This window comes from Curtobacterium sp. MCLR17_058, assembly GCF_003234705.2.
Taxonomy (GTDB): Bacteria; Actinomycetota; Actinomycetes; order Actinomycetales; family Microbacteriaceae; genus Curtobacterium; species Curtobacterium flaccumfaciens.
In genome coordinates, this window is sequence record NZ_CP126262.1 from 1,816,354 (window position 1) to 2,040,920 (window position 224,567).

A 224,567-nucleotide genomic window follows, 5' to 3' on the forward strand; every position below is an offset into this window, starting at 1 on the left:
TGCCGCAGACGATCGCCCTCGTGCTCGCCCACCTGGGCCCCGGGCAGGCCAGTGCCGTGCTCGCCGGGATCGACGAGCGTGTCCGCACCGACGTCGCCCAGGCCTTCGCCACCATGGGCAGCGCGACCCCCGAGGCCGTCGGCATCGTCGCCGGTGTGCTGCGCCAGCGCGCCGGGGCCGTCGTGTCGCCGCGTGAGAGCGTCGAGGTCGTCGGTGGCATCGCGCCCCTGGTCGACATCATCAACCGCTCGGACGTCGCCACCGAGAAGGCCGTGCTCGAGGGACTCGAAGCCCGCGACCCGGAGCTCGCCGAGGACATCCGCTCCCGCATGCTGACCTTCGAGGACATCGTGAAGCTCGAGTCCCGCGACATCCAGCAGGTGCTGCGCGGCATCGACTCGAAGATCCTCGCGACCGCCATGAAGGGCGCAGCCGGGCCGGTCGTCGAGACCATCCGCGCGAACGTGTCCGAGCGCAACCGCGAACTGCTCGACGACGAACTGCAGGCCATGGGCCCGGTCCGCGTCTCGCAGGTCGAGGAAGCCCGCGCCGAGGTCGTCCGCTCCGTGCGCGAACTCGAGGCCCAGGGCGTCGTCACCGTGCACCGCGCCGAGGAGGACGAGCTCGTTGACTGACACCGTCGTGCACCGCGTCGCCTTCCCGGTGCTCGCGGACCCCGCCGGACGCGAGCGCGCGTCGAGCGCGGACGTCCGCGGGCACGCGGCCGGGTACACCGCCGGCCTGCGGGCCGCGCAGGCCGAGACCGACGCCCTGCGCGCCCGGCTCGAGGCCGAGCACGCCGCGCGGGTCACCGCGCTGCAGGCCGACACGGCACGCCGGATCGCGGTCCTCGACGCCGCCACGAACGCCATGCTGTCCACGGTCGCACCCGTCCTGGCGGACGCCGAGGCGTCGGTCGCGAGTGCGGCAGTCGACCTGGCCGAGGCGATCGTCGGCAACGTGGTCCGCGCCTCCAGGCCCGCACACGACGCGACCGTCGCCGACGGTCCGGACGGACCGGGCAGCCGGGAGGCCCGGATCGCGTCCGGCGCCGAGGCCACCGTCCGGCGGGCGCTCGCGTCCGTCGACCGCACGGTCCCGGTGGCCGTCCGGCTCAGCCCGGCGGACGCCGCGCGCGTCGCCGGCCTCGACCTGCCGGTGCCGGTCGTCGCCGACGGTGCCCTGCGCGACGGCGACGCCGTCGTCGACCTGCCGGACGGCATGCTCGACGCCCGCATCGCCACGGCGCTCGACCGCGCCCGCACCGCCCTCGGTGTCGACGCAACGGGAGCCGACCGGTGACCGCCACGCTGCTCCGTCCGCGCGGCCTCGACGAGGCGCTGCTGCGGGCCGCACCCCAGCGGGTCGGTGTCGTCACGAGCGCCGTCGGCCTGGGACTCACGATCGCCGGACTCGACGCCCGCGTGGGCGAGGTCGTCACGGTCGGCGCCGAGGACGGCGAACAGACCGCGGTCGAGGTCGTGGCCACCGATGCCTCGGGCGTCCGCTGCATGCCGCTCGGCCGCCTGACCGGCGTGACCGCGGGCACCCCGGCGCGTCCGACCGGCCGCCCGGTGCTCGTGCCGACCGGATCCGGTCTGTTCGGCCGCGTACTCGACGGACTCGGCCGACCGATCGACGACCGCGGCCCGCTCGAGGGTCCCGGCGGCGAAGCGGTCACCTGGGTCCCGCTCGACCACGACACCCCGAGCGCGATGGCCCGGACCCGCATCGACACCCCTATGCAGCTCGGCGTCCGCGTGCTCGACACCCTGACCACCGTCGGCCGCGGGCAGCGCATGGGCCTGTTCGCCGGGTCCGGTGTGGGCAAGTCGTCGCTGCTGTCGATGATCGCGCGCGGGAGCGACGCGGCCGTCAACGTCATCGCCCTGGTGGGGGAGCGCGGCCGTGAGGTGCGCGAGTTCCTGGAGGACGACCTGGGACCCGAGGGGCTCGCCCGCTCGATCGTCGTCGTGTCGACCTCCGACGAGCCGGCGCTCATGCGCCTGCGTGCCGCGTTCGTCGCCACCCGCATCGCCGAGTCGTTCCGCGATGCCGGGCAGGACGTCGTGCTCATGATGGACTCGCTCACCCGCGTCGCGATGGCGCAGCGTGAGATCGGCCTGTCGGTGGGGGAACCGCCGGCCACCCGGGGCTACCCGCCGTCGACGTTCTCGGTGCTCGCCGGACTGCTCGAGCGTGCGGGGACCGACCGCGTCGGCAGCATCACGGGCATGTACACCGTGCTCGTCGACGGCGACGACCACAACGAGCCGATCGCCGACGCCGCCCGCAGCATCCTGGACGGCCACGTCGTGCTCGACCGCAAGCTCGCGATCACCGGGCACTTCCCGTCGGTCGACGCCCTCGGCTCGGTGTCCCGCGTCGCCTCGAAGGTCACCCGACCCGAGCAGCGTGCCGCCGCCACCGTGCTGCGGAAGGTGATGGCCGCCCGAGCCGGTGCCCAGGACCTGCTCGACGTCGGTGCGTACCAGCGCGGGTCGAACCCGCTCGTGGACGCCGCCGTCGACCACCAGGGACCGATCGACGCGTTCCTGCGCCAGGGGATGGACGAGCGGGCCACGGCTGATGCGTCCTGGCAGCGCCTCGGCGGCCTCGTGCAGCAGCTGGGGGTGTCGTGATGGCCCGCCGTTTCCCGCTCGCCGGGCTCCTGCGCCTGCGCCACACCGAACAGGACCGTGCCGCCGCCACACTGGCCACCGCGAACGAGCGCGTCCGCGACGCCGCCGACGCCCGGATCGCTGCACGCCGCAGCCTCGCCGACAGCGAGGACGCCCAGCCCATCCAGGACGCCGCCACCCTGAGCGCCGTCGCCGCAGCCCGTGCCGCGACCCGCGGGATGCTCGAGGAGCTCGACGCCGTGGTGCAGAACCGCCGTGCCGACGCCGACCGGGCGCAGCAGCACTACACCGCCGCGCGTCGCGCCGCCGTCGGCCTCGAGAAGCTCGAGGGCAAGCACACCGAGCAGCAGGCGGCCGAGGAACTCCGGACCGAACAGAACGCCCTCGACGAGATCGCGGCACGACGCCGCACGGAAGGTGGTGCCCGATGAGCGTCGAAGCGGTGCTCTCCCGGATCTCGGAGATCCGGTCCCAGATCGACACGCTGCGCGGCGGGACGGCCACGGCTGCCCCGAGCGCCTCCGCCACCAGCGGTGCCGCGGGATCGTCGGCCTTCGCCGATGCCCTCGCGACCGCCGACGGCACGACCGGCGCCGCGAGCGCTGCCGGTACGACCGCCGCAGCGACCCCGACGGCCACCCGTGCCCCGGCGACCTCGGTCGACGCCGGTGCCGGCACCCTCGCCACCGGCAGCGGTGCGACCGGCGCCGATGTGGTGGCCGACGCGAAGAAGTACCTCGGCGTGCCGTACGTGTTCGGCGGGGAGACGACCGCGGGCATGGACTGCTCGGGCCTGGTGCAGACGGTCTTCAAGGACCTCGGGGTCACGATGCCCCGGGTCGTGCCGGACCAGGCGAAGATGGGCGTCGAGGTCGGCTCCCTGAAGGACGCGCAGCCCGGCGACCTGATCATCCCGAAGGGCGAGGGCCACGTCGTCATCTACGTCGGCGACGGCAAGGTGCTGCACGCGCCGCGCCCCGGCAAGGACGTCCGGATCGTCGACAACTGGTACTCCGACGCCGACATCGCGACCATCCGCCGGATCGTCCCCGCCCAGGCGGCCCCGGCGGCCGTCGCCGCGCCGACCGCCTCGGCTGCGCGTTCCGCGACCGACCTGCAGACCGCCGCGCTGCTGTCCATGATGCAGTCCGGGAGCGCCGCATGAGTCTGACCATCGCCACCCAGCCGTCCGTGCCCACCGCACCGGGCTCCACTCGGGGTGCATCGTCCGACCCCGCGGCTGTCGGGTCCTTCGGTGCGGCACTGACCGCCGCCGTCGCGACCGAGCGGCGAGCCGGCGATGGTGGTGCTGGGCGGGACGACACCGATGGCCGCACGGCGGACGGGTCGGCTGCGACGCCGGGCACCGCCGCCACGCCGTCTGCGTCTGCGGCCACGTCCGCGTCGGACCAGGCGGTGCCGAGCGACGCAGCGCCCGTCGACGCGCAGGCGCTGCTCGCCGCCGGACTCGTGGCCGTGGCCGCACCGATCGCTCCGGCCAGCCGCGCCGCCGAGACCTCCGCCGACGGCCCACACGCCGTCGTGGCCGCAGGGGTGATCGCCGGAACGACCAACACCACGACCACGACACCGCCGTCGGCGGAGGGGGACACGTCGACGCCGGTCCCGTCGACTGCGGCGCCGACCACCGCCCCCGCCACGGCGACCCCGCAGCAGGCACCGGCGTCGGGCGTGGCACCGGAGACGGCTGCCGCTGCGACGACCCGGCCGGCGACCGCCGCCACGGCGACGCCTGCCGTGACGCCCGCCGGCACCGTGTCTCCGGCCGCTGCCGCGACGACCGTCGCCGACGCGACCCCCGCGACGACCGCTGCGTCGACGACCAGGGCCACGAGCGACCCGGCGACCACCGCCCCGACGGCCGCTGCCGCGATCGCAGCCCCCGCTGCCACCCGCACCGCCGACGGCGACACCGCCACCGCGACCCCTGCTCAGGCACCGGTCGTGGCGGCCGCCGCCCCGGCAGCCGGCCCCGGCTCCCGAGCCGGCCACGGGACGGAGCAGCAGGCGTCGACGCCGGATGATCCGGGCCTCCCGGCCGTCGCCCCCAGCCGCGGTGGCGAGACGCCGTTCGTCATGTCGACGACGCCGACCACCGCGCCCGCCGCGGCGACCGCGCCGGCCCCGGCACCGCTCGCCCAGCAGCTCGCGCGACCGGTGTTCTCGCTCGCACAGGCCGGCCCCGGCGAGCACGTCGTCACCGTGCAGGTCGTGCCGGACAGCCTCGGCCCGGTCACGGTCCGCGCGCACGTCACCGCGCACGGCATGCACGTCGAGCTGTTCGCCGCGTCGGACGCCGGCCGCGAGGCCGTCCGCCAGGTCCTGCCGGACCTGCGGCGCGACGCCGCCGGCACCGGTGTGAGCACCACGCTCGACCTGTCGTCGCAGAACCAGCCGCAGGACGCGCCGGGTCGCGACGAGCGCCCGGCTGCACGTGCGCTGCCCGGCGACCCCGGCCTGGAGGCGCGGGTCACCCCGCGCACGCAGCCCACCGCCCACACGCCCTCCATCCGCACCGCGGGACTCGACGTCCTCGCCTGATCCGGCTCACGAACAGGAACGCACCATGCCCATCGACGGCATCACCGGCAGCGTCGACCCGACCGCGCAGGCCGCGGCCCTCGCCGCGAACTCCACCGCCCAGAAATCCCAGACGATGGACTCCGAGGTCTTCATGAAGCTGCTCGTCACGCAGCTGCGCAACCAGGATCCGTCGTCGCCGATGGACACCAACCAGATGATCGGCCAGCAGACGCAGCTCGCGATGATGGAGCAGATCACCAACCAGACCACGACGGGGAACGAGAACTTCTCGCTCCAGATGCGCATCGCCGCAGCGAACCTCGTCGGCAAGCAGGTCAGCTACACCGACGCCGACTCGGGCAAGTCCGTCACCGGGACCGCCTCGGCCGTGTCGTACGCGAACAGCGTCCCCACGGTCACCGTGAACGGGAAGGAGGTCGCTCTCGACGTGATCTCCGGCATCACCACCACCGCTCCGGCGTCCTGACGCCTGCTCGTTCCTTCCTCGTTCTTCCTCGTACTTCCTCGTTCTTCCTCGTTCTTCCTCGCTCTTCCTGCCTCTCCGAAAGGACGCACCATGCTCCGCTCGCTCTACTCCGGGATCTCCGGCCTCCGCTCCCACCAGCAGATGCTCGACGTCACCGGCAACAACATCGCCAACGTGAACACCGTCGGCTTCAAGTCGTCGACCACCGTGTTCCAGGACACCCTGTCGCAGATGACCCAGGGCGCCGGCGGACCGCAGACCGGCATCGGCGGCACGAACCCGGCCCAGATCGGCCTCGGCGTGCAGGTCGCCGGCGTCTCCACGAACTTCTCGCAGGGCTCGGCGCAGGCCACCGGCAAGGCCACCGACCTGACGATCTCGGGCGACGGCTTCTTCGTCACCCGCCTGGGCAACGACACCGTCTACACCCGTGCCGGTGCGTTCGACTTCGACGCCAACGGCCGCCTGGTCACCGCCGACGGCAAGATCGTGCAGGGCTACCCGGCCACGAACGGCGTCGTCAACGAGAACGGCCAGTTGTCCGACATCACGCTGCCGCTCGAAGCAGCGGCCCCGGCGGTCCGCACCACCGCCGCCACGGTCGCCGGCAACCTGCCGTCGGAGACGGCGGTCGGCCAGACCATCACGCGCGAGGCCACCGTGTACGACGCCTCGGGTGCCAAGCACACGATGTCGCTCGCCTACACGCGCACCGCCGACGGCTGGGACGTCACCGGGCGCAACGGCCAGGGCACCACGGCGACGACCTCGCTGACCTTCGGCACCGACGGCAAGCTGACCGCCGGCGGCACCCTCGCCGTCGGGGGCATCCGGGTCGACATGGGCGACCTGACCGGCTTCGCCTCGCTCAACACCGCGGCGATCGGCTCGCAGAACGGCCGGGAGGCCGGCGCGCTGCAGGGCTACTCGATCTCGAAGGACGGCACCGTCACCGGCACGTTCTCGAACGGCGCGTCGCTCGCGCTCGGCCGTATCGCCCTCGCCACGTTCGCCAACCCGGCCGGCCTCGAGAAGACCGGGGCGTCGGGCTACCGCGCCACGGCGAACTCGGGCGGTGCGACGGTCGGCGGCCCCGGCTCGGCGGGCGTCGGTTCGCTCGCGGCGGGGACGCTCGAGATGTCGAACGTCGACCTGTCGCAGGAGTTCACGAACCTGATCGTGGCGCAGCGCGGGTTCCAGGCGAACGCCCGCATCATCACCACCTCGGACGAGGTGCTGCAGGAGCTCACGAACCTGAAGCGCTAGGCGCGGGGCGCGTCGCGTCGCGGGCGCTTGGTGAGCAGGAACGGTCGGGTGCTGAAGGGGGACTCGACCGTTCCTGCTCACCATCGTTCGTGGTGCGGGGAGTTCGGCGCCGCTTCGTGACGAAACGGTGCGTCGCCACGTCTCATCGGTGCGATGCACGAGAACCACGACACCGACCACCAGTCCGACTACCGCTGCTGCAGCGTCTTCGACCGCTGGCGGTGTGAGCGTCCGGACGGCCATCCGGGTCCCCACGCATCGGGCGCTGGCGGCACCCGCACGAGCTGGAACGACGCGCTGACCGGGCGGCGGCTCGGGGACGTCTGAGCCCGAGCGCTGTCCGAGGGCGTGACGTGTCGTCCGGATCGGTGGCGGTCTGGGCGCGGCCCGATGTATGGTCAGCGCATGCTGACCATTGCCTCGCGGCACGACGTGCTGAACCGTCTCGGGCGGGCGCTCTCCGACCCCACGCGTGCGCGCATCCTGCTCCGGCTGCTCGACGGACCCGGCTACCCGGCGCGGCTCGCCGAGGAACTCGAGCTGACGCGGACGAACGTGTCGAACCACCTGGCGTGCCTGCGCGGCTGCGGGATCGTCGTCGCCGTGCCCGAGGGGCGTCGGACCCGCTACGAGATCGCGGACCGCAACCTCACCCGCGCGCTCGAGTCCCTGGTCGACGTGGTGCTCGCGGTGGACGTTGCCGACGACGACGGATGCGAGGTGGAGCGGTGACCACGGCTGCGATGTCGCTCGCACCGGCTCGTGTCGGCGTGCTCCGGAGACGGATCAGGTGGATCGTCGCGGCGACCATCGCCTACAACGTGATCGAGGCCGGCGTGGCGATCGCCGCCGGTTCGGTTGCCTCGTCCACCGCGTTGATCGGCTTCGGGCTCGACTCGATCGTCGAGGTCCTGTCGGCAGCGGCCGTCGCGTGGCAGTTCGCCGGGCGCGACCCGGAGGCCCGGGAACGAACGGCACTGCGGGTGATCGCGGTCTCGTTCTTCGGGCTCGCCGTCGTGGTCAGTGTCGATGCCGTCCTGACCTTCACGGGTGTCCGGTCGCCGGAGCACAGTCCGGTCGGCATCGTCCTGGCCGCGGTGAGCCTGGCCGTCATGCCGTTCCTGAGCCTCCTCGAACGGCGGACCGGACGCGAACTCGGTTCGGCGTCGGCGATCGCCGACTCGAAGCAGACTTTGATCTGCAGCTACCTGTCGGCGGCGGTGCTGCTCGGCCTGCTGGCGAACAGCCTGTTCGGCTGGTGGTGGGCCGATCCGCTCGCCGGACTCGTCGTGGTGGTGTTCGCCGTGCGCGAGGGACTTGAAGCCTGGCGCGGTGACGCGTGCAAGCAGCCGGTGTCGGCGCTGACGGGGGAGCGCGAGGGCGACGGCTGCGACTGCTGTTGAGCGAAGTCTGCCCGCGGCCGGCGGTTCAGTCGGCTTCGGTCTCGCGGACGTGGCTGACCGCATCGCCGACGATGTGCGCGATGTGCTCGTCGTGCAGCGAGTAGACCGCGTTCCGCCCGATGCGCTCGACCTGCACGATGCCGGCGAGCCGCAGCGTGCGGAGGTGCTGGGACACCAGGGGCTGCGACAGCTCGGTCGCTTCGACGAGGGAGCCGACGTCGGAAGGCTGGGAGATCAACGCCGACAGGATCCGCAGTCGGGCGGGCGAGGACAGTGCCTTGAAGAGTTCGGCTGCTGCTTCGATCCCGTCTGACATGGACTCATGTAAGCGCACGCGCATACGTGCATGCAACACGACGGCCCCGGCGCGGTGCGTCGGGGCCGTCGTGCAGGTCCGTCGATCGGTGCTGATCACGGGCCTGCGCTGATCAGGAGATCAGTGCTCGTCGTAGTGGTCGCCGTGCTGGGCGTGCTTGTGTCCGTCGTGGACGAAGTCGACGTGGTCCTCGTGCTGGACCGTCTCGTGGCCGCAGCCGTCCTGGTGGGTGTGCTCGGCGACGGTGTGCTCTGCGCTGTTCTCGTGCTCGGCCATGGTGACCTCCTGCTGATCGTCGGTTGGGATGCCCTCAGCGTAGATCACATATGCAGAAGTAGCAATACATTTATAGATGAGAACGGATGTCAGCCCGGGAACCGCTGGGTTCCCGCGACGGCCGACGTCGGCAGCGCGTCCGCGGCGATCGCGACTCCGGCGGTGAGTGCCGCCGTCCACTCCGCGGTCGGTGCGACGGCGGCGAGGTTCGACTGCAACAACGCCATCAGCGTGCGGTGCACCGTCTCGGCGGACACGGCCCCGCCGGCGTTGACGATGTTGATCGCGCCGGTCGCGTCGGACAGCACCTCGACCGAGACGCCGAGCGCCTCCGCCTCGGCTGCCGAGGCGATGATGCAGTTGTTCGTCATGAAGCCGACCAGGGTGACCGTGTCGATCGACCGCTCCTGCAACCAGGCGAGCAGGTCCGTGTGGGCGAAGACGGAGCTGAACTGCTTCGTGATCTGATGCCACTCGGGCGTCCGTCGTCGCTCGATCTCGGGGTGCAGGGCGAACGCCTTCGTCGTCGGGTTGAACACCGGCGCAGCGTCACCGCCGGTGTGCTGGACCACGACGATCGGCGTGCCGGCAGCGGTCGCGGCGTCGATCGCGGTCGTGATCTGCGCGAGCGCGTCGCGGACGGGCGGGAACCGGACCTCGAGTGGACCGCTGAAGTACTCCAGCTGGATGTCGACGAGGACGAGGGCGCGCTGGGGATCGGACACGGGAGCTCCTTGGGTCGGTGGGCGTACTCGACGATCCTCGTCCGCCGACGCCCTCGGTGCGATTGGCACGCGTGCGTCGGTACGATGGATCCAGGCCAAACCGGAGGAGTCCCGCGTGCGGATCGCCATCTACGCCTTCGACGGCATCACGATGTTCCACCTGTCGGTCCCGCAGATGGTGTTCGACGAGGTCACCCGGCTCGGGCTCGCCGACTGGGAGACCGTCGTCTTCTCCGACCGGCACGGTTCGGTCCGGACCGCCGAGGGACTGACGCTCGGTCCCGTGCAGGGGCTCGACGCCACGGCGGACGCCGACCTGGTCGTGGTGCCGTCCTGGACCGACGACGGCACCCGACTGCCGGCACCGACGGAACGGGCGGTCGTCGACGCGCACGCGCGGGGATCGGTCGTGGTCGGTCTGTGCCTCGGGTCGATCGCGGTCGCCGGTGCCGGGCTCCTCGCGGGACGCAGCGCCGTCACGCACTGGCGCGAGGTCGACCGGCTCGCCGCCGCACACCCCGACGTCACCGTGGACGCCGACGTGCTCTACGTCGACCACGGTGACGTGCTGACCTCGGCGGGCACGGCGTCCGGGCTGGACGCGTGCCTGCACGTCGTGCGGACGCGGCTCGGCGCCGAGGCAGCGAACCGGGTCGCGCGGAGCCTGGTCGTCGCGCCGCACCGCGAAGGCGGGCAGGCCCAGTACATCGAGCGGCCGGTCGTGCAGCATCGGGGCGACGACCCGGTAGCGACGGCATCAGCCTGGGCGGTGGAGCACCTGGACGAGGAGCTCGGCGTCGACCGACTCGCTGCGGCGGCCCACATGAGCCGCCGCAGCTTCGTCCGGGCCTTCAAGGCGTCGACCGGCACCACGCCGGCGGCCTGGGTACGGAGTCGCCGTCTGGACGAGGCCCGTCGGCTGCTCGAGACCACCGACCTGCCCGTCGACCGGATCGCCGCAGCGTGCGGGTTCGGCAACCCGGTCACGCTGCGGCAGAACTTCGCCGTGGCGTTCGGCAGCACACCCTCGAGCTACCGCCGAAGGTTCGACGCGAGGCCCTGACCGGCCGATCCGCGGTCTCAGCGCGGCGCCGTGGGCGAAACCGGGGCGGCCGTCGACCGCCAGTGTGTCGGTCGATCGACACCACGGGGCAGCGCCGTGGTGCCGTCTCCGCGCGCCGCGTTCACCTGCGCCTGTCTGAGGAACACCGCCGTGGACAGGTCGGCTCCGTCGACCCGCGCATCCCGGAGGTCCGCGCCGAGCAGGTCGACACCGGAGAGGTCGACACCGTGCAGGTCTGCCGCGATCAGCGTGGCTCCCCGCAGGTCGGCCCCGCGCAGCGACCGTGCGCCGAAGTCGCGCCCGGCGAGGTCCGCCCCCGGTCGCAACAGGCCGTCCGGAGCGTCGTCCGCACCGGCGTTGTACCGGCCTCGGACCTCGGCGCTCACCTCGATCAGGACGTCGCGTACTCGAGCGTGCAGCGGCTCGACGTCCAGCGCGAGGAGCGTCGGCCGACCGGCGTCGAGGCTTCGGCGGATCTCCTGCGCGAGGAAGGCAGCGTCGTCTGCTGAGTCCGGGGTCACCGCACGGTCCTCTGCCTCGGCGAGGTGCCAGAGCATCTCGTGCAACCTGCGGACGATCGGGAACACCCGGAACATCTCCGCGCGGGAGTCAGGGTGGTCATGCCAACTGACCCCGTCGTAGAGGGTCTGGGACACGTACTGGCCAGCACCGGAGCAGTCGAAGACGGTGCAGCCCCGGAACCCGCGCGGCCGCAGCGCCTCGTGGATGGAGCAGGAGAAGTCGTCAGCGAGGTTGCCGCAAGGGGTGCCGGCGGGTTTGTCGATCGGGAAGTCGGCGGAGCGCTGGAACCCGAAGGCGGTGCAGCAGAGCGCGAAGCAGTTGCCGCAGTCCGCGCGCAGGGCGGACCGGTCGGTGGTCGTCATGGAGTGGTCTTCCTCTGGTGGTCTGGATGGTGTGCCGGGTGCGGGGGAACTCCTGGTTGAGTTCCCCGTCCGGGCGCACGAGACCACCCCCGCGCGTCGGCGGGGCGAACCGGTGGTGCTGGGTGACCGGTGGGTCACCGAGAGAGACGGAGGATCACTGCGGCCAGGCTAGCGTTCCCGGTGCGATGGGAACGAGAATCGGGCGTACCTGGTCGGAACGACCGACCGGGTACGCCCGCTTCGACCAGGTGTGCGCGGAGTCGCCCTACGACGACGTGGGCGGTGACGCCACCGATTCGATGCCGTCCAGCCGCGCCTCTTCCGCGTCGTACCCGGCGCGCACCTGACGCAGCACCAGGTCGTCGATCTCGTCGGCGTCCCGCAGGCGCAACAGGGTGTTCGCCTTGTGCTGGACGAGTGCGAGCTCGAGGGCGACCGCGTTGTCGTGCCGCTGCAGCGCGGGGTGGTCGTCGTCGTCCCCTTCGCGGGCCTCGATCACGTCGAGGTGCGCCTCGTACTCCTTCCGCAGGCGATCGACGGTGGCACGATCGGCTCCGGTCGACCGTGCGAGACGGGGGAGTGCATCGAGCGCCTCCTCGATGGCGGTGCGTTCGGCGTAGCGACGTTCCTCGGTGACGGACTCGTCCTCGGGGAGCGCGGCGCGGCGCAGGACGGCCGGCAGCACGAGGGCCTGCCCGACGATCGTGACGATGACCACGCCGGCAGTGACGAAGACGATGAGGTCCCGCTCGGGGAAGTCACCGCCGGACTCGAGGGTGCGCGGCACGGCGACGGCCATGGCGAGCGACACCGCGCCCCGGAACCCGGCGAACCCGCTGACGAGCCGGTCGCGGTGCCCCTCGCGGGGTTCTCCGCCGGTGCGTCGGGTGACGAGCCAGATGGTCCCGCCCGCGGCGTTGAGGAACGCAAACCGCACGATGACGAGCAGCACCGCGACCGCGAAGACGATCCCGGTCCCGCGCAGCAGGTCGGCGGGGTCGAGTGCACGTGCGGCGACCATCGCCTCGATGCCGACCAGGACGAACAGCGCGCCGTTGAGCAGGAAGGTCAGGAACGACCAGAACGCGCGCACCTGCTGGCGGGTCTCGGCTCGGTCGAGCTTGGGACCGACCTGGCTGACGACGATGCCGGCCGCCACGACGGCGAGCACGCCGGAAGCGCCGATGGCCTCGGCGGCCAGGAAGGCTGCGAAGGGCACGAGCAGGGTGACGAGGTTCTCGAGCACGACGGTGTCGACGCGCCGCAGCACCATCGTCCCGATCCACGCGGCCGCGAGCCCGGCGGCGACCCCGCCGATGTAGGACAGGACGAGCATGCCGGACACGCCCCAGAACGTGAGCTCCTGCGTGCCGACGGTGACGGCCACCGCGATGCCGTAGACGACGAGGGTGGTGCCGTCGTTCACCAGGCTCTCGGCGCGGAGCACCGTGACGTTCCGCCGCGGCAGCATCTTCGTGAGCACGCCGACCGCGGTCGCGTCGGTCGGGGCGACCGCGGCGCCGAGCACCCAGGCCGGCCCCCACGGCATCCCGAGCAGGTGCAGCAGCACGGCGACGGCGCCGGCGGTCACCACGACGAGCAGGGTGCCCATCAGGACGATGCCGCGCAGGTTCTTCCGGATCTCGCGGAGCGACGTCGTCAGGCTCTCCCAGTAGAGCAGCGCCGGCAGGAACAGCAGCAGCACGGCCTCGGCGGGGAGCTCGACGTCCGCGAACTCCGGCACGAGTCCGAGCAGCGCGCCGAAGACCAGGAGCAGCACGGGTGGTGCGATCCGGATCCGGTCGGCCACGGCCGCCGTCAGCGCGATGGCGAGGCCGAGCACGACCACCAGTTCCGGTCCCAGCACGTGCACTCCGATCGTCGTCCGACCCGCCAGTCAACGCCGATCCACGGTGGATCCTTCCAGAACAGCCGGACGACGCGCCGCGCACAGCCGGACGACGCGCCGCACCACACCGCACGACGCGTCACGAGCCGCCGCTCACACCGCCCGCGGCCGCCGCACCACCCGCCGCCACCACGCGCGCCACGGCAGGGAGCTCACCAGCGCTGAACCGATCACGACGGTCCCGAACCACCCCACGACGACGCCCGGGATCGGCACGAGCAGACTCGCCCACAGCAGCACCGACAGCACCCCGAGGACGTACGCCGCCCCGGCCTTCAGGTACCGCAGCCGCTTGAGCCCCGCAGCCTGGTCGACCCGCGAGGTCAGGCGGGCCAGGAACACCGCGCCCACCCCGATCGCCCCGATGGCGACCGCGGCCTGCTCGAGCGCCCCGAGCCCGTCCGACCCGAGCGGCCCGGACCCCGACAGGCTGTACACGCCGTCGAGGATCTCGAACAGCATGAACACGACGAGCCCCCGCTCGAACACGACCGTCGACGCGTACAGGTGGATGCGCCAGGCCCCGCGGCCCACCCCGATCGACGCCGTGTCCGACCCGCTGCCGGGGCCGCTGCGCAGCGCCCACGCCGCGGTCCGCTTCGACACGAGGTACGCGGCGAGGCCGGCCACCCCACCGAGCGCGACCGGCAACAGCGCACCGGCGGCCCAGCCGGAACGCGACCCGACGAGCACGGAGGTCACGACGACCCCCGTCGCAGCGGTGACCAGCGACCAGACGCGCGGTCGCGCGACGGAGGCGAGTCGCGCCTCCAGGCTGCCCAGCCACGACCTGCGGGACGCGCGGTCGGTGTTGAACAGGTACTCGGCGAAGACCTGCCAGATGAACGCGGCGCCGAAGGCGGCGAGGGCGGGACGCACCTCGGCCAGGTGCGCGGAGAACGAGCCGGGCGCGAAGACGGCTTCCTCCACCGAGCTGGCCGGGTCGGTCGCGTCACCGACCGCGACGGCGGCCGGCGGCAGGAGCAGGCGCATCGCGAGCACGCCCGCGACGATGCCGAGCGACAGGAACAGCCGCCGGGCGGGGGAGTGCAGTCGGCCGGCGATGCCGGCCATCGGCACGGACGAGTCCGCGGCCATCGCGATCTCGAGGAACGCGAGGGCGACGAAGGCGAGCGCTGCGGCGGGGCCGAGCACCAGCCAGGCCGCCGCGGCGGCCGCGACGGTGATGAGCAGGGGGACGGTCAGGAGTGATCTCGTGGCCATCTGCCCATCCAGCACGGTCGGGCTGGGCGGCGCATGGAGCGCTCCTGGGCATCGGCCTGGAGGCCCGTGGGGACCCCGCAGAACGGGTGACGGCCCGTCCCCACTTGCGGGGACGGGCCGTCAGGCGGAAACGCAAAACACCGGTGTTCACGCGTTGAACCGCGGTCTGCGCGTGTTCAACCGGCGAACACCGGTGTCTTGCGGGGGTTCAGCGTCAGTCGTGGAACGTCTCGATGGACGCGCCGAGCGAGTTGAGGCGCTCCTGCAGCTGCTCGTAGCCACGGGCGATGATGCCGACGTTGCGCAGGACGCTCTCGCCCTTCGCCGCGAGCATCGCCAGCAGGATCACCACGGCGGGCCGCAGCGCCGGCGGGCAGCTGATCTCGGCACCCGAGAAGTGCGTCGGGCCGGTGACGTCGAGGCGGTGCGGGTCACGCAGGGTGACGCTCGCGCCCAGGCGGGTGAGGTCGAGCAGGTGGATCGCCCGGCCCTCGTAGACCCAGTCGTGCACGAGCGTGGTGCCCTCGGCCATGGCCGCGATGACGACGAAGAACGGCAGGTTGTCGATGTTCAGGCCGGGGAACGGCATCGCGTGGATCTTGTCGATGGGCGCGTGCAGCTCGGACGGGTACACCGTGATGTCGACGAGGCGGGTACGGCCGTTGGCGGCTGCGTATTCCTCGGTGACGTCGAAGCGCAGGCCCATCTCGGCCAGGGTCGCGAGCTCGATCTCGAGGAACTCGATCGGCGCCCGGGTCACGGTGAGGGTCGACGCGGTGACGATGCCGGCGGTCAGCAGGCTCATCGCCTCGACCGGGTCCTCGCTCGGCCAGTAGTCCACGACCTCGTCGATCTTGCTCTTGCCGGTGATGCGGAGCGTGGTGGTGCCGATGCCCTCGATCTGCACCCCGAGCAGCTCGAGGAAGAAGCAGAGGTCCTGCACCATGTAGTTGGGGCTGGCGTTCCGGATGACGGTCTCGCCGTCGCGGGCCGCGGCGGCCAGGATCGCGTTCTCGGTCACGGTGTCGCCGCGCTCGGTGAGCACGACCGACTTGGTGGGGACGGCCTGGTTCGCGACGTCGACCTCGTACCAGCCGGAGGTCGCCTCGACGTCCACGCCGAACGGACGCAGCGCGATGAGGTGCGGCTCGACCGTGCGGGTGCCGAGGTCGCAGCCGCCGGCGTAGGGCAGGCGGAAGGACTCGTACCGGCCGCTGAGCGGGCCGAGGAACATGAGCACGCTGCGGGTGCGGCGGGCGGCGTCGGCGTCGATCGCGTCGAGGTGCAGGTCGTCGGGGGCGACGATCTCGAGGGTCTCGCCGTCCTCCGACCAGGTGACGCTCGCACCGAGGCTGCGGAGCACGTCGATGATGCGGTCGACCTCGACGATCCGGGCGACCTTGTGCAGCCGGGTCACGCCGCGGTTGAGCAGCGAGGCGCAGAGCAGTGCCACGGCGGCGTTCTTGCTCGAGTTCACCGCGATGGAGCCGCTGAGCTTCCGGCCTCCCTGCACGCGCAGGTGGGCACGCTGCGGGGCGCCGCCGATCGAGACGATCTGCTGGTCGAGGGCGTCGCTGATGCGGGTGAGCATCTCGAGGGACAGGTTCTGCCCGCCCTGCTCGATGCGGTTGATCGCGCTCTGGCTGGTGCCGACGCGTTCGGCGAGCTGGGCCTGCGTCATGCTGCGGCCCTTGCGGGCGCCCCGGATCAGGGCGCCGACCTCACGGAGGGGTGCTGCGGTCGCCGGAGATGCCGGCGAGACGACGGTGGTGGTGTCGGTCATGCGCGCCACGCTAACACGCTCATGAGATAAAGCGATGGAAGATCGACACCCGTTGCGCGTCCTGAGGTCTCGAATACGTCACAGTTGGGAATTTCGGGGGACGAACGCTCAGGCATCGGTCAGGCGGCCGTCGACGACGGTGACCAGGCGGTCGAGCGCGTCGCGGTGGACGAGATCGTGCGTGACGAGCATCGTCGCCGTGCCCTGCTCGTGCGTGAGGCGCGCGATCAGCGCCATGATCTCGGCGCCTCGCTCCTGGTCGAGCGCGCTGGTGGGTTCGTCGACGAGCAGGACGGACGGGGTGTTCACCAGGGCGCGGGCGATGGCGACCCGTTGCCGCTGGCCGCCGGAGAGCTGCGCGGGTCGTTTGCCGCGGTGCTCGGCGAGACCGACCGCTGCCAGCAGCGCATCGGCACGGGTGCGCACCGCGGTCCGGTCACGGTGGCCGCCGCCGAGCTCCGCCATGACGAGCAGCTGCTCCCGAGCGGTGAGCGACTCGATGAGGTTCGACTGCTGGAACACGATGCCGATCTGGTCGCGGCGGAGCGTCGTCGCCTCGTTCCGGGTCAGGGCCGCTGCGTCGACGTCGTTGATCCACACGTGCCCGGAGTCCGGGCGGATCAGGGTCGCCGCGACCGCGAGCAGTGAGGACTTCCCGGAGCCGGAGGGCCCGGTGATGCCCGTCACGACCCCACTCGGAGCGGTCAGGGACACGCGGTCCACCGCCGTGATGCGGGAGTCGCCGTCGGGGAAGGTGAGGGTGACGTCGTCGAGGGTGATCATCGGTTGCTCCCGAGTGCGGTGAGGGGGTCGGCCCTGGTGACGGTGCGGAGTGCGACGGCGGCACCGGCGAGGCCGAGGACGACCATCACGGCGGCCGGCAGCAGGGTGGTGAGCGGGCTGAGCAGGAACGGCAGGACACCGTTCGCGAGCGTCCCCAGGACCGACACGAGACCGATCCCGACCCCGACGCCCGCGGCCAGGACGACGAGTGCCTGGCCGAGGGCATCGCGGACGAGCGACGCGTCGGATGCGCCGAGGGCCTTCAGGACGGCGATGTCGTCGGCACGCTGCAGCGTCCACACGGTGAAGAACGCCCCGACGACGAGCGCGGAGACTCCGAAGAGCATCACGATCATGAGTCCGAGGGACCCGACCTCCGACCTGAACGTCTCGAGCGCGGTGAGGCTGGCGAGCGGCGACACGGCGACGGTGCGCGTGCGGTCCGCCGTGCTGCGCCAGTCCGGCGAACCGGAGACGGCGAGCACGGTCGCTTCGCCGTCCCCGCCGAGGCGCCGGTCGGTCGACGCCCACGCCGTCGGGGAGAGCGCGACGACGGGGGTGTGGCTGTACCAGGCGTCTCCGCCGACGGTGGCGACCCGGTAGGTCGTCCCGGTGATCGTGACGGCGTCCCCGACGGCGACGTCGAGGTCCTTCGCTGCGCCAGCGGACAGGCCCACCGTGTCGTCGGACCGCGGAGCCAGGTCGGTGACCGTCGATGTGGGGGCACCCCGTGGGACGCCGAACAGGGCGACGGCGACCGCTGGTGCGGCTTCGGCGTGCACGGCAGCGCGCCCCTGTGCGATCCCGATCGGCGTGACGTGCTCGACGCCGGAGGACTCCCGCCACGCGGACACCGTCGCGGCGTCGATCGCCGACTGCGAGAACGATGGTTGCCCGGTCGAGGGCTCCTGCAGGACGAGCCGGTTCCCGGGGAGGCCGAGGACCGCGGACACGTTCTGCGCGGCGAGGCCGCCGGTCAGGCCAGCGAGGAAGCCGACCAGGAGGGTGATCAACGACACGACGGACCCGATGAGCACGAACCTGCCACGGGCGGATCGGAGGTCGCGCCAAGCGACGAACACGATGGTTCCTTCCCGACGGCAGGGACGCTCCCTGCCGTCCAGACGAGCCTCGCCGTCGCGGGTCCCGGTGCCATCGCCGGGAGGTTGACTGCTGTCGTCCGACTTCTGGTTGATGTCCGGTGGGTCGTGGCCGCCGTACGCTGCAACGGACATGGCACACAGCACCCTCACGCCCGTGTTCGTCGGGCTCCGCACCGGACTGCACGTGCTGTTCGCCGCGCTCGTGGCACTCGTCGTCGTCCGGGTCCTCGTCGTCCGTGACCCGACCATGTGGGCGGCGATCGCCCTGGTGGTCGGGTTCGCCGTCCTGTACCTGCTCGGCGCCGGTGTCGCCGCCGCGCCGGAGGCACGCCGAGCCGTGGTGGGAGCGGCCTGGATCACCGCCTTGACCGCCGTGTGGGTGGCGTTGCTCGTCCTGGTGCCGGAAGCGGCGTACCTGGTGTTCCCGTTGTTCTTCCTCTACCTGCACGTCCTGCCCCGGATCGTCGGGCCGGCCGCCGTGGTCGCAGCGACCCTGATCGCGGTCGTCGCCCTGGGCCTGCACGGCGGCTTCACCGTGGGCGGGGTGATCGGGCCCCTCGTCGGTGCCGGGGTCGCGTTGCTCATCGGCCTCGGCTACCGGGCGCTCGCCCGCGAGTCCGTCGAGCGGGAGGCACTCCTGGCGGAACTCCTCGCCACCCGCGACCGACTCGCCGCGACCGAACGGCAGCAGGGCGTCCTCACCGAACGCGCCCGCCTGGCGCGCGAGATCCACGACACCGTCGCGCAGGACCTCTCGAGCATCCAGATGCTCCTCCACGCCGCCGAAGCAGCAGACGGCGGCCGGCCGGGCATCGAGCACATCCGCCTCGCACGCGCCACCGCGGCCGACGGCCTCGCCGATACCCGGCGGTTCATCCGGGAGCTCGCACCGCCGTCCCTCGACGCCGGTCTCCCCGCGGCACTGCGCCGCCTCAGCGACCAGTGGCACCGCGAGGGGCTCGGGATCACCGTGACGGCCGCACCCGAAGCGTCGGAGTTGACGATGGACGTGCAGACCGCTCTGCTGCGCATCGCCCAGGGGGCCGTCGCGAACGTCGCCCAGCACGCCGGTGCCACGACCGTCGACATCGCCCTCGACGTCAGCGCGACGCACGCGTCCCTGCGGGTGCAGGACGACGGCTCCGGCTTCGACCCCGACCGTGTCGGCACCGGCTCCGGCACGTCCGACGCGTTCGGTCTCCGCGCGATGGGTGAACGTGTCGACCAGCTGGGTGGCCGTCTCACCATCGACAGCGCACCCGGGGACGGCACGACCATCACCGCCACCGTGGAGGTCGGTCGCCCGTGATCCGACTCGTCATCGCGGATGACCACCCCGTCGTCCGCGCCGGCCTGCGCGCACTCCTCGACGGGGCCGTCGACATCGACGTCGTCGGGGAGGCCGCGACACCCGACGAAGCCGCAGCGCTCGTAGCGTCCCTGGACCCCGACCTCGTGCTGATGGACCTGCAGTTCGGGCAGGACCGCACCGGTGCCGACGCCACCCGGCAGATCCGGTCGACCGACGCCGCGCCGTACGTCCTCGTCCTCACCAACTACGACAGCGACGGCGACATCCTGGGCGCTGTCGAAGCGGGGGCCAGCGGGTACCTGCTCAAGGACACGCCGCCCGACGAACTGCTCGCCGCGGTGCGCGCCGCAGCCGCCGGTGAGAGCGCCCTCGCACCGGCGGTCGCCAGCCGCCTGATGGCACGGATGCGTGCGCCACGGGTCAGCCTGTCCGCTCGCGAGATCGAGGTCCTCCGGCTCGTCGCCGAGGGTGCCTCGAACGTCGATGTTGCGGCACGCCTGCACATCACCGACGCCACCGTGAAGTCACACCTGGTCCACGTGTTCTCCAAGCTCGGCGTCGGCTCCCGGACCGCTGCGGTGTCCGAGGCCCGGGCGCTCGGCATCCTGCGCTGACGGAGCTGATGAGAGACCCTCGGTGCAGGCGAGGAATGTGCACGATCGCGCCCTGCTCTTCGAGAGCTGCCCGGAGTGGCTGCATGTGCTGCGGCTGGTGGTAGAAGCCGTGAACGAGGATCACTTCGGGGGCCGTCACGGCACTCAGCGAATCACCCTTAGCTCCGCTGTCCCGGTAGGCGATCGGCTGATGAGACCCCGTCTTGCCGACTGGTTGCAGTCGTCATAGGCAACTCGTCGCGGTGGCAGGTTCTGCCTCCCGGGCGGTGGTCAGCTGGTGGGGACGACATCCCAGTGCTCTCGGATGAGGCCACCGTCGACGCGGAACAGGTCGGCAGCGAGGAGCGGGTCGCCGGGCTTCGCCCCGACCGCGCGGGAGAAGGTCCAGACGATGTCACCGTCGGAGAGCGAGATGACGGACTGCTGCGCCGGGAACTGGGCGCCGCTCCCGAACAGTTGCTTGAGGGCTGCTGTCCCGTTCGGAGCGACGGTGTTGTGCTGCAAGTACGCGGGGTCGAAGGCGCGGTCGAGGACGGACGCGTCGTGGTCTCGGAAGAGTGTGTTGTACGCCGACACCGCGAGGACGCGGTTGCGTTCTTCCTGACGTTCCGACGGCGCGGTGGTCGGACGTGCCGGCCGGTACAGGTCGCTGAACATGGTGTTCGTGTTCCCGCTTGCGGGGGTGCCCGTCGGGATGGGCTGCTCGAGCGACCAGTGCTCGACGATCCGTCCGTGCTGGAGGCGGAACAGGTCGACGGCGGCATCACCGCGTCGTTCGTTGCGCGGGTCTGGTGCGATCTGCCAGTGCACGGCGACGAGGTTGCCGTCTGCTGCGGTGCGCTTGATCACTGCTCGAGCACCAGGGATGCGGGTACGGTCCGCCGAGAACTGGGCAAGGACACCCTTCGGTCCGGCAGTGGTTGCTGCGCCGTGCGTGACTGCGCTCGGGGACACGAACCGTGCCGCGACCTGCCGGGAGGATCTGCTGTCAGGATCGGTGAAGGTCCGGGTGATGAGCGTCCGGACGATGCAGGCGTTGCGGTGTTCCGTGTTGGTGTTCTGCCGGTTCCCGGCGACCGTCACGGTCGGCTTCGGTTGGGTTGCGGGAGCGGCCGCTGCCGGCGTGGACACGACGAGACCGGTGAGGAGGGCGGCTCCGGCGACGGCCGCCGCGCCGCGGGCGATGCGGCTGCTTCGTGTGCGCGTGATCAGGTCGTTGGTCATGGTTGTGCTCCTGCTCGTGTGTGGTTGACGGGACTGGATGCGGGTCACTGCGCCGCGATGGCTGCGAGGCCCTCGGCGAGCGGGGTGGTCGGTCGGCCGATGAGAGCCTTGAGCTCCCCGCTGGTGTGGGCGAGGAGACCGTCGCGGATGCCCGCGTCGAGGGCCACCAAGAACGCGACTGTGCCCTCGTCGAGCCCCGCTCCCCGGAGGGAGACAGCGTGTTCGTCCGTGCTGAGGGCCTGGTAGTGCACCGGTGAACCGATCACGTCGGTGAGGGCATCGGCGAGCTCGGCATGGGTCCATGCGTAATCGCCGGAGAGTTCGAACACACGCCCGGCGGTCTCGTCATCGAGCGCGACGACCGCGGCTGCTTCAGCGAAGTCGCGTCGGCTGGCGCTGGCGACGCGGCCGTCTCCGACACTCGCCGTGATCACACCCGACTGCCGTGCGATGTCGAGCGTGGTCGCGTAGTTCTCGGTGTACCAACCGTTGCGGAGGATGGTGGCGGGGACGCCGGATGCGGCGATGGCCTCCTCCGTGGCCTTGTGCTCGGGAGCGAGGATCAACTCCGAGCGACCAGCGTCCAGGACGCTCGTGTAGATGATCCTGCTGGCGCCGGCCGCTGCGGAGGCGTCGATCACCGCAGTGTGCTGGGCGACGCGCTGCCCGACGGCATCGCTCGAGATCAGGACGACGACGTCGCCGGCACCGATGACGTCAGCGATCGTGCTCGGACGGGTGTAGTCGAGCACGGCGGTCCGGACGCCCAGTGTCGCGAGGTCTGCGAGGCGAGTGATGTTGCGTGAGGTCGCGATGACCGACTCGGGGTCGGCCCCGCGTTCGATGAGAGCTTCGACGACGAGGCGGCCGAGCTGGCCGGAAGCGGCGGTGACGATGATGGACACGAGGTCTCCTTCTGCGATCTTCAGCGGGTGATCGCAGCATCGCAGGAAACTCTCCTGTACGGAGGTACGCACCTTTTTGTAAGGTACTTACATGGATGTCGGAATCGTGGAGGCCCCTGCACCGCCCGTGCAGGATCCGGATGCGTTCGCGCGCTTCCCAGCGGCGTGTCCTACGCGAGTCGTGCTCACCCACGTCACGAGTCGGTGGGGTGTCCTCGTGCTCCTCGCGCTCGAGCCGGGCAGCATGCGCTGGGGGGAACTTCGACGCACCATCGAGGGGATCAGCGAGAAGATGCTCGCCTCGACTCTGCGGACGCTGGAGCACGACGGGATCGTGAACCGGGTCGCGCAGCCCACGATCCCGCCTCGGGTGGACTACTCGCTCACCGACAGCGGTAGCGAACTGGCAGCTCGACTCGTTCCCCTCATGGACTGGATAGTCGAGCACGCCGACGCCATCGTCGATCGGCCGTCCGGCGACTGACACCCCGCGGTCCTGAGCGGGATCTGTGTCACGCTGCCGCCGGGCTCACGACGGCGAATCGGCCGCGGCGCTGCGAGCGGAAGCGGACCAGTCAGCGACCCAGCCGGGCACAACGAGATCGTCCCCGTCGAGGAGAGCGCGGAGATCGTCGGTCACGACGGGGCCGTCGTGTCGCGTCAAGAACTTCGTCCGCACGACGGCGTGCGCGTGCAGGTTTCCGCGTCGAACGAAGGTCTGCTCGGTGTAGCTGCCGTGATCGTCGGAACCGAGGTACCTCGTGCGGAGTTCGAAGCGCTGGCCGACTCGGAGGGGCCTCCGGTAGGTCACCGTTTGCTGCGCCACGACCGCTGCCCAACCTCTGGCCCGGGTGCGACCGAAGATCCCGGTGCGTCGGAGCCACCGCAGTCTGCCGAGATCCATGATCGTGAGGTAGCGGCCGTTGTTCATGTGGCCGTACACATCGAGGTCCCCGACGGTCACGCGGAAGATGGTGGTGTCGGTCTCGTGGATGTTGAGGCCTCGTCGGAAGCGCTGTCCGAAGAGCACCAGAAGAAGTCGGAAGTACAGGTTCACGGGGCTCCTCGCCGGCGAGTCGTGTCTTGACGGCGCTCGGTTCCGAAGCGCCCGCGGTCGCATGGCCGCGGTCCTGCGGTCGCATCACGCCATACGACCGTATGTCGAAAAGTGGGTCCTGCTCGATGAGGGCATGCTCAGTGAGTGAGGCCTGTTGTGGCAGCCCCGCGATCAGCCTGACCGATGGGGGTGCGCGGGCGGGTGCGTGCCGAGCCGAGCCGAACCGAACGGCAGCATCGAACTCCTTGAGGTTCTGTAACGAGCAAAACCGTTTTGTACGTTACAGTGAGTCGCATGAGTGAATTGAGCTACGACGTTCTCGTGACCGACGGACCGGAGTGGGCTGGTGACGCACGGCTGCCTGACGGCCGCCCTCTGGTGTGGAACCCAGGCAGCACGGTCCTGATCTCCGGGGCGGAGCACGCGGTGCTCGTTGACGCACCGTTCACCCACGAGCAGATCAAGGCGGTCGGTGATTGGGTCGAAGCGTCCGGCAAGACACTGACGTCCATCTACGCAACCCACGGCCACGGTGACCATTGGTTCGGTGGACACGCCCTGGTGGAGCGGTTCCCGTCGGCGACGGTGGTCGCGACGAAGCAGACGATCGCGATGATGCACCAGGAGGCGACAACGGGCCGCGAACAGCTGTGGGACCAGATCTTCCCGGGGCTGATCCCGGAGGCACCTGTCATCGCGGAAGAGGTTGGCCCCGACGGGTTCGACCTCGAAGGTCATCGGCTGCTCCCCATCGAGGTCGGACACACCGACACCGACGGCACCACAGTGCTCCACGTCCCGGACTTGGACCTCGTCGTCGCTGGCGACAGCGTCTACAACGGGGTGCACCAGTACCTCCTGGAGGGGCCTGGTGGCGGCTTCGAGCACTGGCTCGCAGCGCTCGACGTCATCGAAGCACTCGGAGCCCATCACGTCGTGGCAGGCCACAAGAACCGGGCACTGGCGGACAGCCCCGAAACCATCGCCGAAACCCGGATGTACCTGCGCGACGTCATGGCGCTGCTCGATGACGGTGTCACCCCGGAGCGGTTCCTGCAGGAGATGACCACCCGCTACCCTCACCACCTCAATCTCAGCCCTGTCTGGTTCGGTGGTCTCACCCTCCTGGGGGGAGCGGCTTGATGCTCGAGGGCACCGCGACGACCCGGTACGAGGCGAACCCCGCACCGGGTGACCTCGCGCTCCTGCAGGACCTCGTCAACACCGTCAGCGTCGGCCCCGGGGCTGACCTCCTGGGATCCACCGACAGCGCAACGACCTGGCTGGCGTCGATCGGCACCGGGGCCGGCGTCGACGTTGACTCCCTCGAACGCCTGCGTCGCCTACGGACAGCCCTCAGGCGACTGCTCGGTGACGGGCCCGCGGAACACCATCAGCCAGTGGATCTCGCCCTCCGCCTGCGCCTCGACGACGACGGCATCACCGTGCCGCACGACGGCGGTGACTTCATCGAGGCGAAGGTCGCAGTCGCGCTGCTCGAAGGGCGCGCCACGGGTGCGCTCTCGCGGCTCAAGTTGTGCGCGAACCCGGACTGCCAGGTCGCGTTCTTCGATCAGTCCAAGAACGGGGCCGGCAAGTGGCACTCGTCGGCCCGCTGCGGCAACGCGGCCCGCGTCCGTGCACACCGAGACAGGACCATCAGCCGAACCGACACGAACTCGTCAACCAGTTGAGTCCGCTCCAACTTGTCACCCCGCAACACAACTCCGCAGACACAGCAGATCGGAACAAACGCATGGCCTCCAAGACCTGGTTCATCACTGGCGCCGGCCGCGGCTTCGGCCGGCAGTTCACGGTTGCCGCCCTCGAACGCGGCGACCGCGTCGCAGCGACCGCTCGGGACCTCGCCGCACTCAACGACCTCGCCGCCACCCACGGCGACCGCCTCTTCGCCATCGCACTCGACGTCACCGACGCCGCCGCCGTCCACGCGGCGGTCGATGCGGCGGCCGAACGCTTCGGCACGCTCGACGTCGTCGTGAACAACGCCGGGTACGGCCTGTTCGGGATGGTCGAGGAACTCAGCGAAACCGAACTCCGCCAGCAGTTCGACGTCAACTTCTTCGGCGCGTTCAACGTCACGCGGGCGGCGCTGCCCGTCCTGCGCGCTCAGGGAAGCGGCCACATCGTGCAGATCTCCACCATCGGCGGGGTCATCGCGTTCCCCGGCCTCGGCGGGTACAACGCCTCCAAGTGGGCACTCGAGGGCCTCTCGGACGCCCTCGCCCAGGAAGTAGCCCCGTTCGGGATCAACGTCACCCTGGTCGAACCGGGGCAGTACGGCACCGACTGGGCAGGGTCGAGCGCTGTCAACGCCACCCCGAACTCGGCGTACGAGGACGCCCACCGCGCAGCCGAGGCGGCCGAAAGCAACCGACCGGTCGAGTGGCTGGGCAAGCCCGAGGCCGTCGGCGCAGCCATGTTGGAGCTCGTCGACAACCCGACCCCGCCGCTCCGCGTCTTCTTCGGCGCCGCACCCACCGTTGTCGTCCCCCAGGTCTACGCCGCCCGACTGGCGGAGTGGGAGTCCTCGAAGGAGTTCTCCGTCCGAGCGAACGGCTGAACCGCACCTCGACCACCGCTCATGCCGGGCGCCCAGGAGCGCGAAGCGCCCGCCCGAGCCGCAGTCACCAAGAGAAGGCAGACATCGACATGACCGAAGTATCAGGACCGGGGCTCGTTGCCATCGCAGGCGCGACGGGGCGTGTCGGCAGGGTGATCACCGACGGGCTCTCCGCTGCCGGCACCGCGGTACGTGCACTCTGAGGCGCCGACAGCACATGCGCTAGCAGATCGCCTATCGACACGTCGTCGGCACGCAGGTACGGGTCGAGCCGGGGAGGTGTTTCTCCCTAGTCCCGGCTCGATCCGCCGGGGCCAGAGGAGTGCGCTGTCCCCATCCAGGACCTCCTCGATCACTCCGCGGGCGGGTTCTGAGCCGAGGCTGCGCTGCAGCGTACCCTCGCGCTGATCGGGCTGGTGCAGGACGAGCGACGGCACGATTGACCGAGCCGGCGGTCTAGGAGTCGAGTGCTGCCTGCGCTGCACGACAGGCGGGGCACCAATCAACGCCGTCTGTTGAGCAGTCCCACCCGTACGATTCCGCGTGGCCGCGCGCACCGTTGTCCCGCTCACGGACACCAGTGCCCCGCACTGCTCAGGGATCGGTCAGGGTGCCCCGGACGATCGAGTCACCGGAGTGCGCCGGATCACCGTCGTCGGCCTCGGCCGAGACGTCCACGACCGGGAACTCCGCGGTGTCGACGCCGTCGGGCACCGTGAAGCGGCCCTGGTCGCCGTCGAGGTAGCCGACGCTCACCAGTCCGCCGAGGTCCGACCGCATCATCCAGACCTCGCGCAGCGGACCGGTGCCGGAGCGACCGCGCTCTCCGTGCAGGTCGACGAGCAGGGTCACCCGGCCGTCCTGGTCACGTTCGAGTTCGGCGCGGCCGGTCGTCCCCGACCAACCGGGCAGCGCTGCGAGCTCGGTGTTCGCCAGGACGGTCTCGGTGTCGCCGCGGGGGAGTCCGGGGACGACCCCCGACGCCACACCGATGCCGAGGACGACGGCGAGCACGCCGACGCCGGCGATCACCAGCGCCAGGACACGGCGACGACGCGGACGGGATCGGGGTCGGCGGGCCACGGCGAGGTGCTGCGCGTCGGACGGCGTGGCGACGGATGCGCGTTCGGCCGCTCGTCCGGGGTCGGTCGCCGGCGCCGCACTCTGCTGCGGCGTCCGGGCGATCTCGGCCGCGATCCGGTCCCACACGTGCTCCGGGGGCGCGGCCAGCGTGACGTCCTCGGACGCCCGGGTCACCGCGGCGACCCGCTGCAGCGCGGCCACCTCGTCGCGGCACCGGTCACAGGACGCCAGGTGCTCGGCGACGTCGTCCGCGGCGACCTGGTCGGAGACCGCGAGCATCGCCAGCGTCTCGTCGTCGACGTGCTTCATTCGATCACCTCCAGACGTGTTCGGAGCCGAGCCAGACTTCGGTGGATGTGGCTCTTGACGGTGCCCAGCGGCAGTTCGAGCCGTTCGGCAATCTCACGATGGCTGAGGTCGTCGTAGAACGCCAGTCGCATCACGCGCCGTGGGACCTCGTCGAGCCGCTCGAGCTCGCCGGCGACCAGGGCGCGTTCGGCCAGGTCGAAGGCCGGTTCCGGCGCCGGGGTGGTCTCCTCGACCACGTCCGGGTCGGCGGCGCTGGCGTGCCGTCGGCGCTCGTTCTGCGCGTCGGCGATGCAGTTCCGGGTGATGCCGACCAGCCACGCGCCGAGCGGGGCGCGGCCGGGGTCGTAGCTCGTGCTGCGCTGCCAGGCCTTCACGAAGACCTGCTGCGTGACGTCCTCCGCGGCGGCCGGGTCGGCCAGGGCGCGCAGGGCCAGCGAGTACACGAGCGACGACCACCGTTCGTAGACGGCTCGCAGGGCGTGCTCGCCCCCGGCGCGGAACGCGTCCGAGAGCTCGCTGTCGTCCGGGAGGATGGTCGTCACGTCTTCCTGTCGCTGGCGCGGTCGTCGTCGACCACGATCCGATCGTAGGGGGCGGATCGTCGCCACGGTCAGGCCGGGACCGCGGTGACGATGAGGTTGCTCTCGTAGTGTCCGGTGGCTGCGTCGAACGTCCCGCCGCAGGTCACCAGGACGAGCCGTCGTGGTCCGTCGTCACGGAACACCTCGCCCCAGGGGAGTCCCTGCTTCTCGAGCATGCTGACGGAGTCGATGCGCCACGCGGTCTCGGCACCGTCCGCGTCGGTCAGGGTGACCCGGGTGCCGGTCGGGGCGTCGCCGAGCCGGGAGAACGGGCCGATGCCGTAGCCGACCGCGTCGACGTGGGCCGCGATGACGACGGTGCCCTCGGTGGACGACGGTGCGGCACCGAACCGGTACCAACCCGCGGTGGCCGGGTCGGGCGGGAGCGCCATGGCGCCGTCCTCGTCGACCCCCTCGGGGCGGATCGGCGCGCGGATGCCGGCGTGGTCGACCGTGATGGTGGTGGGGGCGGGGGCGTCCCGGACCGGGGGGATCGTGGCGGCCTGCTGCGGGACCTCGGTCGAGAACGCCGACGGGACCGGTGAGGGGGTGGTGGTCGGCAGGACGGACGGCTGCCCGCCGGGGGTGGTCCCGGCCGACGAGCACCCGGTCAGGGCGGCGGCCGCCACGGCGACGACGAGCGTCACCGTGGCGGACCGCACGACGGGGCGTGGCACGTTCAGCGGCGGGTCGCTGCGTGCCGGCGGCGGAGCACCACGGCCCCGATCGCGGCAGCGGCGGCCAGTGCGGCCGCCGCTGCGCCGACCAGGGGCAGGGGGTCCTGGTCGTTCGTGGCCACGAGACCGGCGTTCCCGGCGGGGACGCCGTTCGGCGTGCCACCGAGGTCCGCGATCGTCTGCGTGGCGAGGGCGAGGTTGTCGTCGTCCAGGCTGCCCCAGGCGTAGACGATGGTCGACGAGCCCGCGGTGACCGCGACGTCCGCCGGGCCGATCACGGGGTCGGTGGTCCCGGTGGCGGCGACGGTCGCCGACACGGTGCCGGCCGGCAGTTCGAGTGCCTGCTCGTCGGGGTTCGACAGGTTCGACACGACGGCCTTCCCACCGGCGAGGACGTCGACGGCCGGTGCTGCGGCGACGTGCCGGACGACCAGGCGCCCTTGGCCGGCGGCGACGGCCGAGGTGTCGTTGGTGAACACCGTGGCGGTCGGCGACCCGTCCGTGGCGTCGTGGGCGACGGCGGTGTAGTTGCCGCCGGCGTCGAACGAGACGTCCGCCGGGCCGATGATCGGCTTCGACGCGTCGGTGGCGTCCGAGGCGGTGATCGCGAGCTGGTGTGCACCGGCCGGCACCATCATCGGGCCGGCGAGGGTGCCCGGGGTGAAGTCGTCGATGGCCCGTTCGCCGTCGAGGTACACGTCGACGGTGACGTCGGGGACGGCATGGAGGACCGAGAGCGTCGCCTCGCCGGTGGCGGCGGTCGCAGCGGTCGCGGGCAGTACGGCCGCAGCGGCGGCGAACAGGACACCGGCGCTGAGGCCGGTGGCGAGTGTCTTGCGCATGACGTGTCTCCTTCGGGCCTGTCCGGGCCGGTGCGGACGACGTCGTCCTCGACGTCGTACCCCCACTACCGCCGGAGCACCCCGATCGGATGCAGCGATTTCCTGGGGATCACCTGAGACGGCCAGAACGCGTCGCTAACGCACCCGTCGCACCCGCCGATAGTCCTCCGTGCAGGCCCACGGACGGGCCCGCATCCCGCCCCACGGACGGCGGCGGGACGATCGAGAACCAGGACGGGCCATGATCGTCGTCACACGACTGAACGGCAGCGGATTCGCTGTGAACCCCGATCTCGTGGAGCGCATCCAGGAGACGCCGGACACGACGCTCATCATGGTCGACGGTGCGAAGTACATCGTGCGGGAGTCGATGGCCGACGTCATCGACCTGATCGCCGCGTACCGGGCACGCATCGTCGGGATGGCCTACGGCACCGACCAGGCCCCCCGCTCGAGCACGAACACCGGCCCGCTGCCGACGCTCGCCCCGGTCGCCGCGCTCCGCTCCACGCAGCACGGCCGCGCGCTGGACGGGGGTCGCTGACGTGGACATCGCAACGATCGTCGGCATCCTGCTCGCCTTCGGCGCCCTGTTCGGCATGGTCCAGATGGAGCACGTCGAGCTCGGTGGACTCTTCCTGCCCGCCCCGATGCTGCTCGTGTTCGGTGCCACCATCGGCTGCGGCATCGCCAGTACCACGCTCAAGGACGCGATCGCCAGCTTCAAGGCCGTGCCGAAGGCGTTCACCGGCAAGGTCACCCCGCCGGCGTCGGTCATCGACGACGTCGTCGGGCTCGCCGAGACCGCCCGCGCCAACGGCCTGCTCGCCCTCGAGCAGGAGGCCGACAAGCACGACGACCCGTTCATGAAGAAGGCGCTGCAGAACATCGCGGACGGCACCGACGGTGACGAGCTGCGGATCCTGCTCGAGGACGAGATCGAGTCGAACGCAGCCCCGACCCGGAGCGCGAGTGCGTTCTTCATGGGCCTCGGCGGCTTCGCCCCGACCGTCGGCATCATCGGCACCGTGGTCTCGCTGACCCACGTGCTCGCGAACCTCGGCAAGCCGGACGAGCTCGGACCGCTGATCGCCAGCGCGTTCGTCGCCACCCTGTGGGGCCTGCTGACCGCGAACTTCATGTGGCTGCCGATCGGCGGCAAGCTGCGCAAGCTCGCCCAGCTCGAGTCGGACCGCCAGACGCTCCTGATGGAGGGGCTGCTCGCGGTGCAGGCCGGCAGCCAGCCCCGTCTGCTCGGTGAGCGGCTGAAGGCCATGGTCCCGCCCGCCGCCCGCGCCGACACGGGTGGCAAGCCCGGCAAGGCCGGCAAGAAGGCCGACGCGGCCGACGACCAGCAGCTGGCGGCCTGACCGTGAGCGCCAACCCCCGGGGCCGCGGCCGCGGTCGCGCGAAGAAGTCCCACGACGAGGCCGAGCACCCCGACGAGCGCTGGATGGCGTCGTACATGGACATGATCACGGTGCTGATGTGCATGTTCCTCGTGCTCTTCGCGATGTCCACCGTCGACCAGGAGAAGTACATCCAGCTGAAGCAGTCGCTCGCCACCGGCTTCGGCGAGGTCGACTCGCAGAAGATCGACACCGCGAGCGGCACCGTCGTGACGAAGGACCAGGTCGAGGACGGCTCCGGCTACTCGACGGACAAGTCCCAGGCCGACCACTCGACCGCGTCGTCCGGCACGAAGGACACCAACGTCGACCCCGCGTCGACGGTGGTGCCGACGACGGCGAGCAAGCAGGACCTCGCCGAGGCGAAGCGCGAGCTCGACGACCTGACGAAGCTCGAGCGTGCGATCCAGCGCAACCTGGCGAAGGCGGGCCAGACCGAGAACGTCCAGTTCACCGTGGACGCCCGCGGCCTGATCGTCCGGTTGATCGGCAGCGAGACGTACTTCGGCACGAACAGCGCGGACCTGTCCGACCAGGCGCGGTCGATCATGGACGCCATCGCGCCGGTGCTGAAGACCTCTGCCCACAACGTCAGCGTCGAGGGGCACGCCGACCAGCGGAACTCGACCGCGCCGTACGCCACCAACTGGGAGCTCAGCGCAGCACGGGCGACCGGGGTCCTGCGCGACCTGGTCGAGCGGGGCGGGATGCCCGGCGACCACGTGCAGAGCGTCGGGTTCGGGTCGAGCCGACCGCTGGCGAAGGGCGGCACGGACCGGGACCTCGCCCTGAACCGGCGGGTCGACATCGTGGTCCTGTCGAACGCCGACCAGGACGTCAGCGCTCTCATGCCAGCGCTGGCCAAGGCGCAGGACGGAGCACAGCCGGGCTGAGACACGCAGCGCAGCGGGACTGAGACACGCAGCGCAGCAGGGCTGAGACACGCAGCGCAGCAGGGCTGGGACGCACACCGCGCGGAGCGCACCAGCGCTGCCGCCACCGCCCCACTACGGGGTACAGCACTGACGGGTGCCCCACAGGTGACCGATAGACGCACCCGTGACCGAGACCCTGCCAGCGCCCGAGGTGTACGACTTCGCGCGCCCGTCGACGCTGGCCCGTGAGCACGCCCGGGTCCTCGAGCTCGCCTTCGAGACGTTCGCGCGCCAGTGGGGCACGCAGCTGACGGCGAAGGTCCGCGCGGTCAGCCAGGTCACCTGCGAGCAGGTGGAGATGACGACGTACGACGAGTACGCCGCGTCGCTGCCCGCGCTCACCGGCATGGTGCTGCTGCCGATCACCGGCCTGACCCCGAAGGGCGTGCTGCAGGTCCCGCTCGACGCCGCGCTGACGTGGGTGTCGCACGCGCTGGGCGCGTCGAAGCCGCTGCCGACGCCGGACCGCACCTTCACGCCCATCGAGCAGGCCCTGGTCCGCAAGATCGTCGAGGACGCCCTCGACGACCTCCGCTACTCGTTCGGCGGGCTGCTCGCGCAGGACGTCACGGTCGGCGGGTTCCAGTTCAACAGCCAGTTCGCCCAGGCCGCGCAGAAGGGCGACCTGATGATCGTCGCCTCGTTCTCGATCCGGGTCGGCGACCGCATCGCGCCCGGCACGCTGGCCCTGCCGGCCGAGGCCGTCCTGCCGCAGCTCGGCGAGGCCGCCGCGCACGTGTCGCCCGCCGACGCCCGAGCCCTGCTCGACGCGCAGCTCGAGAGCGTGCCCGTGGGCGTCAGCCTGCGCTTCGCCCCGGCCGCGGTCCTGCCGACGCAGGTCCTGCGGCTCGCCGTCGGCGACGTCCTGCCGCTGCCGCACCCGCAGCACCGGCCCCTCACCATCGCGGTCGACGGCGAACCCGTCGGCACCGCCGCGGTCGGCGCGAACGGCTCGCGCCTCGCCGGCATCGTCGTCACCACCACGAGCACGGAGCAGCACTGATGACCGAAACGACCACCCTCCACACCGCAGCGGCCGAGTCGCTCGCGGCGCAGCTCCCGACGGCCGCCCCCTTGACCGCGGTGCTGCTGCCTGGAGGCGCGACACCGGTCGTGCTCGACGCGGCGACGGACGCCGTGGTCGCCTCGTTCGTCGGCGGCCTGTCGGCCGACCTGGCGCTCGTGCTCACCGACCTCGAGTCGATCACGGCCGCCGGAGGCACCGACCACGGCATCGTGGCCGTCACGGACGTCCTGCGTCCGTCGCTCGAGGCCGCGGCCGGGGTCCTCGGCGTCGGGGTGCTCGGCGAGGCGAACCGCGAGTCGGCCGCGTCGCTGCTGGCCGACCCGGACACGGTCGTGTTCGAACTGGCCGCCGGTGGCCTGCCCGCCGGGTGGTTCGGCATCCGGATCCGCGAGAACGGCACGGTGTCGGCGCCCGTCGTGGCGAACCTGCCCGCCGGCAACCTCGGCCGGATCAACAACGTCGAGATGACCCTGACGGTCGAGATCGGCCGCACCCGGATGTCGGTCCGCGACGTGCTCGGCATGGAGCCCGGCGCCGTCGTCGAGCTCGACCGCAGTGCCGGTGCCCCCGCCGACGTCCTGCTGAACGGCCGCCTCATCGCGCACGGCGAGGTCGTCGTCGTCGACCAGGACTACGCGGTCCGGATCACCCGCATCCTCGACGTCGCCGAAACGGTCTGACCCGCGCGTGGACACCCTCGTCGTCACCCTCCGCGTCGCGCTCTCGCTCGGCGTCGTGCTCGCCCTCATGTGGGTGCTGCACCGCGCGAGCCGCAAGCGCTTCTCGGGCAAGCCGTCGGGCCGTCGTGCCGCGACCGTCGAGGTCGTCGGTCGGCAGGGCATCGGTGGCAAGGCGAGCGTCGTCGTGGTCGACGTCGAGGGGGAGCGGCTCGTGCTCGGCGTGTCCGAGCACGGGGTCAACCTGCTCACCAGCGGGCAGGCGCCCGCGCCGGAACTCACCATCGTGACCGGACCGGTGGCGCTGCCCGTGCGTCCCGCCCCGTCGGCCGACGCGTTCGGTCGGGAACTCGCGCAGCAGTCGGACGCCACCACGGGCCTCCCGGCAGACACAGACGACGTGACCCGCACGACCGACGCGACCAGCGCCGTCGCGCCGCTGCCGATGCGCCCGCGCAACCGTCGCCCGCAGCGCGCCGTGCCGAGCGCGCAGCAGCTGCAGGGCTCGATCCTGTCGGTCGACACCTGGCGCCAGGCCGCCGCTGCGCTGCGGAACCGGCGGGCCGGGTGAGGGCGGCAGGGCCGCACCGGCTGGCACGGTCGGGTCGACTCGTCGCCCTCGTCCTGCTCGGCCTGGCGGTCGTGGCCGGGTTCCTGATGCTCACGACGACCGGTGCGCACGCCGCCGGTGTCGTCGAACCCACCGCCCCGGCGACCCCGACCGCCCCCGCGACCGGTGACTTCAGCGTCAGCGTGAACGGCCCGGACGGCACCCCGTCGTCGGCCGTGGTGACGCTCATCGGCATCACGCTGCTGAGCGTCGCACCCGCGCTGATGCTCATGATGACCTCGTTCACGAAGATCTTCGTCGTGCTCGCGATGACCCGGAACGCGCTCGGGCTGCAGTCGATCCCGCCGAACCAGGTGATCGCCGGACTGGCGCTGTTCCTGTCGCTGTTCGTGATGGCACCGGTGCTCGGGCACATCAACGACGACGCCCTGCAGCCCTACCTGGCCGGGCACCTCGACTTCAACCAGGCCGTCGAGATCGGCACGAAGCCCCTGCGGACCTTCATGCTCCACCAGACCCGCGACGAGGACGTCGCCCTGATCACCCGCGCCGCCGGGCTCGACAACCCGAAGTCGATGGCGGACGTGCCGATGACGACGGTGATCCCGGCGTTCATCATCTCGGAGCTCCGCAGCGCGTTCATCATCGGGTTCGTCATCTTCATCCCGTTCCTGGTGATCGACCTCGTCGTCTCCGCGGCCCTGATGTCGATGGGCATGATGATGCTCCCGCCGGTCATGATCTCGCTGCCGTTCAAGATCCTGCTCTTCGTGCTGGTCGACGGCTGGGGCCTCATCATCACGTCGCTCATCGAGAGCTACCACGTTGTCTAGGGGGCACGCATGAACCAGCAGGCAGTCATCGACCTCGTGCTCCAGGCGCTCCTGGTGTCCGGCAAGCTCGCCGCCCCGGTGCTCATCACCTCGCTCGTCGTCGGCTTCGCGATCTCGCTGTTCCAGTCGGTGACGCAGATCCAGGAGGTCACGCTCTCGTTCGTGCCGAAGGCCGTCGCCGTCGCGATCGCCCTGGTGGTCTGCGGCAACTGGATGATCTCGGAGATGATCGCGTTCACGCACGTCGCCTTCGACATGATCCCGAAGCTGCTCGGGGCCGGTTGATGGAGCTCAGCATCGACGCCGACCGTCTGGAGGCGACCATGCTCGCCGGCGTCCGGCTCGTCGCGTTCTTCGTCATCGCGCCGCCGTTCTCGTACCGGGCGTTCCCCGGCACGGTCAAGGTGATCCTCGGGCTGGGGCTCGCCATCGGCGTCGCCCCGCGTGTCGCCGTCGGCTACGAGTCGCTCGACACGGGGCCGTTCCTGCTCGCCCTGCTCACCCAGCTCGTCGTCGGGCTGTCCCTCGGGTTCCTGGTGTTCCTGGTGTTCGCCGCCGTGCAGTCGGCGGGTGCGCTCATCGACCTGTTCGGCGGGTTCACGCTCGCGCAGGCGTTCGACCCGCAGTCCCAGGTCAACGGCGCCCAGTTCACCCGCCTGTTCCAGATGACCGCGCTCGCGCTGCTCTTCACCTCGGGCGGCTACCAGCTCATCGTCGGCGGTCTGGTGCGGTCGTTCGACGCCGTGCCGCTCACCGGTACCTTCGCGGTCGACGGGCTCGCGTCGATGCTCGTGACGGCGATGTCGCAGATGTTCCTCGCCACCCTGCAGATCGCCGGACCGCTCGTCGTCGTGCTGTTCCTGGCCGACGTCGGCCTCGGGCTGCTGACCCGCGTGGCACCGGCGCTCAACGCGTTCCAGATGGGCTTCCCGATCAAGATCGGCCTGACCGTCCTGTTCGCCGGCGCGCTCTTCATGGCCCTGCCCTCGGTGGTGTCGTCGCTGACCGGCGACGCCGTCGAGGCGATCACGGGACGGGGGTGACGACGTGTCCGACAGCGGAGAACGTTCCGAACAAGCAACCCAGCAGCGGATGCGCGAGGTCCACGAGAAGGGCCAGATCGGCCGCTCGCAGGACCTCGGCGCGTGGATCGGGATCGCCGTCGCGGCGCTCATGATCCCGGCCGCGATCGGCAACGCCGCGGCCGCCGGACAGGACCAGCTGCTCGCCGTGCAGCGGGTCATCGAGGACCCCGAGCTCGGTGCCGTGCAGGCCCTGCTCGCCGACGCCCTCGGTTCGATGGGTGCGACCCTCGGCCCGATGCTCGCGGTCGTCGCGGTCGCGGTGCTCGCCGCCGCCGTCACCCAGGGCGGGGTGCACTTCCGCAAGATGACGCCGCAGCCCGACCACTTCGATCCCGTCGCCGGACTGAAGCGCGTGTTCGGCACCCAGGCGCTCTGGAACGGCGCGAAGGCGCTGCTCAAGACCGCCGTCGTCGGGCTCGTCCTGTGGTTCGCGGTGCAGGGGCTCATGCCGGTCCTGATGACGAGCGGCTCCCTGCCGCTGTCGGCCGTCCTCGAGGCCGCCGCCGCCGGGTCCGGCACCCTGCTGCGCGCCGCGATCGTCGCCGGGCTCGTCCTCGCAGCCCTCGACGTGTTCGTCGTGATCCGCCGCAACCGGAAGCGCACGATGATGACCAAGCGCGAGGTCAAGGATGAGAACAAGCGGAGCGACGGCGACCCGCTGGTGAAGTCGCAGCGTCGCTCCCGTCAGCTCGCGATGAGCCGCAACCGGATGATCCAGGCCATCGGCACCGCGGACGTCGTGATGACGAACCCGACCCACTACGCCGTCGCGATCAAGTACGAGCCGGGCAAGTCCGCGCCCCGGGTGGTGGCGAAGGGGGCCGGCCCGGTCGCCGACGTGATCCGCGCCCGAGCCGAGGAAGAGCGGGTGCCGATCGTCCGCGACGTCCCGCTCACCCGGGCACTGCACGCCGCGTGCGAGCTCGGGCACGAGATCCCCGTCGACCTGTACACCCCGGTGGCCCGCGTCCTGTCCTTCGTGATGGCGCTCAAGGCCCGCGGTACCGCGGCCGGCACGCACGCGCCGCCGCGGCCGACCACCCCGGACGAGGTCGCGAGCGTCATCGACCCCGCCACCCTGATCGGTGACCTCCGCCCCCGCAGGCTCCGCACACCGCGCACCGCAGAGAACCAGACCGAAGGACTCCCCGCATGAACCGCAAGGACCTGCCGAAGCTCGTCGTCCCGGTGTTCATCGTCGGCATCATCCTGCTGCTGATCCTGCCGGTGCCGTCGTTCCTGCTCGACTTCCTGATCATCATCAACATCCTGCTGGCGCTGGTGATCCTGCTCACGACGCTCTTCGTGAAGAAGCCGCTCGACTTCTCGGTGTTCCCGTCCCTGCTGCTCGTCGCGACGCTGTTCCGGCTCGGCCTCAACGTGGCGTCCACCCGGCTGGTGCTCGGCGAGGGCTTCGCCGGTGACGTCATCCAGGCGTTCGGCCATGTCGCCGTCTCCGGGTCGATCATCATCGGCGCGGTCATCTTCCTGATCCTCATCGTCATCCAGTTCGTCGTGGTGACGAAGGGTGCCGAGCGCGTCGCCGAGGTCGGGGCACGCTTCACCCTCGACGCGATGCCGGGCAAGCAGATGGCGATCGACGCCGACCTGAACGCCGGGCTGATCACCGACCAGGAAGCCAAGGAGCGCCGCGCCGCGGTGTCCGCCGAGGCCGACTTCTACGGCGCGATGGACGGTGCGTCGAAGTTCGTCAAGGGTGACGCGATCGCCGGCATCCTGATCATCATCATCAACCTGATCGGCGGCATCGCGATCGGCATGCTGCAGAACGGACTGTCCGTCACCGACGCCCTGTCGAAGTACGGCATCCTGACGATCGGTGACGGCCTGGTCACGCAGATCCCGGCGCTGCTCATGGCGGTCTCGACGGGCATGATCGTCACCCGGTCCGGTGCGGAGTCCGAGATGGGGTCCTCGGCCGCGACGCAGCTGTCGCAGTCGCGGAACGCCCTGATGATCGCCGGTGTCGCCGCGATCGCGATGGGGTTCATCCCCGGCATGCCGATCCTGCCCTTCCTGCTCGTCGGCGCGACCCTGCTCTTCACGGGCTGGCGCATCGGCCGGAACGCCGCCCGGGCCGAAGCCGACGCCGCCCAGCAGCAGGCACTCGCGGCCGCCGCACCGACCGGCGACACCCCGGAGGACCTGCTCGAGCAGATGCGCGTGCACGCCCTCGAGATCCTGCTCGCCCCCGACCTGGTCGACATGGTGTCCGGCGCCTCCGACGACCTGCTCGGCCGGGTGCGTGCACTCCGCCGCAAGATCGCGATCGACATGGGCATCGTCGTCCCGCCGGTCCGCACCCGCGACTCGATCGACCTGCCGCCGTCGACGTACGCCATCCGCATCGCCGGCGTCGAGGCCGGTCGGGGCACCGCGCCCGCCCGCAGCGTCCTGGCACTCGGCGACCACCTGGACGGCCTGCCCGGCACCTCGACCGTCGAGCCGGTGTTCGGCCTGACCGGCAAGTGGGTGCCCGCCGAACTCCGGCACGCCGCCGAGATGACCGGCGCGACCGTGATCGACCGGGTCTCCGTGCTCGTCACCCACCTGCAGGCGGTCATCGGTGACAACGCCGCGCGCCTGCTCACCCGCGAGGACGTCAAGGTCCTGACCGAGGGCGTCAAGCAGGTCAACCCCGCCGCGGTCGAGGAGCTCGTTCCCGGCATGCTCTCGATGGCCGAACTGCAGCGGGTGCTGCAGGGCCTGCTCGCCGAGCGCGTGCCGATCAACGACCTCGGCCGGATCTGCGAGGCCCTCACGCTCCGCGCCAAGGTGTCGACCGACCCCGAGGGGCTCGTCGAGTCCGCCCGTGCGGCCCTCGGACCGGCCCTCGCCGCCCGGCACACCGACGCCGGCACCCTGCGCGTCATCATGATCGACCCGATGCTCGAGCAGTCGATGCTCGAGGGGCTCCGGCCGTCCGAGCAGGGCAGCCAGATCGTGCTCGACGCACACCGCATCGAGCAGGTCCTGGGCTCCGTCCGCGACGCCGTGCGCTCCGTGGAGGACCAGGGGCTCTCCGCCGTCCTGGTCTGCGCCCCGCAGCTCCGCCCGGCCGTGCACCGCATGGTCGCCGCCCAGTCGAACGGGCTCCCGGTGCTGTCGTACCAGGAGGCCACCGCCGCGGGCTCCACCATCGAGACCGTGGGAGTGGTCCGTGCCGCCGACCCGATTGCAGCGTAGCGGCGCCACGCTCGAGTCCCTCCGCGACGCGGTCCGGACCGAGTTCGGCGCGGGTGCGCGGATCGTCGCGGCCGAACGCGTGACCACCCCGGGCTTCGGCGGACTGTTCCGCAAGGCGCACGTCGAGGCCACCGTCGAGGTGCCGGAACCGGGGGACCAGCCCACCGCCCGGGTCGTCATCGCCGACTCGCCCGTGCAGCGCGTCGGCATCGCCGCGCTGCTCGCCGACGCCGAGGCGGCCGAGGCACGCATCGCCGGCACCGACGGCACCGCGACGACGCGGGCCGACGCCTTCGCGTCGGTGCTCGACGGGTTCCAGGCGGACGGGATCACGCCGAGCGCCCCGCGCCCGACGCGCGCGCCGGCCGAGCCGGACGTGCCCGCCGGGGTCGACCCGCGCCTCCAGGCCGCCGCCGACGCGCAGGCGGTGGTCGACACGCAGGCGGTGGCCGTCGCGCAGCCGGTCGTCGAGACCCGGTCGGGAGGCCCGTCCCGCGTCCTCGACGCGCCCTCGCCTGCTCCGGTGGCCCGGTCCACCGCGCCCGCCGTGCGGTCCGCGGACGGCGACCTGGTGCTCCTGGTCGGGCGGCCGAACGACGTCGACGCGGCGGCCGGGCTCTTCGCGGTGCGGCACGCACTCCGGCCGACGGACGCCGCCGACCGCCGTGCCGCGATCCTGGCGCGGGCCGACGGCGTCCGGGACGGTCACGCCGTGCTCGCCGTCGCCGCGTGGGACGACCGGGCGACCGGCGACGCGCTGCAGGCCGACCAGGTGTGGGTCGTGGTCGACGTCGGGCGGAAGCCCGCGGACTCGGCCGCGATGGTGTCCGCGGTGGCCTCGCGGCTGCCGGTGGTCGGTGTCGTGGCGATCGGTGCGGGGGAGACCGCCACGCCCGGGTCGGTGGACCTGCTGGGGCTCCCCGTCGTGTCGCTAGGCTGAACGGGTGCTGGTACTCACGCGGAAGGTCGGCGAGCGGATCCTCGTCGGCGACGACATCGTCATCACGGTGCTCGACTCCCGGGGCGACGGCGTCCGGATCGGCATCGACGCCCCGCGCGGTGTGAAGATCCAGCGCGAAGAGGTCGTGCGTGCGGTCGCCGAGGCGAACGCCGAGGCCGCCGCTGCCGGTGACGACGCCGAGGCGCAGCTGCGCGCGGCGCTCGGGGCACGTGGCGGGGCTGCCGCGGACGGCTCGACTCCGTCGGGACCGACCGACTCCTAGCCGCCCGACGCAGCCACGCCCGTCACGGCTGCGCGACCGTCACGGGCGAGGCTGCACGTCCGTCACGGGCGGGGCTGCGCGTCCGTCACGGACGGGGCTTCTTCTCCTGTTCGGGCAGCCGGCCGGCGGCGGCCTCGGCGGCGAACCAGGCGCGGGCCTCGTCCTGTCGGGCCTGCTCGGCACCGAGCGCGATCGGTGCGCGGACGTGACCGGGCTCGTACCCGAAGGTCTCGATCAGCTGCGGCACGATCGGCCGGACCCGGGCGACGAGCCGGTCGATGTACGCCGACACCGCACGGGCACGCTGCGCCGAGAGCCGACCGTGCAGCAGGTACCAGTCCAGGTGCTGCTCGAGCAGGCCGAGCGCGAACAGGTCGCGCAGCCAGACGAGCACGCGTCGGGTGTCGCCCTCGGTGACCTCGTCGAGTGCCTCGGTGAAGGCGTCCCACTGCATGAGCTCGGCGTGCGCCTTCGACGCCTCGATGAGCTCGTGCTGCGAGCGGTTCAGCAGTCGGGCGGCGCGGGCTCGGTCCTTGCCGGCCGACGCCAGGCGCATGCCGATCTCGGCGACCATCGTGTCGACCCGACCGGCGAGCAGCTCGCGCTGCGTGCGGGGGTCCTGCAGGTCGGCGACGCTGGCGGCCAGGGAGCCACGGTCGGCCACGGTCTGGCCGAGGCGACGGATGCCGGACGCGTCGGCCAGCTTCGACGCCGCGACGGCCGCCACGAACTTCGCGGTGGACGCCGGGTCCTTCGGGGCCTTCGCGCGGAACTCGGTGAGCAGGCGCTTGCCGACGAGCTGCAGCAGCACGGTGTTGTCGCCCTCGAACGTCACGTAGACGTCGAGGTCGGCGCGGAGCCCGGTCAGACGGTTCTCGGCGAGGAACCCGGCACCGCCGCAGGCCTCGCGGGCCTCCTGCAGGGTGTCGAGCGCCGACCAGGTCGACATCGACTTGAACGCCGCGGCCTGGGTCTCCAGGTCCTCCCGGCGCTCCGGGGTGTCCTCTCGCCCGCTGAAGACGTCGTCGAAGGTGCGCAGGAGCTTTTCGTGCGCGAACGACTGCGCGAACACCGTCGCCAGGCGCGGGATGAGCCGGCGCTGGTGCCGGCCGTAGTCGAGCAGCACGCCCTCGGTGCCGTCACCGGTGGGGAACTGGCGGCGCTGCATGGCGTAGGTCAGGGCGATCTGCAGCGCGATCTTCTGGGCGACGACCGCGGCGCCGTCGAGCGACACCCGGCCCTGCACCAGGGTGCCGAGCATCGTGAAGAACCGGCGGCCGGGCGAGGCGATCGGTGACGAGTAGGTGCCGTCCGCGGCGACGTCGCCGTAGCGGTTCAGCAGGTTGGTGCGGGGGACCCGGACATGGTCGAACGCGAGCCGGCCGTTGTCGATGCCGTTCAGTCCGCCCTTGGGGCCGTCGTCCTCACCACTGACGCCGGGCAGGAACGCCCCGTCGGCGTCGCGGAGCGGGACGTAGAACGCGTGCACGCCGTGGTCGACACCGGCGGTCACGAGCTTCGCGAACACGACGGCGGCGTGCCCGTGCAGGGCCGCGTTGCCGATGTAGTCCTTCCACGCACCGCGGAACGGCGTGTGGATCTCGAACTCCTCGGTCGCGGGGTCGTACGTCGCCGTCGTGGCGATGCTCTGCACGTCCGAGCCGTGGCCGGTCTCGGTCATCGCGAAGCAGCCGGGGACCTCGAACGAGACGATGCCCGGCAGGAACTCGCGGTGGTTCGCCTCGGTGCCCAGGTGGTGCACGGCGGACCCGAACAGTCCCCACTGCACCCCGGCCTTGATCTGCATCGACGGGTCGGCGACGACGAGCTCCTCGAACGCCGCCAGGTTGCCGCCGTGGTTGTCCTGGCCGCCGAACTCGGTGGGGTAGGGACGCTGGATCGCCCCGGCGTCGACCAGGGTCCGGAGCTGCTCGAGCACGCGTGCCCGGTGCTCGGGGATCGGCTGGCCCTCGATCTTCTGCATCGCGGGGTCGAGCGCGAGCCGCCGGGAGATCCGGCGGTCCTCGGCCCAGCGTCCGAGCAGGAGCTCCTGCACCAGCTCGACGTCGATGCGGACGTCGGTGTCCGTCCCGGCGGTCGGGGTGCCCGCTGCCGGGTCGCCGGCGGCGTCGGCGTTCGGCGCGGCGTGCTGCGCGGCGTTCTTCGCGTCGACGTCCGGCGCGGTGTCGCTGCCGCTGGCGGGGGTGGTGCGCTGGGCGGGTGCGGTGTCGACCATGGGCGGAGTCCTCCTGAACTGCGGTGTCCGTGTTGCACCGTCCACGCTAGACACCGGTGCCGACAGTGGCGGGAACGCCGTGCGGGCCGCACAACCCCGTGTCGCCCGTGCCGTCAAGGGGTCGTGGGAACCCTCCAAAGACATGAGCGGGGTTCGACGATTGGGCGTGCCCACCCCGCCAGGGGCAGACTGGCCGCCATGTCACGTACCACCCCCGCGGACCGCGAAGGCCGTCCCGGACGCACCTTCTTCGGGCAACCGTTCGAACTCTCGACACCGTTCGCCGTCGAGCTCTGGGAGCGGTTCTCGTTCTACGGGATGCAGGGCATCGTCCTCATCTACATGTACTACACGGTCACGCAGGGCGGCCTGGGGATCGACAAGGGCATCGCCACCGGCATCATGGGTGCCTACGGCGGCGCGGTCTACCTGTTCACGATCATCGGGGCGTGGATCGCCGACCGGCTGATCGGCGCGGACCGGACCCTGTTCGGCAGCGCGATCGTCGTGATGCTCGGGCACATCGCCCTCGCGCTCATCCCCGGGGTGGCCGGGGTCGGGGTCGGCCTCGTGCTCATCGCGCTCGGCTCCGGCGGGCTCAAGGCCACCGCCACCACGATCGTCGGCGGCCTCTACAGCCGCGAGGACCCGCGCCGCGACGCCGGCTTCTCGCTGTACTACCTCGGCGTGAACCTCGGGGCGTTCTTCGGACCGCTGCTCACCGGGCTGCTGCAGAGCTCGCTCGGCTTCCACTGGGGCTTCGGCCTCGCCGCCGTCGGCATGGCGGCGGGCCTGGCGCAGTACGCGATCCGGCGGAAGAAGCTGCCCGAGGTCGTCCGCCACGTGGCGAACCCGGTCGACCGCCGCCGTCTGCCGCTCATCGGAGCCGGCGTCGTCGTCGCGCTCGTCGTCATCGTCGTCGCCGTGCTGACCGGCCTGCTCAACGTCGGCAACCTGCCCACCGTCGTGGTGGCGGTCGTCGTGCTGGCCACCATCGGCTACTTCGTCGTCATCCTGTCGAGCGGCATCACCCGTGACGAGCGGTCGCGGGTCTTCGCGTTCATCCCGCTGTTCATCGGCAGTGCCGTGTTCTGGTCGCTCTACCAGCAGCAGTTCACCGTCGTGACGGTCTACTCCGACGAGCGCCTCGACCGCTCGCTGTTCGGCTGGGAGATGCCGGTGTCGTGGGTGCAGTCGATCAACCCGGTCTTCATCATCGTGCTGTCCGGCGTCTTCGCGGCGCTGTGGACCAAGCTCGGCGACCGCCAGCCGTCCACCCCGACGAAGTTCGCCCTCGGCACCGGGATCATGGGGCTCGCGTTCCTGCTCTTCCTGCCGTTCACCGGCTCGGGCGAGAACGGCACACCGCTGCTCGCGCTCGTCGGCATCCTGCTGGTGTTCACGCTCGCGGAGCTGCTGCTCTCGCCCGTCGGCCAGTCCGTCGCCACGAAGCTCGCGCCGCCGAAGTTCCAGACCCAGATGGTCGCGCTGTTCTTCCTGTCGGTGTCGCTCGGCACCGCCGTCACCGGGGTGCTGTCCCGCTACTACGACCCGGCGGACGAGGCCCCGTACTTCACGATCCTCGGTCTGGTCGCCGTCGTGGTGGGCGTGGTCCTGCTGCTCCTGGCCAAGCCGGTGCTGCGGCTCATGCGCGGCATCCGGTAACCTGAGCGGAGCCACACCCCGACGCAACCAAGGAGTCACCACCCATGCTCGAACTCATCGCAGGGATCATCATCGGCGTCGGCGTCCTCGGTGGCGTGGGGTGCTGCATGGCCGTCGCGGCCATGATGAAGAGCGGCTCCGAGGAGTACTGAGTCCGGACCCGGACTACTCGCCGCTGTCGGTCGTGACCGGCACCAGCTGACGACTCAGGACGGTCGCGCGCTCGAAGGGGCCGCGGCCGTCCTTCGTGTACGCGGGTTCATCGAAGGCGACGGTCCACGTGCGCTGTGTCCCGCCGATCTGACTCCCGCCGGGAGCCACGATCACCCCGATCGGCTCGTCGGCCCACTGCTCGCCACCGCGATCGGTGTCGATGACCTGCACGAGGGCACCGATGCCGAGACCGGGAGCGTCGTCGGGGCGGGGACTGGGGGAGCGGCGGCGTCCGAACACGCCATCACCGTAGCGGCGAGTGGTCATGGAACGTCTGTGCGGCACCTGTCGACACGCTGACGGCCCGGCCGCCGCGTGGTCGGGACACCCCGCCTGCGGCGCGTCGAGTGGTCGCGAACTGTCGGCTGCGCCGCCGCCAGGCGACGCGTCGTGACCGCTCGGCGGAGGTGAGCGGGCTGTTGCGACCGGCGGGACGACGGCCGGGAGGCCCGTGGCGGGCCCGCACCGCGCCTCCAGGCCGCTGTCGGTCGCGTCCAGAGCGCGGGCCGGGTGGTCAGGACACCCCGCCTGCAGCGCGCCGAGTGGTCACGAACCGTCGGCTGCGGCGCCGCCATCCGACAGTTCGTGACCCCTCGGCGAACCTGAGCGGGGTGTCTTGACCAGCCGACCGCCCCGCGACCGCCACCAGACCACGCCCGCGTCAGACCGCGGCCGGCTCCACCCGGGCGATCTCGGTGATGGACGAGTGGCCCGTCTCGGGGTGCTTGCGCATCGACAGGAGCCGCTCCATCGACGGTTCGAGCGCCGTGACCTTGTCGAGCGGCGCACTCACGACGAGCTGGAACCCGAGCCGGAGCCACGCGGTGACCGCACGGCCGGCGAACTCCGAGTCCGCCTTGATGAACGCCTCGTCGAGGAACACCGGCGCGAACCGGGGCCGTGGGCGGGTCTCGTCACCGAGCTGGTAGCGCAGCGCGGCGCCGACGATGAACGCCACGAGTTCCTGCGTCTCACCACCGGACTTGTCGCCGAGCGACGAGTACACGCCGAGGTCGTTGCCGTCGGTGTCGTACCGGACGGCCGTGATCTCCATGTGCCGGCGGACGTCGAGCACCGCGTCGCGCTGGGTGGTGCGGCCCCGGGCGGCGTCCGGATCGGGCCGGATGACCGCCATGAAGCGCCGGAGCCGTCGGAACCGGGTCTCGAGCACGTCGTCGGTCAGCTCGGTGTCGACCGAGGCGGACAGCGCGCGGAGCTCACGGCGGAAGGCGGTGACGTCCTCGCGGGTGACCCGGCGGATCTGGATCTTCAGGCGGTCCCGGTTCGCGCCGAACGGCAGCTCCCGCAGGATCTCGTTGACCGGCTCGAGGCGCTCCTCGATCTCGACGACGGCGCGGTCGAATGCGCCGGCGAGCGGGACGAGGTCCTCGCCGCTCCACTGCGACAGGCGTCGACGCCACTCGCTCCGACGCGCGTGCAGGCCGGTCGCCACGATCTGGTCGAGGATCGCGTGGTAGTCCGGGTACGACGCGACGCCGGTGCCGAGGTTCGGGTCGGGCCAGGCGTCCTGGTACCGCTGGAACGTCAGCGTCAACGAGGTCGAGGCTGCCGCGGCACCGTCGAGCGCCTGCGTGAGCCGCTCCTCGAGCCGGCGCTTCAGGCGTCGGGTCGCGTCGTCGAACCCGTCGACGCCGTCCGGGGCGCCGATCTCCTCGAAGGTCTCCTCGAGCAGGCGGGACTGCTGGTCGTCCGGCAGCGAACCGGGCGAGGACTCGAAGCGCTCCAGGATCTCGGCGGCGGCGTCCTGGCCGTCGACGAGCACCGCGTGGCGCTCCTCGAGCCGCTGGACGGACAGCCGTGCGGCGGAGCGACGGTCGGCCGCTTCGTCGAGGGACTTCCGGAGCCGCGCGACCGAGGCCCGCAGCGTCCGCAGGCCGTCGTCGGCGGCGAGCAGCGCCTGCCGTTCCTCGTCGAGCCGGGCGAGGGACGTCCCGAGCCCGTCGACGTCGATCGCGGCCCACGTGACGTCGACCACGTGCTGGTGCGCGGCGCGGAGCACGTCGAGCGCGGTGAGGTCCTGCGCGACGTCGGTGCGGCGGGCCTCGAGCGTGGCGAGGTCCTGCGCGATCGAGGCGAGCTCCTGCTCGACCGCGGCGACGCGGGCCTCGTTCGTGAAGCCGATGACGTTCGACTGGCGGCGGTCACCGTGCGCGCCACGACGGCCGTCACGCAGCTGCCCGGACTCGGTGACCCGGCGGCCACCTCCGCCGAGGTCCGACGCCGAGGCGACACAGCGGGCGTCGGTGCGGTCGGACTCGATCCGCTCGCGCACCCAGGTGCTGAACGGCGACGGCTTGATGGCGAGCTTGCCGGACACCATCGCCGGGTCGCCGTCGAGGTCCAGGTGCGGGCCGGTCGGCACACCCTCGAACTGCACGCGGACGGGCAGGCGCAGTGCGTCGATCGCCTCGCTGAAGTCGCCGAGGCGGTCCTGGTCGACGAGCAGCGTGCGGGCGACGGGGGCCAGGACGGACTCGATGGCCGTGCGCCAGCGCTCCTCGCCGGGCAGCACGTCGAGCAGTTCCGCCACGAAGGGCAGTTCGGCCGGGTCGATGCCGGCGGCGCGGGCCATCGCGAGCCGGGCCTCGTGCATCGGCAGCGGCATCGCGCCCTGCCGGTGCTCGAGCGACTGGCGCTCCTGCCGCAGGGACCGTTCGCGGTCGAGGAGCGGGTACTCCTCGCGGGTCAGGGCGTCGCGGCGCTCGTCGAGGGCGGTGCGCGCGTCGGCGTACGACCCGAGGAACTCGTGCGCGGCACGCTGGATCCCGGTGAAGTCCTGCTCCGAGGAGACCGGGACCCCGAGCACCGCCGTGCGCTCGTCGAAGGTGGCGCGGGTGCGGACCACGGCGTCGCGCTCACGGGTGAGGCGTTCGATGCGGTCCTCGAGCTGGGCGAGTGCGTTGCCGCCCTGGTCGCGGAGCCGGGCCTCGGCGTCGCGCAGCTCGATCTCGACGGCGCCGTGCCGGGCCTCGGCCGCGGCGACCTCGGCGCGCGATGCCGTTCGCTCGCGGGCGTTGCGCGACACCTCGGCGTCGAGCAGGTCGCGCTTCCGCGAGGCCGTCCAGTGCGCGAACGGCGACACCTCGGCGCCGGTCGCGATGCCGTCGAGGGCCGCTGCGGCCTCGGTCGCGCGCGAGATCTCGTCGTGCAGGTCGGTGATGGGGGTGAGGATGCGGACCTTGCGCTCCTCGGTGTCCATCGCCTCGTACGCCTCGTCGAGGGCGGAGAAGTGCGCGAGGGCCCGGTCGGCCGCCTCGTACGTGCCGGGGGTCTCGAGCACGAGCGACTTGTACAGCGCGTCGACGGTCGGCAGGTGCTGGCCGGCCTGGATCCGGGCGAGCAGGCGCATCGCCCGGTTGCCGCCGCCGGAGTCGCCGATGCCCAGCCGGGTCTGCAGCGTGTACGCGAGCTCCTGGTAGGTGTCGCGGATGACGAGCCCCGGCACGCGGCCGGTCAGCTCGAGGTGGTGGAACCGCGACGGCACGAACTCCTCGAGCCGGCGCAGGTCGAAGGTGTCGTCGACCGTCGCCATGGTCATCTGGATGTCGCCGACCCCGCGGGCGCGCTTCGGCACGATGTACGCACGCAGCACCGTGAAGCGCCGCTCGTCGTCGTTCCGGAACGTGACCGCCGCAGCGCCCCAGGTGGTCTGGTCGTCGCCGCGCAGGTTCACGTCGCGCAGGCTGCCGGTCTCCGGGTCGCGCCGGGTGTCGACCTTGCCGCGCAGGTACGTGAGCAGGTTGCGCTGGTCGGCGCTGCGGGCGCGGCCGGTGGTGGCGTCGTTGGAGGCGCCGTTGAACGGCACGTCGGACGGCATCATCACGGCCAGGTAGGCGTCCATCAGCGTGGACTTGCCGGTGCCCGAGGCGCCGGAGATGAGCGTCGCCGTGCCGGACAGCTCGACCTGCCGGTGGCCGTGGAAGCCACCCCAGTTGACGACCTGCATCGACTCGGCGCGCCACTGCGCGACCGTGTCGAAGAGCGCCGGGATCTCGAACGTGTCGGTCACGCTTCCGTCTCGCCTTCGTCGTCGGTGTCGGTCTCGGCTTCGCCGTCTGCCGGGAGGCCCGGGTCGTCCCCGTCGGTCGGCTCGCCGCCCGGGGCGGTCGCCTCACCCTGCGAGGTGGTGGTCCGCAGCCAGGCGTCCAGTTCGAGCAGGCGCTCCAGGGGGAGCAGCACCTCGACGACGCTCGCCACCCGGAAGCGGTCCGGGTCGGAGGTGCGGATCAGGATGCGCGCGGTCACGAGGCGCTCGATGGCCTTCGCGACCCGGCCCTCGTCGCGGGTGCGGTCCGTCGCGGTCGCCGGACGGAAGCCCGCGACGTGCCCGAGGATCTCGGAGCGGTCGACGACGACCTGGTCCGGGCCCGGTCGGGCGTCGGCGCGCAGGCGCATCCGCAGGTAGACGAGGACGATCGTCTCCTCGCGGGTGTACGGCAGGTCGCGGAGCAGGGTCGGGAACGTGCGGCGCTGGCTCTCCGACCGCGCCTGGCGCTTCCACGCGACCTCGCGGTCGCGGTCGACGTGCAGCTCGAGGAACAGGTCGTTCAGGCGGGACCGCAGCTGGTACTCGGCGTCGAGCACCGCACGCCACTCGTCGGGGTGTGTGCGGGAGCTGACGTACGAGTGCCGCAGCAGTGCCACCAGGGCGCGTCGCTGGTGCTCGTCGAGCCGGCCCTCGTCGCCCTCGAAGAGGGCGAAGCTGGACTCGTCACGCTCGTCGTCCTGCATCACGGATGCGGGGTCGTCGTAGGGGACCGTGTCGTCGACCGGTGCCGGCGTCGTGTCGCTCACCGTGCCTCCTGTGCGTTCTCGTCGTGTGCGTCGCCGACCGGACGGTGCTCGTCGTCGAGCGCAGCGGTGGGCATGTGGAAGGTGATCGCGGTGCCGTCGGGGCGGACCGTGCGGTGCTCGGCGACGTGCGCGGCGGACTCGAAGTCGTCGCGCCCCGTCAGCAGGTGCGCGAGGCCGAAGAGCTCGACCGGTCGGCGCTGCTCGGGCGGCAGCCCGTGGAACGCGTCGACGCTGGAGTCGGCCTCGGCGAAGCGGAGTGCCGCACGCAGCTCGGTCAGGAGCGGCCCACCGTGCATGCGGAGCATCTCGACGTCGAGGTCCTCGAAGACGTCGTCGTCGGGTTCCTCGATGGGCGGCGGCACGGACTCGGCGTCCGGGTCGTAGAAGCGCTCGCGCAGCGTGCCGACCTCGGCGGCCGCCGGCAGGAGCGGCAGCGGGATCCGGTCGCGTGCGCCGCCCTGGTCCATCAGGGTGGCGAGGCCGCGGTTGATCGAGCGGAGCACGGCGTCGAGCTCGCGGTCGCGCACGACGTCGTGGGCCACGATCTGGTCGCGGAGCGTGGCGGTGAGCTGACGGCGCTGGGCGAGGACGTCCTCGATGCCCTGGCGCAGGATCGTCACGGTGTTGCGAAAGGCCCGACGCTCGCCGGCTCCGAGGCCCTGCGCGAACGGGTGCGCCAGGATCGTCGCGATGTCGTCGCGGAGCCGCAGGAGCAGGGCGTCGTCGCGGAGGAGCTCGAAGGCGCCCTCGAAGGCACGGCCCTCGGGCGTCGCTTCCATCAGGTTGTCCGTGCGCGCCAGGTAGTCGTCGAGGATCTCGCCGATCGGGCGGACCTCCTGCCGGAAGTCCTCGACGATCGAGCGGTGCATCGTCGCGACCGCCTCTTCCACGCGCTTGAAGTCGCTCGGCAGCTGCCGGATCAGGTCGGAGATGTTCGTGTACCCGTCGCGCATCCGGTCGTCGTCGACGGCCACGACGTCGTCGCCGTGCTCCAGGCGCTCCCGCTCCGCCTGCAGCTCGGCGATCTGGGCGTCGATCCGGCGGATCTGCACGTCGGGGTCGGGTTCGGCGCGGGCGGCCCACCGGTGCACGGCGTCGACGATCATCGCCAGGCGGCTCTCGCTGATCAGGGCACGGTCGGCCGACAGGGCGTCGACGAGGCTCAGCGCCTCGAGGGCGTGGCTCGTCAGGGAGTACTGCTCGTCGCCGTCGGGGGAGTTGGAGCGGACGAGCCACTGGGCGCCGACCCACTCGCGGCACAGCGCGCGGCCGTTCGGGCGGGCCTCCTGCTCGCCCTCGGTCTGCTCGCTGTCGGCCTGCGCGCTGGCCGCCGGCACCGGCTGGTCGCTCGCGGGCACGCGGGCACCAGCAGCCTGCAGGCGCGCGACGTGCTCCTCGACCTGCAGGTGCATGCGGTCGGCGGGGACGTACTGCACGTCGCGGTCGAAGACCGTGCGGAACACGGCCAGGACCGTGGCGCTGGTCGGCCGGGACATGAGTCGCAGGGTCGGACGGTCGAGGACCGCTCGGACCCGGGCGAACTCGAGGTCGACGTCGGTCATGCGCCCCTTCGTCCGATCGTGCTGGTGGTCTGGCCCGCGTCCTGCGGCCTGATGAGATGACAAGAGCCCGACGCTGCTGCGTCGGGCTCTTGTCGGTGGTGTGTGTTGCTGTGTGGGCGATACCAGACTCGAACTGATGACCTCTTCGGTGTGAACGAAGCGCGCTACCAACTGCGCCAATCGCCCCCTGCACTGTTCGTGCGGATCGATACTAGCGGAAGTCCGGCGGTGCATCGAACACGTCGCGCGGCCCGGGTGTGGCGCGCTGCCCGCAGGGGGTGTCGAACCGCCCCGATCCGCATGAACTCGGGGGACACGCCCGGTGAACGGGGAGGATTTTGGTGGAAGTGCCCCGGTGCGTATAGAGTTTACGTCGTCGCCGCGACAGCGGAACGACAAGTGCGGATGTGGCGCAGTGGTAGCGCATCACCTTGCCAAGGTGAGGGTCGCGAGTTCGAATCTCGTCATCCGCTCGAGTGTGGGTCTTCTCGAAGGCCCGCGACTCACCAGAGGGTATCCCACCGTTCGGGTACTCACGGAGACGTGAACCTCGATGGTGGGGTGGCCGAGAGGCTAGGCAGCGGCCTGCAAAGCCGTCCACGCGGGTTCGAATCCCGTCCCCACCTCCAGATCCACCCTCCAAGACCTTGATGGACTCCGGTCCACGCAGGGACTTGGGCGATTGGCGCAGCGGTAGCGCGCTTCCCTGACACGGAAGAGGTCACTGGTTCGATCCCAGTATCGCCCACCACCACGAAGCCCCCGGCAGGACCACCAGGTCCGGCCGGGGGCTTTCTTCGTTCCGGTCTGCTCGTCGTTCCCAGTCCGCCAGGACCGCGATGTTCCGTGGACCCCGCCCGGTACGGTGGTGGTCATGCAGATCGGCCGGAGGCGGAAGCGTGCCCGACGCGGCACCACGCCGGTGCTGTTCCACAAGGTCTGCGAGTGGCAGCGGGACGATCGGGACCCCGGTGACGTCGTCGTCGAACGAGGAGTCTGGCTGGCGTTCACCGCGCGCCGAGTCGCGGTCTACGAGTTCGACGGCCGTGACACCCACGCTGCCGTGCTCGAACTGGACGAAGTGCTCGGTCCGACGTGGCAGGAGATGATCGACGAGGCGCCGGCAGAATGGCTCCTGACACACCTGGAACGATTCGCGAGCGGTGTGGACGTCCGCCGGGCGGTGTTGGACGACTACGCCCTCCGACACGGCGGCGGAGCACCGCCGACCATCGAGTGGGCGATCCGGCTGTAGCGACGGAGTTCCCTCGACGGCGACTGGAATGGCCCAGATCGAGTCAGCCGGCCTCGTCGCAGGGCGCGCGGCGTTCGCTGGCCCGCGTGTCGACCACGAGGGGCTGGTGGACCAGAGCGCGGTCGGCCAGGGTGAGCACGTGACCGCCTCGTCGACGACCACTGCCCCTCGGCTCGCTCCGCTGTACGCCGCGGGGTTCGTGACCGCCTTCGGGGCGAACGGCATCGCCGCGGCGGTCGGCGGCGAGCACCTCGAACTGGGCCTGACGCTCGCGTGGCTGGGGCTCTTCCTGGCGCTCTACGACGTCGCCGAACTCGTCCTCAAGCCGGTCTTCGGCGCACTGTCCGACCGCATCGGCCCGCGACCGGTGATCGTCGGCGGACTCGTCGTCTTCGCGGCAGCTTCACTCATCGGCGTCTTCGGGACCGGTCCGTTCTGGCTCGGGCTCGCCCGTCTGCTGCAGGGTGCCGGCGCCTCCGCGTTCTCGCCCGCATCGTCCGCCGCAGTTGCCCGCCTCGTGCCGGCGCACCGCCGCGGGACGTACTTCGGTCGGTACGGCTCGTGGAAGGGTCTCGGCTACGCCGGGGGACCGGTCATCGGTGCACTCGTGGTGCAGTTCGGCAGCACGCAGTGGCTCTTCGGGATCCTCGTCGTGATGGCTCTCGTGACGGCGGTGGCGGTGCTCGTCGCCGTCGAGCCGATCGTGCCCCTGCCCCGGCAGCGGGCCACGCTCACCGTGATGGTCCGAGCTGCCACGGACCGCCAGTTCCTCATCCCGGTCGTCGTCCTGGCCGTCGGCAGCGCTGCGATCGGCGCGCTGACCGGGATGCTCCCCGCGCTCGGTACCGAGCTCGGCATCCCGCTCCTGGTGTCGACGCTCGCGGTCGCCGTCCTCGCGGTGACGTCGTCGCTCGTGCAGCCCGTCGCCGGCCGACTGCACGACGCCGGGCGTCTCGGTACCGGGGTGGCGGGTGTGGCCGGGACGGCCGCGGTTGCCGCGGCCTTCCTGGTGGTCGCCGTCGCACCCTCGGCGGTGGCCGTCTTCATCGCGGCCCTGCTCGCCGGGGCCGGTGTCGCCACGCTGACACCCGTCGCGTTCGCGCACCTCGCCGGAACGACTCCGCCGGATCGGCTCGGTCGCACCATGGGTTCAGCGGAGCTCGGGCGTGAGACCGGGGACGCCGTCGGACCACTCGTCGTCGGTGGTGTCGGCAGCGCGATCGGGCTGCCGTTCGGGTTCGCGGCGTTCGCTTTGGTGGCGCTCGTCGGGACGCTCGTGGCATCGCGGTTGCCGTCGAAGACCAACTCGGCACAGGACGCGTAGGGGATCGACGAACCCCATCGGGCGCTACGCGTACGGGTCAGCGGACACCGTCCCGTACACATCGGTCCGACGTCGACGATCGCGGTGGGCAGCGACCCAGCGAGCCACCGCGAGCGCGAGCAGCGCGGCGGACACCCCGGCGAGCAGCCACAACCACCCGTCGTCGTCCTCGATGAGCAACCGCAGGGCCAGCAGCCCGAGCGGTGCTGCTACCAGGATCCGTCGGAGCTCGCGCCACGACGGCTTCCACAGCGTGGTGAGGCCCTTCTTCCACCGACCGACCACGACGTACGCGATCACACATCCTGGGATGCAGAGGCCGAGCCACTTCACGATCGCCTCGACCCCGTCGTCGTAGAACGGATGCGCCACTTCGCGGAGGACGCCGCCAGCAGCAGCCGCGACGAGCAGCACCCACATCCGCGCCTCCCAGCGGCGAGGGTGCCACCAGGGCGTGCGCCACAACGGCACTCGCTCGCGGACCACCGGCATCGCGACTCCTCCCCGGTCGGGCGTCCAGCCTATGCGCGACTTCGATCGACGACGGGACCGAGAGTCTGCCGTCCCTGGCGGGAATCCGGCTGTTCCGCGTACGGTGTCAAGACATGAGGCCGACTCCGTAGGTCGGTCCGACGAGGGGGCGCCATGAAGATCTTGAGCATCGTGGCACGAGGGCTGGGCTGGTTGCTGATGACGGTTGCGAAGACGCTGGGCGGGATGCGTGGCGCGAAGCCGTACACCGATTCCCACGCGGCGCAGGTCCCGCCACGTCGCGAGGACTACCGCCCTTAGGCAGCGCGACCGTGGTTCCGCTCCGTCACCGTAGGATCGTCGAGCCGCATCCAGCGGAACGACGGGGGAGTACCTGATGGAACAGCACACCGAACAGCGCGCGCGACCGCGGGTCGTCACGATCGCCGTGGCGCTCTGGTGGGCGTCCGTCATCATCAGCCTCGTGACCGCCGCGCCCGGCATGGTCGTGTCCATGCGCGAAGCCGGCGGCGCGATCATCGGGGCGTCGCTCGGGCTCGTCCTCGTCCTCGCCTGGTCGGCCCTGTTCGTGTGGCTGGCGACGCGGATGGGACGAGGCTCCGGCAACGCGCGGCTCTGGCTCGCCATCATCGCCGGGCTGACTGCCTGCAGCGAAGTGCTCACCATCGCCACCGACGGCGTGGACTGGAGCCTCGTCGACGCCGTCTGCGTCGTCGTCGCCGCGGTGCTCAGCTACCTGCCCAGCGCCCGTCCGTTCTTCCCGCGGGACGCACGACGCCCGCGAGCAGCGGAACCCCGCACCATCGGGTGGGACCCGACGACGGGCGAGCGCATCTTCGAGACGCCGCCGTCGGGCGACCGCGCGCACTGACGCTCGCCCCGGAATGCGGCCGGAGAACGTGCGTTCCCCGTTGTGGGGGTACCGCCGGACTCGGGCAGATGGTTCCATTCAGAGGTCGGCATCCTCCGGGTGCCGAACAGCCACGGACCGTCTTGCGTCGCAGTGAAGGTGGTCGCCGCTGGTTACGGTGACCACGAGGTGCCGTCGAGTCGATTCGGGTTCGACACGGCGGCGCCTCCCACACACCGGGGGACCGTCCGACCAGGAAGCAGCACCATGCGATCGCTCGTCTACACCAGCACCCAGACCCGTCCGATCACGGATTCCGAACTCGCCCAGATCCTGGCGGTCGGTCGCGAGAAGAACACCCGGCTCGGCGTCACCGGCATGCTCGCGCACCGCGACGACAACTGCATCGGGATCATCGAGGGCGAGGACGACGTCGTCCGGCAGCGCTTCGACCAGGTCCGGGCCGACCCGCGACACACGAACGTCCGGGTGCTGCTCGACGAGCCGATCGCCCAGCGCTCGTTCCCGGACTGGTCGATGGCGTTCCAGTCCCTCGACCCGCTGATGCAGGACGTCCCGGGGTTCAGCGACCTGTTCAGCCCGGGTCGCCCGACTGATCCGGCGTTCGGGGCCTCCCGCGCTCGCGCCCTCCTGGACTGGTTCCGGAAGCACCCGCTGGCACCACTGACGAACCAGAACGCCGCCGACGAGGAAGTCCCGCGCACGCGGGCGATCAACGGTGCGATCGCGGTCATCCACGACGGGGGACTGTCACGCTTCTCGCTCGAGGGCGTCGCGTCCCGGTCGGGGATGCGGCAGGCCGAGATCCTCGAGCTCTTCCCCTCCGAGCACGCACTGCTGGCCGCCGCGGTGATGCGGTGGACCCGCGCGGTGTCGGCACCGCTGCTGCCGCTCGCCGGTGAGAAGGGCACGGTCGCGTTCCTGCACGCGCTGCTCTCCGCCCACGCCGAGGACCCGTCCCTCATGCGTCTGATCGCCGCGACGCTGGCCATCTCGACCGACCCGTCGACCGACGGCGCCGACTACTACCGGTCCGCGTACCTGCAGTTCCGCGAGACCGTCCGCACCGCGCTGCAGGAAGACGTCCGCACCGGCCGCGAACCGGCGACGATGGACCCGATCCGCGGGGCACAGCAGCTGCTCGCCCTCTACGACGGCATCCGCCTGCAGGCGCTGCTGACGCCGGACACCGACGTCGTCGACGCGTTCGACCGTGCCGCCGCCCGGATGCGCCGCGGCTGGTCCGAGCAGTACGAGGAGACCACCGTGTGGGACATCTCCGCGCCGGCGGGGGACTGACGTTCAGCGCACCAGACGCACGGTCCGGGGGATGGGTCCGAACGCCGACTCGGCACCGTCGGGCGTGAAGCCGTTCCGCCGGTAGAAGGCGTGCGCCCGCGGGTTGTCCGCGGCCACCCACAGCGACGCCGGACGATCGGCGAGCACGGTGTCGAGGAGGGCCTGGCCGGCTCCGGTTCCGTGCGCACGTGCCAGGACGTAGAGCGTCGTCAGCTCCTCGGGGCGGACGGCATCCGGCTCGGGGGTCGTCTGCGCCGCGGCGAAGCCCACGACGCCGGTGCTGTCGAGGGCGACCTGGACGGCTTCTCGGACGTCGGGACTCTCGAGCGTCGACCGCCACATGTCGACCCGGCGACCCGCGTCGAACCACGGGCTCGTGTCCGGGTCGTCGACGAACCGGCAGTACGTCTCTCGCCACGACACCGTGTGCACATGGGCGATCGCATCCGCATTAGCGAGCGTCGCCGGCCGGATCAGCGTCGAGACATCAGGATCGTTCCCCACTCGGTCAGGGTAACGACCGGCGTCCTGTGTTCAGAGCTGGAGGTCCAGGTCGAAGAACCCCGCACCGCCGAGGAACAGCGGCACGATGACCCCGAACATCGTCAGCGTCGCCCCGATCAGGATCGCTGCGAACGCGATGCCGTCGCCCCGCTCACCGGTCAGCCGCACGTCGCGCCGCGCGATGAAACCGACGACGAGACCGCCGATCGGTGCCACGAACGCGAGGGCGATCGCCACCACCGCGAGCAGGCTGAGGGGCGGGAGCGGCAAGGCTGCCGATGCGGGGGACCCGGCGGCGCTCGGCGCGGTCTGGTCAGGAGCGAGGTCGGTCACGTCGGCCAGCATAGGGTCGACGAGGATTCCTCCGCTCACCCCTGACCGAGGTTCGTCACCAGGTTGATGGCGACCGCGATCAGCACCGTCCCGAAGAAGTACGACAGCAGCGCGTGCGGCAACGCCTTCCGCCGGGTCTCACTGTCATCCGGCTCGATCTCTGGTGCCGCGTACGACATGCCGATCGTGAAGGCGAAGTAGGCGAAGTCGCTGTAGGTCGGCCGCCCGTCCTGCTTGACGTCGAACCCACCGCCCCGGTGGTCGAGGAAGAACATCCGGGCGTACTTCAAGGCGTAGACCGTGTTGACCAACGCCCACGCCACCATCGTGCCGAGCACACCCAGCATGACCGCCGCGACCGAGGCCGGATCTCGCGCCTGGCTGGCTTCGCTCAGCGCCAGGACGACGGCGGCGAGACTCGCGAAACAAGCCACGATGAGCGCGTTGTCACTGACCCGTGTCTCGGACTCCTCGCGGGCGAGACGCTCGGTGCCGTCGGCGTCCTGGCGCCAGCACTTGTGCCAGACCTGGACCAGCGCGATCAGGCCGGCCGTGCACCAGGCCGCGAGCGGCCCGAGGGACGGAGCCCCGGTGAAGGTCAACGCGACCCCGACCAGGACCCCGATCCCCACGATGACGAGCGCCCGACGCGTGGAGAGAATCCGATCGTTCATCGTCGTGCCTTCACGATCGTTCCTTCCCCCTGTCCGCTGCGTGGTCGGTCGTCACACGCCGGGGGTGAAGACGGCGCGGACGCAGCCGTCGTCCTTGTTCTTGAACATCTCGTACCCGCGCGGCCCTTGCGACAGTGGCATCACGTGCGTGGCGAGGTGCTCGGTGCTGATCTCTCCCGCGGCGATGCGGTCGAGGATCATCGGGATGTAGCGGTGCCCGTGCTGCTGAGCGCCGCGGACCGTCATGCCCTTGTTCATGATCGCGCCGAACGGGAACTTGTCGACGAGCCCACCGAAGACCCCGAGCGAGAACAGGCTGCCGCCCTTCCGGCAGGCGTAGATCGCCTCGCGCAGGGCGGTCGGCCTGTCGGTCTGCAACCGCAGCTGCTGCTTGGCCTGGTCGTACAGGTACAGCGGTCCGGTGCCGTGCGCTTCCATGCCGACGGCCTCGATGCACACGTCGGGACCCCGACCGCCGGTGCGTTCCTTGAGTTCCGGCAGCACGGCGTCGCTCGTGTAGTCGAGCGTCTCGGCACCGATGTGCTCGCGCACCTGTCGCAGCCGTTCGGGCAGACGGTCGATCACGATCACCTGCTCGGCGCCGAGGAGCATCGCTGCACGAGCGGCCATCTGGCCCACACCACCGGCGCCCCACACTGCGACGGTGTCACCCGGTGTGATCCCGGCCAGGTCGGCTCCGGTCCACCCGGTGGGTGCGGCATCGGAGGCGAACAGGGCGGCCGTGTCGGACACGCCGTCGGGGACCGTGAACGCCCCCTGATCGGCGTAGGGCACGCGGACGTACTCGGCGTGGCTGCCTGCGAACCCGCCGAGCGCGTGGCTGTAGGCGAAGCAGCCGCCGATCGACGACCCCCATATCGCCTCGGTCAAGCCCGGGTTCGGGTTGCCGTTGTCGCAGAGTGAGAACTGTCCGTGGGTGCAGTACCAGCACTGCCCGCAGGCGATGAACGAGCAGACGACGACCCGGTCGCCCACCTTGTGCTTCGTGACGGCCGATCCCGTCTCGACGACCTCGCCCATGAACTCGTGTCCCAGGACGTCACCGGATCGCATGGTCGGGATGTACCCGCCGAGCAGGTGCAGGTCCGACCCGCAGGTGGTGCTCAGACGCACCTTCAGGATCACGTCGTGATCGTTGAGGATCTTCGGGTCCTCCACCGTCTCCACCGCGGTCTCGTTGACCCCGGTCCAACAGAGTGCCTTCACAGCACACCCTCCTCGTTGCTCCGTTTCGTCGCCACGTCCACCAACGCGCCGGTGGGTGTGGCCTTCCGTCGGCCGTGGGGGACCGGATCCACCCGGAGCACCTCGCCGACCTCGATGAGTTGCTTCGCCTCACGCAGAGCGGCCCGCAGCCGACCCCGTGAATCCGGGCCGCCGCCACGGAACCGGGCACGGAGCTCGGTGCCACGATCGCCGGGCGCGGGACGGGCCTCCACCTCGACGTCCTGCCCGAACGCCGTGAGCGGCGCGGGGATCCGCCCGCCTGGCAGCACCGCGTCCTGCCCGCGGTTCACCGTGACCGCGTGCCAGCCGGAACGCGGTTCGGCCAGCACCTTCCGTGCGGGCCCGGGTGCGCCGCGTCGGCGGCGCGAGACGACGATGCCGACGGCAGCCGTGACCATCGCAGCGGCGGCGAGGTTCCGGGCCCTCATCGTGGTGTCCTGGCGAGGAGTCGGTGGGCAGCGGACGCGTTCGCGCCACAGCGCCGGGTATTCGTGTGTTCCATCGCGGCCTCCTTGAGTCGCATCGGTGCGGATCAACGGGACGGGAGCGACGACCGCGCGATCGTGCCGGTCGGGGTCGCGGAGTCGCTCCTGTCGATCCACGGTGAGCGTGGCCTCCCTGGCGTCGTCCCGGGTTGTCCGTGATGCGCTGCGGCAGGCAACGGCAGTGAGACGGACGGGAGGCCCGGTGCCAGCTGGCACCGGGCCTCCCGTCCGCCCTGGGGTCGCGTCTCAGACGCGCACGGCGCGTTCGTCTGGAACGCAGTGGGTCATCATCAGGCCCTCGACGTCGCGGGAGCCGTTGTGACCGAGGTTCGTGAGGCGGGCGAGCTCGTCGTCGCTGAGCGTCTGGGACTGCAGCGGGGGCAGGTCCTTGACCTCGTCGAGGGTGATGCCGAGTCCCTCGCCCACGCGACGACCCAGGTCGTCCTCGACCATGTAGAAGTGCCAGAGCATGCGCTCCTGCACCGGACGGGCCGCCTGCGAGATGAGGTCGACGAAGTTCGCGACCAGGTCGTCGCGCTCCCAGTCCTGCAGGAGCAGGTACCGCTGGCCGGCCTGGGTGTAGTCGTTCGTCCGGGGGATCCGCTTGCGGGTGAGACGCCCGACGATCTCCGGCCCCTGGTCGTCGTGGGTCGGGTACTCCGCCTCGCGCAGGCCGCCGGTGATCGACGGCTCGTAGTTGACGTGCGGGTTCTCGCCGCCGTGGTCCTGGCGGTACGCCATCTGTCCGTCGCGCTGGTTGGTCGCGACGGCGCCGTTCTTCGGGGCGTTCACCGGCAGCTGCAGGTAGTTCGGGCCGACGCGGTAGCGCTGCGTGTCCGAGTACGAGAACGTGCGGCCGACGAGCATCTTGTCGTCGGAGAAGTCCAGGCCGTCGACGAGCACGCCGGTGCCGAAGGACAGCTGCTCGTTCTCGGCGAAGTGGTTCGTGACGTTGCGGTCCAGGACCATCTTGCCGACGGGCTTCGGCGGGAACTCGTTCTCCGGCCACACCTTCGTGTCGTCGAGCGGGTCGAAGTCGAGCTCCGGGTGCTCGTGGTCGTCCATGAGCTGCACACGGAGCTCCCACTCGGGGTACTCACCACGCTCGATCGCCTCGTACAGGTCCTTCGACGCGTGCCCGAGGTCGCCGGCCTGCACGGCGGCGGCGTCGGCCTCGGTCATCGAGGACACGCCCACCGACGGGATCCAGTGGTACTTGACGAGCTTGGTGTCACCGTCCGCGTTCACCCACTTGTAGGTGTTCACGCCGAAGCCCTGCTGGGTGCGGTAGTTCGCGGGGATGCCGCGCGGGCTGAACAGGTTGACGAGCATGTGCATCGACTCGGGGGTCTGCGACATGAAGTCGAAGATGCGCGCCGGCTCCTGCCGGAAGGTCACGGGGTCGGGCTTGAGGGAGTGGATGACGTCGGGGAACTTGATGGCGTCGCGGATGAAGAAGACGCCGAGGTTGTTGCCGACGAGGTCCCAGTTGCCGTCCTCGGTGTAGAACTTCACGGCGAAGCCGCGCGGGTCGCGGGCAGCCTCGGAGGAGTCCCGGCCGCCGATCACGGTGGAGAACCGGATCGCCAGGTCGGTGCGCTTGCCGGGCTCCTGGAACAGCTTCGCGCGGGTGTACTGGGCGATGGGTTCGTCACCCCACGTGCCGGTGGCCTCGAAGTACCCGAACGCGACGGCACCGCGGGCGTGCACGACCCGCTCCGGGATCCGTTCGCGGTCGAAGTGGCTGATCTTCTCGAGGAACTGGTAGTTCTCGAGCGTCGCCGGGCCACGGGACCCGACGGTGCGCTGGTTCTGGTTGTCGGAGACGGGGTGGCCCTGGCGGTTCGTCAGGATGCGGCGGTCGTCGCCCTCGGCGGGCGGTTGGCTGGAGACGTCGGTCATGTCTCGTCCTCTCTGCGGTCGCGGTCGGCTCGGGTTCCCGACCGAGTGTGGACCGGGGCGCGGGCACGCCCTCTCAGCGGCGTCGAGGACGCGGACGAGGACCGGTCGCCGGTGCGGCCGCCGCTGACGACCCGTCAGTACTTCGCCGCTGACGGCCCGTCAGTACGAGGTGCGACCGGTGGCTGCTGCGCCGAGCACCGCGGCCGCACCGTGCGCGAGCAGGGTCCCGTCGGTGACGACGGCGACGCGGTCGAACCCGAGCGCGCGGAGCCGTTCGGCGCGGGCCAAATCACCGGCGAAGGCGCCGGTGTGCTTGCCGGCGCGGCGGGCTGCACCGACGATCGCGGGGAGGGGGTCCGTGGCGCTGTCGGCGTCGAGCAGCTCGCGCAGATCCACGCCGAGCCCGATCGACAGGTCGAAGGGGCCGACGAACACCGCCGAGACGCCCGGGACCGCCAGGATCTGCTCGGCGGCACGGAGGCCCTCGGGTGTCTCGAGCATCACCCACACCTCGGGGTCGGCAGCGGCGGCGGATGGTGCCGCACCGCCCCAGAGTCCTGCCATCGGCCCCCAGCTCCGTCGGCCCCGCGGTGGGTAGTGCGCGGCACGGACGGCGTGCTCGGCCTGCTCGACGGTCTCGATCATCGGGACGATCACGATGTCGGCGCCGAGGTCGAGCGCACGGCCGATCGCGGCGCCCGAGCCCTCGGCGACGCGAATCGCGACGGGGACCTGCGGAGCGACCGCGGCGAGCGCCGGCATCGTCGCCAGGAGGGTGGCGTCGTCGAAGGCGCCGTGCTGGGCGTCGAGACCGAGCCAGGCGAACCCGTTCTGGGCGATCTGGGCGGTGGTGCGGGGTTCGCCGAGCGCGCACCACACGCCGTCGGCGCGGCCGTCTCCGAGTGCTGGCACCGTGGTCCTCCGTCTGGTCTGCCGTCGCGGGCGTCGGCGTTCGGTCGTCCGGCGCGTCAGGCTACCGCCCACGGAGCGCTCGTCGCCCGTTCGCGCGGGCCGGGGGATGGCCTCATGCGCACGCATGGGACATGGACAAGTGCTCACCTTCGGGTGTAGTCCTGTGCGCAGGACGCACTGCACGGGCGGTCACAGGTCGCCAGCACCCACCAGCACCACAGCACCAGTCGGGACCTGCAGGGAGGTCGGACGGACATGCGTGACGAACGTGACGTCGGCCACCGGACTGGCTCGCTTCCGCAGGGCGGCGACGGGATCCGGGTGGCGTTCGGGATCGTCGGCGCGGTGGGCGTGCTCGCCGGACTGGCTGCGATCGTCCTGCCCCACGCGACGCTGTTCGCGGTGTCGTGGGTCTTCGGGATCTACCTGGTCGTGTCGGGAGCGGCGCTGGTCGTCCGGGGACTCCAGGTGCACCCTCGGGTCTGGTGGCGTCAGGTCGGGCTGGTGGTCCTCGGGGCACTGGTGGTCGCCGGCGGTGTCGTCGCGATCGTGTTCCCGCCGATCGGGGCGCGGTGGGTGGCGCTGCTGCTCGGGTTCGCCTGGATCCTCGAGGGCATCGCACTCATCTACGCACCGTGGGTGGGCCGCCGTGCGCTGACCGTGGTGCTCGCCGTGCTCAGTGTGCTGAGCGGCATCCTGGTGATGAACCTGCCGGGCCTCGGCGCGCTGGTGACGGTGGCCGCTGTGGGGAGCGTGCTCATCGTGTTCGGTGTCGTCCAGCTCGTCGTCGCGTTCAGCTGGCCGCGTGCGGACGGGGAGCGGGCCGGCCTGCCGGTCCCCGGCCCCTGATGCTCGCCGTCCGCTGGGAGCAACAGGGACCGAAGTCCTGGGTGGCGCGCGACCACGGGACCAGCCTGGGGCTCGTGCTGCACGTCCGTGAGCGGTTCCTGGCGTTCGACCAGGACGACCGCCCACTCGGGAGCGCAGCGTCCCTGGCGGCGGCCCAGCAGCTCGTCGCCGGTGCCGTCCGCTCGAGTGCCCCGGCCCGGCGGGACACCGTCGCGGTGGTGCTGTCGGTGCTCGCGGCGCTGACCGTCGGGGGAGCGGCCGTCGTGCTCGCCGCCCGCGCCCTGATCTGAACGGTGCCGTGCGGGTCACTCCGAACCCACCGGACGGTGCACCCACTGCCGGAGCGCGGCCGTGACCGCGACGGGGTCCTCCCACGGGGCGAGGTGGCCGACGTCGTCGAGCACGACGACCTCGGGGTGCCCGGGCAGCGCCGTCTGCAGGTCGAAGGCCTGGTGCAGGGGGATCCAAGGGTCCTGCCGCCCCCACCCGATCCGGGTCCGGCACCGCACGGAGCCCAACAGCTCGGCCACGGCCCGGGTGTCGTCGGGGGTCAGCGCGGCGATCTGGAGTGAGAACGCGACCTGCCCCTCGGGGCCGGCCCACGGCCGCGCCAGGGTCTCGAGGTCCGACGGCGAGAAGCCCCGCGACGAGGCACCGTCGATGTACTGCCGCACCAGGGCGGCGTGCAGGTCGCCGGGGAGTCGGTCGAAGACGTCACGGTGCTCCGCCACCAGCCGGAAGAACGGAGACCCCCAGGGGTCGAGCACGACGGCGTCCCAGAGGAACAGGCTCGCGTACTCGGCACCGTGCAGCAGGTGCGCCCGGAGCGCCACGGCGCCGCCCACGTCGTGTGCGACCAGGTGGGGTCGCTCGAGCCCCCACCGGTCGAGGAGCGCGCCGAGACGGATCGCCTGCGCTCGGAGCGTGGCGTCCACGGTCGGCCCGCGGTCCGAGTCGCCGTACCCGGGCATGTCCCAGAGGAAGACCCGGTGGTCCTGCGCGAGCGCCCGGCCGACCTCGGCCCAGACCGCCGACGACCAGGGCGTGCCGTGGCACAGGACGACGTCGCCGCGTGCCGGTCCTGCCGGCTCGAGGACCCTCGTGGCGATGGTGGTGCCGTCGACGACGATCGGGACCGGGGCGGGAAGGTGGACGGGGACGGGGCGGGGCACTCGGCGTGGCAGCATGGTCGCACGCTAGGACCTCAGGTCGACCTGAGGTCAAGAGGAACGGACGGGGCAGTGCGGATCGGTGCAGCAGCTCGGCGGATCGGCGTCGAGGTCCACGTGCTGCGGCACTGGCACGACACGGGGGTCGTCGTCCCCGATCGAGCGCCGTCGGGTCACCGGGAGTACTCCGAGGAACACGTCCGTCGCCTGCAGGTCGTCCGGGCCTGCCAGGGCGTCGGCATGAGCCTGGCGGAGATCCGGCTGGTGCTCCGACGCAGTGAACCCGACCGGTCCGGCGTGATCACCGAGCGTCTCCGTCAGATCCGGGCGCAGCGTGACCAGTTGGCCGATGCCGAGCGGTTCCTCGAGCACGTGATCGACTGCACCCACGACCTGCTGACGCGGTGCCCGTCGTGCTCCGCCTACGCCTCCTCGGGCACGCGGCTCCGGTCGGTGCCCTCCGCACCGGTACCGTTGCGTCCGTGAACGACGACCCCGATGCCGCCATCGCCCAGCACGTCCACGACGCCTGGGACGGTTCCCTGCGCCTGGTGCACATCACGATCTCGGACGAGGACGGTGACGCCTACCCCGGGCAGGACGTCGACCGGTGGGTGATCGACGTCCGCGTCCCGATCACCGACGACGACGAGACCGAGGCGGTCTCCGTCGCCGAGGTCACCGCCTTCACGAGCCGTGCACCGGAGTCGCTCGAGGCCCTGGTGCTCGGCTACCAGGTCTCCGACGTCGCGGGGTCCTTCGCGTCCGCCGTCGCCGCGCAGGACGCGACGGGGGAGACGTTCTTCTCGCTGCAGACCCACGCCGCCGAGATGCTCGGCAAGCCCGACCTGCTCGCCGTCGACCGGCTCACGGTCCGTCCCGCGTACCGGGGGCTGCCCGGACTGGTGCCGGCGATCGTCGACGCCGTCCGCCACGGACCGGCCGGTCGCACCGCATCGTGGGTGCTCACGGACCCGACGGTGTGGGACGTGCCGTTCGGCGAGGACGACCGTTCCGCCGGCGGGTTCGTGCAGTGGGCCGACACCGCGGTGCTCACCTCGATGAACGCCGCGCCGGACGACCTGGAACACCTGTCGCTCGCGCCGCCGGCCGGTGGCATCGTGATGGGGTCCCGGGCGGACGAGGTGCACCTCGGCGACGCGATCGACCACGCGATGACGCAACCCGCGATCGCGGTGCCGTTCGACCTGCCGCCGAAGCTCCCCGCCAGCATCTGGGCCGCCGCCCCCGAGGACGTCCACGGCGTGCACCCGGACGAGACCACCGGGTCGATCACGGTCGAGACGCACGACGAACAGCTCGAGGTCGTCGGTTCGCCCGGCACCGCACCGCAGCTCGTGGGGATCTCGGCCTCGGCCGACGCCGCGACCCAGGAGTGGCTGCGCACCGTGCACCAGCGCTGGTGGCAGTACGAGCCGGACCTGCACGCCCGCATCCACGACGTCGTCGACGAGTACCTGTCCACCGGACACATCGAGTCGGCGTCGGACGAGCTCGCCGGGCACCTGCACGCACCCGACCTGCCGCCGTACCGGACGGAGTGGCCGGGCACCGGCACCGTCCTGCTCGAGGAACTCGGTGAGGACACCGAGCCGATCGTCTTCGACGCCGTGCTCGAGGACGGCACCCGGCACGAGCACATCGGCGTGGTCGTCGTGCACGAGTCCGGACACGTCCGCGCGTTCCTGCACGACGAGTGGGAGCCCGGGTTCCCGGCCGCGGAGGCCGCGGTCGCGCACCTCATCAGCCTGGGTGCCGGCGAGTTCTTCGCGGACGCCCTGCACGACGAGCTGTCAGCGGGTGTCGAGCACGCGATCCTGACGGGAGACGTCCGCGGCCACTGACCGGGCCGCCCTGGGTCGGCTCAGACCGGCCGGTAGATCGCGATCGGCGGGGTGTCGTCGTCGCCCGCGTCGTGGGCGTCGCCCGTCGCGAGCCAGGTGCGGCCCTCGTGCTCGATCGTGGTCGGCAGGTCGCCGTGCACCAGGATCCGGATCGCGGGGGCGTCGCCGTCGACCAGGTCGACGCCGTGGGCCTCGGTCCCGCCGGGATTGTCGTGCACGTAGCTCATGGTCCGATCGAACTCCGTCGACCTGACGGACCGCCCGCGCCGCGCCGGACACGCCCGGAACCTCCACCGGAACCGGTGATGCCGCCCTTCTTCGGGTAGAGTCATCTCCGCACGGCCAGGACGGCGTGTGAATGCGGATGTGGCGCAGTGGTAGCGCATCACCTTGCCAAGGTGAGGGTCGCGAGTTCGAATCTCGTCATCCGCTCAGAACAGGAAGACCGGAACCCCCGTCGCTCGGAAGAGCGGCGGGGGTTCTGTCGTTGCGGAGCGTCGCGGCACCGAAGGCGTGGGGGCCCAGCGGGCGCAGGCTTCGGGTTCCCGCGCCCACCGGGCGCGGAGGCGACCCTGCCCCCACCGGCACGCGCCGGGTGGGTGGCCCGGCGCAGTTCCGAGGATGTATCCGGAGCCGACCCCCGTTCGGGTGGGAACCGGATCCACGGTTGCGGGAACCCGCAAGAAACCCGCACGACCCGCCGCGCAAGCCTTGTGCTACTCGATGCCGTCCGGCATAGAAGCCGACATCGTGCGGGCGCCGGGCATCCCCACCCACCGTCGGGTCCCGGACTCGACGACCGTGACGAGCACCGTGTCGCACCCGCGGCAGCGCGCCACCGACCCCATCGCGGTGCGGTAGACGGTGGTCTGCCCGAGCACCCCGAGCGACCCGCACCCGACGCAGCGCAGGGCGACCACGGTCGGCTCGGGCCCCAGACTGTCGGCCAACGTCCCCGCCAGCGCGTTGCCGTCCACGACGACCATCAGTTGCCCCCGAACCGTTCGGCGCGCACGTCGCTGGTGTCGTGTCCGAGCTCGGTGAGCCAGCGCAGCACCTGCTCGACGAACGGCGTCGACCCGCACACGTAGACCAGGGCGCCCGCGTCCGGCGGGAACACCGCGGCAGCGAGCGTGTCCCGCGTCAGCCGTCCGGCCGGCACGGTCGAGCCTGGAGGCGCGGTGCGGCTGTACACGTGGGTCACCTCGAGCGGCGCCCGGCTCGCGAGCGCCTGGTCGAGTTCCGCACGGAAGAACACGTCGTCCGGAGTGCGGACGGCCGCGAGGAGCCGGAAGGGTGCCGCGTCGTCCGCCTCGGCGTGGGCGGTCACCATCGCGACGAGCGGCACGATGCCGGAGCCGCCGGCGATGAGCTGCACCGGACGGGTGGACTCACCCGGCCGCCAGACGAACCAGCCGCCCAGGGGTCCGTGGACCTCGAGCGCGTCGCCGACCTCGACGGCGTCGACGAGGAACGGCGAGACCTCGCCGCCGTCCACCCGGTCGACCGCGAGCACGACGTCGGTCGCGGGGCCGGCCGACGCGATCGAGTACGAGCGCTGTGCCTGGTAGCCGTCCTCGGCGGTCAGTCGCAGGTCCAGGTGCTGCCCGGGGTCGTTGCCCGGCCAGGTGGGGACGTCGAGGACGATGCGGCGCGCGTTCGTCGTCTCGCGGCCGACGGACGCGACGGTGGCGGCGTGCCAGGCCGGCCGCCTGCGGGTGGCGGGACGAGCGACGGGGGTGATCCGTGCCTCCAGGCCGTTGTCGGGGAGCGTCACCAGTACCGCTCTTCCTTCCACGGGTCGCCGTGCAGGTTGTAGCCCGCGTTCTCCCAGAAGCCGGGCTCGTCGTCGGACTGCATGACGATGCCGCGCACCCACTTGGCGCTCTTCCAGAAGTACAGGTGGGGGACCAGCAGGCGGGCGGGCCCACCGTGCTCGGGCGTCAGGGGCTCGCCGTCGGCCTCGAACGCGATCCAGGACTTGCCGTCGAGCAGCTCGTCGAGCGGCACGTTGGTCGTGTAGCCGCCGTAGCTGTGCACCATGCAGTAGTCGAGTTCGGTCTCGACGTCCTCGAACAGGCGGTCGAGCGGGACACCCCGCCACGGCATGTCGAGCTTGGTCCAGTGCGTGACGCAGTGGATGTCGACGGTGACGTCCTCGACGCCGAGCGCGTGCACCTCGTCCCAGGTCCACTGGTGCAGGCCGGACTCGGTGCGGATCGAGAAGGCCCAGTCGGTCGGCTCGATGTCGGGCGTCGCCCCGGCGGACAGGACGGGCCAGTCGCGGACCAGGGTCTGACCGGGCGGGATGCGGGTGTCGTCGCGGTCGTCGCGGCGACCGCCGAACCCGCGGGTGAACGTGGCCATGGTCCTCCTCGGGGACGTCGGTGCGTTCCCGATCATGCCGTGTGCCGGGCGGTGCCGTGTAACGGGTTGGTAAACGTTCCACCGGTGTACGGAACGGTCGTGCGCGGCGGCGGATCCGCGCGGGCTCGCCGATCGGGTCGGACGCGGTGGTGACCCACGCGTCAGGAGCGGGCTTGGGGGATCGGCCGAGGACCTCTATCGTTCACCGGAACGATTACAGGAGGGGTCACCCCGAATGCAGCCCATCGTCCCCGAACCCCGCAATGCCCACGGTCCGAGCCGTCGGGCGCTCATCACCGGCGCCGCCGGTCTGGCCGGCCTCGGCCTGCTCACGCTCGCCGGATGCAGCTCCGCTGCGACCGCCGGCACCCCCACGATCCCCGAGGCCGCGGCCACCGGCGTCGCCCGTCGCGGCGGACGCCTGCGCATCGCGCGACCCGCCGCGTCCGCCGCCGAGACCCTCGACTCCGCGAGCTCGCTGTCGGCCTACGAGTACCTCGGCGCGCTGTACAACCGGCTCGTCAAGCTCGACCAGCAGGGCACCCCGGTGCCCGACCTGGCCGAGGAGTGGTCCGCGAACGCCGACGGCACCGAGTGGACCTTCGCGCTCCGCCGGGGCGTGACCTTCCACGACGGGTCCCGGTTCACCGCCGACGACGCCATCGCGAGCATCCGGCACATCCTCGACGAGAAGACCGGCAGCCCGCAGGCCGGGGTGCTCGGCGAGGTCATGGACGCCGACTCGATGCGCGCCGTCGACCCGTACACGCTGCGCTTCTCGCTGACCAAGCCCAACGCCGAGTTCCCGTCGCTGCTCACGGCCTACCAGTGCTACATCGTGCCGGCCGACGCCGTCGCCGACATCGGCCGCACCGGGATCGGGACGGGGCCGTTCCGGCTGTCGTCGTTCACCCCCGCCGGTGCCGGCAGCGTCGAGGCGTTCCCGGACCACTTCGCCGGCCGCCCGGCGCTCGACGGCATCGACTTCTACTCGATCCAGGACACCACCGCGCGGGTGAACGCCCTGCTCGCCGGGCAGATCGACCTCATCTCGCAGACCAACCTGGACTTCGCCACCGCCCGGGTGGTGTCGGCGTCCGACCGCGCCACCGTCGCCCGGTCGAAGAACGCCCAGTGGTACACGATCCCGATGCTCGCCACGAGCGACGAGTTCAGCGACCCGCGGGTGCGCCAGGCGATGAAGCTCGCCTACGACCCCCGGAAGATCGTCGACACCGCGCTGCAGGGCACCGGTTCGGCAGGCTGGGACAACCCCGTGCCGCCGCAGCTCGCCGCGTTCGTCGACGACCACCGCGAGTACGACCCGGACAAGGCCCGGGCGCTGCTCAAGCAGGCCGGGCGCGAGGACTTCCGCGCCGCGATCTACACGTCGAGCTACGAGTCGGTGTTCACCCCGATGGCCGTCGCCTACCGCGACGCCGTCGCCGACGCGGGCATCCGTCTGACCGTCCGCAACGCGAGTTCGGACTCGTACTACACGCAGATCTGGATGCAGAAGCCGCTCATGGTGAGCTACTGGTTCACGGGGCGGCCGATCGACCAGCTGCTCAACCAGATCTTCCGCTCGGGGTCGTCGTACAACGAGAGCGCCTGGTCGAACGAGACCTTCGACGGGCTGCTCGACGACGCCCGCGCCGAGATGGACGACGCCAAGCGGCTCACCCTGTACCAGGACGCCCAGCGGCTCGTCGTCGAGGACGGTGCCGACATGACGCCGATGTTCGGCGACCGGCTCGTGGGGTTGTCCCGCGACGTCGTGAACTACTCGGAGTACGGCTTCGAGTTCGACTACCTGCGGATCGGACTGCGCCGATGACGACCACGAACGCACCGTCGGACGTCCTCGTCCCCGTCCTCCGCCGCGTCGGCATCGCCGTGCTGACCGTGGTGCTCGCCTCCCTCTTCGTGTTCCTCGCGGTGCAGGCGCTCCCCGGTGACGTCGCCCAGCAACTGCTCGGGCAGAACGCCACCCCCGACGCCGTGAAGCAACTGCGCGAGACCCTCGGCCTCGACCAGAACGTCTGGCTCCGCTACCTGCAGTGGCTCGGCGGCGCCGTGCACGGCGACTTCGGCACCTCGCTCGTCAGCGGCGAACCGGTCGCCCCGACGCTGTTCACGGCCTTCCGGAACAGCATGCTCATCGCCGTGCCCGCGATGCTCGTCGGCGTCACGGTGTCCCTGACGCTCGGTGTCGTCGCCGGTGTCCGCCGCGGCCGTCCGAGCGACAAGGTGATCTCGATCGTCAGCCTGGTCGTGATGAGCGTGCCGGAGTTCATGGTCGCCACCGTCCTGGTGCTGCTGTTCGCGATCGGCCTGCCGGTCTTTCCCGCCGTCGTGCTGCGGGGGAGCGACGCCACCGTCGCCGAGCTGCTGCCCACCATCTGGCTGCCGATCATCGTGCTGACGCTCGCGATGGCCGCCTACATCGTGCGGACGGCCCGCTCGTCGACCATCGACGTGATGGCGTCGGAGTTCGTCACGACGGCCGAGCTCAAGGGCCTGACGATGCGCCGGGTGGTCTGGAAGCACGCGGTCCCGAGCGCCCTGCTGCCGACGCTCAACGTCGTCGCGCTCAACGTCGCGTGGCTGCTCGGCGGTGTCGTGGTGGTCGAGAACGTCTTCAACTACCCGGGGATGGGCAAGCTCATGCTCGAGTCGGTGTTCAACCGCGACCTGCCCACCATCGAGGCGATCGCCCTGCTGAGCGCCCTGATCTACGTCGTGTGCAACCTGGCCGCCGACCTCGTCGCGCTCGCACTCGACCCGAAGCTGCGGACCCGCCAGCGACGACCGCGCACGCGTACCCGCAGCGCCCGCAGCACCAGGAAGGCCGCCGCATGACCGCCACCGCACCCCGCCGCCGCCGCGTCGGACGCGACGTGCTCGCCGGCGCGCTCGCACCCCTGCGCGGGTCGACGGCGCTGAGCATCGGCCTCGGCCTCATCGCCCTGCACGTCGTCCTCGCCCTGCTCGCGCCGGTCATCGCCGGGCACGATCCGGTCGCCACGAACGCCGGCGACGTGCTCGCCGGTCCGACGTGGACGCACTGGCTCGGCACCGACCAGTACGGGCGTGACGTCCTCTCCCGCACCCTGAACGGCGGCCGGTACGCGCTGTCCGTGACCTTCCTCGCCACCACGATCGCCGTCGCGGTCGGCACCGTGCTCGGCTGCGTCACGGCCTACGCCGACAACTGGTTCGACGAGGTCGTCATGCGCGTCGTCGACGCCCTGCTCAGCGTGCCGTCGATCCTCGCGCTCCTGGTCGTCGTGACGGTCTTCGACGCCGGCCTCTGGGTCATCGTCCTCGCCGTCACGGTCGTCTACGCCCCCGCGGTGACCCGGGTCGTCCGCGGCGCCGCCCGCACCGTGATCACCCAGGACTACGTCACCGCTGCCCGCGCCCGGGGCGAGCGGCCGCTGTCGATCGTGTTCCGCGAGATCCTGCCGAACGTGCTCGACGTCGTGCTCGTCGAGTACGCGATGCGGGCCTCGTGGATCGTGCTGCTCGTCGCGTCGCTGTCCTTCCTGGGCTTCGGCGCGAACCCGCCGACCCCGGACTGGGGCCTGATGGTGCAGGAGAACCGCACCGCGCTCACCGTGGTGCCGCTCGGCACGCTCGCCCCGATCGTGGCCCTCGCCACGCTGGTGATCGGACTGAACCTCGCGGCCGACGGCCTGAGCAAGTCGCTCGGCGTCGACCGTGCCAAGCAGGGAGTCAGCGCATGACCCGCACCGACACCGGCACGACGTCCGCCGCGACGGCGACCGTGCCGGACGCGATCGTTCGCGTGGACGACCTCTCCATCTCGTACGCCGCCGGCAAACGGCGCGTCCCCGTCGTCCGGGGTGTCTCGTTCACGATCGAGGCCGGTCGCACCCTCGGCCTGGTCGGCGAGTCCGGCAGCGGCAAGTCCACCGTCGCGCGGACGCTCCTCGCACACCTGCGCGCCGGGTCGGCGATCGACGGCGGGACGGTCCGCGTCGACGGCGCCGACGTGTTCGCCCTGTCGCCGGCCGGTCGCCGGGCGCTCCGCGGCGGCACCGCCTCGGTCGTCGCCCAGAACGCCGGACAGGCACTCACCCCGTCGATGCGCGTCGGCGAGCAGATCCGCGAGGCCCTCCGCGCCCACGGCGAGCCCGACGGCCCCGAACGCGTCGCCGAGCTGGTGCGGCTGGTCCGGCTGCCGGACCCCGACGCGATCGTCCGCCGGTACCCGCACCAGTTGTCCGGCGGGCAGCAGCAGCGCATCGCGATCGCGATGGCCGTCGCCGCCCGGCCGCGCGTGCTCGTCCTCGACGAACCGACCACCGCCCTCGACGTCGTCACCCAGGCCGCGGTCCTCGACCTGGTCGCCGACCTCGGTCGGCAGCTCGGCATGGCCGTCCTGCTCGTGAGCCACGACCTCGGGGTGGTGTCCGCCATGGCGGACGAGATCGCCGTGATGCGCGACGGCGAGGTCGTCGAGCACGCCGCCACGGCGGCGCTCTTCGCCGCGCCGCAGCACGAGTACACGCGCGCCCTGCTGGCCGCGGTGCCGGACGGGCGGCGGCCTGGGCCCACGTCGCCGGTTCCGGACCGACGCGCCAGCGGCGAGACGGCCGTGCCGATGGGGAGAGGCGCGGATCGCGACGCCCTGGACGCGACCGTCCCCGGGACGGTCGGCTCCACGGCCACCCGCACCGCGCCTCCCGAGGGCGCCGCCCGCCCCGTGGTGACCGCTGGCGACCTGGTGATCCGCTACGGCCGCGGCCTGCCGGCCGCCGTCGACGGCGTCTCGTTCACGATCGCCGCGCACGAGACGCTCGCCGTCGTCGGCGAGTCCGGCAGCGGCAAGTCGACGCTCGCGACGGCGCTGGCCGGCCTGGTACCGGCCGAGTCGGGGACGTTCACGTACGACGACGGCACGACCCGCGGCGACCTGCGCGAGCCGATCGCCGGCCGCGCGCCCGCCCTGCGGCGTGCCGTGCAGCTCGTGTTCCAGAACGCGGACACGTCGCTCAACCCGCGGCGCACCGTGGGCGCAGCCGTCGCGCGGCCGCTCCGGCTGTTCAGCGGCTCGTCCTCGCGCGAGCGCGTCGGGGCGCTGCTCAGCCAGGTCGGGCTCGGGCCGGAGTTCGCCGACCGGCTGCCCGCGCAGCTGTCCGGTGGGCAGCGGCAGCGCGTCGGGATCGCGCGCGCACTCGCGGCCGAGCCGTCGCTCGTGATCGCCGACGAGATCACCACAGCGCTCGACGTGCAGGTGCAGGCGGGGATCCTCGCGCTGCTGGCCGACCTGCAGCGCGAGCGGGGCCTCGCCTGCCTGTTCATCAGCCACGACCTCGCCGTGGTGCGGGGTGTGGCGGACCGGGTCGCGGTGATGACCGGCGGCCGGATCGTCGAGATCGGACCGACCGAGCGGGTGTTCACCGGCCCGAACCACCCGTACACGTCGACGTTGCTCGCGGCGACGCTCGAACCCGGCAGCACGACCCTGCCCGACGTCGGTGACGGGGTGCCGCGCTGGCGGCACGCCGACGGCTGGACCGACCACGGCGACGGACACCGCACCCGCAACTGGGAGGACGCATGACCACCGACGACGGCACCGCCCACGGCACCGCCGCCACCACCTTCACCGCCATCGGCGACCCTGGCTCGCTGCCCGCGGGCGTGACGGTCCGCGACGAGTGGATCCCGATGCCCGACGGTGTCCGGCTGCACGCCCGGATCTGGGCGCCGTCGCAGCCGCCGACGCAATCGGGTGCGCCCAGCGACCCGACGCCGGTGCTGCTCGAGTACCTGCCGTACCGGCTCGACGACTGGACCGGACCGCGCGACTCGGAGCGGCACCCCTGGTACGCCCAGCACGGGTACGCCTCGGTGCGGGTCGACATCCGCGGCACCGGGTCGTCCGACGGGTTCTTCGACGACGAGTACAGCGAGCAGGAGCTGCTCGACGGCGAAGCCGTGATCGCCTGGCTCGCCGAGCAGCCGTGGTCGACCGGTGCCGTCGGCATGTTCGGCATCTCGTGGGGCGGCTTCAACGCGCTGCAGCTCGCAGCCCGGGCACCCGCCGCCCTCAAGGCCATCGTGACGGTCTGCTCGACGGATGACCGGTACGACAACGACGTGCACTACGTCGGCGGCGCCGTGCTCGGCATCGACATGGCGGCCTGGGGCGCGACGATGTTCGCCTTCAACTCGCGGCCGCCACGGCCCGAGGTCGTCGGTGCCGGGTGGATCGACCGGTGGCGGGAACGTCTCGAGGCGAACCGCCCGATGACGCCGGTGTGGCTCGCGCACCAGGAGCGCGACGACTACTGGCGGCACGGCAGCGCGGCCGAGGACTACGACGGCATCCGCGCCGCGGTGCTCGCGGTCGGCGGGTGGGCGGACCCCTACCGGGACGCCGTGCTCCGGCTCGTCGACAACGTCAGCGCCCCCGTGAAGGGCATCGTCGGCCCGTGGTCGCACCAGTACCCGGACCGTGGGCTCGCGCCGGGGCCGTCGATCGGGTTCCTGCAGGAGACCCTGCGGTGGTGGGACCGCTGGCTGCGCGGGGTCGACACCGGCGTCGAGGACGACCCCGCACTGCGGGCCTGGATCAACGAGGGCGAAGCCCCCGCGCCCTACTACGCCGGCCGCCGCGGTCGCTGGATCGGTGCCGAGGCGTGGCCCTCCGCCGCGACCCACGAGCGTGTCCTGCCCCTCGCCGCCCTGCGCGGCGGTGACCTCGGGCCGGTCGTCGTGCGGTCGCCGCAGCACACCGGGGTGGACGCCGGTCGGTTCTTCCCGTTCGGCAACGCCACCGACCTGCCGACGGACCAGCGCGCCGAGGACGGCCGGTCGGTCACCTTCGACCTGCCCGTCGGCAAGGCGTTCGACCTGCTCGGCAACGTGCTCGTGCGGCTGTCCGTCACGAGCGACCAGCCCCGGGCCACCCTGACCGTGCGGCTCTGCGACGTTGCACCGGACGGCTCGTCGACGCTCGTCACGCGCGGGGTGCTGAACGCCGCGAAGCGCGACGGCATGGACCGCGACGACGTCCTCGTGCCCGGGACGCCCGCCGACCTGCCCGTGCGCCTGGTCTCGACCGGACACCGGTTCGCCGCCGGACACCGGCTGCGCATCGCGGTCTCGTCGTCGTACTGGCCGTGGGTGTGGCCGCACGGCGTCGAGGCCACCGTGACGATCGACCCGACCGCCTCGAGCGTCACCCTGCCCACCTGGACCCGGTCGACCGACGACGGGGTGGTCTTCGCCGAGCCCGAACGGTCCGAGCCCCTCGTGATCGAGCGCGTCGCGCCGGCCGATCCGCTGCCGCAGCGCACGGTCACACACGACGTCGAGACGGGGGAGTGGACGCTCGACGTCGACCCCGGGTACGGCGGCGGACGCGTCTACCCGGACGGCCTCGTCTTCACCGAGGACGCCCGCGAGACGTACCGGATCCGCTCCGACGACCCGACCAGCGCACGGGCGAGTTCCCGCTGGGCGATCGGGCTGACGAAGCCGGAGTGGGCCGCGCGCCTCGAGACGACGTCCGAGGTCACCGCCGACGCCGACACCTTCCACGTCGTCAACACCGTGCGCGCCTGGGCCCGCGACGGCGGACCCGACGAACCCGAGGTGCTCGTCACCGAGCGGACCTTCGTCGACGACGTCCCACGGACCTCGGCGTGACCGCGGCGGCACGCGTCCGGCAGCGGCCGGAGGTCCGGCGCGCGATGATCGTCGAGGCCGCCCGCGCGGTGATCGTCCGGAACGGCGTCGGCGCCACCGGACTGCGTGACATCGCGGCCGAGGCCGGCGTCTCCGTCGGCACCGTGACGTACCACTTCGGCAGTGTCGCGGAGATCCTCAACGAGGTCGTGGTGCTCGAGACGGAGCGCTTCTACGGCGCCATCGTCGCGGCCGTCGACGCCGAACCCGACGTGCTCGTGGGGTTGCGGATGCTCGTCGCGCCGCTGTTCGGCGACACCGAGCAGGTCCGGCAGCACTGGCGGATCTGGTCCGACTACTGGACCGCGGTGGTCCGGCGGCCCGAGGTCGCCGCCGAGTACGCCGAACGCATCCGCGTCTGGGAGGCCTGCCTGGTGCGGGTCATCCGGCGCGGGGTGGACGCCGGGGTGTTCGGTGGCACACGCCAGGGCAGCGACGGCGGCGACCCCGTCGACGCCGACACCGTCGCGCTGCAGCTCGCCGCGTACAGCGACGGCGTCGCGACCCAGATCGCCCAGGGCGTGCCCGGCCTGACGAACACGGTCGCCCTGTCCTGGATGTGGCGGTTCCTGTCGAACGAACTCGGTGTGCCCGCTGTGGACATCGCCGGAACCGGTCGTTCCCCCTTGTGATGAGGTAAGGCTTCCCTTACCGTTGCCACATGGCACGGACCCGGCGACAGCCCAGCGAACGCATCCTCATCGCGGGCGGTGCCGAGGACCTCGTCGAGATCCACCGCCAGCTCGAGGAACTCCCCGAGAACGCGTACGGGCAGGTGTTCGTCGAGGTCGCCCTCGACGAGCAGATCCGCATCCTGCCGGCCCCGCCGCGCGTCACCGTGACCTGGCTGGTCCGGAGCGCCCGCAGCTCGGCTGTCGCTCCGCTGGTCTTCGCGGACCACGGCGAAGCGCTGGCACACGCCCTGACCGGGTGGGCCGCCGAGTGGTGCGTGACGGGCTGCGAGCCCCGCACCTCGGTGTGGATCGGGTGCGCGGACAGCCCGTGGATCGAGCGCGCTCGGTCCATGGTGCAGCTCGAGCTCACCGACGCCGGCCAGCAGGTCCAGGTCGAGTACGGCGGGTAAGGGCAGCCTGCTCTTCCTTGCAATGTGCAAAAGACGGGGGCATGGTTGTGCCATGACCACGCAGAGCAGCACCACCACCCCGAGCACCACGTCCCCGTTCTCGACCACGCCGGAGCTCGCAGCCGGGGTCGCCCAGTTCCTCGCCCCCGTCGTCATCGACCTCGAGGCGCTCGTCGTCAACGGCAAGCAGGCCCACTGGCACGTCCGTGGCCGCAACTTCGTCGGTGTGCACGAGCTCCTCGACGAGATCGTCGAGCACGCGCAGGACTACGCGGACAAGGCTGCGGAGCGCATCGTCGCCCTCGGCCTGCCGGTCGACTCGCGCATCGCGACCGTCGCCGCGAACACCACCCTGCCGCCGCTGTCGCAGGGCTTCCAGAACTCCGACGTCACCATCACCGAGGTGATCGCACAGATCGACGCCGCCCTGCTGCAGGTCCGCCGTGCGGTCGACGGCCTCGACGAGGTCGACCTCAACAGCCAGGACGTCGCGATCGAGATCGAGCGCGCGCTGACCAAGGACCGCTGGTTCCTGCAGGCGCACCTCGCCGCCTGAGTCGCGACCACACCTCTGACGGGAGGCCCGGTGCCAGCTGGCACCGGGCCTCCCGTCCGTCTCGGGTCGCGCTCCGGGCCCGCACCTCACGCGGACGGCGTGATCAGCCCGCTCTCGTACGCCAGCACGACGGCGTGCACCCGGTCCCGCAGCTGCAGCTTCGCCAGGACCCGGCCGACGTGGGTCTTCACGGTCTGCTCGGCGATGAACAGCTCCGCCGCGATCTCGCCGTTCGACCGCCCCCGCGCCATCAGCAGGAACACGTCCCGCTCCCGGTCGGTCAGCACGTCGAGCACCTCGGTCCGCGGGGCCGCCGGCTGCGGACCGGCGACGAAGGCCTCGACGAGGTGCCGGGTCACCCTCGGGGCGAGCAGGGAGTCGCCGGCCGCGACGGTCCGCACGGCCTGCACGAGCTCCTCGGCGCTCGCGTCCTTGAGCAGGAACCCGCTCGCCCCGGCACGGAGCGCGTCGAACACGTAGTCGTCGATGTCGAACGTCGTGAGCATCACCACGCGGACGGGCGACTCCGCGGGCGCCGCGGTGATCCGCCGGGTCGCCTCGATCCCGTCGAGCTCCGGCATCCGGACGTCCATCAGGATCACGTCCGGCCGGAGCCGGATCGCCATGACGACCGCCTCGGCACCGTTCGCGGCCTCGCCGACGACCTCGACGTCGTCCTGGGCCTGGAGGATCGCCCGCAGTCCGACACGGAACATCTGCTGGTCGTCGACCACCATCACCCGCGTCATCGCGTTCCCCCGTCGGCCGTCGGCTGCGACGTGGTCGCGGTGGGCCGGGTGGGCAGACTGACGGCGACGCGGAAGCCGCCGTCCGGGTCCGGTCCGTGGTCGATGGTGCCGCGGAGCGCGGCGACCCGCTCGCGCATGCCCGCCAGACCGAAGCCGCCGTCGTCCGGCGGCGCACCGGGCACGCTGCCGACCGGTGGCGCGGTGTTGGCGACCTCGACCGTGAGGGCCGACACGTGCCTCCCGACCGTCACCACGGTGGTCGCACCGGGCGCGTGCCGGGCGACGTTGCCGAGTGCCTCCTGCACGACCCGGTACACGGTGAGCTGTGCGAGCCGGTCGACGTCGTCGCGGTCCGGGTCGAGCCCCTCGTCGAGTCGGAGTTCGACGGGGATGCCGGCCGCGCGGGTGGCCTGCACCAGTGCGGGCAGGTCGGCGAGCCGCGGCTGCGGCGCACGCTCGGCGTCGGCGTCGCCACGCAGGGTGCCGAGCAGCTGCCGCATCTCCCGCAGGGCCGTGCGCGAGGTCTCGGCGATCGCGGCGAACTCGGTGCGGGCGTCCGGTGGCAGGTCCGCGACCCGGTACGGGGCGGACTCGGCCTGCATGTGCACGACGGACATGCTGTGGGCGACGACGTCGTGGAGCTCACGGGCGATCCGGGAGCGCTCCTCGACCGTCCGGCGTCGGGCCTGCTCGAGCTCGGTGTCGCGGCGGGCGGCGGCGAGCTCCTCGCGCACGGTCCGGCGCTGCCCGATCACGACCGCAGCGGCGGCCACGACGAGGGTGTCGCCGGCGCTCACCACGAAGCTCGTCGCCCAGACGTCGACCTGCCCCCACCGGTCGGGCGTCACGCCGATGAGCAGCAGGGTGAGCAGGGTCGCCGCGACCCAGACCACCGCGGTGAGCCGCCAGGTGGTGCGGACACCCAGCACGACGAGCAGCACGCTCAGGCCGACGATGCTCGTGACCGAGACCGGCCAGGGCCCGATGGTGCCGGGTGCCGTCAGGACCCCGAGGCCGGCGAGGGCGACGAGGTGCGCGCCCGACGCCGTGCGGGGGAAGAGCGGTGCGAGGCCGATGCTCGCCGAAAGGACGGCGGTCACGAGCAACGCGAGCGGCACGGGGACGCCGTAGAACACGGCGGTCACGGGCGCGGCGACGGCGAACAGGGACACCGCGACGACGACGAAGCCGATCTGCACGGCAGGCCGGACCCAGGTGGGTCGGGGCTTCGGGACGACGGTCACGGGCGGGCGGTCTCTCCGGTTCGGGCGAGGCAGGGTTCGGGGGCGATGGCGGTGGCTGTGGCGGGTGTGGCTGTGGTGGCTGCGGCTGCGGCGCGGGCGTCACGGGCTTCGCGCCTGCGGCTGATGGTACCGAGCACCCGGTCGACCGCGATCCCGAGCCCGGCGGCGACCACCATCGACACCAGGGCCGCGACGATCGGTTCGTGCAGCACGCTCGACGCGGCCAGGGCGATGCCGATCGACACCGCCGACCACGCCAGCCCCGCGATCGCGCTGATCGCCAGGAACCGGCGGTAGGGCAGCCGTGTTGCTCCGGCGGTCATGTTGACCGCGACCCGGCCGACGGGGATGAAGCGCCCGGTCAGGATGAGGCTGGCGGAGCGGCGCTGCATCTGCCGCTCGGCGAACGCGAAGGCCGCCGCGATCCGTGGTCGCTTCGACCGGGCCAGCCGGGCGAACCCGATCCGGCGTCCGATCCAGTACGCGATCGAGTCGCCGGCGATCGCTCCGAGGGCGGCGGCGACGAGCACCACGGCGAGGACGGGCTGTCCGGACGTCGCGGCGATCGCGGCGATCGCGACCAGGGCGGACTCGCTCGGCACCGGCGGGAAGAAGCCGTCCACCAGGCACAGGGCGAAGAGGACGACGTAGACGAGCGGACTCGCGGCCAGCTCGACGACGAGCGGGGTGATCTGGTCGAACACGGGGTGCTCCCTCCCGCCGACGGAACTCGTCGACGAGGACGACGCTACGGAGCCGGCGCGCGCCGGCCATCCCGCGGTGGTCTCGACCACCCCCTACCGCGGTATGACGTTCCCGTCCGCGAAGACCACGTCGGGCGCGTCCACCCGGCGGTCGACGACGGTGGTCGGGGCCTCCAGGTGCACGGCACCCGAGGGCATGACGCCCGCACCGCCGAACCGTTCCATCACCCGCCACTGCGCGACGACGTCCTCGCCGGCGTGCTCGGGCGGCAGGGTGTCCCAGAACCGGAAGCCCCCGACCTCCTCGAGCGCACGGCGGTCGTAGAGCGCGCAGGCACCGACCCACGCGACGCGGTAGGGCACCCACTCGCCGGGGTGCAGGTCGAGGTCGGCGGCGACGTGCGTCGGGTTCGCGGCGTTGTGCAGTGACCAGCGGTCGAAGCCGGGGGTGCCGCGGCGCACCACCTCGGGCACGACGGGGCCGTCCCACCGTTCGAACACCGAGGTCTCGTGCGGACGGCGGTCCTGCAGGTACGACAGGCCCTGCACGGCGCTGCCGACGAACCCGCAGCCCAGGGTGCGCAGCGCGTCGAGCATCCGCGCGATCGACCCCGGCTCGAGCCAGACGTCGTCGTCGAGGAACAGCACCGCAGGTGCCTGGGCGTGGTCGAGCAGGAACTGCCGGTGCTCTGCCAGGCCACGCCGTTCCGGGTGGGTGAGGAGCGTGACGGGCCGGCCCTGCGCCTCCAGGACGCGGAGCATCGCGGCGACCGCCGGCGCGCTGGCGGCGTCTCCGTCCGCGGACTGGTCGCTCAGCACGACGCGCAGGTCGACCTCGGTCTGGGCGGCGAGGCCGGCGAGCGTCGTGGCGAGCTCGGCCGGCCTGCCGACGGTCGGGATGAGCACGTCGACGTCGACCGTGCTCGTGTCCGCTGGATCGGGGGCCTTCGCCCAGGACCCGGACCAGCGGGCGGTCACGGTGCCGGGTCCGGTTCGGGCCGCGCAGCGGCTTCGCGGATCCGGCGCACGACGGCGCTGGTGGAGTGCTCGGGCACGTAGTCGACCATGACGACTTCGCCGCCGTAGCCGCGCACGACCTCGGTCTCGGTCAGCATCTCGGGGGAGTAGTCCCCGCCCTTGACGTAGACCTCGGGGCGCAGCCGTTCGATGAGCGGGATGGGGGTGTCCGTCGCGAACACCGTGACCAGGTCGACGCAGGCCAGTGCGGCGAGCACTCCGGCGCGGTCCTCGGCCGGGTTGATCGGCCGCTCCGGGCCCTTCAGCCGGCGCACCGAGTCGTCGTCGTTCAGGGCGACGACGAGCAGGTCGCCCAGGTCACGGGCCTGGCGCAGGTAGGTGGTGTGCCCGCGGTGCACGACGTCGAAGCAGCCGTTCGTGAAGACGACGCGGCGGCCGGCCTGGCGAGCGGCCTCGACGGCGGTGGCGAGCTCGTCGTGGTCGACCACGGTCGCCGCCGGCGCGGTCACCGAGTCGAGCAGGGCGGCGGCGGTGCAGACGGACGTGCCGGCCTCGCGGACGACGACGTCGGCAGCGGCCTGGGCGACGGCGACGGCGTCGCGCAGGGGTGCCTGCACGGCGAGGGCGACGGTCGCGGCGGCGCAGAAGGTGTCACCGGCGCCGGAGGCCTGCTGCTCGGAGGCGGGCGTCGCACGCGTGCGGAACCCCTGGTCGGAGCCGGCCTCGAGCAGCACGGTGCCGTCGCGGTCGAGCGTGACCACCGCGGCACGGGCACCGCTGCGGGCGAGCACGTCGGCACGGGCTGCGACGACGGTGCCGACGCGGTCGGCACCGGTGCCGAGCTCCGTGCCGAGCAGTGCGGCGGTCTCACCGGCGTTCGGCGTGACGAGGTCGGGGTGCAGCGCGGCCCAGCGGGTCAGGTCGTGCGCGTCGACGACGACGGCGCCGGGGCGGTCACGGTCGAGCATCGGCACGACGTCCTCGGCGCGGACGCCCAGACCGTAGTCGCACACGACGGCGGCGTCGGCGCACCTGATGGCACGGGCCACCGAACGGGCGAGGCGTTCGCCGTGCTCGGCGGTCGGGGTCGCAGCCAGCTCGTCGACCCGGACCACCACGCGGTCACCGCCGACCACGCGCGACTTCGTCGTGGTGCGGGCACCGGGGATCTCGACCAGGAACGACGTGTCGACGCCGGCAGCCTCGAGCCGCTGGCGCAGGACGTCACCGGCCTCGTCGTCACCGATGAGCCCCACCATGCGGACCCGGGCGCCCAGGGCGCGGGCGTTCACGGCCGTGTTCGCCGCGCCGCCCGGCACCGCGATGGTCTCGGTGACGCGGACGACGGGGGCCGGGGCCTCGCGGGAGACCCGCTCGGCCTCGCCGACGGTCCAGCGGTCGAGGATGCAGTCGCCGATGACGACGACGAGGGGTTCGCGGTCGTCGATCGTGGCGACGAGGTAACGGACCAGGCGGACGTCGGCAGTCATCGGGTGCCTCCCACGGTGTCGGCGCTGCCGGCGGTGGCGCCGGCAGCGGCTGCCGGGCCGGTGTCGGTCGCGGTGCCGATGGTGGCTGCGGTGCTGTTTGTGGCTGCGCTGCTGCGGTCTGCTGCCGTCGACGGCTCGGCGGCGCGGCGCGGCGGCGCGGCCTCGAGGTGCACCACCGTCGTGGTCGTCATCTCGTCGAGCAGGTGCGGGCCGTACCCGAACCCGGCGCCCGAGGCACCGCGGGGCTGGGCGCTGCCACCAGGAGCGCCACCGAACACGGCGTTCACCTTGACGGTGCCGACGGGCAGCTCGGCCGCGGCACGGAGCGCGTGCGCGGTGTCGTTCGTCAGCACCGTGGCCGCGAGGCCGTAGCGGTCGGCCGCGGCGAGCCGGAGTCCCTCCGCGAAGTCCGACACGACGCGCACCGGGGCGATCGGGCCGAATGTCTCCTCGGTCAGCACGAGCATGTCGTCCGTGCAGTCAGTCAGGACGGTCGCCGGGTAGAACGATCCGAGCCCGCCGGGCGTGACGCCACCGGTCCGGGCGACGGCACCGCGGGCGATCGCGTCGTCGACGTGGTGCTGCACCAGCTCGCGCAGCCGGTCGTCCACGAGGGGTCCGAACTCGGCTGCGGGTGCGGCCGTGCGGCGCTCCGCTTCGGCGACCAGCGCGGCGACGAAGGGTTCGGCGACGTCCTGGTGCACGTACACCCGCTCGACGCTGGTGCAGATCTGGCCGGTGTTCGCGAAAGAACCGAGTGCGACCTGTGCTGCGGCCCACTCCGGGTCGACGTCGTCGTCGACGATGACCGGGTCGTTGCCGCCGTTCTCGCGGATGACGTGGGCGCGGGTGGTCGCGGCCACCTCGCTCAGGCGGTCACCGGTCGCGGTCGACCCGACGTGCGCGTAGACGTCGATGCCCTCCTGCGCCAGGAGCAACTCGCCGGTGGTCGCGTCGCCGTCGACGCCGATGAGCACGCCGTCCGGCAGGACCTCGGCGAGCAGCGCGTTGAGTCGGGCGAAGGTCGCCGGGCAGCGTTCGCTGCCCTTGTGCACCACGGTGTTGCCCGTGACGATCGCTGCGCCGAGGATCCCGCAGGCCACGGCGACCGGGTCGTTCCACGGCGTCAGGGCGAGCACCACGCCACGCGGGTGCGGCACCGACCAGTCGGCGGCACCGAACTGCCCGCGCAGGGCCTCACCACGGTGCACCGGCCCGAGCTCGGCGTACTGCACGAGCGTGCCGATGCCGGCCTCGACCCCACCGAGGGCGTCGCCGGGCACCTTGCCGGTCTCGCGGGTGTTCAGGTCCGCCAGCTCCTGCGCGTGCGCACGGAGGTGCTCGGCCGCGGCGTGCAGCAGGGCACCGCGCTCGGCCGGCGCGGTCCGGGCCCAGGCACCGGCAGCGGCACGGGCGCGGGCGACGGCGTTGCGGACGTCGTCCTCGGTCGAGCGGCGCACGGTGGACGCGATCGATCCGTTCACGGGGTCGGTCACCACGAGGTCGTCGGCGGCGGGGGGTGCGATCGTCATGGGGTCCTTCCGGAGGCGGGCGGGGCCTCACACGGTGCTCGTGCTCCGCTGTGTGCGGTCACGGCATCGCGCTTCTCGTCCATCCGGGGCCGCTGCTGGACGTTCGGACGGGTCCGACCGGTAGACGTGGAGCTGTGCAACAGATCGGTGTGGGCGGAGAACGGTTCGACGGGGTCAGCGAGATCGCGGTGCTCCGCGGTGGGGGACTGGGCGACCTGATGTTCGCGCTCCCGGCGGTCGAGGCCCTGGCCGCCGCGTACCCCGGGGCCCGGATCACGCTGCTCGGGGCACCGTCAGCGCGGCCGGTGCTCGAGGGCCGGAGCGAGGCCGTGCACGCCTACGAGGAGCTCCCCGTCGTCCCCGGCGTCCGGGACTCCGGCGAGGGCGCACCGACCGAGCAGGACTTCTTCGAGCGGCTGCACGGGCGCTTCGACCTCGCGGTGCAGCTGCACGGCGGCGGCCGGAACTCGAACCCGTTCCTGCTCCGGCTCGGGGCCCGTCACACCGTGGGCACCGCCACCGAGGACGCCGAGGTCCTGGAGCGCTGGGTCCGCTACGTCTACTACCAGCACGAGGTCGTCCGGGCGCTCGAGGTGGCCTCGCTCGCCGGCGCCGAACCGGTCACCCTCGACCCCCGACTGCACGTCCCCGAGGCCGCGCGGGCCGGGGTCCGGCAGCGCCTCGGCGTCCGGGGACGACTCGTCGCGATCCACCCCGGCGCCACCGACCCGCGTCGCCGCTGGAGCCCCTCCCGCTTCGCCGAGGTCGCCCGTGCCCGGCTCGCCGCGGGGGACGACGTGGTGCTCGTGGGTGACGACTCGGACGTGCCGGCGTCGTCCGCCATCGTCGCGTCGCTGCCGCCCGAGCTCCGGGAGCGCGTGCACGACCTCACCGGGTCACTGCCGCTGCGCGAACTCCCCGACGTCCTCGCCGCCGCCGACGTCATGGTCGGCGACGACTCCGGCCCCCGGCACCTCGCCGTCGCCGTCGGCACCCCGACCGTCGGGGTGTTCTGGTTCGGCAACGTGATCAACGCCGGGCCGTTCGACCGTGGTCGGCACCGCGTGCACCTGTCCTTCGTGACGCAGTGCCCGGTGTGCGGCGCGGACGTCACCCAGGTCGGCTGGACCGCCGAGCGGTGCGAGCACGACCCGTCCTACGTGGACCAGGTCGAGCCGGAGGCCGTCCTCGCCGACGTCGAGGACCTGCTCCGCACGCTCTGACGAGCCTCGCACCGTGCGAGCTTCGGTCTCGTGCGCGCGTCGTCGCCCCGTGCGGTTGCCCGCTGCGTGCGGCGCTGCAAGCGCGCACCCAGCAGTCAACGCTGCACCAGGCGACGCGCCGCGCACCGTGCAAGAAACGCGACCGGACGCCGGACGGGAGGCCCGCTGCCAGCCCGCAACGCGCCTCCCGGCCGCACCGTGCGCACGCCGTCACCCAGTGCGCGGTTGACCGCTGCGTGCGGCGCTGCAAGCGCGCACCCAGCCGTCAACGCTGCACCAGGCGACGCATCGCGCACCGTGCACGGAACGCGACCGGACGCCGGACGGGAGGCCCGCTGCCAGCCCGCAACGCGCCTCCCGGCCGCACCGTGCGCACGCCGTCACCCCGTGCGCGGTTGCCCGCTGCGTGCGGCGCTGCAAGCGCGCACCCAGCCGTCAACGCTGCACCAGGCGACGCACCGCGCACCGTGCACGGGACCCGGCACGCGGACACACGGGAGGCGCGGTGCCAGCCGGCACCGCGCCTCCCCTCCGTCAGCAGCGAGCGGCTACGGCCAGCTCGGCTCCGTCGCCGGCATGATCGACAGCTCGCGGATCTCGCAGCCGGCCGGTTGCGACAGCGCGAAGATGATCGAGTTCGCGACGTACTCCGGCTCGATGAGCTGTGCGTCCGGGCCCGGCTTGTACTGCTCGGTCCGGTCGGCGAAGAAGTTGGTGCGCATCCCGGCGGGGATGATGTTGGTCACGCCGATGCGACCGGCGGTCTCGGCGGCCAGCGCCTGCGAGAACCCGCGGACGCCGAACTTCGACGCCGAGTACGCGGTGCCGTCGCCGACACCGCGCAGGGCGAGCGACGACGAGATCGTGACGACGCGGCCGTGCGTGGCCTCGAGGGCGGGCAGGGCGGCGCGCACGGTCGAGGCGGTGCCGATCAGGTTGACGCCGACGATCTGCTCCCACTTGCCGGACGAGATCGCGTCGATCGGGGCGGGGGTGTCGATGCCCGCGGCGGTGACGACGGCGTCGAGGCCACCGTGCCGTTCGGCGGCGTCACGGACCGCCTGTTCGACGGCGTCGGTGTCCGAGACGTCCACGGCGACGGCGTCGACGCCCTCGGGGACGGCGTCGATCCGCAGGTCGAGGACGATCGGGGTGCCGCCGGCCTCGGTGACGGCGGCCACGACGGCGGCGCCGAGTCCGGAGGCGCCGCCGGTGACGAGGACGCGGCCGATGGGGGTGGTGGGGACGGGCATGGATGTCCTTTGCGTAGTGGAGCGGGAGTGGTCGAGCTGGTGTGGGACGGCGAGCGGACGCTCAGCCGACGCGTTCGATCGCGGCGGCGAGCCGGGTGGTCGACCGGCCCGGGTGGAACGGCACGGTGACGACGCGGCCACCCCACTCGGCGAGGGTCGCCGTCTCGGGCAGTTCGCTCGCGGTGTAGTCGCCGCCCTTCGCCCAGACGTCCGGACGGAAGCGGCGCAGGGCCTCGTCGGGGGTGGACTCGTCGAACACCACGACGGCGTCGACGCAGTCGAGTGCCAAGAGCAACTCGACCCGGTCGTCCTGGGTCATGATCGGCCGGTCCGGGCCCTTCAGGGCGCGCACCGACGAGTCCGAGTTGAGGCACACGACCAAGCAGTCGCCGAGCGCACGGGCGGCCGACAGGGTGCGGGCGTGCCCGGCGTGCAGCAGGTCGAAGCAGCCTCCGGTCGCGACGACGGTGCCGCCGGCGCTCCGGACGTCGTGCACCAGGCGCATGGCGTCCCGGTCGGCCCCGGGCACGGCGAGCGGCGCGGGGCCGTCGTCGGCGAAGAGCGCGGTGACGCCACCGGCGGCCAGGTACTCGGACGCGGCGACCACCCCGGCGGAGACGGCGTCGGGGACGTCCGCCCCGGACGCCAGCGCGACGGCGACGCCCGCGGCGAGCCGGTCGCCGGCACCGCAGGGGTCCCCGGCGCTGACGGACGGAGCCGGCACGAAGCGGCTGTCGCCCTGGGCGTCGGCGAGCAGCGCGCCGCGGTCACCCATCGTCACGGCGACGGCGCCGGCCTGCCACTGCTCGACGAGCCGGGCGGCTGCGACCGTCGCGAAGGGCACACCGTGTCCCTCGACGTCGGTGAAGCGTCGCGCCTCGGCAGCGTTCGGGGTGGCGACGGTGGTGCCGGGGACGGGGGCGGCGCCCTTGGGGTGCGGGTCCCAGACCACCGGCAGGCGCTCGGCCGCACGGGTGAGGGCGTCACGGAGTGCCGGGGCAGCGGCGACCCCGCGGCCGTAGTCGGCGACGACGATCGCGTCGACGCCGTCGAGGGCGGCGGTCATCGCGTCGGAGGCATCGGGCACGGGCGGGGTCGCGCAGCCCTCGTCGATCCGGACGAGGGCGTGGTCGACGACGCGCACGCGGGTCTTCACGGGGGTCGGGACTCCGGATGGTCCGGCGACGATCGTGACGTCGGGGAGCAGGTCGCGGATCTCCTGGGCACGGCCGTCGTCGCTCAGGACGGTGACCAGGGTGACGTCGTGGCCGTCGCGGGCGAGCATGGTCGCGACGAGTCCGGCACCACCGGCACGGCGGTCGTCGGTGGCGACGTCCACCACGGGGACGGGGGCGTCGGGGCTCAGGCGCTCGCTCGTGCCGGACACGTCGACGTCGAGCAGAGTGTCCCCGACGACGGCGATGCGGAAGCGCGGTCCGGCGGCACGGCCACCGGCGGCACCGGAACGCGGTGCGACTGCAACGAGCCCGCTCATCGACGGCCCCCGCGACGCAGCGTCGGCTCCATGGCCTTGCAGAGCGCGTGCACCAGGACGAGCTGCGCCTCCTGCACGTTGGCGGACGGCCCTTCGATGCAGATCGCGTCGTCGACCAGGTCGGCGAGCGGATTCGGTCCGGAGCCGGTCAGCGCGAGGGAGCGGGCACCCACGGCACGGGCTGCCTCGGCGGCACGCAGCAGGTTCGGGCTCTTGCCGCTCGTCGACAGCAGCACGAGGACGTCGCCGGCCCGGGCGTGCGCCGACACCTGCCGCGCGAACACCTGGTCGTAGCCGTAGTCGTTCCCGATGGCGGTCACGGCGGAGGTCTCGGCGTGCAGCGAGATGGCCGAGTACGCCGGCCGGTCGCCCTCGAAGCGGCCGGTGAGCTCGGACGTCAGGTGCTGCGCCTCGGCAGCCGAGCCGCCGTTGCCCGCGGCGAGCAGCCGACGTCCGGCGACGAGCCGCCCGGCGATGTCGTCCGCCCACTCGGCGATGTGGTCCCGGTGGTCGACGAGGGAGGCGATCACGGGGACCGACGCCGCGACGTGGTCGACGACGACGCGGGCGCTGTCCGTGACGGCGCGGTCCTCGATCCCGGTCTGCTGGTCGATGGTCATCGGGCGGTCCTCTCCGTCGACTGCGCGGCGCGGGTGACCCGGCCGGCGTGGGTGGTGCGCGAGCGGCCGGCGGCGGGCCCGGTGGTGCTGGCGGACGAGGTCGCGCCGGCGAGCAGGCGCTCGTAGACGCGTTCGCTGTCGGCCGCGACCTTCTGCCAGGTGTAGCGGGACTCGGCGCGCTGTCGACCAGCACGGCCGTACGCCTCGCGGCGCTCCGGATCGTCGAGCAGTGCGCCGACGGCCTCGGCCACCGCGGTCTCGTCGCGCGGCGGCACGTGCAGGCCGGTGGCGTCCTCGACGACGGTGTCGATGAGCCCGCCGACGCTCGACGCGACCACCGGGCGGCCGCAGGCCATCGCCTCGAGCGGCACGATGCCGAACGGCTCGTACCAGGGGGCGCAGACGACGACGTCGGCGCTGCGGTAGACGGCGGGCATGTCGTGCTGCCCGAGCTGCCCGCGGAACGTCACGTGGTCGCGCACGCCGAGCGACCGGGCGAGTGCGTCGAGGCGCTGGTACTCGGGGTCGTCCACCAGGTCGGCACCGGCGACACCGGCACCGCCCACGACGACGAGTTCGACGTCACGGCCCTGTTCGACGAGCGCGGCGAGTGCGGCGATCGTCGTCCCGACGCCCTTCCGCTGCACGAGTCGTGAGGCGGTGAGCACCCGGAGCGGACGGTCGCGCTGTTCGACGGGGCCGTCCGGACGGAAGAGCGACACGTCGACGCCGCACGGCACCACCGAGATGCGGTGCAGCGGGACGCCGAGGGCCTTGAGCTCGAACGCCTCGTCCGAGCACGTCGCGACGACCTGGTCGACGCTCCGGCCGACGGCGGGTTCGACCCACTCGCGCTCGGCCGGGCTCGTGTCCGCGGCACCCTGGTGCCGGCGCTTCACGACGCCCAGGGCGTGGAAGGTCTGCACCACGGGGATCCGCACGCCACCGGTCCGGGCCTGCACCTGCGTCACGGCGTCGAGGGCGGCGTGGCCCGACATCCAGAAGTGCGCGTGCACCACGTCGGGACGGTCGAGGAACCACTCGGCGGCGAGCACCGACGCGAACGTCCCCATGAACGGGAACAGCTCGTCCTTCGGCACGGCACGCGCGGGACCGGCGTCGACGTGCACGACGTCCACGCCGGGGCGCAGGGGCACGCGGACGGGCTGCGACGCGTCGTCGCGCCGCGTGTAGACGGTCACGTGGTGGCCGCGGTCGGCCAGTGCACCGGACAGTTCGGCGACGTGGACGTTCTGCCCACCGGCGTCGACCCCGCCGAGCACGGCGAGCGGACTCGCGTGCTCGGACACCATGGCGATCTTCATCGCAGGCTCCCTTCGAGCGCGGCTCCCGCCGCACGGTTCCGTCGCGCACCGCGCGCGACGGCGTCGTCGAGCAGGTCGTCCCAGTCGGCCAGGAACCGACCGAGCGCGTGCCGTGCGAGCACGGCCTCACGCGCCACGAGCCCCCGTCGGCGCGCCTCGTCCGGGTCCTCCAGCAGCAGCCTGGAGGCCCGCACCAGCTCCTCGACGTCGGTCGCGATCGCCCCGGCCTCACCCGGGACCGTGCGGGCCGCGTCCGTCGTCGCGAGCACCAGGACCGGCATGGCCATGTGCATCGACTCGATGAGCGACAGGCCGAGCGAGGTCCAGCGGTTCGGGTGCACGTAGGCCCGCCGTTCGGCCAGCGCCGCGTGCATGGGGTCGGCCTCGACGTCGCCCTGCGCGACCACGCGGTCGCCGAAGCCGAGCTCCGGCAGCCGTTCGGTGCCGATGCCCCAGACGTCGACCGGGGCGACCTCGGCGAAGCGGGGGAGCAGGTCGGTGCCGACGACACGGTTGCGCCGGACGGGTTCGTTGATGACGACGCCGAGGCGCTCGAGCGCGCCGGTGTACAGCGGGCCGGGGTCGACGACGCCGTGCTCGACGACGGTGGTCCGGGTGGTGCCGCAGTCCCACATCAGGGCGTTCCAGTGCGTCACGTGCGCGATCGTCAGGTCGTCGCGGTCGCGCATCGGGTGCACGCTGTTCGGCACGTCGACCCGGGGGGCGTTGTGCTCCACGAAGACGATCGGGACGTCACGACCACCGAGCAGACGACGGGCTTCCTCGAGCTCCTCGGTGCGCTGCAGGACGACCACGTCGACCTCGGCCTCGGCGACGTCGGCCGGGTCGATCTCGATCGCGGAGTCCGGCCAGTCGCGCCCGCCGCGGCCGAGTCCCCAGGCGTCGCGCGCCGGGGTGGTCGGGATGAGGTACTCGTGGGGGCCGCGGACGAAGGCGTCCATCCAGCCGCCGTGCACGTGCCACACGAGGATCCGCATGCAGGGCCTTCCGGTCGGTGTCGATGGGCTCGCTCCCCGCCGCTGCCGGAGCAGCAGGAGAAGGAGCAGGAGAAGCAGTGGCGCACGCTACGCAGCGCCTTCTGGGCCGCCCCGCAGACTTCTCGGATCAGTCCGCGAAACGCGGTCGAGGAGCCGCTCGTGGGCCTCCAGGACGTCCGCGATGCGCACTCCGGACAGGCACGGGTGGCCGGGGACCGGGCACTCGCGAGCGCGGCTGAGCCGGCACGGTGCGGCCTGGTCGCCGAGCAGTTCGACCAGCGGGGCGTACGGCGCCCACTTCACGGCGGGGACGACGGGCGAGAACAGGCTCACGATGGGCGCCCCGACGGCCGCGGCGAGGTGGGCCGGACCGGTGTTCCCGACGACGACGACCTCGGCGCCGGCGAGGACGGCCGCGAGTTCGGCGGGGCTGGTGCGTCCGCCGAGGTCGATGCCGCTGTCACCCGCCACGGCGGCGGTCAGCGCGCGTTCGCCGGGGGAGCCGGTGACGACGACGGGGACGCCGCGCTCGGCGTAGGCGGCGACGAGCGCACGGTGGTGGGACTCCGGCCACGACCGTGCCGGGACGCTGGCTCCGGGGTGGACGACCACGTAGCGGTCGAGACCGGCCACGGGCGGGGGCGGGACGGCGTCATGGCGCACCGCGAGCCTCCCGTCGTCGTCCGGCGGCAGCCGGAACCCGGCCGCCTCGGCGATCCGCAGCGCGCGCTCGGGCTCGGGGAGGTCCTCGGGCAGGTCCTCGCCGGGGCGCAGCCGCACGTCGAGCAGAGACCCGGGGTGGTCGACCGAGGCCCCGGAGACCCGGGGGACACCGGCCAGGCGCAGGAGCAGCGCGAGGGGCAGGGGCGACTGGTGGAAGGAAGTCAGGACGACGGCCTCGTCGGGCTGTTCCTCGGCGACCAGCGCGCGGAACTCGGCGAGCAGGGCGTCGTCGATCGGGCGTGCGGTCTCGGTGACCCACGGTGCCGCCCACACCCGCACCCGGTCGATGCCGGGCAGCAGGTCGGCGGCCGGCGCCCCCTGCGGTCCGCACAGCATCGTCACGTGCGCGGCACCGGCGGCGACCGCGCGCACCGCGGGGCCGGCGACCAGGACGTCGCCGAAGGAGTCGAGCCGGGCGACGAGGACGCGCCGACCCGCGCTCACGCCCGGTCCGCCACGCTGCCGAAGTGCTCGAGCACCAGGGTGACGGCCTCGTCCAGGTCCGCGGCGACGGTGTCGGCCTCGTCGATCTCCTGAGCGCGGGTGCGCGGGGTGGGCACGAGGATCCCCTGCGCGCCGGCGTTCCGCGCGGCCTGGACGTCGGTGCCGATGTCACCGACGACGACGATCGACTCCGGCGGGATGCCGAGCCGCTGTGCGGCGTCGAGGACCATCCCGGGCCGGGGCTTCCGGCAGGCGCAGTCGTCGCCGGCGTCGTGCGGGCAGACGCACCACACGTCGAACGGGCCGACGAGCTCGTCGACCCGGGCGTTGGTGGCGTCGACCTGTTCGCGCGTGGCCATGCCCTTCGCGATCACCGACTGGTTCGTGACGACGCCGAGCTGCAACCCGGCGGCACGCGCCCGGTCGACGGCGCGGCGGGCACCGGGGACGGGGACGACCAGGTGCGGGTCGGCGTTGTACGGGACGTCCACCACGAGGGTGTCGTCGCGGTCGAGGAGCAGGCCGCGGATGACGCGGTCCGGTGTGAGGGCCATGCTCCGTGACTACCGGTCCACGACCGGGGACCGCCCCAGGAAGAGCCGCGGAGCGCGGTCCCGGCAGGACCGTCAGCGTGTCGGGTCTACCGTCGCGGCGGTGACCGCCCTCGAGAACCTGCCCGACCCCGACGGACGCCCGGAACTGCTCGTCCTCCGTGCCATCAAGCTCGGCGACCTGCTCGTCGCCGTCCCCGCACTGCACGCGCTCCGCCGCGCGTTCCCCGACCACCGCATCACCCTGGCCACCACGGCGTGGCTGGCGCCGGTCGTCGAACTCGTACCGGCGGTGGACGTCCACCTGGCCCAGCACGGTCTCGACCACCCGATCGCGGTGCCGCACGGTGCCGTCGACATCGCCGTCAACCTGCACGGCGCCGGCCCGGAGTCCTCGGACCTCGTCGCCGCGCTCGCCCCGCGCCGGGTCATCGGGCACGCCGACCCGACCCACGACTACGAGGGCCCGGAGTGGCCGGACGACGTGCACGAGCGCGACCGCTGGGCGGACCTGCTCACGTGGCACGGCATCCAGGCGGACGCCACCGAGGTGCACATCGACCGCCCCGCCGAGCCGCCGGTGGTCGCCGACGCGGCCGTCGTGCACGTGGGCGCCTTCCACGGTGCGCGGCACTGGCCGACGGACCGCTTCGCCGACGTGGTGCGCGGACTGCGTGCGCGCGGTGCCGACGTGGTCCTGACAGGAGGCTCGGACGACGTCGTGCGCGCCCGTGCCGTCGCCGACGCGGCCGGCCTGGCGCCGGAGGCGGTCCTGGCCGGCACCCTGGACCTGCAGGCCTTCGCCGCGGTGATCGCCGCGGCGTGGCTCGTCGTCACGGTCGACACCGGCGCTGCGCACCTGGCAACCGCGTACGGGGTGCCGTCGGTCGTGCTGTTCGGCCCGGCCCCGCCCGAGGCGTGGGGCCCGCCGTCGACCGGCCCGCACATCGTGCTCACCGACGCCTCGGTCCGTCGCGGCGACGTCTTCGCCGAGGACCCGGACCCGGCGATCCTGGCCGTGACCGCGGACGACGTGCTCGGCGCGGTGGACCGGCTCCGGGTGACCGCTCAGGCGGCCGGGCGGTAGCGTCGACCGAGAGCCACCCGGACCTGCCGGACGCTCGGAGGGAGTCCTTCGTGTTCGAAGCCGCGAACATCCGTGACTGGATCGGTCTGCCGGTCGTCGACGAGGCCGACGACAAGGTCGGCACGCTCGAGAGCATCTACTACGACACCGCCACGTCCGAGCCGGCGTTCGGTGCCCTGACCACCGGCATGGTCGGGTTCCAGAAGCTCGTCTTCGTCCCGCTGTTCGGCGCCACCGTCGCCCCGAAGCACCTGCGTGTGACGTTCCCGAAGAAGCTCGTCAAGGACGCCCCGTCGATCTCGACCGACGGCGAACTCGACGCCGCGACGGAGCCCGAGCTGTTCCAGCACTACGGGCTGGAGTACCGCACCGGCAGCGGTGGCGAACGCCGTCTCGGACGCCGCTGAGCCCGTCCCGCCCCACCGACCGACCCCACCCGACCGACCGATCCGCCGCACCCGCCCGGAGGCCGCAACTGCTCCGCACCGCCCGTACGACGCTGCTCGCCGCCCTGGCAGCGGTCGCCGTGGTCGGGTTGATGGTGGCCGGTGTCGCGGTTCCGGGCGGGGCGCACCCTGCGTCCGCTGCGCCGATGTGGCCCGTCCCGCAGCCCTACCCGGTGCCGGACGACCCGACCGAGCCGCTCGCCGACCTCCCGCCCGGCAGCGAGTACGTCGCCCTCGGCGACTCGTACTCCGCCGGCTACGGACTCGGCGACCGGACCCGGCTGCCCACGAGCGCGTGCGTGCAGTCGGCCCGTGACTACCCGCACCGGCTCGCGGCGCGGTTCGGCCTCGACCTGACCGACGTCACGTGCGCGGGCGCCACCAGCGAGGACGTCACGACCGGACACCAGTTCACGGGCGTCCCACCCCAGATCGAGTCGCTGTCGTCGCGCACCCGGCTCGTGACCCTGACGATCGGCGGCAACGACGCGGACCTGTTCGGCACGGCCGCGTCGTGCCTGGCGATCTCGGCCGACGGCCCGGTGTTCTCCGGACGTGACGCGCCGTCGTGCGAGAGCACGCTCGTGCAGGACGGTGAGGACCAGCTCAGCGTCAAGATCCAGTCGCGGGTCGCGCTCGGGATCGCCGACACCCTGGCAGCGGTGCAACGGGCCGCCCCGAACGCCGTCGTCGTGTTCCTCGGGTACCCGGCGATCTTCCCGGACGCCGAGCACACCCCGGCGAAGGGCTGCTTCCGCTCGGCGCTCGACCTCGGCACGCTCGCGGGGTCGTTCCCCTCGGACACCTTCCCCTTCACCGACGACGACGTGGCGTACCTCCACGGCGTGCAGGAGGAGCTCGACGCCGTGTCCGCATCCGCCGCCGACGCCGCCGGGGTGCGGTTCGTCGACGTCCTCGAACGCACCGAGGCCCACTCGGCCTGCGCCCCGGCGGACGAGCGCTACGTCGCCGGCGTCAGCCTGACCGGCTCGAGCGACCTGCGACGCATCGACCTCAAGGCCGGCGCCCTGCACCCGAACGGCCGCGGTGTCGCGTACCTCACCGACCAGATGGCCGACGCGATCCGGGAACTCGCCGGCTGACCCGTCCGGACCCCGCGCTGTCCGTGTGCGCCGCCGGAGGGACGACGCACACCGGAGCCGCCGTCTCACGGACGACGTCGTGGAGCAGTGCGCCAGACAACACCCGCACGTGCCCCCGTCCGAGCACCACGAGCGACGCCCGCCGGGTGCGCGATGCGATGGCGTGCCCCGGGTGTCCCTCCACGAGCAGCGGCCGGATCCGCACCGCCGGGAACCGCGCGGTCAGATCCTCGGTGACCCGCTGCAGCAGTTCGGCGTTCCGGGCGCGCCACCGCAGGGGATCCTCGGCGAAGTCGGTGAGCCCGGTCCGGGTCAGCACGGGCATCTCCCACGCCCGGAGCAGCGTCAGTCGTCGGTGCAGCCGGACGGCCTCGGCCACGGCGATCGAGACGGCCCGTTCGTCGATCGGTTCCTCGACGGCCAGCACCACGTCGCCGTCGATCGGGTGCGGGCCCTCGGGGACGATCACGGTCGGCACGGCCGCACGGACCGCGACCCGCGCCGGGTCGCCGCCGGCGGTCGAACCCCGTCGGCTCCGGAAGGTCCCGATCACCAGGAGGTCACCGCCGTCCGACTCCTCGACCAGGGCGGTGGCGAACGGCCCCGCGTGCCGGTGCACCTCGACGGTCACTCCGGGCAGGGCGGCACGAGCGGCCTCGGCCAGGCGGTCGGCGACCGGTCCGGGGCCCTCGATCGCCGGGTCGGCACCGATGATCCGGATCCGCTCGATCCCGCTGTCCGCGCGGGCGGCGATCCACCGCAGCGCCTCGTCGTGCGGCATCGCGGCGTCCGCGGCCAGCGTCACCGTCGTCCATCGTTCGTCCATCCCGATCGGCCTCCTCCATCGCAGGTCCTCCGGGGGCGTCACACGGCGCTCCGTGCGCCACAGGGTACTCCCGGCGCGGACGTGGGGAACCGGCGGTGGAACCGGGCACGTCGGGTGGTGCGCGGCGTGTGTGTGGTGATCCGGGCCTCCCGGCCGGGTCTGCGTAGTCTCGGGGCGTGGTCGTGAGCGCCGGACTGTTGCTGCACCGGACCGTTCCGTCCGGGCCCGAGGTCTTCCTCGCGCACATGGGCGGACCGTTCTGGCGCACCCGGCCGCGTGCCTGGTCGATCCCGAAGGGCCTGGTCGAGGCGGGCGAGGAGCCGCTCGGCACCGCGCTGCGCGAGTTCGCCGAGGAGATCGGCGTGCCCGCACCGGTGACCGCGGCCGACCTGACCGACCTGGGGGAGTTCCGGCAGGCGTCGGGCAAGCGCGTGCGGGTCTTCGCGGCACGGGCGTCGGGGTTCTCGGTCGACACCGTGCGCAGCAACACCGTGCGCCTCGAGCTCCCGCGCGGGTCGGGGCGGTTCGTCGAGGTACCCGAGGTGGACGACGCACGGTGGGTCGGCCTCGACGAGGCGCGGGAGCTGCTGGTGGCCGGTCAGGTCGCTGCGCTCGACGCCCTGGTGGCGATGGGTGCCTGACGCGCCGATCATTTTCGTCGAGGGGTCACGAACTGTCGTCCGGCGGCCCTCCAGCCGACACTTCTCGGCCACCCGGCGACCGGCACGCGGCAGGTCGTGACCACTCGGCGAGACCTTCCCGGCTGTGTCGGACACCGGACACGAGCCGCGCCCGCTGGATAGTCTGAGGGGGTGTCGGGTTCTCCGGCGCCACAGCAGGGGAGCACACATGCGGCACTGGCGCGCGGTCACGGCTGGGCTGACGGCCCTGGCACTCGGAGCAGGACTCGCGATCGGCGGCGCGACCAGTGCGTCGGCGGAGCCGGTCGGCAACTGGGGGACCTTCACCCTCAGCGGAGCGAGCCGGGCCTACACCGGCACGATGACGCTCGCCGGGTTCGCCGAGACGACCTTCACGTCGGACTCCCGGCAGTCGACCGTCGTCAGCGGGGCATCGACCTGGCAGTCGGCGTCGACCCCGTCGGGCGCGGTCTACGGGACGAGCCGCGGCCAGACCTACATGAACCAGCGGCCGAACGTCGACTCGCCCACGACCGGCGCCTCGACGACCACCTACACGTTCGCCGAGCCGACGCCGGGTGCCCAGAGCTGGTCGTTCGTGCTCGGCGACGTCGACGCGGACCGGGCGACCATCTCGGCCACCGTCTCCGGGGGTGCCGCCGCGACCGCGGAGCAGCTCGGCTACGTGAGCTCCTACAACTCGTGCTCGGCCGCCGTCGCCGGAGGGCCGTCGTGCACCGCCGACCCCGACGGCACGACCGGGCAGGACCGGCCCACCTGGGACCCGGCCACCCGGACCCTGACGGGCAACACCGGCGCGGTCGACACCGCCGGTGCGACGGCCTGGTTCACGCCGACCGTGTCGCTCACCAGCCTGACGATCACGTACCAGCAGCGCAGCGGCTTCCCGGTGTACCAGACCTGGTTCGCCAACCGCACCGCCGCGATCACCGGCACGGCGACCCTCGACGGAGCGCCGATCCCCGGGGCGATCGTCCGTGTCACCGCTCCGCGCGGCACCGTCTACACGACGACCACCAGCCCCGACGGCACCTACGCGTTCCCGCAGCTGCCGGTGATCGCGAACTACCGCGTCGAGATCACCCCGCCGGACGGCGCAGAGGGTCCTGACCAGCCCACAAGGGTCTCCCTCGCCCAGACAGGCTCACCGGGCGGCGTGGACCAGCAGGCCGACTTCGCGTTCACGTCGCCGGAGGACACCGTGTCGGTCATCGGCACCGTGGTCGACGAGGACGGCCGACCGGTCTCGAACCTCGAGGTCGTCATCACCGACCCAGACTCCGGGGACGTCCTCGTCGACACCACGACGAACAGCGACGGCGTCTACACCGGCTCGGACCTGCCAGCAGACACCGACCTCGACGTGTCCGTCGCCGACGAGCCGCCCGTGACCATCACGACCGGCGACGTCGACGCGGCACCCGCGGTCCCCGACGAGATCGACGCCCCGGCCGCCGTCGTCACGACGGTCGCGGGTGTGGTCTCGCTCGACGGTGCACCCGTGCCCGCCGGCGCAGTGGTCGAGCTCGTCGACGGCACCGGCGCCGTGGTCGCATCGACGGTGACCGATGCCGACGGTCGCTACGTCTTCGCCACTGCGGCGGGCACGTACACCGTCCGGACCGAACGACCGGAGCAGGGGGCGACCGGGGCGACCTCGAACACCGGTGTGACAGCCGTCGCCGGCGAGCGTGCTGCGTCCGACCTGCCGTTCGCCTCCGCCGCCGCAGCCGCCGAGGTCACGACCGACCAGCCGGGCACCGTCGTCGACACGAACGGCGAACCGGTTCCGGACGTCGAGGTCGTCGCGACTCCGACGGACCCACAGTCCGGCGAACCCGTGTCGGTCGTGACGAACGACGACGGTGCGTTCGACCTGACCGGCCTGGAGCCCACGACCGAGTACGTCGTCTCGGTCGACGTCGAGGGGGCCGAGACGGCGACCGTCGTCACCCCGGAGTCCGGGGCCGCGACGCCGCTGGCGTTCGTGGTGCGGGCCGCGGCGGGTCCGGCGCCGGCTCCAGCTCCGTCGCCGTCGCCGTCGCCGAGTGGCTCTCCTTCGGCGGCTCCGACCGGCCCCGCTGCCGGCTCGGGCTCTGGCTCCGCGCCGGTGTCGGGCCAGGACGGCGCGGGGGACGGTGGACCGCTGGCGTACACGGGCGCGGACCTCGGCCCGGGTCTCATCGCCGCCGGGGTGCTCGTGCTGCTCGGTGCGGCGCTGCTGACCTACCGCGCGGTGCGCAACCGCCGCCGCACGGACCACCTGCAGGACTGACCGGGCTGCGGCCGCGGTGGTGGCGGCGGCCGCGGCGGCGGCCACGGTCGCACAACACGCCGCCCGCGTCCGCCGAGGGGCCACGAACCGTCGCCCGCCGACCCGTCAGACGACAGTTCGTGCGACCTCGACGCCCGACCAACGGCATGTCGTGACCACTCAGCGCCGGGCCGAACGTCCCCGCCGCGGTCGCACAACACGCCGCCCGCGTCCGCCGAGGGGTCGCTTACCGTCGCCCGCCGACCCGCCAGACGACAGTTCGTGCGACCCCGACGCCCGACCAACGGCATGTCGTGACCACTCGAGGCCGGGCCTTCCGCCTCCGCGGCAGTCGCACAACACGCCGCCCGCGTCCGCCGAGGGGCCACGAACAGCCGCCCGCCGACCCGTCAGACGACAGTTCGAGCGACCCCGACGCCCGACCAACGGCATGTCGTGACCACTCGAGGCCGGGCCGCACGCCTTCGTCGCGGTCGCACAACACGCCGCCCGCGTCCGCCGAGGGGCCACGAACCGTCGCCCGCCGACCCGTCAGACGACAGTTCGTGCGACACCGACGTCCCGCTAACGGCATGTCGTGACCACTCGGCGACAAGCCCCCGCACCGCCCCTACCGCGTCCGCGGCCGCCGCACCGAACCCGTGACGACGCCGATCGACCCCGTGACCGTCTGGATCGCCCGCCCGACGACCGGCACGGACGTGGTGACGACCGCGAGCGACGACGTGATGGCCTCGATGGACGAGGTCGACAGGTGCTCCTGCGCGTGCGAGTGCACCGGGAACCCACGGCGCGCCAGCACGACGACCCCGAGCGCGCCGACCAGCACCGCGGCACCGGCGAACGGCAGGTACTGCAGCCCGACGATCCCGAGGGCCTGCCCGCCGAACGCCGCACCACCGGCGATGCCGATGTTCGACGCGCCGTTGACCAGCGCGCCGGCGATGTCGGGGGAGACGCCACCGGCACGGATCGCCGCGGCCATGAAGAGCGTGCCGGTCGTGCCGTTCGCGGCCATCCAGATGCCCGCGACGACCATCGTCCCGATCAGGGAGCCGTGCACGAACGGCATCGTCGCGAAGGCCACGGCCATCACGGCGACCGAGGCGATCAGCGTCTGCCGGGGCGCACGGTCGACGAACATGCCGGCGAGCCAGAGCCCGACGACACCGGTGCCACCGAGCACGAGCAGCGCCCCGCTGACCATGCCGGCGTCGAGCCCGGCGTCGATCGCGTACGGCCCGATGTAGGTGTAGACGACGTAGTGCCCGCCGAACAACAGCATGTCGGCGATCACGACGGACAGCAGCCCGGTGCGCGCCCAGGCCTTCGGCGACCCGATGTGCGGCGACGAGGCACCGCGGACGGCGGGCAGGAACAGCAGGGCGACGACCGCGAGTGCCGCTGCGGCGACACCGACGGAGAACACAGCCTGGCGCCAGCCGATGTGCTGCGCGACCCAGGTCGCGACGGGCACGCCGAGCACGAACCCGAGCGAGCTGCCCGAGTACACGAATGCGATCGCCCGCCCGGCCAGCCGCGGCGGGACGATCCGGGTGGCGTACGCCGAGGCGACCGAGAAGAACAGTGCGTGCGCGATGCCGCCGACGACGCGTCCGGCGCAGACCACGGCGAACGACGGTGCGAGCGCGACCATCAGGTTCGACACGGTGTAGCCGACGAGCGTGGCGACGAGCACGGTCTTGCGGGGCAGCTTCGCGGTGAACGCGGTGAGCGGCAGCGCGAGGAGCGCGACGGCCGCGGCGTACACGGTGATGACGATGCCCATGGTGGCCTCGGTCACGCCGAGGTCGGCGCTCATCGTGCCGAGCAGCCCGACGGGCATGAGCTCGGTCGTGATGGCGAAGAACGTCGCCAGTCCGAGCACGGCGATGCCGACGATCGACTGGCTGGTGACGGTGATCGGCCGCGTGTGGGTCGACACGGCCGAGGTGGTGGTGTTGGTGGACACGCTGCTGACCTCCTCCGAGGCACGGTGGAGCGCGCGACGATGCCGTTCGTTCTGACGGCAGTGACCGGGAGGGTCTGCGGGGCGCGCTCGCTGGCGGATGTGGATGATGTGGGTACGACTCCACGACGAGTGCGCTCATCCAGTGTTGCACGATGGAACGACTCTCGCGAGGGCATCCGGCAAATACATCGGAGCGCTCCAACGAAACACTCAGGTACTGATCGCCCGCTCAGTACTCGTTCGTCACCCGGCCCTGCACCCCGCCGCCGCGCAGCTCGATCGTCAACGTGCCGCTCCTGGACTGCGCCGACATCGACACCGATCCGTGCAGCGCCGCCTGCCGCGGGAAGCACGCCGTCGACGACTCGATGCGGTCCGCCGTCGCCACCAGGCAGATCGTCGACCGGTCCGTCCCGATCCCGGCCCAGACGTTCCAGGGGGTCTCGGCGGTCCCGCCGTCGAGCGCCCGGTTCGTGAAGACCAGTCGCGTCGTGTGCAGGCTCACCGGCGCAGCGACCGGCCCCGGCAACTGGTCGGCGTACGTCTGCGGGACGTCGAGCAGCTGTTCGAGCGTGATCGTCCCCGCTGTCGGCGTGACGCTCGGCGCTGCGGCGACGTCCGGTCGCGCGGTCCCGACGAGCGTCCCGGCGGCGAACGCGACGCCCACCGCTGCAGCCGCGCCGCCCGCGATCCAGGCGCGTGGTCGCTCCGTCCACAACCACCGCCGCCACCGGGTCCGTCCGGTCGGCTCGGCCTGGAGGCCCGGCTCGTCCCCGCCGCCGCCCCGCGCGTCGTCGACGTGGTCGCCCCCACCGCCGTCGGTCACCTCCGACACGTCGGCTCCGGCGGGCACCGCCGCCGCGCCGGCGGGGAAGGACACGGGCACCGCGTCAGCGGGCGAGGACACGGGCACCGGCACGGGCCCTGGACCCGATCGCGTCGCGGACGGGACGGACGTGCGGACCGGACCCGGGCCTCCCGGCAGGGGATCCCGCGCCGTCGCGACCGCACGCACGCGGGGTCGTCGTCCGCGTTCCAGGTCCTGCAGGGCGATCCGGGCGCGCGCTGCGTCCGCCGGGCTCGATCCTGCTCCCCAGGCGACGGCCTCGAGCCGTGCCCGTTCCGCTGCCACGTCGTCGTGGGCCATGCGCACTCCCACTCTGCCGGTCGCGTGGACAGGTCCATCGTGGCACCGCCGAGCCGTGCGCGCGCACCCAGAACGAGGGAGTAGGCGTGGTGCATGAGCACCGACCCCATGCCGCAGCACGACGCCGACGCCGAGACCCTCGAGCCGCTGAGCCACGACACCCAGTCCGGCGAGGCCGACTACGTCGCGACCAGCCCCGGCGGTGCCGGCACGGAACGCCACGTGCCGACCGCCGACGAGGAGCAGGGCCGCGGCACCGAGTACGACCCGGTCGACCAGGGACCGCAGCAGGAGGGCCAGGGCGGCTAGCGGACCACCCGTCGCAGCACGGCGCGTTCGCCGTAGGTCCAGGCCGCACTCGTCACGACGTAGAGCGCGGCGGCGAGCGGTGCGATCGCCGCGAACACGACCGTGACGAACGGCACGTACCGACCCACGGCGGCGGTCGCGGCGGCGCCGGGGACGCCCGGCTCCGGTGCCGGCACCGGGTTCCAGTGCGCGTTCGACCGGCGGCTGAGCTCGACGACGACCGCGAGCACCGCCAGCAGGACCAGCACCACCCAGGCGTGCACCCACAGCGGCGACGTCAGGGTGACGACGAGCGAGTGGCCGAGCGGGACCCCGACGAGCGTCGCCTCCAGCAGGGCGTTCGTGGTGCCGCCGATCGAGGCGTGCGTGAACAGGGCGTAGACGAGCGACACGACGGGTGCCTGCGCCAGGACGGGCAGGCAGCCGGCCAGCGGCGAGACCTTCTCGTCGGTGTACAGCTGCTGCATCGCCCGCTGCAGGCGCTGGTTGTCGCGGCCGTACCGCTTCCGCAGCGCCGCGAGCTGTGGTGCGAGGCGCCGGCGGTCCCGCTCGGCCCGAACCTGCAGCACGGACAGCGGGACGAGCACCAGGCGGACGGCCAGGGTGAGGAGCACGACGGCGATCGCCGCGGCGAACGAGCCGGCGACGGGGGAGAGCGCCGCGGTGAGGGCGGTGACGAGGTCCGCGCCGCCGTGCAGCAGCGGGCCGACGAGGGGCAGGGTGGACAGGTCCATGACGGTTCCGATCGGTGATGGGTCAGCGGGGTGCGCGAGCGGCCCGGCCACCGGTCGGTGGTCAGGCCGGGGTCGCGACCCCCGGTGCCCGTGAGCGGACGTGGCCGTCCGCGTCGGGGTGGCTCCACCCGATCCGGGTGACCAGGTCGGGTACCGCCGACCGGTCCGACACGGATGCCGATCCGACCCCAAGGACGGCTGCCAGCACCGCGACGAGCAGCCGGGCGACGACGACGGTCACGGCGACTGCGGTCAGCCCGAGCGCCGCCACGGCCAGCAGGGGCAGCACCCCGGCGGCCGGGTCGCCGAGCACCAGCGCGGCGGTGGCGCGGAGCAGCAGCAGGACGGCGGTCATGGTCCGTTCAGCGTAACGCCCGCGTGCCGTCGAGGACCGGAAGGTGCGGCGGGGGAGGATCACGGCATGACCGCAGGTTCGCCGAGCACCCCAGCGACCGTCGCGCTCGAGGCGGCCGGGGTCCCGTACACGCCGCACGTGTACGAGCACCACGAGAGCGCCACCAACTTCGGAGAAGAGGCGGCCGCCGCCCTCGGGCTGCGCGAGGAGCAGGTCTTCAAGACCCTCGTCGTCTCCGTCGACGGCACCCTCGCCGTCGCGATCGTGCCGGTGGCGAACCGGCTCGACCTCAAGGCGATCGCCGCAGCGGTCGGGGGCAAGAAGGCGACGCTGGCCGATCCCGCCCTCGCCGAGAAGCGCACGGGCTACGTGGTCGGCGGGATCAGCCCGGTCGGCCAGAAGACCCGGCTCCGCACCGTCCTCGACGAGTCGGCGCTGTCGTACGCGAGCATCTTCGTGTCCGGCGGACGTCGCGGCTTCGACGTCGAGGTGGCACCGACCGACCTCGCACGGATCACCGAGGCGGTCGCCGCACCCATCGCGCGGACCTGAGTCGAGTCGCCGCAAGTTTTTTCGGCACCCGGGAATGACCCGGGCCCTCCTGCGTTGCATTGAGTCGAAGGCACTCAAGTTCCCCAGGAGGTCCCTTTGCCAGAGACGTTCGGCCCGACCGGTAGCAACGACTCGTTCGACGAGTTCCTCGCCCGCCTGCTCGCGGCACAGCGCACCGGTGACCAGCAGCGCGTCCGCGCGTTCGGTCGACCGGTCGACATCACCCGGCTTCTCAGCCGCCGGACCCACGAGCTGCTCCAGCACACCGCCGAGTACGCGGTCGCGCAGGGGCAGCGCGAGATCGACGCACTGCACATCCTGCACGTGCTCGTCCGCACCGAACCGTTCGACGCCGTCGTGCGTTCCGCCGGGGTCGATCCCCAGCGACTCGCCGAGGAGATCGAGCAGCGCCTGCCGATGGCGCACGAGCCGCTGGCCGAGCAGACCGGCCGCCCGGCACTGACCGGCACCGCCCAGCGCATCCTCGTCGAAGCGACGCAGGCAGCGCGGGGCTTCGGCAGCACCTACACCGACCCCGAGCACGTCTTCTTCGCGCTCGTGATGGACCAGGAGACCGTGACCGGCCAGCTGCTCGCCAGCGCCGGGATCACCCCACAGGTCATGCAGGACTACGCCCAGCAGGCCGCGGCAGCAGCACGAGAGGGGCGCCCCATGCCAGGAACGAACGACGCCGTCGGCACTGACCAGGCCACCGACAGCGACACCCCGACGCTCGACCAGTTCGGCACCGACCTCACCGAGCGCGCCCGTGACGGGCACGTCGACCCGGTGATCGGCCGCGCCGACGAGATCGAGCAGACCGTCGAGATCCTGCTCCGCCGCACCAAGAACAACCCGGTGCTGATCGGTGAGCCCGGCGTCGGCAAGACCGCGATCGTCGAGGGCCTCGCCCAGCGCATCGTCGACGGTGACGTTCCCGCCCTGCTGCAGGGCAAGCGGGTCGTCGCACTCGACCTGCCCGGCATGCTCTCCGGCACCCGCTACCGCGGCGACTTCGAGGAGCGCCTCACCAAGGCGATCGACGAGATCGCGGCGCACGCCGACGAGCTCATCGTCTTCGTCGACGAGCTCCACACCGTCGTCGGCGCCGGTGGCGGCGGCGAGGGCGGCTCGATGGACGCCGGCAACATCCTCAAGCCCCGGCTCGCCCGCGGCGACCTGCACCTGGTCGGCGCGACGACACTCAACGAGTACCGCCGGATCGAGAAGGACGCCGCGCTCGAGCGCCGGTTCCAGCCCGTCACGGTGGGGGAGCCGAACGTCGAGGACGCCGTCGCGATCCTGACCGGCCTCGCCCCGCGCTACGAGGAGCACCACGGCGTCGGCTACACGCCCGAGGCGCTCCGCGCCGCCGTCGAGCTCTCGCACCGCTACGTGACCGACCGGCACCTGCCGGACAAGGCCATCGACCTCATCGACCAGGCCGGTGCACGCCGCCGCCTCGCCCTGTCGGGCGACGTCGACGTCGAGGCACTGCGTGCCCAGGTCACCGACCTGACGGCCCGCAAGGACCGCGCGGTCGCCGAGGAGCACTACGAGGAAGCGTCCGACCTGCGTGACGAGATCGTCGGACTGGAGGCCCGGATCACCGCCGCCTCGTCGGCGGACGCCAGCCGCCCCTCCAGTCCGGAATCCGCGGACACGTCCATCACGGAAGCCGACATCGCCGCCGTGGTGTCCCGCGCCACCGGGATCCCGGTGACCCGCCTCGGCTCGGCCGACAAGACGCGGCTCGCCGCGCTCGAGTCCGAGCTGCACGACCGAGTCGTCGGCCAGGACGACGCCGTACGGGCGATCGCCAAGGCGGTGCGGCGCAGCCGGACCGGCATGGGCGACCCGCGTCGTCCGGTGGGCAGCTTCCTGTTCCTCGGCCCGACGGGCGTCGGCAAGACCGAACTCGCGAAGGCCCTGGCGTCGTCGCTGTTCGGTGACGAGTCCGCCATGCTCCGCTTCGACATGAGCGAGTTCGGCGAACGCCACACCGTGTCCCGCCTGGTCGGTGCCCCTCCCGGGTACGTCGGCTACGACGAGGCCGGCCAGCTCACCGAGCGTGTCCGCCGCAACCCGTACTCGGTGATCCTGCTCGACGAGGTCGAGAAGGCCCACCCGGACGTCTTCAACCTGCTGCTGCAGGTGCTCGACGACGGCCGGCTCACCGACGGGCAGGGGCGGACGGTCGACTTCCGGAACACGGTCGTCATCATGACGTCGAACATCGGCTCGGAGTTCCTCGCCTCCCGCTCGGGAGCGCTCGGGTTCTCCCCGGTCGGTGCGACGGACGGCTACGCCGAAGACGACCTGCGGGCCCGCGTCATGGGCAAGCTGCGCGAGGCGATGCGGCCCGAGTTCATCAACCGCATCGACGAGATCGTGCTGTTCCGCAAGCTCGACCGGTCCCAGATCGCGTCGATCGTGTCGCTGCTGCTGCAGGACACGGCGCTCCGGCTGGTCGCACAGGACATGCTCCTGTCGGTGTCCGACGCGGCGGTCGACTGGCTCGCCGAGCACGGGTACGAGCCGGAGTACGGCGCCCGCCCGCTCCGTCGGCTCATCCAGCGCGAGGTCGACGACCGCATCGCGACCCTGGTGGTCGAGGGCGGGGTCGCCGCGGGTGACACCGTGCGGATCGACGTCGATGGCGATGCCCTGACGGCGAGCGTCGCGGAGCACGCGGCGGTCTAGTCCGGTCGCACGCACACGAAGGCCCGGTACCGATTCGGTACCGGGCCTTCGGCGCGCGCGGACCGCCGCGCTGCGCGCCGCCGCCGCGCACCGTGCGCGCTCCGTCACACGGTGCGAGGTTGCCCGCACCGTGCGCGCCTGCGATCCCGCACCGAGCGCGCAGGCTGCCACCGATCCGCCGACGGCGCACGGTGCAGCCGGGAGGCCCGGCGCCGGTGCACGACGGGAACTCGGCACGCAGCCTGCTCGTCGCCACGAGAACACCAACCTCGCACCGTGATCACCCTGTTCGGGAATGCAATTCCGGATGTTTTCCGGAAAAGGGGTTGCGCTCGGAATTGCGGTGCCGATAGTGTTCACTCGTCGCGAACGGTCGAACATTCGACCCGGACGACTCCGCCAGCTCGAGACCGAAAGGGGGCCGACCATGATGATCTCCGCAACCACTCCGTTCCGTGGAATCCGTGGACGCGTCGGTACCCCGTTCCGCGTCCGCTGACCCGGAGCGTCCCACTCTCCTGACACCTGTGCCTCCGGGCACCGTGCGCTGAGCCGATCAGGCTCGCGCAGCACCGGTTCGTTCGTCTGCTGAACGGTTCGTCGACTCGTCGATGCGTGCCGTCCGATCTGCGCGGACGACGCCGGAAGAATGTCGGTGGACAGTGTGACGCTCTCGGTGTCGACGAGCATTCCGCGATCGTTGTCCGAACATTTCCGGACCATCCCGGAGTGCATTCTTACGCATTCAATTCCTGCTGCCCGCAACCCGGGCGGATTCGTCCTGCCCGACACCCGGGCAGCTCTGCCGTGCCCTGAAGGGGAACACCGTGACCACGAAGACCACCACCCGTCCACCCGATACCCGCGCGGTGCGCCGCCGGGTCTCACTCGCCGACCGCATCGCACTCCGGGTCGGGATGTCGCTCATCATCTGGAGCCGACGCACCCGCAAGGAGCGGCCCGAGGTCGACCTCGCCACACTGGCCCGCCTCGAGCGGGAACGCCAACAGCGCGAGGCCGACTGGATCACCCAGGGCGCCGCCATGCGGATGTGGCGCTGACCCGCGGCGCTGCGGCGCCGGCACTGTCGTCGGCGTCACGCGCGCACCGTGCGTCGTTCCGAAGCCCGTGCGGACTGAACGGCTCGGTGCGAGGAAACAACCTCGCACCGAGCCACCTTCGGCGAACCGTCCGACGGAACCCGCACCGTGCCGCGATCGGTCGGCCCCGCACGAGGCGACCACCCTCGCACCGTGCGCCGTCGTGTCGGACGCACCCCGGGCCTCCCGTACCGTTGGCGGGTGACCGAAACCGCAGCTGCACTCGTCGAACGCCTCACCGCCCTCGTGCCGGACTTCCCGAAGCCGGGGGTGCTCTTCCGTGACGTGACGCCGGTGTTCTCGGACGCCGTCGCGTTCGGCCGCGTGTGCGAAGCACTCGCGGCACCGTTCGCGGTCGGAGCCGGGTTCGACGCCGTCGCCGGCATCGAGGCCCGCGGCTTCGCACTGGCCGGGGGCATCGCCGCCCAGCACCAGGTCGGCGTGCTCACCGTGCGCAAGGCGGGGAAGCTCCCCGGCGAGGTCCTCAGCGAGCAGTACGCGCTGGAGTACGGCGAGGCCGAACTCGAACTGCGCCCCGGCCAGTTGCCGGCCGGCACCCGGGTGCTCGTCGTCGACGACGTCCTGGCCACCGGCGGGACCGGTGCAGCCACCATCACGCTGCTCGAACGCGCCGGCTACCAGGCCATCGGGTTCGCCGCCCTGCTCGAGCTCGACGGCCTGAACGGGCGCGAGCGTCTCGAGCCGCGCCTGCCCGTCGCGACGCTCGGCGCCGTCCCGGCCTGATCACGGGCAACCGCGCGGTCGGGGCGGCATCCGTTCTCTCCACAGGTGCGACCCCGGCGTCCGCACGCGAGCACGTCTCGCACTAGTCTTGACGCACCATTTCGATCGAGGAGTCCCATCATCGTGACCGAGTCAGTCGCACCCGCGCCCGCCGAGCTTCCCCAGGCACCCGAGCCCCGGACCGCGACGACGACCACGACCGGCACCGAGCTCTTCGACGGTGAGCGCGGCGTCGTCGCGATCCGTGTCGACGGTGTCCTGAAGGACCTCGCGGCGGACGTGCAGGCCGGCGAGACCGCCGAGGCCGTCACCCTGCAGGAGCAGGACGGGCTCGACATCTTGCGGCACTCGGCAGCCCACGTGCTGGCGCAGGCCGTGCAGCAGATCAACCCGGACGCCAAGCTCGGCATCGGGCCGCCCGTCACCGACGGCTTCTACTACGACTTCGACGTCGCCGAGCCCTTCACCCCCGAAGACCTCAAGGCGATCGAGAAGGGCATGGACCGCATCGTCAAGCAGGCCCAGCGCTTCCGTCGCGTGGTCGTCACCGACGAGCAGGCACGCGAGTTGATGGCGGGGGAGCCCTACAAGCAGGAGCTCATCGGCCTCAAGGGTGCGGCGTCCGACGGTGACTCCGGCGAGAGCGTCGAGGTCGGTGCCGGCGAGCTCACCGTGTACGAGAACGTCGACCCGAAGTCGGGCGAGGTGCTCTGGCAGGACCTCTGCCGCGGCCCGCACGTCCCGCACACCCGCTGGATCGGCAACGCCGCCAAGCTCATGCGCGTCGCCGCCGCGTACTGGCGCGGCTCGGAGAAGAACCCGCAGCTGCAGCGCATCTACGGCACCGCCTGGCCCGACAAGGACCAGCTCAAGGCGTACCTGGTGCGCCTCGAGGAAGCCGCCAAGCGCGACCACCGCAAGCTCGGCGCCGAACTCGACCTGTTCTCGTTCCCCGACGAGATCGGTTCCGGCCTGGCGATCTTCCACCCGAAGGGCGGCATCATCCGCCGCGAGATGGAGGACTACTCGCGCCGTCGGCACGAGGAGAACGGCTACTCGTTCGTCTACACGCCCCACATCACCAAGGGCGACCTGTTCGAGACCTCCGGGCACCTCGGCTGGTACAAGGACGGCATGTTCCCGGCCATGCACATGGACGAGGCGAAGGACGAGGACGGCAACGTCACCCGGCAGGGCGCCGACTACTACCTCAAGCCGATGAACTGCCCGATGCACATCCTGGCGTACCGGTCGCAGCCCCGCTCCTACCGCGACCTCCCGCTCCGGATGTTCGAGTTCGGCACGGTGTACCGCAACGAGAAGTCCGGCGTCATCCACGGCCTCACCCGCGTGCGCGGCCTGACCCAGGACGACGCGCACATCTTCACCACGCAGGAGAAGATGAAGGAGGAGCTGACCACGACCCTCGCGTTCGTGCTCTCGCTCCTGCGCGACTACGGCCTCGACGACTTCTACCTCGAGCTGTCGACGAAGGACCCGGAGAAGTACGTCGGTGACGACGAGGTCTGGGACGTGGCGACGGAGACGCTGCGCCAGGTCGCCGAGGAGTCCGGTCTCGAGCTCGTGCCGGACCCGGCCGGCGCCGCGTTCTACGGCCCGAAGATCTCCGTGCAGGCCCGCGACGCCATCGGACGCACCTGGCAGATGTCGACCGTACAGCTCGACTTCAACCTGCCCGAGCGCTTCGGCATCGACTACACCGCGGCCGACGGCTCGCGCCAGCGTCCGGTGATGATCCACCGCGCGCTGTTCGGCTCGATCGAGCGCTTCTTCGGTGTCCTCACCGAGCACTACGCGGGCGCGTTCCCGGCGTGGCTGTCGCCCGTCCAGGTCGTCGGCATCCCGGTCGCGGCCGAGTACGGCGACTACCTCGACGAGGTCATCGCGAAGCTCCGCGCCCACGGCGTCCGCGCCGAGGTCGACCACTCGGACGACCGCATGCAGAAGAAGATCCGCACGCACACCAAGGCGAAGGTGCCGTTCCAGCTCATCGCCGGTGGCGACGACCGCGATGCCGGCGCCGTCAGCTTCCGCTTCCGCGACGGCCGCCAGGACAACGCGGTGCCCGTCGACGAGGCCGTGGACCGCATCCTCACCGCGATCCGCGAGCGCACGCAGGTCTGATGGCGCAGTCGGGAGGCCCGGAGCAGGCCGCGGGGACCGGTCACGTCGACGACGTGGCCGGTCCCACCGCCGCCGCGGGCTCCGAAGGCGCGGACACCGATCCGCTGGTGATCCGCGACGCGGCCACGGGCGCAGCCGTCCCGGACGCGTTCCAGCGGCTCTGGAACCCGCACCGGATGGCCTACATCGACGCCGGCCGCGAAGGCCGGGGACGCGGGCACGACGACGACTGCCCGTTCTGCGAAGCCCCGCGGAAGTCCGACGAGGACGCCCTGATCGTGGCCCGGGGCGAGCACGCCTACGTGCTGCTCAACCTGTTCCCGTACAACAACGGGCACCTGCTCGTCTGCCCGTACCGGCACGTCCCGCTCTACGACGAGGCGACTCCTGACGAACTGCGCGAGATCGGCGAGCTGACCCAGACCGCGATGCGGGTGCTGCGCGAGGTCTCGCACTGCGACGGCTTCAACATCGGCATGAACCAGGGCGAGGTCGCCGGTGCCGGCGTGGCCGCACACCTGCACCAGCACATCGTCCCGCGGTGGCAGTCGGACGCGAACTTCTTCCCGATCATCGCCCGGACGAAGTCCATGTCGCAGTTGCTCGGCGAGACCCGTCGACTCGTCGCCGACGGGTGGCCCCGGGCGCACTAGACTGGTCGGCATCATGAGCGACAGCACCAGCACCTCCGGCACCCCTGGCACCTCGATCACCGGCTCCGACCGCGTCAAGCGCGGACTCGCCGAGATGCTCAAGGGCGGCGTGATCATGGACGTCGTCGACGCCGAGCAGGCCCGCATCGCGGAAGAAGCCGGTGCGACCGCCGTCATGGCCCTCGAGCGCGTCCCCGCTGACATCCGTGCGCAGGGCGGCGTCGCCCGCATGTCCGACCCCTCGATGATCGAGGAGATCATCGCTGCGGTGTCGATCCCCGTCATGGCGAAGGCCCGCATCGGCCACTTCGTCGAGGCGCAGGTGCTGCAGGAGCTCGGTGTCGACTACATCGACGAGTCCGAGGTGCTGTCGCCGGCCGACTACCTCAACCACATCGACAAGTGGAAGTTCACCACCCCCTTCGTCTGCGGTGCCACCAACCTGGGCGAGGCGCTCCGACGCATCACCGAGGGCGCGGCCATGATCCGTTCCAAGGGCGAGGCCGGCACGGGCGACGTGTCCGAGGCCACCAAGCACATCCGCACCATCACCAAGGAGATCGCGGCGCTCCGCAACCTGCGTGAGGACGAGCTCTACGTCGCCGCCAAGGAGCTCCAGGCCCCGATCGACGTCGTGCAGGAAGTCGCCCGCACCGGGAAGCTCCCCGTCGTCCTCTTCACCGCCGGTGGTGTCGCCACCCCGGCCGACGCCGCGATGATGATGCAGCTCGGCGCCGACGGTGTCTTCGTCGGTTCCGGCATCTTCAAGTCCGGCGACCCGGCAGCGCGTGCCGCCGCGATCGTCAAGGCGACGACCTTCCACGACGACCCCAAGGTCATCGCCGAGGTGTCCCGTGGTCTGGGCGAGGCAATGGTCGGCATCAACGTCGCCGACGTCCCCGCACCGCACCGCCTCGCCGAGCGTGGCTGGTAGTCCGACGAGCGGCGCTCGGCCCCGCATCGGGGTCCTGGCGCTGCAGGGTGACTTCCGTGAGCACATCGCCTCGCTGACCGAGCTCGGCGCCGACGTGGTGCCGCTCCGTCGCCCCGAGGAGATCGAGACCCTCGACGGCGTCGTGATCCCCGGGGGCGAGTCGAGCGTGATGGACAAGCTGTCCCGCGCGTTCGGCGTCGCCGAGCCCCTCGCCGACGCGATCCGCGGTGGCCTGCCCACCTACGGCACCTGCGCCGGCATGATCATGCTGTCGTCGCGGATCACCGACGGCATCAGCGGCCAGCAGACCCTCGACGTGCTCGACACCACCGTGCGCCGCAACGCGTTCGGTGCGCAGAACGACTCGTTCGAGATCGACATCCCGATGCCCGACCTGGGCGAGGCCCCGGTGCACGCGGTGTTCATCCGGGCCCCCGTCGTGGAGCAGCGCGGCGACGACGTCCACGTCCTCGGTGCGTTGCCCGACGGCCAGGTCGTCGCCGTGCAGCAGGGCAACGTCATCGCGAGTGCGTTCCACCCCGAGGTCGCCGGCGAGGACCGCTTCCACCGCCGGTTCCTCGACCTGGTGCGCAGCGCCTGAGGCGTGACCGTCCACCCGCCGCACCGACGGGACGAAAGCCGCGCCGCGCCTCCAGGCCGGTGTTCGGCCCACAGGGCCGCTAAACTGAGCGGGACTTTCCGCAAGACGCAAGGAGAACCGTGTCCGGGCATTCCAAGTGGGCAACGACCAAGCACAAGAAGGCGGTCATCGACCAGCGCCGTGCCAAGTCGTTCGCCAAGCTGATCAAGAACATCGAGGTCGCCGCGAAGATGGGCGGTGCCGACATGTCCGGCAACCCGACCCTGGTCGACGCCGTGCAGAAGGCGAAGAAGACCTCGGTCCCCAACGACAACATCGACCGCGCCGTCAAGCGCGGTGCCGGTCTCACGGGCGAGACCATCGAGTACACGACGATCATGTACGAGGGCTACGGCCCGAACGGCGTCGCGATGCTCATCGAGTGCCTCACGGACAACAAGAACCGTGCTGCGGCCGAGGTCCGGACGGCGATGTCGCGCAACGGCGGCACCATGGCCGACCCGGGCAGCGTCGCCTACAACTTCTCGCGCAAGGGCGTCATCTCGGTCACGAAGACCGACGGCCTCGACGAGGACACCGTGATGACCGCTGTGCTGGACGCCGGTGTCGAGGACGTCATCGACCAGGGTGGCGGCTTCGAGATCATCACCGAGGCGAGCGACCTGGTCGCCGCCCGCACTGCCCTGCAGGACGCCGGCATCGACTACGACTCCGCCGACGCCGAGTTCGTGCCCGGCCTCAAGGTCCCGGTCGACGCCGAGACCGCCCGCAAGGTGTTCCGCCTGATCGACGCGCTCGAGGACTCGGACGACGTGCAGAACGTCTACTCGAACTTCGACATCCCCGCGGACGTCCAGGCCGAGCTCGACGAGGACGAGGGCGAGTAACCGTGCTCCGTGTGCTCGGGGTGGACCCCGGGCTCACCCGGTGCGGCGTCGGCGTCGTCGAGGTCGCACCGAACCGGCGCGCACGGCTCGTCCACGTGACGGTCGTGCGCACCCCGCCGGACATGCCGCTCGAACAGCGGCTGCTCCGCATCGCCGACGGCATCGCCGCCGAGATCGACGAGCACCACCCGGATGCGGTCGCCGTCGAGCGGGTGTTCGCGCAGGCGAACGTCCGCACCGTGATGGGGACCGCGCAGGCGGCCGGCCTGGCGCTGCACGCCGCGGCCGCCCGCGGCCTGCCCGTCGGCCTGCACACCCCGTCCGAGGTCAAGGCCGCCGTCACCGGCTACGGCAACGCCGACAAGCGTCAGGTGCAGACCATGATCGCGCGCGTGCTCGGTCTCGACGAGGCCCCGAAGCCGGCCGACGCCGCCGACGCGCTCGCGTTGGCCGTGTGCCATGCCTGGAGGCTCGGATCACCCGACGCCGCCGGCTCGCGTGCCACGAACCTCACCCCGGCACAGCGTGCCTGGCGGGACGCCCAGGGCGGCACCGTCGACTCGCCGCTGGCCCGTGCGGCCGCCGCCGCGGCCCGCCCGCAGCGTGGCAGGTCGGCGTCGTCGGTGGGCGGCCCTAGGCTCGGAGCATGATCGCGAGTCTCCGGGGCACCTGCATCGACATCGCCGGTTCGGCCGTGGTGATCGAGGTCGGGGGAGTCGGGTACGCCGTCACCGTGACCCCCGCGCACGCGCTGACGATGCGCCACGGGTCCGAGGTGTTCGTGCGGACCGCCATGATCGTGCGCGAGGACGAGCACCTGCTCTTCGGGTTCGAGTCGACCGACGCCCTGCAGGTGTTCGACCTGCTGCGCGGCGTGTCCGGCCTCGGCCCGAAGTCCGCGATGGGCGTCCTGGCCCACATGGACCCGGCGCAGATCGCGAACGCCGTCGCGAACGAGGACGACGGTGCCTTCCGCAAGGTCTCCGGCATCGGCCCGAAGACCGCCAAGCTCATCATCGTCGCGCTCTCCGGCAAGCTCGTGGCCTTCGAGCAGGCAGCCGTGGTCGCGGCAGCACGGGGGACCGCAGTGCACCCCGCCGCGGTCGACGTCGTCTCGGCGCTCATCGGCCTCGGCTGGCGCGAGGACGCGGCACAGTCCGCGGTCGACGACGCCGTCGCCAACGAGCCCGGTGCCGCCGCGATGGGCACCCAGGCCCTGCTCCGTGCCGCCCTCGGTGCACTCCGACCCGCGGCAGCCGGCCGGTGAGCGGCATCACGTCCGCCGGCGCCGAGTCGCCGGAGGAACTCGCGTTCGAAGGCGCGCTCCGCCCCCGCTCGCTCGACGAGTTCGTCGGGCAGCGCAAGGTGCGCGGGCAGCTCGACCTGCTCCTCAAGGCCGCAGGCATGCAGGAGCGCACGCCCGACCACATCCTGATGGCGGGTCCTCCCGGCCTCGGCAAGACCACGCTCGCGATGATCGTCGCGCACGAGACCGGGCGACCGCTGCGCATGTCGAGCGGCCCGGCGATCCAGCACGCCGGTGACCTCGCCGCCGTGCTGTCGTCCCTGGTCCCGGGCGAAGTGCTGTTCATCGACGAGATCCACCGCATGGCCCGCTCGGCAGAGGAGATGCTCTACCTGGCGATGGAGGACTTCCGCATCGACGTGATGGTGGGCAAGGGTGCGGGTGCCACGAGCATCCCGCTCGACCTCGCACCGTTCACGCTCGTCGGCGCCACCACCCGGGCTGGCCTCTTGCCGAACCCGCTGCGCGACCGCTTCGGCTTCACCGCCCACCTCGAGTTCTACGAGAAGGACGAGCTCGAGCAGGTCCTGATCCGTGCGGCCCACCTGCTCGAACTCGACATCGACCGGACCGCCCTGCGCGAGATCGCCGGACGCTCCCGCGGCACCCCGCGCATCGCGAACCGCCTGCTCCGCCGGGTGCGCGACTACGCCCTCGTGCACCGCACCACCGACGGCATGGCCGCGGTCCAGGGTGCACTCGACCTGTACGACGTCGACGAACTCGGGCTCGATCGGCTCGACCGGGCCGTGGTCGAGATCATGCTGACCCGGTTCGACGGGGGGCCGGTCGGTCTGAACACCCTCGCCGTCTCCGTCGGCGAGGAGTCCGAGACGATCGAGTCGGTCGTTGAACCGTTCCTCGTCCGGGTCGGTCTCGTGACGCGCACGCCCCGTGGGCGCATCGCCACACCACGTGCCTGGCGGCACCTCGGTCTCACCCCGGGACAGGCCGACGGCGGGCAGCCGGGGCTCTTCGACGACCAGGACACCGACGACTGAACGCCGATCAGTCGAGTGACATGCCACGGACACCGGCGTGCCCTAGACTGCTACGGCCCGAAACCGAGCAACCAGAGAAGGCAACGCATCATGGGTCAAGAAGTCATCCTCATCGTCATCGTCGTGGCGTTCGCGGCCTTCATGTTCTACAACAGCCGCAAGCGCAAGAAGCAGCAGGCCGAACTCGTGGACAAGATGGTCCCGGGCGCCAAGGTCATGCTGTCCTTCGGCCTCTACGGCACGCTCCTCTCCGTGAACGAGGAGAAGGTCACCGCTGACGTCGAGATCGCACCGGGGACCATCGTCACCGTGCACCGCCAGACCCTGTCGCGCGTCGTCGACGACAACGCGTCCGACGTCGAGACCACCACGACCACCGAGGACGAGCCGAAGCCGGTGGCCGAGCTCAACGGTGAGCCGGTGTACGGCGAGCGGGTCGACACCGACCGGGTCGACGAGACCGACGCCACGAAGCGCAAGTCCGACGACTGACGCCCTCGGCCGCCGGGTCGTCTGACCCGGCGGCTTCCCTCTGCCGTCGCACGGTGTGCCGACGGTCCTGAACAGAAAGACGAGACGACCGGTGGCACGATCGACACCCGTCAAGAAGGCGCTGCGCTCGCTCACCTGGTTGGTGATCCTGATGGCGATCCTCGCCGGCGTGAACACCGCCGCGTCGGTCCTCGCCGGCTCTTCGAAGGACGACACCGACAAGTGGTACCAGGGCGCGAGCTGGGTGCCGGAGCTGGCTCTGGACCTGCAGGGCGGCACACAGCTGACCCTCGCGGCGCAGAACACCGAGGGCGACTCCGTCACCTCGCAGCAGCTGCAGCAGGCGGTGAACATCATCCGCCAGCGCATCGACGCCACCGGTGTCTCCGAGTCCGAGATCAACACCCAGGGCGCGAACAACATCGTGGTCTCGATCCCGGGTCGCCCCGACAAGGCCACGATCGACCGCATCGAGGCCGCAGCCAAGCTGACCTTCCGCCCGGTGCTCTTCACCGAGGCCGCATCGAGCTCGGCCGTCGGTGGCGACGGCAAGGGCACCGCGTCGCCGACTCCCTACTCGCCCCCGGCATCGCTCGCCGCGACGCCGAGCGCGAAGCCGTCGAACGCGAGCGACCTGAACTGGGTCACGCCGAAGCTGCAGGACCTGTACACCAACTACAACTGTGCAGCGCCGGACGACATCACCGCGGCACCCGATGACGAGCCCCTCGTCACCTGTGACCAGACGGGCGCGGCGAAGTTCATCCTCGGTCCGGTCGAGGTCCTCGGAGCCGACGTCAGCAACGCCACCTCGGGTCTCGCCACCGACTCGCAGGGCACGTCGACCGGCCAGTGGGCCGTCAACCTGACGTTCAACGGCGAGGGTTCGAAGGACTTCCGCACCGTCACGAACCGTCTCGTGTCGCTCCAGCAGCCGCAGAACCAGTTCGCGATCGTGCTCGACGGCACGGTGATCGAAGCCCCGACGACGAACTCGGCGATCACCAACGGCAAGGCGCAGATCAGCGGGAACTTCACCGCCGAGTCTGCCAAGACCCTCGCCGACCAGCTCAAGTACGGTGCGCTGCCGATCAACTTCCAGGTGCAGTCGAACGAGAACATCTCGGCGACACTCGGCACCGCGCAGCTCATCGGTGGCCTCATCGCCGGTCTGATCGGTCTGATCCTGGTGATCATCTACTCGGTCATCCAGTACCGAGCCCTGGCGTTCGTCACGGTGCTGTCGCTCGGGATCGCCGCCGTGCTCACCTACCTGGTGATCGCGATCATGTCGTGGCGCGTCGACTACCGCCTCTCGTTGGCGGGTGTGGCGGGTCTCATCGTCGCCATCGGCATCACGGCGGACTCGTTCATCGTCTACTTCGAGCGCATCCGTGACGAACTCCGTGACGGCCGTGCCCTCGAGAGCGCGGTCGAGTCCGGCTGGAAGCGTGCCCTCCGCACGATCCTGGCGTCCGACGCGGTGAACTTCCTGGCCGCCGTGACGCTCTACGTGCTCGCGGTCGCCGACGTGAAGGGCTTCGCGTTCACGCTGCTCCTCACGACACTCATCGACATCGTGGTGGTCGCGCTCTTCACCCACCCGATGATGCAGCTCATCGCCCGCAGCCGGTTCTTCGGCGAGGGGCACCGGTTCAGCGGTCTCGACCCGGCAGCACTCGGTGCCGTCTACCGGGGGCGCGCGCAGTTCCGCGCACCCGTCGTGGACGGCAAGCGCCAGCGCAGTGCCGGTGAGGCACAGCGCCGACAGACGATCGCGGAGCGGAAGGCCCAGCAGGCCTCCGGCGACAACGGCTCGACGCCGGACGGGAAGGACGACTGATGGCCAGCTTCAGCCAGTTCGGCAGCGACCTCTACACGGGGAAGCGGTCGTACGACATCATCGGGCGCCGGAAGACCTGGTACCTCATCGCCCTCGCGATGATCCTGATCTCCCTGGTCACCCCGTGGCTCCGTGGCGGGTACCAGCTCGGCATCGAGTTCACCGGCGGCTCGGAGTTCACGATCTCCGACGTCAAGACGCTCGACCAGAACATCGCCACCGAGACCGTCGAGGACGTCGTCCCGGAGTCGATCCCGCGCGTCTCGCAGCTCGGCACGCACGGCATCCGCGTGCAGACCGGGCAGCTCACCGACCGTCAGACGACCGAGGTGCAGGACGCCCTGGCGAAGGCCTACGACGTCCCGGAGAGCCAGGTCGCCGCGACCTTCATCGGCGCGACGTGGGGTGCCGACGTGCTCGCGCAGGCCATCCGTGGTCTCGTGATCTTCCTCGCCCTCGCCGCGGTCTTCATGACCCTGTACTTCCGCACCTGGAAGATGTCACTGTCCGCGATGGCGGCGCTGCTGCACGACCTGCTCATCACGGCCGGTGTGTACGGCATCGTCGGGCTCGAGGTCACGCCCGCGGCGGTCATCGGCTTCCTGACGATCCTCGGGTACTCGCTCTACGACACCGTGGTGGTCTTCGACAAGGTGCGTGAGAACACCGCGCAGGAATCCATCCGGACGTTCAAGCAGTCGGTCAACCTCGCGGTCAACCAGACCCTCGTCCGATCGATCAACACGTCGGTCGTGGCACTGCTGCCGGTCGCAGCGATCCTCTTCATCGGGTCGTACGTGCTCGGCGCCGGCACCCTGCGCGACATCTCCCTCGCGCTGTTCATCGGCATCATCGTCGGCACCTACTCGACGATCTTCATCGCGTCGCCGATGTACGCGCAGCTGCGGGAGAACGAGCCGAAGATCAAGGAGTCGGACGCCAAGAAGACCGCGGCGGCCGAGAAGCGCCGGCGTGAGGTCGACGCAGCGGAGGCGAACGTCTGATGCCCATCGAGATCCAGGAGATCGACGTCGCCGAGGCCCAGCGCCGCATCGACGCCGGAGCCCGCCTGTTCGACGTCCGTGAGCAGGGGGAGTGGGACGAGGTCCACGCTCCCCAGGCCACGCTCGTGCCGATGTCGGAGTTCGTCGACCGCTGGCAGGAGATCAACGGCGGCGACCAGCCGGCCATCATCGTCTGCCACTCCGGCGGCCGTTCGTCGCGCATCGTCGCGGCGCTCGAGCAGTCGGGGGTCCCGGCCGTCAACCTCTCCGGCGGCATGCTCGCCTGGGAGCAGGCGGGGGCACCGGTGGAGCGCGACGCCCAGGGCGAACCGCGTCACGGGCACTGACCGGGGACGCGTAGTCTTGTCGGATCGAGCTCGGATCGAGCTCTCGGACCGAGTCCTGGGAGGCGCATCATGACGGACACCCGCGAAGAGCCGTCCGCGCCGAGCCGCCCGGGTTCCGCCCCGCGGCCCTCGAGCCCGATCGGTCCGAACACCACCGGCAACCTCGGTTCCCTCCGCTCGCTGCTGCCGCGCCTGTTCTCGCGCGCCCAGCCGGCCGGCGCCGTGGACACACTGATCCGCACGGTCCGCTCGCACCACCCCAAGGCCGACGTGACGCTCATCGAGCGGGCCTACTCGGTCGCCGAGCGCGCGCACGACGGGCAGAAGCGCAAGTCCGGTGAGCCGTACATCACGCACCCGGTCGCGGTCGCGCAGATCCTGGCCGACCTCGGCATCGGCACGATCACCATCGCGGCTGCGCTCCTGCACGACACGGTGGAGGACACCGACTACCAGCTCGATCAGCTGCGGGCCGACTTCGGCGACGAGATCGCGATGCTCGTCGACGGCGTCACGAAGCTCGACAAGGTCAAGTACGGCGACAGCGCCCAGGCCGAGACCGTCCGCAAGATGGTCATCGCCATGTCGAAGGACATCCGCGTCCTCGTCATCAAGCTCGCCGACCGCCTGCACAACGCCCGCACGTGGGGCTTCGTCGAGTCGACCTCCGCCACACGCAAGGCGAAGGAGACGCTCGAGATCTACGCGCCGCTCGCGCACCGGCTCGGCATCCAAATGATCAAGCTCGAGCTCGAGGACCTGTCGTTCGCCGTCCTCCACCCGAAGCTCTACGTCGAGATCGACAGCCTGGTCAAGGAACGCCAGCCGAAGCGCGAGCAGTTCGTCCAGAACGTCATCGGGACCCTGAAGAAGGACCTGAAGGCCGCCAAGGTCCGCGGCGACGTCATGGGTCGGCCGAAGCAGTACTACTCGATCTACCAGAAGATGATCGTGCGGGGTCGCGAGTTCGACGAGATCTACGACCTCGTCGGCATCCGCGTGCTCGTGCCGACCGTGCGCGACTGCTACGCCATGCTCGGCTCGGTGCACGCCCGCTGGACCCCGCTGCCCGGTCGCTTCAAGGACTACATCGCGACCCCCAAGTTCAACCTGTACCAGTCGCTGCACACCACGGTGCTCGGACCGCAGGGCCGTGCGGTCGAGATCCAGATCCGCACGCACGAGATGCACCAGCGCGCCGAGTTCGGTGTCGCCGCCCACTGGAAGTACAAGCAGCGCGCTGCCGGCCGTGACGCCGGTACCTCGTCGACGACGGACGACCAGGACATGGCGTGGCTCGCCCACATCACCGACTGGCAGGCCGAGACCAGCGACCCGGGCGAGTTCCTCGACTCCTTGCGCTACGAGATCGGCGCCAAGGAGACCTACGTCTTCACGCCGCAGGGCAAGGTCATCGGGCTCCCCGCGGGAGCCACCCCGGTGGACTTCGCCTACGCCGTGCACACCGAGATCGGCCACCGCACGATGGGTGCGAAGGTCAACGGCCGCCTGGTCCCGCTCGAGAGCCAGCTGTCCAGTGGCGACGTCGTCGAGATCTTCACGTCAAAGAACCCCGACTCCGGTCCCTCGCAGGACTGGCTGCAGTTCGTCCGCAGCCCCCGCGCGCGCAACAAGATCAAGCAGTGGTTCACCAAGGAGCGCCGCGAAGAGGCGATCGAGCAGGGTCGCGACGCCATCGCCCGGGCGATGCGCAAGCAGAACCTGCCGCTCCAGCGCATCATGAGCCAGGACAGCATCGCCGAGGTCGCCTCGTCGATGCGGTACGAGGACGTCTCCGCCCTCTACGCCGCCATCGGCGAGGGCCACGTCTCGACGCAGTCGGTGATCGAGAAGGTCCTCGGCAACGTCCAGACCGAGACCGAGACGGACGAACCCGAACTCGCGTTCCCGCGCCAGGTCACCAGTCGGCAGCTGCGCACGAGCGACAGCGGCGTGCTGGTCCGCGGTGCGCCCGACATCCTCGTGAAGCTCGCGAAGTGCTGCACGCCGGTGCCGGGCGACCAGATCGTGGGCTTCATCACCCGCGGCCAGGGTGTCTCCGTGCACCAGTCGTCGTGCACCAACGTGAAGTCGCTCATGAACGAACCCGACCGGATGATCGAGGTCGAGTGGGCCCCGTCGTCGAAGTCGGTGTTCCTCGTGCAGATCCAGATCGAGGCGCTCGATCGGTCGGGCCTGCTCAGCGACGTCACCCGGGTGCTGACCGACCACCACGTGAACATACTGTCCGCGACGGTGTCGACCTCGTCCGACCGTCTCGCGCTCAGCCGGTTCGTGTTCGAGATGGGCGACACCATCCACCTCGACCGCGTGCTCAACGCGGTGCGACGCATCGACGCCGTCTACGACGTCTACCGCGTCAGCGCCGGCTAGCGGCACGGCCCCGCGCGGCCCGTCCGTCGACCGGTCACGAACTGTCGCCTGCGGCCCTGCCAACCGACGGTTCGTGACCACTCGGCGGACGTGAGCGGGGTGTCCTGACCGCCCGCGCCCGCACCCAGCGCGCAACCCCTACCGCACAGCACCCCCAGCCGCGCCCTGCAGCCCCCGCAACCGCCGCTCGGCCTGCCGCACCATGGGGATCGTCCCGAGCGACCTCAGGCGCGTCCGCAGCTCGTCGGCCGTGACCGCCCCGATCGCGAGCAGCCCGTGCACGGCCGCCGCCTCGGCTTCCCCGAACACACCGGCCGAGGGGCCCGGCGTCCGCAGCAGGTCAATCGCAGTCCGCGCCGGTACCGTGACCCGCAGCCGCGAGCGCTCGACGGTGTCGTCGACGTGGATCCGGACCTCTCGCAGGCGCACGTCCGGCCCGACGTGCACGCGCACCTGCGGCGGGATGCAGGCCTCGAGCGGCGCCGGCGGCCGGGACACCGCACCCCAGATCCACGCGGCGGTCAGCGTGCAGGCGATCAGGCGCGCGTCCCGCAGGACCCAGGCGGCAGCGGCGGCGCGCAACGACGGCGTCTGCGGCTCAGCGGGGGAGGCCCAGCAGGGACCGACGGCGACCAGCTCACCGGCCAGGACCGCCGCACGCAGCTCGGGCTCCGGCCAGTCGTCACTGGTCAGCAGTCGTGGGCGGGGCACCCGCACATCCTGCCCGACCTGCGCACGCGACCGACAGGCCTGTGGACAAGCCACGCACCGACCGGGAGGCCCGTGGCGGGCCCGCACCGCGCCTCCAGGCCGTCGCCGGTCACCTCCACGGCGTGGGCCGCTTCGACGACGCGACCAGCCGACGGCCGCGCACCGGATCGGGCCCGGCCCGACGCGAGGCGCGCGCTCAGCGCAGGACGTCGGCGCGGTGCACGAGCGCCGCGGCACCGATGAGCGGACCGTCCTGGGACAACCCGGTCGGCACGATCTGCACCTTCGTGACGAACCCGAACTCGACACGCTCCGCCACGGCCTGCCGGGCGTACTCGAACAGGTCCGGCGTGACGTGCGAGAACCCGCCACCGATGGCGACGATCTCGAGGTCGACCAGGCTCGTGGCGGCGGCGATGGCCTGCCCGAGGGCGCGACCGCTCCGCTGGATCGCGGCGACGGCGATCTCGTCGCCGGCGGCGTACGCGGCCGAGAGCTCCTCGCCGGTCGTGCCCGTGAAGCCCTGACGACGTGCCCAGGCCACGGTCTTCGGGCCGCTGGCGATCGCCTCGAGGCAACCGGTGCCGCCGCAGGCGCAGGGGTCGTCGTAGCCGCCGCACTCGACGTGTCCGATGTGGCCGGCGTTGCCCGTCGGTCCGCTGACGGTGCGACCGTGCAGGATGAGCCCGCCGCCGACGCCGGTGGAGACGATCATGCCCATGACGTGCTCGTAGCCCTGGGCCGCGCCGACCCAGTGCTCGGCGAGGGTGATCGCCAGGCCGTCCATGCGGAGCGTCACCGGGACGTCGTCCGGCACGAGCGCCGCGATCCGGTCGCGCAGCGGGTGGCCACGCCAGACCGGCATGTTGAGCGGGGAGACGAGACCGTGCTCCTCGTCGACCGGGCCGGCGGAGCCGACGCCGACACCCACGAGCGTCGCGTCGGCGGGCAGCGCGCCGAGCGCGGCGGTGACGACCTCGTCGACGGCGGCTTGCAGCTCGTCCGAGGTGCGCTGCGGCCCGGTGGGGCTGCGGAACCGGGTCGCCGGCAGCACGACACCCTGGTCGGTGACGAGCGCGGCCTCGACCTTCGTGCCGCCGAGGTCGACGGCGAGAGCGAGGGCGGGGGACTGGGGTGCGGTGCTGGACATGCGCGCTCCGATGCGGCGGTCTGGAGGCACGGTGCGGGTCGCCGACGCGTCGTCGCGTCCGGTGGGCACCGGCCTGGTCGTGGTGGGTCGTGCTGGGTGCGTGGGTTGGCTCAGCTGGGCTGGCTCAGCTGGGCTGGCTCAGCCGGGTGGGCTCACCGCCGTGGGTCAGCCCCGTGGGTCAGTAGGACGTCGTGTCGTCGCCGAGCGCCGACGCGACGCCCGTCTCGGCGCGGTGCGCGACCTCGTCGAGGATGCGGGCCGAGGCGCTCGTGCCGATGCGGTTCGCGCCCGCCTCGACCATCTCGAGCAGCGTGTCGAGGCCGCGGACGCCGCCGGAGGCCTTCACGCCGGTGTCGGCACCGACCGTGCGGCGCATCAGGGCGATGTGCTCGGCCGTCGCGCCACCGCCGGCGAACCCGGTCGAGGTCTTCACGAAGGCGGCGCCAGCGGTCTGTGCCGCACGCGAGGCCGCGACGATCTCGTCGTCGGTCAGGAACGCGGTCTCGAGGATCACCTTGACGACGGTGTCGCCGGCGGCGTCGACGACCGCGCGGACGTCCTGCTCGACGCGCTGCCAGTCACCCGACTTCGCCGCGCCGATGTTCTGCACCATGTCGAGCTCGAACGCGCCGTCGGCCAGGGCCTGCAGCGACTCGGCGACCTTCGCCGCGGTGGACGTGGTGCCGTGCGGGAAGCCGATCACGGTGCCGACGCCGACGCCGGTGCCCGTGAGGCGCTCGACGGCGTGGGCGACGTCGCTCGGACGGACGCAGACGCTGAAGACGCGGTGGGCGGCGGCTTCGTCGAGCTGGGCGTCGACGTCCGCGCGGGTGAGTTCGGGCTTCAGGATCGCGTGGTCGATGAGGCCACGGACGGCATCGACGGTGACGGGGAAGGCTGCGTTGTCCACCCGGCAAGCCTACCCGTCAGGCGTGCCGCGTAGCGTGCAGGGCATGCAGGTCCTCGTCACCGGCGCCACCGGGTACATCGGTGGTCGTCTCGTCCCTCGTCTCCTCGAAGCCGGCCACTCCGTCCGGGTGTTCGTGCGCAACCCCCGGAAGCTCCAGGACGTCCCGTGGAGCAGTGAGGTCGACGTCGCGGAGGGCGACCTCCAGGACGCCGAGGCGGTGCGCGCCGCCGTCGACGGGATCGAGGCGGTCTACTACCTCGCCCACGCGATGGGGGCCGACGGCGACTTCGAGTCGGCCGAGCGCGAGGCCGCCGAGACCATGGCACGCGAAGCGAAGGCGGCCGGCGTCAGCCGGTTCGTCTACCTGGGCGGGCTGCACCCGGAAGGCGAGCTGTCGAAGCACCTCCGCAGCCGCAAGGAGGTGGGGGAGATCCTCCTCGGCTCGGGCGTTCCGACGGTGGCGTACCAGGCCGGGGTCGTGATCGGCTCGGGCAGCACCTCGTTCGAGATGATCCGGCACCTGACCGACGTCCTGCCGTGGATGCCCGCGCCGCGCTGGGTCCGCAACCACATCCAGCCGATCGCGGTCCGCGACGTCCTGTACTACCTGGTGGCCGCGCTCGACGTCCCCGCCGACGTCAACCGCACCTTCGACATCGGCGGCCCCGACGTCCTGCGGTACGGCCAGATGCTGAACGGCTACGCGGTCGAGGCGAAGCTGCCCCAGCGCCCGATCACGGTCCTGCCGGTGCTCACCCCGCGCCTCGCCGCGCACTGGTTCAACGCCGTCACCCCGATCCCGCGCAAGCTCGCGACGCCGATCATCGAGTCGCTGCAGTTCGAGTGCGTGCAGCGCGAGCACGACATCGACGACGTCGTGCCGCAGCCCGAGGGCGGCCTCACGTCGTACCGTCGGGCCGTCCGCCTCGCGCTCAACAAGATGCGCACCGGCCAGGTGCAGACGAGCTGGCGCAGCGCGACGCTCTCGAGCGCCTCGGCCGACCCGATGCCGAACGATCCCGACTGGGCCGGGCACACGGTCTACGTCGACGACCGGAAGCGGCACTCCAGTGCATCCGCCGAGGACGTCTGGCGCGTCGTCGAGTCGATCGGCGGCGACAACGGCTGGTACTCGTTCCCGCTCGCCTGGGTCGCCCGCGGCTGGATGGACAAGATCGCCGGCGGTGTCGGCCTGAACCGCGGCCGGCGTGACCAGCAGCGCCTGGAGCAGGGCGACGCGCTCGACTGGTGGCGCGTCGAACGACTCGAGCGCGGCCGGTACCTGCGGCTCCGCGCCGAGTTCAAGTCGCCCGGTCGTGCGTGGCTCGAGATGACCGTCACACCGAACCCCGACGGCGGCAGCGACTACCACCAGCGGGCCATCTACTTCCCGCAGGGCCTGGCCGGGCGGCTGTACTGGTACGGCATCCTGCCGTTCCACGGCGTCATCTTCCCCGGTATGGTCGAGCGCATCACCGCCGCCGCCGAGCGGGAGTCCGACCACACCGAGTCCACGCAGCGCAACCGGACGCAGCAGACCGGGACCCCCGAGCCGGCGCACGAGGAGGCAGCATGACCGACGACCGCAGCCCCGTCCTCTTCCTGGGGGACAGCATCACCGAACAGGGCGACTGGGACACCTGGCTCCCCGACGAGCACACGCTGAACCAGGGCATCGGTGGCGACACGACCGACGGTGTACTGACGCGCCTCGACGCCGTCGTCGCCGAACAGCCCGAGGTGATCGTGCTGCTCATCGGCACGAACGACTTCGGCAACCACCGCGCCAGCGCCGAGCACGTGGTCCGCAACGTCGAGACCATCCTGGTCACGCTCCGCCGCGAGCTGCCGGGCGTGCGCCTGCTGCTCGTGTCGATCCTGCCCCGGCAAGCCGAGTACGCCACGAAGATCGAGCAGGCCAACCGGCACCTCCGTCAGTTCGTCGCCACGTGCCACGCGCAGTACCTCGACGCCTGGCCCGCCCTGGCCGACGGCGACCACCTGGACGCCCGCTTCACCGAGGACGGCCTGCACCTGACCGAGGACGGCTACCGCGCGCTGGTCGGTGAGCTGGTGCCGGCGCTCGAGCGCGTCCGCGACCTGCCGCCGATGTCGCGGTCGATCCAGGCGATCGACCTCGACGGCTCCGCGGACTGATGGCCGCACGCAAGGGGCGGCCCCCGGTGGGGTCGTCCCAGCACGGCGTGCCCGCAGGGTCCCCGCGACCCGCAGCCGCCGCACCCGTCAACGGTGCCCGCACCACGCCGCCCTTCACCCGCCCCGCGCTGGCGCCGTCGATGATCGCGGCGATCGTGCTGCTGGCCTGCGTCGCCATCGTCGACTCGTCGGGCTTCGTCTTCGCCCGCTGGGGCGTCACGGTGCTCGCCTTGATCGTGCTCGTCTTCAGCGTGCGCGGGAAGGTCTGGTGGGCCGCCCTGCTCATGGCCGCCGTCGCCGTGTGCTGGAACCCGCTCGTCACGGTGCCCATCCCCGGACAGGTGTGGGCGGCACTGCAGCTGGTGGCCGCCGCGCTGTTCATCGTGGTGGGCATCGTGGTCAAGGTGCCCCGCGAGTCGGACGGACGGTAGGATCGGCAGGTCGGGTACAGGACCCGACCGCACGACCCGAAGGGCATGGATGAACGACGAGACCGAGCCGGTGACCGAGAGTCCTCTGCTGAACCCTCGACCGTCCTCCGGCGGTCTCGACCGATCCGACGTCGTCGTCCGCAAGGGGCGACTGACCCTGATCAACGGACACCTCACGCCGCAGCAGTCGATGATCGAGGACCTGCTGTTCCTCGACGACGCGCTCACCGCGGCTGACGTCGACCACCTGCTCATCCGCGGCAACGACCAGCGCCCGGTGATCGCCCTCGACGAGCGCGACCGTCAGCGCGCCGAGAGCGCCGTGATGTCCGCGGCCGTCAACGAGCCCTTCTACGCGAAGCCCCCGGGCAAGCCGGCCGTGCTCGTGCAGGACGACGGACTCGGCTCCGTCGAGGAACCCGTGCTCCGCGTGTTCCGCCCGCGGCTCGAACCCCTCGGACGCCTGCGCTACGGAGCAGAGACGAGCGTCCAGCTCGAGTTCTGGCGCGTCACCGACATCGAGGTCCTCGCACCCGTCGAGAACGCCCTGATGCGTCGCAGCCTGCCGATCGACGAGTTCGTCCTCGTCGACATCGAACGCTACGGCCGCACCTGGCGCACCGTCGAGCACATGTTCGACGACCACGTCTCGGACATCCGGTTCCCGATCGACATCGTCTTCTCGTGGGTCGACGGCAACGCCATCGAGTACCAGCGCGCCCGCCAGGCCGCACAGTCGAACGCCGTCCTGGGCGAGGGCGACGACGCCCCGGCCCGGTTCCGCCAGATCGACGAGCTGAAGTACGCGCTCCGCTCGGTGCACACCTTCGCACCGTGGATCCGCCAGATCTACATCGCGACGGACTCCCCCGCGCCGCACTGGCTCGCCGAGCACCCGAAGGTCCGGATCGTCCGCAGCGAGGAGTTCTTCGCAGACCCCTCCGTGCTGCCGACGCACAACTCGCAGGCCGTCGAGTCGCAGCTGCACCACATCCCGGGCATCAGCGAGCACTTCATCTACTCGAACGACGACATGTTCTTCGGGCGCCTCGTCGACCCCTCGGTGTTCTACAGCCCGGGATCGGTCACGAAGTTCATCCTCGCGTCGACCCGGATCGGCCTCGGCTCCAACAACCCGGCACGCAGCGGTTTCGAGAACTCCGCCCGCGTGAACCGTCGCCTGCTGCAGCAGCGCTTCGGTGCGGTGACCACCCGGCACCTCGAGCACGCCCCGACGCCCCTGCGCGCCTCGATCATGACCGAGATGGAGCACGAGTTCGCCGACGAGTTCGCGGCCACTGCGGCGTCCCGCTTCCGAGCCGCCGACAACATCTCGGTGACGAACTCGCTGTACCACTACTACTCGCTGCTCACCGGTCGGGCGATCATCCAGGAGAACGCGGCCGTCGGGTACATCGACACGACCATGGTCTCCGGACTCAAGGCCCTCGACGAGCTCTTGAAGAAGCGGAACGTGGACTTCTTCTGCCTCAACGACGGCAGCTTCCCCGAGGTCAGCGACGAAGAGCGCACGCAGCGCGTGACGGGCTTCCTGGAGCGCTACTTCCCGTTCCCTGCGCCGTGGGAGCGCCCCAGCGCTTAGGACGCGCCAGCGGCCTGCTGGGAGCGTCCCAGCGCTCAGGACGCGCCAGCGGCCTGCTGGGGCGCTCCGGGCGAGCCTGCGAGCCCGGCGCCGGAACCCAGCCAGCTGGTTCGCACGTCACCGCACGCCGACCGGTCACGACTCCCCGCCACACCCACGCCGAGCGGTCACAGCCCGTCGCCTCCGCCTCCCGCAACCAACAGAACGTGACCACGCGACGCAGCACCCGCGGTGAGTCGCGACCACCCCGCGGGCCGGGAGGCGCGAGTCGACCCCGCCACGGGCCTCCCGACCGTCGGGCGTGCCGTCGGGACGTACACGACGCCGCGCGGTCAAGACACCCCGTTGACTGCCCGCCGAGCGGTCACAAACTGTTGATTGCCGAGCCGCCAGCCGACGGAACGTGACCACTCGCCGCGCACTGACGGGGAGTCGTGACCGCACGCGCCAACGCTTGGTGAGCAGAAGAGGTCGGGTCCGCATGGCAGACCCGACCTCTTCTGCACTCGGAGTGCGCGGGGCTACCGGTGGATGGGGGAGACGGGCACCGAGTCGAGCGTGAACACCGGGATGCTCGAGGTGACCGGTGCCGGCTCGACGGCCGCGGGGATCGTCACGCCGTGCGCCGCGAGCTTCGCCTCGGTCTCGAGCGCGGAGACGGGCTCTCCGACGGTGGCGTAGTGCCCGATCGGGACGACCGAGTGCACGACGTTGTGGCCGTAGACGTGCACGAGGTTGAACGACTGCGCACCGTCTCGTCCGCGGGTGCCGCCCTGGAACTCCGTGAGGTCCTGGGTGTAGCAGGTGGCGCTGGCGACGGACACCGGGATGCCGGCGAACACCGCACTGGTGGAGTAGTGCAGGTGCCCGGCGATGATGGCGAGGACGTCACTGCCCTCGACGACCTCGGCCAGGGCCTGCTGGTCGCGGAGCTCGACGAGGACGGTGAGGTCCTGGACACTCGGCACCGGCGGGTGGTGCATCGCGAGGATGGTGCCGTGCGGCGCGGCCTCGGACAGGACCTCGGCGAGCCAGTCGAGCTGCTCGGGGGAGACCTCACCGTGGTGGTGACCCGGCACGCTCGTGTCCAGGGTGATCACGCGGAGACCGTTGACGTCGTAGACGAAGTCGACCGGGCGGTCGGTGGGCTGCAGGCCGAAGAGCTCCTGGCGGAAGGCACCGCGCTCGTCGTGGTTGCCCATGGCCCAGATGACCTGTGCACCGATGCGCTGCGCGGCCGGTTCGAGGATCTCGCGGACACGGGCGTACGCTCCCGGCTCGCCCTTGTCGGCCACGTCGCCGGTGACGACGATCGCTTCGGGACGCGTGCCCGAAGCTTCGATGTCCGCGACGATCTGCGTGAGCCGAGCGGCGGAGTCGACATCGCCGTACAGGTCGCGGTCCCCGGAGACGAGGTGCGTGTCGCTGAGGTGGAGGAGGAAGTGGTTCGGCCTGGGGTGTTCGGCCGTCCGGCTGTCCATCGGGGTCTCATTCCGTTGGCGGATGCGTGGTGCAACACGTTGCCACACCGTCCTGGACGAGTCCAGCACGCGAGAGTGAACCAGCCGTGAACTGGGGGCGGCGTGTTGCCCTGTGCACGAAGAAACCCCCGCCACTTCGTGACGGGGGTTGCTTCGTGCGCTACCGATCAGTGATCGCCGGGGCCGACCTGGGGAGCCTGGTGGCCGCCCTCGAGGTTCGGGCCGTGGTGCGCGGCGTGTGCTGCCTCGAGCTCTGCCTTCGAGACCGGTTCGATGCGGTCTTCGAAGAAGAAGCGGGAGACGCCAGCGCGGACCTTCTGCAGACCCGTGATCTTGCCCTTGGCGTTCGGGCGGATCATCAGCGGCTTGTACTCGTTGAACTGCAGGAGCTTCCAGCGCTCGTACTCGTCGAGCTGCTCGTGCACCTCGATGTACTCGCCGTGGGGGAGTCGGACGATGCGGCCCGACTCGTAGCCGTGCAGGACGATCTCGCGGTCCTTCTTCTGGAGGGCGAGGCAGACACGCTTCGTGATCCAGAAGGCGATGAACGGACCGAGGACCGTCGTTGCCTGGATCACGTGGATCACGTGTTCGATCGACACCAGGAAGTGCGTCGCGATGATGTCCGACGAGGCTGCTGCCCAGAGGCTGGCGTAGAGCGTGATGCCAGCGGCACCGAACGCCGTGCGCGTCGGGGCGTTGCGCGGGCGGTCGAGGATGTGGTGCTCACGCTTGTCGCCCGTGACCCACGCCTCGATGAAGGGGTAGAGCAGGATCGCCAGGATGAGCAGCACCAGGACCGCGATCGGCGCCAGGATGTTGAACGACACCGTGTAGCCGAACCACACGACCTCCCAGTGCGGCGGGACCAGTCGGAGCGCGCCGTCGGCGAAGCCGATGTACCAGTCGGGCTGGGTACCGGCGGACACCGGGGAGGGGTCGTACGGGCCGTAGTTCCAGATCGGGTTGATCGTGAACAGCGACGCGATGAGGGCCAGGATGCCCGCGACGATGAAGAAGAACCCACCGGCCTTCGCGGCGAACGCCGGGAGGATCGGGACACCGACGACGTTCTCGTTGGTCTTGCCCGGACCGGCGAACTGCGTGTGCTTGTTGATCACGACGAGCACGAGGTGGACACCGAGCACCGCGACGAGGATCGCCGGCAGCAGCAGGATGTGCAGCGTGTACAGGCGGCCGACGATGTCGGTCCCCGGGAACTCGCCACCGAACAGCAGGTAGGCGATCCAGACGCCGATCACCGGGACACCCTCGATCATGCCGACGATGATCCGCAGACCGTTTCCGGAGAGCAGGTCGTCGGGGAGCGAGTAGCCGGTGAAGCCCTCGGCCATGGCGAGGACCCAGAGCAGGAAGCCGAAGACCCAGTTGAGCTCACGCGGCTTGCGGAAGGCGCCGGTGAAGAACACGCGGGCCATGTGCAGCATGATCGACGCCACGAACAGCAGGGCTGCCCAGTGGTGGACCTGGCGGACGAAGAGCCCGCCGCGGATGTCGAACGAGATGTCGAGCGTGGACTGCAGGGCCGTCGACATCGCCACGCCCTTGAGCGGGACGTACGAGCCGTTGTAGACGACCTCGGTCATGGACGCCTGGAAGAAGAACGTCAGGAAGGTCCCGGAGAGCAGCACGACGACGAAGCTGTACAGCGCCACCTCGCCGAGCATGAAGCTCCAGTGGTCCGGGAAGATCTTGCGGCCGACTTCCTTGACGAGGCCCGAGATGCTGGTGCGCTCGTCGATGTAGTTGGCGACCCCGCCGATGATGCGGGATCCACGCTCCGGCGCCGGCTTGTTCGTCGACGTGTTCGGTGCGGTGGTGGTGGTGCTGGTCATCAGCGTTCACGCTCCCAGAAGGACGGTCCGACCGGCTCGTGGAAGTCGCTCTGGGCAACCAGGTAGCCGTCGTCGTCGATCGCGATCGGAAGTTGGGGGAGGGGGCGTGCTGCCGGACCGAAGATGACCTCGCAGTTGTTCGAGACATCGAAGGTGGACTGGTGGCACGGGCACAGCAGGTGGTGCGTCTGCTGTTCGTAGAGCGCGACGGGGCAACCGACGTGGGTGCAGATCTTGGAGTACGCGACGATGCCGTCGTAGCCCCAGTTCTCGTGGCCCTTGGACGGGTTGAGGTCCTTCGGGTCGAGACGCATGAGGAGGACGGAGGCCTTGGCCTTCTCTTCCAGCATGTGCTCGGACTCGAGCATGCCCTCGGGGATGACGTGGAACACCGAACCGATGGTGACGTCGGAGGCCTTGATCGGCAGACCCGTCGGGTCCTTCGTCAGGCGCAGGCCCTGCTTCCAGAAGGTGTGGCGGAGCAGCTCGTTGGGGTCCTCGGCCGGAGCGAGGTCACGGACCAGGACGATGCCGGGGAGCGGGAACGCGGCCAGGGCGCCGATCATCGAGTTGCGGATCAGCTTGCGACGGCTGAAGCCCGACTCCTTGTCGGCGAGCTGGAACGCCTCGACCGCCTTGGCGCGGGTCGCGTCGGTGCCGCGGGTGCCGTGGCGGAGCTCGGTGATCTCACGGTCGACGACCAGGGACTTCGACCAGTAGACGGCGCCGAGGCCGAGGGCGAGGAGCGCGAGGGCGATCGACAGGCCCAGGAAGAGGTTCGCGGTGCGGACCGTCCCGAAGTCGCTCGGGTCGATCGGGAAGGCGACGTACGCCGCGATCGACAGCACGCTGCCGACGATCGACAGGTAGAAGTACGCGGCGACCTGGCGCTCGGCCAGACGCTGCTTCTTCGGGTCGACGTCGGTGCGACGCGGGCGGTGCGGCGGCTCGCCCGGGTTCTCGAACGGGTCGACGGGGAGGACCGCGATCCCGGGGGAGGTGGTCGTGCCGTGCTTCTCGACAGCCGAGGACGAGTTCAGCGTCTCGTCGTCGTGCTCTGCCATGGTGTTCCCTTCAGTGTCGTTCGACACGGACGATCAGTTGGACTTCGCGGTCAGCCAGACGGTCATCGCGACGACCGCGCCGAGTCCGAAGATCCAGATGAACAGACCCTCGGCGACCGGCCCCAGGGAGCCGAGTGCGAAGCCACCGGGGGACTTGTTGTCCTGCACGTACTTGAGGTACGTGATGATGTCGGCCTTCTGCTCCGGCGTCAGGTTCAGGTCGTTGAAGACCGGCATGTTCTGCGGACCGGTGAGCATGGCCTCGTAGATGTGCTTGCCGGAGACCGTCTCGAGGTTCGGGGCGTACTTGCCCTCGGTCAGCGCACCGCCGGCGCCGGCCACGTTGTGGCACATGGCGCAGTTGATGCGGAACAGCTCGGCGCCTTCAGCAGCGTCGCCGTCCTCACCGTTGGTGAGCTCGGTGGAGGGGACCGACGGGCCGGGGCCGAGGGAGGCGACGTACTGCGCGAGCGCGTCGACCTGCTCGTCCGTGAACTGCGCGGGCTTCTCTTCGGCCTGCGGGCCCTGAGCGGCCATCGGCATGCGGCCGGTGCCGACCTGGAAGTCGACCGACGCGGCGCCGACACCGATGAGGGACGGGCCCTCGCTCGTGCCCTGCGCGGAGAGACCGTGGCAGGTGGCGCAGTTCGAGGCGAAGAGCTTCTCGCCCTCGTTCACCTGCGACTGGCTCGAGGCGGCGACGGTGTTCGTGCTGTCGTCGGCGTTCGCCGTGGAGCTGAACAGTGCGTACGCGCCACCGGTGGTCATGAGACCCACGACGATGAGCGACACGGTCGCCATCGGTGAACGGCGGCCCTTCTTGGACTTGGTTCTGTTGAACATGTGCTGGGGGGTGTCCAGTTCCTACTTGAGAAGGTAGATGACGGCGAAGAGGAAGATCCACACGACGTCGACGAAGTGCCAGTAGTACGACACGACGATGGCGGTGGTCGCTTCCTTGTGGCCGAAGTTCTTGGCGGCGAAACCGCGGCCGAGCGTCAGCAGGAAGGCGATGAGGCCACCGGTCACGTGGAGCCCGTGGAACCCGGTGGTCATGTAGAACGCCGAGCCGTATGCGCTGGAGGAGAGCGTCACGCCCTCGTGCCAGAGGTTGGCGTACTCGAAGATCTGGCCGCAGACGAAGATCGCACCCATCGCGTAGGTGACGAAGAACCACTCCGTCATGCCCCAGTGGCGCGGGTTCCAGCTCGTCCGGTGCACCTGGAAGCGCTCCGCGGCGAACACGGCGAACTGGCAGGCGAAGCTGGACAGCACCAGGATGATCGTGTTCACGGAGGCGAAGGGCACCTCGAGCTTCGCGGTCTCGGTCGCCCAGAGCTCAGGGGACGTGCTGCGGAGCGTGAAGTAGATCGCGAACAGGCCGGCGAAGAACATGACCTCGCTGCCCAGCCACACGATCGTCCCCACGGCCACGGCGTTCGGCCTGTTGAGGGCCGGACCGCTGGCTGATCTGGAGAGAGAGGTGCTAGTCACGTCCTCCATTATGGCCGAAACCCCCGACAGTGTTTTCGCAGGAGACTGGCGGGTCTCTCGAATTCACTACGATCGAGCCATGCCTGACGCACTTTCTTGGCCAGCAGTGATCAGCGCGCTCATGGCGCGCGAGGACCTGACGATCAGGCAATCCACATGGGCCATGGAGGAGATCGTGCACGGGCGCGCCACCCAGGCACAGATCGCGGCCTTCGCCGTGACGCTCCGCGCGAAGGGCGAGACCGTCGACGAGGTCGTCGGGTTCCGCGACGCGATCCTGGACGCTGCGGTTCCGCTCGACGTCGATCCGATGGCGCTCGACATCGTCGGGACCGGCGGCGACGTGGTCGGCACCGTGAACATCTCGACCATGGCGGCCATCGTGATCGCCGCCGCCGGGGTCCCCGTCGTCAAGCACGGCAACAAGGCCAGCTCGTCGAAGTCCGGGTCGAGCGACGTGCTCGCCGCCCTCGGACTCGATCTCACGATGGACGCCGCGCGTGTCGCGGACACCTTCCGGCGTGTCGGGCTGACCTTCGCCTTCGCCAACGCGTTCCACCCCGGTTTCGCCCACGCAGGCCCGGTGCGGCGCGAGATCGGCGTGCCGACGGTGTTCAACTTCCTCGGCCCGCTGGTCAACCCCGCACGGTGCGAGGCCAACGCCGTGGGGGTCGCCCAGCTCGACCTCGTCCCGATCATCACGGGTGTGTTCCAGACGCGCGGAGCGACGGCCCTCGTGTTCCGCGGCGACGACGGACTCGACGAGCTGACCACCACCGGGCACAGCCACATCTGGGAGGTCACGGGCGGCCGCGTCACCGAGCACGACCTCGACCCGCGGGACCTCGGCATCGCCCGGGCACGCACGGAGGACCTGCTCGGCGGCGACCCCGAGCACAACGCCGGCGTCGTCCACCGGGTGCTCGCGGGAGAGACCGGACCCGTCCGCGACATCGTCCTGCTGAACGCCGCGGCCGGCCTCGTCTCGTTCCGGCTGGCAAAGGACCCGAACGAGTCCGACCGGCCGATCCTGCAGCGCTTCCGCGAGCAGCTGGTCGTCGCCGCCGAGGCGGTCGACTCAGGCGCCGGTACGCGCAAACTGGCTGATTGGGTCGGCGCAGCCCCCGCCGCGTAGTCCACGCCGCCCCCGCGCACCGTGCGCGGTGCGTCACCCGGTGCGAGAACGACGGCTCGGTGCTGCGCCACGAGCGCGCACCAGGCGGTTGCCGCTGCACCCGGTCAACAAACCCGCACCGTGCCGTGCCGGTAACCCCGTGCCGGACCGGAGGCCCGTGGCGGGCCCGCCCCGCGCCTCCAGTCCGCACCGTGCGCGGTCTGCGATCCCGTGCCGCTTCCGCGCAAGCCGCACCGTGCGCGGTGCGTCAGCTGGTGCGAGCCTGACGGCTCGGTGCTGCGCCACGAGCGCGCACCGGGCAGTCACCGCTGCACCCGGTGAACAAGCCCGCACCGTGCCGTGCCGTGCCGGGCACCCCGTACCGGGCAGGAGGCCCGTGGCGGGCCCGCCCCGCGCCTCCAGTCCGCACCGTGCGCGGTCCGCGATCCCGTGCCGCATCCGCGCAAGCCGCACCGTGCGCGGTTCGTCACCAGGTGCGAGCCTGACGGCCTGGTGCTGCGCCACGAGCGCGCACCGCGCGGTCACCGCTGCACCCGGTCAACAAGCCCGCACCGTGCCGCACCGGCAACCGCCCGACGACCGACGACCGACCGACCGCGACCGACCCGCAGGAGACGCAACGCACAGGAGGCCCGGTGCCGGTTCCTGGAACCGGCACCGGGCCTCCCGTCGGTGCGTTCAGTGCACGCGGTCAGCGTGCGCGTGCTTCGTTACTGCACGTCCTCGTCGACCCAGTCGAAGGTCTTCGTGACGGCCTTCTTCCACAGGCGGAGCGTGCGCTCGCGCTCGGCGGCGTCGAGCTGGGGCTCCCAGCGCTTGTCCTCCTGCCAGTTGGCACGGAGCTCGTCGAGGTTGGCCCAGAAGCCGACCGCGAGACCGGCGGCGTAGGCCGCACCGAGCGCCGTCGTCTCCGCGACGACCGGACGGACGACCGGCACGTTGAGCATGTCGGCCTGGAACTGCATGAGCTCGCTGTTCGCGGTCATGCCGCCGTCGACCTTGAGCTCGGTCAGGTCCACGCCGGAGTCGGCGTTGACCGCGTCGAGGACCTCTCGGGTCTGCAGCGCCGTCGCCTCGAGGGCGGCACGCGCGATGTGGCCCTTGTTGACGAAGCGGGTGAGGCCGACGATCGCACCGCGGGCGTCCGGACGCCAGTACGGCGCGAAGAGCCCGGAGAACGCCGGCACGAAGTACACGCCGCCGTTGTCCTCGACCGTCTTGGCCAGGGCCTCGACCTCCGGGGCGCTGCCGATCAGACCGAGGTTGTCGCGGAGCCACTGGATGAGCGAGCCCGTGACGGCGATCGAACCCTCGAGGGCGTAGTGCGTCTCCTGGTCGCCGAGCTTGTAGCCGACGGTGGTGAGCAGGCCGTTCTCGGAGCGGACGATCTCGGTACCGGTGTTGAAGATCAGGAAGTTGCCGGTGCCGTAGGTGTTCTTCGACTCACCCTGGTCGAACGCGGCCTGACCGAAGGTCGCGGCCTGCTGGTCGCCGAGGATGCCGGCGATCGGGACCTCGCGCAGCAGGCTCGAGGACTCGACGTGGCCGTAGACCTCGGAGGAGCTGACGATCTCGGGGAGCATCGACTTCGGGACACCGAAGTCGGCGAGGATGTCGTCGCGCCACTGCAGCGTCTCGAGGTCCATGAACAGCGTGCGGGACGCGTTCGTGACGTCGGTCTTGTGCACGCCGCCGTCGATGCCACCGGTCAGGTTCCAGAGGACCCAGGTGTCGGTGGTGCCGAAGAGCAGGTCGCCCGCCTCGGCCTTCTCACGAGCACCCTCGACGTTCTCGAGGATCCACATGATCTTGGTGCCGGCGAAGTAGGTCGCGAGCGGCAGGCCGACGATGGCCTTGTACTTGTCGGTGTCGCCGTCGGCGAGCTTGTCGACGAGCGCCTGCGTGCGGGTGTCCTGCCAGACGATCGCGTTGTAGATCGGCTTGCCGGTGGTCTTGTCCCAGACGACGGCGGTCTCGCGCTGGTTGGTGATGCCGACGGCTGCGACGTCGTGGCGCGTGATGTCGGCACGCGACAGTGCCTGACCGATCACCTCGCGGGTGTTGTCCCAGATCTCGGCGGGGTCGTGCTCGACCCACCCGGCACGCGGGAAGATCTGCTCGTGTTCCTTCTGCCCGGTCGAGATGATCGAACCGGAGTGGTCGAACACGATTGCTCGGGTCGAGGTCGTGCCCTGGTCGATGGCGACGATGTAGTCGGCCATTGGTGCTCCTTACGGGTGTTCGGTGCGGTGCGTGGTCGGTCGTGCGGAACGGCCGGTCACGCCTTCGGGGTGGGGTGGGTCAGCTGACGATGGGCAGCAGGGCGACGGACAGGCCGGCGGCGAGGGCGCCACCGATCAGCGGTCCGACGACCGGCACCCAGGCGTAGGCCCAGTCGCTCGAGCCCTTGCCCTTGATGGGCAGGATGGCGTGCGCGATGCGGGGGCCGAGGTCACGGGCCGGGTTGATGGCGTAGCCGGTGGGGCCACCGAGGCTGACACCGATCGCGATCACGAGGAAGGCGACGGGGATCGCGCCGAGCGATGCCGGCGTCTGACCGTTCGAGAACGCGATGACGACGAAGACCAGCACGAAGGTGCCGATGATCTCCGTGACGAGGTTCCAGCCGTACGACCGGATCGCGGGGCCGGTCGAGAAGACGCCGAGCTTGGCGGCCGCGTCGGGCTCCTCGTCGAAGTGCTGCTTGTAGGCGAGCCAGACGATGACCGCGCCGATGATCGCGCCGATCAGCTGGGCGAGCCAGTAGAGGAACATCTCGCCGACGGTGATCTTGCCGAGCAGGGCGAGCCCGAGGCTGACCGCGGGGTTGAGCTGACCGCCCGAGCTGTACGAGACGGTGACACCGGCGAAGACCGCGAAGCCCCAGCCGATGGTGACCATCAGGAACCCGGCTCCGAAGCCCTTGGACTTCGCGAGCGAGACAGCGGCGACGACGCCGCCACCCAGGATGATGAGCATCGCCGTACCGACGAGCTCGGACAGGAAATTGACGCCGATGCCGTCCATCGGTGACCTCCAGTGCGTGAGGGTGGGGGTCCGGCCGTGCTGCGCCGCACTCCCCGTTGAGTGATTGAGGCCAACCATAGTGATGCGGTTCACGGCCCGGCGATGAATTCGTGAGCGAAGTGCGGCATCGTGCACGAACGTGCAGGACGAGTGTCCCCAGCACGATCCCGAGCCGGTGGCGCGTCCTCGGCGCACTGCACGAACGTGCATCGGGAGCGGACGGCTGCCCGTGCCGTCGATGTAGATTGGGCCCACTCCGGTCGACGACGCGCGGTGTGACCGCCACGGTTCGACCCCGTACCCGTGGAGGCACCGCATGAAGAAGCTCATCAACGACCCGCAGGCCGTGGTCGAGGAGACCGTCCGGGGCTTCGCCCGGGCACACGCCGGACACGTCGTCCTGGTCGAGGACCCGATCCACCTGCACCGCGCTGACGCACCCGTCGCCGGCAAGGTCGGGATCGTCAGCGGCGGCGGCAGTGGCCACGAGCCGCTGCACGCCGGCTTCGTCGGGTACGGCATGCTCGATGCCGCGGTGCCCGGCCCGGTGTTCACGAGCCCGACGCCCGACCCGATCGTCGCGGCGACGAAGGCCGTCGACGGTGGTGCGGGCGTGCTGCACATCGTGAAGAACTACACCGGCGACGTGCTCAACTTCGAGACGGCCGCCGAGCTCGCGGCGATGGACGACGTCCGCGTCGAGTCCGTCGTGGTGGACGACGACGTCGCGGTGCAGGACTCCCTGTTCACCGCCGGCCGGCGCGGTGTCGCCGGGACCGTCGTGGTGGAGAAGTGCGCCGGCGCCGCCGCCGAGCGCGGGGACGACCTGGACGCGGTCGCCGCCGTGGCCCGGCACGTCAACGACGTCACGCGGTCGATGGGGCTCGCACTGGCATCGGGCACCGTCCCGCACGCGGGGGAGCCGTCGTTCGTGTTGGCCGACGACGAGGTCGAGCTCGGCATCGGCATCCACGGCGAGCCCGGCCGCGAGCGGATCGCGATGGCACCGGCGGACGAGCTGGTCGACCGCGTGCTCGAACCGATCCTGACCGACCTCGACGCCCCGGCCGGGTCGTCGCTGCTGCTCCTGGTGAACGGCATGGGCGGCACTCCGCTGTCTGAGCTCTACATCGCCTACCGACGCGCCGCCGAGGTCCTCTCGGACCGCGGCCACCAGGTCACGCGTAGTTTGGTCGGCGACTACGTCACGTCCCTCGAGATGCAGGGGTTCTCGCTCACCGTCACGGTGCTCGACGACGAACTCACGGCCCTCTGGGACGCCCCGGTGGAGACCCCGGCCCTGCGCTGGGGACGCTGAGCGTCCACGGCCGCTCGACCACCGGACCACGACAACGGGCCACCGGGCTCGACACACGAAGGGAACCGCATTGGCGCTCGACACCGCATGGGCCATCGACTGGGTCCGTCGCACCGCCGCGACGATCGACGAACACCGCGCCGAGCTCGTCACGCTCGACCGTGAGATCGGGGACGGCGACCACGGCGAGAACCTCGACCGCGGGTTCCGGGCCGTGCTCGAGGCCGTCGACTCCGGGTCCTTCGACACCCCGGGTGCCGTGCTCAAGACCGTCGCGACGAAGCTCATCTCGACGGTGGGCGGGGCGGCCGGCCCGCTCTTCGGCACCGCCTACCTGAAGGCGGCGCAGGCCGCCGGTGACGCGGCCGAACTCGACGCGGACACCCTCGTCGCCGTGCTCACCGCCGCCCGCGACGGTGTCGTGTCCCGCGGCAAGGCCGCGGTCGGCGACAAGACGATGGTCGACGCGTGGAGCCCCGCGGTCGACGCCGCAGCAGCGGCCGCCGGTGCCGGCGACGACCCGAAGGCCGTGCTCACCGCAGCAGCAGACGCCGCCGCGCAGGGTGCGGCGGACACCGAGCCGCTCGTCGCCCACAAGGGCCGCGCGAGCTACCTGGGCGACCGCGCGATCGGGTACCGCGACCCCGGTGCGCAGTCGACCGCGTACATCCTGCGCGCAGCGGTGGACGCAGCGTGACCGTCGGCATCCTGGTCGTCTCGCACAGCGCGGCGATCGCGACGGGCACCGTCGAGCTGGCACGGCAGATGGCCGCGGACGTGCCGCTCGTCGCCGCGGGCGGAACGGACGACGGCGGCATCGGCACCTCGTTCGAGGCGATCACCGCCGGCATCGAGGAACTCGCCCAGGCGGACGCCGTCGTGGTCCTGTGCGACCTCGGCTCCGCCTACCTGACGACCGACACCGCGCTCGACTTCCTGGACGACGACGTCCGCGCACGCGTCCACGTGTCGCAGGCCCCGTTGGTCGAGGGAGCGGTGGCGGCCGCGGTCGCCGCCCAGACGGGCGGTGACGCCGACGCCGTGCTGGCCGCCGCAGCGTCGGCCGCGGGTTCCGAGGCGGACGCGAGCACCGCCTCCCGTCCGTCCGGTGACCAGCCTGGAGGCACGGGGCCGGCCGACGGGGCTGCCGCCGTCGACGACGCGGCCGGCTCCGACCGCGTCAGCGCGTCGGTCGAGCTGGTGAACGAGACCGGGCTGCACGCCCGGCCCGCCGCGGAGTTCGTGAAGACGGCGGCGAAGTACGACGCGAGCGTGCACGTCAACGGCGTGGACGCGAAGAGCCTGCTGGCGATCATGGCCCTGGCGCTGCCGAAGGGTGCGACGGTGTCGATCGACGCGACCGGGCAGGACGCGCAGGCCGCGGTCGACGCCCTGGTGGAACTGGTCCGGTCCGGCTTCGGCGAGTGACACCGCCGCCGGGCGAGTGACAGCGCCGCCGGGGGAGACCCCGGCGGCGGTGGCCACCCCGGTCACCCGATCGAGATCGTCCCCGCCAGGTCAAGGTCCGAGGGGCCGCCGGTGACCCCGGCGTCCGCGAGCAGGGTGGCACCGAACACGGCGCTCCAGAACGTGCGAGCGTCCCGGGCGACACCGCTCGGGCTCGTCCAGCCCTGGTCGGCGACGACGCGCTCCAGGTAGCGCTCGGACTGCCGGAACAGCACGGCCAGCAGCAGCCGCACGCGCTCACGCTGCGCCGGGTCGTCCCCGGCACCGCCGAGCGCGCGGACCACGAGCGGGGTCGACGGCATCGCGAAGGCGGTGCGGGCGAGGACCTGCCGGAACGCCTCCGCCGAGCGGGCACGACGGCCGGCCGCCTGCAGTCGCGTGGTGTCGCGGAGGAACAGCGCGAACGCGGCGTCGAGCACCAGGCGGTCCTTCGAGCCGTAGTGGTGGGTGATCTGGTTCGGGTAGACACCCGCGGCCCGGGCGACCTCGCTGACGGTGACGCTCCGAGCGCCCGCGCTGAGCAGTCCGGCCGTCGCGGCGAGGATCTTCGCCCGTGTCGCCGCGCCGCGTGCCGTGCCGGAGCCGTCCACCGTGGTTGCCATGTCGGAATTGTACGTGGTACAACTCAACTTGTTCAACGTACAAGAGGAGTTCCCGTGGACATCGTCATCACCGGCTACGGCGCGGTCTCACCCTTCGGCCACGGCGTCGCACCGCTCTGGGACGCCCTGGCGGCCGGTCGCTCCGGCGTCCGCGCCCTGCACCGCGGCGGAGCGCTCTGGGAACAGGTGCCGATCCGGGTCGGGGCCGATGCCGCACTCGACGCCGAGGGGGCGCTCGGGCGGGTCCGCGCCAATCGCCTGGACCGCAGTCAGCAGCTGGCCCTCGTCGCCGCGGACGAGGCCTGGGCCGACGCCGGTGCCCCCGCGGTGGAGGGCGACCGCCTCGCCGTGGTGATCGGCACCGGGATCGGGGGAGTGGAGACGCTCCTCGACGCCCACGACGTGCTCGGTGCGTCCGGTGCCCGGCGGGTCTCACCGCGCACGGTGCCGATGCTCATGGCGAACGGTGCCGCCGCGCAGATCAGCATCGCCTACGGGGCGCGGGGCGGCGCTTACACGACGGTGTCGGCATGTGCGTCCGGTGCGGAGGCCATCGCCACCGCCGCGCGACTCATCGCCACCGGTGAGGCCGACGTCGTCATCACCGGCGGGACCGAGGCCGCGGTCACCCCGGTGACGATGGCGTCGTTCGCCCAGTCGCAGGCCCTCGCAAAGCCCGACGGCGACGACCCCACGACCCTGTCCCGTCCGTTCGACGCCGACCGCCGCGGCTTCGTCCTCGGCGAGGGCGCCGGCATCGTCGTCCTCGAGCGTGCCGACCACGCCGCCGCCCGGGGGCAGCGCTCGCACGGCACGCTCGCCGGGTGGGGGATCACCTCGGACGCGCACCACATCACCGCACCACTGGCGGACGGCAGCGAGCAGGAGCGGGCCATGCGCGCCGCGATCCGGATGGCGGGCCTCACCGGTGCCGACGTCGACCACGTGAACGCACATGCAACGGGTACGCCGGTCGGCGACGTCGGCGAGGCGGCCGCCATCAGCCGTGCGGTGGGGACCGGAGCGCTGGTCACCGCGCCGAAGAGCGCAATCGGGCACATGTTCGGCGCTGCCGGCGCGGTCGAGGCGATCCTGACCCTGCGGGCGCTCGAGACCGGGACCGTGCCACCGACCCTGAACCTCGACCGGCTCGACCCCGCGGTGGACCTCGACGTCGTCTCCGGCACCGCCCGGACCGCACCGCTCCGTGCCGCGTTGAACAACTCGTTCGGGTTCGGCGGTCAGAACGCGTCGCTGGTGTTCACCGCGGCGTGAGCTCCTGCAGGCCGGTGACCCGGAGCAGGTCGAGCTTCGCGGCGTCCTCGGAGCCCGGGACGACCGTGTAGACGACGATCCGCAGGTCACCGCCGGGGACACTCAGCACGTCGCAGTCGATCTCCACCGGCCCGACGGGGGTGTGCACGACCTTGCGGCTCGCACGGTGCTCGGCGATCCGGCCGGTCTCCCACCGGCGGGCGAACTCGGGGGAGTCCCGCAGCAGCCGGTCGACCAGGTCCGCCAGGTCGCGGTCCGCCGGGTAGCGGCCGCAGGCCTGCCGCAGGTCGGCGGCGAGGTCGCTCGAGAACTCCTCCTGGTGCTCGTCGTCCCAGTCCACCCCGTCACGCTCCTGCGTGAAGTGTCGCCACACCAGGTTGCGATCGAGCCCGACGTACCGCGAGGGGTCGCCGTTCACCGCGGCCCACAGCTCGTTCCAGAGCACGATGTCGTGGGTCGCCGTGAACACCGCGAGCGGGACGTCGCCGAGCCGGTCCACCAGCCGCTGTACGCCCGGCGTGATGTGCCGCGGCACCACCTGACGCGACGGCGGGGCGACGCCGGCCACCCGGCACAGGTGGTCCCGTTCCTCGGACGACAGCCGGAGCGCCGTCGCGAGGGCGGCGAGCAGCTGCGGCGACGGGTTCGTCGCCCGGCCCTGCTCGAGGCGGACGACGTAGTCGACGCTCACGCCCGCCAGCGCGGCGAGCTCCTCGCGACGGAGGCCCGGGGTCCGTCTGCCGGGGCCGGCCGGCAGGCCGACCGCCTCGGGACGCACCCGGTCGCGCCAGGAACGCAACACGTTCGCGAACTCGCTCATGTCCACCATCATCGCCCCGCGCCTCCAGTCCGTCCTGGTACTGCCGGTCCCACCGTCGCACCGTGCCTGGGGGAGCCGGACCGGCGGGGGCAGGCTGGGCGCATGACAACGACACTGATCACCGGGGCCAACCGCAGCCTCGGACTCGAGACCGCACGCCGACTGCTCGAAGCCGGCCGCACCGTGTACGCCGGCATGCGCGACCCGGCCAGCGGCGACGACGCCCGCGCACTCGGCGCCCACGTCGTGCAGCTGGACGTCACCGACCAGGCCAGCATCGACGCGGCGATCGCGACCATCCCCGAACTCGACGTCCTCGTGAACAACGCCGGGATCCTCGGCACCTCGTTCGGGGTCGACGACCTCGACGCGAGCGCGATGGCGACCGTGCTCGACACCAACGTCACCGGCATCGTCCGGGTGACCCAGGCCGCGCTGCCCCTGCTGCGACGTTCGGCGGCACCCGTCATCGTGAACGTCTCGTCGGGGGTGGGGTTCCCGCGCTGGCTGACGACACCGGGACACGACGAGTACGGGGTGCCTGCGGTGCCGTACGCGGCGTCGAAGGCGGCCGTGATCGCGTTGACCGTGCAGTACGCGAAGAACCTGCCCGGGTTCCGGGTGAACGCGAGCGACCCGGGCTACACGGCGACGGAGTTCAACGGGTTCGGCGGACACCAGACGATCACCGAGGGCACCGACGCCACGGTCAGGCTCGCGACGATCGGCACCGACGGGCCGACGGGGGAGTTCCACAACCGCGAGGGCCGCATCGAGTACTGAGGGGCAGCGCTCCGTGTGCGCCCGCGCCCCGTCAGTCGTGCACGTCGGCGCCGAACCCCGGCCCGGGGCGCATCATCCAGCCGTCCGGGTCGGGCAGCGGGCGGAACCCGAACCGTTCGTACAGCCCGTGGGCATCCGCGGTGAACAGGGCGAAGCGCTTCAGGCCGAGCGGCTCGACCGCCTCGGTCACGCCGCGCACGAGTGCGACCCCGACGCCGCGGCCCCGGGCGTCGGGGTCCACGAACACGTCGGCGAGCCACCCGAACGTCACGCCGTCGGTGATCACCCGCGCGTAGCCGAGCTGCTCGCCGGTCGTCGCGTCGTACACGCCGAAGTTCCGGGAGCCGGCGATGATCGCCTCCTGCGTCGCCCGGTCACGGCCGCGGGCCCAGTACGACTCCTCGCTCAGCCAGCGGTGCACGCGGTCGACGTCGAGGTCTTCGGGGTCGGCGGAGAAGCGCAGATCGGTCACGTGACGAGTCAACCGGCGGACGCGCCTGCGGCGCAACGGCCGATCGGGGTGCGGTGGACCGCTCGCGTGGTCGGGTGGTCGGGTGGCCGGGTGGCCTGGAGGCCCGTGGGGACCCCGACGCGCGGGTCGCGGCTGGCGGTCGGTCGCGCTGGTCCGACGTCGGGCAGCCATCGTCCGGGGTCCGGGGTCCGGGGTCCGGGGTCCGGCGTCCGGCGTCCGGCGTCCGGCGTCTGTCAGGATGGCCGCATGCGCGCTGTCCAGTACGCCCAGTTCGGTTCCGTCCCCTCGATCGTCGACCTGCCGGAACCGGTCGCACCCGACCACGGCGTCGTCGTCCGGGTGGCTGCCACCGGCGTCTGCCGCAGTGACTGGCACGCCTGGAAGGGCCACGACGACTCCGTCCGGCTGCCGCACGTGCCCGGCCACGAGTTCGCCGGCGTCGTCGCGTCGATCGGCACGGGCGTCCAGCGCTTCGCCGTGGGTGACCGGGTGACGGCACCGTTCGTGTTCGCATGCGGGACCTGCGCCGAGTGCCTCGACGGCGCCACCCAGGTGTGCACCGCCCAGCAGCAGCCCGGGTTCGACCTGCAGGGCTCGTACGCGGACTCCCTGGTCGTCCCGCACGCCGACCTGAACCTCGTCGCGCTGCCCGACGCCGTGGACTTCGCGGTGGCGGCGGCGCTCGGCTGCCGATTCGGCACCGCGTTCCACGCCCTGCACGCCCGAGGGCGCGTCGCCGCAGGGGAGTGGGTCGTGGTCTACGGCTGCGGGGGAGTCGGACTCTCCGCGGTCATGGTCGCCGTGGCCGCCGGCGCGCACGTCGTCGCCGTCGACGTCTCCACGGCCGCACTCGAACGCGCAGCCGCCCTGGGCGCCGACACCGTTCTGATGGACGCCGATGTCGTCACCACGGTCCGGTCCCGCACGGGCGGCGGAGCACACGTCTCGCTCGACGCCTACGGCAGCCGTGCCACCTCGGTCGCCGCCGTGGCGTCCCTGCGTCCGCGCGGTCGGCACGTGCAGGTCGGGCTGCTGCTCGACGACGAAGCCGCTCCGGCGATCCCGATGGGCCGGGTCATCGCGGACGAACTCGAACTGCTCGGCAGCCACGGCGCGGCGGTCGGGGAGTACGGCGCGATGCTCGACGCCGTCGTGGCCGGGCGGCTGCGTCCGGAGGAGACGATCGGCCGCACGATCGGCTTCGACGACCTGCCCGAGGCGCTCGTCGCGATGGACCGCCCTGCGACCTCGTCGGGCATGACCGTCGCGGTGTTCTGAGGCTCGGGCGTCCCGTCAGCCCTCGGTCCGCGCGTCCGCGCCCCGGCGGATGCGGAGCACGACCGCGCCGATGACGAGCACTGCCAGGATCCCGACGACCCCGACCAGGAGTGCCGGGCCGCCGTGGCCGTGCCCGTGCGTTCCGGCACCCGTGTTCGGTGCGGCTCCCGCTGCCGCTGCCGACGGTTCCGAGGATGATGTGGGCGCGGCCGTCGGGCTCGTCGTCGTGGGTGGGACGGTCGGAGATGCGGCCGGTTCCACCGAGAACGCGAGCTGCCCTTCGATCGGATGGCCGTCAGGGGAGACGTACCGCCAGACGAGGGTGTGCGGGCCGGGGGAGAGCGACACCGCCTTGGACATCGAGGTGCCACCGACGGCAACCGCTCCGGACGACTCGTCGGTCCCGCCGTCGTCCCGGACCTCGATGCGCAGACCGGCTTCGAGCCCGGCAAGCGGCGCCTCGCTGAAGCTGAGTGTCACTCGCTCAAGGTCGGCAGCCACGGTGGCGCCGTCCGCCGGATCACTCGATGTCAGTGCTGCGTGCGCCGATGCAGGTGTCGTGCCGATCAGCACGAGGAACGCGGACAGGGCGACGGCGAACAGGACCCGGGGTGTCACGGTTCGTGAGCGGCGTTGGTCATCTCGGTGATCGTGCACGCGTCCACGCTAGGGAAGTGATGTCGAGCGTCCCGCCAGCCGAACGGGGCCTCCGAACGTCTTGCTGGTGGAGGTCAATATTCGTTTTGGTAGTAATCGACGCGTGAGACGTGGCTGTTCGGGGCACCGAGGGCGCAGACGCCGTTGACCATCCTCAACGAGGACGGTTCGCGCTCTACGCTGGGACGCGTGAGCAGAACTCCCCGACAGCGACCGTTCGAGCTCGCGCCGGCGCCCTGGCCGGAGATTCCCGCCGACGACGCGATCGCGGAAGCGGCTCGTACATTCGTGGTGCGACTGAGGGAAGCAATGGGAACTCAGAGCACGCGCGCAGTCGCGACGGCTGCTGGTGTGCACCACACGACGTTGCTGGGTGTTCTGGCCGGTCGTTCCTGGCCGGATCTCGCCACGCTCGCTCGGCTCGAGCTTGCCCTGGACGCCGAGCTGTGGCGACGGCCCGCACGTTAGAGGTCGATCACCGTTTCGAAGGCAAACCACGTTCCGCCTGACATTTCAGCGAGGGAACGGAGGCGTCCCTCGAAGCGTTGCCGTGACTGGACGGGAGCCTCATGAAGGTGTTGCAGGCGGCGCCTCAGTAGGTCGCGCATCAGCGCCGCAGCCGTTTCGTCCCCTCCAAGCTGTCCGCTGACGACGTACTCGCCGGAGTCGAGGTCACAGACGGCAGCGAGTTCGGCAGCTCCGACGGTCACGACGAAGTCGCCGCGGCGTCCGACTGTTCGGTAGTCGATACGCGCGGCCTCGGGGACCACGACCGCGTCCAGCCAAGAGACTTCCACTCTGGCACCGGTTGTGGCTTCGATCGTGAGGCGGGGTGAACCAGAACCCGCGCCTCGCTCGCCTTTTCCCATGTGCTGATTATAATCAGCACGCGGCATGAGACGTGTTGCGAGCGGCTGGCAGGTGAGGAAGTGGCGTTGGAAGCATCAGAGGCGGCCCCTTCGCCGGTGAGGTCTGCCGCCTCGCGTCAGATGTCGCTCGCCGCGCTGGAGGCGGCCATCGAATCGCTTGGACTCGAGTTCTACGCAACGGTTGAGCAGATCGCCGAATCGCTAACGGCACTCAACCGGCCGAGTCCGCTGGGAACGGCGAAGCGAGCTCTCATCCTTCAGTGGATCGGCGCGGTCGGTGACGAGTTCCAATGGGAAGCGGAGCTGAGCGACCGAAATCTCATGACCGTGCTGGTCCGAGCCATATCGATCGAACACGCGGCGCTGTTGCAGGCCGAGGACGTGGCCCGACGACGGGGGAGTACTCTCCATGAGCTTCGGGCTGACGTGGCTTCTCGACAGCTCTGGGGGTTCGAGCGGGCTGGAGCCTTGCTGTTCCCCTCGTGGCAGTTCATCGACGCCGGTGCCAAGACTTTGGAGCTCATCTCCGATGTTCTACCGACGGTGCTGCAGTGCGTACCGCCTGACGCGCCGCCAGCACTAGTTGCTCGCCTGATGTGCTCCGAAGACCCGCACTTGCAGCGGGGCGGCGCGCGGTGCAGTCCAAGAGAACATCTGATCGCGGGCGGATCGCCTTGGCCCGTGGTGCGGACCTTGCTGCTTGTGCTCGAGGGGTCTGCTTCGCGCCTCCAAGATCTCGTACTCGGAGGACGGGGTGACCGGTGAGGTTGGCTGGGAAACGGCATCCACACTCCGGCTGAAGCAGCGGAAGCGACCACTGTGAACGTCCCCCTATCGAGCTTCAACTCCCTCGCCGGTGTCATCGCGCACGGCCGCGACTATGGCCGAGTCGCTGAGCCACCCACAGTTCCGCGTGGCCGACAAGGGACACTCGAGGAGCAGGAGTTCCTCATCCGGTTCGGCGGCTGGACCCGGGAAGAGTACGAGGACTCGAAGGCCGAAGTCGCCCGCGGCGAGCTGGAGAACGTGGAACGTCGCACGGAACTTGAGGGGCTCGTCTCTGCGTTGACCGCCGAGGAAGCCGCGGACTGGTTGCGCATCAACGACGCTGAGCTGCACGCGCTCCTCGCTACGGGGCAAGTGACAGCCTTCGTGTGCGCCGGGGAGTTGCGGTACCCGGCGTGGCAATTCACCGATGACCCAGCGATACCTGTCCTTCCCGGCCTTGCACGACTCACGCCGGCGTGGGGTGATCAGAAACATCCATCCACGATCCTCGGCTACATGTACAACGCGGACCTCGAGATCGAGGGGACCAATGAGTCCTTCACGCCCGTCGACTGGTTGACGATCGGCGGCGACGTCCAGGTCGTGCTCGACCATCTCGAAGCCGCGAATTGGCGGTAGGACGCCTCGGATGCACACAGTTCCGCCCTTCGTGTCTCGCAATCGACCTCAACCCACCACCCCTCCAGGCGGCAACTGTGGGGGACCTAGAAGTCAAACAAGAGGGTAGTGCCTGATGACGTCACGGGTACAGATCGCGCGGGCACGCGCACGTGTTGCTCTCGCCGCCCTGACGGGTGACGACCTGCCGGACAGCGTCCGCAGCAACGCCACCATGGACTTCGCGGATGCCGACGACGCTTTGTTGGTCACGAGGGACCGCGATCTTGACCCGCCGCGGCAAGACCGCGCCTTCCCACGACTAATCGGTGTTCACGCCGGCGGTCGAGATTTCGGGCCACGCCACAACCCGCCGCGTCCTCGAACCGGCCGAGATCTCACACCTGACGAGGAAGACGCACTCATCGAGTCGGCGTTCGGTACTCGGCAGCGGTACGAAGCTGCAAAGTCCGCCGTCGCGCGCGGCGAGCTCGACGCAGCCGAACGCCGTTCTTGGCAGCGCGGAATGAGTGCCTCCCTCACCCTTGAGGAAGCGGCCGACTGGCTGGATACCGGAACGGCACGGGTCCTCACCCACCTCGTGTCCGGCAACCTGTTCGCGTTCGTGTGCGACGACGAGCTGCGCTTCCCGGCATGGCAATTCACCGACGACCCGAACCACCCGGTGCTGGATCACCTCTCGACGTTGGCCGGAGCGTTCGACAACGACATGCACCCGACGTCGATCCTCGGCTTCATGACGACACCACACCCGTACACGCGCATCCACGGTGAACCGGCGACGCCCATCGAATGGCTTACCGAGGGCCGCCGGGTGCAGCCGTTGCTGGAACTACTCGAGACCCGGCGCTTGAGATAGATCCTGCACCGAAGACCTGCTCAGCCTCACTCGCGATATACCCGACCTGATGGGGCGGCAGGAGCACCTGGCCAAGCCCCGAGACAGCACGCTGGAGGGGGAGGCCGGACCTCACGAATGTCGACGTCAGAACTGGATGTACCCGTTCCAGCCCCGCTCCGCATCTAACCCGTCCTCCCCGAAAACGTCAGGATCAACGGGGAAGTGCTCGTTCTGGAAGTGATCGAGCGACGCCCGAGCCTTGTCCCGCAGCGCAGAAACATCCTCTGCGGGGTGCATACGAGACAGCATCGCGGTCCGTCGCTCCAGGACCGCGTCCCACAGCTGGCGACGGCTCACCTCGGCCATCAGCTGCCCGGCGACCAACATCGAGTGGAACTCAAGCGATCCCGCGAACCGATCCATCAGCGTGATCAGATCCCGATCTTTGACCTCTATGAAAACCTTGGGCTGACGGTTCTGCTGCTCTGCCATCGAGCGCACCTGCGCCCGCGCGTCCTCGAACGCCTGCCGTTCTGGATCCTCTGGCATGATTTCCCCCTCCTGCCACAGCACGATGCGTGGGCCATTGGCGATGTACAACAGTAGGCAGCTTCTCTCTGAGTCGCGCTTCTGACTTCGCTCCCTATCCGGGCGGCCTGGTCACTACGGCTGCAGGAGTTCTCGTTCGATGCGTTCTGCGACGGCGTCCCGCATTGGTCGCACGTCGTCTGGTGACCAGGAGGTGGGGTCGGGGAAGGCCCACTCGAGGACCGTGCCGCGTGGTTCTGCGGGGAGCTCGAGGCCGGGCTTCATGAGCACGACGATGTCCGCCTGTTCGAGCAGGTCGGGCGTCACTTGCCGGGGCACGCGTCCGGTGATGTCGAGGCCGAGCTCGCCCACGGTCGCGGCGATCGAGGGGTTCACCTCGTCGGCAGGGCTGATGCCGGCGGAGGTGGCTGCGTACCGGTCGGCGGCTGCGATTTCGAGCAGGGCGGCGCCGAGCTGTGAGCGGCCGGCGTTGTGCTTGCAGATGAATAGGACAGTGGGCTTCGTGGTCATGGGTGCGAGTCCGGTCAGTTAGTGCAGCACGAGGTGCTGTCAGTAGACGGCGCAGGCGTAGTGCAGCAGGCAGCGTCCTCAGCGGCAGGAGTGGCGGTGGCGGTGGGGGTGGTGCAGCAGGAGCTGCCGCCGATGTCGGTGGAGCAGACGCCGGTTTCGGGGAGGACGAGTTCGACCAGGCGCGCTGCGGTGTGGTCGCCGGCGAGTTCGGCGGCGATGGAGCGGACTTGCTCGTAGCCGGTGAGGAGCAGGAACGTGGGGGCTCGGCCGTAGGACTTCATGCCGGCGATGAAGAAGTTCGGCTCCGGGTGTGCAAGCTCGGCGACGCCGTGCGGGGGCACGGAACCGCAGGAGTGCAGATTCGGGTCGATCAGTGGTGCGAGGGCTCGGGGTGCTTCGACGATGTCGTCGAGGCCGAGGCGGATCTCGCGGAGCATGTCGAGGTCGGGTCGGAACCCGGTGGCGTTCACGATGACGTCGACCGTCACCGCGAACGGCTCTCCCGCGCGCCGGCCGGTGACGGTGACCTGGTCGCCGTCGGGGCGGACGTCGTCGATCTCGTACGAGGCGATCTGCTGCACCCGACCGGATTCGACGAGACCGTGGACGGTGGAGCCGAGCTGCCCGCGGGCGGCGAGCCCGTCGGCGGCGTCGGCGCCGAGCCGGGCGGTGTCGGCGTTCCGGACAGCCCACAGCACCTCCGTACCGGGAACGTCCTTCGCCAGGGCGGCGAGCTTGATGATCGTGTTCGCGGCGGAGTGCCCGGCACCGACCACGAGGACCCGCTTCCCGGCGAACCGGGCCCGGTCGGCGCCGAGGACGTCGGGCAGGGCGTGCAAGAGGTGGTCGCCGAGATCCGCGGCCGGTGCGAGGCCAGCGGCAGTAAGGGGGTTCGGGGTCGTGTAGGTGCCGGAGGTGTCGATGACGGCGCGGGCGATCACGTCAGTGACGCCGTCGGCGGTGTGGAGGCGGAGCAGGAAGGGGGTGTCGGCTCGGCCGGTGGAGCGGGTGCGGTCCATGCCCTGCCGTGACACCGCCTCTACCCGGGTGCCGTACTGGATCACCGGTGCGAGCTGCGGGGTCGCGGCGAGGGGTGCCAGGTACGTGTCGACGAGGTCGTGGCCAGTGGGCAACGACGCCGCTCGAGGTGCTTCCCAGCCGGTGGCTTCCAGGAGCCGCTGGGCGGCAGGGTCGATGACGTACTGCCACGGGGAGAACAGCCGCGTGTGCCCCCAAGCGCGAACGCTCGTCCCCACGATCGGCCCAGCTTCGTAGACGACGACATCGAGGCCGCGCTCAAGGAGGTGCGCGGCGGCAGCGAGGCCGACGGGGCCTGCGCCGATGACGGCAACGGGAAGTCCGGTGAGGCGGTCCGCGTCAGTCCGTGGTGGGACGGTGAGGGTGAGCGTCATGATCTGCTGCTTCTTGGTCGTCACGCGGTTGCGTCGGTGGGCAGCAGCTCGTTGAGGAGCGTCTGGACGCGGTGCTTGATGTCGTCGCGGATGGGGCGGACGTCCTCGATGCCGCGGCCGGCGGGGTCGGTGAGTTCCCAGTCCTCGTAGCGCTTGCCGGGGAAGATCGGGCACGCGTCGCCGCAGCCCATGGTGATGACGGCGTCGGAGTCGCGGACGGCGTCGGTGGTGAGGATCTTCGGCTGGTTGCCGGCGATGTCGATGCCGTCTTCGGCCATCGCCTGGATCGCGATCGGGTTGATCTGGTCCTTCGGCTCGGAGCCGGCGGAGAGGACCTCGACGCGGTCGCCGCCGAGTGCCTGGGCGTAGCCGGCGGCCATCTGGGAGCGTCCGGCGTTGTGGACGCAGACGAACAGGATCGTGGTCTTGTCACTCATGGGTGTGTGTCTTTCCGGGTTCAGTGGATGAGGGTGAGCCAGCCGGCGAGGGCGGCGAGTGTGACGGCGAGGACGGGGATGGTGAGGACGATGCCGGTGCGGAAGTACTGCCCCCACCCGATGTGGATGCCCTTCTTCTCCAGCACGTGCAACCACAGCAGCGTCGCGAGGGAGCCGATGGGGGTGATCTTCGGGCCGAGGTCGGAGCCGATGACGTTGGCGTAGACCATCACCTCGTGCGTGAGCCCGGTCGCTCCGGCACCGCCGATGGCGAGAGCGGCGATGAGGACGGTGGGCATGTTGTTCATCAGGGACGCGAGGATCGCGATGGTGAACCCGACGCCGAGCGCGGTGACGAGGACCCCGTGGTCACCGAACACGTCGAACAGTGTCGCGAGGTGGTCGGTGAGGCCCTGGTTCTGCAGGCCGTAGACGACGAGGTACATGCCGATGGAGAACAGCACGATCTGCCACGGCGCCTCCCGGATCGTCTTCCACACCGGGATCACCCGCCCCGACGGCGCGCCCGGCCCGCCGCCCCCAGCGTTGACGGTGGCGGTGCCACCGGTGGTGACGAGGACCGGCGCAGCCTCCGCACGGGCGAAGAGGAACGCGGGCTGCCGGGCGGCGACGAGAACGATGACGACGGCACCGACGCCGGCGACGGCCGCGAGGGGGACGCCGAGTGGGTCGGCGGCGAAGTAGCCGACGAGCAGTAGCGCCAGGACGACCCAGCCGGCGCGGAACGTCGCCCGGTCCGTGACCGCGGCGGCGGGGCTGGTGAGGGCGAGGACGTCGTACCGCTTCGGGATGCTCCTACCGAAGTAGGCCAGCAGCATGCCGAGGGAGGCGAGGACGGAAACGATGCCGACGGGGATCATGACGGCGGCGTACTCGGCGAAGCCGAGGTGGAAGTAGTCAGCGGAGACGATGTTGACCAGGTTCGACACCACCAGCGGCAGGCTGCCGGTGTCCGCGATGAACCCAGTGGCGAGGATGAACCCGAGCGCCGCTTTCTGCGGCATATTCAGTGCCCGGAGCATCCCGACGACGATCGGGGTGAGGATCAACGCGGCACCGTCGTTGGCGAACACCGCCGCGATGACGGCACCAAGGCCGACGATCAGGACGAACAGCAGCCGCCCGTTACCGCGACCCCAGCGCGCGACGTGAAGCGCTGCCCACTCGAAGAACCCGGCCTCGTCGAGGATCAACGAGATCAGCACCACCGCGACGAACGTCAGCGTCGCGTTCCACACGATCCCGACGACGGTCGGGATGTCGGAGAGGCCGACGACGGTGGTGGCGAGGGCGATGACGGCGCCGATGAGCGCGGTGTAGCCGATCGGGAAGCCCTTGGGCTGCCAGATCACCACCACGAGCGTCGCGACGAAGATCGCCGCAGCGACCGCAGCCATCACCATCAGGCGGTCACCCCGGCCTGGTTCGCCGCTGCGGCGGCGCGCTCCCAGCCCTGCGCGGCGACCTGCACGGCGTCCCACGGGGACCCGAGCGGCGGCGTGTAGCTGAGGTCGAGGTCGATGACGTCGTCCACGGTGAATTCCGCGTGGAGGGCGGTGGCGAACGTGTCGATGCGCTTGCTGATCTCCGCCGTCCGCTGACCGACGATCTGCGCACCAAGAAGCCGACCGGTGGCCCGGTCGCCGGTGACGCTGATCGTCAGCGGGACCGCGCCCGGGTAGTACCGCTTGTGGTCATCCGCCACCGTCACCCGCGTCAGCGCGGACACGTCCAGTGGGCCGGTCTCGTGCTGGCGGAGGCCGGTGCGGGCGGCGACGAGATCGAACACCTTCACCACCTGCGTCCCCACCGAACCTGCGAAGACCTTGCTGCCGCCGAGCATGTTCTCCCCAGCGACACGGCCCTGCTTGTGCGCCGTCGTCCCGAGCGGCAACCACGTGGTGCCGAGGAGGCGATGGTGCGTCACGACGCAGTCACCGGCAGCCCACACATGCGGCACCCCGGTGCGCATGGACTCGTCGACGACGATCGCGCCGGCCTGGCCCAGCTGCGCGCCGGCAGCGACGGCGAGGTCCGTGACCGGGCGGACGCCGACACAGACGACCACGAGGGCAAACGTGCCCTCCGCGTCACCGGACGTCGAGCTGGTGGCGACGCGCCACTGCCCGCCGCCAGCCGGGGTGATCCCGGTGACGGTGGAACCGGTCAGCACGGTCGCGCCGTGGCGGCGGACTTCCGCGGTGACGAGGGAACCGAGTTCCGAGTCGAGGGTGGAGAGCACTTCCGGGCCGCGCTGAATCAGCGTCGTGTCGAACCCACGGGCGACGAGGCCTTCAGTCATCTCCAGGCCGATGTAGCCGGCACCGACGACCGCGACCAGGCTCCCTGCCGGCAGTAGCTCGAGGGCAGCGACGACCTGTTCCGCATCGGTCATGGAGTGCAGTAGGTGGATGCCCGGTTCACCGAACGGGACCCCAGCCGGGCGCACCGGCTCGGCGCCGGTGCCGACCAGCAGCTCGTCGTAGGAGATCTCCTCTTCCCCGGCGGGGCCCGTGACGGTGAGGCGGCGGCGGTGGACGTCGACGGCGGAGGCCCAGGTGGAGGAGCGGACGGTCATGCCGGCGGCTTCGAGGTCCGCGCGGGTGCGGTGCGCGAGCGACGCTTCCGTGGCGACGTCGCCGGACACCCAGTACGGGATGCCACAGATGGAGAAGTTCGGGAACTCGTCCGCGAGCACCACCGTCACATCCGTCGACGGGTCGAGTTCACGGGCGCGGAGCGCTGCAGCGATGCCGGCGTCACTGCCGCCAACGGCGAGGAGGTGAGTCATCAGGCTGGTCCTTCACGGATCGAGCGGGAGCCGGAACCCGGCGAGTACATCGAAGCACGTCGATATCGATGAGCGCAAATATAGACGCGTGTCGAAGTCCGTGGGAGGATGAGCCCATGACGATCGAGCTGCTCCCCATTCAGGACGTCACCGCGTGCTGCTCACCCGTCACGACCGAGGCGATGGACCAGGCATCCGCGGAGGTGCTGGCGAAGTCACTCAAAGCGATAGCCGACCCGGCACGGCTCCGGCTCATCTCGATGGTCGCCGCGCACGACGGCGCCGAGGCATGCGTGTGTGACCTGCAGGAACCGCTCGGCCTGTCCCAGCCGACCGTCTCGCACCACCTCAAGGTCCTCGTCGACGCCGGGATCCTGCACCGCGAGAAGCGCGGCACCTGGGCGTACTTCTCCCTCGTTCCCGGCGCGCTCGACACCCTCGCCAGCCTCATCACCACGCCAGCCCGATAGTCACGATTTCCACGGGCCCCGAAATACTTCGGTTGGTCCAAGCGGCGCGACTGTGAGCAGCTTTGCTCGATGTCGCCCTTTTCGCCGCGCTTCGTGTCGATGGTGTGAGCACTCGCCGGGGATGCTGGTTGGCAACCGAGCACCCACGAAGGCCACCCTGACGTGAGGGTGGCCTTCTGCTGGTCTGGACGGTTAGAGGCTGGCGAGGAGCGCGGTGCAGGCTTCTTCGCAGCGGCGGCATGCGTCGGCGCAGATCTTGCAGTGCTCGTGCATGTCGGCGTGCTGTGCGCATTCGTCCCCGCACGCCTTGCAGGCGGCCAGGCACGCCTCGAGGATCGTGCGGGTGAGGTTGGCGTCGTAGCCGGTGTGGCGGGAGAGGACGTTGCCGGTTGTTGCGCAGATGTCGGCGCAGTCGAGGTTGGTGCGGATGCACTTGGTGAGCTCGGCGACCATGTCTTCGGCGAGGCACGCGTCGGCGCACGCGGTACAGGTTTGCGCGCATTCGAAACACGCGTCGACGCAGGCGGCGAGGGCTGCCTGGTCGATGCTGCCGAGGTCCTTCGGGTAGGTGCGGAGCATGTCGGTGGTGGTGCTCATGGGTCATCCTTTCCGTCGGTACTGCTGTTTCGCCGGCGTCGGTTGACGTCGAACGTGTGGGGGCCATGGTGGCCGGTTCGGGCTTAGCTGACGCCTCGGGTGGCGAGGAAGGCCATCGGGTCGGTGGCGACGCCGTTGTTGCGGATCTCGAAGTGCAGGTGGCATCCGGTGGAGACGCCGGCGTTGCCGACGCCGGCGATGTTGGTGCCGGCGGCGACGGTTTGGCCGGTGCGGACGTAGATGCCGGTGGCGTACACGTGGGCGTAGGCGCTGGTGATGCCGCCGCCGTGGTCGATGATGATGATGTTGCCGTAGCCGCCGTAGGGTCCGGCGTAGGTGACGGTGCCGGCGGCGGTGGCGTAGAGCGGAGTGCCGCAGGGGGCGCTGAAGTCGGCTCCGGCGTGGAGGCGGTAGTCGCCGTAGACGGGGTGGATGCGGTACCCGTACGCCTGGTAGAAGCTGTACGAGGTGATCGGTCGGGTCCACCCGGACGCTGTACCGCTGCCACTGGGACGCGTGCTGCCCGCAGCGGAGGCGGCCGGTGCGGGCGCTGACGCGGCAGGGCGCGACGCAGCTGCGGCTGCGGCTGCGGCGGCTGCCTGTTGGCGGGCACGGGCCTCCGCGGCGGCTTTCGCTGCGGCCGCGGCGGCCGCAGCGCGGGCGCGGACGCCTGCTTCATAGCCCTGCTCGATGCTGAGCCGATCATCGCGCAGCGTCGCCAGCTGGGCACGCATCGTGCTGACGTTCTCCCGCTCGCTCGCCTCCGCCGCTGCCGCGGCGTCGCTGGCGGCGACGGCGTCATCGAGGGCGTCTTGCGCGGCGTCCGCGAGCTTCGTGCGGGCGGTCTTCGCGACGCGGGCTTGGGCGGCGAGAGCGCCGGCGGTTTTCGCCGCGGTGCTCGCGCGGGCGTAGAGGCCATCGACCTGCTCGCCGATCTTGCTCGACATGCTCAACCCCTGCAGGAACGCATCTGGGTCGTCCTGTCCGAGGATCGCGCCGGCACCGAGGCCGCTGCCGCCTGGCCGGGTGAGGGCCGCGGCAACTTGCCCGACGGTGCTGCCGAGCTCTTCGGATTCCGTCGTCGCGGCAGTCGTGCTCGCGGCGAGTTTCGCGTGCGCTGCGGTGGCTTGATCGAGGTCATCCTGCGCCGCCTGGTAGGTCCGCCCGGCGGCGTCAGCCCGGTCGGCGGCGGCTTGGGTCTTCTTCTGCAGCTGGTCGATCAGCCCGTTCAGGGTGCTGATCTGCGCTTGTTTGCTCTGCTCGCTACCGCGGGCGGCTTCCACTTGGTCCCAGGTGGGAAAGCTCGCTGCTCGAGCTGGTGTGGGCGTGGTGAGCGGGACGATGAACCCGGCCGCGACGGCGAGGACGAGCCCCACCGTGCGGAGACGGTGCTGCCGGCGCTGTTCGGGTGTGGTGGGCGGCGCGCTCACAAGGTGCGTCCGGCGTTGGTGGTGAGCCAGGCGATGGGATCGATCGGGGTGGTGCCGCCGAGCATGACCTGCAGGTGCAGGTGCGCGCCGGTGCTGGCGCCGGTGTTGCCGACGAGGCCGACGAGCTGCCCGACGGCGACGCTCTGCCCGGCGCGCAGCGGTGAGGAGCCGAAGATCATGTGCGCGTAGAGGGTGGAGATCGTCTGCCCGTCGATCTGGTGGTCGATGATGACGTACTGGCCGTACTCCGGGTGGGTGCCCGAGATCCGGACGGTGCCGGCGGCGACGGCGCCGATGGGGGTGCCAGCGCCGGGGGTGATGTCGGCGCCCTGGTGGATCGACGAGCACGCCGCGCACGGGGCCAGGCGGGGGCCGAACGGGGAACTGACCCGGATGCTGCCGGCGATAGGCCAGCGGATATCGCCGGCGCCGGTGTTCACGATCGTCCCGGTCGGCGCGACCGCAGCCGTGCTGCCCGCCGCTGCCGTGGCGCTGTTCGTGGTGCTGGTGGTCGTCTTGGTGATGACCGGCTTCACGGCGGGCTTGGTGACGGTGTAGCCGTCCCGGTTGACCGTCACGGTCAGCCCGGTCGCGGTGAAGCTCTGCCCGGCAGCGGCGGGGGTGCCGCCGGGCACGGTGACGGCGGGGCCGGTGGATGCTTGCGCGGGAAGCGCTGCGGCAGTGAACAGCGCCATCGCTGCCGCAGCTCCGGTCAGGGGGATTGCCGCCAGCGCCCGGGAACGGAGCGTCCGCGTCGGTGCCGGCGCGGTCACCGTCACGGCGGGTAGCGGCGGCCGACTCGCGATAGTGGGGGTGCGGCGGGTGCGTGGCGGCCGCGGGGCGGGAGGTGTGGCGCGTTCTGCGGCGAGGGCTTCGCGGCGCGTCAGCGGCGTGGCAGTGGGGGTGTGGGGGTGCTGCTGGGGCACAGGCAGGCTCCAAGAAAGACGGCGGACGGGGATGATCCCGTCAGAAGAAACAGGGCCGCTCGGCGGGGTGGTCGAGCGGGAGGGGGAAGGCCGGTCGCGGGTCGCGGCAGGGAGGGGGGACACCGCCGCGACCCGCGGCCGGGGTCACATCGACGCGAGCATGTCCTTCATCTGGTTGATCTGCTCGGTCTGGCTCGACACGATCGACTTCGCCATCGCGACCGCGTCGGTGTTCTTGCCCTTGTCGACTTCGGTCCCCGCCATGTCGACGGCGCTGGTGTGGTGCTCGACCATCTGCTGCAGGAACAGCTTCCCGGCGTCCGCCGGGGAGGCGCTGTCGAGGGCGTCCATGTCGGAGTCGGACATCATCCCCGACATCGAGGAGTGGTCCATCCCGGACATGCTGGACATTTCGGTGGGCTCACCCCACTGCTTCAGCCAGCTGGTCAGGGATGTGATCTCCGGCCCCTGCTCCGCCTTGATCTGCTTGGCGAGGGTGACAACGTCAGCGTCCACGTCGGAGCCCTTAGCGAGGAGCATGTCGCTCATCTCAACGGCCTGCTTGTGGTGCGGCAGCATCTGCTGCGCGAACATGACGTCCTGGTCGTTGTGTGCCGACGAGGACGACGAGGACGACGAGGAGGAGCTGTCCGATGAGCCGGCGTTGTTGGTGGAGCAGCCGGCGAGGGTGAGGCCGATGGTGAGTGCGGCGGCGGCCGCGAGGGTGCGCGTGATGGTGGTGTTCATGGATCCGTTCCCGTGATGCGTCAGGTGTTCCGGGCAGGCGAATACCTGCCCGTGTTCTGGGCATGCGGGAGCTTCCGAAGGGAGCGCTCCCGCCGGGGATGGATCAGATACGGATGATCTGCAGCGCCGTCAGTGATGGCGGCTTGGGTGCCGCGACGCGGCGTGCAACACGGTCCCCGAGGGCGAGGAGGCGTGCGAGGACGTAAAGGACCCCGCCGTTCCGGGTGCGCAGCAGCGCCCACGCGAACAGGGCGATCGTCAGCGCGCAGGCCATCCCCATCAGGGAACACATCAGCGCGCACAGGCCGCCATCGCAGCCAGCATCACTGAGCACGCTCACCACCGCGCCAGCCGGCGCGGCAGCGTCGGCACCGTGTCCGGCGGCGTCGCTGTGGGTGTGTTCGGCCGTCATGCTCGACGTCGCGGTCATCGCGTGATCGCCGGTGGTCGCGTGGCCGAGCATGCTGTGCATCAGGACCGTGAACCCGACCAGCAGCAGCAACGCCAGCACCGCCGTGGCCTGCAGCAGCAGGCGGCGGCGCGTGGTGTTCGCGGTGGTGAGCATGCGGATCCGTACTGATGGCTGGTCGGGGTGCGGGTTCTATGGTGCAGGACGAGCGCTGAGAGGACAACCGCCTCGTCTGGTGGGCGGGAAGCTGGTTAGGCGCGCACGAGGCGGGCGATCGCGTCGGAGGCTTCCTTGAGCTTCACCGCGGCCGCGTCGCCGCCTTCGGCGACGGCGTCGGTGACGCAGTGCGCGAGGTGGTCATCCAGCAGGCCGAGCGCGACGGACTGCAGCGCCTTCGTCATCGCGGACACCTGGGTGAGGATGTCGATGCAGTACTGCTCCTCATCGACCATCCGCTGTAGGCCGCGGGCTTGCCCCTCGATGCGGCGCAACCGTTTGAGGTAGTCGTCCTTCGCGGTGATGTACCCGTGATGGTGCTCTGCAGCAGGTGCGGTGGTGTCGGTCATGGACGCTCCTCGGGGGTCACCGTTTACGGTAGCGGCGCTCATGCCGCCGTCGACCAATCGAACGGGGCCGGCGCGATCGGGGTGCCGACGCCGCGGGTGATGACGATGGCGATGTCCTGCTGGTCCTGCAGTTCCAGATCCGGCAGTGGCGTGGTGGTGCGGGTGCCGTTGACGAACACGGCGACGTGCCGGTCGTTCTTCCCGTCGACGTACCCGCCGACCTGCCCGTCGCGCAAGGTCACGTTCCACTCGGTGAAGAGCTGTCCGAGGGTGAACGGCTGCACCTTCGCGGATTCGACATGCACGATGCCGGAGGTGTCGTGGGTGTGCAGTGCGGACATGCCGCCCCGCTGCACGTCGACGCCGATGTTCGCCGGCACCGCCACCGGCTCCCCGTCCACCGATACGGACAGATGCTGATGGGTGTGCAGCGCCGCACCTTCCATCCCCGCCACCTCAAGTCCCGCAGCCTTCGCCCGCGCCGGCGCATCCGCGGGGGCCGGCCACGGCGGTGCCGCCGTCACCCCGGACGCCGTCGGCGCCGAGTCGTCGCCACGGGTGAGGGCGGTGACCGTGATCGTGGTGACCGCGGCGAGGACGACGACCACGGCGGCGCCCAGTAGCCACCACCGGCGTGTACGGCTGCGCTGCTGCTCCGCTCTGCGGTCAGCGACTTTTTGCCGCGCCTGCTCGCGCCGATCAGTTCTGGTCGCCATCACGTCCTCTTTCCGGGTGCCAGGTTGGCGGATTGGGAACACATCCACTCGACCGGCGTTACACTCGCTACGGTACCCCCCTAGGGTACCTTATGAACGTGAACGACGAAGGGATCACCACGATGAGCGAGCAGCTGACGAACACGTACGGCATCACGGGCATGACGTGCGGGCACTGCGTGATGAGTGTCAACGAGGAACTCGTCGCCGTGCCGGGCGTCACGGACGTGACGATCGACCTCAACGTCGGCGGTGTCTCCACCGCCCGGGTGACCAGCACCCGCGACCTGCCGCAGGAGGAAGTCTCCGCCGCTGTGGAGGAGGCCGGCTACACGTTGGTCGCATCATGACCACGACCAGCACCCCGCCAGTTGAGCTGACGATCGAGGGGATGACCTGCGCGTCGTGCGCGAACCGAATCGAGCGGAAGCTGAACAAGCTGCCCGGCGTGACCGCGAGCGTGAACTACGCCACCGAAAGCGCCTCCGTCACGCTCCCCGCGGATCTCGCTGTCGACGACGCGATCCGCACCGTTGAAGCTGCCGGCTACGGCGCACACCTGCCCGAACCGGCCGGCGCGGACACCGACGAGCTCGCGCCGCTGCGGCGACGCCTGATCGTGTCCACGGTGCTCGCTGTCCCGGTGGTGGCGCTGTCGATGATCCCGGTCCTGCAGTTCCCGGGATGGCAGTGGGCCGTTCTGGTGCTGGCGCTGCCGGTCGCCGTGTGGGGTGCGTGGCCGTTCCACCGTGCTGCCGCGATCAACGCCCGGCACGGGGCCGCGACGATGGACACCCTCGTCAGCGTCGGCGTCGCCGCCGCGACCGTGTGGTCCGTCTGGGCACTCGTGTTCGGCGGCGCCGGGCACATCGGGATGCGGATGGCGTTCTCTTGGTTCCCGCACCCCGGCGCGGCTCCGGAACCGTACTTCGAAGTCGCCGCCGCGGTGACAGTGTTCCTCCTCGCCGGCCGGTACTTCGAGGCCCGCGCGAAGGACCGCTCCGGCGCCGCCCTGCAGGCGCTCCTCGCCTTGGGTGCACCGACTGCGCGGGTGCTCCGAGACGGTGTCGAGACCGAGGTGCCGACCGCAGCACTGCAGGTCGGGGACCGGTTCGTGGTCCGTCCCGGTGAACGCATCGCCACCGACGGGACCATCACCGATGGCACGAGCGCGATCGACACCAGCGTGATGACCGGGGAAGCGGTCCCCGTCGAGGTTGGCCCAAGCGACGCTGTCACCGGTGCGACCGTGAACGTCGGCGGCCGACTCATCGTCGAAGCCACCCGCGTCGGCCAGGACACGGAGCTTGCCCGCATCGGCCGGCTCGTCGTGTCCGCGCAGACCGGCAAGGCCGAGGTGCAGCGCCTCGCCGACCGGGTCTCCGCCGTGTTCGTCCCGATCGTCATGGGCCTGGCGGTGCTGACCCTCATCGGATGGCTGCTGCTCACCGGCGACGTGCAAGCCGCGTTCACCGCCGCCGTCGCGACCCTGGTGATCGCCTGCCCCTGCGCCCTGGGGCTGGCAACTCCCACCGCGCTGCTCGTCGGCACCGGACGTGGCTCCCAGCTCGGGATCCTCATCCGCGGACCCCAGGTCCTCGAGGCCACCCGCCGGATCGACACCGTCGTGCTCGACAAGACCGGCACCGTCACCACCGGCAAGATGAGCGTCCACCAGGTCACCGCCGTCGGAGGGGAAACCGACACCCGAGTGCTCGCCCTCGCCGCCGCCGCGGAAGCAGGATCCGAACACCCGATCGCCCGCGCCATCACCGCAGCCGGCACCGACCACCCCACCGCGGAATCGTTCCAGTCCACCGCCGGGCTCGGCGTCCAAGCCGTCGTCGACGGCACCCTCGTGCTCGTCGGCCGCCCCGCGTGGTTGACCGACCAGTGGGCCATCACCATCCCCGAAGCGGTCACGGACGCGGTCCGGACCGCGGAACAGGGCGGCGCGACCGCGGTCGTTGTCGCATGGGACGGCGCAGCCCGCGGCGTCATCAGCGTCGCGGATACCATCGCGCCGACCAGCCCGGACGCGATCCGTCGCCTGCACGACATGGGGCTGCGCACGATCATGCTCACCGGCGACGCTGAAGACGTCGCCCGGACGGTCGCCGCCGAGGTCGGCATCGACGACGTCGAAGCCGAGGTGCGCCCCGAAGACAAGTACCGGACCGTCATCCGGCTGCAGCAGCAGGGCCGGTCCGTGGCGATGATCGGCGACGGCGTCAACGACGCCGCCGCTCTCGCCGCCGCGGATCTCGGGATCGCGATGGGTAGCGGCACCGACGCGGCCATGGAAGCCGCCGACATCACCCTCATCCGAGCGGACCTGAGCGCCGCCGCGGACGCGATCGCGCTCGCCCGCCGCACCCTCGGCACGATCAAGGTGAACCTGTTCTGGGCCTTCGCCTACAACGTCGCCGCGATCCCGCTCGCGATGGCCGGCCTGCTGAACCCGATGATCGCCGGCGCCGCGATGGCCCTGTCCTCGGTCTTCGTCGTCAGCAACAGCCTCCGCCTCCGCACCTTCCACGCCCGATAGGAGCGACATGGACACCCATGAACACCACAGCGTGACCGACCACGACAACCACCAGAACCATGGCGGCGGTCACGCAACGACGACGACGACGTGGACGATGGCCGCGCAAGCGACCCTGCACTGCCTCACCGGCTGCGCGATCGGTGAAGTCCTTGGCATGGTCATCGGCACCGCGACCGGCCTGCACAACACGGGCACGATCATCCTGTCGATCGTGCTGGCGTTCATCTTCGGCTACGCGCTCACCATGCGCGGCGTCGTCCGGTCCGGGCTGAGCTTCTCCGCCGCGTTCAAGGTCGCCCTTGCCGCAGACACGGTGTCGATCGCTGTGATGGAGATCATCGACAACACCGTCATCGTCGCCGTTCCCGGCGCCATGGACGCGCAGCTGAACGACTGGCTGTTCTGGGGCTCCCTCGCGTTCTCCCTGGTGATCGCGTTCATCGTGACCACCCCGGTGAACCGGTGGATGATCAGCCGCGGTCTCGGCCACGCCGTCGTCCACGGTCACCACTGACCAGGCCCCTTCTACGGGGTTCGGATCGCGCCGCAAACCAGATGCACGTTCACTCCGAACTACCTGGGAAGCACGCGCCATCACGGCACCCCGTCGGAGGAGACCCCATCATGACCAGCACCGCAGCAACTGCCCACATCGGGTACGGCCGCACCCTGACGCAGAAGGGCGCCCTCGTCTTCGGAGTCGTGTTCCTCATCGTCGGCATCGCCGGCTTCATCCCCGGACTCACGATGGACATGGGCACGATGTCCGTCGCCGGCCACGGCTCGATGGCGATGCTCCTCGGCCTGTTCCAGGTGTCCGTCCTGCACAACATCGTGCACCTGCTCTTCGGCATCGTCGGCCTCATCGCCGCCCGCACCGCCGTCGCAGCTCGGCTGTACCTCCTGGTCGGCGGCATCGTCTACGCCGTCCTGTTCATCTACGGCCTCTTCACCGCCGGCATGATGGGCGGCGCGAACTTCGTCCCCCTCAACAGCGCCGACAACTGGCTGCACCTGATCCTCGCCGTCGCGATGATCGTCCTTGGCATCGTGCTGCCTCGAGCCGGTGCCACCCGACGCGCCTGATCGACGCATCAGCCGGTAATGGCCGCGTCCCCGCACTGGGGACGCGGCCATTGCCCGTTCCGGAGCCTCCATCAGTCCTCGGACTGTGAGCCCGACGAGCACGACGCTCGTCGGCTCTCCAGCGCATCCGGTGGTGCGCAGCCCGCTCCTTTGCTTACTATCTTCCTGTGCACGTAGATAAGCAGCCCTGCGGGCTTAGCCCGGAGTCGGCGTACGTCGAGCTGGCGGTCGAGGTGTTCGCGATGCTCGCGGACGCGACGCGCGTGAAGATCATCCTCGCGCTTCGCAGCGCGGAGGAGATGTCCGTGAACCACCTCGCGGACGTCGTGGACAAGAGCCCGGCCGGGGTGTCGCAGCACCTGGCGAAGCTCCGCTTGGCGCGCATGGTGTCGACCCGTCGTGAGGGCACGACGGTGTTCTACCGGCTGACCGATGAGCACGCGTCGGAGCTCGTCATCGACGCCGTGAAGCAAGCCGAGCACGCGATCGGTGCGGCCCCGCACCACCGTGTTGAGGCAGCAAGCGCGTGAGCAACCACACCCATCAGCACCATAGCCACGAGCACGAGCACGAGCACGAGCACGAGCACGAGCACGAGCACGAGCACGAGCACGAGCACGGGCATAGTCATCCTCATGGTGGTGTGAAGGGGTTCCTCTACGACCTGTTCGTGCCGCACACACACGACGCTGCGGACTCGATCGATGACGCGATGGAGGCCAGTACCGCTGGTGTCCGCGCGCTGAAGATCAGTCTGTTCATCCTGCTCGGCACGACCGTGCTGCAGGCCGTGATCGTCGCGTTCACGGGATCGATCGCGTTGCTGGCCGACACGATCCATAACTTCGCGGACGCGCTGACCGCGGTGCCGCTGTGGATCGCGTTCGTCCTCGGGCGCCGCGTCGCCAACAAGCGCTACACCTACGGGTACGGGCGGGCGGAAGACCTGGCGGGCATGTTCATCGTGTTCGTCGTCGCGCTCTCCGCCGTCGTCGCAGGCTGGCAGGCCATCGACCGGTTCATCCACCCACGCCCAGTCGAGAACCCATGGCTGCTCGTCGCGGCCGGGGTGATCGGATTCGCCGGCAACGAGATCGTCGCGATCTACCGCATCCGCGTCGGGCAGAAGATCGGCTCCGCCGCGCTGGTCGCCGACGGTGTCCACGCCCGTCTCGACGGCTTCACCTCGCTTTCCGTCGTCCTCGGCGCTATCGGTGTCCTTCTCGGCTTCCCGCTGGCGGATCCCATCATCGGCCTGCTCATCGCGATCTCGATCCTGATGCTGCTCTGGGGCACAGTGAAGTCCATCGGCGCTCGACTCATGGACGCCATCGACCCGGACCTCTACTCCCGAGCCGAGCACGCACTCGAGCACGCCGACGGAGTGCAGGCGGTGCGAGACCTCCGACTCCGCTGGATCGGACACCGCCTGACCGGCTCCGCGACCATCGAGGTCGACACCACCGACCTCAACGCGGCGTCGCACGTCGCGGGGCACGCGTCCGAGCACCTGCACGAAGCGATCGGGAACGTCGACGCGTTCACGATCACTCCGACGAGCCATCACCACTGAGCATCACGAAAGGAAGCAGCATGTCCGTCGTCAAGATCAACGCGATCACCGTCCCCGAGGGCAAGGGGGCGGACCTCGAAGCCCGCTTCGTCGGTCGGAACCACGACGTGGAACAGCAGCCCGGGTTCGAGAGTTTCCAACTGCTCCGCCCCGTGAACGGCGAGAGCCGCTACTTCGTTGTCTCTACCTGGGCAGACGAGGACGCCTACCAGGCGTGGCGGGCCGGGCAGGCCAGCGCGCACCACGGCGGCAGTAACCCGGTCGCCACCGGTGCCGAGCTGCTTGAGTTCGAGACCGTCGTCCTCTGACGCGAGGTGCGCTCGGAGCACCCGGGAGAAGCGCGGCACGCGGCGTGCTTCTCCCGGGGCCGGCCGCCTTCGCCGGCATCATCGCCGCCGGCGAAGGAGTCCACCGACACTCGCCAGTGCGAAGGGCTAGCCGAATGTCCGCGGGTCGTGCCAAGATGGTCCTGCGTTCATAGTGCGCGCCCACAGCCGGTCCTCTGGATCGGCTTTTTTCATGCCCGGTCGCTCCACTACTGTGGGATCGCTCGGCATGCGTCTGCCCGGAATCTCCCCTGTGTCGTATCCGCTCTGTACGCTGACGCTCAAGACAGCACGACGCTGTCTCCGGCCGGCCCTTTCGGGACCGGCATTTTTCATGCCCTGATCTGACTCAGGCATCCGTGGGAAGCGCTCAACGCTCCTGCCCGCCGCCGCACCTTGTTGCGTGTCGGCGCTCTCATGCCCCCACCCGAAGCCGGGTGGGTTCTGGCCGCATCTGGCCAACCCCGAAGGAGGCATCATGCCCATCACCGACATGGTGGACATGCTGATGGCCTCCGGTGGTACCGCTGCCCTGACTGGCGTCATCGCCGTCGTCGGTGGCGTGCTCAGTGTCGTCCTGTCTAAGCAGGTCGTCGCACTGATCCAGCACGTCATCGATGTCATCGACGACCGCACGCTGGCCAGGGATCCCGAGCGCGCTCGCATCGTCGCAGAACTGCGTCGAGCACGCCGCGGACAGAAGTAACCGCCGGTTCAAAAAGCCGTCCCTCATTCGGTCAGGAGAGCTCTGTCTGCTGTACGTATCAAAAACCTCCGTTTGTGGCACATCTCTCGTTTTGACTTGCGGAGAGCGCGCCGCGCCGGTGTTACACGTAGCGGAACTCTGTGTCAGTTTCTACGTGCCGTTTCCACTGACGCTCAACGGGTTCCGCTACGTTCTGGGTCATGGGTGAGCTTCTCGGGTACGCGCGGGTGTCGACAACCGATCAGGACGCGGCGCTGCAGCTCGACGCGTTGAATGCTGCCGGCTGCTACCGGGTGTGGGTCGACACAATGTCCGGATCGCTCGAGCACCGTCCGGAGCTCACCAAGCTGCTCGATCAGCGTCGACCAGGCGACACTCTCGTCGTGTGGCGGCTCGACCGGCTCGGGCGATCCATCCGGCATCTGATCGACCAGCTGCAGGCGCTGGGGGAGCGCGGTGTCGGTTTCCGGTCCTTGCAAGAGACGATCGACACAACCTCACCCGGCGGCCGGCTCGTGTTCCACGTCTTCGCCGCCCTGGCCGAGTTCGAACGGGATCTCATCCGCGAACGCACGCACGCCGGCCTCACGGCCGCTCGAGCTCGAGGGCGGCACGGCGGTCGGCCGCCCCGGCTGTCGGCCGATCAGGTGCGAACTGCCAGGCGCCTGTATGAACAACATGACATGACGGTCGCGCATATCGGGGACGTACTCGGAGTCAGTAGGACCACGGTGTACAGGGCACTCCGACGCGAGAGCGAGCCAGTCGCGGGCCGGCGTCGAAAGACGTCCGGCTGACCGTCGGGCTCGCGCGGTCCGTGCGACCGATGGGCACGGGGGTGTTGCGACATGTCTAGAGCTAAGACCGCATCTGTCGCGGAACCCCCCGAACTGACCCCATGACCGCGGTTCTCAACCGCACTGGGGCCGTGGCGCTGGGGCATACCCCAGAACGACAGAGCAGATCGAATCCTTGGCGCCACGGTGTGAGCAGCCTCGCTCTGTGTCGTCGTTTTCGCTGCGATCGGTGTCGGGTCAGGTGGTGCCGATGACGAGGGTGCTGCGGGCGGCCTCGACGACGTCGTTGGTGATGACGTCGAGCTCGTTGATCTTCAGGACGCGTTGGATCTGAGGGAGGAGGCGCTCAAGGAGCCGGAAGTTGCCGCGGGTGATGCGTTCGACGGCGGCGATGGCTTGCGCGTCGGTGAAGTCGTCGGGGTCGAGCGTCTTGCCGAGCTTGCGCCATTGACGTTCGAGGACGAAGAGCAGCTCGTCGTGGCCGAGCGGACGGTACTGGTGGGCGAAACCGAGGCGGCTGTAGAGCTGCGGGTAGTGGCTGAACTGCTTCTCGATGCCGGGCATGCCGATGAGGATCATCGCTATGCCGGTGCGGTCGTACTGGTCGCGGAGCCACTCGATCGCGTTGCCGGTGAGGCGTTCGGACTCGTCGATGATGATCAGCTCGAGCAGGGACGGGTTGGGGCCGTGTGCGTGGTCGAAGTGGCGACCCTGGAGCAGGAGGTGTTCCTCGATGCAGCGTTCGGTGCGGAGCATGTCGTGCCGGAGGTCGTCCTGCAGGGCGCGCATCGTGGCGGAGACCTCGGGCGTGTAGAAGACGGTGCGGGCTCGGTGGGCGGCGGCGTAGATCTTCGTGTCGTCTTCGCTGCGTGCGGCCCATCTGGCGATGAACGGGCCGATGCTGTCCCAGTGGGCGTAGCGGCGTGCGGAGAGGGTCTTGCCGACGCCAGCGGGGCCGAAGCAGACGCCGATGGTGTTCTGCTTCCGGACGGCGTCGGCGAACTCCGCGAACCGACGGTGTTCCTTCGTGATGATGAACTGGCTCGTCATGACCGGTCCTCCTCGTAGGTCATCAGTCGCGGTTGATCCGGTGCCGGTGCGGGTGCTGGTGGGGTGTGATCATCGGGTGTGGGGCGGACGATCGCGATGCGTTCGCGGATCTGCCCGCGCAGGGCTCTTCGTTGCGCGTTCCGGGCGGCCTGGATCTGCTTGAGACTGATGGTCTCGGTCTGATGCGCGGTACTGATCGCGGTGCACAGGAACGCGTCGCGGTGAAAGACACGGATCTCGGTGACGTCGCGGGGGTCGTACCGGACGCTGACGGTGCTGCCCACGAAGGGTGCGAGAGTGGTTGCGGTGTAGCGGAGCCCTTCGAAGTGGATGCCGTCTCGTTGCACGACACGCGTGGTCGGGACGGTGAGCAGGAACCCGTCGAGCTGCTCGAGGGAGTCCGGCATTCGTGGCAGCCACCCGTCTGCGATCCACGCTTCCAGTGGGCTCTTCCGGAGCTCGCGGTGGATGCGGGCGTTGTAGCGGCGGATGAACGTGTTGATGGCACTGTCGACACCGGCGAGATCCAGCGCCGGCGTCGGCGTCGGCGCCGAGGATCCGGGTGCGAGGTGGCCGGGGAGCGTTGGGAGCAGCTCGGTGTTGATGGTGCCGAAGAACCGCTCGATCTTCCCGCGGCCCTGGGGGCGAGCGACCTGCGAGTGGATGATGCGGAGGTGCAGCACGGCGGCGGTGTCGCCGATTCGGTGGCTGGTGAAGTCGGACCCGTGGTCTGTGTAGAGCACGTCTGGGATCCCGCAGACAGGCCAGTCCGGTTCCGGCTTGTGCCAGATCGCTTGCCGGAGCGCGAGCGCGGTGTTCGCGGCGGATGGGGCGCCGAGGAACACCATGTACCCGCAGACCGCGCGGGAGTAGTCGTCGAGGATCACCGTCAACCACGGCCGTTCGGGCTTGCCGTCGGGTCCGACGATGAGCAGATCGAGCATCGTGTGGTCCGCCTGCCAGATCGCGTTGGGGCGATCCGCACGACGTCGGAGCAGCAGTTCGTGCTTGTCCCGATATGACGCGGGCCCCTCAAGCGCGAGCGTCACCATCCCGGGATCAAGCCCGTTCACGATCGACCGCACAACGGAGTACGACGGCGCTGAGAGACCTCGTTTGGTGCAGTAATTGTCGACCTGGCGGTGAATCGTGGCGATCGAAGGTCGTGGCTTGGTGAGTGCGAGCCCCTCAATCAGGCGCACCAGTTCCGGTGCCGTCCGTCGGGCGCCGTGATCGGTGCGGGTGCCGTCGGCGAGAGCCGGGTATCCGCCGGTTCGGTAGCGGGCCAACCAGCGTTGCAGGGTGCGCTCAGCGACGCCCGTCGTGCGGGCCAGGGTGGCGAGCGGGATGGCGTCCTCGACGTGCAGTCGAAGGATGCCCCACCGCTCGCTCGCGTCCATAGCCAGCTACATCGTTGGGGAAGGCTTGGTTCGTCGCGCCGCGACGGGCTCGGCGTGCTTCGCGAGTGCACGGTAGATGGTGGTGCGGCTAACGCCGAGCACGTCGCCGATCTGCGCGACGGTCATGTCCTGCTGTTCGTAGAGCCGGCGTGCGGTGCGCACCTGGTCCGCGGAGAGCCGAGATGGTCGGCCGCCGGTGCGGCCGCGGGCTCGAGCGGCGGCGAGGCCGGCGTTGGTGCGTTCCTTGATGAGGTCCCGTTCGAACTCCGCCAACGCGGCGAAGACGTGGAACACGAGCCGGCCGCCGGGCGAGGTGGTGTCGATGGTCTCCTGCAGGGACCGGAACCCGATGCCGCGCTCGGCGAGAGCGTGCAGCTGATCGATGAGGTGCCGGATGGACCGGCCGAGCCGGTCGAGTCGCCAGACGACGAGAGTGTCGCCGGGGCGGAGCTGGTCGAGGAGCTTGTCGAGCTCGGGCCGGTGTTGGAGCGACCCGGACATGGTGTCAACGAACACGCGGTAGCAGCCAGCGGCGTTGAGCGCGTCGATCTGCAGCGACGCGTCCTGGTCTGTGGTGGACACGCGCGCATACCCGAGAAGGTGACCCATGAAGAGAACGTAGCGAAACTCGACCAGGAGGGGTAGTGGCGGCACGTAGATTCTGGGACTGGGTTCCGCTACAAGACACGGCGCCTCGCACCCGGACTGAGCGCCGGTACGGATAGTTGTAGCGGAATCGTTCGTATTTGTTACGTCTGCCGCGCTCGCGCGGCGAGCCGGAGTGCTTGCACGGAACGGAGGTGTTGTTCCGATCGGTGGCGGCCGTTGGCGGGAGACGGATGTGGTGCTGCGATGACCGGAAGGAGTCGGGGGTGCTCGTCCAGGGTGAAGTGTCGCATGACGCCGTCGAGGGCAACGGCCCCGTACGTGACGATCGCAGTGAGAGCGGGGAGGGCCGCGAGCAGTGTGGCGAGGGCATGCCGCCCCTCGTCGATGTCCTCGAGTCGCACGCGGTCGGGCAGTTCCCATGGGACAAGGTTCCAGCGGACGTACTCGCCGCGTGCGAGTCCGGACTCGATACGGGCTGCTCGGAACGCGGCCGCGGTCGGGCCCGGGTTGTCCTCGCTGCAGATCGCTGCGTGCGCTGCGGCGATGGTCTGGGGGCCAGGCGACTGCATCAGGACCAGGACACGGCTGAATCTGCCGCCGGATCGTGGGTCGAAGCTCGGGACGAACCGTCGGCTGCCGTCGGGCGCGGTCCGCCACGTCTCCGCGAGACCGTTCAGCGATCGAACGTCAGCGAGTTCCTCGGGGGTACTCATGCCGGCTGTGGCGGTGCCAGCAGGGTGCCACGGATGACGGATCCGTGAAAGGTGCGAAGGGCAACGGTGATCCATGCGGCGACGAGGCCGGCGTAGTAGATGACGGCGAGGACGGCAACGACGGTCAGGCCTGAGTGCAGGGCGAGCCCGTTGACTCCGGTGACGCAGGTGCCGACGGGGAACGTGAACGACCACCAGGTCAGGCTGAACGGCAGGTGTTCGCGGGCGGTCCGGACGGTGACGGCGAGGGCGATGGCGGTCCACAGCAGCGCGAAGCCGAGCATCGCGAACCCGTACACCAGCGCCACGACCAGGAGCGCGTGAGCGGTGGAGGCATCGACGACGGTGGGTGCGTTCGATGCGAGGAGGTTCACCGCCGTGATCGACTGTCCGACGGGTCCGAGCACGATCCACAGGGTCGGGACCATGCCGGCGGCACCGACCTTGTGGTGCGCGAGACGGTTCCAGATCAGCGTGATCACGACCAGCGACGTGATGAGGCTGAGGCCGAAGAAGCCGTAGCAGGACCACAGCAGCGTCTCCCGCGCCTGTCCGGCGGGAGCGTACGGCAGCAGCAGGGCGCCGGTGGAAGCGGACACCATCGGCGGGACGATCGGCATCAGCCAACCGCCGAACGCGGAGTCGGGCGTGTTCTCGTGGCGGGTGAACGCCAGGTACGGCACCAGGACTGCCGTGAGCAGTCCTCCGATGGTGCCGATGGTCCACAGGACCCAGTCGATGGTGACGGCGGCGGGCAGGCCGACCCAGTCCTTGCCGAGCAGGAGTGTCCCGGCGCCGACGGTGAGGAACGCCATCGGTGGTGCGCCGTAGAAGTGGGAGATGACCGGGTTGAGGTGGTGCCTGGCTGCGGTGCTCCGGTAGCGGATCCAGTGCAGCACCGTCGCGATCGTGAGGGCGACGAGGAGCACCGCGGCGATCGCCCACACGACCGTCGCCGCGATGCGCAGGCCGGGGAACTGCAGTGGGAGTGACGCAGCTGCGACAGCGACGATCCCCGTGCCCATGATCGACGCGAACCAGTTCGGTGTGAGATTCGACACGATCAGGCCTGGCCGCTCCAGGTCACGGAACAACGCCGTCTGCGGCCGTTGGGGCAGCTGGCTACCGTTCGCGGGTGCAGGGTCCGTGCGGAGCGTTGTCATGGGCCAAGCCTGCGCGAATCCTGCCTCTGGCGGTACCGGGAACCTCTTGGCAGGGCACAATCGTTGGTTGTGGCACTACGGCGACTCACGGACCGAACGCTCGACCTCGACACACTCGACGTGCTCGCATGCGTCGCCGAGACCGGCTCCCTCTCCGCTGCCGCTGGAGCGCTCGGCGTCACGCAACAGGCAGTGTCTGCTCGGATCCGGGTCGCCGAGCGCATGGTCGGTCATTCGTTGGTGCACCGCTCGACCACGGGGTCGGTGCTGACCGAGACCGGCAGGCTCGTCGTCGGGCTGGCCGGACCGGTCCTCGACGCGTCTCGCCACCTCGAAGCAGGAGTGGCTGCGCTGCGGACTCCGACGGGTTCGCTCGTCGTCGCAGCGTCACAGACGATCGCGGAGCTGCTGCTGCCGGGCTGGCTTCTCGAATTCCGACGCCGTGAACCAGACGTGCGGGTGCGTCTGATCGCGGGCAACTCCGCCGCGGTGACGGACCTCGTGCAGTCGGGTGGCGCGAACCTCGGGTTCACGGAAACCCCGGTGACGGCGGCCGGTGTGTCCGCGCAGGTGATCGCGAACGATGAGCTCGCGGTTGTCGTCGCGCGGGACCATCCCTGGGCCGGATCGACCGGGATCACCGCGGAGGTCCTGGCGACGACGGCTCTGCTCATGCGGGAAGAAGGCTCCGGGACTCGCGCGACCCTCGCCGCATGGGTCAGGGAGGCCGGTTTGAGCATGTCGGTTCCGGCCGCGGTGCTGGAGACCACGAGCATCATCCGGGCGAACGCACAGGCAGGAATTGCACCGGCGGTGATGAGCCTTCGCACGGTCGCCGCGGACATCAACGACGGGTCGCTGGTGCGAGTCCCGCTCTCTGGGCCGCCACTTGCCCGGCCGTTGCGGGCGATCTGGTCGGGAGAGCCCCAGCCAGCTGCTTCTGCTTTCCTGCGCGTCGCCCACGAGGTGGCCGGTCGGGGTCAGCGCAGCCCGTAGGGCAGCTCCGGATTGTTCTCCGCGATCTCGGTGAGCCGGTTGTACTTCGCGACGCGTTCTCCGCGGGCGGGGGCGCCGGACTTGATCTGCCCGGTTCCGGTGCCGACGACGAGGTCCGCGATGAACGTGTCGGTGGTCTCGCCGGACCGGTGCGACACCATGCTCCGCATCCCGAGCGAGCGTGCGACGCCGATCGCGTCGAAGGTCTGGGAGACGGTACCGATCTGGTTCGGCTTGATGAGCGCTGCGTTCGAGAGCCCGTCCTTCCCGCCGTCGCGGATGCGCTGCGGATCGGTGACGTAGAGATCATCGCCGACGATCTGGAGCATGTCGCCGAGCGCGAACGACATCGCCTTCCAGCCGCCGTGGTCGTCTTCGGAGAAGCCGTCTTCGATGCTCCGGATCGGATACCGGCTGATGAGGTCGCGGTAGTAGTCGACCATGCCTGCGCGGTCGAGCCGGCGGTCCACGACCCGGTAGCTACCGTCACCGAGCGCGAACTCGTTCGCCGCCGGGTCGAGTGCGATCGCGACGGTGTCGACGCCGGGCTCGTAGCCAGCGGCACTGATCGCGGCGACGAGGAGGTCGAGGGCTTCCTCGGGCGCGGCGATCGATGGGGCGAAGCCGCCTTCGTCCCCGAGACCGAGACTGCCGAACCGTTCCCGGACCAGTGCCGCCAGTGCGTGGTAGACGTCCGACCCGATCCGAACCGCGTCGGTCATGGTCTCGGCGTTCACCGGGGCGATCATGAACTCCTGGAAGTCGAGCGCGTTCGCTGCGTGCGCTCCGCCGTTGAGCACGTTGAAGTGCGGGACGGGCAGGCGGGGCGTGCTGCCGGTGACGTCTGCGATCCAACGCCAGAGCGGCAGCTCCGCTGCGGCGGCGAGAGCGCGTGCCATCGCGATCGAGGTCGCGACGACACTGTTCGCGCCGAGCCGGCGGTAGTTCGGGGTGCCGTCGAGGGCAGCGAGGGCGGCGTCGGCCTGCCCGATCGAGGTCCACGACTGGCCGGTGATCATCGGTGCGACGTCCGTCGTGATGAGGTGCAGTGCCTGGCTCACGTCGCGGCCGCCGTAGCTGCTGCCGCCGTCGCGAAGCTCGACAGCCTCATGCGCGCCAGTGGATGCGCCTGCGGGGGCGTCACCGGTGACGACGGTGCCGTCCTCGAGCTCGAGACGCACCTGGATCGTTGGGTAGCCGCGGGAGTCGAGGATTCGGGAGCCGTGCAGGCTGCTGATGGTGACGGGGCGGCTGGTGTGGGTCACGTACTCGCCCTGATGGTGGGTGGTGTGGTGGACGTTGCTGATGTAGTCGTTCATGGCGGTTGTCGCCTTTCGGGTTGGTCGTGCGGGTGTGGGCCGCGGGGAGGCGGAGGGACGACCTCCTGGCGATCACTGGGCGCCAGTTGCCTCCCCGCGGCGGTTCAGGGCGCGCACTGGATGGTGCGCGGGTGCCGGTCAGGGGTGCGGGGTGAACCGTTCCTGTGCGGCGCGGATGATGGCTTCGGCGTCGACACGGTTCGCCCACCCGTTGGTGGTGACGTGCTTGCCGTGCTCGATCTCCTTGTAGTGGGCGAAGAAGTGCTCGATCTCCGCCAGGACCGGCTCGGCGACGTCGGAGATGTCCTGGACGTGGTCGAAGCGGATGTCTCCGGCGGGGACGGTGAGGATCTTGTCATCGCCGCCGTTCTCGTCGACCATGCGGAGCATTCCGACCGGGCGGACGTCGATGACGACGCCGGGGAACGTGGGCCGGGGCAGCAGCACGAGCGCGTCGAGGGGGTCGCCGTCGTCGCCGAGAGTGTCGTCGATCGAGCCGTAGTCCTGCGGGAACACCATGCTGGTGAACACCGCCCGGTCCAGGCGGATCTGTCCGGTGGCGTGGTCGACCTCGTACTTGTTGCCGCTGCCGCGGGGGATCTCGATCGTGATGTCGAAGTGCATGAGCTGTTCGTCTCCCAGTCGGATGGTCAAGTGAGGGTGCCGAGGGTGACGCCTCCGGCGGCTGCGGCGACGGAGACGACGAGCATCCCGAGCCCGTTCAGGGCAGCCGCGGTGGTGCGGCCGGTGCGTGCGAGGCGGACGGTCTCGAAGCTGGCGGTGCTGAACGTGGTGTAGCCACCCATGAGCCCTGTTCCGAGCACCGCGACGGGGGTGGCGCCGAGGTGACCGGCGGCGCCGGTGATCAAGCCCAGCAGGAACGAGCCGGTGATGTTGATCGTCAGTGTCCCGACCGGGAGCCGGAACTGCCGACCCCGGTTGATTGCACCGTCCAGGAAGAACCGTGCGGCCGCGCCGACACCGCCAGCGACCGCGACGCTGAGGAAGGCGAGGGCGCTCATGATGTGGCTCCGTTCGGTCGGACCAAGCCCGCGATCGCGAGGCCGCTACCGGTGGCGATCGCGCCGGCGAGGACCGTCAGGAGCGCGTACCCGGTGCCGGCCAACCCGCGGCCGTCGAGGAATAACACCGCGGTGCTGGTCGCGAGGGTGCTGTAGGTGGTGAACCCGCCGAGGACACCGGTTCCCAGAAGCAGGCGCAGTGTCCGGCGGCGACCCTCGTCAGGTCCGCGATGCGCGAGGTGTTCCAGCAGCACACCGAGCAGGAGCGCGCCGGCGATGTTGATCCAGAAGATCGCCCAGGACACCTCCTGCTGAGCGGGGAACGCGGTGCTGAGTCCGTCGCGTGCGGCGGTACCGATGGCGCCGCCGAGTGCGACGACACCGAGGTACCGCCACCGCAGATGCACTGGCCGGTCGATACGTTCCGGGTCGTTGGCGTCGATGTCTGGGTCGGGCGGGAGCTGCCCATCGGGCAGGTGCGTGTCCGTTCGGGAGGTCATGTTCCACCTTCCGCAGCGACCGCTGCCGCTGCTGCTCGTGCTGCCGGATGCAGGTACTCCCCACCCCGCGGACAGAACCCACCGTCGCCGTCGAACCGGTAGATCAGGGGTTCGCCCGTGGGGAGGTTCAGGTCCGCGAGCTCACCGTCAGTTAGGCCGTCCATGCAGGCACACAGTGCCCGCAGTGAGTTGCCGTGCGCGACGACGAGCACTGTCTGCCCGTCGCGGAGTGCCGGGGTGATGCTGTGCGACAGGACGGGTTGGACCCGGCGGATGACGTCGGAGAGTGTTTCGGTTCGACGAAGTGCCGCCCACGGCAGTCCACGAAGCGCCGGCGTCCGCCGGAGCGCCAGCCACGCGCGGATCGACATGCGTGGTGGCCGTCCCGTGCGGGTCCGACGAACAGCGAAGAACTGCTCCGCCCCCAACGCCGCTTGCGCATTCTGCTTGGACATGCCGGTGAGGGCGCCGTAGTTCCGCTCGTTCAACCGCCACGTCGACTCGATCGGCGCATCACGTCCGAGGACGTCGGTGACGAGCTCCGCCGTGTGGAGCGCCCGCTCGAGCGTCGACGTGAGCACGAGGTCCGGTCGGATGCCGGCATGCAGAAGTAGCAACCCAGCCCGATTCGCTTCGGCGCTGCCCTGTTCGGTCAGCGCGACGTCTCGCAAGCCGGTGAAGGTACCGGCAGCGTTCGCAGTGCTCTGTCCGTGGCGGAGCAGAACAAGCTGGCCGGTCACGGGGTGTCCCACGGCAGTGGGGCATCGAACCCGACCGGATCAACGGGCACTACGAGCACTGAACGGTGCTGCTGATGGGTCAGCCGTACCGCGACCGACCCCGTGAAGAACTCCGCGATTCGACCCGCTCCCGTCCTGGCCCCGACGACCAGCATCGCCGCGTCGCGGTCTTCGGCCACCTGCGACAGTGCCCGGCTCGGATCCCCGACACCCGGGACGAACGTGACGTCGACGCCGTAGGTCGTTGCGGCAGCACGTACTGCCGCCTTGTCACTGTCCGACAAGCCCTGCGGTGTCGTGTCAGCGGTGTCAGGGTCGATCGGTTCCACCATCACCGACCCGTCCGAGCGCGTACCGGCATCGAAGAGCGATGCATCCACGCTGACGCACACCAGCGTCGTACCGAAGCGCCGCGCGATAGACGACGCAACCTCGATGACCCCCGGAGCGAGGCCGGGCAGGACGCCGACGACGACCGGTCCGGAACCGATTGGTGCTGTCATGACACTCCCTACCTCAGGCGCGCAGAAGCGCGACCAGCTGAGATAGGGACTGTTGTCGACAACTGTCGAGGTTGGGTCCGGCAAGCCCCACTACCGGGTCCGAAGACACCACCATTATGCACCCGAACCCCAAGTCACGCGGGCCGTCTCGCGCACCCGCGACGTCCCGACACCGAAGGAAGCGATTCCGACGACACGGAGCGAAGCTGCCCACAGCCACGGCCAACAGCCCCGAGGCGCACAAAAACGACTCGGGCCGTAGGCTTCACCCAAAGCGTCAGGGCCGAGAGGGACATGTGCAGCCTGTCGGCGTGAGCGAGGAGCTAGGTTGGCGGATTGGCAGCGACTTTCGGTACGTGACGGGCGCAGAGCCCCGGTGGAGCTGTCTGCGGGCTTCAGTCCACCTGCGACCATCGCACTGGTGCATTGGCTTGAAGGAGCATTTGGCTACCGTGATTCGTTCGCAGGTGTTCGAAACAAGCTGATCATTGATGTTGCTTTGGCCGTCAACACTGCCGTAAACACTCGGAACTACCAGACGCAACCAATGCGGCAGCTTCTGAATGAAGTGGAGCGGGATGACGACCTCATGCTGGACGTCCTCGATGCTGTTCTCCATCTTGGAAACCTGCATACGTCGACTGTCGCCGAGTTGCGGACTATCCTACGGCAAGCATTCTCGATCTGGACAGTAGCGGACACCGGTATCGCTCTTGAGCGACGCGTTTCTGATCAGCTGCATGACGCCTACCGTGATGTTACCAGCGGGCAGGATGAAACCTCGAAAAATCTACAGGAAGCCTGGACGCAACTCTACGGACTCACGCCAGACCCGTCCGACGCGTGGGACCACGCCATCAAGGCACTCGAAACCGTGCTTGTGCCTCTGGTGGCGCCGAATAATAAGCGAGCGACACTTGGTACCGTGATCGCCGAACTGCAAAAGGAGCCGGACGGTGTGCAATTTGGTCTCGGCACCACAGCGGATCTAGCGAGGACGCTTCGATTCGCCTGGCCGAACCCTGATCGGCACGGGGGAAACGAAAATCGGACGCCCCTGGCGCGAGAAGCAGCTGCGGTGGTGCATCTAGCGATCGCCGTCGTGGAGTGGCGTCGACAGGGAGTCATTTGCTCCAGTAATGTCTAAGGTCAACTGCTTCGTCGACCGGCTGTCCTCCGACCTGGACGAGAGCAAATTCCGTGGCGTTGATAGGCGCGGCTGCACATAAAGCCTTAGTATCGGCAGGTGGCCGTTCATGAACTCGAACACTGGTACGTGCGCACGAGGCAGTACTTGCAGGATGCGCTGGACCTCGTGGACCTTACGTATGCTGGGACTAACGCGCTGTCCACGGTTCCGGAGTTCGTCCGGATACTGAACGAACAGCGGCCTGATCGCGATCCTGATCGCGTTTCGGCTGCCAATGTACAGGCTGCGCGGACGTCCAGACTAGTTGCAAGTGCCCGAACGACGGATTTCGCGTTACTTCATGCGCACGCGATCATGGGGGTTTGGGGCGCGCTGGAAGCTGGCATCGAGGATCTCGTCGTGGCGTGGCTGGTTCATCGTCCTGAACTGGTTGCCGACGGCCCCCTGGCGAACATGAAAGTCGTAGCTTCGGTTTTTGAGAAAATGGCGCGGGAGGATCGAATGCGACTGCTTGTCAGCGATTGGCGTCGCGGTAAGCGATTCATCGGCGTTTCGGCGCTGGAGAGCATGCTCGAGCTGGTGAATCTCGACGGCGGCGTCTCGGATTTGGTTCGATCTAACCTTCGCCTGATGCAGCAGTACCGCCATCTAGTTGCCCACCGCGGTGGTGTCGCTGATCAGCGATTCGTCGAGACTTGCGCCGATCTCGGGTACGCATCGGGCGAGACTGTGCGAATCAACCGCGATCAGATGGGGAACATGCTTCTCGCGGGGACCGTGTACGCGGCCGAAGTTGACGACCGCGTGCTTGCTGCTTTGGGGCTACCGGCAGTTGAGCGGCCGATCCCTAAAGAGTGGGCTAAACCGAAGCTGAGGTAGGAGCGGCCTATCTGCGCGAACGAGGACAGCCGGCCACCCCTCGGGGTAATCGGCCGCCCGAGCAGAGTGCTGTCGCAAAGCCGGCAGGACACGTCCCACAAGTTCGCGTAGTCGGCGTGAACGTCCGCACGATGAGCATCCGCACCGCGCGGCGATCGCCGCTGCGGTCCTCGAGGGCGAGCGCGTTAAGCACGGTGCCGACCGGGTCGGCATCGCCCGGCCTTCGGTCCAGCGGACGCGGAACGAACACGGCATTCCTGCGAACTACGGCAGCGCACGGTCCGTCGCTGAGGACACCTCGCGGTGACTCAGCTTTCGCTCCTGCGCTGTTGCTCACGCTCAACGGCAGCCTCGATGCGGGCCCGCACAACCGGCTTGCGCATTTGCCGCTCGATCATCGCGTCAGTGAACCCGGAATTTCTCATCACAGCGACCAGGACTGCGACCAGGACGGCGAACATCAGCACGTACCCAACGACGTACACGAAGCCTGACGCAAAGCCTCGGATTGCGCTGCCCGAACTGACAGCCACGATGCAGACGGTCTCCACCGTCCCGGCCGCGATGACCGTCCCCACAAGCACGTATCGGCTGATCGCAACCAGCCATTCCGTGAGTCGTCCTGTACCGACGAGCGCGTCTTCACGGCGCGCTTCGAACGCAAGGACAAGCAATCCGACAGGAATCACCTGTGCGATGACTCCGGCCCCCTCAACACTGATCATGGCTCAGATGCTACGGGCGCCGGGCATCTCACAGTCGCGCGTCGTGCTCCATAAGCATGGCTTTGAGCGTCGGGAGCGGGATGTCATCGCGCTCCTCGACCCAGAGCAGACGCAGCCGGTCGTGGACTCCGTCGGAGTGAATCTGCTCGACTGCGCGCCAACGCACCGCTCCGACACCGCGGACGAACGTACTGCTCTCAACGACCTTGCCATCCATGCCGCCATCGTAGGACCGACAGTGAGCTACAGCCAGATCAGCGAGATCGCGTCGGCGGCGCCGCCGAGCACCACCCCAAGTCCGACGAGCACCGCGTCGTTACGAGCGATCGTGGGTGCCTGGCGTATAGCCCGCGCCTGCGCCCGAATGATCGCGTTGCCCTGTCCGTACGAGACGGCAGCAGGATCTTCGCTTTCGGGCTTCGGCGCTGCGTCGAAGTCACGCTTGTCTTCTGTCGCGCTGCGGTACAGAAAGCGCGAGCGATCCGGTGTCCAGATGCCGGTTCGTCGGTGGACTTGGACTGCGGGCCTCCGTCACGTGGAGAAGCCGTTGTACTGCTTCGCAGCCGAGTGGTCGCTACGCTCCCGATCCATTCGGCTGGCGCTCGACACCGCTTAGCGGCTTACCGGCGTACCGATCCAATTCTTGGGCGCGGCGTTCCCTCTCAGACTGATATCCGGGATATGATCCCGGCATGCCTGTTCCGAAGTCTCCGACAAGCCAGGGTCCCCGCCGTCTTCTCCGTGATGTCGTTTACGAGCAGATGCTCGAGGCGATCGAGAACGGCACGCTCGAGGCGGGGGAGCGCCTGAACGATGAGGAGCTCACGAGCTGGCTCGGTGTCTCGCGCACCCCGGTGCGGGAAGCGATCGCGCGGCTCGAGTCCGAAGGTCTCGTGGAGATGGCCGCGAACCGGTACACCCGGGTCGCCAGTCTCTCCGGCCCGGCGCACGACCAGGCCGCCATGCTCCTCGCCGCGCTCCACGCGTGGGCGATCGACCACGCCGGCGACGCGACCGCCGATGCGCGGAAGACCGCGGCCGCTGCCGCGAGCAAGGTCACCGCGGGCGTCGACGCGCACGACGTCGACGCGTACCGGGGGCTGCAGGACGCGGTCGCGGCGCTCATCGCCGGGTTCGACAACCCGCTCTACACGGGGACAGGGGCCGCGGTGCGAGGGCGGGTGAAGTTCCATGCCCCTGCCCTGGACGCGAACATCGACTGGGACGCCGCGGTCGCAACAGCTGGCGCCCTCGCGAAGATCTGACCGCCGACGTTCGGCAGCGGGCGAGACGCATCGCGGACTGTTGCCACTGTGGATGAGAAGAATATCGCGACCGCGCCTGACCGGGGGCGGGACGGGTGTCGGTCCGTGAGTGCCGGCGATGGGGCTCCTAGCTGTTTGTGCAGGTCGGTGATCGGCGGGTCAAATGAAGTTGATGGGTATTCGTGCGACCGCAGATGGTGCGGTTGAAGACGTCATCGTGAACCCACGTGAGTCGACGATCAGCCCGAGGACGCGCTGCACGCACCTTGTGTCGAGGACTATCTCGTCGATCGGCTCCGGGACCTGGGGGCTCTCGGCTGTATGTATTAACCACGCGCAGCGCCGGCTGGGTTATCAGCGCCGACTCGGAGCAGCTGGTGACGATGCGCCACGGCTGAGCGGGGTGAGGTGGAGGCGCGCGGATTGTTGGAGCGGCACGATGTCAACAAACTCGCCTTCCACCACCTCGAGGGCGGGAAGGTCCCGTTCGGCCGTCGGGCGCAGAAGCTCCGACCATCGATCTCCGCTTAACGGCCGAGCTAATGGCGGCGGCGAAGCGCCCCACGCGCGTGCACGTAGCGCTCGTACTGCGAGCCGCGGTATCGCTCGTGCTGGCCGATTGCGGTGTAACTGAAGCCGAGCGTGTCGGCCACGAGTGGCGCGGGCATCGCAGCGACGAGATCGTCGAGTGCGCCGTTCTTTGCGGCAAGCACGTTGACCCCCAGCCCTGTGACTACGGCGTGCAGGTGGTTCTGCGTCATGTGCGAGCCGGCTCGCGTCCCGGGGAAGAGGAATGGATTGCCGGTGATGTTCCCGGTGCGGTCTCTACTTCGGGAGGCGAGATGGTCTCGAACCAGACCGGCGAAGGGCTCTGGGATCGGCGCCGCATCCGCGGCAACTACGAGAACGAGCCTCCCGTCGGGTTGCGTCTGGATGACTTCCTTCGGAAATTCGACGATACGGGCGATTGGCTGACCGAATACGAGCAGCAGCAGCATCGCGACACGGTCTGCAGTGCGGATCGCGTCGTCCTGCAGGAAACGCCTGATTGCGTCCAGGCGATCGTCTTGAGTCATCCGGCGGGTGGCGCGGACGGCGCGGCGGGGTACGTCCAAGGGTGCGGTAGCTCGCGATCGCGCAGTGAACTGCAGGAACGAACGGATCGTGTAGCGGGTGGTGTTACCCGTCACGAGCCAGACGTCAATGTCCGACTGCCTGCAGTCGGCGAGCGTGGTCGAGCGTTCGGCGAGCCAGTTGGCGAAGTCGACGGCAACCGTGATCTCTTGCTTCGCGTTATGGACGCCTCGATGACTGTCAGTGCGGGTGCTCTGCGTCCGAAGCCGCCGGAGGTGGTGCCAGCTCGCGAACCGCTCAACCGTGTCGCGGGCCGATTCATCCACCACGAGCGCGGCCTTCTCGCGGATCCACATCTCGAATTGCGCGAGAGGTTCGTCGCGACGGGGGAGTGCGTCGACATCGACGAGCAGTGCTCGTAGGTGTCGGACGGTCGCGTCCTGGGCGAGCGCATCGAGCGCATCGTGACCGATGGACACTGTGCCGGCGCCCAGCGCTTCGAGCAGTGCACGGGGCTTCTTTAGGCGCAACCACTGGTAGATGCTCGCCGGCCGATCCGCGCCGAGTAGGCGTTCACGGAGCCGAACTAGCCGCGGGTCGGCGTCGGGGGCATCGAGACGAAGGTAGGCGTTCAGGTCGGAGCGATTCACGCAGGTCTCGCACTGGCCGGCGCGTTTCAACGCGCCTTCCTGCCCGCAGACCGTGCATCGAAACGACGTCCGAATCTCGGCGCAATCCGCACAGATCGGAGCGCCCTGCGAGTTCAAGCCGGGAAGCAGCCGATCCACTCCGCACGCGGGGCAGAGGCCGTGGGTGTGAGTGGCAGTGTCGAAGCAGCGGCCGCAGATGCGGCCCTCGGGGAAGCTGTACTTGACCCGTGGCACCATCTCGCGGCAGCGAGGGCAGAGCACGACTCCGGGCCCGGGCGGTCGACCGCGTCCTCGACGTGGATTTTTCTCAGTCATCGGGGGTCACTCGCGCGCGCCGTGGTCGGACTTTGTCGCTGGCGGGATCCTGCCGGGGTCTGGCGTTGACAACCTTCGCGAGGGCCGCATCCTCCGCAGTGACCGTGATCAGCTCAGCGGGGGAGCAGTGGAAGACATCGCAGATTGCGGCGAGGACCGGCAGCGAGATTCGCTCCGGGCGCTGCTTGACGAGCCGCCAGATCTGGGCCGAGGACAGGTTGATTCCGCGTTCGGCTAGATGGGGGGCGAGGTCGGTGGAGTTGTGCATCTTGTTCCGCGCCATCAACTCGGCCAGGTGCCAGGTGTAGTCAGTGTCGCGTTTCATGAGCTTCCCGCCGTCGGATGAAGGGCATCCTCAATCATGCCGTCCAACACGGCGCGCAGCGTCGACGTTCGGTAGTCGCTCGAGACGTCGGTGTAGATCGCCGTGGTGGAAGCGTATTCGTGTCCCACCTGTTGCTGCACGAACAAGGCGTCGAATCCGTCCTCGATGAGATGGCTCACGTACGAGCGGCGGAGCGAGTGGAACGTGAGTTCGCCTCCTAGACCGAGCTCGGAGCGGTAGCGTCGGAAGCGCGCCTGCAGCGTCGCCCCGGACACCAGGCTCCGGCGTTCGGTCGGGAACAGGTCGAGGGACTCGCCCCGATAGTGGACGCTCCGCTCGACCCAGTCCGCCAGGACCTCGGAGCCCCATGGACGTACGGCGAGCACGTTGCGCTGTTTGTACCCGGAGCCCTTCATCGCCTTGCCAAACCGGACGTTGAGATGCCCGTACTTGTTGAACTCCGGCGCGTGCGGATTCCGGGTAAAGTCAACGACCTGGAGGTGGCGTACCTCGTTCAGGCGAAGACCGAACAGGTACGCGGTTTTCAACACCGTCGCGTCCCGGAAAGCTGCTATCCAGCCCTTGCGTCCGAGACGCGCGATCCGCTCCGTTTCGTCATCGGCGAAGTCGAAGAGCGCCTGCAGCTCGCCTCGTGTGAACGCACGTCTGGTGCCGCCATGCTCAACATCCTGCACGTGGCGCGCGGCATTCCAGTCGGTGAGCACGCGAACAGGATGCGTCCCGAAAAGTTCCAAGCACCGGTCGATCCACCCGTAAGCGGGATCGCAGACGTAGTCACAGAACAGCTTCAAGGAGTTCTGGTAGCCGCGGATCGTGGACTGCACGTTGTGGTGAACCGACCGACGGTCTGCGAAGAACTCGTCCACCGACGCGATCGTCCAGTCCCAGGGGTAGCTGCCCGCATGGTCCACGAACAGCCTGATCAACGACTCGCGCTGATCGGCTGTTGTGAGCGAAAGGTTCCGAGACAGCTGTTGGTTTCGCCATCCGACGAGCATCTCTTCGAACGTCTGCGCGTCGGGACGCAGCATGGGCACCCGATGGGCGTCAATCACGAACAGCCCGCGGTCGTCGACAGCCATCTCGTTCCTTTCATCGGATGCGAGAATCATGCGTCTTCCGAACGATCCGCGCAAGCAGTTGGATCAGGTCGGCATGTTGGACCCGGGGGCCGCGAGTCACAGACCGGACTTTGTTACCGTCAAGGGGCAACGGACGCTCGTATACGAGCAAAAGCCGCAGGGTAGCCACGCTCTCATCCCGCCGGTAGCACGTCTTTCATCTGGTTGAATATTAACGGGTTGAGTTGACATAATATGCATTATCGGCGCTCCGGCGGAGATGCTTCGTGAGCAGAAGAGGTCGAGTCCGCTGCACGGACTCGACCTCTTCTGCTCGCTGGATGACGACGGCGTCAGTCGGCAGGCTTCGTCGGGACGTCGTCGGCGTCGATCTCGAGCGCCGCCGGCTCGCCGCCCTGTTCCTCCAGGGTGTCCTGGTCGGTGTCGGGCTGCTCCGGCGACTCGCTCTGGGTGGTCTCTTCGGCTGGGTCAGGCTGGCTGTAGCTCATGCGCCGGACGGTACGCCCGCGTTCCTGAACAGCTGCAAGCTCGACGCCCGAGACGTTTGGTGAGCGGCAATGGTCGAGTCCATCCGCTGGGCTCGACCATTGCTGCTCACGATGCAGGCGCGCCAGGCGGGCTTTGGCTCACGCCTGGTTGAGGAGGACCGCGGTGGCGATGTAGCCGATGATCCCGACGACGATGGCGACGATCGACAGGATGATGCCCGCGAGGATCATTCCCCGGCTGCCACCGCGCTTCCGCGCGAGGATGCCGAGCACCAGACCGACGATGCCCGCCACCACACCGATGATGGCGATGAAGATGCCGCCGAAGGTCCCGATGATGCCGAGCACCAGGGAGACGATGGCGAAGGTGTTCGACTGCGCGGGCACGTTGCCGGGGTTGGACATGGTGGAGCTCCTTCTGGTCAGGACGCCGATCCAGGCCGGGGAGCCGATCGTGAGCGTCAGTCAGAACGGTAGTCCTCACACACGGCTGGTGCCCAGATTCGCCGCCCGAGCCTGTCCCCCGGCTCAGGCTCCGACGTACGCCGCGAGGTGTTGCCCGGTCAGCGTCGACCGCGCCGCCACGAGTGCAGCGGGCGTCCCCTCGAACACGATCCGTCCACCGTCGTGCCCGGCGCCCGGCCCGAGGTCGATGATCCAGTCGGCGTGCGCCATCACGGCCTGGTGGTGCTCGATCACGACGACCGTCCGGCCGGCGTCGACGAGCCGGTCGAGCAGGCCGAGCAACTGCTCGACGTCGGCCAGGTGCAGGCCCGCGGTCGGCTCGTCGAGCACCACCACGCCGCCCTGGTCACCGAGGTGCGTCGCGAGCTTGAGCCGCTGCCGCTCTCCCCCGGACAACGTGGTGAGCGGCTGTCCGATCGTCAGGTAGCCGAGCCCCACGTCGGCGAGCCGGGCGAGGATCGTGTGGGCGGCCGGCAGTGCGGACTCCCCCGCTGCGAAGAACGCCAGCGCGTCGGCGACGGACATGCCGAGGACCTCGCTGATGTCCTTCCCGCCCAGGTGGTACCCGAGCACGGACTGGTCGAACCGCTTGCCGTCGCACTCGACGCAGGGGCTCGCGACGCCCGCCATCATGCCGAGGTCGGTGTACACGACACCGGCACCGTTGCACGCCGGGCAGGCGCCCTCCGAGTTGGCGCTGAACAGCGCGGGCTTGACGCCGTTGGCCTTCGCGAACGCCTTGCGGATCGGCTCGAGCAGGCCGGTGTAGGTCGCCGGGTTGCTCCGCCGTGACCCACGGATGCCGCTCTGGTCGATGGCGACCACGTCGTCGCGCCGGGCCAGCGACCCGTGGATGAGCGTGCTCTTGCCCGAGCCGGCGACCCCCGTCACGACGGTGAGCACCCCGGTGGGGACGTCCACGTCGACGTCGTGCAGGTTGTGGGCCGAGGCGCCGCGGATCGCGATCGCCCCGTCCGGACGACGGACCTCGGACTTCACGGTCACGCGGTCGTCCAGGTGCTGACCGGTCACGGTCCCGCTCGCACGCAGCCCGTCGACGGACCCCTGGTAGCAGAGCGTCCCACCGCCGGAACCGGCACCGGGTCCGAGGTCGACGACGTGGTCGGCGATCGCGATGACCTCGGGCTTGTGCTCGACGACCAGGACGGTGTTGCCCTTGTCGCGCAGCCGGACGAGCAGTTCGTTCATCCGCTCGATGTCGTGCGGGTGCAGCCCCGTGCTCGGCTCGTCGAAGACGTACGTGACGTCACTGAGCGAGGAGCCGAGGTGCTTCACCATCTTCACGCGCTGTCCCTCTCCCCCGGACAGCGTGCCGGTCGGGCGGTCGAGCGACAGGTAGCCGAGTCCGATCTCGACGAAGGACTCGAGCAGGTCGCGGAGCCCCTCGAGCAACGGCCCGACCCCCGGGTCGTCCAGGCCCTGCAGCCAGGCGACGGCGTCGGTGATCTGCATCGCGCAGACGTCGGCGATGCTGCGACCCGCGATCTTCGACGAGCGGGCGGTGTCGTTCAACCGGGTCCCGTCGCAGGCCGGACACGTCGTGAAGGTCACGGCGCGGTCGACGAACGCCCGGATGTGCGGCTGCATCGCCTCGCGGTCCTTCTGCAGGAACGATCGGCGGACCCGGTGCACGAGCCCCTCGTAGGTCATGTTGATGCCGGCGATCTTCTGCTTCGTCGGTTCGCGGTACAGGAAGTCCTGCCGCTCCTGCTCGGTGAAGTCGCGGATCGGGGTGTCCCGGTCGAAGTAGCCCGACTCGGCGTACAGCCGCACGTTCCACCCGTCGGTCCCGTACCCGGGGATCGTGAGGGCGCCGTCCCCGAGCGACTTCGTGTCGTCGAACAGCTGCGTCAGGTCGATGTCGTTCACCAGCCCCCGGCCCTCGCAGTCCGCGCACATGCCGCCGAGCCGTGTGAACGAGACCTTCTGGGCCTTCGCGTCCGCACCCTTCTGCACCGTGATCGCTCCCCCGGCCGTCACGGTGGCGAGGTTGAACGAGAACGCGTTCGGCCCCCCGATGTGCGGCTGACCGAGTCGGCTGAACAGCACGCGCAGCATCGCGTTCGCGTCCGTGGCGGTGCCGACGGTGGAGCGCGGGTCGGCGCCGATGCGCTCCTGGTCGACGACGATCGCGGTGGTCAGGCCGTCGAGCAGGTCGACGTCCGGACGCGCGAGCGAGGGCATGAACCCCTGCACGAACGCGCTGTACGTCTCGTTGATCATCCGCTGCGACTCGGCGGCGACGGTGCCGAACACGAGCGAGCTCTTGCCCGAGCCGGAGACCCCGGTGAACACCGTGAGCCGCCGCTTCGGCAGGTCCACGTCGACGTCGCGCAAGTTGTTCGCGCGGGCACCGCGCACCCGGATCCGGCCGTGCCGGTCGGCAGGGTGCGCGTCGGCGCCGGTGGGGTCGTCGTCGACCGGATCGGTGTGCATGCGGGTCAGCGTACCGACGGGAGGCCCGTGGCGGGGCCGCCACGGGCCTCCCGTCCGGTCCCGGGTCGGCCGTCAGGCCGTGGTGCGGTGTTCAGGCGCCGTGACGGCGCACCAGGTCCGGCAGCTCGGCGGGTTCGAACTCCTCGTCGGTTGCGTCGAGCTCGTCGGCGGTCCACCACCGCGAGGCGAGGATGTCGACGCGCTCGTCATCGGTCCACTCGGCGTCCGACAGCTCGAAGCCGGGCGTGCGGACGACGTAGAACTCGGCGTGCCCGCGGTCGTGGTCGGCGAGGTCCCACTCGACCGTGAAGTCCCAGGACCACACCGGTTCGCCGGGTTCGTCGATGACGATCCCGGTCTCCTCGCGCAGTTCGCGGATCGCGGCGTCGCGGTGGGTCTCCCCCGGGTCGACCCCACCACCCGGCGTGATCCAGCGGTGGGCGCCGTCCGACGAGGGCGAATTCGTGTCCATCAGGAACACGCGGCCCTCGGGGTCGAGCAGCAGGATGCGGGAGGTGCGGCGCAGGCCGGGCTTGGCGGTCACCCGCCCGACGTTAGCCGACGAAGCCGCTGACGTCGCCGACCAGCTTGGTGTGGTCGGCGGGGATCGGCTCGACGGCGGCGAGGGCGATCTCGGCTGCGAACTCGGACACGCTGTAGAGCTTGCCGACCTCCTGCCGACGACCCTCGATCGCGCCGGGGTTCAGGCGGTTCAGCAGCGTCGCGGTGATCGTGCCCTCGATCATGTCGCCGGAGACGACGACGAACTCGATGCCGGCGGCCTCGAGCTGCGGGATGAGCTCACGGAGGGCGAGTTCTCCGGCGCGCTTGCTCTTGGCGACCGGGACGTACTCGTCCATCGTCTCGGCGGTCTCGACGAAGTGGGCCTGGTGGCTCGTGACGAACACCACACGGGACCCTGCGGGCATGTGCGGCACGGCGGTCTGCAGCATGTCGACCTGGGCGTCGCGGTTCAGGCGGAGCGCGTAGTCCTCGCCGACGCCGGACTCCATTCCGCCCGACGCGTTGAGCACGAGCAGGTCGATGCCGCCCCACTCCTGGACGACGGTGTCGACGAGGGCCTGCACGGAGTCGTGCTCGGTGAGGTCGGCGCCGACGGCCAGGGCGGAGCCGCCCGCCTCGACGATCTTCTCGGCGATCTGCTCCGCGCGCTTGGCCTTGTTGCGGTAGTTCACGACGACCTTCGCACCGGCCTCGGCGAGGTACCCGACGGTGTCGGCGCCGATGCCACGGGACGAACCGGTGACGACGGCGCGCTTGTCGGTGAGGGATCCGGGGGCGAGGGGGTTGCTCACAGTCGTGTTCTCCAGGTCTGGTTCCGGCCGGTCGGGCGCACCGAGCCTACCAATCGCCTGCACGACCGTCGGACGGCCCTGATATGTTGAACGGAGTTGTACCGGCTGTCGCGACGCAGCGAGCCGCCGCGCGCGACCGAGGGAGGGAGATCGCGTGAACGGAATCGATTGGATCCAGAGCACCGTCTGGATCGGCCTGGTGTTGCTCCTGGGCGTGGTCGAGATCTTCACCCTCGACTTCATCTTCATCATGCTTGCGGCGGGTGCCGCCGGCGGGTTGATCGCCGCGTTGCTCGGCGCCCCGTGGTGGCTGTCCGCCATCGTCGCCGCGGTGGCCGCCCTCGTGCTGCTGTCGCTCGTCCGACCGCGACTGCTCGTCGCGCTCGGCCGCGGTGCCGACCCGCACCGCACCAACGTCGAGGGGCTCATCGGGCTCGCCGGCACGGTCGCGGTCGCCTTCACCTCCTCCAGTCCTGGTCAGGTGCGCCTGGCCAACGGCGAGACCTGGAGCGCGCGGTTCGCCGCGGGCTCCGTCGACCGCACACCGCCACTCGGGACCCCCGTGGTCGTCGAGTCGATCGAGGGGTCGACCGCGGTCGTGCGCCTCGCAGAAAGGGCCACCTCGTGACCAGCATCTCCCCGGGGACGATCGCACTGCTCGTGCTCGTCCTCGTCGTCGTCATCTTCGTGATCGTCGTCCTGGCGAAGGCGATCCGGATCGTCCCGCAGGCCACCGCGGGCGTCGTCGAACGACTCGGCAAGTACCACAAGACCCTCAACCCGGGCTTGAACCTTCTCGTCCCGTTCATCGACCGCCTGCGGCCGCTGCTCGACATGCGTGAGCAGGTCGTCTCGTTCCCGCCGCAGCCCGTGATCACCGAGGACAACCTCGTGGTCTCGATCGACACGGTCGTCTACTTCCAGGTGACCGACGCCCGCGCCGCGACGTACGAGATCGCGAACTACCTCGGCGCCGTCGAGCAGCTCACCACCACCACGCTCCGCAACGTCGTCGGTGGCCTGAACCTCGAAGAGGCACTGACCAGCCGCGACAACATCAACGGCCAGCTCCGCGTCGTCCTCGACGAAGCCACGGGCAAGTGGGGCATCCGCGTCGGCCGAGTCGAGCTCAAGGCGATCGAGCCGCCCGTGTCCATCCAGGACGCGATGGAGCAGCAGCTCCGTGCCGAGCGCAGCCGTCGTGCCGCGATCCTCCAGGCCGAGGGCACCAAGCAGTCCCAGATCCTCGAGGCCGAGGGGCAGCGGCAGGCCGCGATCCTGGCCGCCGAGGGTGACGCCAAGGCACAGGTGCTCCGTGCCGAGGGTGAAGCCCAGGCCATCGCGACCGTGTTCGAAGCCATCCACACGGGTGACCCGGACGAGAAGCTGCTGTCCTACCAGTACCTGCAGACCCTGCCGAAGATCGCCGAGGGCACCTCGAACAAGCTCTGGATGATCCCGAGCGAGTTCACCGAGGCGCTGTCCGGCATCGCGAAGGGCTTCAGCGCCAGCCGCGGTGGCGGCGCCGGTCCGGTCGCCGGCGGCGCCGGTGGCACGGACTTCCTGTCCCGGATCTCGAAGCTCGCGAACGAGAGTCTGGCGAACACCGCAGCGGCGGACACCACGATGCCGCGTGCGGACGCCACCGCCGCGGACATCGTCCCCGAGTCCGACCTCGACGCGCGCCTGGCGGAGTCGAACCGCAGTGTCGACGCACACCTCGCGGCGGCCGACGACGCGACCGCTGAACAGGTCGCCGACACTCCGCCCACGCCGGGCGACGATGCCTCCGGTCACCGCACCAGCGACGGCTCCGGTCGGCGCTGACGCTCCGGCACCAACGAACGACGACGCCCGCCCCGGGAACCGGGGCGGGCGTCGTCGTGTGTTCGGTGGTGTCAGGCGCCGCGTCGTGCGCGGAGGACCTGCAGGCGCTCTTCGAGGAGCTCCTCGAGTTCCTCGCGCGAGCGGCGCTCGAGCAGCATGTCCCAGTGGGTGCGGGGTGCCTTCACGTCCTCTTCGGCGACCTCGACGGGGATCCCGTCGTCGCCGAGCAGGCGGCCCTCGCGACCGGAGCGCGGCTCCGACCAGGTCTGGGGGACGTCCGCATCGGCCGAGAAGACGATGTCGAACGTCTCACCCGAATCCGTCTGGTAGACCGCGCGCTTGCGATCTGAGAGCTCGACGCCCTCTTCGCTCTGGAGACTCTGACTCCCGAGCCGCATGCCGCGGAGACTCCGATCAGCCATGTGTGTGCTCCTCTCGCTCGTCTGCCCTCCACAACACTGTCCCACGCCCCATCAATCCCGTACCGGCGCATTCACAGTCCGTTCCCAGTGGCTGGGCGCGGCGGGCCCGATCAGGAGCGGGTGCGACGGCCCCAGGGTGCGCAGGCGAGGAGCACGAGGAGCCCGCCGAGGGAGAGCAGGAGCGTGATCGAGCCGGACAGGATCGACGCCGGGGTGGTGGACGTGCCGAGCGGCACGTCGGTCACCATCGACGTCGCGGTGTACTCCGGCACCCGGTCGATCGTGCGGCCGCTCGGGTCGATGACCTGCGACGCTCCGACGGTCGAGATGTTCACGAGCGACCGGCCGGTCTCGACGGCCCGCATCCGCGCGATCTCGAGCTGCTGCAGGTTCTCGTCGGTGCCCGAGAAGTCGGCGTTGTTCGTCTGCGCGAGGATCACCTGTGCTCCCCCGCGCACCATGTCGGCGGTCAGCCCGTCGTCGACGATGTCGAAGCAGATCGAGATGCCGGCACGGATGCCCGCGACGGAGAGCACGTTCGGCTTCGTCCCCGGCGTGTAGTCGCGCTGCAGCAGACCGATCAGCGACGGTGCGAGCTTGGAGAAGAACCAGCGGTCGGGCACGTACTCGCCGAACGGCACCGGACGCTTCTTGTCGTAGGACGACTGCCAGCCGTCCGCGGTCCACACGAACGACGTGTTGTGCAGCACCCCCGACGGGGTCTGCGTGATGGCACCCGCGACGATCGGGGCGTCGAGCGAGTCGACCACCGAGTCGAGGGCGGAGGCGATGACCGGCTGCTGCCGCGGGTCGTACTCCGCACCTGCCTCGGGCCACACGACCAGGTCCACACCCTTCGCGTCCACGTCCGTCGCCGCGACCTGCGCGGCCAGGACGTCGCCGGGCTCCGCACGGTCGAAGTAGCCCGCGGGACCGTTGCCCTGCACCGACTCGACCCGGATCGTGCCGCTCGTCGCGGTCGGCCACGCCGGCACGGCCAGGACCGCCGCGATGAGCAGCCCCGCCGTGGCCACCCGCACGGGCAGCCGGAGCGTCACGCCCGGCACACGGGGTGCCACGAGCGCGAGCGACACCACGACAGCGACGCAGTACACGACGATGAACGTCAGCCCGAGGACGCCCACGTACGCGGCCAGGTGCGTGAACGGCCCCTGCGACTGCGACAGGCCCACCCGCCCCCAGGCGAAACCACCGTACGGCCAGCTCCCCGAGAACCACTCGCGTCCGGTCCAGAGTGCGGCGACGACGGCCGGGAGGCCCCACACGCGTCCGGCGGTCGAGGGCACCACACGGGCGACCCAGCGGTACGCCAGGGCGATGGCGACGCTGCCGAGCGCGAAGAACGCGGCTTCGAGCAGGGCGAGTGCGAACCACGGGACCGGGCCCAGGTAACGACCGGCCCACGAGATGGCCGGGATCCAGAACGCCGCGCCGGCGAGGTAACCGATCCACGCCGCACGCCGCGCCCGCTGCCCCACCACCGCGAGCAGCATGCAGGCGAGAGCCGGGTAGGCGAGGAACCACCACCCGGGCGACGGGAACGCGAGCGCGAAGAGGATCCCGCCGATGACGGCCAACGGCAGCGCGGCGCCCAGCGGCAACGCGGCGAACGGACCGGTCGCGACCGCCCCGCGGCCTACGGGAGCGGGCAGCCCGCGCACACTGGTCTCCGGAACCGGCACCGGGCCTCCCGTCAGACCGCCGCGTAGGCGACGATGCCGCGGCGAACCGCGTCCGTCGCCCGTCGGGCGGTCTGGGCGAGTTCGTCGTCGCCGGCGTTCCGGATCTGGTCGAGCAGGTCGATGACCTGCTTCGACCAGCGCACGAAGTCGCCGGCCGGCAGGTCGAGGGTGCGGAGGACGTCGTCGAGGGCCGAACCCGAGGCCCAGCGGAACATGCCGACGGCCATCGCCGGGGTCGGGGGCTGCGAACCGGCCAGGCGCGCCGCACGCTCGATGTCGTCGAGGCGCGACCAGATCGTCAGTGTCTCGTCGAGCGCAGGGCGGAACGCACCGCGGGGCAGGGCGTGCTCCGTGCCGGGCGCGTCCTCGCGGCGGGGCTGGTAGATGATCGTCGCGGCCATGGCGGCGAGCTGTGCCGGGGTGAGGTCCTTCCAGACCCCCGCCTCGAGGCACTCGGCGACCAGCAGGTCGCGGTCGCCGTAGATGCGCTGCAGGCGACGGCCGCCCGCTGCCACCGTGGCTTCGCCGTTGCCGGCATCCACCAGGTAGCCGAGCTCGAGCAGGACCTCGGTGACACGGTCGAACGTCGTGGCGACGGCGCCCGTGCGGGACCGGATCTGCTGGACGAGCTTGTCGTTGGCACGCTTGAGCTTCCACCAGCGCTCGGACCAGCGGGCGTGTGCCTCGCGTTCCGGGCAGGCGTGGCAGGGGTGGCGCTGCAGCTGGCGGCGGACCGCCGTGATCGCGGCCTGGCGTTCCTGGCGGGCGCCGTGCGACGCCTCGCGACCGCCGGGCACGTTCGTGCGCTCGAGGTCGGAGAGCTCACGGCGGAGTGCCGAGTACTCGGTGAAGTCGCCGAGGTGGCACTGCATCGCCTCGCGGTAGCCGTCGAGCGATTCCTGCTGCGAGCGGACCTTGCGAGCGAGGTCGACCACCGACCGGTCGGCCTGGAACTGGGCGAACGACGTCTCGAGGACCTCGCGCGTGCGCTGCCGGCCGAACTGGTCGATCAGGTTGACGGCCATGTTGTAGGTCGGCTTGAACGACGAGTTGAGCGGGTACGTGCGGCGGCTGGCCAGCGACGCGACGGCCTGCGGGTCGAGTCCGTCGGTCCACTGGATGACCGAGTGCCCCTCGACGTCGATGCCACGACGACCGGCACGACCGGTGAGCTGCGTGTACTCCCCCGGGGTGATCGGCACACGGGCTTCGCCGTTGAACTTCTCGAGCTTCTCGAGCACGACGGTGCGCGCCGGCATGTTCACGCCGAGCGCCAGGGTCTCGGTGGCGAACACGACCTTCAGGAGCTTGCGCTGGAAGAGGTTCTCGACGACCTCCTTGAAGGCGGGGAGCAGGCCGGCGTGGTGCGCCGCGACCCCTCGCTCGAGCCCCTCGAGCCACTCCCAGTAGCCGAGGACGGCCAGGTCTTCGTCGAGCAGGGTGCGGCAGTGGTACTCCGCCGTCTCGCGGATCTCGTTGCGCTCCTGCACCGTCGTCAGGGACAGGCCCGAGCGCAGGACGTTGCGGACGCCCTGGTCGCAGCCGTTGCGGCTGAACACGAAGAAGATCGCGGGCAGGAGCATCCGCTCGTCGAGCATGTGCGCGATCTGCTCGCGGTGCACCTTCTCGGTGCGGGGCCCGCGACGCTCGGGGTAGCCACCTCGACCGCGCCGGCCGCGGTGGCCGCCGCCGTTCCGCTCGCTCCGGGAACCGCCGCCGACCATGCGGAGCAGTTCCGGGTTCACGCGGTTCGTCGCCGCGGCACCGCTCGAGTCGAAGAGGTCGACCATCTTCGAACCGACCAGGACGTGCTGCTCGAGCGGCACCGGACGGTCTTCGGAGACGATGACGTCCGTGTCGCCGCGGACGGTCTGCAGCCAGTCGCCGAACTCCTCGGCGTTGGACACCGTGGCGCTGAGCGAGACCAGGCGGACCTCGGTCGGGAGGTGCAGGATGACCTCTTCCCACACGGCACCGCGGAACCGGTCGGCGAGGTAGTGCACCTCGTCGAGGACCACCCAGGCGAGGTCGTCGAGCAGGTCCGAGTCGGCGTAGATCATGTTCCGGAGCACTTCGGTCGTCATCACGACGACGCGGGCGCGGGGGTTCACGTTCGTGTCGCCGGTGAGCAGCCCGACCTCGGACTCGCCGTAGACGTCGACGAGCTCGGCGTACTTCTGGTTGCTGAGCGCCTTCATCGGCGTCGTGTAGAAGACCTTCGCCGTCGGCTGGCGCATGGCGAGCCAGATGGCGAACTCGGCCACGATCGTCTTGCCGGCTCCGGTCGGGGCGGCGACCAGGACGCTGCGGCCCTGGTCGAGCGAGTCGCAGGCGGCGAACTGGAACGGGTCGAGGTCGAACCGCAGGTCCGTCCGGAAGAGCTCGAGGTTGCGCGACCGGTTGCGCACCTTGGCCGCGGCGAACCGCTCGGCCGCACTCGTGCCACTCACAGGTCGTACTCCTCGTCGAGCTTCGCCTGGCGCTTGGCCAGACGGCGGTCGTGGATCCACGCGATGAAGCAGGCCGCGACGTACAGCACGGTCATCGGGATGGCCAGCAGGAACATCGAGATGACGTCGGCACTCGGCGTGACGATGGCGCAGAAGACCAGGATGCAGAGGATCGCGACGCGCCAGCTCTTGATGATCGCGGAGGCCGACAGCACCCCGACGAAGTTCAGCAGCACGATGAACACCGGCAGCACGAACGCGATGCCCACCGCGACGATGAGCTTGATGACGAAGTCGTAGTACGCCTTCGCATCGACGATCGAGGTGTCCTGGCTCGACACGAAGCTGCCGAGGATGCCGACCACGTGCGGCAGGATGTACCACCCGAAGTAGCACCCGGCGAAGAACAACGGGATCGCGGTGCCGAGGAAGCCCCAGACGTACTGCCGCTCGCGCCGGACGAGCGCAGGCACGATGAACGCCCAGATCTGGTACAGCCAGACCGGGCTTGCGATGACGACGCCGATGGTGATTGCGATCTGCAGCTTGAGGTCGAACGCCCCGGTGATCATCGGGAAGTTCAGCTCGGCCGTGTGTCCGCCGACCTTGGCGAGCTCGGTCACCGGTGCCCGGAGCGCGTCGAGCACCCACGGGGTGAGGAACCAGCCGCCGATCGCACCGACGACGATCGCCACGACTGCGCGGAAGAGACGGTTGCGCAGCTCGATGAGGTGCTGCCCGAGCGACATGCGGCCTTCGGCGTCGGTCTTCTGGCGCCCCTGCCGCTTCGCTCGCCCGCGCGCGGTCGTCGAAGCCATGTGCTCGATCTTACGGGGTCGGGACCGACAGTCCGCCGGGGGTCGGTGCGGCCGCGTGGCGGGTGGGTGGCGGGCGGGCGTGTGGCGAGCGGGCGGGATCGGGTGTACCTGGCGAGATCGGGCGTACCTGGTCGGAGCAACACACCAGGTAGGCCCGGAACCATCAGGTACCCGAGGTCCGCCGTGCGAGATCGGGCGTGCCGTGCGAGATCGGGCATACCTGGCGGGTTCGGGCATATCTGGCGGGAACGGGCATACCGCGTCGGAAGATCACACCAGGTACGCCCGGAACGACCAGCTACCCGAGCTTCACCGGCGGGATCGGGCGTGCCTGCGACATCGGGCGTACCTGGTGAGATCGGGCATACCTGGCGGGAACGGGCGTACCTGGTCGGAAGATCACACCAGCTACGCCCGGAACGACCAGGTACCCGAGGTCCACCGTACGAGGTCGGGCGTACCTGGCGGGAACGGGCATACCGGGTCGGAAGATCACACCAGCTACGCCCGGAACGACCAGGTACCCGAGGTCCACCGTGCGAGATCGGGCGTACCGTGCGAGATCGGGCGTACCGTGCGAGATCGGGCGTACCGTGCGAGATCAGGCGTACCTGGCGAGATCAGGCATACCTGGCGAGATCAGGCATACCTGGCGGGATCAGGCATACCTGGCGGGATCGGGCGTACCCGGTCGGAACGTGCAGTGCTCGAACGGGCCGCAGCGGCAGACGTCAGCCGGCGGCGAGGGCCGCGGCCGCGAAGTCGCGCACGGCGTCACGAGCGGCGGGCGGGTCGAGCACCACGGCACGACCAGGCAACCCGGCGACGAGCCGGACCACCCCATCGAACCCGTGCGACGCCGCGAGCCGGATGCGCACACGACCGTCACCGTCGGGCGCGTCGGCGGTGTCGGACAGGAAGTCGGCGACCAGGGGCAGCGACGTCGAGTCGAGTTCCACCGTGACGATGACATCGTCGGCGGCCTGCTGGAACAGCGTGTCCGGGATGACGACCTGGTCGATCGTCTTCTCGGCCGGGCGGTCGTCGACCCGCGCCTCGGACATCCGGTCGAGCCGGAACGTCCGGAGTGCCTGCCGGTCGAGGTCCCACGCGCGCAGGTACCAGTCGGTGTCGATGGACTCGACCCGGAGCGGGTCGACCCGTCGGGTGCCGCCCTGGGTGCGCGGTCCGGCGTACTCGAAGACCAGGCCGCGGCCGTCGGACATCGCCCGCCGGATGGTGGCGAGGGCGACGTCGTGCAGGTCCTGCCCGACGGCGACGGTCGACGCCGCTCCCCCGGCACCGCGGGACAGCTTGGCCATCAGCGCGCGGATGGCGTCACGGTCGGCGGCTTCGGGCAGCGCGGACAGGTACTGCAGGCCCGCGATGAGTGCCGAGGCCTCACGAGCGGACAGCCGCGGTGAGTCGTCGATCGCCACGAGGTTGGTCAGCACGATCATGTCGTTCTGGTCGAAGTCGTCCCAGGCGATGTCGAACAGGTCGCCGTGCTGGTACTGCATCGTCTCGCCGGGAACCCCGGACACCGCGATGAGTTCGACGGCACGCCGGATGCGGGCCTCGGGCACACCGAAGTGCCGAGCGGCCTCGGCCACCGAGACTCGCTCGCGGTCGATCAGGTACGGCACCAGGGCGAGCAGGAACGCGAGCTTGTCCTGCGCCTGCAGGGGTTGGGCGTCAGCCACGAACGGGGTCCTCTCCGGGGGCTGCTGCAGGGTCGTCGTCGGTGTGGTCGCGCACGAGTGCGCGGAGGCGCTCGTCGACCCGCGACCGCAGGTCGTCGGGCTCGAGCACCCGGACCTCGGGCCCGAAGGCGGCGAGTTCCTCGGCGAGGATCTGCGGGTCGACGTGGTGCAGCACGAGCGCGCCGTCGGCGTCGGTCTCGGTGTCGCGGCGACGGGTGAGTCGGCGTTCGGCGTCGGAACCCGGCGTCACGGCGATGCGCGCGGTGCGCTCGGCCCAGATCCGCTCGAGCTCGGCGAGGGTGCGCTCCCCCGCGCCGACGGGAGCGGTGTGCTGCCCGACCTCGTACTGGGTGACGGGTCCGACGATGCGGGCCAGCAGGTAGTTCTTGTCCGAGTCCGTCGCGAACTCGTGGGCGGCGAGCATCCACCGGCCGCCGTGCTGCACCAGGGCGAGTGGAGCCACTTCGCGCCGACGGGCGTCGTGCTGCCCCGGGGTGATGTAGTCGAAGCGAACTGCGGCGCCGCGGTCGAGCGCGGAACGGAGCGGCTCGAAGGACGCATCCCGAGCCCGGAGCCGCGGGGCGTACGCATCGACCCCGAGCTGCAGGGCACCGTCGTCGTCCTCGGCGCCGGCCGAGCGGACCTTCAGCAGGCCACGGCGGGAGTCGGCGGACAGTGCGCCTTCGCGCCAGGCCATCGCGGCCAGGGACAGCAGCGCGGATTCGTCCGGGGTGAAGCGGACGTCGACGGGCAGGTCGTACTCACCCTTCGGGATCCGGTACCGGAGCGTCTGGTTGTTGCCCGCGGCACCCGGGGTCTCGATGGTCTCGAGGGGGATGCCGAGCTCGCGGACGTCGTCCTTGTCGCGTTCGAACTGGCGCTCGAGCGAGGCGTTGTCGCCACCGGTCGAGAACCGCTGCCGGTACCCCTGCACGTTGGCCAGGATCTCGGCCTTGGTCAGCCCGGACTCCGTCGAGAGCAGCGCGAGCACGAGGCTGAACAGCCGCTCCTCGGCGGGCACACGGGGCACACGGGTCGCTGGCACGAGCCGATCCTACGGCAGCGCGGGTGCACCGGAGTGCACCCGCGCCGCGGTCCGTGGACGGTCGGACCGGGTCAGTTCGAGATCGCCCCGAGGACGTCGATCACGTACGCGTACGCGGTCCCCTGCTGGTTGACGATGGCCAGGACCTGGTCGCCGACGTGGTGCCCGACGATGGCGGTCCGGACGCCCTCGTCGACCTGGCCCTTGGTGAGCGGGATGGCCTGCGCGCCGGAACCGTCGGTCCAGCTGGAGCCGGCGACGGACGGGTCGGCACCCCAGGTGACGGCGGTGTACTTGATGACCGCGGTGTCCTTCGCGGTGAGCTCGCGACCGTCGCCCTTGCGGAGCAGGTGCGTCTCGTTCGACTTCGGCGCGCTCCACGACGGGATCGTGATGCCGGGGGCGCCGGAGGGTGCGAGCACCACGGCCGGCATCTTGTCGCCGGCGAGCTGCGGGGTGCCGGTGGCACGGGCGTCGAACGCGCGCTTGACGTCGATGACGGCGATGACGGCGTCCTCGGTCTTCTTCGACGACGAGCTCCCAGCGGTGCCGCCGGTGCTGCTCAGGGCGCTCTTCGGCAGGGCCACCGCCAGGCGGTCGCCGACGCGGGCGCACTGCAGCGAGGCGCCGAGGGCCCCGTAGTTGCTCGCACCGGCGGTGATCGGTGCCGTCTGGCCCGAGTAGCCGCTCGTCTGGGCGACCTGCCCCGTGGAGCCGTCGACCAGGGTGTACTCGACCAGGACGGGGGTGCCGTCGTCGATCGTGCGACCGGAACCCTGCTGCAGCACGGACACCTGGGTGCCCTTGGTGGTCAGGCCCTTCGGCACGTTGACCTTCGGCTCCGAGCCGAACTTGCCGGTGGCGGTCACCGCTTCGGACGCGGCGCCGGGAGCGGCACAGCTCGAGGGCGTGGTGCCGGCACCGTTCGAGGCGCAGGCGGTGAGGGACACCGCGAGACCGATGGTGACCAGGAGTGCGGGGATGGTGCGCACGGACCCTCTTTCCGTTCGATGCAGGACGGGCACGCCGTCAGCCTACCGTTCGTCCTCGACGGCCTCGGACGGCGCCGCAGCACCATCCGCCGCCGACGACGCCTCGGCCGCCGCGACCTTGCGCGCCTGCGCCGCCGACTGCCGGGCGACCTTGCGGAGCTTCTTGTCGCTCGTCGCCCGCTCGCCCACGGCGCCGGGGGTCCAGGCCTCGATGTCCTCGTCCGAGAACTCCGCCTTGCCCGCGCGGCGCTTCAGGTTCGGCAGCACGGTGCCGTCGGCCAGGCGTCGTGCCGTGATGAGGAACCCGGTGTGCCCGACCATGCGGTGGTCCGGGCGGACGGCGAGGCCCTCGACGTGCCAGGTACGCACCAGGGTCTCGCTCGGCATCGGGTCGGTGAAGCGCCCGGTGTCGCGCAGGGCCTCGGCCGTGCGGGACAGCTGCGTGACGGTCGCGACGTAGCAGACGATGAGTCCGCCGGGCACGAGGGCGTCGGCCGCGGCGTCCACGCACTCCCACGGCGCGAGCATGTCGAGCACGACCCGGTCGATGCTCTGCGGCTCGGTCGCGTCGGGCAGCGACTCGACCAGGTCACCGACGGTGACGGACCAGTTGTCCGGGACTGCGCCGAGGAAGGTGCCGACGTTGCCCTTCGCGATCGCCGCGAACTCCTCGCGGCGCTCGAACGACTGCAGCTGCCCGGTCGGGCCGATCGCGCGGAGCAGGAACAGCGACAGCGCCCCCGAGCCGACGCCGGCCTCGACCACGCGGGCCCCGGGGAAGACGTCCGCGAAGGCCACGATCTGCGCCGCGTCCTTCGGGTAGACGATCGCGGCGCCACGCGGCATCGACATCACGTAGTCGTTGAGCAGCGGACGGAGCGCGAGGTACTCGTCACCGGTGCTCGCCCGGATGACGGAGCCGTCGGGCTGGCCGATGACGTCGTCGTGCCGCAGCACCCCGCGGTGCGTGTGGTACTCACCCGCGGTCTCGAGCGACAGCGTCGTGAGCTTGCCCTTCGGACCGGTCAGCTGGACGCGGTCGCCGGCCCGGAACGGGCCGCGCGGCGGCGTGTGCGGTGCGCCGCCCGCGGTGTGCGGGAGGGCTGCGGTCGGGTCCGCGGTCGGACTGGAGGCGCTGCTCGCGTCCGCCTCGTCGCGTGCGTCGTCGGTGTGGCTCATCGGGTGACCCCTTCGGTGTCCGCAGCGTGCGCCGGGTCCGGCACCGCGCCTCCAGAGTGCGCAGCCCGTGCGGCCAGTGCTGGCGTCGTCAACTCGACCAGACGGTCGACGTCGACCCCAGCCAGGGTGGTCAGGTGCACGTCGCCGCCGGCGATCTCGGACAGCGGGACGATGTGCTCGACGGCCACCGTGACGGCGCCGGAGGCGACGGCAGACGCGACGCCGGTGGCGGAGTCCTCGATCGCGACGCACGCGGTGGGCTCGACGCCGAGCTGCGCCGCGGCGGACAGGTACGCGTCCGGGAACGGCTTCGGGCGGTCGACGTCGTCGCCGGCCACGACGACGCGGAAGCCGCGCTCGCCCAGGGCCTCGGCGGCGACGAGCGCCATCTTGCGACGGGACATCGTGACCAGGGCGGTCGGGATGCCGCGGGCGTGGAGCTCCTCGACGAGCTCACGGGCACCCGGCCTCCAGGGCAGTTCACCGGCGCGCAGGTGCTCCATGACGTAGTCGGTCATCCACTGGATGATCTCCTCGACCTCCATGTCGACGCCCTTGGCGCGCAGGAGCTCACCGGAGCGCTCGAGACCGCTGCCCACCAGGGACAGGCCGTCCGCTTCCGTCCACTCGGCGCCGTAGCGGTTCGTCAGGTCGACCTGGGACCGCTGCCAGATCGGCTCGGTGTCGATGATCGTGCCGTCCATGTCCCACAGCACGGCTGCGGGCGGGACGAGGGCAGGAGGATGCGCGGTCACGGGCGACGAGTCTACCGGGGCCGTTCCGCTGGGCGCGGACGCGCGCGTGCGTCGACACCCCCTGGGCCTACAGTGGATGCCTGAATCGTGTCCGGCCGGGGGCATCGCTCCCGCCCCGCTCCGCTCCACCACCAGGAGGTCCGCTCCGTGCCACAGCACTCCCCCTTCAGCGACGGTCGCTTGCTCGTCGTCGCCTTCGAGGGCTGGAACGACGCCGGCGAGGCCGCGAGCGGTCTGGCGCGTCGCATCGTCGAGTCGCTCGGCCTCGACGAGTTGCGTGAGCTCGACGGCGAGCGGTACGTCGACTACCAGTTCAACCGGCCCACCGTCGGCACCGACGACAACGGCGACCGCGGCGTGCAGTGGCCCCGGATCGTGCTGCACGGACCCGGTGCCGAGGGGCGTCCGGTCATCGGCGCCACCGGCTCCCCCACCGACCGCGACGTCTTCGTCCTCGTCGGCCCGGAACCCTCGCGCACCTGGCGGGGCTTCTGCTCGGAGATCATCGACCTGGCGGACGTCTACTCGATCGACGCCGTCGTCTTCGTCGGTGCGATGCTCGCCGACGTCCCGCACACCCGGCCGATCTCGGTGTTCGTGTCGAGCGAGAACGCCGGGGTCCGCGCCGCCTTCGACGTCGACAAGTCCTCGTACGAGGGCCCGACGGGCATCCTCGGGGTCCTCGCCGACGCGATGGACAAGGCCGGCCTGACCACGCTGTCCCTGTGGGCCTCGGTGCCGCACTACGTGCACAACTCGCCCTCGCCCAAGGCCACGCTCTCGCTGCTCGACAAGATCGAGGAGCTCACTGACGTCACGGTGCCCCGTGGCTCGCTGCTCGACGACGCCACCGAGTGGGAAGAGGGCATCGACGCCCTCGCTGCCGACGACGAGGACATGGCGTCCTACATCGGGCAGCTCGAGCAGGCGCGCGACACCGTCGACTCCCCCGAGGCCTCGGGCGACGCCATCGCCCAGGAGTTCGAGCAGTACCTCCGCCGCCGTGAGCGCAAGGACGGCAAGGACGGCGGCACCGCCGGTGGCGAGGGGCCGTGGCGGCCCCAGCAGTAGCCGTCACCCGCTGACGGACAGGAGGCACGGTGCCGGCTGGCACCGTGCCTCCTGTCCGTCTGGGGCGTGCGGCGTGCGGCGAGTGGTCGCGAAATGTCGGCTGCGGCCCGCGTCGGCGACAGTTCCTGACCCCTCGGCGGCGCACACGCGACGTGTCGCGACCACACGGCGGACGGGAGGCACGGGTCGGCCCCGCCACGGGCCTCCCGCCCGGCAGCCGCGAACGGTCACGACACCCCGCTCACGTCCGGCGAGTGGTCGCAAACTGTCGGCTGCGGCCCACCTCGGCGACAGTTCCTGACCCCTCGGCGGCATGCATGCGACCGTGTCGCGGCCACACGGCGGACGAGAGGCGCGTGTCGGCCCCGCCACGGGCCTCCCGACCGGCGGCCGCGAACGGTCACGACACCCCGCTCACGGCCGGCGAGTGGTCGCGAACTGTCGGCTGCGGCCCGCCCGGGCGACAGTTCCTGACCCCTCGGCGGCGCGCACGCGACCTGTCGCGACCACACAGCGGACGGGAGGTACGGGTCGGCCCCGCCACGGGCCTCCCGACCGGCGGCCGCGAACGGTCACCACACCCCGCTCACGTCCGGCGAGTGGTCGCGAACTGTCGGCTGCCGACCGCCTCGCGACAGTTCCCGACCCCTCGTCGCCGGGCATACGGCGTGTCGCGTCAGCGCAGGTCAGGCCAGGCGGATGCCGAGCAGCGCGTCGATCAGGTCGAGGAGCTCCGGCGTGCACGCCGTGCCACCGGCGATCGCCGTGTCGACCGCGGCGACGGCACCGGGGGTGTCCAGGTCGTCGGAGACCCGCGCGCGGATGCGTGCCGCGACGTCCGCTGCGTCGTCGGCGTGCCCGGCGGAGGCTCCCGAGGCCCAGGCGTCCCAGCCGGCGAGCCGCGTCTGGGCACTCGTCAGCTCGGTGTCGAACCACTCCCAGTCGTCGGAGTACTTGTGCGACAGCAGCGCGAGCCGGATGGCACGGGGGTCGGCGCCGTCGTCGAGCAGCCCGCGCACGGTGACGAGGTTGCCGAGCGACTTCGAGATCTTCGTGCCCTGGTAGGCGATCATCCCGGTGTGCACGAACGCGTTCGCGAGCGGCTGGTGCGCGAGGGCAGCAGCGTGCCCGGCGCTCATCTCGTGGTGCGGGAAGACGAGGTCGCTCCCGCCGCCCTGCACGCTGATCGGCAGCCCGAGGCGGTCACCGGCGATGACGCTGCACTCGATGTGCCAGCCGGGGCGACCGGGGCCGATCTCGGTGTCCCAGGCCGGCTCGCCGTCACGCGCGGCGCGCCACAGCAGCGGGTCGAGCGGGTCGCGCTTGCCCGGACGATCCGGGTCGCCGCCGCGTTCGGCTGCGAGGGCGAGCATCGTCTCGCGGTCCAGGCCGCTCTCGTCGCCGAGGGTCCACGCGTCGGTGGGGCGGTTCACGTCGAAGTACAGGTCGTCGCCCTCGGCGCCGTCGGTCGGGACCTCGTACGCGTAGCCGGACTCCTGCAGGAACGAGACCGCCTCGGCGACGCGCTCGACCTCGTCGGTGACGGCCACGAAGTCGTCCGGCGGCAGGATCCGCAGCGACTCCATGTCGCGGCGGAACAGGTCGACCTGCTCAGCCGCCAGGGCACGCCAGTCGACGCCGTCGCGGGCGGCACGCTCGAGCAGCGGGTCGTCCACGTCGGTGACGTTCTGCGCGTACTCGACGTCGAGCCCGGCATCACGCCAGGCGCGGCCGAGCGTGTCGAACGCCAGGTAGGTCGCCGCGTGGCCGAGGTGCGTGGCGTCGTACGGCGTGATGCCGCAGACGTACAGCGCGGCACGGTCCTCGTCGCGGGCGGGGTCCACCGGCTTGCCCGTTGCGGTGTCGTGGACGACCGGTCGGGGCGCGGCGCCGGGGACGTCGGGGACGGATGGGGCCTGCCAGGCCCTCACGGCTGGATCACTCCGAGCGACAACAACACGATGAGCACGATACCGAGTGCGATCCGGTAAACGACGAAGGGCATGAAGCTGCGCTTGCTGATGTAGTTCATGAACGCCGCGATCACGACGAACCCGACCACGAACGCGACGACGGTCGCGATGAGCGTGTCGGCGAGTCCGAACGGCGAGCCGTGGTCGCCGAGGCTCGTCGCGGCCTCGTAGAACCCGGACAGGAACACCGCCGGGATCGCGAGCAGGAACGCGAAGCGCGCGGCCGCCGGGCGGGTGTACCCGAGGGCGAGACCCATCGACACCGTCGCACCGGAACGGGACACACCGGGCACCAGGGCGAGCATCTGCGCCAGGCCGATGAGCAGACCACCACGGAACGTCATCTGCTCGATCCGGCGCTCCTTGCGGCCCACCCTGTCGAGCACCCCGAGCACGACACCGAACACGATGAGGACGATCGCGACGATCCAGAGGGACCGGAACGTGGTCTCGATCGAGTCCTTGAGCAGGAGCCCGGCGATCCCGATCGGGATCGTGCCGAGGATCACCAGCCAGCCGAGCCGGACGTCGGGGTCGCCCTTCGGCACGTCACGCTTGACCACCGAGCGGAACCACCGCCCGATGATCCGGGTGATGTCCTTCCAGAAGTAGATGAGCACCGCGGTCTCGGTGCCGAGCTGCGTCACGGCGGTGAAGGCCGCACCGGGGTCCTTCGCGTCGGGCAGGAAGAGCCCCACGATGCGCAGGTGCGCGCTCGAGGACACGGGCAGGAACTCGGTGAGCCCCTGGACGAAGCCGAGGAAGATCGCCTCGAGGATGTGCATCGCACGGGCCTTTCGGGGGGAGGTCGGTCAGGGCACCGCCACGACGGCGACCATGAACAATATCAGTACGTGGCCAGCAGGTCGCCCAGCACCCGCCGACCGAACGCCAGCGAGTCGAGCGGCACCCGCTCGTCCACGCCGTGGAACATCGCGGGGAAGTCGACACCGGCCGGCAGCTGCAGCGGCACGAACCCGTACCCCGCGATGCCGAGCGTCGAGAGCGCCTTGTTGTCGGTGCCGCCGGACAGCAGGTACGGCAGGACCGGTGCGCCCGGGTCGTGCCGGCCGAGGACGTCGCGGACGGCGTCGACCAGCGGGCCGCCGAAGTCCTGCTCGAGGCCGATGTCGCGGAACGACATGACCACCTCGACGTCGGGCCCGGCGAGCTCCCGCACCCGCTCGAGCACGGCCTCCTCGTCACCCGGCAGGCAGCGGATGTCGACCAGCGCCTCGGCGGCGTCGGGGATGACGTTGTGCTTGTAGCCGGCGGTCAGCACCGTCGGGTTCGACGTGGTGTGCAGCGCGGCGTGGATGAACCGCGACGCCGAGCCGGTGGCCAGGGCGACCTCGTCCGGGCCCGTGACCGTCGGGTCGACCCCGAGGAACCGTGCCACCTCGGCCACCATCGCGTCCGTCGTGGCCGAGAGCCGGACGGGCCACTCCTCGCTGCCGATCCGGGCGACCGCCGCCGCGAGCTTCGTGACGGCGTTGTCGCGGATCACGTGCGAGCCGTGGGCAGCGGTGCCGCGCGCGATCAGCTTCACCCACATGAGCGCCTTCTCGCCGGTCTGCAGCAGGTAGGCGCGACGGTCACCGAGCGTGATCGAGTACCCGCCGACCTCGCTGATTGCCGCCGACGCCCCCGCGAAGACCTCCGGGTGCTGGTCGACCACGTGGTGGGACCCCAGGACTCCCCCGGCCTCTTCGTCGGCGAAGTACGCGATCACCAGGTCACGCTCCGGCGCACCGTGCTGTTCGATGACGTCCGCCAGCGACGTGAGCATCATCGCGTCCATGTTCTTCATGTCGACGGCGCCCCGCCCCCACAGCGAACCGTCCTTGACCACACCGCCGAACGGGTCGACCGACCAGTTCGCCGGGTCCGCCGGCACCACGTCGAGGTGCCCGTGGACCACGAGCGCCGGCTTGTCACGGTTCCGACCCGGCACCCGCGCCACGACGCTCACCCGGTCCGGCTCCGACTCGAACAACTGCGGCTCGAGACCCAGCGCGCGGAGCTTGTCCTCGACGTAGTGAGCTGCCTCCGTCTCACCACGGGACTTCCCCTCGCCCCAGTTCGTCGTGTCGATGCGGATGAGGTCGCGGGCGATCGCCGCGGTGGCCTCGAGCTCGGGCACGGACTGCGGCTCGGAGGGCTCCGGGTTCGTCATGGCTCCACGGTATCGGTCGGCACCGACCCCGTCGCCGGGACAGCGCGCGCAGGACTCGCCCGGGATGCGCGACCGTGTTCATCGCGCGTTCAGACCCGTGCTAGTGTCTTCTCTCGGCAGGAACGCCGGGTTCAACCCGGGAAACAGACACCAGACACCCTGTCCGGGTGGCGGAATTGGTAGACGCGCTAGCTTGAGGTGCTAGTGCCCGTATTAGGGCGTAGGGGTTCAAGTCCCCTCTCGGACACAGGAAATGCGTGCCCCCTGACCTTTCGGTCGGGGGGCATTTTCTGTTGTGTCTTCCCGGCGAGTGCCGCCATCGCTGCGCTCAGGGCGTCACCGCCTCTGGGGCGCCACCTCGCTGCGCTCAGGGCGACCACGTGCCACCTCGCTGCGCTCAAGGCGACCACGTGCCACTTCGCTGCGCTCAGGGCGATCCACGGGCGCGCCACCTCGCTTCGCTCAGGACGTTCTCCGCGCAGCGTCGGTGCGCGCGGGTGGACGCGGGACGTGCGGACTGGAGGCGCGGGGCGGGGCCGCAACGCGCCTCCAGGCCGGAACGTACGCACGTCGGAGGCCGGTGCAGGGTTGCGCACTCCGTGTGACGGGACAACGTCGCACCGAGTGGGCAACGCCGCACCATGGTGCAGGCCAGGCGGCGCGCGCGGTCATCGCGAGCGGCGCACCCGCCGCACCACCAGCACGACGGCGCCGAGGGCAGCCAGCCAGCCCCAGTTCGCGACCACCGGGTCGAGCACCTGGTGCCGCCAGTCCGACCGACTCGACCCCAGGCGCGACGCAACGGGGCGGTTCCCACGCTCCGCCGCGACGCCGGTCTCGCTGATCACCCGGTCCGGGCGACCCCGGAGCGCATCGGTCATCCGGTGCGTCGCGACGTCCAGGCGGTCCCCGACGACGAGCAACATCCAGTGCGCCAGGCGCCCCTCGCTGAACCGCCGGTAGGCGTACCGCCGGACGATTCCGGCGACACCGTGCAGGGGCTGCGCGGTGCCGAACACCGGCGTCACGTGGGCGTGCTCGATCGAGCGCTCCCGGCCGTGCGCACCGTCCTGCTGCGGCGGGCGGTCCCAGTGGGCTCCGGTGGCCGAACCGGCCTCGCGCGAGAGCTTCGGAACGGACGGCCGGTCCGCCGGGTCGAGGTCGCTCCCCCACCCCGGGATGCGGGCACGGAGTTCCTCGGCCGACGGCACCCGACGGGGCGGATCGGCGATGTACGGGGTGTGGTCGGACATGTCGGGCCTCCTCACGGCACGACGACGGTCTTGATGCAACCGTCGAGCTTGGACGAGAACAGGTGGTAGCCCTCGGCGATGTGCTCGAGGGGGATGCGGTGCGTGATGATGTCGCTCGGCTTGAAGTGCCCGGCCTGGATGTGCTCGAGCAACCGCGGCCACTGGCGCTTCACGTGCGCCTGGTTCGTGTGGATCGTGACGCCCTTGTTCATCGCGTCACCGAACTTCACCGCGCTCGGGATCGGCCCGTACGCACCGACCGCCGAGACCGTGCCGCCCTTGCGGACACCGTCGATCGCCCAGTTGAGCGCCGTCGGGGACCCGCCCTGCAGCTTCAGCTTCGAGGCGGTGACCTGCTGGGTGAAGTTGCCGTCCGCCTCGGCTCCGACGGCGTCGATCACGCTGTCCGCACCCAGGAAGTCGGTCTGCTTCTTCATCTCGAGCACGACGTCGTCGACCTCGGCGAAGTTGATCGTCTCGGCGTGCGCGAAGCTCCGGGCCTTCTCGAGCCGGTACTCGAGCTGGTCGACGACGATCACCCGGCCGGCTCCCATGAACCACGCCGACGCCGCGGAGAACAGTCCGACCGGCCCGGCACCGAGCACCACGACGGTGTCGCCCTCGCGGATCGACGCGAGCTGCGCCCCGAAGTAGCCGGTGCTCAGTGCGTCCGTCATGAGGAGGGCGTCGTCGTCGTCGAGCCAGTCCGGGATCACCTGCGGTCCGACGTCGGCGAACGGCACCCGCACGCGCTCCGCCTGCCCGCCGTCGTACCCCCCGGTGGTGTGCGAGTACCCGTAGATGCCGCCGACCGCGGTCGCGTTCGGGTTCACGTTGTGGCAGTTCGCGAAGAGTCCGCGGGCGCAGAACCAGCACGTGCCGCAGAAGATGTTGAACGGGACCATCACGCGGTCCCCGACCGACAGGGTCTCGACGGACGAGCCGATCTGCTCGACCACCCCGATGAACTCGTGGCCGAACGTGTGCCCGACCCGGGTGTCGGGCATCATGCCGTGGTACAGGTGCAGGTCCGACCCGCAGATCGCAGCCCGTTCCACCCGGACGATCGCGTCGTTCGGGTGCTCGATCCGGGGATCCGGTTTCTCCTCGACGCGGATCCGGTAGGGGCCGCGGTACGTCATGGCGCGCATGGACGCTCCTCTCGTTCGTCGCGTCAACGCTGGCGCGCGCCACGTTGGAACGGACACAGGACCGCAGATGGCGGACAGGCGGTGGGCGTTCGCACAGACGGACGGGAGGCGCGGTGCCAGCTGGCACCGCGCCTCCCGTCCGTCACCGGCGTGCGTCGACCACTCGGCGCAGCCACGCGCGGGCTCCGGCGACGTCATCGAAGACGCCGTCGTCCTGCGCCGCCGCGGACGCTACGAGGAGTTCGCGGAACACCGGCCCCGGGGTGAGTCCCGCGTCGACGAGGTCGCGGCCGGACAGCAGCCGCACGGGTCGACGCGCGACCTGGTCCCGGAGCGCGACGTCGAACCACGACCACGCCGAGGACCGACTCGCCCCCGGACCACGCCCCTGCGAGTCGGCTTCGCACACCCGGGCCCACGACTCCATCGCGGGCAGGGAGGATCCGAGCCGTCGGAACAGCCGCCGAGCAGCGGCAACGGACGGTGGCGCGCCGTTGGACGAGTGCGGGACCATGTGCTCGCGAACGAGCGGGACGACCCGCTCGACGATGTGGCGTGGCGCGCCGAGGCGACCGAGCAGCGCTGCTGCTGCCGCAGCGCCGGACACCTCGTGGCCCAGGCTGCGGATGCGGACCGCACCTGCGTCGTCGGCGAGGACCTGCGTGCCGGAGCCGGCCTTCCCCAGGTCGTGCAGCACGGCGGCGAGCACGACGACGACCCGGTCGTCACCCCGGATCCCGTCCGCGGTACAGGCGCGGGCGGCAGCGTCCCCCGCCGCTCCGAGGTGGACGTGCACGGGACCCTCCGGGTGCCACCGGGGGTCCTGCGGCACGTCTCGGACCGCGGCGAGCTCGGGCAGGTGTCGCTCCCAGCCGCTGCCGTGCAGCGTTCGGAGGGCAGCCGACACGTGGTCGCCGAGTGCCAGCTTGCGGATCTCGGGCCAGACCCGTCCGGTCGCGATCGACTCGAACCGTGCCGCGAGCGACCGCGCCAGACGCAGCGTCGCGGGGTGCACGGCGAAGTCGAACCGGGCGACGAGCTGTACGGCACGCAAGACCCGGAGCGGGTCCTCGCTGCAGCGTTCGGAAGCGTGCCGCAGCACGCCGATGACGGCATCGTCGATCCCACCGACCGCGTCGAGGAACACGTTCGTGCGGGGGTCCCAGGCGACGGCGTTCACCGTGAAGTCCCGACCGAGGGCAGACACCGTGACCGGATCGAGCGCACCGGACTCCGCCGTCACTGCGACGTCGACGCGGGATCCGTCGAGCACCACCTTGAGGACCGGAAACCCCGCACCGGCCTCGACGACGATCGCGCCGGCCGCACGCAACGCTCCGACGACCACATCGGTCCTGGTGCCGTGCACCTCGACGTCGACGTCACCGGTGGTGGTCGGTCCGCGCCCGGCTTCCCGGAGCAGCACGTCGCGGACTGCTCCGCCGACCAGGGAGGGCTGCCCGATCCCGCCCAGGACCTCGAGCACCGTTCGGGCTCCGGCGTCGAGGCCGAAGGCGCGGAGCGGGTCGGCCGGACCGGGGCACCGGTGGACGGTGCTGTCGTGACGCTCGGCGCCGCATCGCAGGCACGATCGGACGGAGGAGGAGGTGGTGGGGCGCACGTGTCGGTCGACTTCCGGGACCTCGTCGCCGTGGGCGCCGAGGGAGTCAGTATGCCGGAGAGCGGCAGGTGGGTGCGAATGCACGTGACGGACGGACGGGAGGCGCGGTGCCAGCTGGCACCGCGCCTCCCGTCCGATCTTTGGGGGCGTCTAGCTCTTCGACGCCTCGACGAAGTTGCGTCGCGGGTCAGTCTCCTTGATCAGGGAGGTCGCGTCGCGACCGGACACCGCGCCGGTGATCCAGCCGATGATGATGCGGGCCTTCCGGTTCAGGGTCGGCATCGCGTACACGTGGTACGCGCGGTGCGCGAGCCACGCGAGCAGGTTGGTCATCTTGATGCCCTTGATGTTCGCGGCACCCTTGCCGACACCGTACGACGCGACGGTGCCGATGGAGGGGTGGCGGTACTCCTCGAGCGGCTTGCCGGTGATGGTCGCGACGATGTTGTCGGCGGCGACCACGGCCTGGCGCACGGCGTTCTGCGCGTTCGGCGGGTAGAACGCCGGCTGCTTGTCGGCGGTCAGGTCGGGCACCTGCGCGACGTCACCCAGGCCCCAGACGCCCTCGACGACCTGGTGGGTGTCCTCGGCCTCGACCTGGAGCTTCGCGTTCGCGGCGAGGTGGCCCTTCGGCCCGCGCGGCAGGTCGGAGGCGTCGAGGAGCGGGTTCGGCTTGACGCCGGCGGTCCAGACGAGCAGGCCGGTGGCGAACTCGTCGCCGTCGGAGAACTTGACGACACCGCCCTCGGCGCTCGGCATGGTGGTCTTCAGGCGGACGTCGATGCCACGGGCACGGAGCGACTCGAGCGTCCACTTGGACAGCTCCGGGCCGACCTCGGGCGCGACGCGGTCGAGGGCGTCGATGAGCACCCAGCGGGGCTGCTCGCCCGCGAGCGACGGGTAGGTCTTGATGGCGGCCTGCGACACGTCGAAGAGCTCGCCGATCGCCTCGACGCCGGTGTAGCCACCGCCGACGAAGACGCTGGTCAACAGACGGCGACGCTCGTCCTCGTCACGGGTGGCAGCGGCCTTCGCGATGTTGTCGAGGAGCTTGGCGCGCACGTAGGCGGCCTCTTCGACGCTCTTGAAGCCGACGCCGTACTCCTCGAGCCCGGGGGTCGGGAAGGTGCGGGTGACGGAACCGAGGGCGACGACGAGGTGGTCGTAGCCGAGGGTGCGGTCGTCGCCGCCGGCGGTCGCGATCGAGACGGTCTTGTCCGCCGAGGAGATCGCGGTGACCTTGCCCTGGATCACCCGGGTCTTGCGCAGTGCACGGCGCAGCTCGACGGTGACGTCCTTCGGCGCGATGTGGCCACCGGCGACCTCGGGCAGGAACGGCAGGTACGTGTAGTAGGTGTTCTGGTCCACGAGCGTGATGCGCATGGGCACCGTGGCCGCGTGCTTCTGGAGCTGCTTGACCGTGGTGTAGCCAGCGGAGCCGCCGCCGAGGACGAGGACGTGAGGGATCGAGTCTGCCATTCCTCCGGTCTACCGGACTTTGGCTTGGCGCGTCATGAGTTCCGCGGCCTGTCGCGGAGCCGCCACCACGCTGTCTCGGCCAGTTCGGGCCCCGTGAACACCCCGTGCGGGGTGCGGCGGGACTCGGTGAGCGAGAAGCGGCGCAGTCGGTAGCCGCCGCCGAAGCGGTCGATGATCGCCTCGGGTGACGCCTCGGGGTCGCGCTTGACGTACCAGGTGCGGTCGTCGACCGGCTCGATCACGCCGCGGTCACCGTCGTCCGCCGATGCGGGAGCGCAGGATGTCGATGCGCTTCTGGATCTGCTCGATGCTCGCCTGCGCCACGGCCGGGCCACCACTGATCCGTCGGAGTTCGGCGTGGATCGATCCGTGCGGCTCGTTCGAGTGCCGGGACCAGATCGACACGAGCCGGGCGAGCTCGGTGCGCTGCTCCTTGATCGTCATGTACATCGGTCGGTCGGGCTCGGGCGGCTTCGGCATGCCGTCCTTGGCCGTGCGGCCCTTGGAACGCTTCGCCTGCGTCGCCTGTCGCGCGCGCAGGAGGTCGCGCACCTGGTCGGGTTCGAGGAGCCCGGGGATGCCGATGAAGTCGAGCTCCTCGAGGGAACCGACCTCGCCGCCGGTGCCGAACTCACCGCCGTCGTAGAGGACGCGGTCGAAGGACGCCTGCGAGTCGAGTGCCTCGAACGGCTGGACCTCGAGCAGGCTCTCGGACGCGCGGTCTTCCTTGTTGGCCTCGGCGACCATCGCGTCTTCGGGGTTGTACATGCCGTCGTCGGCGTCCTTCGGGCGGTCGAGGGCGTGGTCGCGCTCGAGCTCGAGGGTGGCGGCGAGGGCCATCAGGCCGGGGACGCTCGGCAGGAAGACGCTCGCGGTCTCACCGCGGCGACGGGCACGCACGAAGCGGCCGATCACCTGGGCGAAGAACAGCGGCGTGCTCGCGCTCGTGGCGTAGACGCCGACGCAGAGCCGTGGGACGTCGACGCCCTCGGAGACCATGCGGACGGCGACCATCCAGCGCGAGGTGTCGTCGGCGAACGCGCTGATGCGGCTCGACCCGGCGGCTTCGTCGGACAGCACCACGGTGGGACGCTCCCCCGTGATCTGCTGCAGTATCCGGGCGTAGGCGCGCGCTGTGGTGGTGTCGGTGGCGATGACCAGGCCGCCGGCGTCGGGCACACCACGGCGAACCTCGGTCAGACGTTTGTCGGCCGCGGAGAGCACGGCCGGCATCCACTCGCCCTCGGGTGACAGCGCGGTGCGCCAGGCCTGGGCCGTGATGTCCTTCGTGACCTGCTCGCCCAGGGACGCCGACATCTCGTCGCCCATCCGGGTCTTCCAGCGCATCTGTCCGGCGTACGCCATGAACAGCACCGGGCGGACGACGCCGTCCTTCAGGGCTCGGCCGTAGCCGTAGTTGTAGTCGGAGATCGAGGTGCGGATGCCCTGTTCGTCGGGGGCGTACTGCACGAACGGGATCGGTGCGGTGTCGGACCGGAAGGGGGTCCCCGACAGCGAGAGCCGGCGGGTGGCGCCGGAGAACGCCTCTCGGATGCCGTCGCCCCACGTCAGGGCGTCGCCACCGTGGTGGACCTCGTCGAGGACGACCAGGGTGCGGCCGCCCTCGGTGATGCGCTTGTGCACCTCGGGGTTCATGCCGACCTGGGCGTACGTGATCGCGACGCCCTGGTAGTGCCGGCCGAACATGCCGTCGCCGTTCTTGAACATCGGGTCGATCCGGATGCCCACACGGTCGGCGGAGTCGGCCCACTGGCGCTTCAGGTGCTCGGTCGGGGCCACGACGACGATGCGGTCGACGGTGCCGCGGGCGAGGAGCTCGGTCGCCAGACGCAGCGCGAAGGTGGTCTTGCCGGCGCCGGGGGTCGCGGCCGTGAGGAAGTCGCGGGGTTCCTTCTCGAAGTACTTCGTGAGCGCTTCGATCTGCCAGGCGCGGAGCTTCGAGGCCGTGCCCCAGGCGGCCCGGTCCGGGAACGCCGGCGACAGGTGCTGGACGGCCGAGTTGCCGGCCGCTTCGGCCAGGGCCGCGGCATCGGCTTCGGCGCGGGCTGCGTCACCGTGCGCCTGGGTTCGGTGCGCCTGGCTGCCGTCGTGCGTCGGCGACGATCCGCCTGCGCCGGACTGGTCGTCACCCGACTCCGCCCACAGCGTGGCGGGCTGCTGGTCTTCGTACTCCGCTGCGCTCACTGAACCCGATTCTACCGCCACCGTCAGTCCTGCCGAGCGTGCGGGACGCCGCCGTCAGGGGTCCGGCGGACCAGGGATGCCGGTCGCAGCACGCCGGCACCGAAGCGTGCGGCGACCGCGTCGACCGTGGTCTCGGTGTCGCGCCACGGCGCGTCGTCGTCCCACAGGGCGTTGCTCGCGGCCGCGGGCACGAGGTTCTCGCCGCGCACCCCGATCAGCCGGATCTGGTTGCCCGGTCGGTGCAGCACGTCGTACAGCTCGACGGCTTCGCGGTGCAGGCGCTTCGCGACGTCGGTGGGCTCCGCCAGCGTGCGCGACCGGGTCAGGGTGGTGAAGTCGGTGTAGCGGACCTTCAGTGCCACGGTCCGGGCCTGCACGTCGGCCTGGCGCAGGCGGACGGCGACCTTGTCGGCCAGGCGCAGGAGTTCACGGGCGACGTCGTCGCGCTCGGTCAGGTCGCGGCCGAACGTGACCTCGTGCCCGATCGACTTCTCGCCGACGCCGGTGTCGACCATGCGGGGGTCGCGGCCCCACGACAGGTCGTGCAGCCGCTGCCCGCCGGCCGGGCCGAGTGCCGACACCAGCGACCCGAGCGGGGTGTTCGCCAGGTCGCCGACCGTGCGGATGCCCCGGCGTTCGAGCGTCTCCTGCGTCTTGCCGCCGACGCCCCAGAGCGCGGACACCGGCTGCGGGTGCAGGAACGCCACGGTGTCGGCGGCGGGCACCACGAGCAGGCCGTCCGGCTTCGACCGGCTGGAGGCGAGCTTCGCGACGAACTTCGTCGATGCCGCACCGACGGAGCAGTGCAGACCGGTCTCGGCGAGGACCGTGCGGCGGATCGCCTGGCCGATCTGCCACGGGGTGCCGTACAGGCGGAGGGCGCCGGCGACGTCGAGGAACGCCTCGTCGATGCCGAGGCGTTCGACCCGCGGGGTGAACCGGTCGAAGATCGCCATCACCGCGGCGGACTGCGCCCGGTACTTCTCGAAGTGCGGTTCGACGATGACGGCGTTCGGGCAGCGGCGCTTGGCGACGGCCATCGGCATCGCGGAGTTGACCCCGTAGCGACGGGCTTCGTAGGTGGCGGCGGTGACGACGGAGCGGTCGGAGTCGTGCCCGACGATGACCGGCAGCCCCACCAGGTCGGGGCGGTCGAGCAGTTCGACGGAGGCGAAGAAGGCGTCCATGTCGACGTGCAGCACGGTCGCCGAGACGTCGTCCACCGGTGCGTCGGAGACGAGGCGGTTCCGTCCGTCCTGCTTGCTCACACCGAGATGATGCCAGGCGCCGCCGACATCGCCGTGCGGGGCGTGCTCACGGCCGCTCGGTGCGAGGTTCGTCCCGTCGTGCGCGGTTGCTCGCCCGCCGTCGCACCGTGCGGCCTTCGCGACTCGGTGCCGGGTTGGTTGCACGGTGCGGCGCCACAGGGCAGCACCGAGCGACCAAGCTCGCACCGGCCGACGGACCCGGCACCGTGCGCCGCCACGCCACGACGCCGCCGCGCCCATCGCACCGTGCGCCCTTCGCAACTCGGTGCCGAGATGGCTGCACCGTGCGGCGCCACAGGGCAGCACCGAGCGAGCAAGCTCGCACCGGCCGACGGACCCGGCACCGTGCGCGGCCACGCCACGCCGCCGTCACGCCAACCTCGCACCGTGCGAGCGCAGCGCTCAGCCGAGCGGGCCGAGCACCGACGCGGCGATCGTCCGCGCCGCGGAGTCCCGCGACGACGGGTGGTACTGCCCCGCCCGGACGTCCCGCGCCAGCCGCGCCAGCTCACTCGACGACCGGAACGCCGAGCCGCCGACGACGCGCATGGCCTCGTCCACGACGTGCTGGGCCGTGTCCACGGCCCGGGCCTTGGTGCCGACGAGCAGCGGGAACCAGCGGGCTCCGAGGTCGTCGAGCTCGTCGACCGACCGGGCCAGCGAGTCGACCTGCAGCGTGATCGCGTCGACCGCACCGCGCAGGTCGGCGATCGCCCGGCGCACGTCCGGGTCCTGCGACCGCGGAGTCCCGTCGGCCGCGGTCCGCCCCGCCACGGCGGCCGCCGCGAGCGTGATCGCCCGCTCCGCGACGCCGGCGTACACCGAGGCGATGAGGAGCTCGAACGACGCGAAGATCCCGAACACGAGCGGGTCCTGGTTCGGCCCGACCGGCAGCGACCGGACGATGCGGTCGGCGGGGACGTGCACGCCGAGCAGCTTCGTGGTGCGGCTCTGCGTCGCGCGCATCCCGAGCGTGTCCCAGTCGTCCAGGTGCTCGACGTCGCCGTCGGACCGCAAGACGAACCCGTGCACGAGCCGTGGCTCCGGCCCCGAGGTGTCCTTGCCGGAGACGCTCATGACGTCCCACGCTGGTGCGAGGGACGTGAAGACCTTCGTGCCGGTGAACCGGTAGCCGCCGTCGCCGTCCGGCTCCGCAGTCGTCGACGAGTCGAACAGCACGGCGTCGTTGCCGGGTTCGCTCACCCCGAAGGCGAGCAGGTGGTCGTCCGCAGCGTGGTCGGTGACGGCCTGGAGGAACGACTCGCCTCGCGTACGGACGGCGCGGGCCGCCTGCACCCACACCTGGTGCATGCCGAGGCCGAGTGCCGTCGCCGGTGCGGCCTGGGCGAGGGCGCGCTGCACCCGCGCGGTGGCGCGGAGGCCGAGGCCCGCCCCGCCCTGCTCGACGGGGACGCCGATCCGCAGGTAGCCAGCGGCGCGCAGCTCGTCGAGGTCCTCGGTGCAGAACGCGTTCGCGGCGTCGTAGCCGGGGGCGCGCTCGGCGATGCGGCTGAGCAGCTCGTCCGGCACCGACCAGTCGACGGCGTCCGTGTTGGCCTTCGTCATGCCACGAGACTAGGGTCCGGGACGTGTCAGATCGTCATCCTTGGACCAGGTACGTCGCGATCGGTGACTCGTTCACCGAGGGCATCGGGGACCCCGACCCCACCGTCCCGGGCGGCAACCGCGGCTGGGCGGACCGCGTCGCCGAGGTGCTCGCACACCAGACCGACGACTTCGCCTACGCGAACCTCGCGATCCGCGGGCGGTTGCTGCAGCAGATCATCGACGAGCAGGCCGAGGCCGCCGTCGCCCTGCACCCGGACCTCATCACGGTGTCCGCCGGCGGCAACGACATCATCCGCCCCGGCTCGGACCCGGACGAGCTCGCGGAGCGCGTGGACCGGCTCGTCGCCGACCTGCGCCGCGACGGAGCCACCGTCGTGCTCTTCACCGGCCCGGACGTCGGGATGACCCCGGTGCTCGGCATGGTCCGCGGCAAGACGGCGATCTACAACGAGAACCTGCACGCCATCGCCCTGAAGCACGGCGCCCTGGTGGCGAACATGTGGGCACTCCGGGTGCTCCGGGACCCGCGGATGTGGGCCCCGGACCGGCTGCACCACTCCCCGATGGGCCACTCGACGATCGCCGCGGCGGTGCTCGACACCCTCGGCGTGCCGCACGGGCTCGAACCGTTCAACCCGGACCCGCTCGAGGCACGCCCGTGGCGTGAGGCCCGCGCCGAGGACCTCGGGTGGGCCCGGGAGTACCTGGTGCCGTGGGTGGTCCGGCGCATCAAGCACACCTCGTCCGGCGACGGGGTGTCGGCGAAGCGACCGGAGCTGCAGATCGTCACCGAGCACCCCTCCGACACCCCGTAGCCAGACGCCCGTCCGAGTCCGCACGCCTCCCCGACCGCGCCCCACCAGGGTCATCGCGCCCCGACTCCCCAGGGCGCGATGACGACACGGGGGCGCGAACCGCGTCGTGCGCGCCGCGAACGGGTCGTGCGCGCGGTGTGGTCGGCGCAGGTCAGTCCGCCGGGCGACGGAGCGTCATCGGACCGTCGTGCAGCGGCTCGGTCTTCCACTTCGCCCCGACCGTGCCCGCGTCGAGGTCGACGCGCAGGTGCAGCAGGTGCGGGGTCTCCAGGAAGCGGACCGCGACGAGCACGCTGCCCTCCGGCTCGGTGGCCGCACTCGCCGCGAGGGCGCCCTCGACGGCCCACCGTCCTTCGCCGAGCGGCACGGACTCCGACCGGCCGTCGTCGGTGATCGTCAGGCGGATCCCGTCCGCACCTCGGGCGAACGTGACGGCATCGAGGATCCCGCGGGGACGCAACCGGAGCTCGACGTCGGCGAGGTGCTCCGGAAGGCGACCACCCTGGACCGGAGGCAGTCCCAGGGAGGTGAGCCGGGCCTCCAGGGCGGATGCCGATGCCGCGTCGGACGCGCGGTCGACGGCGGGCAGCAGGTGCTCCCAGACCGCGTCGAGGACGGCCTGCATGTCGAGGCTCTGACCGGTCATCGCGAGGACGACGTCGTGCTCCGGCAGGACGATGCAGAACTGGCCGTAGGCGCCGTCGCCGCGGAAGCCGTGGCGGGCCATCCAGAACTGGAAGCCGTAACCCTGGGACCAGTCGGGGTCGGCCTCGTCCGGGTTGGCGACCTGCGTGCTGGTCGCCTGCTCGACCCAGTCGGCGTCGAGGATCCGCTCGCCGTCCCAGACGCCGCCCTGCAGGTACAGCTGGCCGAGCTTGGCGACCGCGTCGGTCGGCGCGTAGCACCCGCTGTACCCGAGCTCCGCGCCGGTGTCGTCGCGGCGCCAGGCGAGGTCGTCGATGCCGAGCGGGTCGAGCAGGTGCGGGCGGAGCCACGCGACGAGGGACCCGCCGGTCACCCGCCGGACGATCTCGGCGAGGGTGTACGTGCACGGCTGGTTGTAGGCGAAGACCGTGCCGGGCTCCTCGTCCGGCGGGAGCAGCAGGAACCCGCGCACCGTGTTCGTCGGGTCGAGGGCCTGGGCACGGTCGATCGTCTCCTCGCGGTGGCCGCTCGCCATCGCGAGCAGGTGCCGGACGCGGATGCGGCGGCTGCGTTCGTCGGTGACGTCGGCGTCGAGCTCCGGGAAGTACGAAAGCACGGTCGCGTCGAGGTCGATCAGGCCCGCCCGGACGGCGATGCCGACCCCGGCGGCGGTGAAGCTCTTGCTCAGCGAGTAGAGCAGGTGCACGCGGTCCGCGGCGTAGGGCTGCCACCAGCCCTCGGCCGCGACCTGGCCGTGCCGGAGAAGCATGATGCTGTGCGGCTCCACGTCGGGCGTGGACTCGAGGGCGTCGAGCAGGGCGGTCACGCCGCCGGGATCGATGCCGAGGGCGGCGGGGGTGGTCCGGGGGAACGTCATCATCGTCGTCACCCGACCGACTCTACGGTCGGCGGACGACGGGCGTCACGCCCCCTGGAACGGGTTCGTCCAGCGCCACCAGACGCCGGGGTCGTCGATCGTGCGTTCGAGCACGAGCGGCACCGTGACCGGGTCGTGGTCGGAGATGCGGAACCGCACCTGCCCGACCCGCTCGCCCTTCGTGCCGAAGGTCACCTGCTCGAGCTTCGCCTTCGCGGTGACGGTGGTCTTGCCCCACACGAGCACCTCGGCGGCCTTCGTCGTGACCGCGTCGGCCTCGTCCTGCCACGGGGTCGAGAAGGTGCCGAAGGTCTGCCCCTGGTGCGTGAGCGTCACCACCTGGAAGTTGTCCGCCACGGACCGCAGCAACCGCTGCACGTCGACGTCGAGGGAGTCGTGGTCGACACCGCCGAGCATCACGCCGACGACGGTGACGTCCTTGCCACCGCGCTCGTACGTCGCCGCGAACAGCAGACAGGCGCCGGCTTCGTCGAGGGTGCCGGTCTTGATCCCCTCGATGCCGTCGAGCCCCAGGAGCTTGTTCGAGTTCTCGATCTCGCCGACCGTCGGGATCGTGACGTCCTTGGTGCCGACGATGTCCTTCACCACCGGGTTCGCCAGCGCGAGCTGCCCGAGCTCGACCAGGTCCGTGGCGGTCGAGGTGTTGTCCGGGTCGAGGCCGGTCGGCTCGTGGATCGTGGTGTCGTCCAGGCCGTGTTCGTCGAGCCAGTCGTTCGCCGCGTGCTCGTAGGCGGCGATCGACCCGAAGGCCCAGATGGCGAGTGCGCCGGCGTAGTTGTTCGCCGACTTCATGAGCATCACCTGGAACGTCTGGTGCTCGGTGAGCTTCAGGCCGGCGGGCATCGGGGCGACCTCGCCGTTCTGCGCGGCGTACTTGGCGTACAGGCCCTCCATCTGCTTCGTGAAGCGGATGGACGGACCGGACTCCCCCGCGGCCATCGGTTTCTCGTCGAGCACCACGAGCGCCGTGACGAC

At 70.9% G+C, this 224,567-nt stretch carries 227 protein-coding genes and 6 tRNA genes (2 of these 233 only partly in view); 109 read left to right on the forward strand and 124 right to left on the reverse strand.

Going from position 1 to position 224,567, the window contains the following annotated elements; translation table 11 throughout:
• The 10 genes from fliG to DEJ11_RS08635 all read left to right on the forward strand — a co-directional run.
• Nucleotides 1–635, forward strand: partial view of a flagellar motor switch protein FliG gene (fliG, locus tag DEJ11_RS08590; protein WP_071244891.1) — the 3' portion only. The gene continues 406 nt to the left of window position 1, outside the view; only the last 635 of its 1,041 coding nucleotides appear in the window; the start codon falls outside the window, past its left edge; its stop codon occupies nt 633–635.
• Nucleotides 628–1,302 carry a FliH/SctL family protein gene (locus DEJ11_RS08595; protein WP_111103772.1) on the forward strand — a complete coding sequence of 225 codons (675 nt, stop codon included), beginning with the start codon at nt 628–630 and terminating at the stop codon, nt 1,300–1,302. The genes fliG and DEJ11_RS08595 overlap by 8 nt, the downstream gene beginning before the upstream one ends.
• A complete protein-coding gene (locus tag DEJ11_RS08600; RefSeq protein WP_111103770.1) occupies nt 1,299–2,642 on the forward strand; it encodes a FliI/YscN family ATPase in 1,344 nt (447 codons plus the stop codon). The genes DEJ11_RS08595 and DEJ11_RS08600 overlap by 4 nt, the downstream gene beginning before the upstream one ends.
• Nucleotides 2,642–3,073 (forward strand): flagellar FliJ family protein, encoded by a 432-nt coding sequence (locus DEJ11_RS08605; RefSeq protein ID WP_111103768.1) that lies wholly within the window; start codon nt 2,642–2,644, stop codon nt 3,071–3,073. Before DEJ11_RS08600 ends, DEJ11_RS08605 begins: the two co-directional genes overlap by 1 nt.
• On the forward strand, nt 3,070–3,807 hold the full coding sequence (locus tag DEJ11_RS08610) for a C40 family peptidase (RefSeq protein ID WP_111103766.1): 738 nt from the start codon (nt 3,070–3,072) through the stop codon (nt 3,805–3,807). Before DEJ11_RS08605 ends, DEJ11_RS08610 begins: the two co-directional genes overlap by 4 nt.
• Nucleotides 3,804–5,204, forward strand: a complete 1,401-nt coding sequence (locus DEJ11_RS08615; protein ID WP_111103764.1) for a flagellar hook-length control protein FliK — start codon at nt 3,804–3,806, stop codon at nt 5,202–5,204. Before DEJ11_RS08610 ends, DEJ11_RS08615 begins: the two co-directional genes overlap by 4 nt.
• A 25-nt stretch (nt 5,205–5,229) precedes the next feature.
• Complete coding sequence (locus tag DEJ11_RS08620) at nt 5,230–5,673, forward strand: flagellar hook assembly protein FlgD (RefSeq protein ID WP_071403921.1); 444 nt, start codon at nt 5,230–5,232, stop codon at nt 5,671–5,673.
• A gap of 90 nt (nt 5,674–5,763) precedes the next feature.
• Nucleotides 5,764–6,939 carry a flagellar hook protein FlgE gene (locus tag DEJ11_RS08625; protein ID WP_111103762.1) on the forward strand — a complete coding sequence of 392 codons (1,176 nt, stop codon included), beginning with the start codon at nt 5,764–5,766 and terminating at the stop codon, nt 6,937–6,939.
• 405 nt (nt 6,940–7,344) lie between these two features.
• Nucleotides 7,345–7,671, forward strand: a complete 327-nt coding sequence (gene cmtR, locus DEJ11_RS08630) for a Cd(II)/Pb(II)-sensing metalloregulatory transcriptional regulator CmtR (RefSeq protein WP_111088061.1) — start codon at nt 7,345–7,347, stop codon at nt 7,669–7,671.
• Nucleotides 7,653–8,342: a cation diffusion facilitator family transporter gene (locus DEJ11_RS08635; RefSeq protein WP_111103761.1), complete on the forward strand. Its 690-nt coding sequence runs from the start codon at nt 7,653–7,655 to the stop codon at nt 8,340–8,342. Before cmtR ends, DEJ11_RS08635 begins: the two co-directional genes overlap by 19 nt.
• A 25-nt stretch (nt 8,343–8,367) precedes the next feature.
• Here DEJ11_RS08635 and DEJ11_RS08640 read toward each other — a convergent pair whose 3' ends face one another.
• The 3 genes from DEJ11_RS08640 to DEJ11_RS08650 form a co-directional block, all read right to left on the reverse strand.
• Nucleotides 8,368–8,658 (reverse strand): ArsR/SmtB family transcription factor, encoded by a 291-nt coding sequence (locus tag DEJ11_RS08640; protein ID WP_111103760.1) that lies wholly within the window; start codon nt 8,656–8,658, stop codon nt 8,368–8,370.
• A 120-nt stretch (nt 8,659–8,778) separates the two neighbouring features.
• Nucleotides 8,779–8,934, reverse strand: a complete 156-nt coding sequence (locus DEJ11_RS08645) for a hypothetical protein (RefSeq protein WP_017887460.1) — start codon at nt 8,932–8,934, stop codon at nt 8,779–8,781.
• Between the two features lie 89 nt (nt 8,935–9,023).
• The gene (locus tag DEJ11_RS08650) at nt 9,024–9,659 is read right to left on the reverse strand and encodes an isochorismatase family protein (protein WP_111103759.1); all 636 of its coding nucleotides are present in this window, start codon (nt 9,657–9,659) and stop codon (nt 9,024–9,026) included.
• Between the two features lie 115 nt (nt 9,660–9,774).
• Between DEJ11_RS08650 and DEJ11_RS08655 the strand changes: the two genes are divergently transcribed.
• Nucleotides 9,775–10,722, forward strand: coding sequence for a GlxA family transcriptional regulator (locus tag DEJ11_RS08655; protein ID WP_111103757.1), 948 nt, complete (start codon nt 9,775–9,777; stop codon nt 10,720–10,722).
• Nucleotides 10,723–10,739: 17 nt separating this feature from the next.
• Here DEJ11_RS08655 and DEJ11_RS08660 read toward each other — a convergent pair whose 3' ends face one another.
• The 6 genes from DEJ11_RS08660 to DEJ11_RS08685 form a co-directional block, all read right to left on the reverse strand.
• Entirely contained in the window at nt 10,740–11,606 is an 867-nt protein-coding gene (locus tag DEJ11_RS08660) for a pentapeptide repeat-containing protein (protein WP_111103756.1), read from the reverse strand.
• 265 nt (nt 11,607–11,871) lie between these two features.
• The gene (locus DEJ11_RS08665; protein WP_111103799.1) at nt 11,872–13,473 is read right to left on the reverse strand and encodes a Na+/H+ antiporter; all 1,602 of its coding nucleotides are present in this window, start codon (nt 13,471–13,473) and stop codon (nt 11,872–11,874) included.
• Between the two features lie 135 nt (nt 13,474–13,608).
• A complete protein-coding gene (locus DEJ11_RS08670; RefSeq protein WP_111103755.1) occupies nt 13,609–14,739 on the reverse strand; it encodes a DUF475 domain-containing protein in 1,131 nt (376 codons plus the stop codon).
• A gap of 214 nt (nt 14,740–14,953) precedes the next feature.
• The gene (locus DEJ11_RS08675) at nt 14,954–16,522 is read right to left on the reverse strand and encodes a helix-turn-helix domain-containing protein (RefSeq protein ID WP_171907747.1); all 1,569 of its coding nucleotides are present in this window, start codon (nt 16,520–16,522) and stop codon (nt 14,954–14,956) included.
• 108 nt (nt 16,523–16,630) lie between these two features.
• Nucleotides 16,631–17,305 (reverse strand): ABC transporter ATP-binding protein, encoded by a 675-nt coding sequence (locus DEJ11_RS08680; protein WP_111103754.1) that lies wholly within the window; start codon nt 17,303–17,305, stop codon nt 16,631–16,633.
• Entirely contained in the window at nt 17,302–18,387 is a 1,086-nt protein-coding gene (locus DEJ11_RS08685) for an ABC transporter permease (RefSeq protein ID WP_111103752.1), read from the reverse strand. Before DEJ11_RS08685 ends, DEJ11_RS08680 begins: the two co-directional genes overlap by 4 nt.
• 151 nt (nt 18,388–18,538) lie before the next feature.
• On the opposite strand from DEJ11_RS08685, the gene DEJ11_RS08690 reads away from it, so the two are divergent.
• Both DEJ11_RS08690 and DEJ11_RS08695 read left to right on the forward strand, forming a co-directional pair.
• On the forward strand, nt 18,539–19,717 hold the full coding sequence (locus tag DEJ11_RS08690) for a sensor histidine kinase (protein ID WP_111103751.1): 1,179 nt from the start codon (nt 18,539–18,541) through the stop codon (nt 19,715–19,717).
• Entirely contained in the window at nt 19,714–20,334 is a 621-nt protein-coding gene (locus tag DEJ11_RS08695) for a response regulator (protein ID WP_111088054.1), read from the forward strand. Before DEJ11_RS08690 ends, DEJ11_RS08695 begins: the two co-directional genes overlap by 4 nt.
• 270 nt (nt 20,335–20,604) lie before the next feature.
• Here DEJ11_RS08695 and DEJ11_RS08700 read toward each other — a convergent pair whose 3' ends face one another.
• Nucleotides 20,605–21,558 carry a nuclear transport factor 2 family protein gene (locus tag DEJ11_RS08700; RefSeq protein ID WP_111030031.1) on the reverse strand — a complete coding sequence of 318 codons (954 nt, stop codon included), beginning with the start codon at nt 21,556–21,558 and terminating at the stop codon, nt 20,605–20,607.
• A gap of 44 nt (nt 21,559–21,602) precedes the next feature.
• Entirely contained in the window at nt 21,603–22,463 is an 861-nt protein-coding gene (locus tag DEJ11_RS08705; RefSeq protein ID WP_111030032.1) for an SDR family oxidoreductase, read from the reverse strand.
• A gap of 91 nt (nt 22,464–22,554) precedes the next feature.
• Here DEJ11_RS08705 and DEJ11_RS08710 point away from each other — a divergent pair, with 91 nt between their 5' ends.
• Nucleotides 22,555–22,947, forward strand: a complete 393-nt coding sequence (locus DEJ11_RS08710) for a winged helix-turn-helix transcriptional regulator (RefSeq protein ID WP_083404110.1) — start codon at nt 22,555–22,557, stop codon at nt 22,945–22,947.
• A 45-nt stretch (nt 22,948–22,992) separates the two neighbouring features.
• On the opposite strand, the gene DEJ11_RS08715 is transcribed toward DEJ11_RS08710, so the two are convergent.
• Complete coding sequence (locus DEJ11_RS08715) at nt 22,993–23,520, reverse strand: acyl-CoA thioesterase (protein WP_111103750.1); 528 nt, start codon at nt 23,518–23,520, stop codon at nt 22,993–22,995.
• A gap of 294 nt (nt 23,521–23,814) precedes the next feature.
• On the opposite strand from DEJ11_RS08715, the gene DEJ11_RS08720 reads away from it, so the two are divergent.
• The 3 genes from DEJ11_RS08720 (at nt 23,815) to DEJ11_RS08730 (ending at nt 26,104) form a co-directional block, all read left to right on the forward strand.
• Nucleotides 23,815–24,663 carry an MBL fold metallo-hydrolase gene (locus DEJ11_RS08720; protein ID WP_111030034.1) on the forward strand — a complete coding sequence of 283 codons (849 nt, stop codon included), beginning with the start codon at nt 23,815–23,817 and terminating at the stop codon, nt 24,661–24,663.
• A complete protein-coding gene (locus DEJ11_RS08725) occupies nt 24,663–25,214 on the forward strand; it encodes a CGNR zinc finger domain-containing protein (RefSeq protein ID WP_111103749.1) in 552 nt (183 codons plus the stop codon). The genes DEJ11_RS08720 and DEJ11_RS08725 overlap by 1 nt, the downstream gene beginning before the upstream one ends.
• A gap of 62 nt (nt 25,215–25,276) precedes the next feature.
• Complete coding sequence (locus DEJ11_RS08730; RefSeq protein ID WP_111103747.1) at nt 25,277–26,104, forward strand: SDR family NAD(P)-dependent oxidoreductase; 828 nt, start codon at nt 25,277–25,279, stop codon at nt 26,102–26,104.
• A 594-nt stretch (nt 26,105–26,698) separates the two neighbouring features.
• On the opposite strand, the gene DEJ11_RS08735 is transcribed toward DEJ11_RS08730, so the two are convergent.
• The 4 genes from DEJ11_RS08735 to DEJ11_RS08750 all read right to left on the reverse strand — a co-directional run bounded on the left by DEJ11_RS08735 (nt 26,699) and on the right by DEJ11_RS08750 (nt 29,596).
• Nucleotides 26,699–27,496, reverse strand: coding sequence for an anti-sigma factor (locus tag DEJ11_RS08735; RefSeq protein WP_111103746.1), 798 nt, complete (start codon nt 27,494–27,496; stop codon nt 26,699–26,701).
• A complete protein-coding gene (locus DEJ11_RS08740; RefSeq protein ID WP_071244624.1) occupies nt 27,493–28,038 on the reverse strand; it encodes an RNA polymerase sigma factor in 546 nt (181 codons plus the stop codon). Before DEJ11_RS08740 ends, DEJ11_RS08735 begins: the two co-directional genes overlap by 4 nt.
• 68 nt (nt 28,039–28,106) lie before the next feature.
• Nucleotides 28,107–28,754 carry a class F sortase gene (locus DEJ11_RS08745; protein WP_181440845.1) on the reverse strand — a complete coding sequence of 216 codons (648 nt, stop codon included), beginning with the start codon at nt 28,752–28,754 and terminating at the stop codon, nt 28,107–28,109.
• A gap of 2 nt (nt 28,755–28,756) precedes the next feature.
• Complete coding sequence (locus DEJ11_RS08750; RefSeq protein WP_071403907.1) at nt 28,757–29,596, reverse strand: DUF4397 domain-containing protein; 840 nt, start codon at nt 29,594–29,596, stop codon at nt 28,757–28,759.
• A 280-nt stretch (nt 29,597–29,876) separates the two neighbouring features.
• Between DEJ11_RS08750 and DEJ11_RS08755 the strand changes: the two genes are divergently transcribed.
• The 13 genes from DEJ11_RS08755 to csrA all read left to right on the forward strand — a co-directional run bounded on the left by DEJ11_RS08755 (nt 29,877) and on the right by csrA (nt 40,563).
• Nucleotides 29,877–30,140 carry a flagellar FlbD family protein gene (locus tag DEJ11_RS08755; protein WP_372495779.1) on the forward strand — a complete coding sequence of 88 codons (264 nt, stop codon included), beginning with the start codon at nt 29,877–29,879 and terminating at the stop codon, nt 30,138–30,140.
• 1 nt (nt 30,141) lies between these two features.
• Nucleotides 30,142–30,966 carry a motility protein A gene (locus DEJ11_RS08760; protein ID WP_111030043.1) on the forward strand — a complete coding sequence of 275 codons (825 nt, stop codon included), beginning with the start codon at nt 30,142–30,144 and terminating at the stop codon, nt 30,964–30,966.
• 2 nt (nt 30,967–30,968) lie between these two features.
• The gene (locus DEJ11_RS08765) at nt 30,969–31,898 is read left to right on the forward strand and encodes an OmpA/MotB family protein (protein ID WP_111103744.1); all 930 of its coding nucleotides are present in this window, start codon (nt 30,969–30,971) and stop codon (nt 31,896–31,898) included.
• A gap of 166 nt (nt 31,899–32,064) precedes the next feature.
• Nucleotides 32,065–32,943, forward strand: a complete 879-nt coding sequence (locus DEJ11_RS08770; protein WP_084740413.1) for a flagellar motor switch protein FliM — start codon at nt 32,065–32,067, stop codon at nt 32,941–32,943.
• The gene (fliN, locus tag DEJ11_RS08775; RefSeq protein WP_110863812.1) at nt 32,943–33,647 is read left to right on the forward strand and encodes a flagellar motor switch protein FliN; all 705 of its coding nucleotides are present in this window, start codon (nt 32,943–32,945) and stop codon (nt 33,645–33,647) included. Before DEJ11_RS08770 ends, fliN begins: the two co-directional genes overlap by 1 nt.
• Nucleotides 33,648–33,654: 7 nt before the next feature.
• Nucleotides 33,655–34,215, forward strand: a complete 561-nt coding sequence (locus DEJ11_RS08780) for a FliO/MopB family protein (protein WP_071403903.1) — start codon at nt 33,655–33,657, stop codon at nt 34,213–34,215.
• Nucleotides 34,212–35,048, forward strand: a complete 837-nt coding sequence (gene fliP, locus DEJ11_RS08785) for a flagellar type III secretion system pore protein FliP (protein WP_071244631.1) — start codon at nt 34,212–34,214, stop codon at nt 35,046–35,048. The genes DEJ11_RS08780 and fliP overlap by 4 nt, the downstream gene beginning before the upstream one ends.
• Nucleotides 35,049–35,057: 9 nt before the next feature.
• Nucleotides 35,058–35,333 (forward strand): flagellar biosynthetic protein FliQ, encoded by a 276-nt coding sequence (locus DEJ11_RS08790; RefSeq protein ID WP_027465541.1) that lies wholly within the window; start codon nt 35,058–35,060, stop codon nt 35,331–35,333.
• Nucleotides 35,333–36,091: a flagellar biosynthetic protein FliR gene (locus DEJ11_RS08795; protein ID WP_071403902.1), complete on the forward strand. Its 759-nt coding sequence runs from the start codon at nt 35,333–35,335 to the stop codon at nt 36,089–36,091. Before DEJ11_RS08790 ends, DEJ11_RS08795 begins: the two co-directional genes overlap by 1 nt.
• A gap of 4 nt (nt 36,092–36,095) precedes the next feature.
• Nucleotides 36,096–37,289, forward strand: coding sequence for an EscU/YscU/HrcU family type III secretion system export apparatus switch protein (locus tag DEJ11_RS08800; RefSeq protein ID WP_111103742.1), 1,194 nt, complete (start codon nt 36,096–36,098; stop codon nt 37,287–37,289).
• Nucleotides 37,286–39,340, forward strand: coding sequence for a flagellar biosynthesis protein FlhA (locus DEJ11_RS08805; RefSeq protein WP_111022852.1), 2,055 nt, complete (start codon nt 37,286–37,288; stop codon nt 39,338–39,340). The genes DEJ11_RS08800 and DEJ11_RS08805 overlap by 4 nt, the downstream gene beginning before the upstream one ends.
• Nucleotides 39,330–40,280: a hypothetical protein gene (locus DEJ11_RS08810; protein WP_181440844.1), complete on the forward strand. Its 951-nt coding sequence runs from the start codon at nt 39,330–39,332 to the stop codon at nt 40,278–40,280. The genes DEJ11_RS08805 and DEJ11_RS08810 overlap by 11 nt, the downstream gene beginning before the upstream one ends.
• Nucleotides 40,281–40,284: 4 nt before the next feature.
• Nucleotides 40,285–40,563 (forward strand): carbon storage regulator CsrA, encoded by a 279-nt coding sequence (gene csrA, locus DEJ11_RS08815; RefSeq protein ID WP_071403899.1) that lies wholly within the window; start codon nt 40,285–40,287, stop codon nt 40,561–40,563.
• Nucleotides 40,564–40,648: 85 nt separating this feature from the next.
• Here the strand turns inward: csrA and DEJ11_RS08820 are convergent, their stop codons facing one another.
• Nucleotides 40,649–42,799, reverse strand: a complete 2,151-nt coding sequence (locus DEJ11_RS08820; protein ID WP_111103740.1) for an acyl-CoA dehydrogenase family protein — start codon at nt 42,797–42,799, stop codon at nt 40,649–40,651.
• A gap of 198 nt (nt 42,800–42,997) precedes the next feature.
• On the opposite strand from DEJ11_RS08820, the gene DEJ11_RS08825 reads away from it, so the two are divergent.
• Nucleotides 42,998–44,464 carry a peptide MFS transporter gene (locus DEJ11_RS08825; RefSeq protein ID WP_181440843.1) on the forward strand — a complete coding sequence of 489 codons (1,467 nt, stop codon included), beginning with the start codon at nt 42,998–43,000 and terminating at the stop codon, nt 44,462–44,464.
• 165 nt (nt 44,465–44,629) lie between these two features.
• Here the strand turns inward: DEJ11_RS08825 and DEJ11_RS08830 are convergent, their stop codons facing one another.
• The 5 genes from DEJ11_RS08830 to DEJ11_RS08850 all read right to left on the reverse strand — a co-directional run bounded on the left by DEJ11_RS08830 (nt 44,630) and on the right by DEJ11_RS08850 (nt 51,240).
• Entirely contained in the window at nt 44,630–44,944 is a 315-nt protein-coding gene (locus tag DEJ11_RS08830; protein WP_111022856.1) for a hypothetical protein, read from the reverse strand.
• Between the two features lie 394 nt (nt 44,945–45,338).
• Nucleotides 45,339–48,707, reverse strand: coding sequence for an ATP-binding protein (locus DEJ11_RS08835; RefSeq protein ID WP_111103739.1), 3,369 nt, complete (start codon nt 48,705–48,707; stop codon nt 45,339–45,341).
• Nucleotides 48,704–49,492, reverse strand: coding sequence for a DUF4194 domain-containing protein (locus tag DEJ11_RS08840; RefSeq protein ID WP_111103737.1), 789 nt, complete (start codon nt 49,490–49,492; stop codon nt 48,704–48,706). Before DEJ11_RS08840 ends, DEJ11_RS08835 begins: the two co-directional genes overlap by 4 nt.
• Nucleotides 49,489–51,054 carry a DUF3375 family protein gene (locus tag DEJ11_RS08845; protein ID WP_111103736.1) on the reverse strand — a complete coding sequence of 522 codons (1,566 nt, stop codon included), beginning with the start codon at nt 51,052–51,054 and terminating at the stop codon, nt 49,489–49,491. The genes DEJ11_RS08840 and DEJ11_RS08845 overlap by 4 nt, the downstream gene beginning before the upstream one ends.
• Before the next feature lie 113 nt (nt 51,055–51,167).
• Nucleotides 51,168–51,240 (reverse strand) — tRNA-Val (locus DEJ11_RS08850).
• A gap of 215 nt (nt 51,241–51,455) precedes the next feature.
• On the opposite strand from DEJ11_RS08850, the gene DEJ11_RS08855 reads away from it, so the two are divergent.
• From DEJ11_RS08855 to DEJ11_RS08875, 5 genes are all read left to right on the forward strand, one after another.
• Nucleotides 51,456–51,527 (forward strand) — tRNA-Gly (locus tag DEJ11_RS08855).
• 82 nt (nt 51,528–51,609) lie between these two features.
• Nucleotides 51,610–51,683 (forward strand) — tRNA-Cys (locus DEJ11_RS08860).
• A 47-nt stretch (nt 51,684–51,730) separates the two neighbouring features.
• A tRNA-Val gene (locus DEJ11_RS08865) sits at nt 51,731–51,805 on the forward strand.
• Between the two features lie 123 nt (nt 51,806–51,928).
• Nucleotides 51,929–52,309 (forward strand): hypothetical protein, encoded by a 381-nt coding sequence (locus tag DEJ11_RS08870; RefSeq protein WP_146246884.1) that lies wholly within the window; start codon nt 51,929–51,931, stop codon nt 52,307–52,309.
• Nucleotides 52,310–52,415: 106 nt separating this feature from the next.
• Nucleotides 52,416–53,633 carry an MFS transporter gene (locus DEJ11_RS08875; protein WP_111103797.1) on the forward strand — a complete coding sequence of 406 codons (1,218 nt, stop codon included), beginning with the start codon at nt 52,416–52,418 and terminating at the stop codon, nt 53,631–53,633.
• Between the two features lie 24 nt (nt 53,634–53,657).
• Here the strand turns inward: DEJ11_RS08875 and DEJ11_RS08880 are convergent, their stop codons facing one another.
• Nucleotides 53,658–54,053 carry a hypothetical protein gene (locus DEJ11_RS08880; RefSeq protein WP_111103735.1) on the reverse strand — a complete coding sequence of 132 codons (396 nt, stop codon included), beginning with the start codon at nt 54,051–54,053 and terminating at the stop codon, nt 53,658–53,660.
• Nucleotides 54,054–54,278: 225 nt separating this feature from the next.
• Between DEJ11_RS08880 and DEJ11_RS08885 the strand changes: the two genes are divergently transcribed.
• The 3 genes from DEJ11_RS08885 to DEJ11_RS08895 all read left to right on the forward strand — a co-directional run bounded on the left by DEJ11_RS08885 (nt 54,279) and on the right by DEJ11_RS08895 (nt 56,295).
• Nucleotides 54,279–54,425, forward strand: a complete 147-nt coding sequence (locus DEJ11_RS08885; RefSeq protein WP_181440842.1) for a hypothetical protein — start codon at nt 54,279–54,281, stop codon at nt 54,423–54,425.
• 76 nt (nt 54,426–54,501) lie between these two features.
• On the forward strand, nt 54,502–54,996 hold the full coding sequence (locus DEJ11_RS08890; RefSeq protein WP_111103733.1) for a hypothetical protein: 495 nt from the start codon (nt 54,502–54,504) through the stop codon (nt 54,994–54,996).
• A gap of 246 nt (nt 54,997–55,242) precedes the next feature.
• On the forward strand, nt 55,243–56,295 hold the full coding sequence (locus tag DEJ11_RS08895; RefSeq protein ID WP_111103732.1) for a BLUF domain-containing protein: 1,053 nt from the start codon (nt 55,243–55,245) through the stop codon (nt 56,293–56,295).
• 3 nt (nt 56,296–56,298) lie between these two features.
• On the opposite strand, the gene DEJ11_RS08900 is transcribed toward DEJ11_RS08895, so the two are convergent.
• From DEJ11_RS08900 to DEJ11_RS08930, 7 genes are all read right to left on the reverse strand, one after another.
• On the reverse strand, nt 56,299–56,799 hold the full coding sequence (locus DEJ11_RS08900) for a GNAT family N-acetyltransferase (RefSeq protein ID WP_258375424.1): 501 nt from the start codon (nt 56,797–56,799) through the stop codon (nt 56,299–56,301).
• A gap of 30 nt (nt 56,800–56,829) precedes the next feature.
• Nucleotides 56,830–57,132, reverse strand: coding sequence for a DUF4190 domain-containing protein (locus DEJ11_RS08905; RefSeq protein WP_146250058.1), 303 nt, complete (start codon nt 57,130–57,132; stop codon nt 56,830–56,832).
• Between the two features lie 35 nt (nt 57,133–57,167).
• Nucleotides 57,168–57,806: a DUF1345 domain-containing protein gene (locus DEJ11_RS08910; RefSeq protein ID WP_111039569.1), complete on the reverse strand. Its 639-nt coding sequence runs from the start codon at nt 57,804–57,806 to the stop codon at nt 57,168–57,170.
• A 51-nt stretch (nt 57,807–57,857) separates the two neighbouring features.
• Complete coding sequence (locus tag DEJ11_RS08915; RefSeq protein WP_111103728.1) at nt 57,858–59,033, reverse strand: zinc-dependent alcohol dehydrogenase; 1,176 nt, start codon at nt 59,031–59,033, stop codon at nt 57,858–57,860.
• Nucleotides 59,030–59,482 carry a hypothetical protein gene (locus DEJ11_RS08920; RefSeq protein ID WP_111030059.1) on the reverse strand — a complete coding sequence of 151 codons (453 nt, stop codon included), beginning with the start codon at nt 59,480–59,482 and terminating at the stop codon, nt 59,030–59,032. The genes DEJ11_RS08915 and DEJ11_RS08920 overlap by 4 nt, the downstream gene beginning before the upstream one ends.
• Nucleotides 59,483–59,785: 303 nt before the next feature.
• Entirely contained in the window at nt 59,786–61,441 is a 1,656-nt protein-coding gene (locus tag DEJ11_RS08925; RefSeq protein ID WP_111103726.1) for a catalase, read from the reverse strand.
• Between the two features lie 159 nt (nt 61,442–61,600).
• Nucleotides 61,601–62,353: an HpcH/HpaI aldolase family protein gene (locus tag DEJ11_RS08930; RefSeq protein WP_181440841.1), complete on the reverse strand. Its 753-nt coding sequence runs from the start codon at nt 62,351–62,353 to the stop codon at nt 61,601–61,603.
• A 255-nt stretch (nt 62,354–62,608) separates the two neighbouring features.
• Between DEJ11_RS08930 and DEJ11_RS08935 the strand changes: the two genes are divergently transcribed.
• Complete coding sequence (locus DEJ11_RS08935) at nt 62,609–63,202, forward strand: HdeD family acid-resistance protein (protein ID WP_111103722.1); 594 nt, start codon at nt 62,609–62,611, stop codon at nt 63,200–63,202.
• The gene (locus DEJ11_RS08940) at nt 63,202–63,492 is read left to right on the forward strand and encodes a hypothetical protein (RefSeq protein ID WP_071244650.1); all 291 of its coding nucleotides are present in this window, start codon (nt 63,202–63,204) and stop codon (nt 63,490–63,492) included. The genes DEJ11_RS08935 and DEJ11_RS08940 overlap by 1 nt, the downstream gene beginning before the upstream one ends.
• A gap of 15 nt (nt 63,493–63,507) precedes the next feature.
• On the opposite strand, the gene DEJ11_RS08945 is transcribed toward DEJ11_RS08940, so the two are convergent.
• A complete protein-coding gene (locus DEJ11_RS08945; RefSeq protein WP_111103720.1) occupies nt 63,508–64,389 on the reverse strand; it encodes an alpha/beta fold hydrolase in 882 nt (293 codons plus the stop codon).
• 54 nt (nt 64,390–64,443) lie between these two features.
• Here DEJ11_RS08945 and DEJ11_RS08950 point away from each other — a divergent pair, with 54 nt between their 5' ends.
• Nucleotides 64,444–64,857 (forward strand): helix-turn-helix domain-containing protein, encoded by a 414-nt coding sequence (locus tag DEJ11_RS08950; RefSeq protein ID WP_111103718.1) that lies wholly within the window; start codon nt 64,444–64,446, stop codon nt 64,855–64,857.
• The gene (locus DEJ11_RS08955; protein WP_111103716.1) at nt 64,854–66,236 is read left to right on the forward strand and encodes a hypothetical protein; all 1,383 of its coding nucleotides are present in this window, start codon (nt 64,854–64,856) and stop codon (nt 66,234–66,236) included. The genes DEJ11_RS08950 and DEJ11_RS08955 overlap by 4 nt, the downstream gene beginning before the upstream one ends.
• Nucleotides 66,237–66,256: 20 nt before the next feature.
• On the opposite strand, the gene DEJ11_RS08960 is transcribed toward DEJ11_RS08955, so the two are convergent.
• Nucleotides 66,257–66,463 carry a hypothetical protein gene (locus tag DEJ11_RS08960; RefSeq protein ID WP_027465565.1) on the reverse strand — a complete coding sequence of 69 codons (207 nt, stop codon included), beginning with the start codon at nt 66,461–66,463 and terminating at the stop codon, nt 66,257–66,259.
• A gap of 133 nt (nt 66,464–66,596) precedes the next feature.
• Between DEJ11_RS08960 and DEJ11_RS08965 the strand changes: the two genes are divergently transcribed.
• Nucleotides 66,597–66,668: transfer RNA gene (locus DEJ11_RS08965), tRNA-Gly, on the forward strand.
• Nucleotides 66,669–66,952: 284 nt separating this feature from the next.
• Here DEJ11_RS08965 and DEJ11_RS08970 read toward each other — a convergent pair.
• Genes DEJ11_RS08970 through DEJ11_RS08980 form a run of 3 tightly spaced genes read right to left on the reverse strand, consistent with a single transcriptional unit; the run spans nt 66,953 to nt 68,603 of the window.
• Nucleotides 66,953–67,222, reverse strand: a complete 270-nt coding sequence (locus tag DEJ11_RS08970; RefSeq protein WP_111103714.1) for a DUF6510 family protein — start codon at nt 67,220–67,222, stop codon at nt 66,953–66,955.
• Nucleotides 67,222–68,013, reverse strand: coding sequence for a ferredoxin reductase (locus tag DEJ11_RS08975; protein WP_111103712.1), 792 nt, complete (start codon nt 68,011–68,013; stop codon nt 67,222–67,224). The genes DEJ11_RS08970 and DEJ11_RS08975 overlap by 1 nt, the downstream gene beginning before the upstream one ends.
• Nucleotides 68,010–68,603 carry a molybdopterin-dependent oxidoreductase gene (locus DEJ11_RS08980; RefSeq protein WP_111022879.1) on the reverse strand — a complete coding sequence of 198 codons (594 nt, stop codon included), beginning with the start codon at nt 68,601–68,603 and terminating at the stop codon, nt 68,010–68,012. The genes DEJ11_RS08975 and DEJ11_RS08980 overlap by 4 nt, the downstream gene beginning before the upstream one ends.
• A gap of 235 nt (nt 68,604–68,838) precedes the next feature.
• On the opposite strand from DEJ11_RS08980, the gene DEJ11_RS08985 reads away from it, so the two are divergent.
• Genes DEJ11_RS08985 through DEJ11_RS09020 form a run of 8 tightly spaced genes read left to right on the forward strand, consistent with a single transcriptional unit; the run spans nt 68,839 to nt 77,968 of the window.
• Entirely contained in the window at nt 68,839–70,440 is a 1,602-nt protein-coding gene (locus DEJ11_RS08985) for an ABC transporter substrate-binding protein (RefSeq protein WP_111103710.1), read from the forward strand.
• Nucleotides 70,437–71,465 (forward strand): ABC transporter permease, encoded by a 1,029-nt coding sequence (locus tag DEJ11_RS08990; protein ID WP_111054198.1) that lies wholly within the window; start codon nt 70,437–70,439, stop codon nt 71,463–71,465. The genes DEJ11_RS08985 and DEJ11_RS08990 overlap by 4 nt, the downstream gene beginning before the upstream one ends.
• On the forward strand, nt 71,462–72,352 hold the full coding sequence (locus DEJ11_RS08995; protein ID WP_111054199.1) for an ABC transporter permease: 891 nt from the start codon (nt 71,462–71,464) through the stop codon (nt 72,350–72,352). Before DEJ11_RS08990 ends, DEJ11_RS08995 begins: the two co-directional genes overlap by 4 nt.
• Nucleotides 72,349–74,196, forward strand: a complete 1,848-nt coding sequence (locus DEJ11_RS09000; protein WP_111103708.1) for a dipeptide ABC transporter ATP-binding protein — start codon at nt 72,349–72,351, stop codon at nt 74,194–74,196. Before DEJ11_RS08995 ends, DEJ11_RS09000 begins: the two co-directional genes overlap by 4 nt.
• Nucleotides 74,193–76,289: a CocE/NonD family hydrolase gene (locus DEJ11_RS09005; RefSeq protein ID WP_111103706.1), complete on the forward strand. Its 2,097-nt coding sequence runs from the start codon at nt 74,193–74,195 to the stop codon at nt 76,287–76,289. Before DEJ11_RS09000 ends, DEJ11_RS09005 begins: the two co-directional genes overlap by 4 nt.
• Nucleotides 76,286–76,960 carry a TetR/AcrR family transcriptional regulator gene (locus tag DEJ11_RS09010; protein ID WP_111103704.1) on the forward strand — a complete coding sequence of 225 codons (675 nt, stop codon included), beginning with the start codon at nt 76,286–76,288 and terminating at the stop codon, nt 76,958–76,960. Before DEJ11_RS09005 ends, DEJ11_RS09010 begins: the two co-directional genes overlap by 4 nt.
• Nucleotides 76,961–76,989: 29 nt before the next feature.
• Nucleotides 76,990–77,412 carry an SIP domain-containing protein gene (locus DEJ11_RS09015; protein ID WP_071244660.1) on the forward strand — a complete coding sequence of 141 codons (423 nt, stop codon included), beginning with the start codon at nt 76,990–76,992 and terminating at the stop codon, nt 77,410–77,412.
• Between the two features lie 52 nt (nt 77,413–77,464).
• Nucleotides 77,465–77,968, forward strand: coding sequence for a Dps family protein (locus tag DEJ11_RS09020; RefSeq protein WP_071244661.1), 504 nt, complete (start codon nt 77,465–77,467; stop codon nt 77,966–77,968).
• 86 nt (nt 77,969–78,054) lie between these two features.
• Here DEJ11_RS09020 and DEJ11_RS09025 read toward each other — a convergent pair whose 3' ends face one another.
• The 6 genes from DEJ11_RS09025 to DEJ11_RS09050 form a co-directional block, all read right to left on the reverse strand.
• A complete protein-coding gene (locus tag DEJ11_RS09025; RefSeq protein WP_111103703.1) occupies nt 78,055–78,717 on the reverse strand; it encodes a response regulator in 663 nt (220 codons plus the stop codon).
• Entirely contained in the window at nt 78,714–79,961 is a 1,248-nt protein-coding gene (locus DEJ11_RS09030; RefSeq protein ID WP_111103701.1) for a sensor histidine kinase, read from the reverse strand. Before DEJ11_RS09030 ends, DEJ11_RS09025 begins: the two co-directional genes overlap by 4 nt.
• On the reverse strand, nt 79,958–80,665 hold the full coding sequence (locus DEJ11_RS09035) for a DedA family protein (RefSeq protein ID WP_111103794.1): 708 nt from the start codon (nt 80,663–80,665) through the stop codon (nt 79,958–79,960). The genes DEJ11_RS09030 and DEJ11_RS09035 overlap by 4 nt, the downstream gene beginning before the upstream one ends.
• A gap of 93 nt (nt 80,666–80,758) precedes the next feature.
• Nucleotides 80,759–81,643 carry a glycosyltransferase family 2 protein gene (locus tag DEJ11_RS09040; protein WP_111103700.1) on the reverse strand — a complete coding sequence of 295 codons (885 nt, stop codon included), beginning with the start codon at nt 81,641–81,643 and terminating at the stop codon, nt 80,759–80,761.
• Entirely contained in the window at nt 81,640–83,133 is a 1,494-nt protein-coding gene (gene rfaE2 / locus DEJ11_RS09045; RefSeq protein ID WP_111103698.1) for a D-glycero-beta-D-manno-heptose 1-phosphate adenylyltransferase, read from the reverse strand. The genes DEJ11_RS09040 and rfaE2 overlap by 4 nt, the downstream gene beginning before the upstream one ends.
• Nucleotides 83,130–84,665: an aldehyde dehydrogenase family protein gene (locus tag DEJ11_RS09050; RefSeq protein ID WP_111103696.1), complete on the reverse strand. Its 1,536-nt coding sequence runs from the start codon at nt 84,663–84,665 to the stop codon at nt 83,130–83,132. Before DEJ11_RS09050 ends, rfaE2 begins: the two co-directional genes overlap by 4 nt.
• 134 nt (nt 84,666–84,799) lie before the next feature.
• Between DEJ11_RS09050 and DEJ11_RS09055 the strand changes: the two genes are divergently transcribed.
• Nucleotides 84,800–85,888, forward strand: coding sequence for a glycosyltransferase family 9 protein (locus DEJ11_RS09055; RefSeq protein WP_111103694.1), 1,089 nt, complete (start codon nt 84,800–84,802; stop codon nt 85,886–85,888).
• Nucleotides 85,889–86,436: 548 nt separating this feature from the next.
• Here DEJ11_RS09055 and DEJ11_RS09060 read toward each other — a convergent pair.
• From DEJ11_RS09060 to DEJ11_RS09090, 7 genes are all read right to left on the reverse strand, one after another.
• Nucleotides 86,437–87,141, reverse strand: coding sequence for an SDR family oxidoreductase (locus DEJ11_RS09060; protein WP_027465581.1), 705 nt, complete (start codon nt 87,139–87,141; stop codon nt 86,437–86,439).
• A gap of 61 nt (nt 87,142–87,202) precedes the next feature.
• Nucleotides 87,203–88,636, reverse strand: coding sequence for a PfkB family carbohydrate kinase (locus tag DEJ11_RS09065; protein WP_258375417.1), 1,434 nt, complete (start codon nt 88,634–88,636; stop codon nt 87,203–87,205).
• Nucleotides 88,633–89,256 (reverse strand): D-sedoheptulose-7-phosphate isomerase, encoded by a 624-nt coding sequence (locus tag DEJ11_RS09070; RefSeq protein WP_110863760.1) that lies wholly within the window; start codon nt 89,254–89,256, stop codon nt 88,633–88,635. The genes DEJ11_RS09065 and DEJ11_RS09070 overlap by 4 nt, the downstream gene beginning before the upstream one ends.
• Nucleotides 89,253–90,581 carry a glycosyltransferase gene (locus DEJ11_RS09075; RefSeq protein ID WP_111046034.1) on the reverse strand — a complete coding sequence of 443 codons (1,329 nt, stop codon included), beginning with the start codon at nt 90,579–90,581 and terminating at the stop codon, nt 89,253–89,255. The genes DEJ11_RS09070 and DEJ11_RS09075 overlap by 4 nt, the downstream gene beginning before the upstream one ends.
• Nucleotides 90,578–91,579 carry a glycosyltransferase gene (locus tag DEJ11_RS09080; RefSeq protein WP_111103692.1) on the reverse strand — a complete coding sequence of 334 codons (1,002 nt, stop codon included), beginning with the start codon at nt 91,577–91,579 and terminating at the stop codon, nt 90,578–90,580. The genes DEJ11_RS09075 and DEJ11_RS09080 overlap by 4 nt, the downstream gene beginning before the upstream one ends.
• Before the next feature lie 87 nt (nt 91,580–91,666).
• Nucleotides 91,667–92,746, reverse strand: a complete 1,080-nt coding sequence (locus tag DEJ11_RS09085) for a glycosyltransferase family 9 protein (RefSeq protein WP_111103690.1) — start codon at nt 92,744–92,746, stop codon at nt 91,667–91,669.
• The gene (locus DEJ11_RS09090) at nt 92,743–93,300 is read right to left on the reverse strand and encodes a D-glycero-alpha-D-manno-heptose-1,7-bisphosphate 7-phosphatase (protein ID WP_111103689.1); all 558 of its coding nucleotides are present in this window, start codon (nt 93,298–93,300) and stop codon (nt 92,743–92,745) included. Before DEJ11_RS09090 ends, DEJ11_RS09085 begins: the two co-directional genes overlap by 4 nt.
• A gap of 100 nt (nt 93,301–93,400) precedes the next feature.
• Here DEJ11_RS09090 and DEJ11_RS09095 point away from each other — a divergent pair, with 100 nt between their 5' ends.
• The 3 genes from DEJ11_RS09095 (at nt 93,401) to DEJ11_RS09105 (ending at nt 95,933) form a co-directional block, all read left to right on the forward strand.
• On the forward strand, nt 93,401–94,384 hold the full coding sequence (locus tag DEJ11_RS09095) for a glycosyltransferase family 9 protein (protein WP_111103688.1): 984 nt from the start codon (nt 93,401–93,403) through the stop codon (nt 94,382–94,384).
• A 50-nt stretch (nt 94,385–94,434) separates the two neighbouring features.
• Complete coding sequence (locus tag DEJ11_RS09100; protein WP_027465587.1) at nt 94,435–94,791, forward strand: PRC-barrel domain-containing protein; 357 nt, start codon at nt 94,435–94,437, stop codon at nt 94,789–94,791.
• Between the two features lie 185 nt (nt 94,792–94,976).
• The gene (locus DEJ11_RS09105; RefSeq protein ID WP_284176622.1) at nt 94,977–95,933 is read left to right on the forward strand and encodes an SGNH/GDSL hydrolase family protein; all 957 of its coding nucleotides are present in this window, start codon (nt 94,977–94,979) and stop codon (nt 95,931–95,933) included.
• Here the strand turns inward: DEJ11_RS09105 and DEJ11_RS09110 are convergent.
• Nucleotides 95,890–96,759 (reverse strand): universal stress protein, encoded by an 870-nt coding sequence (locus tag DEJ11_RS09110; RefSeq protein ID WP_111030082.1) that lies wholly within the window; start codon nt 96,757–96,759, stop codon nt 95,890–95,892. The genes DEJ11_RS09105 and DEJ11_RS09110 overlap by 44 nt on opposite strands.
• A gap of 176 nt (nt 96,760–96,935) precedes the next feature.
• On the opposite strand from DEJ11_RS09110, the gene DEJ11_RS09115 reads away from it, so the two are divergent.
• Both DEJ11_RS09115 and DEJ11_RS09120 read left to right on the forward strand, forming a co-directional pair.
• Nucleotides 96,936–97,400, forward strand: coding sequence for an NUDIX hydrolase (locus DEJ11_RS09115; protein WP_258375392.1), 465 nt, complete (start codon nt 96,936–96,938; stop codon nt 97,398–97,400).
• 208 nt (nt 97,401–97,608) lie between these two features.
• A complete protein-coding gene (locus tag DEJ11_RS09120; RefSeq protein WP_111103571.1) occupies nt 97,609–99,696 on the forward strand; it encodes an MSCRAMM family protein in 2,088 nt (695 codons plus the stop codon).
• Nucleotides 99,697–100,306: 610 nt separating this feature from the next.
• Here DEJ11_RS09120 and DEJ11_RS09125 read toward each other — a convergent pair.
• Together DEJ11_RS09125 and DEJ11_RS09130 are read right to left on the reverse strand one after the other, a co-directional pair.
• Complete coding sequence (locus DEJ11_RS09125; protein WP_111031737.1) at nt 100,307–101,668, reverse strand: MFS transporter; 1,362 nt, start codon at nt 101,666–101,668, stop codon at nt 100,307–100,309.
• Between the two features lie 229 nt (nt 101,669–101,897).
• Nucleotides 101,898–102,815, reverse strand: coding sequence for a hypothetical protein (locus tag DEJ11_RS09130; RefSeq protein ID WP_111103572.1), 918 nt, complete (start codon nt 102,813–102,815; stop codon nt 101,898–101,900).
• A gap of 93 nt (nt 102,816–102,908) precedes the next feature.
• On the opposite strand from DEJ11_RS09130, the gene DEJ11_RS09135 reads away from it, so the two are divergent.
• Complete coding sequence (locus DEJ11_RS09135) at nt 102,909–103,124, forward strand: hypothetical protein (protein WP_027465592.1); 216 nt, start codon at nt 102,909–102,911, stop codon at nt 103,122–103,124.
• Here the strand turns inward: DEJ11_RS09135 and DEJ11_RS09140 are convergent.
• Nucleotides 103,121–103,858, reverse strand: a complete 738-nt coding sequence (locus DEJ11_RS09140) for a YidC/Oxa1 family membrane protein insertase (RefSeq protein WP_111103574.1) — start codon at nt 103,856–103,858, stop codon at nt 103,121–103,123. The two genes, DEJ11_RS09135 and DEJ11_RS09140, sit on opposite strands and share 4 nt — an antisense overlap.
• A 61-nt stretch (nt 103,859–103,919) precedes the next feature.
• Nucleotides 103,920–104,213, reverse strand: coding sequence for a hypothetical protein (locus DEJ11_RS09145; protein ID WP_110863747.1), 294 nt, complete (start codon nt 104,211–104,213; stop codon nt 103,920–103,922).
• A gap of 66 nt (nt 104,214–104,279) precedes the next feature.
• On the opposite strand from DEJ11_RS09145, the gene ybaK reads away from it, so the two are divergent.
• The 17 genes from ybaK (at nt 104,280) to DEJ11_RS09230 (ending at nt 122,919) form a co-directional block, all read left to right on the forward strand.
• Complete coding sequence (ybaK, locus tag DEJ11_RS09150; RefSeq protein ID WP_071244681.1) at nt 104,280–104,765, forward strand: Cys-tRNA(Pro) deacylase; 486 nt, start codon at nt 104,280–104,282, stop codon at nt 104,763–104,765.
• Between the two features lie 96 nt (nt 104,766–104,861).
• A complete protein-coding gene (locus DEJ11_RS09155; RefSeq protein WP_111103575.1) occupies nt 104,862–107,468 on the forward strand; it encodes an ATP-dependent Clp protease ATP-binding subunit in 2,607 nt (868 codons plus the stop codon).
• A gap of 827 nt (nt 107,469–108,295) precedes the next feature.
• On the forward strand, nt 108,296–108,529 hold the full coding sequence (locus DEJ11_RS09160) for a hypothetical protein (RefSeq protein WP_128779916.1): 234 nt from the start codon (nt 108,296–108,298) through the stop codon (nt 108,527–108,529).
• Nucleotides 108,530–108,769: 240 nt separating this feature from the next.
• The gene (locus DEJ11_RS09165; protein ID WP_017887364.1) at nt 108,770–109,312 is read left to right on the forward strand and encodes an adenine phosphoribosyltransferase; all 543 of its coding nucleotides are present in this window, start codon (nt 108,770–108,772) and stop codon (nt 109,310–109,312) included.
• A gap of 123 nt (nt 109,313–109,435) precedes the next feature.
• Entirely contained in the window at nt 109,436–111,457 is a 2,022-nt protein-coding gene (gene thrS / locus DEJ11_RS09170; RefSeq protein ID WP_110863745.1) for a threonine--tRNA ligase, read from the forward strand.
• Complete coding sequence (locus DEJ11_RS09175; RefSeq protein WP_246552672.1) at nt 111,457–112,110, forward strand: HIT family protein; 654 nt, start codon at nt 111,457–111,459, stop codon at nt 112,108–112,110. The genes thrS and DEJ11_RS09175 overlap by 1 nt, the downstream gene beginning before the upstream one ends.
• 13 nt (nt 112,111–112,123) lie before the next feature.
• Entirely contained in the window at nt 112,124–113,044 is a 921-nt protein-coding gene (gene pdxS / locus DEJ11_RS09180) for a pyridoxal 5'-phosphate synthase lyase subunit PdxS (protein ID WP_111103576.1), read from the forward strand.
• Nucleotides 113,034–113,645, forward strand: coding sequence for a pyridoxal 5'-phosphate synthase glutaminase subunit PdxT (gene pdxT, locus DEJ11_RS09185; protein ID WP_111030092.1), 612 nt, complete (start codon nt 113,034–113,036; stop codon nt 113,643–113,645). Before pdxS ends, pdxT begins: the two co-directional genes overlap by 11 nt.
• 119 nt (nt 113,646–113,764) lie before the next feature.
• On the forward strand, nt 113,765–114,532 hold the full coding sequence (locus tag DEJ11_RS09190; RefSeq protein WP_017887357.1) for a YebC/PmpR family DNA-binding transcriptional regulator: 768 nt from the start codon (nt 113,765–113,767) through the stop codon (nt 114,530–114,532).
• A 2-nt stretch (nt 114,533–114,534) separates the two neighbouring features.
• Nucleotides 114,535–115,182, forward strand: a complete 648-nt coding sequence (gene ruvC, locus DEJ11_RS09195) for a crossover junction endodeoxyribonuclease RuvC (RefSeq protein WP_035808297.1) — start codon at nt 114,535–114,537, stop codon at nt 115,180–115,182.
• Entirely contained in the window at nt 115,179–115,799 is a 621-nt protein-coding gene (ruvA, locus tag DEJ11_RS09200; RefSeq protein ID WP_111103577.1) for a Holliday junction branch migration protein RuvA, read from the forward strand. Before ruvC ends, ruvA begins: the two co-directional genes overlap by 4 nt.
• A complete protein-coding gene (ruvB, locus tag DEJ11_RS09205) occupies nt 115,796–116,839 on the forward strand; it encodes a Holliday junction branch migration DNA helicase RuvB (protein ID WP_111039335.1) in 1,044 nt (347 codons plus the stop codon). The genes ruvA and ruvB overlap by 4 nt, the downstream gene beginning before the upstream one ends.
• A 90-nt stretch (nt 116,840–116,929) precedes the next feature.
• A complete protein-coding gene (locus DEJ11_RS09210; RefSeq protein WP_051596726.1) occupies nt 116,930–117,331 on the forward strand; it encodes a preprotein translocase subunit YajC in 402 nt (133 codons plus the stop codon).
• A 91-nt stretch (nt 117,332–117,422) separates the two neighbouring features.
• The gene (secD, locus tag DEJ11_RS09215; RefSeq protein WP_111045997.1) at nt 117,423–119,174 is read left to right on the forward strand and encodes a protein translocase subunit SecD; all 1,752 of its coding nucleotides are present in this window, start codon (nt 117,423–117,425) and stop codon (nt 119,172–119,174) included.
• On the forward strand, nt 119,174–120,178 hold the full coding sequence (gene secF / locus DEJ11_RS09220) for a protein translocase subunit SecF (protein ID WP_071403841.1): 1,005 nt from the start codon (nt 119,174–119,176) through the stop codon (nt 120,176–120,178). The genes secD and secF overlap by 1 nt, the downstream gene beginning before the upstream one ends.
• Complete coding sequence (locus DEJ11_RS09225; protein ID WP_111103578.1) at nt 120,178–120,525, forward strand: rhodanese-like domain-containing protein; 348 nt, start codon at nt 120,178–120,180, stop codon at nt 120,523–120,525. Before secF ends, DEJ11_RS09225 begins: the two co-directional genes overlap by 1 nt.
• Before the next feature lie 69 nt (nt 120,526–120,594).
• On the forward strand, nt 120,595–122,919 hold the full coding sequence (locus DEJ11_RS09230) for a RelA/SpoT family protein (protein ID WP_228513657.1): 2,325 nt from the start codon (nt 120,595–120,597) through the stop codon (nt 122,917–122,919).
• 138 nt (nt 122,920–123,057) lie between these two features.
• On the opposite strand, the gene DEJ11_RS09235 is transcribed toward DEJ11_RS09230, so the two are convergent.
• From DEJ11_RS09235 to deoC, 3 genes are all read right to left on the reverse strand, one after another.
• Nucleotides 123,058–123,630, reverse strand: coding sequence for a type IV toxin-antitoxin system AbiEi family antitoxin (locus tag DEJ11_RS09235; RefSeq protein WP_181440830.1), 573 nt, complete (start codon nt 123,628–123,630; stop codon nt 123,058–123,060).
• A gap of 196 nt (nt 123,631–123,826) precedes the next feature.
• On the reverse strand, nt 123,827–124,780 hold the full coding sequence (locus DEJ11_RS09240) for an ROK family protein (protein WP_111030143.1): 954 nt from the start codon (nt 124,778–124,780) through the stop codon (nt 123,827–123,829).
• A gap of 178 nt (nt 124,781–124,958) precedes the next feature.
• The gene (gene deoC, locus DEJ11_RS09245) at nt 124,959–125,690 is read right to left on the reverse strand and encodes a deoxyribose-phosphate aldolase (protein ID WP_111103580.1); all 732 of its coding nucleotides are present in this window, start codon (nt 125,688–125,690) and stop codon (nt 124,959–124,961) included.
• Nucleotides 125,691–125,733: 43 nt separating this feature from the next.
• On the opposite strand from deoC, the gene DEJ11_RS09250 reads away from it, so the two are divergent.
• The 4 genes from DEJ11_RS09250 to DEJ11_RS09265 are packed head-to-tail and all read left to right on the forward strand — an operon-like array spanning nt 125,734 to nt 129,881.
• Entirely contained in the window at nt 125,734–127,266 is a 1,533-nt protein-coding gene (locus DEJ11_RS09250) for an SDR family oxidoreductase (RefSeq protein WP_258375393.1), read from the forward strand.
• Nucleotides 127,263–127,847 (forward strand): GDSL-type esterase/lipase family protein, encoded by a 585-nt coding sequence (locus DEJ11_RS09255; RefSeq protein WP_071403838.1) that lies wholly within the window; start codon nt 127,263–127,265, stop codon nt 127,845–127,847. The genes DEJ11_RS09250 and DEJ11_RS09255 overlap by 4 nt, the downstream gene beginning before the upstream one ends.
• Complete coding sequence (locus tag DEJ11_RS09260; RefSeq protein WP_111030098.1) at nt 127,847–128,278, forward strand: DUF6804 family protein; 432 nt, start codon at nt 127,847–127,849, stop codon at nt 128,276–128,278. The genes DEJ11_RS09255 and DEJ11_RS09260 overlap by 1 nt, the downstream gene beginning before the upstream one ends.
• A gap of 49 nt (nt 128,279–128,327) precedes the next feature.
• Nucleotides 128,328–129,881, forward strand: a complete 1,554-nt coding sequence (locus DEJ11_RS09265; protein ID WP_071403837.1) for a stealth family protein — start codon at nt 128,328–128,330, stop codon at nt 129,879–129,881.
• Nucleotides 129,882–130,402: 521 nt separating this feature from the next.
• Here DEJ11_RS09265 and DEJ11_RS09270 read toward each other — a convergent pair.
• From DEJ11_RS09270 to ctaE, 5 genes are all read right to left on the reverse strand, one after another.
• Nucleotides 130,403–131,362 (reverse strand): phosphodiesterase, encoded by a 960-nt coding sequence (locus DEJ11_RS09270; protein ID WP_111103583.1) that lies wholly within the window; start codon nt 131,360–131,362, stop codon nt 130,403–130,405.
• A 167-nt stretch (nt 131,363–131,529) separates the two neighbouring features.
• Nucleotides 131,530–133,218, reverse strand: coding sequence for a cytochrome bc1 complex cytochrome b subunit (gene qcrB / locus DEJ11_RS09275; RefSeq protein ID WP_071403835.1), 1,689 nt, complete (start codon nt 133,216–133,218; stop codon nt 131,530–131,532).
• Nucleotides 133,218–134,282 (reverse strand): cytochrome bc1 complex Rieske iron-sulfur subunit, encoded by a 1,065-nt coding sequence (qcrA, locus tag DEJ11_RS09280; protein ID WP_027465615.1) that lies wholly within the window; start codon nt 134,280–134,282, stop codon nt 133,218–133,220. The genes qcrB and qcrA overlap by 1 nt, the downstream gene beginning before the upstream one ends.
• Nucleotides 134,283–134,315: 33 nt before the next feature.
• A complete protein-coding gene (qcrC, locus tag DEJ11_RS09285) occupies nt 134,316–135,125 on the reverse strand; it encodes a cytochrome bc1 complex diheme cytochrome c subunit (protein WP_071403834.1) in 810 nt (269 codons plus the stop codon).
• Nucleotides 135,126–135,146: 21 nt separating this feature from the next.
• Entirely contained in the window at nt 135,147–135,785 is a 639-nt protein-coding gene (ctaE, locus tag DEJ11_RS09290) for an aa3-type cytochrome oxidase subunit III (protein ID WP_027465617.1), read from the reverse strand.
• 70 nt (nt 135,786–135,855) lie between these two features.
• Here ctaE and trpD point away from each other — a divergent pair, with 70 nt between their 5' ends.
• Nucleotides 135,856–136,911, forward strand: coding sequence for an anthranilate phosphoribosyltransferase (gene trpD / locus DEJ11_RS09295; protein ID WP_111103584.1), 1,056 nt, complete (start codon nt 135,856–135,858; stop codon nt 136,909–136,911).
• 710 nt (nt 136,912–137,621) lie between these two features.
• Here the strand turns inward: trpD and glpK are convergent.
• On the reverse strand, nt 137,622–139,133 hold the full coding sequence (gene glpK / locus DEJ11_RS09300; protein WP_071403832.1) for a glycerol kinase GlpK: 1,512 nt from the start codon (nt 139,131–139,133) through the stop codon (nt 137,622–137,624).
• A 79-nt stretch (nt 139,134–139,212) separates the two neighbouring features.
• On the reverse strand, nt 139,213–139,938 hold the full coding sequence (locus DEJ11_RS09305) for an MIP/aquaporin family protein (RefSeq protein ID WP_071244695.1): 726 nt from the start codon (nt 139,936–139,938) through the stop codon (nt 139,213–139,215).
• A 316-nt stretch (nt 139,939–140,254) separates the two neighbouring features.
• Here DEJ11_RS09305 and dhaK point away from each other — a divergent pair, with 316 nt between their 5' ends.
• The 3 genes from dhaK (at nt 140,255) to dhaM (ending at nt 142,684) form a co-directional block, all read left to right on the forward strand.
• On the forward strand, nt 140,255–141,256 hold the full coding sequence (gene dhaK / locus DEJ11_RS09310; protein ID WP_071403831.1) for a dihydroxyacetone kinase subunit DhaK: 1,002 nt from the start codon (nt 140,255–140,257) through the stop codon (nt 141,254–141,256).
• 70 nt (nt 141,257–141,326) lie between these two features.
• Complete coding sequence (gene dhaL / locus DEJ11_RS09315) at nt 141,327–141,953, forward strand: dihydroxyacetone kinase subunit DhaL (RefSeq protein WP_111030104.1); 627 nt, start codon at nt 141,327–141,329, stop codon at nt 141,951–141,953.
• The gene (gene dhaM / locus DEJ11_RS09320; RefSeq protein WP_111103585.1) at nt 141,950–142,684 is read left to right on the forward strand and encodes a dihydroxyacetone kinase phosphoryl donor subunit DhaM; all 735 of its coding nucleotides are present in this window, start codon (nt 141,950–141,952) and stop codon (nt 142,682–142,684) included. The genes dhaL and dhaM overlap by 4 nt, the downstream gene beginning before the upstream one ends.
• A 62-nt stretch (nt 142,685–142,746) precedes the next feature.
• Here the strand turns inward: dhaM and DEJ11_RS09325 are convergent, their stop codons facing one another.
• Entirely contained in the window at nt 142,747–143,325 is a 579-nt protein-coding gene (locus tag DEJ11_RS09325; RefSeq protein WP_111103586.1) for a TetR/AcrR family transcriptional regulator, read from the reverse strand.
• A 54-nt stretch (nt 143,326–143,379) separates the two neighbouring features.
• Here DEJ11_RS09325 and DEJ11_RS09330 point away from each other — a divergent pair, with 54 nt between their 5' ends.
• A complete protein-coding gene (locus DEJ11_RS09330) occupies nt 143,380–144,600 on the forward strand; it encodes a beta-ketoacyl-[acyl-carrier-protein] synthase family protein (RefSeq protein WP_111103587.1) in 1,221 nt (406 codons plus the stop codon).
• Here the strand turns inward: DEJ11_RS09330 and DEJ11_RS09335 are convergent.
• On the reverse strand, nt 144,587–145,420 hold the full coding sequence (locus tag DEJ11_RS09335; RefSeq protein ID WP_181440831.1) for a helix-turn-helix domain-containing protein: 834 nt from the start codon (nt 145,418–145,420) through the stop codon (nt 144,587–144,589). The genes DEJ11_RS09330 and DEJ11_RS09335 overlap by 14 nt on opposite strands.
• A gap of 102 nt (nt 145,421–145,522) precedes the next feature.
• Between DEJ11_RS09335 and DEJ11_RS09340 the strand changes: the two genes are divergently transcribed.
• Nucleotides 145,523–146,203 carry an SDR family NAD(P)-dependent oxidoreductase gene (locus DEJ11_RS09340; RefSeq protein WP_111103589.1) on the forward strand — a complete coding sequence of 227 codons (681 nt, stop codon included), beginning with the start codon at nt 145,523–145,525 and terminating at the stop codon, nt 146,201–146,203.
• Nucleotides 146,204–146,234: 31 nt separating this feature from the next.
• Here the strand turns inward: DEJ11_RS09340 and DEJ11_RS09345 are convergent, their stop codons facing one another.
• Entirely contained in the window at nt 146,235–146,675 is a 441-nt protein-coding gene (locus DEJ11_RS09345; RefSeq protein ID WP_111103591.1) for a GNAT family N-acetyltransferase, read from the reverse strand.
• Nucleotides 146,676–146,921: 246 nt separating this feature from the next.
• Here DEJ11_RS09345 and DEJ11_RS09350 point away from each other — a divergent pair, with 246 nt between their 5' ends.
• Nucleotides 146,922–147,953: an alcohol dehydrogenase catalytic domain-containing protein gene (locus DEJ11_RS09350; protein WP_111103592.1), complete on the forward strand. Its 1,032-nt coding sequence runs from the start codon at nt 146,922–146,924 to the stop codon at nt 147,951–147,953.
• A 15-nt stretch (nt 147,954–147,968) separates the two neighbouring features.
• On the opposite strand, the gene DEJ11_RS09355 is transcribed toward DEJ11_RS09350, so the two are convergent.
• Entirely contained in the window at nt 147,969–148,610 is a 642-nt protein-coding gene (locus tag DEJ11_RS09355) for a copper resistance CopC family protein (protein WP_111103593.1), read from the reverse strand.
• 464 nt (nt 148,611–149,074) lie between these two features.
• The gene (locus DEJ11_RS09360) at nt 149,075–149,479 is read right to left on the reverse strand and encodes a hypothetical protein (protein WP_146247924.1); all 405 of its coding nucleotides are present in this window, start codon (nt 149,477–149,479) and stop codon (nt 149,075–149,077) included.
• Nucleotides 149,480–149,545: 66 nt separating this feature from the next.
• Here DEJ11_RS09360 and DEJ11_RS09365 point away from each other — a divergent pair, with 66 nt between their 5' ends.
• The 3 genes from DEJ11_RS09365 to DEJ11_RS09375 all read left to right on the forward strand — a co-directional run bounded on the left by DEJ11_RS09365 (nt 149,546) and on the right by DEJ11_RS09375 (nt 151,745).
• The gene (locus DEJ11_RS09365) at nt 149,546–150,244 is read left to right on the forward strand and encodes a hypothetical protein (RefSeq protein ID WP_146247923.1); all 699 of its coding nucleotides are present in this window, start codon (nt 149,546–149,548) and stop codon (nt 150,242–150,244) included.
• A 54-nt stretch (nt 150,245–150,298) separates the two neighbouring features.
• Entirely contained in the window at nt 150,299–150,886 is a 588-nt protein-coding gene (locus DEJ11_RS09370) for a hypothetical protein (protein WP_111057098.1), read from the forward strand.
• Nucleotides 150,887–151,001: 115 nt separating this feature from the next.
• The gene (locus DEJ11_RS09375; protein ID WP_146247922.1) at nt 151,002–151,745 is read left to right on the forward strand and encodes a hypothetical protein; all 744 of its coding nucleotides are present in this window, start codon (nt 151,002–151,004) and stop codon (nt 151,743–151,745) included.
• A 126-nt stretch (nt 151,746–151,871) separates the two neighbouring features.
• On the opposite strand, the gene DEJ11_RS09380 is transcribed toward DEJ11_RS09375, so the two are convergent.
• The 6 genes from DEJ11_RS09380 to DEJ11_RS09405 form a co-directional block, all read right to left on the reverse strand.
• Complete coding sequence (locus tag DEJ11_RS09380; RefSeq protein WP_123937936.1) at nt 151,872–152,327, reverse strand: hypothetical protein; 456 nt, start codon at nt 152,325–152,327, stop codon at nt 151,872–151,874.
• A gap of 63 nt (nt 152,328–152,390) precedes the next feature.
• Nucleotides 152,391–152,786, reverse strand: a complete 396-nt coding sequence (locus DEJ11_RS09385; protein ID WP_111057095.1) for an arsenate-mycothiol transferase ArsC — start codon at nt 152,784–152,786, stop codon at nt 152,391–152,393.
• Nucleotides 152,787–152,800: 14 nt separating this feature from the next.
• The gene (locus tag DEJ11_RS09390) at nt 152,801–154,198 is read right to left on the reverse strand and encodes an FAD-dependent oxidoreductase (RefSeq protein ID WP_111057241.1); all 1,398 of its coding nucleotides are present in this window, start codon (nt 154,196–154,198) and stop codon (nt 152,801–152,803) included.
• Nucleotides 154,199–154,218: 20 nt separating this feature from the next.
• Nucleotides 154,219–154,635 (reverse strand): arsenate reductase ArsC, encoded by a 417-nt coding sequence (locus DEJ11_RS09395; RefSeq protein ID WP_111057094.1) that lies wholly within the window; start codon nt 154,633–154,635, stop codon nt 154,219–154,221.
• Between the two features lie 20 nt (nt 154,636–154,655).
• Nucleotides 154,656–156,053, reverse strand: coding sequence for an arsenic transporter (locus DEJ11_RS09400; protein ID WP_220038324.1), 1,398 nt, complete (start codon nt 156,051–156,053; stop codon nt 154,656–154,658).
• Nucleotides 156,054–156,058: 5 nt separating this feature from the next.
• Nucleotides 156,059–157,447 (reverse strand): FAD-dependent oxidoreductase, encoded by a 1,389-nt coding sequence (locus DEJ11_RS09405; protein ID WP_111103595.1) that lies wholly within the window; start codon nt 157,445–157,447, stop codon nt 156,059–156,061.
• A 116-nt stretch (nt 157,448–157,563) separates the two neighbouring features.
• Here DEJ11_RS09405 and DEJ11_RS09410 point away from each other — a divergent pair, with 116 nt between their 5' ends.
• Nucleotides 157,564–157,917: an ArsR/SmtB family transcription factor gene (locus DEJ11_RS09410; protein WP_111057091.1), complete on the forward strand. Its 354-nt coding sequence runs from the start codon at nt 157,564–157,566 to the stop codon at nt 157,915–157,917.
• A gap of 192 nt (nt 157,918–158,109) precedes the next feature.
• Here DEJ11_RS09410 and DEJ11_RS09415 read toward each other — a convergent pair whose 3' ends face one another.
• The 7 genes from DEJ11_RS09415 to DEJ11_RS09445 all read right to left on the reverse strand — a co-directional run bounded on the left by DEJ11_RS09415 (nt 158,110) and on the right by DEJ11_RS09445 (nt 163,308).
• On the reverse strand, nt 158,110–158,514 hold the full coding sequence (locus tag DEJ11_RS09415) for a four-helix bundle copper-binding protein (protein ID WP_071403806.1): 405 nt from the start codon (nt 158,512–158,514) through the stop codon (nt 158,110–158,112).
• 83 nt (nt 158,515–158,597) lie between these two features.
• Complete coding sequence (locus DEJ11_RS09420; RefSeq protein ID WP_146250050.1) at nt 158,598–159,890, reverse strand: peptidoglycan DD-metalloendopeptidase family protein; 1,293 nt, start codon at nt 159,888–159,890, stop codon at nt 158,598–158,600.
• A 50-nt stretch (nt 159,891–159,940) separates the two neighbouring features.
• Nucleotides 159,941–160,639 carry a M23 family metallopeptidase gene (locus DEJ11_RS09425; protein ID WP_111103597.1) on the reverse strand — a complete coding sequence of 233 codons (699 nt, stop codon included), beginning with the start codon at nt 160,637–160,639 and terminating at the stop codon, nt 159,941–159,943.
• A gap of 375 nt (nt 160,640–161,014) precedes the next feature.
• Entirely contained in the window at nt 161,015–161,617 is a 603-nt protein-coding gene (locus tag DEJ11_RS09430) for a DUF305 domain-containing protein (protein WP_111058328.1), read from the reverse strand.
• Between the two features lie 103 nt (nt 161,618–161,720).
• Nucleotides 161,721–162,182 carry a hypothetical protein gene (locus tag DEJ11_RS09435; protein WP_111058326.1) on the reverse strand — a complete coding sequence of 154 codons (462 nt, stop codon included), beginning with the start codon at nt 162,180–162,182 and terminating at the stop codon, nt 161,721–161,723.
• Between the two features lie 95 nt (nt 162,183–162,277).
• Complete coding sequence (locus DEJ11_RS09440) at nt 162,278–162,592, reverse strand: metal-sensitive transcriptional regulator (RefSeq protein WP_056120637.1); 315 nt, start codon at nt 162,590–162,592, stop codon at nt 162,278–162,280.
• 38 nt (nt 162,593–162,630) lie between these two features.
• The gene (locus DEJ11_RS09445) at nt 162,631–163,308 is read right to left on the reverse strand and encodes a hypothetical protein (protein WP_284176623.1); all 678 of its coding nucleotides are present in this window, start codon (nt 163,306–163,308) and stop codon (nt 162,631–162,633) included.
• A gap of 122 nt (nt 163,309–163,430) precedes the next feature.
• On the opposite strand from DEJ11_RS09445, the gene DEJ11_RS09450 reads away from it, so the two are divergent.
• The 9 genes from DEJ11_RS09450 (at nt 163,431) to DEJ11_RS09490 (ending at nt 170,347) form a co-directional block, all read left to right on the forward strand.
• Nucleotides 163,431–163,658 carry a heavy-metal-associated domain-containing protein gene (locus DEJ11_RS09450; protein ID WP_111058318.1) on the forward strand — a complete coding sequence of 76 codons (228 nt, stop codon included), beginning with the start codon at nt 163,431–163,433 and terminating at the stop codon, nt 163,656–163,658.
• Nucleotides 163,655–165,856 (forward strand): heavy metal translocating P-type ATPase, encoded by a 2,202-nt coding sequence (locus DEJ11_RS09455; RefSeq protein WP_111103598.1) that lies wholly within the window; start codon nt 163,655–163,657, stop codon nt 165,854–165,856. The genes DEJ11_RS09450 and DEJ11_RS09455 overlap by 4 nt, the downstream gene beginning before the upstream one ends.
• A gap of 7 nt (nt 165,857–165,863) precedes the next feature.
• Nucleotides 165,864–166,373, forward strand: coding sequence for a DUF4396 domain-containing protein (locus DEJ11_RS09460; RefSeq protein ID WP_111058339.1), 510 nt, complete (start codon nt 165,864–165,866; stop codon nt 166,371–166,373).
• Nucleotides 166,374–166,483: 110 nt separating this feature from the next.
• On the forward strand, nt 166,484–166,945 hold the full coding sequence (locus tag DEJ11_RS09465; protein ID WP_111058333.1) for a DUF4383 domain-containing protein: 462 nt from the start codon (nt 166,484–166,486) through the stop codon (nt 166,943–166,945).
• A 167-nt stretch (nt 166,946–167,112) separates the two neighbouring features.
• Nucleotides 167,113–167,475 carry an ArsR/SmtB family transcription factor gene (locus tag DEJ11_RS09470; RefSeq protein ID WP_258375405.1) on the forward strand — a complete coding sequence of 121 codons (363 nt, stop codon included), beginning with the start codon at nt 167,113–167,115 and terminating at the stop codon, nt 167,473–167,475.
• A gap of 182 nt (nt 167,476–167,657) precedes the next feature.
• Nucleotides 167,658–168,518 carry a cation diffusion facilitator family transporter gene (locus DEJ11_RS09475; RefSeq protein WP_502866918.1) on the forward strand — a complete coding sequence of 287 codons (861 nt, stop codon included), beginning with the start codon at nt 167,658–167,660 and terminating at the stop codon, nt 168,516–168,518.
• Between the two features lie 20 nt (nt 168,519–168,538).
• Nucleotides 168,539–168,826 (forward strand): antibiotic biosynthesis monooxygenase family protein, encoded by a 288-nt coding sequence (locus DEJ11_RS09480; RefSeq protein WP_111103601.1) that lies wholly within the window; start codon nt 168,539–168,541, stop codon nt 168,824–168,826.
• A gap of 496 nt (nt 168,827–169,322) precedes the next feature.
• Nucleotides 169,323–169,550 (forward strand): hypothetical protein, encoded by a 228-nt coding sequence (locus tag DEJ11_RS09485; protein WP_111058267.1) that lies wholly within the window; start codon nt 169,323–169,325, stop codon nt 169,548–169,550.
• 200 nt (nt 169,551–169,750) lie between these two features.
• Nucleotides 169,751–170,347: a recombinase family protein gene (locus DEJ11_RS09490; RefSeq protein WP_111103602.1), complete on the forward strand. Its 597-nt coding sequence runs from the start codon at nt 169,751–169,753 to the stop codon at nt 170,345–170,347.
• Nucleotides 170,348–170,584: 237 nt separating this feature from the next.
• Here DEJ11_RS09490 and DEJ11_RS09495 read toward each other — a convergent pair whose 3' ends face one another.
• From DEJ11_RS09495 to DEJ11_RS09515, 5 genes are all read right to left on the reverse strand, one after another.
• Entirely contained in the window at nt 170,585–171,397 is an 813-nt protein-coding gene (locus DEJ11_RS09495) for an AAA family ATPase (protein WP_055960810.1), read from the reverse strand.
• Nucleotides 171,394–172,797 (reverse strand): TnsB C-terminal domain-containing protein, encoded by a 1,404-nt coding sequence (locus DEJ11_RS09500; protein WP_111103603.1) that lies wholly within the window; start codon nt 172,795–172,797, stop codon nt 171,394–171,396. The genes DEJ11_RS09495 and DEJ11_RS09500 overlap by 4 nt, the downstream gene beginning before the upstream one ends.
• Nucleotides 172,798–172,803: 6 nt before the next feature.
• A complete protein-coding gene (locus DEJ11_RS09505; protein ID WP_055960814.1) occupies nt 172,804–173,406 on the reverse strand; it encodes a recombinase family protein in 603 nt (200 codons plus the stop codon).
• A 140-nt stretch (nt 173,407–173,546) separates the two neighbouring features.
• Nucleotides 173,547–173,975, reverse strand: a complete 429-nt coding sequence (locus DEJ11_RS09510; RefSeq protein ID WP_228506156.1) for a uracil-DNA glycosylase family protein — start codon at nt 173,973–173,975, stop codon at nt 173,547–173,549.
• 140 nt (nt 173,976–174,115) lie between these two features.
• Nucleotides 174,116–175,180, reverse strand: coding sequence for a TDT family transporter (locus tag DEJ11_RS09515; RefSeq protein WP_253183654.1), 1,065 nt, complete (start codon nt 175,178–175,180; stop codon nt 174,116–174,118).
• Between the two features lie 171 nt (nt 175,181–175,351).
• Here DEJ11_RS09515 and DEJ11_RS09520 point away from each other — a divergent pair, with 171 nt between their 5' ends.
• The gene (locus DEJ11_RS09520) at nt 175,352–176,278 is read left to right on the forward strand and encodes a LysR family transcriptional regulator (RefSeq protein ID WP_071403819.1); all 927 of its coding nucleotides are present in this window, start codon (nt 175,352–175,354) and stop codon (nt 176,276–176,278) included.
• Here DEJ11_RS09520 and eno read toward each other — a convergent pair.
• From eno to DEJ11_RS09550, 6 genes are all read right to left on the reverse strand, one after another.
• Nucleotides 176,263–177,597: a phosphopyruvate hydratase gene (gene eno / locus DEJ11_RS09525; RefSeq protein WP_084740375.1), complete on the reverse strand. Its 1,335-nt coding sequence runs from the start codon at nt 177,595–177,597 to the stop codon at nt 176,263–176,265. The two genes, DEJ11_RS09520 and eno, sit on opposite strands and share 16 nt — an antisense overlap.
• A gap of 138 nt (nt 177,598–177,735) precedes the next feature.
• Nucleotides 177,736–178,221 carry an inorganic diphosphatase gene (locus tag DEJ11_RS09530; RefSeq protein WP_071403818.1) on the reverse strand — a complete coding sequence of 162 codons (486 nt, stop codon included), beginning with the start codon at nt 178,219–178,221 and terminating at the stop codon, nt 177,736–177,738.
• Nucleotides 178,222–178,247: 26 nt separating this feature from the next.
• Nucleotides 178,248–178,619: a fluoride efflux transporter FluC gene (locus DEJ11_RS09535; RefSeq protein WP_071403817.1), complete on the reverse strand. Its 372-nt coding sequence runs from the start codon at nt 178,617–178,619 to the stop codon at nt 178,248–178,250.
• Nucleotides 178,616–179,119, reverse strand: coding sequence for a fluoride efflux transporter FluC (locus DEJ11_RS09540; RefSeq protein ID WP_375537598.1), 504 nt, complete (start codon nt 179,117–179,119; stop codon nt 178,616–178,618). Before DEJ11_RS09540 ends, DEJ11_RS09535 begins: the two co-directional genes overlap by 4 nt.
• On the reverse strand, nt 179,116–179,859 hold the full coding sequence (locus tag DEJ11_RS09545; protein ID WP_055960826.1) for a 2,3-bisphosphoglycerate-dependent phosphoglycerate mutase: 744 nt from the start codon (nt 179,857–179,859) through the stop codon (nt 179,116–179,118). The genes DEJ11_RS09540 and DEJ11_RS09545 overlap by 4 nt, the downstream gene beginning before the upstream one ends.
• The gene (locus DEJ11_RS09550) at nt 179,856–180,362 is read right to left on the reverse strand and encodes a universal stress protein (protein WP_060915497.1); all 507 of its coding nucleotides are present in this window, start codon (nt 180,360–180,362) and stop codon (nt 179,856–179,858) included. The genes DEJ11_RS09545 and DEJ11_RS09550 overlap by 4 nt, the downstream gene beginning before the upstream one ends.
• A 421-nt stretch (nt 180,363–180,783) precedes the next feature.
• On the opposite strand from DEJ11_RS09550, the gene DEJ11_RS09555 reads away from it, so the two are divergent.
• Nucleotides 180,784–181,509 (forward strand): hypothetical protein, encoded by a 726-nt coding sequence (locus DEJ11_RS09555; RefSeq protein ID WP_146250052.1) that lies wholly within the window; start codon nt 180,784–180,786, stop codon nt 181,507–181,509.
• A 99-nt stretch (nt 181,510–181,608) separates the two neighbouring features.
• Nucleotides 181,609–182,391 carry a hypothetical protein gene (locus DEJ11_RS09560; protein ID WP_146250053.1) on the forward strand — a complete coding sequence of 261 codons (783 nt, stop codon included), beginning with the start codon at nt 181,609–181,611 and terminating at the stop codon, nt 182,389–182,391.
• 308 nt (nt 182,392–182,699) lie between these two features.
• On the opposite strand, the gene DEJ11_RS09565 is transcribed toward DEJ11_RS09560, so the two are convergent.
• A complete protein-coding gene (locus tag DEJ11_RS09565; protein WP_111103605.1) occupies nt 182,700–183,116 on the reverse strand; it encodes a hypothetical protein in 417 nt (138 codons plus the stop codon).
• A gap of 28 nt (nt 183,117–183,144) precedes the next feature.
• Nucleotides 183,145–183,333 carry a hypothetical protein gene (locus DEJ11_RS09570; protein ID WP_111103606.1) on the reverse strand — a complete coding sequence of 63 codons (189 nt, stop codon included), beginning with the start codon at nt 183,331–183,333 and terminating at the stop codon, nt 183,145–183,147.
• 475 nt (nt 183,334–183,808) lie between these two features.
• Between DEJ11_RS09570 and DEJ11_RS09575 the strand changes: the two genes are divergently transcribed.
• The gene (locus DEJ11_RS09575) at nt 183,809–184,381 is read left to right on the forward strand and encodes a GntR family transcriptional regulator (protein ID WP_111103608.1); all 573 of its coding nucleotides are present in this window, start codon (nt 183,809–183,811) and stop codon (nt 184,379–184,381) included.
• Between the two features lie 539 nt (nt 184,382–184,920).
• Here DEJ11_RS09575 and DEJ11_RS09580 read toward each other — a convergent pair.
• The 8 genes from DEJ11_RS09580 to DEJ11_RS09615 form a co-directional block, all read right to left on the reverse strand.
• Entirely contained in the window at nt 184,921–186,222 is a 1,302-nt protein-coding gene (locus tag DEJ11_RS09580; protein ID WP_284176625.1) for a site-specific integrase, read from the reverse strand.
• A gap of 190 nt (nt 186,223–186,412) precedes the next feature.
• The gene (locus tag DEJ11_RS09585; RefSeq protein WP_111058261.1) at nt 186,413–186,745 is read right to left on the reverse strand and encodes a helix-turn-helix domain-containing protein; all 333 of its coding nucleotides are present in this window, start codon (nt 186,743–186,745) and stop codon (nt 186,413–186,415) included.
• Nucleotides 186,742–187,848, reverse strand: a complete 1,107-nt coding sequence (locus DEJ11_RS09590; protein ID WP_111058270.1) for a tyrosine-type recombinase/integrase — start codon at nt 187,846–187,848, stop codon at nt 186,742–186,744. Before DEJ11_RS09590 ends, DEJ11_RS09585 begins: the two co-directional genes overlap by 4 nt.
• A gap of 332 nt (nt 187,849–188,180) precedes the next feature.
• The gene (locus tag DEJ11_RS09595) at nt 188,181–188,336 is read right to left on the reverse strand and encodes a hypothetical protein (protein ID WP_163343611.1); all 156 of its coding nucleotides are present in this window, start codon (nt 188,334–188,336) and stop codon (nt 188,181–188,183) included.
• Between the two features lie 138 nt (nt 188,337–188,474).
• Nucleotides 188,475–188,741: a DUF4190 domain-containing protein gene (locus DEJ11_RS09600; RefSeq protein ID WP_111103609.1), complete on the reverse strand. Its 267-nt coding sequence runs from the start codon at nt 188,739–188,741 to the stop codon at nt 188,475–188,477.
• A gap of 123 nt (nt 188,742–188,864) precedes the next feature.
• Nucleotides 188,865–191,258, reverse strand: coding sequence for an ATP-binding cassette domain-containing protein (locus DEJ11_RS09605; RefSeq protein ID WP_220038325.1), 2,394 nt, complete (start codon nt 191,256–191,258; stop codon nt 188,865–188,867).
• A 91-nt stretch (nt 191,259–191,349) separates the two neighbouring features.
• Nucleotides 191,350–191,802, reverse strand: coding sequence for an NUDIX hydrolase (locus tag DEJ11_RS09610; protein WP_071403789.1), 453 nt, complete (start codon nt 191,800–191,802; stop codon nt 191,350–191,352).
• A gap of 10 nt (nt 191,803–191,812) precedes the next feature.
• Nucleotides 191,813–192,574, reverse strand: coding sequence for an SDR family oxidoreductase (locus tag DEJ11_RS09615; RefSeq protein WP_111024422.1), 762 nt, complete (start codon nt 192,572–192,574; stop codon nt 191,813–191,815).
• Nucleotides 192,575–192,728: 154 nt separating this feature from the next.
• Between DEJ11_RS09615 and DEJ11_RS09620 the strand changes: the two genes are divergently transcribed.
• Both DEJ11_RS09620 and DEJ11_RS09625 read left to right on the forward strand, forming a co-directional pair.
• Entirely contained in the window at nt 192,729–193,202 is a 474-nt protein-coding gene (locus DEJ11_RS09620) for an NfeD family protein (RefSeq protein ID WP_110863722.1), read from the forward strand.
• The gene (locus tag DEJ11_RS09625; RefSeq protein ID WP_111024423.1) at nt 193,199–194,401 is read left to right on the forward strand and encodes an SPFH domain-containing protein; all 1,203 of its coding nucleotides are present in this window, start codon (nt 193,199–193,201) and stop codon (nt 194,399–194,401) included. The genes DEJ11_RS09620 and DEJ11_RS09625 overlap by 4 nt, the downstream gene beginning before the upstream one ends.
• 71 nt (nt 194,402–194,472) lie before the next feature.
• Here DEJ11_RS09625 and DEJ11_RS09630 read toward each other — a convergent pair whose 3' ends face one another.
• From DEJ11_RS09630 to DEJ11_RS09670, 9 genes are all read right to left on the reverse strand, one after another.
• Nucleotides 194,473–194,823 carry an RNA polymerase-binding protein RbpA gene (locus tag DEJ11_RS09630; protein WP_027465636.1) on the reverse strand — a complete coding sequence of 117 codons (351 nt, stop codon included), beginning with the start codon at nt 194,821–194,823 and terminating at the stop codon, nt 194,473–194,475.
• Nucleotides 194,824–194,933: 110 nt separating this feature from the next.
• Nucleotides 194,934–196,526, reverse strand: coding sequence for an apolipoprotein N-acyltransferase (gene lnt, locus DEJ11_RS09635; protein WP_258375407.1), 1,593 nt, complete (start codon nt 196,524–196,526; stop codon nt 194,934–194,936).
• Nucleotides 196,527–196,537: 11 nt separating this feature from the next.
• Nucleotides 196,538–198,976 (reverse strand): DEAD/DEAH box helicase, encoded by a 2,439-nt coding sequence (locus tag DEJ11_RS09640; protein ID WP_071244709.1) that lies wholly within the window; start codon nt 198,974–198,976, stop codon nt 196,538–196,540.
• Nucleotides 198,973–199,725, reverse strand: coding sequence for a twin-arginine translocase subunit TatC (gene tatC / locus DEJ11_RS09645; RefSeq protein ID WP_110863923.1), 753 nt, complete (start codon nt 199,723–199,725; stop codon nt 198,973–198,975). The genes DEJ11_RS09640 and tatC overlap by 4 nt, the downstream gene beginning before the upstream one ends.
• A gap of 800 nt (nt 199,726–200,525) precedes the next feature.
• Entirely contained in the window at nt 200,526–201,497 is a 972-nt protein-coding gene (locus tag DEJ11_RS09650; RefSeq protein ID WP_071244904.1) for a helix-turn-helix transcriptional regulator, read from the reverse strand.
• Complete coding sequence (locus tag DEJ11_RS09655; RefSeq protein ID WP_071403785.1) at nt 201,490–202,542, reverse strand: helix-turn-helix transcriptional regulator; 1,053 nt, start codon at nt 202,540–202,542, stop codon at nt 201,490–201,492. The genes DEJ11_RS09650 and DEJ11_RS09655 overlap by 8 nt, the downstream gene beginning before the upstream one ends.
• Before the next feature lie 71 nt (nt 202,543–202,613).
• On the reverse strand, nt 202,614–203,534 hold the full coding sequence (locus DEJ11_RS09660) for an FKBP-type peptidyl-prolyl cis-trans isomerase (RefSeq protein WP_084740364.1): 921 nt from the start codon (nt 203,532–203,534) through the stop codon (nt 202,614–202,616).
• Between the two features lie 42 nt (nt 203,535–203,576).
• Nucleotides 203,577–204,713, reverse strand: coding sequence for a tRNA (adenine-N1)-methyltransferase (locus tag DEJ11_RS09665; RefSeq protein ID WP_111103611.1), 1,137 nt, complete (start codon nt 204,711–204,713; stop codon nt 203,577–203,579).
• Entirely contained in the window at nt 204,710–205,468 is a 759-nt protein-coding gene (locus DEJ11_RS09670) for an HAD family hydrolase (protein ID WP_258375408.1), read from the reverse strand. Before DEJ11_RS09670 ends, DEJ11_RS09665 begins: the two co-directional genes overlap by 4 nt.
• A 147-nt stretch (nt 205,469–205,615) precedes the next feature.
• Between DEJ11_RS09670 and DEJ11_RS09675 the strand changes: the two genes are divergently transcribed.
• The gene (locus tag DEJ11_RS09675) at nt 205,616–206,539 is read left to right on the forward strand and encodes a proteasome assembly chaperone family protein (protein WP_027465645.1); all 924 of its coding nucleotides are present in this window, start codon (nt 205,616–205,618) and stop codon (nt 206,537–206,539) included.
• A gap of 686 nt (nt 206,540–207,225) precedes the next feature.
• Here the strand turns inward: DEJ11_RS09675 and mshC are convergent.
• The 3 genes from mshC to DEJ11_RS09690 form a co-directional block, all read right to left on the reverse strand.
• A complete protein-coding gene (gene mshC / locus DEJ11_RS09680; RefSeq protein WP_111025031.1) occupies nt 207,226–208,470 on the reverse strand; it encodes a cysteine--1-D-myo-inosityl 2-amino-2-deoxy-alpha-D-glucopyranoside ligase in 1,245 nt (414 codons plus the stop codon).
• On the reverse strand, nt 208,467–209,297 hold the full coding sequence (locus tag DEJ11_RS09685) for an undecaprenyl-diphosphate phosphatase (RefSeq protein ID WP_111055572.1): 831 nt from the start codon (nt 209,295–209,297) through the stop codon (nt 208,467–208,469). Before DEJ11_RS09685 ends, mshC begins: the two co-directional genes overlap by 4 nt.
• A gap of 62 nt (nt 209,298–209,359) precedes the next feature.
• The gene (locus DEJ11_RS09690) at nt 209,360–210,688 is read right to left on the reverse strand and encodes a M20/M25/M40 family metallo-hydrolase (RefSeq protein WP_111103613.1); all 1,329 of its coding nucleotides are present in this window, start codon (nt 210,686–210,688) and stop codon (nt 209,360–209,362) included.
• A 161-nt stretch (nt 210,689–210,849) separates the two neighbouring features.
• Between DEJ11_RS09690 and DEJ11_RS09695 the strand changes: the two genes are divergently transcribed.
• A tRNA-Leu gene (locus DEJ11_RS09695) sits at nt 210,850–210,935 on the forward strand.
• Nucleotides 210,936–211,356: 421 nt separating this feature from the next.
• Here DEJ11_RS09695 and DEJ11_RS09700 read toward each other — a convergent pair.
• From DEJ11_RS09700 to DEJ11_RS09735, 8 genes are all read right to left on the reverse strand, one after another.
• A complete protein-coding gene (locus DEJ11_RS09700) occupies nt 211,357–211,941 on the reverse strand; it encodes a hypothetical protein (RefSeq protein ID WP_111103615.1) in 585 nt (194 codons plus the stop codon).
• Between the two features lie 11 nt (nt 211,942–211,952).
• The gene (locus DEJ11_RS09705; protein WP_111089380.1) at nt 211,953–213,092 is read right to left on the reverse strand and encodes a zinc-dependent alcohol dehydrogenase; all 1,140 of its coding nucleotides are present in this window, start codon (nt 213,090–213,092) and stop codon (nt 211,953–211,955) included.
• 142 nt (nt 213,093–213,234) lie between these two features.
• Nucleotides 213,235–214,578: an HD domain-containing protein gene (locus tag DEJ11_RS09710; RefSeq protein ID WP_146250055.1), complete on the reverse strand. Its 1,344-nt coding sequence runs from the start codon at nt 214,576–214,578 to the stop codon at nt 213,235–213,237.
• A gap of 285 nt (nt 214,579–214,863) precedes the next feature.
• Nucleotides 214,864–216,192, reverse strand: a complete 1,329-nt coding sequence (locus DEJ11_RS09715) for an NAD(P)/FAD-dependent oxidoreductase (RefSeq protein ID WP_027465651.1) — start codon at nt 216,190–216,192, stop codon at nt 214,864–214,866.
• A 32-nt stretch (nt 216,193–216,224) separates the two neighbouring features.
• Nucleotides 216,225–216,434 carry a hypothetical protein gene (locus DEJ11_RS09720; RefSeq protein WP_017887301.1) on the reverse strand — a complete coding sequence of 70 codons (210 nt, stop codon included), beginning with the start codon at nt 216,432–216,434 and terminating at the stop codon, nt 216,225–216,227.
• A 7-nt stretch (nt 216,435–216,441) separates the two neighbouring features.
• On the reverse strand, nt 216,442–218,232 hold the full coding sequence (locus DEJ11_RS09725) for a DEAD/DEAH box helicase (protein ID WP_071403990.1): 1,791 nt from the start codon (nt 218,230–218,232) through the stop codon (nt 216,442–216,444).
• A gap of 188 nt (nt 218,233–218,420) precedes the next feature.
• Nucleotides 218,421–219,665, reverse strand: a complete 1,245-nt coding sequence (dinB, locus tag DEJ11_RS09730; RefSeq protein WP_111103617.1) for a DNA polymerase IV — start codon at nt 219,663–219,665, stop codon at nt 218,421–218,423.
• Nucleotides 219,666–220,067: 402 nt separating this feature from the next.
• Nucleotides 220,068–221,231: an acyl-CoA dehydrogenase family protein gene (locus DEJ11_RS09735; protein ID WP_111103618.1), complete on the reverse strand. Its 1,164-nt coding sequence runs from the start codon at nt 221,229–221,231 to the stop codon at nt 220,068–220,070.
• 23 nt (nt 221,232–221,254) lie between these two features.
• Here DEJ11_RS09735 and DEJ11_RS09740 point away from each other — a divergent pair, with 23 nt between their 5' ends.
• Complete coding sequence (locus DEJ11_RS09740) at nt 221,255–222,049, forward strand: SGNH/GDSL hydrolase family protein (RefSeq protein ID WP_071244716.1); 795 nt, start codon at nt 221,255–221,257, stop codon at nt 222,047–222,049.
• Nucleotides 222,050–222,200: 151 nt separating this feature from the next.
• Here DEJ11_RS09740 and DEJ11_RS09745 read toward each other — a convergent pair whose 3' ends face one another.
• Entirely contained in the window at nt 222,201–223,574 is a 1,374-nt protein-coding gene (locus DEJ11_RS09745) for a serine hydrolase domain-containing protein (protein ID WP_181440833.1), read from the reverse strand.
• A 42-nt stretch (nt 223,575–223,616) separates the two neighbouring features.
• Nucleotides 223,617–224,567, reverse strand: the 3' portion of a protein-coding gene (locus tag DEJ11_RS09750) for a D-alanyl-D-alanine carboxypeptidase family protein (RefSeq protein ID WP_146243475.1). The gene runs 282 nt beyond the window's last position; only the last 951 of its 1,233 coding nucleotides appear in the window; its start codon lies beyond the right edge, outside the window — the gene reads right to left on this strand; the stop codon is at nt 223,617–223,619.

Bases quoted from the DNA above. Each gene is read 5' to 3' on its own strand.
- DEJ11_RS08605 (WP_111103768.1), top strand. From the start codon at position 2,642: ATGGCCCGCCGTTTCCCGCTCGCCGGGCTCCTGCGCCTGCGCCACACC.
- DEJ11_RS08610 (WP_111103766.1), top strand. From the start codon at position 3,070: ATGAGCGTCGAAGCGGTGCTCTCCCGGATCTCGGAGATCCGGTCCCAG.
- DEJ11_RS08615 (WP_111103764.1), top strand. From the start codon at position 3,804: ATGAGTCTGACCATCGCCACCCAGCCGTCCGTGCCCACCGCACCGGGC.
- DEJ11_RS08620 (WP_071403921.1), top strand. From the start codon at position 5,230: ATGCCCATCGACGGCATCACCGGCAGCGTCGACCCGACCGCGCAGGCC.
- DEJ11_RS08625 (WP_111103762.1), top strand. From the start codon at position 5,764: ATGCTCCGCTCGCTCTACTCCGGGATCTCCGGCCTCCGCTCCCACCAG.
- cmtR (WP_111088061.1), top strand. From the start codon at position 7,345: ATGCTGACCATTGCCTCGCGGCACGACGTGCTGAACCGTCTCGGGCGG.
- DEJ11_RS08635 (WP_111103761.1), top strand. From the start codon at position 7,653: ATGCGAGGTGGAGCGGTGACCACGGCTGCGATGTCGCTCGCACCGGCT.
- DEJ11_RS08640 (WP_111103760.1), bottom strand. From the start codon at position 8,658: ATGTCAGACGGGATCGAAGCAGCAGCCGAACTCTTCAAGGCACTGTCC.
- DEJ11_RS08645 (WP_017887460.1), bottom strand. From the start codon at position 8,934: ATGGCCGAGCACGAGAACAGCGCAGAGCACACCGTCGCCGAGCACACC.
- DEJ11_RS08660 (WP_111103756.1), bottom strand. From the start codon at position 11,606: ATGACGACCACCGACCGGTCCGCCCTGCGCGCGGACTGCGGCAACTGC.
- DEJ11_RS08670 (WP_111103755.1), bottom strand. From the start codon at position 14,739: ATGGCCACGAGATCACTCCTGACCGTCCCCCTGCTCATCACCGTCGCG.
- DEJ11_RS08675 (WP_171907747.1), bottom strand. From the start codon at position 16,522: ATGACCGACACCACCACCGTCGTCTCGCCGGCATCTCCGGCGACCGCA.
- DEJ11_RS08680 (WP_111103754.1), bottom strand. From the start codon at position 17,305: ATGATCACCCTCGACGACGTCACCCTCACCTTCCCCGACGGCGACTCC.
- DEJ11_RS08690 (WP_111103751.1), top strand. From the start codon at position 18,539: ATGGCACACAGCACCCTCACGCCCGTGTTCGTCGGGCTCCGCACCGGA.
- DEJ11_RS08700 (WP_111030031.1), bottom strand. From the start codon at position 21,558: ATGACCAACGACCTGATCACGCGCACACGAAGCAGCCGCATCGCCCGC.
- DEJ11_RS08710 (WP_083404110.1), top strand. From the start codon at position 22,555: ATGGATGTCGGAATCGTGGAGGCCCCTGCACCGCCCGTGCAGGATCCG.
- DEJ11_RS08720 (WP_111030034.1), top strand. From the start codon at position 23,815: ATGAGTGAATTGAGCTACGACGTTCTCGTGACCGACGGACCGGAGTGG.
- DEJ11_RS08725 (WP_111103749.1), top strand. From the start codon at position 24,663: ATGCTCGAGGGCACCGCGACGACCCGGTACGAGGCGAACCCCGCACCG.
- DEJ11_RS08730 (WP_111103747.1), top strand. From the start codon at position 25,277: ATGGCCTCCAAGACCTGGTTCATCACTGGCGCCGGCCGCGGCTTCGGC.
- DEJ11_RS08735 (WP_111103746.1), bottom strand. From the start codon at position 27,496: ATGAAGCACGTCGACGACGAGACGCTGGCGATGCTCGCGGTCTCCGAC.
- DEJ11_RS08750 (WP_071403907.1), bottom strand. From the start codon at position 29,596: ATGCGCAAGACACTCGCCACCGGCCTCAGCGCCGGTGTCCTGTTCGCC.
- fliN (WP_110863812.1), top strand. From the start codon at position 32,943: ATGACCGAAACGACCACCCTCCACACCGCAGCGGCCGAGTCGCTCGCG.
- DEJ11_RS08790 (WP_027465541.1), top strand. From the start codon at position 35,058: ATGAACCAGCAGGCAGTCATCGACCTCGTGCTCCAGGCGCTCCTGGTG.
- DEJ11_RS08795 (WP_071403902.1), top strand. From the start codon at position 35,333: ATGGAGCTCAGCATCGACGCCGACCGTCTGGAGGCGACCATGCTCGCC.
- DEJ11_RS08805 (WP_111022852.1), top strand. From the start codon at position 37,286: ATGAACCGCAAGGACCTGCCGAAGCTCGTCGTCCCGGTGTTCATCGTC.
- DEJ11_RS08820 (WP_111103740.1), bottom strand. From the start codon at position 42,799: ATGGTCGACACCGCACCCGCCCAGCGCACCACCCCCGCCAGCGGCAGC.
- DEJ11_RS08825 (WP_181440843.1), top strand. From the start codon at position 42,998: ATGTCACGTACCACCCCCGCGGACCGCGAAGGCCGTCCCGGACGCACC.
- DEJ11_RS08830 (WP_111022856.1), bottom strand. From the start codon at position 44,944: ATGACCACTCGCCGCTACGGTGATGGCGTGTTCGGACGCCGCCGCTCC.
- DEJ11_RS08845 (WP_111103736.1), bottom strand. From the start codon at position 51,054: ATGACCGACGTCGACCTCGAGTTCGCCCGGGTCCGAGCGGTCCTCGAC.
- DEJ11_RS08870 (WP_146246884.1), top strand. From the start codon at position 51,929: ATGCAGATCGGCCGGAGGCGGAAGCGTGCCCGACGCGGCACCACGCCG.
- DEJ11_RS08880 (WP_111103735.1), bottom strand. From the start codon at position 54,053: ATGTGGGTGCTGCTCGTCGCGGCTGCTGCTGGCGGCGTCCTCCGCGAA.
- DEJ11_RS08885 (WP_181440842.1), top strand. From the start codon at position 54,279: ATGAAGATCTTGAGCATCGTGGCACGAGGGCTGGGCTGGTTGCTGATG.
- DEJ11_RS08890 (WP_111103733.1), top strand. From the start codon at position 54,502: ATGGAACAGCACACCGAACAGCGCGCGCGACCGCGGGTCGTCACGATC.
- DEJ11_RS08895 (WP_111103732.1), top strand. From the start codon at position 55,243: ATGCGATCGCTCGTCTACACCAGCACCCAGACCCGTCCGATCACGGAT.
- DEJ11_RS08910 (WP_111039569.1), bottom strand. From the start codon at position 57,806: ATGAACGATCGGATTCTCTCCACGCGTCGGGCGCTCGTCATCGTGGGG.
- DEJ11_RS08920 (WP_111030059.1), bottom strand. From the start codon at position 59,482: ATGAGGGCCCGGAACCTCGCCGCCGCTGCGATGGTCACGGCTGCCGTC.
- DEJ11_RS08925 (WP_111103726.1), bottom strand. From the start codon at position 61,441: ATGACCGACGTCTCCAGCCAACCGCCCGCCGAGGGCGACGACCGCCGC.
- DEJ11_RS08935 (WP_111103722.1), top strand. From the start codon at position 62,609: ATGCGTGACGAACGTGACGTCGGCCACCGGACTGGCTCGCTTCCGCAG.
- DEJ11_RS08940 (WP_071244650.1), top strand. From the start codon at position 63,202: ATGCTCGCCGTCCGCTGGGAGCAACAGGGACCGAAGTCCTGGGTGGCG.
- DEJ11_RS08945 (WP_111103720.1), bottom strand. From the start codon at position 64,389: ATGCTGCCACGCCGAGTGCCCCGCCCCGTCCCCGTCCACCTTCCCGCC.
- DEJ11_RS08960 (WP_027465565.1), bottom strand. From the start codon at position 66,463: ATGAGCTACGTGCACGACAATCCCGGCGGGACCGAGGCCCACGGCGTC.
- DEJ11_RS08970 (WP_111103714.1), bottom strand. From the start codon at position 67,222: ATGGTCGTCGTGGACGGCAACGCGCTGGCGGGGACGTTGGCCGACAGT.
- DEJ11_RS08980 (WP_111022879.1), bottom strand. From the start codon at position 68,603: ATGGCCACGTTCACCCGCGGGTTCGGCGGTCGCCGCGACGACCGCGAC.
- DEJ11_RS08985 (WP_111103710.1), top strand. From the start codon at position 68,839: ATGCAGCCCATCGTCCCCGAACCCCGCAATGCCCACGGTCCGAGCCGT.
- DEJ11_RS08990 (WP_111054198.1), top strand. From the start codon at position 70,437: ATGACGACCACGAACGCACCGTCGGACGTCCTCGTCCCCGTCCTCCGC.
- DEJ11_RS08995 (WP_111054199.1), top strand. From the start codon at position 71,462: ATGACCGCCACCGCACCCCGCCGCCGCCGCGTCGGACGCGACGTGCTC.
- DEJ11_RS09000 (WP_111103708.1), top strand. From the start codon at position 72,349: ATGACCCGCACCGACACCGGCACGACGTCCGCCGCGACGGCGACCGTG.
- DEJ11_RS09005 (WP_111103706.1), top strand. From the start codon at position 74,193: ATGACCACCGACGACGGCACCGCCCACGGCACCGCCGCCACCACCTTC.
- DEJ11_RS09015 (WP_071244660.1), top strand. From the start codon at position 76,990: ATGGCACGGACCCGGCGACAGCCCAGCGAACGCATCCTCATCGCGGGC.
- DEJ11_RS09020 (WP_071244661.1), top strand. From the start codon at position 77,465: ATGACCACGCAGAGCAGCACCACCACCCCGAGCACCACGTCCCCGTTC.
- DEJ11_RS09025 (WP_111103703.1), bottom strand. From the start codon at position 78,717: ATGACGCGGGTGATGGTGGTCGACGACCAGCAGATGTTCCGTGTCGGA.
- rfaE2 (WP_111103698.1), bottom strand. From the start codon at position 83,133: ATGACTGCCGACGTCCGCCTGGTCCGTTACCTCGTCGCCACGATCGAC.
- DEJ11_RS09050 (WP_111103696.1), bottom strand. From the start codon at position 84,665: ATGACGATCGCACCCCCCGCCGCCGACGACCTCGTGGTGACCGACCCC.
- DEJ11_RS09060 (WP_027465581.1), bottom strand. From the start codon at position 87,141: ATGCCCGTCCCCACCACCCCCATCGGCCGCGTCCTCGTCACCGGCGGC.
- DEJ11_RS09065 (WP_258375417.1), bottom strand. From the start codon at position 88,636: ATGAGCGGGCTCGTTGCAGTCGCACCGCGTTCCGGTGCCGCCGGTGGC.
- DEJ11_RS09070 (WP_110863760.1), bottom strand. From the start codon at position 89,256: ATGACCATCGACCAGCAGACCGGGATCGAGGACCGCGCCGTCACGGAC.
- DEJ11_RS09075 (WP_111046034.1), bottom strand. From the start codon at position 90,581: ATGAAGATCGCCATGGTGTCCGAGCACGCGAGTCCGCTCGCCGTGCTC.
- DEJ11_RS09080 (WP_111103692.1), bottom strand. From the start codon at position 91,579: ATGCGGATCCTCGTGTGGCACGTGCACGGCGGCTGGATGGACGCCTTC.
- DEJ11_RS09090 (WP_111103689.1), bottom strand. From the start codon at position 93,300: ATGGCCCTCACACCGGACCGCGTCATCCGCGGCCTGCTCCTCGACCGC.
- DEJ11_RS09105 (WP_284176622.1), top strand. From the start codon at position 94,977: ATGTGGCCCGTCCCGCAGCCCTACCCGGTGCCGGACGACCCGACCGAG.
- DEJ11_RS09110 (WP_111030082.1), bottom strand. From the start codon at position 96,759: ATGGACGAACGATGGACGACGGTGACGCTGGCCGCGGACGCCGCGATG.
- DEJ11_RS09120 (WP_111103571.1), top strand. From the start codon at position 97,609: ATGCGGCACTGGCGCGCGGTCACGGCTGGGCTGACGGCCCTGGCACTC.
- DEJ11_RS09130 (WP_111103572.1), bottom strand. From the start codon at position 102,815: ATGGCCCACGACGACGTGGCAGCGGAACGGGCACGGCTCGAGGCCGTC.
- DEJ11_RS09135 (WP_027465592.1), top strand. From the start codon at position 102,909: ATGAGCACCGACCCCATGCCGCAGCACGACGCCGACGCCGAGACCCTC.
- DEJ11_RS09140 (WP_111103574.1), bottom strand. From the start codon at position 103,858: ATGGACCTGTCCACCCTGCCCCTCGTCGGCCCGCTGCTGCACGGCGGC.
- DEJ11_RS09145 (WP_110863747.1), bottom strand. From the start codon at position 104,213: ATGACCGCCGTCCTGCTGCTGCTCCGCGCCACCGCCGCGCTGGTGCTC.
- ybaK (WP_071244681.1), top strand. From the start codon at position 104,280: ATGACCGCAGGTTCGCCGAGCACCCCAGCGACCGTCGCGCTCGAGGCG.
- DEJ11_RS09175 (WP_246552672.1), top strand. From the start codon at position 111,457: ATGGCGCAGTCGGGAGGCCCGGAGCAGGCCGCGGGGACCGGTCACGTC.
- pdxS (WP_111103576.1), top strand. From the start codon at position 112,124: ATGAGCGACAGCACCAGCACCTCCGGCACCCCTGGCACCTCGATCACC.
- ruvA (WP_111103577.1), top strand. From the start codon at position 115,179: ATGATCGCGAGTCTCCGGGGCACCTGCATCGACATCGCCGGTTCGGCC.
- DEJ11_RS09210 (WP_051596726.1), top strand. From the start codon at position 116,930: ATGGGTCAAGAAGTCATCCTCATCGTCATCGTCGTGGCGTTCGCGGCC.
- secF (WP_071403841.1), top strand. From the start codon at position 119,174: ATGGCCAGCTTCAGCCAGTTCGGCAGCGACCTCTACACGGGGAAGCGG.
- DEJ11_RS09225 (WP_111103578.1), top strand. From the start codon at position 120,178: ATGCCCATCGAGATCCAGGAGATCGACGTCGCCGAGGCCCAGCGCCGC.
- DEJ11_RS09230 (WP_228513657.1), top strand. From the start codon at position 120,595: ATGACGGACACCCGCGAAGAGCCGTCCGCGCCGAGCCGCCCGGGTTCC.
- DEJ11_RS09240 (WP_111030143.1), bottom strand. From the start codon at position 124,780: ATGTCCAGCACCGCACCCCAGTCCCCCGCCCTCGCTCTCGCCGTCGAC.
- DEJ11_RS09250 (WP_258375393.1), top strand. From the start codon at position 125,734: ATGCAGGTCCTCGTCACCGGCGCCACCGGGTACATCGGTGGTCGTCTC.
- DEJ11_RS09255 (WP_071403838.1), top strand. From the start codon at position 127,263: ATGACCGACGACCGCAGCCCCGTCCTCTTCCTGGGGGACAGCATCACC.
- DEJ11_RS09260 (WP_111030098.1), top strand. From the start codon at position 127,847: ATGGCCGCACGCAAGGGGCGGCCCCCGGTGGGGTCGTCCCAGCACGGC.
- DEJ11_RS09265 (WP_071403837.1), top strand. From the start codon at position 128,328: ATGAACGACGAGACCGAGCCGGTGACCGAGAGTCCTCTGCTGAACCCT.
- DEJ11_RS09270 (WP_111103583.1), bottom strand. From the start codon at position 131,362: ATGGACAGCCGGACGGCCGAACACCCCAGGCCGAACCACTTCCTCCTC.
- qcrB (WP_071403835.1), bottom strand. From the start codon at position 133,218: ATGACCAGCACCACCACCACCGCACCGAACACGTCGACGAACAAGCCG.
- qcrA (WP_027465615.1), bottom strand. From the start codon at position 134,282: ATGGCAGAGCACGACGACGAGACGCTGAACTCGTCCTCGGCTGTCGAG.
- qcrC (WP_071403834.1), bottom strand. From the start codon at position 135,125: ATGTTCAACAGAACCAAGTCCAAGAAGGGCCGCCGTTCACCGATGGCG.
- ctaE (WP_027465617.1), bottom strand. From the start codon at position 135,785: ATGGAGGACGTGACTAGCACCTCTCTCTCCAGATCAGCCAGCGGTCCG.
- trpD (WP_111103584.1), top strand. From the start codon at position 135,856: ATGCCTGACGCACTTTCTTGGCCAGCAGTGATCAGCGCGCTCATGGCG.
- glpK (WP_071403832.1), bottom strand. From the start codon at position 139,133: ATGGCCGACTACATCGTCGCCATCGACCAGGGCACGACCTCGACCCGA.
- DEJ11_RS09305 (WP_071244695.1), bottom strand. From the start codon at position 139,938: ATGGACGGCATCGGCGTCAATTTCCTGTCCGAGCTCGTCGGTACGGCG.
- dhaK (WP_071403831.1), top strand. From the start codon at position 140,255: ATGAAGAAGCTCATCAACGACCCGCAGGCCGTGGTCGAGGAGACCGTC.
- DEJ11_RS09325 (WP_111103586.1), bottom strand. From the start codon at position 143,325: ATGGCAACCACGGTGGACGGCTCCGGCACGGCACGCGGCGCGGCGACA.
- DEJ11_RS09335 (WP_181440831.1), bottom strand. From the start codon at position 145,420: ATGAGCGAGTTCGCGAACGTGTTGCGTTCCTGGCGCGACCGGGTGCGT.
- DEJ11_RS09340 (WP_111103589.1), top strand. From the start codon at position 145,523: ATGACAACGACACTGATCACCGGGGCCAACCGCAGCCTCGGACTCGAG.
- DEJ11_RS09350 (WP_111103592.1), top strand. From the start codon at position 146,922: ATGCGCGCTGTCCAGTACGCCCAGTTCGGTTCCGTCCCCTCGATCGTC.
- DEJ11_RS09360 (WP_146247924.1), bottom strand. From the start codon at position 149,479: ATGGGAAAAGGCGAGCGAGGCGCGGGTTCTGGTTCACCCCGCCTCACG.
- DEJ11_RS09375 (WP_146247922.1), top strand. From the start codon at position 151,002: ATGACGTCACGGGTACAGATCGCGCGGGCACGCGCACGTGTTGCTCTC.
- DEJ11_RS09385 (WP_111057095.1), bottom strand. From the start codon at position 152,786: ATGACCACGAAGCCCACTGTCCTATTCATCTGCAAGCACAACGCCGGC.
- DEJ11_RS09390 (WP_111057241.1), bottom strand. From the start codon at position 154,198: ATGACGCTCACCCTCACCGTCCCACCACGGACTGACGCGGACCGCCTC.
- DEJ11_RS09395 (WP_111057094.1), bottom strand. From the start codon at position 154,635: ATGAGTGACAAGACCACGATCCTGTTCGTCTGCGTCCACAACGCCGGA.
- DEJ11_RS09400 (WP_220038324.1), bottom strand. From the start codon at position 156,053: ATGGCTGCGGTCGCTGCGGCGATCTTCGTCGCGACGCTCGTGGTGGTG.
- DEJ11_RS09405 (WP_111103595.1), bottom strand. From the start codon at position 157,447: ATGACTCACCTCCTCGCCGTTGGCGGCAGTGACGCCGGCATCGCTGCA.
- DEJ11_RS09410 (WP_111057091.1), top strand. From the start codon at position 157,564: ATGACGATCGAGCTGCTCCCCATTCAGGACGTCACCGCGTGCTGCTCA.
- DEJ11_RS09415 (WP_071403806.1), bottom strand. From the start codon at position 158,514: ATGAGCACCACCACCGACATGCTCCGCACCTACCCGAAGGACCTCGGC.
- DEJ11_RS09425 (WP_111103597.1), bottom strand. From the start codon at position 160,639: ATGGCGCTGTTCACTGCCGCAGCGCTTCCCGCGCAAGCATCCACCGGC.
- DEJ11_RS09430 (WP_111058328.1), bottom strand. From the start codon at position 161,617: ATGAACACCACCATCACGCGCACCCTCGCGGCCGCCGCCGCACTCACC.
- DEJ11_RS09435 (WP_111058326.1), bottom strand. From the start codon at position 162,182: ATGCTCACCACCGCGAACACCACGCGCCGCCGCCTGCTGCTGCAGGCC.
- DEJ11_RS09440 (WP_056120637.1), bottom strand. From the start codon at position 162,592: ATGACCGACACCACCGCACCTGCTGCAGAGCACCATCACGGGTACATC.
- DEJ11_RS09445 (WP_284176623.1), bottom strand. From the start codon at position 163,308: ATGGCGACCAGAACTGATCGGCGCGAGCAGGCGCGGCAAAAAGTCGCT.
- DEJ11_RS09450 (WP_111058318.1), top strand. From the start codon at position 163,431: ATGAGCGAGCAGCTGACGAACACGTACGGCATCACGGGCATGACGTGC.
- DEJ11_RS09455 (WP_111103598.1), top strand. From the start codon at position 163,655: ATGACCACGACCAGCACCCCGCCAGTTGAGCTGACGATCGAGGGGATG.
- DEJ11_RS09460 (WP_111058339.1), top strand. From the start codon at position 165,864: ATGGACACCCATGAACACCACAGCGTGACCGACCACGACAACCACCAG.
- DEJ11_RS09465 (WP_111058333.1), top strand. From the start codon at position 166,484: ATGACCAGCACCGCAGCAACTGCCCACATCGGGTACGGCCGCACCCTG.
- DEJ11_RS09475 (WP_502866918.1), top strand. From the start codon at position 167,658: ATGGAGGCCAGTACCGCTGGTGTCCGCGCGCTGAAGATCAGTCTGTTC.
- DEJ11_RS09480 (WP_111103601.1), top strand. From the start codon at position 168,539: ATGTCCGTCGTCAAGATCAACGCGATCACCGTCCCCGAGGGCAAGGGG.
- DEJ11_RS09485 (WP_111058267.1), top strand. From the start codon at position 169,323: ATGCCCATCACCGACATGGTGGACATGCTGATGGCCTCCGGTGGTACC.
- DEJ11_RS09490 (WP_111103602.1), top strand. From the start codon at position 169,751: ATGGGTGAGCTTCTCGGGTACGCGCGGGTGTCGACAACCGATCAGGAC.
- DEJ11_RS09495 (WP_055960810.1), bottom strand. From the start codon at position 171,397: ATGACGAGCCAGTTCATCATCACGAAGGAACACCGTCGGTTCGCGGAG.
- DEJ11_RS09500 (WP_111103603.1), bottom strand. From the start codon at position 172,797: ATGGACGCGAGCGAGCGGTGGGGCATCCTTCGACTGCACGTCGAGGAC.
- DEJ11_RS09505 (WP_055960814.1), bottom strand. From the start codon at position 173,406: ATGGGTCACCTTCTCGGGTATGCGCGCGTGTCCACCACAGACCAGGAC.
- DEJ11_RS09510 (WP_228506156.1), bottom strand. From the start codon at position 173,975: ATGCAGTCGCCTGGCCCCCAGACCATCGCCGCAGCGCACGCAGCGATC.
- eno (WP_084740375.1), bottom strand. From the start codon at position 177,597: ATGAACGACTACATCAGCAACGTCCACCACACCACCCACCATCAGGGC.
- DEJ11_RS09530 (WP_071403818.1), bottom strand. From the start codon at position 178,221: ATGCACTTCGACATCACGATCGAGATCCCCCGCGGCAGCGGCAACAAG.
- DEJ11_RS09535 (WP_071403817.1), bottom strand. From the start codon at position 178,619: ATGAGCGCCCTCGCCTTCCTCAGCGTCGCGGTCGCTGGCGGTGTCGGC.
- DEJ11_RS09540 (WP_375537598.1), bottom strand. From the start codon at position 179,119: ATGACCTCCCGAACGGACACGCACCTGCCCGATGGGCAGCTCCCGCCC.
- DEJ11_RS09550 (WP_060915497.1), bottom strand. From the start codon at position 180,362: ATGACAGCACCAATCGGTTCCGGACCGGTCGTCGTCGGCGTCCTGCCC.
- DEJ11_RS09565 (WP_111103605.1), bottom strand. From the start codon at position 183,116: ATGATCAGTGTTGAGGGGGCCGGAGTCATCGCACAGGTGATTCCTGTC.
- DEJ11_RS09570 (WP_111103606.1), bottom strand. From the start codon at position 183,333: ATGGATGGCAAGGTCGTTGAGAGCAGTACGTTCGTCCGCGGTGTCGGA.
- DEJ11_RS09575 (WP_111103608.1), top strand. From the start codon at position 183,809: ATGCCTGTTCCGAAGTCTCCGACAAGCCAGGGTCCCCGCCGTCTTCTC.
- DEJ11_RS09585 (WP_111058261.1), bottom strand. From the start codon at position 186,745: ATGAAACGCGACACTGACTACACCTGGCACCTGGCCGAGTTGATGGCG.
- DEJ11_RS09590 (WP_111058270.1), bottom strand. From the start codon at position 187,848: ATGGCTGTCGACGACCGCGGGCTGTTCGTGATTGACGCCCATCGGGTG.
- DEJ11_RS09595 (WP_163343611.1), bottom strand. From the start codon at position 188,336: ATGAGCTACAGCCAGCCTGACCCAGCCGAAGAGACCACCCAGAGCGAG.
- DEJ11_RS09600 (WP_111103609.1), bottom strand. From the start codon at position 188,741: ATGTCCAACCCCGGCAACGTGCCCGCGCAGTCGAACACCTTCGCCATC.
- DEJ11_RS09605 (WP_220038325.1), bottom strand. From the start codon at position 191,258: ATGCACACCGATCCGGTCGACGACGACCCCACCGGCGCCGACGCGCAC.
- DEJ11_RS09630 (WP_027465636.1), bottom strand. From the start codon at position 194,823: ATGGCTGATCGGAGTCTCCGCGGCATGCGGCTCGGGAGTCAGAGTCTC.
- tatC (WP_110863923.1), bottom strand. From the start codon at position 199,725: ATGTCGCTCGGGCAGCACCTCATCGAGCTGCGCAACCGTCTCTTCCGC.
- DEJ11_RS09665 (WP_111103611.1), bottom strand. From the start codon at position 204,713: ATGAGCCACACCGACGACGCACGCGACGAGGCGGACGCGAGCAGCGCC.
- DEJ11_RS09685 (WP_111055572.1), bottom strand. From the start codon at position 209,297: ATGCACATCCTCGAGGCGATCTTCCTCGGCTTCGTCCAGGGGCTCACC.
- DEJ11_RS09690 (WP_111103613.1), bottom strand. From the start codon at position 210,688: ATGACGAACCCGGAGCCCTCCGAGCCGCAGTCCGTGCCCGAGCTCGAG.
- DEJ11_RS09700 (WP_111103615.1), bottom strand. From the start codon at position 211,941: ATGTCCGACCACACCCCGTACATCGCCGATCCGCCCCGTCGGGTGCCG.
- DEJ11_RS09705 (WP_111089380.1), bottom strand. From the start codon at position 213,092: ATGCGCGCCATGACGTACCGCGGCCCCTACCGGATCCGCGTCGAGGAG.
- DEJ11_RS09715 (WP_027465651.1), bottom strand. From the start codon at position 216,192: ATGGCAGACTCGATCCCTCACGTCCTCGTCCTCGGCGGCGGCTCCGCT.
- DEJ11_RS09735 (WP_111103618.1), bottom strand. From the start codon at position 221,231: ATGACGAAGGCCAACACGGACGCCGTCGACTGGTCGGTGCCGGACGAG.
- DEJ11_RS09745 (WP_181440833.1), bottom strand. From the start codon at position 223,574: ATGATGACGTTCCCCCGGACCACCCCCGCCGCCCTCGGCATCGATCCC.